General features: G+C 70.4%; 154 protein-coding genes, 1 tRNA gene, 2 pseudogenes and 1 riboswitch. Of the genes and pseudogenes, 62 read left to right on the top strand and 95 right to left on the bottom strand.

From position 1 onward, the window contains the following. Both ACH4RG_RS34790 and ACH4RG_RS34785 read left to right on the top strand, forming a co-directional pair. Nucleotides 1-753 (top strand): phosphopantetheine-binding protein (locus tag ACH4RG_RS34790; RefSeq protein WP_397932393.1); only part of this gene is annotated, 753 nt, incomplete at its 5' end. A gap of 107 nt (nucleotides 754-860) precedes the next feature. Then, nucleotides 861-2,435 (top strand): methylmalonyl-CoA mutase, encoded by a 1,575-nt coding sequence (locus ACH4RG_RS34785; protein WP_398540762.1) that lies wholly within the window; start codon nucleotides 861-863, stop codon nucleotides 2,433-2,435. Between the two features lie 242 nt (nucleotides 2,436-2,677). On the opposite strand, the pseudogene ACH4RG_RS34780 reads toward ACH4RG_RS34785, so the two are convergent. Next, a pseudogene (locus ACH4RG_RS34780) lies at nucleotides 2,678-3,037 on the bottom strand (hypothetical protein); the annotation flags it as partial. Nucleotides 3,038-3,288: 251 nt separating this feature from the next. Here ACH4RG_RS34780 and ACH4RG_RS34775 point away from each other — a divergent pair. The 3 genes from ACH4RG_RS34775 (at nucleotide 3,289) to ACH4RG_RS34765 (ending at nucleotide 6,607) form a co-directional block, all read left to right on the top strand. Beyond that, nucleotides 3,289-4,125, top strand: coding sequence for a squalene/phytoene synthase family protein (locus ACH4RG_RS34775; RefSeq protein WP_398540761.1), 837 nt, complete (start codon nucleotides 3,289-3,291; stop codon nucleotides 4,123-4,125). A 190-nt stretch (nucleotides 4,126-4,315) separates the two neighbouring features. Continuing rightward, the gene (locus tag ACH4RG_RS34770; protein WP_398540760.1) at nucleotides 4,316-5,377 is read left to right on the top strand and encodes a polyprenyl synthetase family protein; all 1,062 of its coding nucleotides are present in this window, start codon (nucleotides 4,316-4,318) and stop codon (nucleotides 5,375-5,377) included. Between the two features lie 141 nt (nucleotides 5,378-5,518). Next, the gene (locus ACH4RG_RS34765; RefSeq protein ID WP_398540759.1) at nucleotides 5,519-6,607 is read left to right on the top strand and encodes a polyprenyl synthetase family protein; all 1,089 of its coding nucleotides are present in this window, start codon (nucleotides 5,519-5,521) and stop codon (nucleotides 6,605-6,607) included. Between the two features lie 193 nt (nucleotides 6,608-6,800). Here the strand turns inward: ACH4RG_RS34765 and ACH4RG_RS34760 are convergent, their stop codons facing one another. The 3 genes from ACH4RG_RS34760 to uppS form a co-directional block, all read right to left on the bottom strand. Then, complete coding sequence (locus tag ACH4RG_RS34760) at nucleotides 6,801-7,580, bottom strand: ABC transporter permease (RefSeq protein WP_398540758.1); 780 nt, start codon at nucleotides 7,578-7,580, stop codon at nucleotides 6,801-6,803. Further along, nucleotides 7,577-8,191, bottom strand: a complete 615-nt coding sequence (locus ACH4RG_RS34755; protein WP_397932400.1) for an ABC transporter ATP-binding protein — start codon at nucleotides 8,189-8,191, stop codon at nucleotides 7,577-7,579. Before ACH4RG_RS34755 ends, ACH4RG_RS34760 begins: the two co-directional genes overlap by 4 nt. 142 nt (nucleotides 8,192-8,333) lie before the next feature. Further along, a complete protein-coding gene (uppS, locus tag ACH4RG_RS34750; protein ID WP_397925492.1) occupies nucleotides 8,334-9,143 on the bottom strand; it encodes a polyprenyl diphosphate synthase in 810 nt (269 codons plus the stop codon). A gap of 817 nt (nucleotides 9,144-9,960) precedes the next feature. Here uppS and ACH4RG_RS34745 point away from each other — a divergent pair. From ACH4RG_RS34745 to ACH4RG_RS34730, 4 genes are all read left to right on the top strand, one after another. Then, a complete protein-coding gene (locus tag ACH4RG_RS34745) occupies nucleotides 9,961-10,392 on the top strand; it encodes a DUF2243 domain-containing protein (RefSeq protein ID WP_398540757.1) in 432 nt (143 codons plus the stop codon). A 20-nt stretch (nucleotides 10,393-10,412) separates the two neighbouring features. Continuing rightward, nucleotides 10,413-11,216, top strand: coding sequence for a cytochrome c oxidase assembly protein (locus ACH4RG_RS34740; protein WP_398540756.1), 804 nt, complete (start codon nucleotides 10,413-10,415; stop codon nucleotides 11,214-11,216). A gap of 566 nt (nucleotides 11,217-11,782) precedes the next feature. Next, the gene (locus ACH4RG_RS34735; RefSeq protein ID WP_398540755.1) at nucleotides 11,783-13,120 is read left to right on the top strand and encodes an APC family permease; all 1,338 of its coding nucleotides are present in this window, start codon (nucleotides 11,783-11,785) and stop codon (nucleotides 13,118-13,120) included. 629 nt (nucleotides 13,121-13,749) lie between these two features. Then, a complete protein-coding gene (locus ACH4RG_RS34730; protein WP_398540754.1) occupies nucleotides 13,750-15,093 on the top strand; it encodes a hypothetical protein in 1,344 nt (447 codons plus the stop codon). 1,178 nt (nucleotides 15,094-16,271) lie between these two features. On the opposite strand, the gene ACH4RG_RS34725 is transcribed toward ACH4RG_RS34730, so the two are convergent. Beyond that, on the bottom strand, nucleotides 16,272-16,658 hold the full coding sequence (locus ACH4RG_RS34725; protein ID WP_397925468.1) for a WXG100 family type VII secretion target: 387 nt from the start codon (nucleotides 16,656-16,658) through the stop codon (nucleotides 16,272-16,274). A 222-nt stretch (nucleotides 16,659-16,880) separates the two neighbouring features. Between ACH4RG_RS34725 and ACH4RG_RS34720 the strand changes: the two genes are divergently transcribed. Continuing rightward, nucleotides 16,881-17,186: a WXG100 family type VII secretion target gene (locus ACH4RG_RS34720; RefSeq protein WP_030079993.1), complete on the top strand. Its 306-nt coding sequence runs from the start codon at nucleotides 16,881-16,883 to the stop codon at nucleotides 17,184-17,186. Between the two features lie 14 nt (nucleotides 17,187-17,200). Here ACH4RG_RS34720 and ACH4RG_RS34715 read toward each other — a convergent pair whose 3' ends face one another. After that, the gene (locus ACH4RG_RS34715) at nucleotides 17,201-17,767 is read right to left on the bottom strand and encodes a hypothetical protein (protein ID WP_398540753.1); all 567 of its coding nucleotides are present in this window, start codon (nucleotides 17,765-17,767) and stop codon (nucleotides 17,201-17,203) included. Between the two features lie 103 nt (nucleotides 17,768-17,870). Between ACH4RG_RS34715 and ACH4RG_RS34710 the strand changes: the two genes are divergently transcribed. From ACH4RG_RS34710 to ACH4RG_RS34690, 5 genes are all read left to right on the top strand, one after another. Further along, on the top strand, nucleotides 17,871-18,956 hold the full coding sequence (locus tag ACH4RG_RS34710) for an RNase A-like domain-containing protein (protein WP_398540752.1): 1,086 nt from the start codon (nucleotides 17,871-17,873) through the stop codon (nucleotides 18,954-18,956). Nucleotides 18,957-18,982: 26 nt separating this feature from the next. After that, nucleotides 18,983-19,543, top strand: coding sequence for a hypothetical protein (locus ACH4RG_RS34705; RefSeq protein ID WP_398540751.1), 561 nt, complete (start codon nucleotides 18,983-18,985; stop codon nucleotides 19,541-19,543). A 58-nt stretch (nucleotides 19,544-19,601) separates the two neighbouring features. Further along, nucleotides 19,602-19,901 (top strand): RNase A-like domain-containing protein, encoded by a 300-nt coding sequence (locus ACH4RG_RS34700; RefSeq protein ID WP_397925462.1) that lies wholly within the window; start codon nucleotides 19,602-19,604, stop codon nucleotides 19,899-19,901. A 13-nt stretch (nucleotides 19,902-19,914) separates the two neighbouring features. Beyond that, nucleotides 19,915-20,571 (top strand): contact-dependent growth inhibition system immunity protein, encoded by a 657-nt coding sequence (locus ACH4RG_RS34695; protein WP_397925460.1) that lies wholly within the window; start codon nucleotides 19,915-19,917, stop codon nucleotides 20,569-20,571. Nucleotides 20,572-21,252: 681 nt separating this feature from the next. Then, complete coding sequence (locus ACH4RG_RS34690; protein ID WP_397925459.1) at nucleotides 21,253-22,902, top strand: Dyp-type peroxidase; 1,650 nt, start codon at nucleotides 21,253-21,255, stop codon at nucleotides 22,900-22,902. A gap of 450 nt (nucleotides 22,903-23,352) precedes the next feature. Here ACH4RG_RS34690 and ACH4RG_RS34685 read toward each other — a convergent pair whose 3' ends face one another. Then, nucleotides 23,353-23,739 (bottom strand): hypothetical protein, encoded by a 387-nt coding sequence (locus ACH4RG_RS34685; protein WP_398540750.1) that lies wholly within the window; start codon nucleotides 23,737-23,739, stop codon nucleotides 23,353-23,355. A 25-nt stretch (nucleotides 23,740-23,764) separates the two neighbouring features. Next, nucleotides 23,765-30,664, bottom strand: coding sequence for an RHS repeat-associated core domain-containing protein (locus tag ACH4RG_RS34680; RefSeq protein ID WP_398540749.1), 6,900 nt, complete (start codon nucleotides 30,662-30,664; stop codon nucleotides 23,765-23,767). A gap of 516 nt (nucleotides 30,665-31,180) precedes the next feature. Here ACH4RG_RS34680 and ACH4RG_RS34675 point away from each other — a divergent pair. The 3 genes from ACH4RG_RS34675 to ACH4RG_RS34665 all read left to right on the top strand — a co-directional run bounded on the left by ACH4RG_RS34675 (nucleotide 31,181) and on the right by ACH4RG_RS34665 (nucleotide 34,090). Further along, nucleotides 31,181-31,435, top strand: a complete 255-nt coding sequence (locus ACH4RG_RS34675) for a thioredoxin family protein (RefSeq protein ID WP_397925515.1) — start codon at nucleotides 31,181-31,183, stop codon at nucleotides 31,433-31,435. 381 nt (nucleotides 31,436-31,816) lie between these two features. Continuing rightward, nucleotides 31,817-32,929, top strand: a complete 1,113-nt coding sequence (locus ACH4RG_RS34670) for an XRE family transcriptional regulator (RefSeq protein ID WP_397925453.1) — start codon at nucleotides 31,817-31,819, stop codon at nucleotides 32,927-32,929. A 3-nt stretch (nucleotides 32,930-32,932) separates the two neighbouring features. Further along, on the top strand, nucleotides 32,933-34,090 hold the full coding sequence (locus ACH4RG_RS34665; protein WP_398540748.1) for a hypothetical protein: 1,158 nt from the start codon (nucleotides 32,933-32,935) through the stop codon (nucleotides 34,088-34,090). Here the strand turns inward: ACH4RG_RS34665 and ACH4RG_RS34660 are convergent. From ACH4RG_RS34660 to ACH4RG_RS34650, 3 genes are all read right to left on the bottom strand, one after another. Then, nucleotides 34,080-34,781, bottom strand: a complete 702-nt coding sequence (locus ACH4RG_RS34660; protein ID WP_398540747.1) for a hypothetical protein — start codon at nucleotides 34,779-34,781, stop codon at nucleotides 34,080-34,082. The genes ACH4RG_RS34665 and ACH4RG_RS34660 overlap by 11 nt on opposite strands. A 954-nt stretch (nucleotides 34,782-35,735) precedes the next feature. Then, nucleotides 35,736-37,064 carry a class I SAM-dependent RNA methyltransferase gene (locus tag ACH4RG_RS34655; protein ID WP_397925447.1) on the bottom strand — a complete coding sequence of 443 codons (1,329 nt, stop codon included), beginning with the start codon at nucleotides 37,062-37,064 and terminating at the stop codon, nucleotides 35,736-35,738. Nucleotides 37,065-37,239: 175 nt separating this feature from the next. Further along, nucleotides 37,240-39,288, bottom strand: a complete 2,049-nt coding sequence (locus ACH4RG_RS34650) for an APC family permease (RefSeq protein ID WP_397932426.1) — start codon at nucleotides 39,286-39,288, stop codon at nucleotides 37,240-37,242. A gap of 322 nt (nucleotides 39,289-39,610) precedes the next feature. Between ACH4RG_RS34650 and ACH4RG_RS34645 the strand changes: the two genes are divergently transcribed. Both ACH4RG_RS34645 and ACH4RG_RS34640 read left to right on the top strand, forming a co-directional pair. Beyond that, nucleotides 39,611-40,279, top strand: coding sequence for a potassium channel family protein (locus ACH4RG_RS34645; protein ID WP_397925443.1), 669 nt, complete (start codon nucleotides 39,611-39,613; stop codon nucleotides 40,277-40,279). After that, a complete protein-coding gene (locus ACH4RG_RS34640; RefSeq protein WP_215104752.1) occupies nucleotides 40,279-40,956 on the top strand; it encodes a TrkA family potassium uptake protein in 678 nt (225 codons plus the stop codon). Before ACH4RG_RS34645 ends, ACH4RG_RS34640 begins: the two co-directional genes overlap by 1 nt. A 104-nt stretch (nucleotides 40,957-41,060) precedes the next feature. Here ACH4RG_RS34640 and ACH4RG_RS34635 read toward each other — a convergent pair whose 3' ends face one another. From ACH4RG_RS34635 to ACH4RG_RS34600, 8 genes are all read right to left on the bottom strand, one after another. Continuing rightward, nucleotides 41,061-41,849 carry a DUF3159 domain-containing protein gene (locus tag ACH4RG_RS34635; protein ID WP_397925441.1) on the bottom strand — a complete coding sequence of 263 codons (789 nt, stop codon included), beginning with the start codon at nucleotides 41,847-41,849 and terminating at the stop codon, nucleotides 41,061-41,063. A 3-nt stretch (nucleotides 41,850-41,852) separates the two neighbouring features. After that, nucleotides 41,853-42,278, bottom strand: coding sequence for an OB-fold nucleic acid binding domain-containing protein (locus ACH4RG_RS34630; protein ID WP_397925439.1), 426 nt, complete (start codon nucleotides 42,276-42,278; stop codon nucleotides 41,853-41,855). 75 nt (nucleotides 42,279-42,353) lie between these two features. After that, nucleotides 42,354-43,049 (bottom strand): response regulator, encoded by a 696-nt coding sequence (locus ACH4RG_RS34625; protein WP_397932428.1) that lies wholly within the window; start codon nucleotides 43,047-43,049, stop codon nucleotides 42,354-42,356. Between the two features lie 157 nt (nucleotides 43,050-43,206). Beyond that, nucleotides 43,207-45,750: a DUF4118 domain-containing protein gene (locus ACH4RG_RS34620; protein ID WP_397925435.1), complete on the bottom strand. Its 2,544-nt coding sequence runs from the start codon at nucleotides 45,748-45,750 to the stop codon at nucleotides 43,207-43,209. A gap of 179 nt (nucleotides 45,751-45,929) precedes the next feature. Further along, nucleotides 45,930-46,664 (bottom strand): ABC transporter ATP-binding protein, encoded by a 735-nt coding sequence (locus ACH4RG_RS34615; protein WP_361881308.1) that lies wholly within the window; start codon nucleotides 46,662-46,664, stop codon nucleotides 45,930-45,932. Between the two features lie 148 nt (nucleotides 46,665-46,812). Continuing rightward, nucleotides 46,813-47,586, bottom strand: a complete 774-nt coding sequence (locus ACH4RG_RS34610; protein WP_397925433.1) for a DUF3710 domain-containing protein — start codon at nucleotides 47,584-47,586, stop codon at nucleotides 46,813-46,815. Between the two features lies 1 nt (nucleotide 47,587). Beyond that, a complete protein-coding gene (gene dut, locus ACH4RG_RS34605) occupies nucleotides 47,588-48,118 on the bottom strand; it encodes a dUTP diphosphatase (RefSeq protein WP_030577310.1) in 531 nt (176 codons plus the stop codon). Further along, nucleotides 48,115-48,699: a PaaI family thioesterase gene (locus ACH4RG_RS34600; protein ID WP_050360243.1), complete on the bottom strand. Its 585-nt coding sequence runs from the start codon at nucleotides 48,697-48,699 to the stop codon at nucleotides 48,115-48,117. Before ACH4RG_RS34600 ends, dut begins: the two co-directional genes overlap by 4 nt. Nucleotides 48,700-48,757: 58 nt before the next feature. Here ACH4RG_RS34600 and ACH4RG_RS34595 point away from each other — a divergent pair, with 58 nt between their 5' ends. Then, on the top strand, nucleotides 48,758-49,216 hold the full coding sequence (locus tag ACH4RG_RS34595; protein WP_397925431.1) for a DUF3093 domain-containing protein: 459 nt from the start codon (nucleotides 48,758-48,760) through the stop codon (nucleotides 49,214-49,216). A gap of 37 nt (nucleotides 49,217-49,253) precedes the next feature. Here ACH4RG_RS34595 and ACH4RG_RS34590 read toward each other — a convergent pair whose 3' ends face one another. The 4 genes from ACH4RG_RS34590 to ACH4RG_RS34575 form a co-directional block, all read right to left on the bottom strand. Further along, nucleotides 49,254-50,207, bottom strand: a complete 954-nt coding sequence (locus tag ACH4RG_RS34590; RefSeq protein WP_398540746.1) for a hypothetical protein — start codon at nucleotides 50,205-50,207, stop codon at nucleotides 49,254-49,256. A gap of 13 nt (nucleotides 50,208-50,220) precedes the next feature. Then, on the bottom strand, nucleotides 50,221-50,517 hold the full coding sequence (locus ACH4RG_RS34585; RefSeq protein ID WP_003965732.1) for a DUF4193 domain-containing protein: 297 nt from the start codon (nucleotides 50,515-50,517) through the stop codon (nucleotides 50,221-50,223). 405 nt (nucleotides 50,518-50,922) lie between these two features. After that, complete coding sequence (locus ACH4RG_RS34580; protein ID WP_397925427.1) at nucleotides 50,923-52,155, bottom strand: sensor histidine kinase; 1,233 nt, start codon at nucleotides 52,153-52,155, stop codon at nucleotides 50,923-50,925. A 5-nt stretch (nucleotides 52,156-52,160) separates the two neighbouring features. Continuing rightward, nucleotides 52,161-52,814 (bottom strand): response regulator transcription factor, encoded by a 654-nt coding sequence (locus ACH4RG_RS34575; RefSeq protein ID WP_003965735.1) that lies wholly within the window; start codon nucleotides 52,812-52,814, stop codon nucleotides 52,161-52,163. Between the two features lie 384 nt (nucleotides 52,815-53,198). Between ACH4RG_RS34575 and ACH4RG_RS34570 the strand changes: the two genes are divergently transcribed. Further along, the gene (locus ACH4RG_RS34570; RefSeq protein ID WP_018957059.1) at nucleotides 53,199-53,372 is read left to right on the top strand and encodes a hypothetical protein; all 174 of its coding nucleotides are present in this window, start codon (nucleotides 53,199-53,201) and stop codon (nucleotides 53,370-53,372) included. A 104-nt stretch (nucleotides 53,373-53,476) separates the two neighbouring features. Here ACH4RG_RS34570 and ACH4RG_RS34565 read toward each other — a convergent pair whose 3' ends face one another. Next, nucleotides 53,477-54,277, bottom strand: coding sequence for an inositol monophosphatase family protein (locus tag ACH4RG_RS34565; protein ID WP_398540745.1), 801 nt, complete (start codon nucleotides 54,275-54,277; stop codon nucleotides 53,477-53,479). A gap of 34 nt (nucleotides 54,278-54,311) precedes the next feature. Then, entirely contained in the window at nucleotides 54,312-55,469 is a 1,158-nt protein-coding gene (locus ACH4RG_RS34560; protein WP_397925423.1) for a ferrochelatase, read from the bottom strand. Nucleotides 55,470-55,675: 206 nt separating this feature from the next. Between ACH4RG_RS34560 and ACH4RG_RS34555 the strand changes: the two genes are divergently transcribed. Then, nucleotides 55,676-56,923 carry an MFS transporter gene (locus ACH4RG_RS34555; RefSeq protein WP_397925421.1) on the top strand — a complete coding sequence of 416 codons (1,248 nt, stop codon included), beginning with the start codon at nucleotides 55,676-55,678 and terminating at the stop codon, nucleotides 56,921-56,923. Beyond that, nucleotides 56,880-58,202: a D-arabinono-1,4-lactone oxidase gene (locus ACH4RG_RS34550; protein WP_397925420.1), complete on the top strand. Its 1,323-nt coding sequence runs from the start codon at nucleotides 56,880-56,882 to the stop codon at nucleotides 58,200-58,202. Before ACH4RG_RS34555 ends, ACH4RG_RS34550 begins: the two co-directional genes overlap by 44 nt. Before the next feature lie 91 nt (nucleotides 58,203-58,293). Here the strand turns inward: ACH4RG_RS34550 and ACH4RG_RS34545 are convergent, their stop codons facing one another. After that, entirely contained in the window at nucleotides 58,294-59,367 is a 1,074-nt protein-coding gene (locus ACH4RG_RS34545) for a hypothetical protein (protein ID WP_397925418.1), read from the bottom strand. 575 nt (nucleotides 59,368-59,942) lie between these two features. Here ACH4RG_RS34545 and sepH point away from each other — a divergent pair. Continuing rightward, a complete protein-coding gene (gene sepH / locus ACH4RG_RS34540; RefSeq protein ID WP_397925416.1) occupies nucleotides 59,943-61,040 on the top strand; it encodes a septation protein SepH in 1,098 nt (365 codons plus the stop codon). 108 nt (nucleotides 61,041-61,148) lie between these two features. On the opposite strand, the gene ACH4RG_RS34535 is transcribed toward sepH, so the two are convergent. Beyond that, the gene (locus ACH4RG_RS34535; RefSeq protein ID WP_397925414.1) at nucleotides 61,149-61,979 is read right to left on the bottom strand and encodes a sulfurtransferase; all 831 of its coding nucleotides are present in this window, start codon (nucleotides 61,977-61,979) and stop codon (nucleotides 61,149-61,151) included. Between the two features lie 233 nt (nucleotides 61,980-62,212). Between ACH4RG_RS34535 and ACH4RG_RS34530 the strand changes: the two genes are divergently transcribed. Beyond that, nucleotides 62,213-63,013 carry a VOC family protein gene (locus tag ACH4RG_RS34530; RefSeq protein ID WP_397925412.1) on the top strand — a complete coding sequence of 267 codons (801 nt, stop codon included), beginning with the start codon at nucleotides 62,213-62,215 and terminating at the stop codon, nucleotides 63,011-63,013. A 7-nt stretch (nucleotides 63,014-63,020) separates the two neighbouring features. On the opposite strand, the gene ACH4RG_RS34525 is transcribed toward ACH4RG_RS34530, so the two are convergent. The 4 genes from ACH4RG_RS34525 to ACH4RG_RS34510 form a co-directional block, all read right to left on the bottom strand. Beyond that, nucleotides 63,021-63,674 carry a thymidine kinase gene (locus tag ACH4RG_RS34525; RefSeq protein WP_397925411.1) on the bottom strand — a complete coding sequence of 218 codons (654 nt, stop codon included), beginning with the start codon at nucleotides 63,672-63,674 and terminating at the stop codon, nucleotides 63,021-63,023. A gap of 44 nt (nucleotides 63,675-63,718) precedes the next feature. After that, nucleotides 63,719-64,906, bottom strand: coding sequence for an alkaline phosphatase family protein (locus tag ACH4RG_RS34520; protein WP_397932432.1), 1,188 nt, complete (start codon nucleotides 64,904-64,906; stop codon nucleotides 63,719-63,721). Then, complete coding sequence (locus ACH4RG_RS34515; RefSeq protein WP_397925407.1) at nucleotides 64,906-65,502, bottom strand: DUF5998 family protein; 597 nt, start codon at nucleotides 65,500-65,502, stop codon at nucleotides 64,906-64,908. Before ACH4RG_RS34515 ends, ACH4RG_RS34520 begins: the two co-directional genes overlap by 1 nt. Nucleotides 65,503-65,577: 75 nt before the next feature. After that, nucleotides 65,578-68,538, bottom strand: a complete 2,961-nt coding sequence (locus ACH4RG_RS34510) for a GNAT family N-acetyltransferase (protein WP_397925405.1) — start codon at nucleotides 68,536-68,538, stop codon at nucleotides 65,578-65,580. 172 nt (nucleotides 68,539-68,710) lie between these two features. Here ACH4RG_RS34510 and ACH4RG_RS34505 point away from each other — a divergent pair, with 172 nt between their 5' ends. Further along, nucleotides 68,711-68,992, top strand: coding sequence for an HPr family phosphocarrier protein (locus tag ACH4RG_RS34505; protein WP_007449776.1), 282 nt, complete (start codon nucleotides 68,711-68,713; stop codon nucleotides 68,990-68,992). 158 nt (nucleotides 68,993-69,150) lie between these two features. Here the strand turns inward: ACH4RG_RS34505 and ACH4RG_RS34500 are convergent, their stop codons facing one another. The 4 genes from ACH4RG_RS34500 to ACH4RG_RS34485 all read right to left on the bottom strand — a co-directional run bounded on the left by ACH4RG_RS34500 (nucleotide 69,151) and on the right by ACH4RG_RS34485 (nucleotide 74,035). Continuing rightward, nucleotides 69,151-69,858, bottom strand: a complete 708-nt coding sequence (locus ACH4RG_RS34500) for a GntR family transcriptional regulator (RefSeq protein WP_398540744.1) — start codon at nucleotides 69,856-69,858, stop codon at nucleotides 69,151-69,153. A 177-nt stretch (nucleotides 69,859-70,035) separates the two neighbouring features. Beyond that, a complete protein-coding gene (locus ACH4RG_RS34495) occupies nucleotides 70,036-70,851 on the bottom strand; it encodes a M23 family metallopeptidase (RefSeq protein ID WP_397925403.1) in 816 nt (271 codons plus the stop codon). Nucleotides 70,852-70,864: 13 nt separating this feature from the next. Then, nucleotides 70,865-71,032: riboswitch (cyclic di-AMP (ydaO/yuaA leader) on the bottom strand. A gap of 223 nt (nucleotides 71,033-71,255) precedes the next feature. Further along, nucleotides 71,256-72,626, bottom strand: coding sequence for a M16 family metallopeptidase (locus tag ACH4RG_RS34490; protein ID WP_397925401.1), 1,371 nt, complete (start codon nucleotides 72,624-72,626; stop codon nucleotides 71,256-71,258). Between the two features lie 26 nt (nucleotides 72,627-72,652). Next, entirely contained in the window at nucleotides 72,653-74,035 is a 1,383-nt protein-coding gene (locus tag ACH4RG_RS34485) for a M16 family metallopeptidase (protein WP_397932437.1), read from the bottom strand. Between the two features lie 267 nt (nucleotides 74,036-74,302). On the opposite strand from ACH4RG_RS34485, the gene ACH4RG_RS34480 reads away from it, so the two are divergent. After that, nucleotides 74,303-76,759 carry a DNA topoisomerase (ATP-hydrolyzing) subunit A gene (locus ACH4RG_RS34480; RefSeq protein WP_398540743.1) on the top strand — a complete coding sequence of 819 codons (2,457 nt, stop codon included), beginning with the start codon at nucleotides 74,303-74,305 and terminating at the stop codon, nucleotides 76,757-76,759. Nucleotides 76,760-76,792: 33 nt separating this feature from the next. Here the strand turns inward: ACH4RG_RS34480 and ACH4RG_RS34475 are convergent, their stop codons facing one another. After that, nucleotides 76,793-77,899, bottom strand: a complete 1,107-nt coding sequence (locus ACH4RG_RS34475; protein ID WP_398540742.1) for a CobW family GTP-binding protein — start codon at nucleotides 77,897-77,899, stop codon at nucleotides 76,793-76,795. Between the two features lie 23 nt (nucleotides 77,900-77,922). Next, nucleotides 77,923-79,068, bottom strand: coding sequence for a citrate synthase (locus tag ACH4RG_RS34470; RefSeq protein ID WP_397925393.1), 1,146 nt, complete (start codon nucleotides 79,066-79,068; stop codon nucleotides 77,923-77,925). Between the two features lie 139 nt (nucleotides 79,069-79,207). Between ACH4RG_RS34470 and ACH4RG_RS34465 the strand changes: the two genes are divergently transcribed. Then, the gene (locus tag ACH4RG_RS34465; RefSeq protein ID WP_398540741.1) at nucleotides 79,208-80,473 is read left to right on the top strand and encodes a citrate synthase; all 1,266 of its coding nucleotides are present in this window, start codon (nucleotides 79,208-79,210) and stop codon (nucleotides 80,471-80,473) included. Nucleotides 80,474-80,529: 56 nt separating this feature from the next. Here the strand turns inward: ACH4RG_RS34465 and ACH4RG_RS34460 are convergent, their stop codons facing one another. Next, nucleotides 80,530-81,546 (bottom strand): LacI family DNA-binding transcriptional regulator, encoded by a 1,017-nt coding sequence (locus tag ACH4RG_RS34460; RefSeq protein WP_397925389.1) that lies wholly within the window; start codon nucleotides 81,544-81,546, stop codon nucleotides 80,530-80,532. A gap of 187 nt (nucleotides 81,547-81,733) precedes the next feature. On the opposite strand from ACH4RG_RS34460, the gene ACH4RG_RS34455 reads away from it, so the two are divergent. Both ACH4RG_RS34455 and ACH4RG_RS34450 read left to right on the top strand, forming a co-directional pair. After that, nucleotides 81,734-83,428 (top strand): ATP-binding protein, encoded by a 1,695-nt coding sequence (locus ACH4RG_RS34455; RefSeq protein WP_397925387.1) that lies wholly within the window; start codon nucleotides 81,734-81,736, stop codon nucleotides 83,426-83,428. Beyond that, on the top strand, nucleotides 83,425-84,099 hold the full coding sequence (locus ACH4RG_RS34450; RefSeq protein ID WP_397925385.1) for a response regulator: 675 nt from the start codon (nucleotides 83,425-83,427) through the stop codon (nucleotides 84,097-84,099). The genes ACH4RG_RS34455 and ACH4RG_RS34450 overlap by 4 nt, the downstream gene beginning before the upstream one ends. 49 nt (nucleotides 84,100-84,148) lie before the next feature. Here the strand turns inward: ACH4RG_RS34450 and ACH4RG_RS34445 are convergent, their stop codons facing one another. The 3 genes from ACH4RG_RS34445 to ACH4RG_RS34435 form a co-directional block, all read right to left on the bottom strand. Next, the gene (locus ACH4RG_RS34445; protein ID WP_397932445.1) at nucleotides 84,149-85,741 is read right to left on the bottom strand and encodes a cation acetate symporter; all 1,593 of its coding nucleotides are present in this window, start codon (nucleotides 85,739-85,741) and stop codon (nucleotides 84,149-84,151) included. Beyond that, entirely contained in the window at nucleotides 85,738-86,229 is a 492-nt protein-coding gene (locus tag ACH4RG_RS34440; RefSeq protein ID WP_397925513.1) for a DUF485 domain-containing protein, read from the bottom strand. The genes ACH4RG_RS34445 and ACH4RG_RS34440 overlap by 4 nt, the downstream gene beginning before the upstream one ends. A 260-nt stretch (nucleotides 86,230-86,489) precedes the next feature. Next, nucleotides 86,490-88,616 (bottom strand): type IIA DNA topoisomerase subunit B, encoded by a 2,127-nt coding sequence (locus ACH4RG_RS34435; RefSeq protein WP_397925382.1) that lies wholly within the window; start codon nucleotides 88,614-88,616, stop codon nucleotides 86,490-86,492. A gap of 446 nt (nucleotides 88,617-89,062) precedes the next feature. Here ACH4RG_RS34435 and ACH4RG_RS34430 point away from each other — a divergent pair, with 446 nt between their 5' ends. Further along, on the top strand, nucleotides 89,063-89,296 hold the full coding sequence (locus ACH4RG_RS34430) for a hypothetical protein (RefSeq protein ID WP_018957087.1): 234 nt from the start codon (nucleotides 89,063-89,065) through the stop codon (nucleotides 89,294-89,296). Nucleotides 89,297-89,441: 145 nt separating this feature from the next. Here the strand turns inward: ACH4RG_RS34430 and ACH4RG_RS34425 are convergent, their stop codons facing one another. From ACH4RG_RS34425 to ACH4RG_RS34400, 6 genes are all read right to left on the bottom strand, one after another. Next, a complete protein-coding gene (locus ACH4RG_RS34425) occupies nucleotides 89,442-90,272 on the bottom strand; it encodes a S1 family peptidase (protein ID WP_398540740.1) in 831 nt (276 codons plus the stop codon). 136 nt (nucleotides 90,273-90,408) lie between these two features. Next, on the bottom strand, nucleotides 90,409-91,956 hold the full coding sequence (locus ACH4RG_RS34420) for an RNA polymerase sigma factor (RefSeq protein ID WP_397925378.1): 1,548 nt from the start codon (nucleotides 91,954-91,956) through the stop codon (nucleotides 90,409-90,411). Nucleotides 91,957-92,275: 319 nt separating this feature from the next. Beyond that, on the bottom strand, nucleotides 92,276-93,142 hold the full coding sequence (locus ACH4RG_RS34415; protein ID WP_397925511.1) for a FadR/GntR family transcriptional regulator: 867 nt from the start codon (nucleotides 93,140-93,142) through the stop codon (nucleotides 92,276-92,278). A 181-nt stretch (nucleotides 93,143-93,323) separates the two neighbouring features. Continuing rightward, on the bottom strand, nucleotides 93,324-95,072 hold the full coding sequence (locus ACH4RG_RS34410) for an ATP-binding cassette domain-containing protein (protein ID WP_397925376.1): 1,749 nt from the start codon (nucleotides 95,070-95,072) through the stop codon (nucleotides 93,324-93,326). 143 nt (nucleotides 95,073-95,215) lie between these two features. Next, on the bottom strand, nucleotides 95,216-95,974 hold the full coding sequence (locus tag ACH4RG_RS34405) for an NUDIX domain-containing protein (RefSeq protein ID WP_397925374.1): 759 nt from the start codon (nucleotides 95,972-95,974) through the stop codon (nucleotides 95,216-95,218). 217 nt (nucleotides 95,975-96,191) lie between these two features. Next, on the bottom strand, nucleotides 96,192-97,568 hold the full coding sequence (locus tag ACH4RG_RS34400) for a DUF4192 domain-containing protein (RefSeq protein ID WP_398540739.1): 1,377 nt from the start codon (nucleotides 97,566-97,568) through the stop codon (nucleotides 96,192-96,194). Nucleotides 97,569-98,021: 453 nt separating this feature from the next. On the opposite strand from ACH4RG_RS34400, the gene ACH4RG_RS34395 reads away from it, so the two are divergent. After that, complete coding sequence (locus tag ACH4RG_RS34395; RefSeq protein WP_398163471.1) at nucleotides 98,022-98,501, top strand: alpha/beta fold hydrolase; 480 nt, start codon at nucleotides 98,022-98,024, stop codon at nucleotides 98,499-98,501. Nucleotides 98,502-98,624: 123 nt separating this feature from the next. Here ACH4RG_RS34395 and ACH4RG_RS34390 read toward each other — a convergent pair whose 3' ends face one another. Continuing rightward, a complete protein-coding gene (locus ACH4RG_RS34390; protein ID WP_397925368.1) occupies nucleotides 98,625-100,784 on the bottom strand; it encodes a RecQ family ATP-dependent DNA helicase in 2,160 nt (719 codons plus the stop codon). Nucleotides 100,785-101,089: 305 nt separating this feature from the next. Between ACH4RG_RS34390 and ACH4RG_RS34385 the strand changes: the two genes are divergently transcribed. Then, nucleotides 101,090-101,731 carry a hypothetical protein gene (locus ACH4RG_RS34385; RefSeq protein WP_397925366.1) on the top strand — a complete coding sequence of 214 codons (642 nt, stop codon included), beginning with the start codon at nucleotides 101,090-101,092 and terminating at the stop codon, nucleotides 101,729-101,731. 129 nt (nucleotides 101,732-101,860) lie between these two features. On the opposite strand, the gene ACH4RG_RS34380 is transcribed toward ACH4RG_RS34385, so the two are convergent. From ACH4RG_RS34380 to ACH4RG_RS34355, 6 genes are all read right to left on the bottom strand, one after another. Then, a complete protein-coding gene (locus ACH4RG_RS34380; protein ID WP_397925364.1) occupies nucleotides 101,861-102,514 on the bottom strand; it encodes a hypothetical protein in 654 nt (217 codons plus the stop codon). Nucleotides 102,515-102,576: 62 nt separating this feature from the next. Further along, a complete protein-coding gene (locus tag ACH4RG_RS34375; protein ID WP_397925362.1) occupies nucleotides 102,577-103,287 on the bottom strand; it encodes a ribonuclease HII in 711 nt (236 codons plus the stop codon). 200 nt (nucleotides 103,288-103,487) lie between these two features. Next, nucleotides 103,488-105,284, bottom strand: a complete 1,797-nt coding sequence (locus ACH4RG_RS34370) for a DUF4153 domain-containing protein (protein ID WP_397925360.1) — start codon at nucleotides 105,282-105,284, stop codon at nucleotides 103,488-103,490. 210 nt (nucleotides 105,285-105,494) lie between these two features. Next, on the bottom strand, nucleotides 105,495-106,403 hold the full coding sequence (locus ACH4RG_RS34365; RefSeq protein ID WP_397925359.1) for an ADP-ribosylglycohydrolase family protein: 909 nt from the start codon (nucleotides 106,401-106,403) through the stop codon (nucleotides 105,495-105,497). 12 nt (nucleotides 106,404-106,415) lie between these two features. Further along, nucleotides 106,416-107,075: a histidine phosphatase family protein gene (locus ACH4RG_RS34360; protein WP_397925358.1), complete on the bottom strand. Its 660-nt coding sequence runs from the start codon at nucleotides 107,073-107,075 to the stop codon at nucleotides 106,416-106,418. 58 nt (nucleotides 107,076-107,133) lie between these two features. Continuing rightward, a complete protein-coding gene (locus tag ACH4RG_RS34355) occupies nucleotides 107,134-107,739 on the bottom strand; it encodes a YdbC family protein (protein WP_397925357.1) in 606 nt (201 codons plus the stop codon). Nucleotides 107,740-107,993: 254 nt separating this feature from the next. Here ACH4RG_RS34355 and ACH4RG_RS34350 point away from each other — a divergent pair, with 254 nt between their 5' ends. Both ACH4RG_RS34350 and ACH4RG_RS34345 read left to right on the top strand, forming a co-directional pair. After that, complete coding sequence (locus ACH4RG_RS34350) at nucleotides 107,994-108,530, top strand: TerD family protein (protein WP_397925356.1); 537 nt, start codon at nucleotides 107,994-107,996, stop codon at nucleotides 108,528-108,530. A 307-nt stretch (nucleotides 108,531-108,837) separates the two neighbouring features. Further along, nucleotides 108,838-109,461: a DUF6000 family protein gene (locus ACH4RG_RS34345; protein ID WP_397932456.1), complete on the top strand. Its 624-nt coding sequence runs from the start codon at nucleotides 108,838-108,840 to the stop codon at nucleotides 109,459-109,461. Nucleotides 109,462-109,787: 326 nt separating this feature from the next. Here the strand turns inward: ACH4RG_RS34345 and ACH4RG_RS34340 are convergent, their stop codons facing one another. Both ACH4RG_RS34340 and nrdR read right to left on the bottom strand, forming a co-directional pair. After that, nucleotides 109,788-112,685, bottom strand: a complete 2,898-nt coding sequence (locus ACH4RG_RS34340; RefSeq protein ID WP_397925354.1) for a vitamin B12-dependent ribonucleotide reductase — start codon at nucleotides 112,683-112,685, stop codon at nucleotides 109,788-109,790. 174 nt (nucleotides 112,686-112,859) lie between these two features. Next, a complete protein-coding gene (gene nrdR, locus ACH4RG_RS34335) occupies nucleotides 112,860-113,372 on the bottom strand; it encodes a transcriptional regulator NrdR (RefSeq protein WP_018962021.1) in 513 nt (170 codons plus the stop codon). A gap of 490 nt (nucleotides 113,373-113,862) precedes the next feature. Here nrdR and lexA point away from each other — a divergent pair, with 490 nt between their 5' ends. Beyond that, a complete protein-coding gene (lexA, locus tag ACH4RG_RS34330) occupies nucleotides 113,863-114,660 on the top strand; it encodes a transcriptional repressor LexA (RefSeq protein WP_069743322.1) in 798 nt (265 codons plus the stop codon). 124 nt (nucleotides 114,661-114,784) lie between these two features. Here lexA and ACH4RG_RS34325 read toward each other — a convergent pair whose 3' ends face one another. The 5 genes from ACH4RG_RS34325 to ACH4RG_RS34305 form a co-directional block, all read right to left on the bottom strand. Next, complete coding sequence (locus ACH4RG_RS34325; RefSeq protein ID WP_398163442.1) at nucleotides 114,785-116,755, bottom strand: ATP-dependent DNA helicase; 1,971 nt, start codon at nucleotides 116,753-116,755, stop codon at nucleotides 114,785-114,787. A gap of 38 nt (nucleotides 116,756-116,793) precedes the next feature. Continuing rightward, a complete protein-coding gene (locus tag ACH4RG_RS34320; protein WP_398540738.1) occupies nucleotides 116,794-118,701 on the bottom strand; it encodes an IucA/IucC family protein in 1,908 nt (635 codons plus the stop codon). 60 nt (nucleotides 118,702-118,761) lie between these two features. After that, nucleotides 118,762-119,538, bottom strand: a complete 777-nt coding sequence (locus ACH4RG_RS34315; RefSeq protein WP_398540737.1) for a GNAT family N-acetyltransferase — start codon at nucleotides 119,536-119,538, stop codon at nucleotides 118,762-118,764. Nucleotides 119,539-119,624: 86 nt separating this feature from the next. After that, nucleotides 119,625-121,529 (bottom strand): IucA/IucC family protein, encoded by a 1,905-nt coding sequence (locus tag ACH4RG_RS34310; RefSeq protein WP_398540736.1) that lies wholly within the window; start codon nucleotides 121,527-121,529, stop codon nucleotides 119,625-119,627. 28 nt (nucleotides 121,530-121,557) lie between these two features. Further along, entirely contained in the window at nucleotides 121,558-122,955 is a 1,398-nt protein-coding gene (locus ACH4RG_RS34305; protein WP_398540735.1) for a diaminobutyrate--2-oxoglutarate transaminase family protein, read from the bottom strand. A gap of 355 nt (nucleotides 122,956-123,310) precedes the next feature. Between ACH4RG_RS34305 and ACH4RG_RS34300 the strand changes: the two genes are divergently transcribed. Together ACH4RG_RS34300 and ACH4RG_RS34295 are read left to right on the top strand one after the other, a co-directional pair. After that, on the top strand, nucleotides 123,311-124,480 hold the full coding sequence (locus ACH4RG_RS34300) for a trypsin-like serine peptidase (RefSeq protein WP_397925347.1): 1,170 nt from the start codon (nucleotides 123,311-123,313) through the stop codon (nucleotides 124,478-124,480). 250 nt (nucleotides 124,481-124,730) lie between these two features. Beyond that, the gene (locus ACH4RG_RS34295; RefSeq protein WP_398540734.1) at nucleotides 124,731-125,900 is read left to right on the top strand and encodes a trypsin-like serine peptidase; all 1,170 of its coding nucleotides are present in this window, start codon (nucleotides 124,731-124,733) and stop codon (nucleotides 125,898-125,900) included. Nucleotides 125,901-125,992: 92 nt separating this feature from the next. Here the strand turns inward: ACH4RG_RS34295 and hflX are convergent, their stop codons facing one another. The 5 genes from hflX to ACH4RG_RS34270 all read right to left on the bottom strand — a co-directional run bounded on the left by hflX (nucleotide 125,993) and on the right by ACH4RG_RS34270 (nucleotide 133,046). Beyond that, entirely contained in the window at nucleotides 125,993-127,513 is a 1,521-nt protein-coding gene (hflX, locus tag ACH4RG_RS34290) for a GTPase HflX (protein ID WP_397932464.1), read from the bottom strand. A gap of 131 nt (nucleotides 127,514-127,644) precedes the next feature. After that, nucleotides 127,645-129,090 carry a M1 family metallopeptidase gene (locus ACH4RG_RS34285; RefSeq protein ID WP_398540733.1) on the bottom strand — a complete coding sequence of 482 codons (1,446 nt, stop codon included), beginning with the start codon at nucleotides 129,088-129,090 and terminating at the stop codon, nucleotides 127,645-127,647. A gap of 171 nt (nucleotides 129,091-129,261) precedes the next feature. Next, nucleotides 129,262-131,430 (bottom strand): RelA/SpoT family protein, encoded by a 2,169-nt coding sequence (locus ACH4RG_RS34280; protein WP_398540732.1) that lies wholly within the window; start codon nucleotides 131,428-131,430, stop codon nucleotides 129,262-129,264. A gap of 171 nt (nucleotides 131,431-131,601) precedes the next feature. Next, nucleotides 131,602-132,468 carry a diaminopimelate epimerase gene (dapF, locus tag ACH4RG_RS34275; protein ID WP_397925338.1) on the bottom strand — a complete coding sequence of 289 codons (867 nt, stop codon included), beginning with the start codon at nucleotides 132,466-132,468 and terminating at the stop codon, nucleotides 131,602-131,604. A gap of 125 nt (nucleotides 132,469-132,593) precedes the next feature. After that, entirely contained in the window at nucleotides 132,594-133,046 is a 453-nt protein-coding gene (locus ACH4RG_RS34270; protein WP_397925509.1) for a hypothetical protein, read from the bottom strand. A gap of 252 nt (nucleotides 133,047-133,298) precedes the next feature. On the opposite strand from ACH4RG_RS34270, the gene ACH4RG_RS34265 reads away from it, so the two are divergent. The 5 genes from ACH4RG_RS34265 to ACH4RG_RS34245 all read left to right on the top strand — a co-directional run bounded on the left by ACH4RG_RS34265 (nucleotide 133,299) and on the right by ACH4RG_RS34245 (nucleotide 134,861). Beyond that, a complete protein-coding gene (locus ACH4RG_RS34265; RefSeq protein WP_397925336.1) occupies nucleotides 133,299-133,856 on the top strand; it encodes a hypothetical protein in 558 nt (185 codons plus the stop codon). Next, a complete protein-coding gene (locus tag ACH4RG_RS34260; protein ID WP_397925334.1) occupies nucleotides 133,853-134,071 on the top strand; it encodes a hypothetical protein in 219 nt (72 codons plus the stop codon). Before ACH4RG_RS34265 ends, ACH4RG_RS34260 begins: the two co-directional genes overlap by 4 nt. Nucleotides 134,072-134,187: 116 nt before the next feature. Beyond that, nucleotides 134,188-134,430, top strand: coding sequence for a transposase family protein (locus ACH4RG_RS34255; RefSeq protein ID WP_398540731.1), 243 nt, complete (start codon nucleotides 134,188-134,190; stop codon nucleotides 134,428-134,430). A 6-nt stretch (nucleotides 134,431-134,436) separates the two neighbouring features. Continuing rightward, nucleotides 134,437-134,616 carry a hypothetical protein gene (locus ACH4RG_RS34250; RefSeq protein WP_397925330.1) on the top strand — a complete coding sequence of 60 codons (180 nt, stop codon included), beginning with the start codon at nucleotides 134,437-134,439 and terminating at the stop codon, nucleotides 134,614-134,616. Then, nucleotides 134,613-134,861 carry a transposase family protein gene (locus ACH4RG_RS34245; protein ID WP_397925328.1) on the top strand — a complete coding sequence of 83 codons (249 nt, stop codon included), beginning with the start codon at nucleotides 134,613-134,615 and terminating at the stop codon, nucleotides 134,859-134,861. Before ACH4RG_RS34250 ends, ACH4RG_RS34245 begins: the two co-directional genes overlap by 4 nt. 75 nt (nucleotides 134,862-134,936) lie before the next feature. Here ACH4RG_RS34245 and ACH4RG_RS34240 read toward each other — a convergent pair. From ACH4RG_RS34240 to ACH4RG_RS34230, 3 genes and pseudogenes are all read right to left on the bottom strand, one after another. After that, a pseudogene (locus ACH4RG_RS34240) lies at nucleotides 134,937-135,617 on the bottom strand (ISAzo13 family transposase); the annotation flags it as partial. A gap of 80 nt (nucleotides 135,618-135,697) precedes the next feature. After that, on the bottom strand, nucleotides 135,698-135,862 hold the full coding sequence (locus tag ACH4RG_RS34235; RefSeq protein ID WP_397925519.1) for a hypothetical protein: 165 nt from the start codon (nucleotides 135,860-135,862) through the stop codon (nucleotides 135,698-135,700). Nucleotides 135,863-135,970: 108 nt separating this feature from the next. After that, complete coding sequence (locus ACH4RG_RS34230; RefSeq protein WP_397932471.1) at nucleotides 135,971-136,687, bottom strand: hypothetical protein; 717 nt, start codon at nucleotides 136,685-136,687, stop codon at nucleotides 135,971-135,973. A 544-nt stretch (nucleotides 136,688-137,231) separates the two neighbouring features. On the opposite strand from ACH4RG_RS34230, the gene ACH4RG_RS34225 reads away from it, so the two are divergent. Beyond that, nucleotides 137,232-137,384, top strand: coding sequence for a hypothetical protein (locus tag ACH4RG_RS34225; protein ID WP_398540730.1), 153 nt, complete (start codon nucleotides 137,232-137,234; stop codon nucleotides 137,382-137,384). A 278-nt stretch (nucleotides 137,385-137,662) separates the two neighbouring features. Here ACH4RG_RS34225 and ACH4RG_RS34220 read toward each other — a convergent pair whose 3' ends face one another. The 3 genes from ACH4RG_RS34220 to miaA form a co-directional block, all read right to left on the bottom strand. Continuing rightward, on the bottom strand, nucleotides 137,663-138,313 hold the full coding sequence (locus ACH4RG_RS34220) for a transposase (RefSeq protein WP_398540729.1): 651 nt from the start codon (nucleotides 138,311-138,313) through the stop codon (nucleotides 137,663-137,665). Nucleotides 138,314-138,378: 65 nt separating this feature from the next. Continuing rightward, complete coding sequence (locus ACH4RG_RS34215; protein WP_398540728.1) at nucleotides 138,379-138,738, bottom strand: hypothetical protein; 360 nt, start codon at nucleotides 138,736-138,738, stop codon at nucleotides 138,379-138,381. 815 nt (nucleotides 138,739-139,553) lie between these two features. Then, entirely contained in the window at nucleotides 139,554-140,492 is a 939-nt protein-coding gene (gene miaA, locus ACH4RG_RS34210) for a tRNA (adenosine(37)-N6)-dimethylallyltransferase MiaA (RefSeq protein WP_397925318.1), read from the bottom strand. 209 nt (nucleotides 140,493-140,701) lie between these two features. Here miaA and ACH4RG_RS34205 point away from each other — a divergent pair, with 209 nt between their 5' ends. Further along, on the top strand, nucleotides 140,702-141,022 hold the full coding sequence (locus ACH4RG_RS34205; protein ID WP_398540727.1) for an antitoxin: 321 nt from the start codon (nucleotides 140,702-140,704) through the stop codon (nucleotides 141,020-141,022). A gap of 63 nt (nucleotides 141,023-141,085) precedes the next feature. Here ACH4RG_RS34205 and ACH4RG_RS34200 read toward each other — a convergent pair whose 3' ends face one another. Together ACH4RG_RS34200 and miaB are read right to left on the bottom strand one after the other, a co-directional pair. Further along, the gene (locus ACH4RG_RS34200) at nucleotides 141,086-141,805 is read right to left on the bottom strand and encodes a class III extradiol dioxygenase subunit B-like domain-containing protein (RefSeq protein ID WP_398540726.1); all 720 of its coding nucleotides are present in this window, start codon (nucleotides 141,803-141,805) and stop codon (nucleotides 141,086-141,088) included. 184 nt (nucleotides 141,806-141,989) lie between these two features. Beyond that, a complete protein-coding gene (gene miaB, locus ACH4RG_RS34195; protein WP_398163435.1) occupies nucleotides 141,990-143,510 on the bottom strand; it encodes a tRNA (N6-isopentenyl adenosine(37)-C2)-methylthiotransferase MiaB in 1,521 nt (506 codons plus the stop codon). Nucleotides 143,511-143,644: 134 nt separating this feature from the next. Here miaB and ACH4RG_RS34190 point away from each other — a divergent pair, with 134 nt between their 5' ends. After that, the gene (locus ACH4RG_RS34190) at nucleotides 143,645-144,646 is read left to right on the top strand and encodes a TAXI family TRAP transporter solute-binding subunit (RefSeq protein WP_397925310.1); all 1,002 of its coding nucleotides are present in this window, start codon (nucleotides 143,645-143,647) and stop codon (nucleotides 144,644-144,646) included. A 48-nt stretch (nucleotides 144,647-144,694) separates the two neighbouring features. On the opposite strand, the gene ACH4RG_RS34185 is transcribed toward ACH4RG_RS34190, so the two are convergent. Further along, on the bottom strand, nucleotides 144,695-146,095 hold the full coding sequence (locus tag ACH4RG_RS34185; RefSeq protein ID WP_397925308.1) for a sensor histidine kinase: 1,401 nt from the start codon (nucleotides 146,093-146,095) through the stop codon (nucleotides 144,695-144,697). Between the two features lie 19 nt (nucleotides 146,096-146,114). Continuing rightward, nucleotides 146,115-146,807 (bottom strand): response regulator transcription factor, encoded by a 693-nt coding sequence (locus tag ACH4RG_RS34180; RefSeq protein WP_397925306.1) that lies wholly within the window; start codon nucleotides 146,805-146,807, stop codon nucleotides 146,115-146,117. 454 nt (nucleotides 146,808-147,261) lie between these two features. Here ACH4RG_RS34180 and ACH4RG_RS34175 point away from each other — a divergent pair, with 454 nt between their 5' ends. The 9 genes from ACH4RG_RS34175 (at nucleotide 147,262) to ACH4RG_RS34135 (ending at nucleotide 154,865) form a co-directional block, all read left to right on the top strand. After that, nucleotides 147,262-148,047 carry an amino acid ABC transporter ATP-binding protein gene (locus ACH4RG_RS34175; RefSeq protein WP_003965810.1) on the top strand — a complete coding sequence of 262 codons (786 nt, stop codon included), beginning with the start codon at nucleotides 147,262-147,264 and terminating at the stop codon, nucleotides 148,045-148,047. A gap of 32 nt (nucleotides 148,048-148,079) precedes the next feature. After that, nucleotides 148,080-149,003 carry a glutamate ABC transporter substrate-binding protein gene (locus ACH4RG_RS34170; protein ID WP_397925304.1) on the top strand — a complete coding sequence of 308 codons (924 nt, stop codon included), beginning with the start codon at nucleotides 148,080-148,082 and terminating at the stop codon, nucleotides 149,001-149,003. Nucleotides 149,004-149,196: 193 nt separating this feature from the next. Beyond that, complete coding sequence (locus tag ACH4RG_RS34165; RefSeq protein ID WP_007458744.1) at nucleotides 149,197-149,844, top strand: amino acid ABC transporter permease; 648 nt, start codon at nucleotides 149,197-149,199, stop codon at nucleotides 149,842-149,844. Then, nucleotides 149,841-150,782 (top strand): amino acid ABC transporter permease, encoded by a 942-nt coding sequence (locus ACH4RG_RS34160; protein WP_397925302.1) that lies wholly within the window; start codon nucleotides 149,841-149,843, stop codon nucleotides 150,780-150,782. Before ACH4RG_RS34165 ends, ACH4RG_RS34160 begins: the two co-directional genes overlap by 4 nt. 177 nt (nucleotides 150,783-150,959) lie before the next feature. Further along, nucleotides 150,960-152,663: an FAD-dependent monooxygenase gene (locus ACH4RG_RS34155; RefSeq protein ID WP_398540725.1), complete on the top strand. Its 1,704-nt coding sequence runs from the start codon at nucleotides 150,960-150,962 to the stop codon at nucleotides 152,661-152,663. A gap of 40 nt (nucleotides 152,664-152,703) precedes the next feature. After that, nucleotides 152,704-152,790 (top strand): putative leader peptide, encoded by an 87-nt coding sequence (locus ACH4RG_RS34150; RefSeq protein WP_311605579.1) that lies wholly within the window; start codon nucleotides 152,704-152,706, stop codon nucleotides 152,788-152,790. Between the two features lie 73 nt (nucleotides 152,791-152,863). After that, on the top strand, nucleotides 152,864-153,445 hold the full coding sequence (locus ACH4RG_RS34145) for a cysteine dioxygenase (protein ID WP_398540724.1): 582 nt from the start codon (nucleotides 152,864-152,866) through the stop codon (nucleotides 153,443-153,445). Then, nucleotides 153,442-153,888 carry a rhodanese-like domain-containing protein gene (locus tag ACH4RG_RS34140; protein ID WP_398540723.1) on the top strand — a complete coding sequence of 149 codons (447 nt, stop codon included), beginning with the start codon at nucleotides 153,442-153,444 and terminating at the stop codon, nucleotides 153,886-153,888. Before ACH4RG_RS34145 ends, ACH4RG_RS34140 begins: the two co-directional genes overlap by 4 nt. A 284-nt stretch (nucleotides 153,889-154,172) precedes the next feature. Then, on the top strand, nucleotides 154,173-154,865 hold the full coding sequence (locus ACH4RG_RS34135; RefSeq protein WP_398540722.1) for a hypothetical protein: 693 nt from the start codon (nucleotides 154,173-154,175) through the stop codon (nucleotides 154,863-154,865). A gap of 210 nt (nucleotides 154,866-155,075) precedes the next feature. On the opposite strand, the gene recX is transcribed toward ACH4RG_RS34135, so the two are convergent. Next, a complete protein-coding gene (recX, locus tag ACH4RG_RS34130) occupies nucleotides 155,076-155,804 on the bottom strand; it encodes a recombination regulator RecX (protein ID WP_397925292.1) in 729 nt (242 codons plus the stop codon). Between the two features lie 3 nt (nucleotides 155,805-155,807). Then, nucleotides 155,808-156,947 (bottom strand): recombinase RecA, encoded by a 1,140-nt coding sequence (gene recA / locus ACH4RG_RS34125; protein ID WP_018961830.1) that lies wholly within the window; start codon nucleotides 156,945-156,947, stop codon nucleotides 155,808-155,810. A 346-nt stretch (nucleotides 156,948-157,293) separates the two neighbouring features. Here recA and ACH4RG_RS34120 point away from each other — a divergent pair, with 346 nt between their 5' ends. Next, nucleotides 157,294-158,178, top strand: coding sequence for an SDR family oxidoreductase (locus tag ACH4RG_RS34120; RefSeq protein WP_398540763.1), 885 nt, complete (start codon nucleotides 157,294-157,296; stop codon nucleotides 158,176-158,178). Between the two features lie 22 nt (nucleotides 158,179-158,200). On the opposite strand, the gene ACH4RG_RS34115 is transcribed toward ACH4RG_RS34120, so the two are convergent. Together ACH4RG_RS34115 and ACH4RG_RS34110 are read right to left on the bottom strand one after the other, a co-directional pair. Continuing rightward, nucleotides 158,201-159,316 carry an AI-2E family transporter gene (locus ACH4RG_RS34115; RefSeq protein WP_397925507.1) on the bottom strand — a complete coding sequence of 372 codons (1,116 nt, stop codon included), beginning with the start codon at nucleotides 159,314-159,316 and terminating at the stop codon, nucleotides 158,201-158,203. Between the two features lie 226 nt (nucleotides 159,317-159,542). Beyond that, nucleotides 159,543-159,737 (bottom strand): DUF3046 domain-containing protein, encoded by a 195-nt coding sequence (locus ACH4RG_RS34110; RefSeq protein WP_003965827.1) that lies wholly within the window; start codon nucleotides 159,735-159,737, stop codon nucleotides 159,543-159,545. A gap of 79 nt (nucleotides 159,738-159,816) precedes the next feature. Here ACH4RG_RS34110 and ACH4RG_RS34105 point away from each other — a divergent pair, with 79 nt between their 5' ends. Next, complete coding sequence (locus ACH4RG_RS34105) at nucleotides 159,817-160,731, top strand: hypothetical protein (RefSeq protein ID WP_397925288.1); 915 nt, start codon at nucleotides 159,817-159,819, stop codon at nucleotides 160,729-160,731. A gap of 61 nt (nucleotides 160,732-160,792) precedes the next feature. On the opposite strand, the gene ACH4RG_RS34100 is transcribed toward ACH4RG_RS34105, so the two are convergent. The 3 genes from ACH4RG_RS34100 to ACH4RG_RS34090 all read right to left on the bottom strand — a co-directional run bounded on the left by ACH4RG_RS34100 (nucleotide 160,793) and on the right by ACH4RG_RS34090 (nucleotide 162,949). Continuing rightward, nucleotides 160,793-161,098: an AzlD domain-containing protein gene (locus ACH4RG_RS34100; RefSeq protein WP_003965829.1), complete on the bottom strand. Its 306-nt coding sequence runs from the start codon at nucleotides 161,096-161,098 to the stop codon at nucleotides 160,793-160,795. Further along, the gene (locus tag ACH4RG_RS34095) at nucleotides 161,095-161,937 is read right to left on the bottom strand and encodes an AzlC family ABC transporter permease (RefSeq protein WP_397932745.1); all 843 of its coding nucleotides are present in this window, start codon (nucleotides 161,935-161,937) and stop codon (nucleotides 161,095-161,097) included. Before ACH4RG_RS34095 ends, ACH4RG_RS34100 begins: the two co-directional genes overlap by 4 nt. Nucleotides 161,938-162,100: 163 nt before the next feature. Further along, nucleotides 162,101-162,949: an AraC family transcriptional regulator gene (locus tag ACH4RG_RS34090; RefSeq protein ID WP_397932747.1), complete on the bottom strand. Its 849-nt coding sequence runs from the start codon at nucleotides 162,947-162,949 to the stop codon at nucleotides 162,101-162,103. Between the two features lie 102 nt (nucleotides 162,950-163,051). Between ACH4RG_RS34090 and ACH4RG_RS34085 the strand changes: the two genes are divergently transcribed. The 3 genes from ACH4RG_RS34085 to ACH4RG_RS34075 all read left to right on the top strand — a co-directional run bounded on the left by ACH4RG_RS34085 (nucleotide 163,052) and on the right by ACH4RG_RS34075 (nucleotide 169,644). Then, complete coding sequence (locus ACH4RG_RS34085) at nucleotides 163,052-167,737, top strand: DEAD/DEAH box helicase (protein WP_397925282.1); 4,686 nt, start codon at nucleotides 163,052-163,054, stop codon at nucleotides 167,735-167,737. Nucleotides 167,738-167,937: 200 nt separating this feature from the next. Beyond that, nucleotides 167,938-168,828 (top strand): Fpg/Nei family DNA glycosylase, encoded by an 891-nt coding sequence (locus ACH4RG_RS34080; protein ID WP_397925280.1) that lies wholly within the window; start codon nucleotides 167,938-167,940, stop codon nucleotides 168,826-168,828. Nucleotides 168,829-168,879: 51 nt separating this feature from the next. Further along, nucleotides 168,880-169,644, top strand: a complete 765-nt coding sequence (locus ACH4RG_RS34075; RefSeq protein WP_398540721.1) for an SDR family NAD(P)-dependent oxidoreductase — start codon at nucleotides 168,880-168,882, stop codon at nucleotides 169,642-169,644. Here the strand turns inward: ACH4RG_RS34075 and ACH4RG_RS34070 are convergent. From ACH4RG_RS34070 to ACH4RG_RS34020, 11 genes are all read right to left on the bottom strand, one after another. Beyond that, complete coding sequence (locus ACH4RG_RS34070) at nucleotides 169,592-169,915, bottom strand: hypothetical protein (protein WP_398163428.1); 324 nt, start codon at nucleotides 169,913-169,915, stop codon at nucleotides 169,592-169,594. The two genes, ACH4RG_RS34075 and ACH4RG_RS34070, sit on opposite strands and share 53 nt — an antisense overlap. A gap of 156 nt (nucleotides 169,916-170,071) precedes the next feature. Continuing rightward, nucleotides 170,072-170,266 carry a CsbD family protein gene (locus tag ACH4RG_RS34065; protein ID WP_398540720.1) on the bottom strand — a complete coding sequence of 65 codons (195 nt, stop codon included), beginning with the start codon at nucleotides 170,264-170,266 and terminating at the stop codon, nucleotides 170,072-170,074. A 52-nt stretch (nucleotides 170,267-170,318) separates the two neighbouring features. Continuing rightward, nucleotides 170,319-170,789, bottom strand: coding sequence for a Dps family protein (locus ACH4RG_RS34060; protein WP_397925272.1), 471 nt, complete (start codon nucleotides 170,787-170,789; stop codon nucleotides 170,319-170,321). A 260-nt stretch (nucleotides 170,790-171,049) separates the two neighbouring features. Continuing rightward, a complete protein-coding gene (locus tag ACH4RG_RS34055) occupies nucleotides 171,050-171,433 on the bottom strand; it encodes a helix-turn-helix domain-containing protein (RefSeq protein ID WP_003965837.1) in 384 nt (127 codons plus the stop codon). 109 nt (nucleotides 171,434-171,542) lie between these two features. Next, the gene (locus tag ACH4RG_RS34050) at nucleotides 171,543-172,052 is read right to left on the bottom strand and encodes a CinA family protein (RefSeq protein WP_397925270.1); all 510 of its coding nucleotides are present in this window, start codon (nucleotides 172,050-172,052) and stop codon (nucleotides 171,543-171,545) included. Continuing rightward, complete coding sequence (gene pgsA, locus ACH4RG_RS34045) at nucleotides 172,049-172,849, bottom strand: CDP-diacylglycerol--glycerol-3-phosphate 3-phosphatidyltransferase (RefSeq protein WP_398540719.1); 801 nt, start codon at nucleotides 172,847-172,849, stop codon at nucleotides 172,049-172,051. Before pgsA ends, ACH4RG_RS34050 begins: the two co-directional genes overlap by 4 nt. Beyond that, nucleotides 172,846-174,327, bottom strand: coding sequence for a 30S ribosomal protein S12 methylthiotransferase RimO (gene rimO, locus ACH4RG_RS34040; protein ID WP_397932755.1), 1,482 nt, complete (start codon nucleotides 174,325-174,327; stop codon nucleotides 172,846-172,848). The genes pgsA and rimO overlap by 4 nt, the downstream gene beginning before the upstream one ends. A gap of 174 nt (nucleotides 174,328-174,501) precedes the next feature. Beyond that, nucleotides 174,502-175,302, bottom strand: a complete 801-nt coding sequence (locus ACH4RG_RS34035) for a helix-turn-helix domain-containing protein (RefSeq protein ID WP_397925264.1) — start codon at nucleotides 175,300-175,302, stop codon at nucleotides 174,502-174,504. Between the two features lie 303 nt (nucleotides 175,303-175,605). Then, nucleotides 175,606-178,428, bottom strand: coding sequence for a DNA translocase FtsK (locus ACH4RG_RS34030; protein WP_398540718.1), 2,823 nt, complete (start codon nucleotides 178,426-178,428; stop codon nucleotides 175,606-175,608). Nucleotides 178,429-178,569: 141 nt separating this feature from the next. Further along, the gene (locus ACH4RG_RS34025; protein ID WP_397925260.1) at nucleotides 178,570-179,253 is read right to left on the bottom strand and encodes a two-component system response regulator; all 684 of its coding nucleotides are present in this window, start codon (nucleotides 179,251-179,253) and stop codon (nucleotides 178,570-178,572) included. Between the two features lie 244 nt (nucleotides 179,254-179,497). Further along, nucleotides 179,498-184,963: a HAMP domain-containing protein gene (locus ACH4RG_RS34020; protein ID WP_397925258.1), complete on the bottom strand. Its 5,466-nt coding sequence runs from the start codon at nucleotides 184,961-184,963 to the stop codon at nucleotides 179,498-179,500. Between the two features lie 400 nt (nucleotides 184,964-185,363). Between ACH4RG_RS34020 and ACH4RG_RS34015 the strand changes: the two genes are divergently transcribed. After that, the gene (locus tag ACH4RG_RS34015) at nucleotides 185,364-187,991 is read left to right on the top strand and encodes a SpoIIE family protein phosphatase (RefSeq protein ID WP_397932761.1); all 2,628 of its coding nucleotides are present in this window, start codon (nucleotides 185,364-185,366) and stop codon (nucleotides 187,989-187,991) included. A gap of 52 nt (nucleotides 187,992-188,043) precedes the next feature. Here ACH4RG_RS34015 and ACH4RG_RS34010 read toward each other — a convergent pair. After that, nucleotides 188,044-188,116 (bottom strand) — tRNA-Thr (locus ACH4RG_RS34010). Nucleotides 188,117-188,353 lie beyond the last annotated feature (237 nt).

Raw genomic sequence — 188,353 nt, 5'->3', positions numbered from 1 at the left:
ACCGCCCACCTCACCGACCACGACCTCGCCCGCATGAACCGCACCGCCATCCGCCCCCTCACCAACACCCACGCACTCCAACTCTTCGACGCGCAGGAACACCACCACCGGCCGGTCCGGATGGTCTGCAACCTGGACACCGAACGGCTGCCGATGCTGCCGGTGTTCTCCCGGCTGGCGACGGTGCGGCAGACGGCCGGCACCGCCCAACAGGGCCCCGCCCTCACCGACCAGCTCGCCGGGCTCACCCCCACCGAACAGCACGAACACCTCCTCACCCTCATCCGCCGCCACACCGCCCAGATCCTCACCCTCGACTCACCCACCACCATCGAGCCCGGACGCGGCTTCCTCGACCAGGGCCTGGACTCCCTCACCGCCGTCGAACTGCGCAACCGCCTCAGCACCGCCACCGGCATCCGCCTCCCCGCCACCACGATCTTCGACCACCCCACCCCCATCGCCCTCACCGAACACCTCCACCACCAACTCGCCCCCACCACCACCGACACGACCCAGGAGCAGTCGTCCCGGGCGGTCGAACGGGTCCTCTCGGCGCTCGACGGGATCAAGGGCATGCTCGCCGCCGTCCCGGTCTCCGACGTCACCGCCACCCAGATCCCGGCCCAGTTGCACGCCCTGCTCGCCGAGTTGGACGAATCCGTGGGATCCGCGGCAGAAGGGGACGTGGCCGACCAGTTGGAGGCGGCCTCGGCCGAGGATCTCTTCAAGTTCATCGACAGCGAGCTCTGAACCACTGCCTCATGGCCACCGAACGCCACCGTCACGTCCGGCAGCCCCCGCGGGCTGCCGGACGTGCCCGGCGCCTCTGACCCCATGCCCCGTGAAAGGGACCCGCCATGAGATCCGCTCACGAGTCGGAGCCCGGACCGCCCATCGAGCCGGTGTACGGGCCGGACGCGCCGCAGGGCTGGGACTCGGCCGACGAACCGGGGGCACACCCGTTCCGGCGGGGCGTGTACCCGACGATGCGCACCGGCCGGCTGCGGACGATGTGCCGGTACGCCGGTTTCGGCACGGCGAAGGAGTCCAACGCGCGCTTCAAGCAACTGATCGCCAACGGCACGACGGGTCTGTCGGTCGCCTTCGACCTGCCCACCCGGATGGGGTACGACTCCGACGCCCCGCTCGCGCACGGTGACGTCGGCAAGGCCGGCGTCGCGATCGACTCGATCGACGACATGCGGATCCTGTTCGGCGGGATACCGCTGGACAAGGTATCGACGTCGATGACGATCGACGCCCCGGCCGCCGTCCTCCTGCTCCTCTATCAGCTGGTGGCGGAGGAGCACGCGGTCGACGCGGGCCGGTTGACCGGCACGATCCGAAACGACGTGCTGGCGGAGTACATCGCGCGGGGGACGTACATCTTCCCGCCCAAGCCCTCGCTGCGGCTGGTCGCCGACGTCTTCAGGTACTGCAGGACCGAGATTCCCCGGTGGAACACGATCTCCGTCTCCGGTGACCCCATGGCCGAGGCCGGTGCCTCGCCCGCTCAGGAGATCGCCTTCACCCTCGCCAACGCCGTCGAGTACGTGCGTACGGCGGTCGCGGCCGGCATCGACGTCGACGACTTCGCGCCCTGCCTGACGTTCTCCTTCGTCGCCCGGCCGACGATCCTGGAGGAGATCGCCGAGTTCCGTGCCGCGCGCCGGGTCTGGGCGCGGGTGATGAAGGAGGAGTTCGGGGCCAGGAGCCCCGAGTCGCTGGCGCTGCGCTCCCACCCGCAGACCGTGGGCCGGCAGTTGACCGCGCAGCGGCCGGGGGTGCACCTGGGGCGCGTCGCCGTCCAGGGCCCGACGGCGGTACCGGGCGGCGCGCGGTCCCGGCACACCGAGTCCTTCGACGAGGCCGTCGCCCTGCCGACCGACGGGTCCGCCCGCCCGGTGCCGCGTACCCAGCAGATCCTCGCGTACGAGACGGACGTGAACGGGGCCGTCGACCCCTTCGCCGACTCCTGCGCCGTCGAGAGGATGACCAGCGACATGGAAGCCGCGACGCTGGAGCTGATGGCCAAGGTGGAGGGGGCGGGAGGGGCCGTGGCCGCCATCGAGCACGGCCTGCAGAAGGACGAGATCGAGCGCAACGCCTCCCGAATCGCCCTGGAGACCGACTCCGGCGAGCGGCTCGTGCCCGGCGTCGACTGCTTCGACCTCGAAGAGGAGGGGGCCTACGAACCCCTGCACATCGACCCCGCGACCAGAACCCAGCAGGCCGAACGCCTCGCCAAGCTGCGCGCGTGGCGGGTCGGCGAAGACGTTCACACGGCGCTGACCGATCTGCGCAACGCCGCCGGGGGCGAGGGCAACGTCCTCTATCCCATGAAGGAGGCCCTGCGCGTGGGCTGCACCGTCGGAGAGGTCTGTGACGTGCTGCGGGACGTCTGGGGGGTCTACCAGCCGAAGGGCCTCTGACGAAGGGCCCCGTCCACGAGTCCTTCGTGCGCACGGGGCGTCGGACGGGCGTCACGCCCGAGGGCAACGTCCTGGTCGGTCGTTGCTGAGGGTTTCAGGGCGGGCGCCTGCCGGTACAGCCAGCCGCTCGGCCGCCACGCCCCAGTGACCAGACACCCGCCGAGCGAAGTGGTCAGGTGTCGGGTCCCTTCTCCGAGCGCCAGGGGCGGCAGCCCTGGTGGGGCGAGCGCCGGCCTCGATCTGGCATACGCCGAACACTGACCGGCATGGGTTCCGTCGGGGTCGCCGAGCAGGGCGTCCCGGACGTGGGCACGCCCGGCCGGCGGCGAGGCCATCTCGTCGAGGAACTGTCCCGCCCACGCGTCGAGATCGGCCCGCAGGCTTCCGAGATCGGCCGGAGCCGTTTCCGGACGGAGTCGTTGGACGGCCACGTCGGACAGGAGTTGCTGCAGGTCGCCCACGGCCCCGCCCTCCCTCCGGGAGGGAGACCCGGCCAGCTGCCCCGACTCGATCAAGGGAACCGAGCAGTCTGCAGTTGCTGCGGGCGAAAGCGCCAAGGGGCCCTGAGCTACTACTGGCCTGGTCCGGGCCGGGCTGGGCATCTGAGGGCCGCGCTCCGCGTCAGATGTGCGGAGGCTCGATACGCGCGTGGCGCCAGGGGAGGCAGAGCGGGGCCAGAACGGCGTGACAGATGACGTGCTCCGTTCGTTGTTCTGATGGATCGATGTCGGTGCGCATGTAGTCCTGCCTGCACGCCCCTAAATGTGAGCGAGGGAAGCCCGTGCGTTGGTGGCGGCGGTGTCTGGATGCGGCAGGAGTGAAAGGGAGGCGGCTGCGGGCCGACTACGGTCACGTGGCGCGGTTCCTCATGCGTAGTGATCCAGCGGCTTACGCGGCTGCTCGGGTTCTGGCGCCGGCGGCTTCCCAGCCGCATCTGCTCGCCGGTTTCGCGTTCGCGTCCTTCACCGACGACGTGTGTGATGCGGGCGTCCTCGAGGAGCGCAGACGACGCTTCGACCGGTGGGCGGGTCTGGTGCGGACGGGGTTGGACACCGGCCGGGGGGAGCACCCGTTGCTCCGGGCTTTTCTGCACACTTCCGACGAGTGCCGTCTGCCGCGGCGATGGGTCGAGTCCTATCTGGAGGGTACGCAGATCGATCTGGGCTTCCCCGGCTTCGTCGACGAGTCCGACTACCAGGCGTATGTCGATCAGCTCACCTGGCCGTTCGCCATGCTCACCACCGGCCTGGTGCGGCCGGGTGGTGGGGACGAGCAGTTCGCCCGCTCCTGCCGGCTGCTCGCCGACGGCTGCCAGCGCACCGATTTCCTCGCCGACCTGGCGGAGGATCTGCGGGGCGGAAACCTCTACCTGCCTACTGACGACCTTCAGCGGCACGGCGTGACGCGGGGCGATCTCGAGCAGGGCCGGGACACTCCGGGTGTCCGCACGCTGATCTCAGCGACTGCCGACACCGCGCATGCCACGCTCGAAGAGGCAGGCCGAATTGTCGACGAAGTCGCAGAGTCCCATCGTCCGTTGGTGCGCTGTGTACTGCGTCTGCACCACCAGCGGCTTCGGGCCATCACTGCGCGGGGAGCCGGTGTCGCGCGCGGGCCCCTGCGGGACCAGCCGGTGGCATGTCTGCGTCTGCTGGTTCAGGAGCGCCGGTCCGGTGTGGAGCGGGCGTGATCCGGCGCCGTTCCTGTCGTTGATGATGCATGCGGATCACATGCTTGACGTGGCGCTGCAGGCGGCGCGGGCTGTTGCGGAATCCGGGTGTGCCGGGCGGGCGGAGCTGCCGGGTTCCGCTTTTCGCCGGCCGGGCGGACCAGCTTGCGGACCAGGTCGGAGGGGTGGGTCTGTGGCATCGGCTGTCCCCGTGATCCAGGAAGAGATCGACCTGTCGGCGGTACGCGAGCGAGTCGATGCGGTACTGCAGGATTTCTTGGACGGCAAGATCGGCTCGGCGCGTGGGCGGAACCTTCCACCTGAGGTGGTGGACACGCTGCGGTCCTTCCTGAATGCCGGCGGCAAACGCATCCGTGCCCTGCTGTGTGTGGTGGGCTGGCATGCCGCCGGCGGGCGTGGGGACACGGAATCGGCCGTGCGGGTGGCCGCGTCGCTGGAGCTGTTCGTGGCCTTCGCCCTCATCCACGATGACATCATGGACGACTCGGTCAGCCGCCGTGGCCGCCCCACGGTCCACCGGGCCCTGCGCACCCGCCTGATTCCGTCGCAGCGCGCGGAGCGGCTCGGTGCGGGCGGTGCCCTGCTGGTGGGCAACCTTGCTTTGATCTGGGCGCAGGAGTTGCTGCACACCGCTCAGTTGTCCTGCGAGAGGCGGCAAGCGGTACACGCGTTGTACGACGCGATGCTGGAAGAGGTGATGTACGGCCAGTACCTGGACGTGATGGGCACAGGCCGGGACACGGATGACGTCGAGGCGGCACTGGAGATCGTCCGCTACAAGACAGCTACCGCGACGATCGAGAGACCGCTGCAGCTGGGCGCTGCCGTCGCCGGGGGCGGTGCGGAGGTCCTGGATCGGTTCACCGACCTCGGGCTGCCGCTGGGCGAGGCTTTCCAGCTCCGGGATGATCTGCTGGACGTGTTCGGCAGCACGGACGGCGCGTGTGCTCCGGGACTGGGTGATCTTCGGGAAGGAAAGCGCACCGTGCTGCTGGCCCTGGGCATGCAGGCGGCCGGTCCCGAGCAGCGGCAGCGTCTCGGTGACCTGGTGGGCCGGTCCGACCTGGACGAGTGTGGGGCGGGCGAAGTGAGGACCATCCTGGAGGCGACCGAGACGCGGGAACGAACAGAGGCCATGATCACCGCCCGTTATGATCACGTCGTGCAGGTGCTCGAGACGGCTGGGTTCCCGCCCGCCGCCTACCGCGCGTTGCACGGGCTGGCCGCTGCCGCCGTCTCCTACAGCTCCTGAGCTCGGGACGTTCCCGGTCCCGCAGCCGTCGCGAGGCACCGGTACCCCGGCAGTCGGTGAAGCGGGCGCCGGTGCTTGACTCCGGGCTGCCGTCGGCGGTCGACGCCTGTCCTATGTCTTTTCGATCAGGAGGACTTCCCCGTGACTGATTCCGCTGTCCTGAGCACCCGGATCCGGACGCGTCTGGCCGGGTACGAGAACCGCTTCAGCACCCTGTTCGAGGAGTACTTCCACACTCTCGGCACTGATCTGGAGGTGCCCTCGTTCAGCAGGTTCACGCCCGAGTGCCTGGAGCTGCTGCGGGACCTGTCGTTGCGTGGAGGGAAGCGGATGCGCGTGGCGCTGGTCCATGAAGCCGCCCGCCTGGTGACCACCGAGCCGGTCGAGGCAGTGGACGACGCCGCGCTGAGCATCGAGCTGCTGCAGACGCACGGGCTGATCCACGACGACATCATCGACGACAGTCCCACCCGCCGGGGCGGCCCCTCCACCTACTACGCCTACCGGCACGAGTTCCCCGACCACCCGCAGGCCGCCCTGGGGCTCGCCATCCTCGCCGGTGACCTGGCGCTCGCCCTGTCCCTGCGGGTACTGCTGGAGTCCACAGCGCCTCCTGCCATCCGGCAGGCCATGGTCGAAGTGCAGACCAGGGCTGCTTCAGACACCTTCCTGGGCCAGATCATCGACCTCGAGCGCGACTTCTCCCCGGCCACGGAAGAGGAAGCGCTCCACTGTGTGGCCGACTACAAGACCGCTCGCTACTCGGTATTGGCCCCGATGCAGCTGGGGTTGCTTGCCGCGGGCGGGCAACCGGACCTCTTCGAGGAGGAGCTGCGCCGCTACGCCCGGCTGGTGGGGATCGGCGGGCAGATGCGCGACGACTACCTCGATCTGTTCGGAGACCCACAGATCATGGGCAAGCCCATGGGGGCCGACATCCGGAGCGGGCGGCGCAACTACACCGTCCACGCCATCCTCGCGGCCGCTACGGATGCCGAGAGGACCGTGGTGGAATCCGCGCTCGGTGACCCGGACTGCACCGAGGAGACCATCGCAGCCGTCCGCGACATCGCCGAGCGCCGCCGGGTACCGGTGCAGATGCGCGGCGGCATGCGGCGCTACGCGGAACTGGCTTCGGCCGAGGCGGCCGGCTGGCGCTCGAGGTGGCGAGCGGAGTCGGTCGCGTTCTTCGAATACCTACCGCAGTGGGCCATGGAACGGATCCGATAGCGCCCGGCGGACACCGGCCGAAGAAGGACGCGTCTCAGGTCCCGGGGACGACGCGGGTGACGGGAGCTCAGCGTGCCGCGGGCGGCCCCACGCGGTCCGCGGCAATCAAGCGGGACCAGGTATCCAGTCGGCTCCGAGCGGAGGATCTCACGGTGCCCGAACAGTGGCGGCGGTGCCCCTGGCGGTGTGCTGATCAGCCGCCCGGGCGGCTGGTGGACGCTGCCGCTCGGGTGCGTACGGCGAAGGCCGTCATGCCCAGCGCGGCCATACCAAGAGCCCAGCCGGCACCCAGCAACAAGGAGCTCCAGGGCACGGTCTGCAGCCCGCCGGCTGCGACGGCGGCTTGCACCGCGCCGTGGGCGGGGAGGTAGCGCACGACGGGACTGTCGGCGTTGGGGTTGATCATCGGGTTCTGCAGCAGCAGGTCGATGGAGCTGGTCATGATGGCCAGGAACATCCCGGCGAGTTCACTGCGCAGCACGGCCGCGAGCACGATGCCGAACGCTCCGTAGGTGAGGGCGCCGATCAGCATGCCCGCGGCGAAGACCATGGGCTGCGCCGGGTGCCACAGCAGGTGGGTCCAGGCGGTGGCGTAGACCGCGACCATAGCGGCCACCACGACCAGCGTGGCGCATTTCGCCGCCGCGAGACAGGACCGCGGGTAGCCCGCCTGCACCAGACGCCGGTCGAACAAGGCGGAGCGGGCAGTGGCGATGAACATCATGAAGGCGATGACCAAGGTCAGAGCCTGTAGCGCCCCGGTGATCTGGGTCAGGACGTTGGCGTCCATGACCAGCCAACGGTCCACCGCGCGCACGTGGAACCGCAGCGGCGTCCGGGCCACCACCTCGAACGCCAGGGTCGTCCAGAGCGGGACGAACAGCAGCACGATAAGCAACGCCAACCGGTTGCGGGACTGTTCGACGAGTGCGAACCGCAGCGCGGTCCGCAGGCAGGACCACCACCGCTTCACGAGTCCCACCCGTCGGCGCCGGCCTGATCGGCTTCATGGAGAACGCCTGCCTTCAGACGGTACAGGGTGTCCAGGCGGGAGGCGTCGTAGGCGAGGTGGGAGACCACCAGCACCGCGCACCCCCGGTCGCACAGGGTTCTGGCCAGGTCCCAGAAGCGCAGGTAGGTGTCCCAGTCGAAGCCCTGGTACGGCTCGTCCAGGAGCAGCACCTGCGGATCGTGCATCAGGGCCAGAACGAGGTTGAGCTTCTGCCGGGTCCCGCCGCTGAGCGTTTCCACGCGCTGGTCCCGGTAGCCGGTGCAGTTCAGCTGCTCCAGCAGTTCGAAGGCCCGGTCGAGGCGGCTCAGGCCATAGGCCGTCCGGAGGAAGAGCAGATGCTGCTCGACGGTGAACGCCCCGTGGAGCACCGCGTCCTGCGGACAGCTGCCCAGCGTTCCCCGGCGCTCCGCCATTCCACTGTCCGCGGCCAGGTCACCGGTGAGGATTCGCAGCAGCGTGCTCTTCCCGGCGCCGTTCTCACCCACCACACCCACCATCTGCCCCGGGAAGACGTCCAGAGAAACCCCGCGCAGGACGGGGCGGTTCCGATAGCTCTTGTGCACGTCCCTCATGCGCAGGCTCGGTCGGCACTCGGCCGTGGACGAGGTGCCTCCATACAGCGCACGCGGCTGGTGACCGGCCGTTCGCATCACACGCGTCCCGTCTGCTCGATCGTCGTCACACCCTGGCGCGGCTCGCACCGCGGCCGGCGCATCACAGTCCTCTGCGTCGTCGACGGCCCTGGTAGTCCTCCAACGCGTCCTCCAGGGCAGACGCGTCGAAGTCCGGCCACAGGACGGGAGAGAAGTACAGCTCCGAGTGCAGCGTCTGCCATGGCATGAAGCCCGACAGCCGGGTCTCCCCAGAGGTCCGGATCACGAGATCCGGATCGGGCAGGCCGACGGTGTCGAGGTGCCGAGCCAGTTCCTCGGCGCTCAACCGCTCATGCTCTGGAGGGAGGTGGCCGTCCGCGGCACGGCTGTCCAGAAGCCTGCGCACCGCACGCGTGATCTCGTCCTGACCGCTGTAGGCGATGGCGAAGTTCACCAGCGGGCCCTGAACAGTACTGCTGCGGTGTGCGTGGTCGCGCAGTTCTGCCGCCACGGGGGACGGCAGGAGATCCAGATCGCCGAGGAACCCGATTCGCCACTGCCCCAGAGAGGCGACGTGTCCCACGAACGCCGCGATGACGGGGAGCCCTTGGTCTACCTCCGCGCGGGACCGGCTGAGATTGTCGATGGACGTCGTCCATAGCGTGAGGACTTCGATCCCGGTGCCCGTACGGCATCGGTCGAGCAGTTCCAGCGTCCGCTCGCAGCCGCGCCGATGGCCCTCCAGGCTCGGGAGGCCCTTGTCCTCGGCCCAGCGCCGGTTGCCGTCGGGGATGACTGCGAGGTGACGAATCGGAGGTACGACAGCAGGTGGATCGACAAGGCTCGCCCCGGCGGCGAGCGGGACGGCACATGCGGCGTCCGCCGCAGAAACGATGGGGCTCCGCCCGCCCGGGGCGCCTGAGCTCACCATGGTCCACCCCTCGTCGGCACCCGGTCTCCAGGCCGACTGCGATTCCGTCTCGCCAGTCGTCCACCCGTACAACGACCGTTCCCTCCTGACGCAACGCCCGTCCGACACAGGAGCGCTCTGCGGCCTCCGCTCCCGTCCGGATCGGGAGCCGGTCGCGGCGACCGGGCGGGGGAAGGTCGGTCACCGCGATGCGGACGACGCCCAGGCTCTCGTGGCGGGAGAGGAGCGGGGCGAAGCACCGTCCGGGGATGCCCTGGAGGACGGCGGTCACGGTGAGTGTGTACGCGGAGGACTATGGCCTGATCGTCGTCTCGGACACCGAGGTGGGCATGTGCGGGAACTTCGCCGACTCCTGAACCGCCTGTCGCCCGTGGGAGCTCGGCTCCTGACGAGGCAATCCGAGAGGATGCCCCGTGCTGAGCCGTTCCGCCTCCTATCGATCCCGGACACCGGAGAGCCCCAGTCGGACATCGGTGACTGGCTGACGGTGCTTGCTATGACAGCCTGACGCAGAAGAACGCCGAGTAGGTCCTCGGAGGCGAACTTCGCTGATGCGCCAGCGGCCCCACAGCCCCACCGGAGCGGACCTCAAGGCCCTGGAGGCGGGCCTGCGGCGCATCGCCGTTGACCTGGAAGGCTACGTCACGGGAAATGGTCACCGATGGTTCACCCGGATGCCGTGTCCAGCGGCTCATGGTCACGCCATCGGGTAGGTGTACCGGTCGGCGCACGCCGTTTCTATCGGGAGGGGGCCTTCATGGATGCACCGGAAAGTCGACACCTTGGACGGCAAGGGAACTCTGAGCCTCGAAGGTCGATGGTGGTGTGCGGGGTCATCGGCGTGGCGGTGATGGCGGCCGTCGACGAGATCGTCTTCCATCAGATCCTGGGATGGCATCACTTCTACGACCGCTCCACCAGCGGTGTGGGACTCATGTCCGACGGGCTCCTGCACACCGCCGAACTGCTGGCACTGATCGCCGGGTTCTTCCTCTACGCAGACCTCCGGCGCTCCGGCACCCTCGCTCCTGCCTACGCCTGGGCCGGCTTCTTCCTCGGTCTCGGGATCTTCCAGGTGTTCGACGGGATCGTCGATCACAAACTCCTTCGGCTGCATCAGATCCGCTACGGCGTGGACATCGCTCCCTATGACTGGGCGTGGAACGTCGGCGGCCTGGTCCTTGTAGTGACCGGTCTGCTGCTGGGTCTGCGCGCCAGGCGATCAGGCCGAACCGGATCAGCGGGCTGACAGCCGTGCATGCCCATCCGGTGCCCGCCGACCCTGGCCTGTTCGCCCACGGACTGGCGCTGGCCGGGATGGCGGCGGCCATCGTCTATTGGTGGGCCGCAGGCCGGCTGTTGCGGCGAGGGGATGCCTGGCCCCGATGGCGGACGATTTCCTTCACCGCCGGAAGCGCCGGTATGGCATGGATCGCGGTGAGCCCCTTGCCGAGAGAACCGTTCACCGCCCACATGATGGAGCACCTGATCCTGGGCATGGCGGCTCCGCTGCTGCTCGTCCTTACCCGACCCTTCACGCTGACCCTGCGTGTACTGCCCCCCGGCGCAGCACGCCGCAGCCTCCTAACACTGATGCACTCGCGTCCCACCGCCTGGATGGTCTTTCCGCCGGTGGCAGCACTGCTTGATCTCGGAGGGCTGTGGCTGCTCTACCGCACGGAACTCCTTGCAGCCGTACAGCACCATCCCCTGGGGCACACAGCGATGCACGCGCACGTCCTGGTCGCCGGGCTGCTGTTCACCTTCTCCATCTGCCAACTGGACCCGGTACGCCACCGTCGCAGCCTTCTCCTTCGCGGAGCGACGCTGCTCGCCGCCGGCGCCGCGCACGCCGTACTCGCCAAGACCCTCTACGCCACTTCGCCGCCCGGCACCTCATTCACCACCGCGGACGTGCAGACTGGCGCACAGATCATGTACTACGGCGGTGACATGGTGGAAGCCGCACTCGCTGTTGTACTCGCCGCCTCCTGGTACCAAGCAGCGGGCCGCCGAGACCGGCGCCTCCGCACGAATCTTCTTCAGACGACTAGCCCGGACACCAGTCCCTGAGTGAGGCTTACGTAACGGATACATCTCGCGCACTGCCGCGACCCGACCACCCGAGATTGCGCCGGCTCTCTGCCCCGCCGAGCCCTCCCCCATACCGCTCCGTCGTCCTACCGGATGGCTGCGACGGTCATGCGACTTGATGTGCGCCCCTCGGGGTCCTCTCGACCACTTCAGCCGGACGGGCGAGCATGCTGCACCTGGACGAGAGCGTCGACGGCGGTGTTGTGGAGCTTCGCGGCGGGTCCTCGTAAGGAGTGCTCATCGATGATCACCAGCGTGTTCTGTCCCCAGCGACGTACCTTCAGCGCGATCCGGGCGGTGCCCAGCCATCCGCTCTCGGCCTCCAGCTCCAGACGTGCGGGGCCTCACAGCGTCGCACGACCGTGTGCCCCCAGGCGGACCACCAGCAAGCCGCACCGTGTACGTGATGTCAGCCCTGGCCTCGGGCCAGGTGCCTTCGTCGGGCGCGAGTCAGATGTTCCGACCACCCAGTCGCCGTAGCGCGCGGGATACACGAGGACCGAGGCATACGAGGGGTTCGCCGTCTGCGGGCCGGCAGGCCGGGTATGTGGTGCGACGTGCAACCACTTCATACGACTCCCCCGGCCCCGGGCTCTTCAACACCTCTCAAAAAAGCTCTGACCACCTCGTTGCTCTACTTCTTCATTCTCGGAGACGTCCTTGGGGCAGGTGTGTACGTCCTGGTGGGCCAGGTCGCCGCCGAGTCCGGCGGTGCTGTGTGGGCTCCCTTGCTCGTAGCTCTCTGTCTGGCTCTTCTGACAGCTGCCTCCTACGCGGAGCTGGTCACCAAGTACCCGCGTGCGGGCGGCGCTTCGCACTACGCCACCTTGGCCTACGGCCCGTTCCTCGGCTTCCTCGCCGGTTTCTGCATGCTGGCGGCCGGCGTCGTGTCGGTGGCCGCCTTGGCCCGGGGATCCGGTGGAGACTATCTGGCCGAGTTCATCACCCTCCCCGTGGTGGTGGTGACGATCGTCTTCCTCTCCGCGTTGGCGCTGTTGAACGCGCGGGGCATCCGTGAGTCGACCAGGGCCAACGTCGTCGCCACGGTCATCGAAGTCGGCGGGCTGCTCCTGGTGATTGGGCTGGGCGCCTGGATCGTGCTGCGCGGCGACGGAGACATGGGAAGGCTGACGGACCTGGGCACTGAGCATGAGGGCCCTGTGGCGGCCTTGCTCAGTGGCGCGGTGCTCGCCTACTACTCGTTCGTCGGGTTCGAGACGTCCGTCAACGTGGCCGAAGAGACGCGTGACCCCCGTCGCTCGTATCCCCGAGCACTCTTCGGCGCGCTGCTCACCGCAGGGGCGGTGTACGCCTTGGTCGGCGTGGCAGCAGCGGTGGCCGTGCCGACCGGGAAGCTGACGGAATCCAGCGGGCCGCTCCTCGAAGTCGTCCGCACGGCCGGGGGAGTCCCCCCGGAGCTGTTCAGCGCCATCGCCCTGGTGGCCGTCGCGAACGGAGCACTGCTGACGGGCATCATGTCCTCGCGCCTGGCCTACGGCATGGCACGGGACGGCCTCCTGCCCCACTTCCTGACAAAGGTCCTCCCCGGCCGGCGCACCCCCTGGACCGCTATCGCCACGACCTCCGCGCTTTCGCTGCTTCTCGCGCTGACCGGTGGTGTATCCACGCTCGCCTCCACCCTGGTCCTGCTGCTTCTGGTGGTCTTCTTCCTCGTCAACACCTCGCTCCTCGTCCTGCGCCGCGACACGGTGCCCCAGGACCATTTCCGTGCACCGACCCTCATCCCGGTCCTCGGAGCCCTGTCCTGCGTCCTGCTCGCCACCCGGATCGAACAGGACGTGTGGCTGAGAGGGCTCCTCGTCCTGGCCGTCGGCGCGGGGCTGGGCATCATCGCCGCCGTACGATCACGCGGGCCCTTCTGACGGGGGGGCAGCGTTCTTGTCGTGGCCCTGCCCCTTCATGGCTCGGCGCTGGATCAAGCGGCACCGCCCCCGCGCTGCTCGAGACCACGGCCCCGCAAGCCATCAGCCGAGCCCCAGGGGACGCCCTCGTCGCAGCGAGCGCCGAGGGCGACTTCGTGCCCATGAAGATCCCTGCCCAGCGTCGCCGACGCAACATCGTCGGCGAGGACGAGGCACTGCCACTGGCTGGGCTTGATCGTGGCGAAGGATGTGGTTACCTCGAACCGCAGTGAGAATCTTCCCGGGGTCGAGTCTTCCAGAGGGAGCGAAGCCTGGCGCTGAGGGCCGCCAAGGGTCCGTGGCTGACCCACGCTCCCCACCCAGCCCATGAGCGGGCGGGCCCGGCCGCCGACACCGTACCCGACGCTGGCCCGAACCGCGGGTTCTCACCGTAGATGCCATCTGAACGAAGCACTCCCACCAGCCCGCCTCTGTTCCGGCAACGGGAACGGGCATTGTGAGCGGGCAACACAGCCGCACAACTACGGGAGGGCCGCGTGCGCGGGGACCTGAACGAGCGGCAGCACGCCGTACTCGCCTGGGTAGGCCAAGGATGCCCTCCCGGGTTTTGGCCGGACAGTGCATACAAGGTGAGCGCTCAGGCCCTGCAAAGCCGAGGACTCATCAAAGCCACCAAACGCCGTAGGCAGTGGGACGCCAAGCTCACCGAAAAGGGACAGCTCTATCTCACCGCCAGCGTTACCGGCCCCAAGGGAGCTGGCGGTGAAGTGCCCGGGTCTGCCGGCGCAGCAGTGCTGTCGCCTCAGATCCGCCCCGTGCCGAGGTCCCGCACCAAGAACTACACCAACCAGCTCCTCGAAGAGCTGGCCGCGAACAACAACCACCTCGTCAAGGCAATTGGATCCGGGCCGCACGCAGTGAACTGGGCATCGCGGATCAGCGCCGCACGCCAGTCCGGCAAGATCGCGCGCACACAGGAACTCCGTGGCAAGCACACGTACCACGGCTACGAAATCAAGCTCGTCGATATCCCCGCCTGGCGGCTCGCCGAACCCACCCCCATCGCGGTGCGAGCCAGACTCACCAGACCCCATCCAGTGGTCTCGGCCCTCCAAAAGCACCCCCAGCGCATGGGACTGACCGAGTCCGTCTACAACCGAGCTCTACGCCTCATCCAAGCCCTTGTCACCGCCGTCGAATCGAAGGGCTACACGACCACACTCGGCCCCACTCCAGACACTCCCCCGCCCCGCCATCGTCGACAGGCGGCACCACACTTCACCATCACCGCCCAGGACGAATCCATCGACGTCCTCGTCCTACAGGAACAGGACCACAGCAAACACGTCCCTACCGACAAGGAACGCGCCGACGCCGAGAAGCACACATGGATGCGCATTCCTCGCTTCGACTACACCCCCGCCGACAGATTGCGTTTCATCCTTCGGGGCGGCACCCCGCACCGCGGCAGCGAATGGGCCGACCTCGACACCCGCCCCCTGGAAGATCAGCTCGCCGAGATCGCGCACGAAGTTGCTCTCCGAAGCGAAGCCGCGGAACACAGTCGTCACGCAGACGAGCAAGCCCAGGAGACGGCTCAGCAGAACCGGGAGAACGCCTTACGCCTAGCCCATGCCGCATACGCCCACGCCTATCGTGTCCAGCACCTCGGAAAACAGACAGACGCATGGCACGAAGCCAAGCGCCTGGCCGAATTCGTCACAGCAGTACGCGACCACACCGCACCCCTGCCACCCGGACAGGAAAAGACCGAGATCGAGAAGTGGCTAGCGTTCACAGACGCCCACCTTCAGCAACTCACCAAAGCCGCCTCGGCGCCGAAGCTACCCACGCCGCCGCACCCCAGCCGCGCAGATCTTGAGCCGTACCTCGCCACCGTGAAGCCGTCCGCGAACCGAGCTCAACCTCGGCCCCATAGTCAGCCGGACCAGAGACCCTCAGACCACACCTGACGGATCGCCACCTGCGCACAGGAACGCCTGACGCTCCATCAGTTGATGCGTCAAACGTGCGTCACGTGCGTCAAATATGCGTCAAGATATCGCCCGTAACGCACACAACGCACATAACGCACACTCGCTAAAACAGCAGGTCAGCGGCCCTTTTCAGCAGGCTCAAGGATCGCGACGCACTCCACATGGTGCGTCATCGGAAAGACGTTGGCCTGGGCGAGTCACGGAAAAGCCCAGGTCAGACACCCTTTTCTCAGCTCGCCATCCCGCAGTGGAGCACCTGGAGCGTCAAACGAGCGTCACTGCCGACAGTCAGTGACCAGGCTGCCCGCCGGGGCCGGCTACAGGTGCAGTCCCACATGGTTCACGATGAACCGCTTCTCTTCGGAGTCGAGGGAGAAGTAGATGCGTCCCACCTCGTCGGGCGAGACGGTGTCCCGTATCTCGGTGGGCCTGCGCGAGAAACCTCGCCCCGTCCTGGTGCACGATGGTCACGACACCCAGCTACCGACCCACGGCGGCGGGCCCGAGCTCTCTGGGCGTCCTGTCCCGGCGCGGCCTGCATCGCCATCGCGACGCCGCAGGAGATGGGTGACCCCGTCCTGATGTGCTCGGACCGCCCTGACCGCCGAAGGTCGTCCGTCCGGCCCGGACCATGACACACGCCGTCTTCTCGTAGCTGCGCAACGCTGTTGCCGGGAAGCCGCCCGAGGCGCCCCGGCCACGCCGGACTCCAGGACTACGTCGACCACTTCGCGGCCCGCCTGGGCTACCCGCACCGACGACGCGACGCTCCTCGCCCTGCGCCGGATCGGCACGTAGGGCTGGGGCAACGCGCGGGAAACAGGGTCCGACCGAGGACCTCAGCGGCGACCTCGATGTACCGGCCGGAACACGGCCGTGCGGGGCGGCGTTGGCTACGAGTTCCGCGACGAGCAGCGCGGTGGTGCCGGATGCCTCGCTGCCGTGCGGCACGCCCCATGTGTCGAGCTGGTGCAGCAAGAGCCGACGGGCAAGGTGCGCGCCACGCTGGGTGGAGGTGAACCGCTGGAGGAACTCAGCCGCGAAGGGTTGCGCATGGCCGGTGCGCGGCACAGGCGGCCGCACCCGGCCGATTCACGTCCGGAGACGGCACCGTGGAGGACCTCGGACCGTGTCGAGGGGACACTCTCTGTGCTTCAGAGGTCTTGCAGGCGGCTGCGCGGAGGCTGGTTCGACGGCGTTGACAAGGCGTCCGCGGCTGCTTCTATGTTGACGTCGACCTGGACTCTGCGGAACTGTTCAAGGGTTTCGAGCTCCTGGTCCGTGAAGCAGCCTTCGCTCAGACGAATAGCTTCCGCCAGGAATTGAATGGTCAGCCCGATGCGAACGGCATCCTCCGCGGCGCCGCGGTGGAGCGATCGATAGGACGTGGCAGTGGGGCCCTGCCAGCCGGTCTCGATGCCGTCGACGATCTCGTCCATGCGCTTGAACTGCTTGCCGAGATACTCGTGCATGTCATCCAGATCGTCCGCCAGTTTCTTCAACTGCGGTGACGTATAAGCAAGTTTGGGCTCATCACCCATGCCGGTCCCCCCACGTTCGAACCCGTGTTGCAAGCCGACCAACCCTAGCAACACGGACACGACTTCACAGACATGGGGTGTCACGCACACGCACACGCACACCTTTATCACCTCTGCCAGGAAGGGCTTCGAAATGGGCAGACATGCGACCCGGCGCCCGCACGGACTCCGCTCAGGTGATGAGTAGCATCATTGGTGACTGCTTCTAGGGGGATCATCACCGTGCCGAACGAAGACCGCATCACTGTTAATTTCGCTACTTTGCAACAGCTTTCGGGTGACCTGGAGGGCATCCTCCGCATCCTCAACGAGAAGCTGGAAACGTTGTACGAGCGGACCGCGAAAGCCGTGCTGAGCTGGGACGGTGAGGCACGCGAAGCGTTCATCGACGAGCTGGACAAGTGGAGTCACTCCGCCGGCGACCTCAAGGCAACCCAGGCGTGGCTCCACGAGGTCGTGGTGAAGGGGCACCTGAACTACGCCGCGGCCAACAGGTCCGTTCTCGAAGGCTGGGGAGGCGGTGCCTGATGGCCGGCCCTTCCTCACCCGCCCAGCCACTGGGTGGTAGCGGCACCATCGACGTCAAGCCGAGCGACCTCTGGTCGGTCTCCGGTCGGGTCGCCGCACAGCAGGACTTCCTGGTGCGGGGTGCCAAAACGCTTCTTGAGGAGCTGGGCAAGTACCCCGACGCAGGCGGTGCCGGCACAGAGGCCGAGAAGTTCGCCCAGGCGTACAAGAAGATCGGCAATCGCTGGCTGGAGGTCTGGGGCCGGTCCGTGCTCAGCGTCGGCGGTGTGGCAGTCGGTTTCACCGAGACAGCCAACGCCTACACCAAGGCCGACGTCGCGGCCCACCCCAAGCCCGGCAAGACAGCCGAGCAGCGCCCCCGGCCCACGGTCATCGACAAAGCCCCGAACCTCGGCTCCGTCCCCGACATCAAGTGGGGCGATGACGACGGGGGCGACGACATCCTGCGGGGCTTGATGGAGGGCATGCCCGAAATCGTCCGGGATCTCCTCCATCCTCTGTGCAAGAACGTGTTCCGGGTCGGCAGGGTGGCAGACGTCTACCCCTATCCGGAACAGCACTACCTCAACTCCCTCTGCCACAGCTGGATGAACGTCTCCATCACCGCGTCGCGTAGGAGCGGACCAGCTCACCCAGGCCGTCGGGGCCATCACCAACCACCAGCAGGCCGAGTGGGAGGCCGCGATGCGGACCTTCTGCAGCGCCCTGTGGGGAGGAACAGCCTGGGGGCAGCGACAGCACGGCTACCAGTGGGCGCAGACCGCCAACTCCGGTCCCGGAACACCTCGCGTCCCCACGGGCAGTCAGCCCGTCCTGGCCGTACTGAAGGACACGGCCGATGACATCGCCACCATCCTGCGCGAGTACGCGGAAGCCGCCGTCGACCTGAACCGCGACGTCAAGGACGAGCTCGACCGCGCCATGTGGAAAGCCGCCAAGGACATTATCGAGGACCTGGCCAAGCCCAAAGACCTGAAGAGCGCGCTCGGCGCCGCGACTTCTCTCCTCGGCAGCGGCGCCGGCCTGCTCCTGTCGTTCGACGTCAAGACGGTACTGAACCTCGACACCGGCAAGCTGAACGGGATCGTCGCCACATACACCGGCATCCTGGACGGCCTGACCACCCGGGTGACGGCACTGAAAGGGCCGCTGGACGAGGCGTACCGCAGCGCCCCCAAGTTCGAGGCCGGCGTCGCCCGTGCGCACGGCTTCGGTACCCGGGCCCTGGAGGAATTCAAGGACTCGAAAGTCTGGCTGAAGGTTGATTCGAACGGCAACTACGACCTGAATCTCGCCGCCAACGAATACATGGCGAACGGCCATACTTTGGACAAGCACGTCGGAAAGACGGACGAGCAGTTGGCGCAGCGCCTGCGTGACCAGCAGTCGGGCGGCCCAACAGCGGCCTGGCCCCATGGCAAGCCGATGCCCAGCGGCTCCTCCGCCTTCCCGAACTACCAGCGCGCCGAGGAATTGACCGAGCGCAACCTCAACACGAACAAGGTCGCCATCGAAGCATGGATCAAGGGGCCTCCGCCGGCCTCCAACGGCGACGTCAAGTCGTTCTACGACACGGTGCCCAGCGGCGAGAGCAGTGGCCGCAGCGTGAGTAAGCAGCCTGTGGACCCCAACGACCCTCTGTCCGGGTACAAGCAGGGCGGTCTGAATGCCAAGGCGTACGACGTGAGCGGTGTCGACACGCGTATCCGCTACGACAGCAGCCGCAACCCTCCGTTCACTGTCATGACGTCGATGCCCTCCAAGCCCTAGCGAAAGCCGAGAAAGGCCAGCACCACATGTCCGTTGACCAGACGTCCTGGGAAGCCGCGGTACGCCACTTGTACGAGGACGCGTACCCGTACGACGCCACGGGCTCGCGTCGCCACGAGAACTGGGTCCTCGACGTCCTCGCTCTGATGGCACGGGCCCCGGACCCCCGCGGTTGGACCGGCCTCGATGACGCGGCTCAGAACTCGGAGCGCGAGGCGTCCCCCACCTACCCCTTCGTCGCCCACCCGCCGGAGTACATCGCGAGCCGCCTCCAGGAGATCGATCGAGACAGCGCCGAGAGCCTGCTCCTCGCCCTTACCGACGACGGCTGCACCCTGTCCAACCTGAGTCGCTTCGCCGAAAGCGAGACGGAGCTTCGGGCGATGGCGCGCACGATCCTCACGCGCTACGGGGGCTCCGCCAGTTTCCACACCAACGTCAACAAGCCCGGTCACGCGAGCGGCACGCTCGACTTCACATCGTCGGGCTGGGCGTACAGCCCGCTGAGCGTGTACTCGGAGGACTACGGCCTGATCGTCGTCTCGGACACCGAGGTGGGCATGTTCTGGAACTTCTCCGACTACTGAACCGCCTGCCACCCGTGGGAGCTCAGCTCCTGGCGAGGCAATTTGAGAGGATGCCCCCGTGCTGACCCGATCCGCCTCCTATCCCGACCGGGAGACCGCCCAGTGGGCCACCCAGCAGGTGGTGACCGCCAACGAACAGGCCCTCCACCGCTGGCTCGCCCAGAACACCCGGGTTCGCCTCACCATCGAGGCAGCCTGGCCGTCCCGTGAGGAGCCCGTGGGCAGGGTCCAGCTGGAGGGCGACCTGCTGGCCGGGCGCGGCCCCGTCGATGTGCACGCGGCGCGCGTGGTGCTGCGCCGCGAAGCGACGAGTCCGCTCGGCTTCATCGTCCACACGACCGTCCCGTTCTACCTGTAGGGGTCACACGCACATGTCCATGAAGCCCCTCGAACACGACCGGCGGTACGGCGAGCTGGACCAGGTGATGCGCGCGTATCTGGGTCAGCCGGCCGACGACGACCCGGAGCGGCGCAGTCGCGCCCTGGACGCGTATCTCCGCCATACCTGGCATACCCGCCCCTCGGCCATCGCAGAGGCAGAGCGACAGCTGCGCGAATACAGCCGCAATCCTCCAGGCCGCATCCGGCAGGAGCTGGGTGAGTTCTACTCGATCCCGGACACCGGAAAGCACCAGTCGGACATCGGTGACTGGCTGACAGTGCTGGCCGACCACCTGAAGAGGAGTATCGAGGAGGGCGACGTCCCGGAGCCATCGTCCCCGCAGACGCACTGGGAGTGGCACGCCCGTTTTCCGGAGACGGCGCAACTGCTGGGGGGCTGGTTCTCGCAGGACATCGTTGACGAGTTTCGCGGCCACGACGCCGCAGTCGCCGACTACGCCGGCACCACAAACCCGCAGTTGGTCGCCCGCCTCGTGGGTGAACTGCACGAGTTGCTCGCCCTCCCCCTGGACGAGGGGGACTACGCCCTGGCTGCCGCCGAACTCGGCATGGAGGTGAGCCCGCCGGAACCGTTCTCCCACGGCGCCTGGTTCCAGTCGCTGGCGGCGACGCTGTCCGGCGTCTGATCCGGCTGGACGGTCGAGGGACGGGCGCTCCTCAGCCGCAAGACGGCACGAACGTGGACAGCATCGCAGGGCCGAGCCTTCGCGAGACCCCACCTGAAGGTCCGACCGGCCGGTGACCGCAGTCCTTCGAGGACATCGCCAGGGCCGTAACAGCGCAACCCGGAGGAGACGCAGGCGATCCGCAGTCCGAAGGCGGATGTATCTCAGCGCCCTGACCGCACCGACCGGGGTCAGGACGGCTACACCGACCTGGCCACCCGGGCGGCCAGATGACTCGCGGCGGCCAAGGAACCTCTCCTCCATAATGACGCGACGACCCGTGCTGGGCCGTGGGTTCGAGGCTCACCTGACGCACCATAAGAACGAGCGTCAGATGAGCGTCGAGCCCGTCGTGCACCATTCCCGACGAAGACCGCCGCAGACTGCTTGCCCCTGCGCTCTTGGGTGAAACCGCAGGTCAGAGCAGTGTGCCGGGACTGCGGCGCGCTCCACGTCGCGTCCGGTGGAAAACATGTCGAGCGCATCGCCGTGCCTGAGAACGCCGGAAAAACTGCAGGTGAGAGCCCCTTTACTGCAGGCTCCAGAATCGCTACGCACTCAACATGCGAAGTCATCGGAAACATGTCAGCGTGAACGGGTAGCCGAAAAGTCCAGGTCAACGCTACTTTCTAGGCTCGTAGCATGGTCTGCGCCCTTCGAGAGCGTCAAACGAGCGTCACAGCCGACTCTTCTCACCCTCTCCGCCGGACAGAGTGCCGGCCGCGCGGCCGGACCAGCTCCATCCGGCACTGCTGGGCGCCAAGGCATCGACTCACCGCCAAACGACGACACCAACTCCGTCGGCACGAGCCGACCCCCCCGCCGCCCTCGTCAGCAAGGGCCACCCAGAGCCCGACGCAACCGGGTGGCATCAGTCCGGTCGCGCCCGATCGTGGTAGGTCCGGTGCTGCGGAGTTGGACCAACTGGCTCCTGCCGGCATCGAGGTCCTCCCGGATCGCGTACCACTTCTCACGCCGGACACCAGGACATTCTCGGGGCGACAAGACCGAGTCTCCCCTGTTCATCGATCCGCAGTGGTCGCCCCCGTGGGCGACAATCCGGAGCTATTCAGTGTGGGTCCTTGCCATCCACTCCCTGCCGCTCGGTGCCGACACCAACTGGCCTACCAGGAAACAGTCCGTAAAAGCACTGTCGTGGGCAGGATTCGGCTGACAGGGTTAGAAATGATGGGGCAACAGACTCATTGGAGTGAGGTCGAAGTGGTACGGCGTAGAAACCTGATGGCTTCGGGCATGGCGGTTGCTCTAGCAGGTGGAGGAGCGGCTGCCTACCGGTTGTCAGTCAACGGCGGCGCAGGAGCCGCTGCCACCTCTGGCGACTCGACTGGCATCCCCCTTCAGCTGCGCGGAAACTTGCCGGAGCGATATTTGGCATTGATCGCGCTTGATAGTGGAGGCCCTCGTGGGGGGCTGAGAAATCTCGTTGATCGGGTTCACGCTTCCGCCGAGCCAGGTGCGTCTGTGGGGTTCGCTCTTGGAGCAGCATTCTTCGGCCCCAGGGATTCATTTCCCCGCCAGCTTAGAGCGATGCCGCCCTTCGCGGGTGACCTTCTTGAGCCCGCCATGTCGCACGGAGACCTTCTCGTGCATGTCGTGGGCAACAAGGCCGGGGCGATACAGAAGACCGTCGAACGCATCAGGAACACCAGCTCCGCGCACTGGACTATTCGGTGGCACATCGAAGGATCTCGTCCCGGCAACCGCCTCGAGGACGGCAGGAGCCTGGCCCGTAACCCGTTCCACTTCACTGAAGGCTTCGGAAATCCCGACACCGAAAGGGAATCCCTTGACCGCGCGCTCATCCCTTCCGATCAGAACGAGCCTCAGTGGGCTGTGGGCGGCAGCTATCAGGTTGTGCGCATCATCCGGTTCGCGACTGACTTATGGGACAAAGACTCGGTAGGCGAACAGGAACGGATCGTCGGCCGCCAACGCGACGGGAGATGGCTTGACGGCACACCGGTCGACGAACAGCCCAATTTCGCGGCAGATCCGACAGGCAGGCTTACGCCGCTTGATTCGCATGTACGTCTCGCAGCTCCTGACCGCCGCAATCCCCCACCGATCGTGCGGCGCAGCTACAGCTACGACAAGCGAAATGGCGACAAAGGGATCATCTTCTCCTGCTTCCAACGAGACCTGGCTCAAGGATTCGAAGCAGTTCAGAAACGCCTGGAGGGAGAAGCCATGGCAAAGTATTTACTGACCACCGGCGGCGGCTACTTCTTTGTCCCTCCGCATGGTGACGGCTGGATCGACGCACTCAGTTAGTCAGGCTGATCTCGTGGAGTCGTTATAGGATTTGGTACGCAGGCCGGTTTCGGTGAGGCCGCCGCCGATCAGGCTGCTGCGGTACTGAATGTGCCGCAGGCGCGGAGATCGTCGCTCTCAAGGAACTCCTCGACCACGCCCGCATCGGCGTAACCGCCGCCGCCTACGCCAACGTCCGCTTCCGCCTCCAACGCGACGTTTTGCCCCCTCAATACCCTCCGTGACCCCCGTGAGTCCGGCGCTCGACCCCACGACCACGACGAACCATCACTTGGTGCAGCACCCGCCCGTCGATGTTGCCGTCAGGCACGTAAAATGCCCCGCCGAATATACTCCGGCGGGGCATTTTATTCAAATCGATGAATGTCCGACTTCACTTTGAGCGAGTCAGAGGAGTCACCCGCAGTCAAGCTCGAATGAATTGACACTGCCACCTGGACGTGCCGCCAGTCAGAGCGGAGGAACAAGCACGATCAGGAATTCCGGCACCTCCACGGCCTCCGAGTAGATACGAACGCGCGAAGGCCCTGGCGACAATCCGATCGTCACCAAATTATCCCCGGTGACGTCGCGAACTCTGAGTCGACCGTGCTCGAATGTCAAAGACCCGTCAAAGAGCTCCGAAAGCCCGTCTGGCTCTTTCTCGCCTTCTTGGACCTCGATCAAAACGAGGCCATCCATCGCGTGGGTAACGCCGATAGTTACAGACCTGGTCGGGTCAGGCTCCGCAAGTTCACCAGACGAATTGGTCTCTGCACTCAGGGGCCGATCGGCATCCTCAACGAAGACCACGCCGTTGGAGGCAGCAAACTGCAGGGCAGCCAGCTTTTCATTCATAGTCACTCCTAAGGCAATCCATGGGTCACGGAACATGGGGGACGCCACGATTAGCTGGCATGTGACCCACCAGCCCTCCCTGGCGGCTAGAACAGGACATACAGTGAGGATACAGCCGCTGCGGGGTTCCCGGGAGAACAAACCTGGAAACGGGTTGGTGGTCCGGAGTCCAGTTCGGGCGCCCCGGAGAAGAAGCTCCGCAACTGTGACAGCCGAACCAGTCCCCGATTCGATTTATTGCGTCCTTCTCTGCTTGTGTAAAGCGCTGCGATTGAGAACGCGCAGGTATTGACTCGACTGCATACGGAGCCGGCTTAGTAAGGTCGCAAGCAGGAGTGGGCCCAACGTTGTGCACCAGGACCGGCGTTGTCCCGGCGAGTACATAGTACGTGTGGAGGTCCGCGACGGTGAGGTTGTAGACCGTCGTGGATGTGCTGCGGTGGGTGACTGCGGTGATCTGTACCCAAGTGCCAGTGCTCGTCTGGAGCCATTGGCCGTCGGTGAGTTGGTCAGCTTGGATCCAGCGGTTCAGGGCAGGGGACCAGAAAGGGTGGCCGTCCGTGGCCGTCAGCGTGTGGGATGTGCCCGTGCCAAGGGTGATGTCGACCAGTTGTTTGTCGCCTGTGCCCTTGATCAGGGCGGTGACGGGGCGGGGGCCGCTTTCACCTGTTTCGGGGTCGGTGGCCAGGACCTCGTCGCCGATCCGGATGTCCTTGATCGGCTTACGGGTGCCGTCCGCCAGGAGGACTGGTGTGTCCGAGGTGAAGCTGTTGCCGGCCGTGAAGCACTTGCCGAGGGAGGCGCCCTTGGCCGCGCCCGCCGCACCGAGCATCCCGGTCGCGCAGCCCATGGCTGCAGAGGTACCGACCTGGCCCCAGTTGACTTTGCGGCCCGAGAGGCGTTGGCCGAGCCAGTCGAGGCCGGCCTCGGAAAGGCCGCCGACGACGCAGCCTGCGAGCAGAGGGTTGTTGCCGGAGGGGTCGGTGTAGGTGGTGGGTGAACTGAGGGCGTACTGGTAGAGGTTGGTGCCGCCGGCGTGGCCGATCGGGTCCTGGGAGATGAAGCGGCCGGACTCCGGGTCGTAGTAGCGGTTGCGGTAGTGGAGGAGTCCGGTTCCGTCGGATTCGCGTCCGGTGAAGGTGTAGGGGTTGGTGGATGCGGTGCCCGAGGTGGTGGGCTGGCCGTTGGGGTCGTAGGTGTAGCGGGTGGCGATGGTGCCGTCGGTGTTGGCCAGGCCGACGATGGAGCCCAGCGCGTCGGTGAGGTAGATCTGTGTGGTGTTGTTCTCGGTCCGGGTCAGGTACTCGTCCAGGCCGGATGTTGCAACGGTGGCTGTCGTGGCTCCTGTGGAGTTCTGTTCCACGAGTGGGTTGGAGCCGTCGGTCAGGTACTTCTTCGTGGCGGTGCCGAGGGTCTTCGCGGTGCGGGTGCCCAGCGCGTCGTAGGTGAAGAGGCTCGATGCTCCGCCGGTTGCGGTGAGTCCGGACAGTTGGCCGCGGGCGTTCCAGGTGTAGGTGCGCTTTCCGTCGTTCTTGAGTCGGCCGTTGGCGTCATAGGTGAAGGAGCGACCGTTGAAGGTGGTGACCCGGTTGTCCTTCCCGTACACCGCTCCTGTCTCCGCCGCGGGCAGCGCGACCGAGGCGAGTCCGCCGGAAATGCCGGTCTGGAGACCCCGAACGTCCCTGGAGTAGGTGAGGTCACCGATACCGGCCGCGCCCTTGGCGTAGCCGATGTTCTTGATGGTGCCTGTCTTGTCCAGTGTGGTGGTGCGGGTGATCCCGCCGGGCAGTGCGGCGGTCTTTTCGCGGCCTACCGCGTCGAGGCCGAAGGTGACCGCTTGGTCGCCGGAGGTGACGGACGTGAGGATGCCGGAGGTGTCGTAGCCATAGAGCGTGGTCTTCCCGGCTGCCGTCATTTCCCTGCGCCGGTCCGCCGCGTCGTAGACGTAGGAGACCGTCCCGGTCGGCCCGGTGACTGTCTTGGGCCGGTCGTATGCGTCGTATCCGAAGGTCTGTGGCCCGGCCTGCGTGTCGGTGATCGTCTTCGGCAGGTCGACTGCATCGTAGGCGTAGGTGGCGGTGGACTCGGCCGTGCCAGCCACGTTCACGCCGTATTTGGTGTTCTTCGCCCGTCCCAGCAGGTCGTACTCGGCAGTGGCGACCTGGCCCGAGCGGCTGGTCACCTTCGCCAGATGGCCCGCAGGATCGTAGGCGAACAGCGCCTGCGCCCCCAACGGGTCTGTCCCCGACTTGGCCCGGTCCGCGTTGTCGTACGCCCAGGAGGTCGCGTTGTTGCGGGCGTCGGTGAGGGTGGTGAGGTTGCCGTTCTCGTCGTAGTCCAGGACTGTGGCCTGGCCGAGCGGATCGGTGACTTTGCGCGTCTGGTTGAGAGCGTCGTAGGTGAGCGTCGTGCGGGATCCCGCCGCGTCGGTCAGGGCCGACGGCCGTCCTGCCGCGTCGAGGAACTGACTGCTGGTGCGGCCCTCCGCGTCCTTGACCGACACCACCTCACCGTTCAAATAGCTGTATTCGGTCACGGCCTGGGAGGCGTCGGTCACCGTCTTCACCTGCCCGTCGGGGGTGTAGGTGAGAGCGGTCTTCCGGTTCTCGGGGTCGGTGACGGTCCGCAGGTCGCCGTCGGCGTCGTAGCCGAGAGTGGTGGTCTTGCCCAAGGGGTCGGTGAGGGTGGTGGGCTGGTCGTACGGACCGTCGTAGACCGCGGTGCCGGACTGGCGCGCCTGTGGTGTGCCAGCGAGTTCGGTGGTGCGGGTGATGTACCCGTTGGTGTCGTAGGCGAGTTCGGTGCGGCGGCCGTACGGGTCGGTGACCGCGTCCACGCGGTGGCGCGGCCCCCGGTGGTATTGGGTAGTGCGGGCGAGCGTGCTGCCGTGGGCCTGGGTCTCCTTGACTCCGTAGCCGGCCGCGTCGAACTCCACCTTTCGCACGGATCCGCCGGGCTGGGTGACCGTAGTGGAGGTGACCTTGCCCGCACCGGTCAGCGTGTACGCGAAGGTGTACTTGGCGCCTTCGGTGAGCGTTTGTTCCTTGACTCGCCCGTTCTCGTAGACGTTGGTCATGTAGGTGATGCCGCGGGCATCCTTTGCCGTCTTTATGCGGTTGGAGGTGCCGTCGTAGGTGTAGGAGCTCACCTTGTTGGCAGGGTCGGTAACTGTGCTCAGCCGGCCTGCGGTGTCGTAGGTGTAGGAAGTGGTGCGGCCGGCGTTGTCACGGACCGACGAGACGCGCTTCTTGGCGTCGTAGGCGAGGGACATCCAGCGGCCACCGGGGGTGGAGATCTGCGTGATCTCGCCCTTGTTGCCGGCTCGCGTCAGCTGCACCGCGTTGCCGTGGCGGTCGCGGATCTCCTTCAGGGGCGCGTACTGGGGGAAGATCCAGGTGGTGCCGTCACGGAACTTCAAGTGCCACGATCTGTCGCCCCACACGATTTTCGATCCGTGGTATTCGGACGGGGTTCCAGCGGGTTCGAAGACCGCGTCAACGAAGCCCGTGCCGGGTGAGGTGCGCACGAAGGGGACGGACTGGCCGCCGGGGAGGTACAGGTCGACCTGTTCGTACTGCTTCTTCGAGTGCAGGAAGACGTTGTAGGAGAGGTCGCGTCCGATACCGAAGGCGCGGGTTCGTGTGTCGCCCTGCCAGTAGGTCCGGGTGATCTCCGCCGAGCCGCGGGAGTCGGACACGGCAAGGTCGGTGCGCGAGTCGGTGAGCATTCCGGTGGACAGGTCCACGGGGTCGCCGGAGAGCCAGTCGAAGGCGTCCTTCACCCACGGCAGATCCCAGGGCAGCCAGTCGGGAATGTTGAACATCGCGCCGTGAAAGGCCCAGACCCGTGTCTTGGCATCAGGCACGACCTGACGGCCGTCCGCGGACACCTTCCCGTGCCCGTAGACGAACCAGCCCTTCTTCTTCGGGTCATAGTCCATGAACTCCACGCGGGTACCAGGGGCTTCGCGTGTGTAGTTCGGATAGATGATCTGTGCGCCCTTGGGAAAGACGTACGTGCCGCCCGGCTGCACGGTGAAGTACACCGGAACGACGCTGTTCTCGGGCAGCGGGAACGGCGGCCGGTCGATGGGAATGGCGGTGATTCCCAGCTCCGTGACCGGCTTGCCCTTCTCGTCTCGTACCACCGAGCCCTTGGGAATGCGGACTTCGAGCCCGGGGATTTTTGGGGTCTTCAGTACGACGTCGGACTTCGCGGGCGCGGCGAAGCTCACCGTGTTCTTGGTGTCGAGGGGTGTCATCCAGATCGGGAACCCGAGGTCGACGCTCTGACCGGTCTTCGGGTTGATGTGTATGTCGAAGCGGCCGTACTGCCGCTTCTTCGTGTTGGCTGTGGAGCCGTCGACCACCAGGGTCTTCGCGTCGGAGCTGATGCCTGCCAGCAGGAAGCGGCCGCGGGAGTCGGTTCTGGCCGTCTTGTCGCCGACGGAGACAGCGACCTTCGCCAAAGGCTTGCCGTCCAGCTTCAGCACGTGACCGGTCAGCGCCGTTCTGCCCGGGGGCGAACGAAGCTTCTGGGGAGCTTTCGGCTCATTGCCGCGGCTTGTCACCCAGTCCCGGCCGGCTTTCTGCTGCTTGCCCGGCTGCCAGGCATCCGCCCCCTTGGGAACGATCCCTGCCCCACTGCTCGTTTCGTCACCGTTGCTCGCTGCGGTGGCGGATCGGTCCTTGAGGCCGAGAGTGACCTGACCGGTCGACGGGCCTACCGGGGCGATCACCAGGGTGTATGTGCCCGGGGTTAGGGAAGCGAAGGACGCCGAAGTATCCGTTTTGAATATATACGTGAAGTCTCGGACGTCCCCTGTTGAACCGATCAGCGTCGCGAACCAGTCGAACGCCGACGGAGCCTCGATCTCAAGGTTCGGTTTGGCGCCGTTCGGCGACTCGACCGTGAAGGTGAAGTAGGCGTGCACGTACGGCTGGGAGATCACCGCCGTCTGCTTGGCTCCGCCCAGCGTGAGTGTTCCGGCGTTCACCGCGGGCACCCGTGATGCGGTCACAGTGCCTGCGGTCGTACGCAGGGGCTGGACCAGAAGCAGGTGTGTTCCCTGCGGTAGGGGTGCAGGAAGGGCTGCTCCGGCCTCTCCCGATGTTCCACCGATGTATCCGGCGCCGTGCACGAGCTGACCGCCGGGGGTGACTCTTGCGACGTTGCCGCCCTGCATCGCGTTCGGTCCGGAGAGGATGACCGAGATCCCGCTGCTGTCTGCGGCGAGGACGGGAACGATGAGCTGCTGGCCTGGCCGTGTCAGTTCCGTTTGTGTGCTGGGGTTACTGATGGTGAGGGGGGCGGCTGTTACCGGCGTCGAGAGCCAGAACTTCATCGATCCGGCGGAGGCCGACTGCGGCTGGAGCACCACTGCGTAGTTGTTTCCAGCAATCAGGTCGTTCAAGTGCAGACTGCCGCCGCTGTTCGCGATGACGATTCCGTGCCCTATGACGTGCTCTCCATCGGCTTCCCGTGCCTGGAGGGAGGAATTCGTCGGGATGGTCACGTCGGTGACGCCGAGTCCCACGATTCTGCCGGGTGGTGCGGTGAACTCCGCTTGCACCCGTTGCCCGCGTCGCGCCGCCACCGATACGGAGGCCGCGTCCGGGGAAAGGGAGATCTTGATGCCTGCTGACAGCAGAAGTCCCAGTGTTCCGGTGACCCCCGGGTCGGGGTTGACGGTGACGACGTAGGTTCCTGCCTCCGGCAGGTTCCCCAACTCGACTGTCGTGGAGACTCCGGGAGCGTGGGGCCCACCCACAGCGACAGTGGGACCGGACGGCGCCTGCACTGTGACAGTGGCCCTGCCGGTGAAGGTGCTGTCGAGCGCGCCGATCGTGAGATCGTCGCCTTTCTGGGCCTCGAAGACGGTGCGCGCCGGCTGCCCCGGCCTATTCAGACTGACCTGGGTAGGCGTTGCGTCGGTCGGTGCGATCCTGCCTGCATCCAGGGGCAGAGACGCGGTGACCGTGACGGTCCCCGGCCCCGTGCTTGCGTCGGCCGGCTCGATGACCAGGGAATACGTTCCGGAGATCGGCAGGTCGGTGAGGTCCCAGTCGAAGAGTTCGCCGGGACGCACCCACACGTCATCGAGTTCGACATCCTGGGGGGAGATCATCCGCAACCGCAGGTCGCCCTGGAACGTCGAGCCGGAGAGGTGGAACGTCAGCGAGTCGCCCGCGTCGGCGTCGATCAGCACACGGGCTCTCTTGTCGGAGGCTGAGATCGTGACCGAGGGCGGCGTCTCATCGGTCGGCGACGTACCGACCGTTGTCTCGAACTCGTTTCCCTCCAGCGGAACATCGAAGTAGTCGGGAGCCGTCTGCTGGCCGTCAGGGGTCTCGACCGTGATCCGCCCCGCCTTGGCTCCCGGGGGGACCTTCACCGTCAGAGCCGTGTCGGTGCGTTCGACGACCTCCGCGATCCTGCCGCCGGCGAAACGCACAATGTTATCCGTTTTCGCCGATGCGAAGCCGGACCCGGAGAGCACTACCACTGTTCCTGGCGGGCCGCTGGTCGGCGCATAGGACGTGACGCTGGGATTGCCCAGGGCGGGGGTGAAGGTTTCTGCAGAGGCTGCGCTGGCAGTGCCGACTGCTACGGAAACCGGCCCTTTGACCGCGCCTGAGGGAACGGTCACCACGAGTCTGGTGGCCGAAGCTGACGTGACCGTGGCCGTCTTCGTTCCGAACGTGACCTTGTTGGAGGCCGCTGTTGTCGAGAACCCCGTGCCGGAAAGAGTGACGCTCGCACCGGACGCGGCACGGACGGGAACCAAGGAGAGAACGGACAGGGCGCTCGACGCGAAGCGGTCCACGCCGAGGCGGTTGCCCGCAGCGTCGTAGCGGTAGCGGGCGGTCTGGCCTCCCGGGGCCGTGACACCTACGAGACGGGATGCCGCATCGTAGGCGTACACCGCATTGTTCGTGGTCGGCTCGGCGGCCGCAGGCGCAGTCGGCCCCATGGGGCTGCCCCAGGACCATCCCGACTTCCGAAGCCACGATCCTGGTGACGGCGAGGCCCAAGATGACGAGGATGACCGCCCATAGCCATGCATGGACAAGGCCAGCCGAGCTCACTCGTGCAGGTGAGGTCAGCTGCATCAGATCTGATCGACCCAGCCTATTCACGGCAGCACGAAGGTCACGCTATGCCTCGCCCGTGCCACTGCGACATAGAACTTCGCCTGCTCATTGGGGACGTTGAAGTCGCGGGCCTTGTAATAGGTGATCACGGGCTTCGCCGGGAAGATGAGTACCCGGCCGTAGGGGCTGCCCTTCGAGGCGGCAGTGTTATCGCCTCAAGATCGCCCGTCTTGGTACGCCGGTCCCACCGCAATACGACCGGCGAGTACGGCGCTACGTACCCCGGCACGTCCGACCCTCGGATGTCGAAGATGCCGTCATGCCCTGTCAGTTCCGCGTTCTTCGAGATGGTGCGGGGCAGCTTCGGGCAAAGGTCGTCTGCAAAGACCCCCTCGCTGGAAGCCATCGCCGCCGAGCACGGCAAGCGGATCAAGATCGTCAGACTGAACATCGACGAGAACCCGGAGACAGCCGCCGCGTACGGCCTCGTGTCCATCCCGACGATGAACGTCTTCGTCGGGGGCAGGGTCACCAAGACCATCGTCGGAGCCAAGCCCAAAGAGGTCATCGAGCGCGAACTGCGCGGCCTGCTCAACGTCTGATCCGAGGCCGTTGGCCTGACCATAAGCGGTGACCAGCATGTGCTGGTCACCGCTTGTGCGTTCGGCGGCGGGGAGACCACGCCATCCGTGCGGGCCCATACGTCAGCGCGGAAGTGGAGACATGATCTGCAGCTCAGCCCCCGCGAACACCGGGCAGCACTCGCGCTGCGTGGGGTGACACCGGCACGGGGGTCCGGTCAACCAGCGACCGACACCACGCCCTCGGTGCTGAAAGGTTCTCTAGAGCAGTGGAGTTGGACTGTCAGTGGGGTCTGGTATGCATGGAGCTGTGACGAGCCTCGGATCATGTGCAGAATATTTTGAGGCATAAAATCGTGTATTCTCTGGGGAGCTGAACTCGCCAGGGCTGGAGGTGGGCACGTGCGCGACCAGAGGAGCTTGGTTGCGGATCCCGGGATGCTCACGCTGGCCCGTGACTCGCGCGGCTGGACACAGTCCGAACTTGCTGACGAGATGACACGTCTTGATGGCAGCCGCATCACCCAGGGGTACGTCAGCCGTGCCGAAGCCGGCCGCATCCCCGTCAGGCACGGGCGCGTGCAACTGTTCGCCGACGCCCTGCGCTACACCGCCGACACCTTGTGCCGCGCCACTGATACGGCCGGGACAGGCGTCGGACTGGTTCACCACCGCAAGCGTGCTTCCCTGGGGGCGCCCGCCCTGCGTCGGATCCATGCAACATTGGCGCTCACCCGGCTCCAGGTCGACTCCTTGGCCCGGGCAGCGGACCTTCATCGCCACGACCGGTTTCGGCGCGTGGAGGTCAACGACTTCGACACTCCCGCAGATGCGGCGGAGACGATGCGTGAGGAGTGGAGCGTCCCCGCAGGACCCATCGAGGACATGGTCGCTCTGCTCGAAGATGCCGGCGCTCTGGTCGTAGTCCGGGATCTCTGCACCACCGAGCTCGACGCCGTGAGCCAGTGGCCCCCCGGCGGGTATCCGTTGATCCTGCTCAACTCGCATGCACCCGGGGATCGTTCACGCTTCAGCCTGGCGCATGAGCTGGGTCACCTGGTGATGCACGGCGAGCCGGGAGAGGGACGCGTGCAGGAGGACCAGGCCAACCGGTTCGCCGCCGAATTCCTCATGCCCCACGATGCAGTCCTGCCCGAACTGAAGCCAGGCATCGACGTGTCCCGCCTGCTGGACCTCAAGACTCGGTGGGGGGTGTCGATGGCAGCCCTCATCAGGCGCGCCATGGACTTGGGAGTCATCAGCGAATGGCACTACCGCACGCTCATGGTCGAGTTGTCCGCTCTCGGTTACCGCACCAGAGAGCCGACCACCATCCGGCGCGAAACCCCGCGCCGTCTCGCTCAAGCCGTCACCCGGCTTGAGCAGCAGCTCCACCTCACTCCGACCGAGACCGCCTACCTGGCGGGCCTGGGTCGCGAGGAGTTCCACGAGATCTACTTGTGCGCTTCTTCTCCGTCCGGACACAAGGACGTGCCGGACTCTCCTGCGAGGTGATTCATGAGCAACACCCCCTCCCCGAGGCGGCGACCGCCCGCCCTGAAGACGCTCGACCACACCGTTGCCGCCGTGCCGCTTCTCCAAGGGCGGGTGCTGCTCCACGAAAACGCCGTCAATCTTCCGCGACCGCGCCACGCGCTCGATGACGACTTCAGCGGCGTCGTAATGACCGGAGCCAAAGCCGACGAGCGGGCCTTCCACCTTCGCAGCACGGTCGGCTACAAAGGCACCCTGCTGATCGACAGCGCCCCCTACACCACCTACGTCGCGACCGCGGCCGAGCCGTTCATGGTGCCCACCGACGAGCTGTTCGCCTCAGTGGACACCTCGTTGGCCTTCCAGAAGGCACGTGGAGCGAGCGCGGCACTGACCCCGACCGGCTACATTCCGCCCGCGGACTCCAAGACGCTCAAGGCAGTGATACGCGAGGCCAACAAGATCGAACGCGCCGATACCGTCGTGACGCTCCCGATCGACGTCACGTGGCTGAACCGCGAGAACATCGGTCAACTCATCGCGGTCTGCATGAAGGTCCGGCACCCGAAGGCCCTCGTCCTCTTCCGCCAGTTCGATCCGCTGGAGCAGACGAAGGACATCCCCGCCAATCTGCGCCGCCTGCTGGCCGAGGTCGAGCACGTGGCGCTCCTGCGGACCGACCTCGCTGCGCTTGACGCGATCGCTCATGGCGCCTTCTGCGCCGGCATCGGCGTGCAGAGTTCACTCCGCCACGCGATCCCGCCCGGCGAGAAGGCCCAGGTCAACAAGGCCGGCCCCACCTACCCGAACGTGCTGATGCCGGAGCTCATGTGCTTCAAGGGCGCCGAGTCCCTCGCCAGGCTGTACGGCAACGTGAATCCCGCAACATGCTCCTGCGAGGAGTGCGACGGGCGTGGACTCGATCGTTTCCTCCTGCCGGACGGCGAAACCCGGCGCGAGGCCGACAATCACACTGTCCTCACGTGGAGCGACTGGGTCACCGAAATGGCCGGCCATCAGCCAGGCACTCCGCGCAAGTCGTGGTGGCGCGACAAATGTGCGGCTGCGATCGACCGATACGCGTTGGAGAACCAGCGCATCGGCCTGGGCGCCAGCCTCAGGTCCGGATTCCAGGCGCCCTCGCCGCTCAAAGCATGGGCGACACTCCCCGTCACCCCGTAGCGAGCCGCAGGCTGGGTGCTGAGGGGAGCTGGCGGTGGACGTCTTCCAGGAACTTCCAGCCGGCGACGGTATGACGTCTACGCACGAAGGGACGCGGCGGCACCACCACTTCCACCGAGTCTCCCTGAAGCGTGAGCAGGCCGATGCCGTAAAAGTCTGCGCGCAGCACAGCATCATCCTTGCGCCGCAACACGCCGTCCACCACAATCGCGCGAGAACAGAACGGGGTAAATCGCTCCGCCTTCTCGATCGCCGACTCCCAGCTTCGGCCGGGCACGAACGCCATGTCGATATGGACAGGCTGCGCCGCTCGACGGGTGATCGACCCGTCCCTGTGGACCGCCGCGCCCTTCGGAAGGGACTTCAGCACCCGCCGCTCCCTCTCGCTCAAGGAGCCGGCCGGAACCGGCTCGCCCAGGGGCAGCGACATGAGGAAATCCAGCACGTCAGGTCGCGTCAACGGCGGCATCCCTTCAACTGCCCGCCGCTCCCGCTCGAGCGCGTCATGCCGATAGGCCACAACAGCTTCCGTCCCGAAGGCTTCGACGAGCGCGAGCTTCGCCTCGCGGGGCACGAGGTCGCAGGGAGCCAGCACACCTGCGACGACATCCATCTGCTCTCGCGCCACGACCGACATGAACCAACCCGCTTTCGTCTCGAACTGACGCCCTCGTCCGCGGTGCGCCTGCACGCCCCTGCTTACCCTCAGGCACCCATCACCGGAAGAACGAGCGGCTCACGTTCACACGATCCACTCGCCAGTCCCCTCCCGGCCGCAGCCAAGCGGGACCGACACTCCTAACCAGCCTTCCCCTGCCCGAGACACGGGAACGCCTCAGCACGGATGGCCAGGCTAGTACGGGCACTCGTACGCCCGACGGCCACCTCCTCGGATGATCGCGAAACGGCCAGCACCCGTCACAGGCCGACCAGCAAGCGTCCACGGCGGCCACCAACGAACGACGGCGATCCTAGCCACCACAAGCGGCCATGCCTACATCTGTCCGAATCCTCATGCCGCCTGCCAACCGCCGCGCTCTTCCACCCGCGCCAGGCGGAGTGCGGCTGAGAGCATGCCCGTGAGGCATTCGCACGGTGGGGAGTTCAGGTGCCACGACAGCTCAACGAACGGCAGCAACAGGTGCTGCAGTGGGTCGCCCGAGGCTGCCCTGACGGCGCGCGGGAAGGAACCGGGCACAAATTCAGCTGCCAAGCCCTGCACAGTCGCGGACTGGTCAAAGTCTCCAAACGGCAGGGGCGGTGGTCCGTCGCGCCCACCAAGGCCCGCCAGCAGCACCTGGACCACGGACCCCATCCGTCGGAACAGCCTCGCGGCAAAGACACCGCTCCCGCGCCGCAGGCTGGAATCCAGTCATCCGACGTGACCAAGAGCAAGAAGTCCCGCGTCAAGGCAGCCGCGCCCGTGCCGGTTCAGTCAGCGACGGCGGAACGGACCGCTTTCCTTCAAGTCTCCGCAAAGTCAGACCTCGGAAACTACATCCGGTACCCAGCGCGACCTGCACGATCGTCAGACTGACACCCCATCAGAACGAGCGTCAAATGAGCGTCACGAGCGTCATTTCAGCGTCAAGATATCGCCCGTAACGCCCACACCGCACATAATGCGCACGCACGAAACCGCAGGTCAGGTGCCCTTTGTGACCGGTTCAAGGATGGCAACGCACTCCACGTGGTGGGTCATCGGGAACAGGTCGAACGCCCGCAGCGTCCGCACCTTGTACCCCCCGTCCCGGAAGTACGCCAGGTCCCGTGCCAGCGCCGCCGGGTCGCAGGCCACATAGGCGATCTTGCGTGCGCCCAGTCCCGACAGGTGCTTGACCACCTGCTTGCCCGCGCCCGCGCGCGGCGGGTCCAGGACGATCAGGTCGCACTCCGTGATGCCGGTGCGCGGCAGGACCTGGTCGACCTTGCCGTGTTCGATACGGACCCGGTCCAGGTCCTTCAGGTTGTGGCGGGCGTCCTCGACCGCGCGCTTGCCGGACTCGATGCCGAGGACCGCGCCCTTCTCGCCGAGGCGCTGGCCGATGGCGCCGGCGAACAGGCCGACGCCGCAGTAGAGGTCTAGGGCGGTGTCGTTCTTGCGGGGCAGCAGGCCCTGCATGACCGCGCGGACCAGGGTGTTGGCCGCCTGGGGGTGGACCTGCCAGAAGCCGCCGGAGCCGACGCGGTAGGTGCGGTCGTCGGCGCGCTCGCGGACGAAGGCGCGGCCGTGGACGCGGTGGACGCCGCCGTCCTTCTCGTCGACGCGGAGCACGGAGACCGGCTGGTCGAGTTCGACCAGGGGGAGCCGGCCGCCGGGCTTCGGGGTGAGGATGACCTGGCGGTCGCTGGAGCCGGTGGCGGTGATGGCCTCCACCGCGGCGATCTGGGGCCACTCGCGCTTCTCGACGCCGAGCTCCGAAACGCCCGGCGCGGCGATCAGGCAACGGTCGATCGGCTGGACGTCGTGCGAGCGGTGCTTGCGCAGGCCCGCGCGGCCGTCGCCGTCGACGGCGTACTGGACGCGGGTGCGCCAGGCCGGCACCTCGCCCGCGGGGAGCTTGTCGCCCTCGGCCGGCATGACCGTGCCGTCCCAGCCCGCCTCCTCGGGAGTCAGGCCAGCCAGCCGCAGGAGCTGCTCGGCGATGACCTCGCCCTTGAGGCGGCGCTGCGCGCCCGGCTTGGCGTGCTGCCAGTCGCAGCCGCCGCACATGCCGGGGCCGGCGTACGGGCAGGGCGCCTCGACGCGGTCCTTGGACGGCTCGATGATCCGTACCGCGTCGGCCCGCAGGAAGCGGGAGTCCGTGTCGCCGTCGGTGACCCTGGCGATGATCTTCTCACCGGGGAGCGTGTGGCGTACGAAGAGCACTTGGTTCCCGGCGGTGCGGGCGATGCAGTGGCCGCCGTGTGCGACGGGCCCGACCTCGACCTCGTACTCCTCCCCGACCAGCGACGATGTGGGTTCGTTCTGCATGAGGGGAGGCTCCAGGGAGAAAGGGGGCAAACGGTCGGGCCTGCGGCCGGACAACAGCCCACCAGTCTACGCGGACGGGGTCAGGGTGCTTACCACGACCGGCCCCGCCGCCTCGCGCCTTCCGGACGGGGTCCTGACGTTCGCACGCCACCGGCCGGTCTCCCCCGTGGCGGTCTCACCTCTTGCGGTTCGGCTCCTTGTGCCTCCGCTCGACCGGGCCCCGGCGGACCGAGCCCGGGGCGTTCCATTCGGCGCGCTTGCGTGCCCGCCTCTTCGCCGCCTCGGAGGACTGGAGCTGGTACGGGACGGAGGTCACCATGACGCCCGGGGTGAAGAGCAGGCGGCCCTTCAGGCGCAGGGCGCTCTGGTTGTGCAGCAGGTGCTCGTACCAGTGGCCGACCACGTACTCGGGGATGTAGACGCTGACCACGTCGCGTGGACTCTCGCGGCGCAGGCCCTTCACGTACTCGATGACCGGGCGGGTCACCTCGCGGTAGGGCGAGTCGAGGATCTTGAGGGGAACGTTGATGGCGCGCCGTTCCCAGTCCTCGCGCAGCGCCTTCGTCTCGTCCGGGTCGACGCTGATGGAGAGCGCCTCCAGGCGGTCGGCGCGGATCAACTGGGCGTACGCGAGGGCGCGCAGTGTGGGGCGGTGGAGCTTGGACACGAGGACGATGGCGTGGACGCGGGAGGGGCGCACGCTCTCGTCCGCGGGCGTCTCGTCGGCGGCGATCTCGGCGGCGACCCGGTCGTAGTGCTTCCGGATCGCGGTCATCGTGCCGTAGAAGATGACCATGCCGAGCAGGGCCACCCAGGCGCCGTGGGTGAACTTGGTGGCGAGGACGATCACCAGGACCACGCCGCAGAAGAAGGCGCCGAAGGCGTTGATGGCGCGGGAGCGCATCATGTGGCGGCGGTTCGCCTGATCCCGTTCGTCGGTCAGCAGGCGGTTCCAGTGCCGCACCATGCCGGTCTGGCTGAGGGTGAAGGAGACGAACACCCCGACGATGTAGAGCTGGATCAGCTTCGTGGAGTCGGCTCCGTAGACCCAGACCAGCAGGATCGCCGCACCGGCCAGCAGCACGATGCCGTTGGAGAAGGCCAGGCGGTCGCCGCGCGTGTGCAGCTGGCGCGGCAGGTAGCGGTCCTGGGCGAGGATCGAGCCGAGCAGCGGGAAGCCGTTGTACGCGGTGTTGGCGGCGAGGAAGAGGACCAGGGCGGTGGCGGCCGCGAGGATCACGAAGAGGAGGGAACCGTGGCCGAAGACCGCCTCGGCGACCTGGGCGATGACCGGGTCCTGGGTGAAGTCGGCGCCGACCGGGACGCCGTCGCGGATCAGGTCGGCCGCCGGGTTCTCGGCCATCTTGACGTCGGTGGCCAGGGCCAGGCCGATGATGCCGCAGAACATGGTGACGGCGAGCAGCCCCATCATGGCGAGCGTGGTCGCGGCGTTCCTGCTCTTCGGCTTCCGGAACGCGGGCACGCCGTTGCTGATCGCCTCGACCCCGGTGAGGGCGGCGCAGCCGGAGGAGAAGGCCCGCAGGAGGAGGAAGACGAGCGCGAGGCCGGCCAGCCCCTCGTGTTCCGGCTTGATCTCCAGGTCGGCGGTGGGGGCGTGCATCGTGTCGCCGAGGACCACGCCCCGGAACGCGCCCCACAGGATCATGAGGAAGACGCCGGCCACGAAGAGGTAGGTGGGGATGGCGAAGAGCTTTCCGGACTCCTTGACGCCGCGCAGGTTCATCAGGGTGAGCAGGACGATGGCGCCGATGGCGCAGAGCGTCTTGTGCTCGATGACGAACGGGATCGCGGAGCCGAGGTTCTCGACGCCGGAGGAGATCGACACGGCGACGGTGAGGACGTAGTCGACGAGCAGGGCGCTGGCGACGGTCAGTCCGGACTTGGGGCCGAGGTTGGTGGTCGCGACCTCGTAGTCGCCGCCGCCGCTCGGGTAGGCGCGGACGTTCTGCCGGTAGGAGGCGACGACCGTGAACATGAGGACGACGACCGCGACGGCGATCCAGGGGCTGAAGTGGTACGCCGACACTCCCGCGATGGACAGCACGAGGAGGACTTCTCCCGGTGCGTAGGCCACCGAGGACAACGGGTCGGACGCGAAGACGGGGAGTGCGATGCGCTTGGGGAGGAGGGTCTCCCCGAGCTTGTCGCTGCGCAACGCCCGGCCGATCAGGATCCGTTTGGGCAGGTCGGTCAGTTTGGACACGCTGAGGATCGTAAGCGGAGCCCGTGGCCGAAACGCACGCCCTTTCGACGTGGCCCCGCAATCTCCTGCGGTCGGCGGAGAACGCCCCGTAATTCTTTAACGCAATCCTTGCGCCCGTTCGGCCTATTTTGCTTTCCCTTTGCCGGAGTGCGCGAGGATGCGGACACTCGGATGAGGGATCGGCTTCTCCGGCGCTTAAGCTCGACTCCGGGCCGCGCCGCGGGTGTGTGTCCCGTTGGTGGCCCAGCAAGCTGAGAGAGAAGTGTGAGCAGCGTGTTTTCGCAGGTCAGCCGGATGACCAGGACGGCGGGGTAGGCGCACAGTGCACATCGTCATCATGGGCTGCGGGCGCGTCGGGGCCGCTCTCGCACAGACCCTGGAACAGCAGGGGCACACCGTCGCGGTGATCGACCAGGACCCCACGGCGTTCCGTCGCCTGGGGTCCGGATTCGGCGGTCGCCGGGTCACCGGGGTCGGCTTCGACCAGGACACCCTCCGCGAGGCGGGCATCGAGGACGCCGGGGCGTTCGCCGCGGTCAGCAGCGGCGACAACTCGAACATCATCGCGGCCCGGGTGGCCCGCGAGATGTTCTCCATCGAGAACGTCGCCGCGCGGATCTACGACCCCCGCCGCGCCGAGGTCTACCAGCGCCTCGGCATCCCCACCGTGGCGACGGTCCGCTGGACGGCGGACCAGATGCTGCGGCGGCTGCTGCCTTCGGGCGCCGAGCCCCTGTGGCGCGATCCGAGCGGGGGTGTGCAGCTCGCCGAGGTGCACACGACGCCGTCCTGGATCGGCCACAAGATCAGCACGCTCCAGGAGGAGACAGGGGTCCGCGTCGCCTTCCTCACCCGGTTGGGCGAGGCCATGCTGCCGAGCTCGCAGACCGTCCTCCAGGAGGGCGACCTGGTCCACGTGATGATGCGTACGGACGAGATCGCCAAGGTCGAAGAGGCCTTCGCCCAAGGTCCCGAGGAGGACGGTCACTGATGCGTGTGTCGATTGCCGGGGCGGGCGCGGTGGGCCGTTCCATCGCCGCCGAGCTGCTGGAGAACGGGCACGAGGTGCTGCTGATCGACAAGGCGCCGACCGCCATCTCGGTGGAACGGGTCCCGATGGCCGAGTGGCTGCTCGCGGACGCCTGTGAGATCACGTCGCTGGACGAGGCGGCGCTGCAGCGGTGCAACGTGGTGATCGCCGCGACCGGTGACGACAAGGTCAATCTGGTCGTCTCGCTGCTCGCCAAGACCGAGTACGGCGTGCCGCGCGTGGTGGCCCGGGTGAACAACCCGAAGAACGAGTGGCTGTTCAACGAGTCCTGGGGCGTGGACGTCGCCGTGTCGACGCCGCGTCTGATGTCGGCCCTGGTCGAGGAGGCGGTGAGCGTCGGCGATCTGGTCCGGCTGCTGCGCTTCAGCCACGGCGACGCCAACCTGGTGGAGCTGACCCTGCCGCCGGAGTCGGCGCTGGCCGGCACCCGGGTCGGGGACGTCGCCTGGCCCGAGGACACCTCGCTGGTGACGATCATCCGGGGTACCCGGGTGCTGACGCCGAGCCCCGAGGAGTCCCTGGAGGCCGGTGACGAGCTGCTGTTCGTGGCCGCCCAGGCGCGCGAGGAACAGTTGGAGGACCTGTTGTCGGTCCGCCGCGACCTTTCGGAGGACTGACCGACCGGACCGGAGCACTGACCGGCAGAGCCAGGGGAAGGGGCCCGGAACCGCTCAGCGGTTCCGGGCCCCTTCCCCTGGGATGCCGGGTGTACGGATACGGGTCAGGCGTCCGGGTCGCGGAGCGCCGCGGCGGCCCGCGCCTTGCGCTCCTTCTCGGCCTGTTCCTCGGCCTCCATCTCGGCGAAGACGTCGATGGGCGCCGGCGCCTTCGCGAGGAAGACCCAGGTCAGGTAGACCGCGAGCAGGAACGGCGGGATCTTCAGCGCGATGAGCACCCAGCCGAACTCGGTGGTGTCGGCCCACCAGTAGAGCGGGAAGAGGATCGCGCACTTGGCCAGCAGAATGAAGCCCCAGGCGTAACTGGCCTTGGTGTACGCCTTCTTCCGGCCCGGGTTACGGGTCCGCCAGGAGAGGTTCTCCTTGAAGACCGGGCCGAGGATCAGGCCGATCAGCGGCACCCCGGCGACGGCGGTGCCGATGTAGGCGACCGCGAGGCCCAGGGTGTAGAGCATGCCCGGCAGGTAGAAGTCCTTGGCCTCGCCCGTCATCTTCGCGAAGACGACGCCGAAGGCCACCCCGAAGACGCCGCTGAAGGCGTGCTTGACGGTGTCCCGGCGGATGAGCCGGACGGCGACGAGGGCCAGGGACACCGCCAGGGCGGCGATGGCCGAGGCGTTCAGGTTCTTGTTGATGGTGAAGATCGTGACGAAAAGCAGTCCGGGGAGGACGGTCTCCACCATGCCTCGCACACCGCCGAAGGCCTCGAAGAGGGCGGCCTCGGTGACGGCCTTCGCGTCGTCCTGCTGAGCGGCGTGCCTCCCGCCGGCGTGCTGCGGGTCCGTGCGGTGGGGCTGGTCCGTTTCGGACGTCGGCTTGTCGAGAGACGTCACCGGCTACTCCTTGCCGAGCGGTCGGAGTTCGTATGTGGGGTTGAACAGCACCCGGCGGCCATGGCTCATGGCGACCCGCCCCGAGGCGATGATCCTGCGGCCGGGCTCGATGCCGACGATGGAACGACGGCCGAGCCAGACCACGTCCAGCGGCTCGGTGCCGTCGAAGAGCTCCGCCTCCAGGGCGGGCACTCCGGCCCGGGGACGGAGGGTGACGGTCCGCAACGTACCAGCCACCTTCACGATCTGCCGATCGGAGCACTCGGAGATCCGGGTGCATCCGGTGACCTGCGCGTCCTCCCGCAGCTCCTGGGACTCCAGGTCCTCCTGGGAGCTGGAGAGCCGGTCGAGCATACGGCGGAAGCGCCCGGAAGGTCTCGCCGCCTTCCCGGCCTTCCCGGCTTTCTCGGATCGGGGAACGACACTCATACCCGAAGGGTACCGGTCCTGCGGGCGGTACACGGAGGCGCTGGGCGACCACTCGAAAGGGTGAGCCGGCACCCGTCAGCCGCGCTCGAAGCGGTAGCCCATGCCCGGTTCGGTGACGAAGTGCCGGGGGTGCGAGGGGTCCGCCTCCAGCTTGCGGCGCAGCTGGGCCATGTAGACCCGCAGATAGTTGGTCTCGGTGCCGTAGGAGGGGCCCCAGACCTCTTGGAGGAGCTGTTTCTGGCTGACCAGCCGGCCGTTGTTGCGGACGAGGACCTCCAGCAGATGCCATTCGGTGGGGGTGAGGCGTACGTCGCGCCCGGACCGGTGCACCTTCTTCGCCGCCAGGTCGACGGTGAAGCCCGCCGTCTCGACCAGCGCGATGTCTTCGGCGCCGCCCTCCTGGCCGACCGGTTCCGCCCGGCGCACCGAGGCGCGCAGCCGGGCCAGCAGCTCGTCCATGCCGAACGGCTTGGTGACGTAGTCGTCCGCGCCGGCGTCCAGGGCCTCCACCTTCTCGTCGGAGGTGTGGCGCGCGGAGAGTACGAGGATGGGCACCCGGGTCCAGCCGCGCAGGCCCCTGATCACCTCGACCCCGTCCATGTCGGGCAGCCCGAGGTCGAGGAGGACGACGTCGGGGTGGCGGGCGGCGGCGAGCTGGAGGGCGGTCGCCCCGTCGGGCGCGGCATCGACCTCGTACTGCCGCGCCTTCAGGTTGATCACGAGGGCGCGGACGATCTGCGGCTCGTCGTCGACCACAAGCACCCTGGTCATCGCGGACCTGCCTTTCTGCTGCACGGGGAGGAGGGGAGAGCTGTGCTGTACGGGGAGGAGGGGGCGGCGGGAAGCGCCCGGGGACGGGCGGCGTACGCCCGCGGGTGTCCCGGGCCGCGAGGGCATGTCATGAGGTGGCCCGGGATTCGGGGCCCCGTCATGAGGTGGCCCGGGCCGGCAGCTCGGCCTCCGTCCGGACGCCGCCCGGCGCCGCGGTGAGGGTCAGGACCATGGTCAGCCCGCCGCCGGGGGTGTCCTCGGCATCGAGGGTGCCGCCCATGGCCTCGGCGAAGCCGCGGGAGACGGCGAGGCCGAGACCCACTCCGGCGCCGCGCGGGGCGTCCCCGTACCGCTGGAAGGGCTCGAAGATCCGCTCCTTGGCCTCGTCGGGGACGCCCCGGCCGCGGTCCACGACCCGTAGCTCGACCCGGCCGCCGAGGGCGCTGGCGGCCACGGCGACGGGCTCCTGGCCTGGGTTGTACTTGACGGCGTTCTCCACGATGTTGGCGACGACCCGCTCCAGGAGCCCCGGGTCGACGGCGACCATCGGCAGCGTCTCGGGGATGTCGAGCTCGACGCTGCCCTCCGGGACGCCGCCGAGCGCCATGGGGACCACCTCGTCGAGGTCGATCTCGCGGATCAGCGGGGTCACGGTGCCGGTCTGGAGGCGGGACATGTCCAGAAGGTTGCCGACCAGGTGGTCCAGCCGGTCGGCGCCGTCCTCGATGCCTTCCAGGAGCTCCGCCTCGTCCTCCTCGGACCAGGCCACGTCGTCGGAGCGCAGCGAGCTCACGGCGGCCTTGATGGAGGCCAGCGGGGTGCGCAGGTCGTGGCTGACGGCGGCGAGCAGGGCGGTCCTGATCCGGTTGCCCTCGGCGAGCCTGCGGGCCTGCTCGGCCTCCCCGACCAGGCGCTGTCGGTCCAGGACGACGGCGGCCTGGGCGGCGAACGCGCCGAGCACCCGGCGGTCCTCGGCGGGCAGCACCCGGCCGGACAGCGCGAGGGCCATGTTGTCGCCGACCGGCATGTCCACGTCGGCGTCGTCGGGGCGGGTGACCGGGGCCGGCCCGACGGATCCGGCGCAGGTCCACGGTTCGATGTCGCTGCTGCGTTCCAGCAGGGCGACGGACTCCATGGCGAAGGTCTCGCGGACCCGTTCCAGCAGGGCGTCCAGAGCGGTCTCGCCGCGCAGCACACTGCCCGCGAGGAAGGAGAGGATCTCCGACTCGGCGCGCAGCCGGGCGGCCTGGTGGGTACGCCGGGCCGCCAGGTCGACCACGGAGGAGACCGCCACCGCCACCGCGAAGAAGATCACGATGGCGACGAGGTTCTCCGGGTCCTGGACGGTCAGGGTGTGGGTGGGCGGGGTGAACCAGTAGTTCAGCAGCAGGCTTCCGACGGCCGCCGAGGCGAGTGCGGGCCGCAGCCCGCCGAGCAGGGCGGCGGCCACCGTCAGGAAGAGGAAGAGCAGGACGTCGTTGGCGAGGCCGGGGGCGTCCTCCATGCCGCGCAGCACCACCGCGAGCAGGACGGGGCCGACGACGCCGACGAGCCAGCCCCAGATGATCCGGGCGCGGCCGAGCCGGGCGCCGCGGGCCATGGGCAGGCCGCGACCCTTGGCGACCTCCTCGTGGGTCACGATGTGCACGTCGAGGTCGGGTCCCGACTCGCGGGCGACGGTCGCGCCGACCCCCGGGCCGTAGATGTACTGCCAGGTCTTGCGGCGGCTGGAGCCCAGCACGATCTGGGTGGAGTTGACGCCGCGGGCGAACTCCAGCAGGGCGGCCGGTATGTCGTCGCCGATGACGTGGTGGAAGGTGCCGCCGAGGTCCTCGACCAGGGTGCGCTGGACGGCCAGCTCCTTCGGGGACGCGGAGGTCAGGCCGTCGCTGCGGGCGATGTAGACGGCGAGGATCTCGCTGCCGGAGCCCTTGGCCGCCATCCGGGAGGCGCGGCGGATGAGGGTGCGGCCCTCGGGCCCGCCGGTCAGTCCGACGACGATGCGCTCGCGGGCCTGCCAGGGGGTGCGGATGTTGTGCTCGCCCCGGTACTGCTGGAGGTACTCGTCGACCCGGTCGGCGACCCAGAGCAGGGCCAGCTCGCGCAGGGCGGTGAGGTTGCCGGGGCGGAAGTAGTTCGAGAGGGCCGCGTCCATCTTGTCGGGCCGGTAGATGTTGCCGTGCGCCATCCGGCGGCGCAGCGCCTGGGGCGACATGTCGACCAGCTCGATCTGGTCGGCCCGGCGCACCACCTCGTCGGGCACCGTCTCCCGCTGCCGGACCCCGGTGATCGACTCCACGACGTCGCCCAGCGACTCCAGGTGCTGGATGTTGACCGTGGATATGACGTCGATCCCGGCTTTCAGGAGCTCCTCGACGTCCTGCCAGCGCTTGGCGTTGCGCGAGCCGGGCACGTTGGTGTGGGCCAGCTCGTCCACCAGCGCCACCGCCGGGGCCCGCTCCAGGACCGCGTCCACGTTCATCTCGGTGAAGACGGTGCCCCGGTACTCCAGCTCCTGGCGCGGCAGCAGCTCCAGCCCGTGCAGCATGACCTCGGTCCGCGGCCGGTCGTGGTGCTCCACGAACGCCACCACACAGTCGGTCCCGCGCTCGACCCTGCGATGCGCCTCGGAGAGCATCGCGTACGTCTTGCCGACGCCCGGTGCCGCGCCGAGATAGATCCGGAGTGTGCCGCGTCCCATGGCCCCATTGTCTTCTTCCGTCCGGCCCTGTCGTGCGAGGGCCGGTGGCGCCCGGTGCGGCTGCCGTCCTCGACGCTACTCCGCCGGGCGGCGTGGTTCGGTCCAGGGAGTGCAGGTGGGGGGCGTATTGACGGAACTCTGATGCGCGCCGGGGCGGGGGCGGGGGCGCTGCGGGAACGTCAGCCGTGTTCGACGATGTGGCCGTCGCTCAGCTCCAGGACCCGGTCGGCCAGGCCCAGCAGCTGGGGGTCGTGGGTGGCGACGAGGGCGGTGACGTTCTCGCTGCGGACGACCGCGCGGAGCAGTTCCATCACGGCGAGCCCGGTCTCGGCGTCGAGCTGTCCGGTGGGCTCGTCGGCGATCAGGAGGGCGGGGCGGTTGGCGAGGGCGCGGGCGATGGCGACGCGCTGCTGCTGGCCGCCGGAGAGTTCGCCGGGGCGCTGCTCGGCGTGGTCGGCGAGGCCGACGAGGGAAAGCAGCAGGGCGACCCGCTCGTCGCGCTCGGCCGGGTCGGCCTTGCGCAGCCGCAGGGGTACGCCGACGTTCTCGGCGGCGGTCAGGATGGGGATGAGGCCGAAGGACTGGAAGATGAAGCCGACCCGGTCCCTGCGCAGCTCCAGGAGCCCCTTCTCGCCGAGCCCCGACAGCTCGGTGCCGTCGACGGTGATCCGGCCGCCGTCCGGGGTGTCCAGGCCGCCGACCAGGTTGAGCAGGGTGGTCTTGCCGGAGCCGGAGCGGCCCTTGAGCGCGACCAGCTCGCCGCGGGGGATCTCGAACGAGACCCCGCGCAGGGCGTGCACGGCCGCCGCTCCGCTCCCGTACGAGCGGTGCAGGTCCTCGACGGCGACCATGACCGTGCGGGCCGGGTCCTCGGCCAGGGCCGTGCCGGACTGCCCGCTGGTGCTCTCGGTCATCATGCTCCCCCGTACTCACGTGCTCACGTGGCTGCGTCTCGCCCGCCAGTATGTGTGTGCGGCGCACGGCCGGGCAATGGCCGGTGGGCCGCACCCGCGGAAAGGGTGCGGCCCACCGGCCTGTACCGCTCAGTGCCGCGGCGTGCCGCTAGCGGACCTCGGTGATCTCGGGACCGCGCTGGAGCTGGCCCATGCCGCCGGAGAACTTCGAGCCCTCCTGCTCATCCTGCTGCACGCCCTCGGGCACCATCTGGGCGTCGTTGGGGAGCTTGAGGACGATCGGGTCGCGGGGAGCCATCGGGCCCTCGCCGCGGACGACCACGGTGTCCCGGAAGATCGTCTCCAGCAGCCCGGCTGCCTCCGGCTGGACGGCGCCCTGACCGGAAATCACTCCGCGCAGGAACCAGCGCGGTCCGTCGACGCCGACGAAGCGCACGAGCTGCACACCGCCCGTGCCGTCCGGAAGCTGTACGGGGACCTGCGCGCGCAGCTCCCAGCCCAGCGGGCCCTCGACCTCGTCGATGATGCCGCCCTGCTGGGTGATGCCCGAGGCGATCTCGTCGCGGACCTCGCCCCAGATGCCCTCTTTCTTGGGGGCGGCGAAGGCCTGCAGCTGGACCGCGCTGTCGCGCAGCACCACGGTGGCGGCGACGATCGCGTCCCCGGCCACCTCGACGCGCAGCTCCATGCCCTCGACCCCGGGGACGAAAATGCCGCCCAGGTCGACCCGGCCCTCGCCGGGCTGCGTGACCTCGGTGCTGTCCCAGGGTCCGTCCGGCCTGGGGGCCGGCGGAAGGTTCATCCGACGGGCGCCCTTGGCGGCGCCGTCACTGCCCTCGGGCTCGTCGGCGACCTGCTCGGCCTCGCGCACCTCGTCCGCCGCGTCCTCGGCGGAACCACTCTTCTTGCGACGTCCGAACACGTCACTGTCCTTCCCGGTCGGATACGACCGAAGCGTAGCTGTTCCCACCGTGGGTGATCCCGCCCTCGGCGCCGTCCACCGACGCGTGGCCGCCGGTGGACCCGAAGCCCCCTTCGGCCCGCGCCGAGCCGGGAAGTTCCGCCACCTCGTGGAAGCGCACCTTCTCGACCTGCTGGACAACCAATTGGGCAATCCGGTCGAACCGTTCGAATCGCACGCTCTCGCGTGGATCGAGGTTGACCACGATCACCTTGATCTCCCCACGGTACCCGGCATCAACCGTCCCTGGGGCATTCACGAGGGCCACTCCGCAGCGGGCCGCGAGGCCCGAGCGCGGGTGCACGAAGGCGGCGTACCCGTCGGGCAGGGCGATCGACACCCCGGTGGGGAGCACCGCGCGCTCGCCGGGGGCGAGTTCCGCGGCCTCGGTGGTCACCAGGTCGGCCCCGGCGTCGCCCGGGTGTCCGTAGGCCGGTATCGGCACGTCCGGGTCGAGCAGGCGGATCAGTACGTCGACGGGGTTGCGGGTCACGGGTTCACCTCGAAGGCGCGGGCGCGCCTGACCTGGTCGGGGTCGGACATGGCGGCCTGGATCTCGGCGGGCCTGCCGTTGTCGATGAAGTGGTCGACCTTGACCTCGATGAAGAGGGCGTCGGCCCGGACCGCGACGGGACCGTCGGGGCCGCCGATCCGGCCGGTGGCGGTCGAGTAGATCTTCCGGCCGTGCACGGCGGTGATCCGGGCGTCGAGGTGCAGCACGGTGTCCACGGGGACGGGGCGGACGAAGTCGGTCTCCAGCCGTCCGGTCACCGCGATCGTGCGCAGCAGCCAGTTCAGCGAGCCGAGGGTCTCGTCCAGCGCCGTGGCGAGCACGCCGCCGTGGGCGAGGCCGGGGGCGCCCTGGTGGGCGGGCTGCACGGTGAACTCGGCGGTCACGCTCACGCCCTCACCGGCCCGCGCCATCAGGTGCAGTCCGTGCGGCTGCCCCCCGCCGCAGCCGAAACAGTGTTCGTAGTGCGCTCCGAGGAGTTCGCCGGGGGCGGGCGCGTCGGGGTGCCGGACCGGCGCGACGGCGTCGGCCGGGGGTGTCAGAGCTGCTGATGTTCCACTCACAGGCGCAGACCTTACCCGCGCGGCAGTCCGCCGGTCGCGCCGTGCCAAGCTTGGTTCCATGCAGCCTTCCGCACCGCCCTTCGACGAACGTCTCACCGCGCCCCGCTCCTGGTGGTTCATCGCCTTCGGAGTCGGTGTCGCCTGCGCTCTGATGCTTCTGCCACTGGGCACTCTGCCGCTGCTCGCCGGTCTGGCCGGCGGCACGGTCGCCGCCGCGGTCCTGGTGAGCAGCTACGGCTCCGCCCGGATCCGGGTGGTGGCGGGGGCGCTCGTCGCCGGCGACGCCCGGATTCCCCTGTCGGCGCTCGGCGAGCCCGAGGTGCTGGACGCCGAGGAGGCGCGGGCCTGGCGCACGCACAGGGCCGACGCCCGTGCGTTCATGCTGCTGCGCGGCTATGTGGAGACGGCGGTCCGGGTGGAGGTCACGGATCCGGACGACCCGACTCCTTACGTCTACCTCTCGACCCGGAACCCGCAGGGCCTGGCGGCGGCGCTGAGCACCGTCCCGGCCGCCTGAGCGGACGTCGAGGGCGGGGGCTCCGGGCCCGCGTCGCTCAGGGGCCCTCGATCTCCTTGGGCAGCTCGGCCGGGTTCGGGGGCTGCTCCAGCGGGGGCAGCTCGGGCAGCCGGTCCCAGGGGATCCGGTTCTCGCGCAGGTCGTTCCTGACCCGGTCGGCGAGCTTGCGGGTGTCGCGGCGGTTCATCGTGGCGCCGACGGCGGCGCCGATCATGAACGGGATCAGGTTGGGCAGATTGCGCGCCATGCGCTTCATGATCTGCTGGCGCAGTTCGCGCTTCATCTGACCGCCCAGTGCGGCGTTGAGCGTGGTGGGGCGGGTGACGTCGATGCCGCGCTCCTCCGTCCACGACGTCAGATACGCGGTGCTGCGCTGGCCGAGGTTGCCGGGGGGTCGGCGGCCGTAGACCTCGTGGAGCTCGGCGACGAGCTTCATCTCGATCGCGGCGACGCCGGTCACCTCCGCCGCGAGCTCGGCCATCATGGCGGGCGGGACGGGCATCATGGCGACGGCCCCGATACCCGCGCCGACGGTCGCGGTGGCCCGGCAGGCTCCCGTGACCAGCTTGTCGGCCAGCTCCTCGGGCCCCAGCCCGGGGAACTGCTTCCGCAGGGTCGCGAGGTCGCGCACCGGCACGCGCGGGGCCGTGTCGATGATGCGGTCCGCCAGCTGTGCGGCCAGAGCCTTCGCGCTCTCCCGGCCCTTGCGTACACCCCGTTTCACCGCGTGCAGGCGGCCCCCCGTCGTGGCCTCCGCCCGACCCTGCTCTCCGGGCCGGTCCGGCGACGCTGCCGACCCGGCCACTTCGAGCGAGGCCGAACGGCCCCGCTCGTCGTCGAAACTGCCGGAGTGCTCCGGCAGGGCGGCGGACCGCTCGGCAGACGCGTTACCGCCTTCTGCCGGGCCTGTGCCGCCTGTACCGTCCTGGTTCGCCTCCGGGCCGTGCCGACGCCAGGGGCGCCGCTTCCGGAACGGTGTCTCGCCTGCCACGGCCGACCCGACCTCAGTCGCAGTCGCGGCAGATGGGCTGACCGTTCTTCTCGCGGGCCAGCTGGCTGCGGTGGTGCACCAGGAAGCAGCTCATGCAGGTGAACTCATCGGCCTGCTTGGGCAGCACCCGGACGGCCAGCTCCTCGTTGGAGAGGTCCGCGCCGGGCAGCTCGAGTCCCTCGGCCGCGTCGAATTCGTCGACGTCGACGGCGGATGCCGTCTTGTCGCTCCGACGTGCCTTGAGCTCTTCGAGGCTGTCCTGGTCCACGTCGTCGTCGGTCTTGCGTGGGGTGTCGTAATCCGTTGCCATGTCGCTCTCCCCCTCTTGGGTGTCTACGGGTGTCTCAGCGCACGTAACGCGTGAGAGGCCGGACTTGTGCCCGACCTGAGGCGGAGATTTTGCCTCACATCAAGGTCTGTTACTCAATCGACACCCAACCGGGCGCCTCGGCGAGGCTCGGCTTGGGTGGCGATGGGGACCGTACACGGTCCCGACTGCGCAGTTCACGGGCGCCACCCCGTGTACTTCCCGTGATAACGATCCCCGAAAACCTGGACGATTACCGGCTTTCCGACGGAGTTGCGATCACGGAGAGTAGATGACCCGAAAATCGATTCTGTGATGGATCACACACGACTCGCACGGGAACGGGTCCTGAAAATTCCGCCCAAAGCGAACATGGAGATTCGGTGCAGAGTCACATCTCGCAGCCTCTCAGACCGGCAGGGTGACGCGCATCACGAGACCACCGCCCTCGCGGGGCTCCGCGATGATACGGCCTCCGTGGGCCCGCGCGACGGACCGGGCGATCGACAGGCCGAGCCCGACCCCCTTGTCGCTGCCCGTGCGCTCCGTACGCAGCCGCCTGAAGGGCTCGAAGAGGTTGTCGATCTCGTAGGCCGGCACCACCGGTCCCGTGTTGGAGACGACGAGCAGGGCCTGCCCGTCCCGGGCCTCGGTGGCGACCTCCACCCAGCCGCCCTCGGGCACGTTGTAGCGCACGGCGTTCTGCACGAGGTTCAGCGCGATCCGCTCCAGCAGGACGCCGTTGCCCTGGACCACCGCCGTGACCCGCTCGCCCCGGACCTCGACCTTCTTCGCCACCGCCTCCGACCGGGCCTGGTCGATGGCGCGCTCGGCCACCTCCGCGAGGTCGACCGGCTTGCGCTCGACGATCTGGTTGTCGCTGCGGGCCAGCAGCAGGAGGCCCTCGACCAGCTGCTCGCTGCGCTCGTTGGTGGCCAGGAGGGTCTTGCCCAGCTGCTGGAGCTCCGGAGGGGCTTCCGGATCGGAGAGATGGACCTCCAGCAGGGTGCGGTTGATCGCCAGCGGGGTGCGCAGTTCGTGCGAGGCGTTGCCGACGAACCGCTGCTGCGCGGTGAAGGCCCGCTCCAGCCGGTCCAGCATGTCGTCGAAGGTGTCCGCCAGCTCCTTCAGCTCGTCGTCCGGGCCGTCCAGCTCGATCCGCCGGGTGAGGTCCGTACCGGCCACCCGGCGCGCGGTCCGGGTGATCCGGCCGAGCGGGGAGAGCACGCGTCCGGCCATCGCGTAGCCGAAGGCGAAGGCGATCACGCTGAGGCCGACCAGGGCGAGCAGCGAACGGTTGAGCAGGGTTTCCAGCGCCGCCTTGCGCTGGTGGTTGACGCAGGCGTTCATCGCCGCGTTGAAGGCGTCCGGGCTGGCGTTCGGGGGCAGGTCGCAGATCTCGCTGGTGACCTTGCCGCTGACGATCTCGAACGGCAGATCCGTGCCGACGCTCAGCGCCTGCGCCGCCAGCATGTAGATGATCGACAGCAGCACGATGCCCGCGATCAGGAACATCCCGCCGTACAGCAGCGTGAGCCGTATCCGGATGGTCGGGCGCAGCCAGGGGTACGGGGGCTCCTGCGGCTTGGGCTCCCAGGTGGGCTTCGGAGGCGCCGCGGGGGGCCCGGGGGTGGTGGCCATGGTCCTCAGATCCGGTATCCGGAGCCCGGCACGGTGACGATGACGGGCGGTTCGCCGAGCTTGCGGCGGAGCGTCATGACCGTCACCCGCACCACGTTGGTGAACGGGTCGGTGTTCTCGTCCCAGGCCTTCTCCAGCAGCTGTTCCGCCGAGACGACCGCGCCCTCGCTGCGCATGAGGACCTCCAGCACCGCGAACTCCTTCGGGGCGAGCTGGATCTCCACCTCGTCACGGAAGACCTCGCGACGGTTCGGGTCGAGCTTGATGCCGGCGCGCTCCAGGACGGGCGGCAGCGCCACCGTCGTGCGACGGCCCAGCGCGCGCACCCGGGCGGTCAGCTCGCTGAAGGCGAAGGGCTTGGGCAGATAGTCGTCGGCGCCCAGCTCCAGGCCCTCGACCCGGTCGCTGACGTCGCCGGACGCGGTGAGCATGAGCACCCGGGTGGGCATGCCGAGCTCGACGATCCTGCGGCAGACGTCGTCCCCGTGCACGACCGGGAGGTCCCGGTCCAGCACGACGACGTCGTAGTCGTTGACCCCGATGCGTTCCAGGGCCGCGGCACCGTCGTAGACGACGTCGACGGCCATGGCCTCCCGGCGCAGTCCGGTGGCCACCGCATCGGCGAGCAGCTGCTCGTCCTCGACGACGAGTACGCGCACGGCGCAGTCCTTCCTTCGGTCCTTCGATGGGTTCTACAGAGCCGGCGGCCCCCTCGGAGCCCGACGGGACACGGGCAGCAATGGCCGACTGTGCGCCTCCATCCTGCCCGCAACACGCATAAACCGGCGGTAAGGCGGCGGTGGGCCGGGCTTCCCGGCGGCTGCCCGCCGGGAATCCGGCGGATTTCCGGGCCAGTTGAGGTTTCTCCGAACCACGGTGCGGGGAAGAGGGGTGCACACCCGCGATCACGCCTGTCACGTGGCATGCCACTGCTCGCTCCGTTTCCCCGGAGCGGCGGCGCGATCACCCGCTCCCCCGGCTCCCCGGCCGGGGGGATCCCGGGCACACCCCCGTGCCACCGACCCACGATGAGGGGGCGCATCATGGACGCTTTCACCGCAGGTCTGCTGCAGCGCATCAAGACGACCGAGACCGTCCTCACCCGGGCGCGCGAGGACGGCGACGACTTCCTCGCGGACGTCGAGCAGGGCGAGCTGGACGATCTGCGCCGTCTCGCCGCCGAGCACGGCGTGGAGATCGGCGCCACCAGCGTCTGAGCCGTACGCCAGCGGGCCCCGCAACACCGTCATGGTGTTCCGGGGCCCGCGGTGCGTGCGGTGGCCCCAGGCCCCTCGCCAGGGCCCTCTGCGGCGGGACCCGGTCAGTCGTGCCAGGCGCCCAGCTCGTCGAGTGCGGCCTGCAGCGGCTCGAAGACGCCGGGGGTGGCGGCCACCGTCAGGTCCCCGTCGGCGGGCAGCCCCGGGCGACCGCCGGTCAGCGCGCCAGCCTCCCGGGCGATGAGGTCGCCGGCCGCCAGGTCCCAGGGGTGCAGCCCGCGCTCGTAGTAGCCGTCCAGCCGGCCCGCCGCCACATCGCAGAGGTCGACGGCCGCCGAGCCGCTGCGCCGGATGTCCCGGAGGCGGGGGATCAGCTGCCGGGCGATCTCCGCCTGGTGGGCGCGGACGTGTCCGACGTAGTTGAAGCCGGTCGAGACGAGCGCCTGGTCCAGCTGCGGGGCGGGCCGGCAGCGCAGGGCCTCCCCGTTCGCGAACGCGCCGCCGCCGAGGACCGCCCGGTAGGTCTCCCGGCGCATCGGGGCCTCGACGACGCCCGCGACCCGCTCTCCGTCGCGCTCGGCGGCGATGGAGACCGCCCAGGTGGGCAGGCCGTACAGGTAGTTCACCGTGCCGTCGAGCGGGTCGATGACCCAGCGGATGCCGGTGGAGCCCGGGGAGCTGGCCCCCTCCTCGCCGAGGAAGCCGTCGTCGGGGCGGAAGTCGGCGAGGTAGCCGGTGATCAGCTTCTCGGCGGCGATGTCCATCTCAGTGACCACGTCGATGGGGCTGGACTTGGTCGCGGCCACCCCCAGGTCGGCCGGGCGGCCGTCGCGCAGCAGGGCTCCGGCGCGGCGGGCGGCCTCCAGGGCGAGGTCGAGCAGTTCGGACAGTGCGGGGTCGGTCACGGTGCTCCCAGGGGGACTCGGCGGGACAGGCTCTCTACGGGGCATCCGTAGGGGCGTCCACGGATCGGGCATACGGGCTGTCGGCCCCGGCGGCGGCGGGTTTCGGGGCCCTGGCGGGGCAGCAGCCGACCGGACAGAGGTCGTGGGAGGGTCCCAGGGCGCCCAGCGCGCAGCGCTCCACCGCCCGGCCGCGCTCGGTCGCGGCGCGCTCCAGGAGCAGGTCCCGCACGGCCGCGGCGAAGCGCGGGTCGTCGCCCACCGTGGCCGACCGGCGGACCGGCAGGCCGATCTCGGCGGCCTTCGCGGTGGCCTCGGTGTCGAGGTCGTACAGGACCTCCATGTGGTCCGAGACGAAGCCGATGGGCGCCATCACGACCGCGGGGACCCCCTCGGCGCCCAGGGTCTCCAGGTGGTCGCAGATGTCGGGTTCCAGCCACGGGATGTGCGGGGCGCCGCTGCGGGACTGGTAGACGAGCTGCCACGGGTACTCGGTCCCGGTCTCCTCGCGCACCGCGTCGATGATCAGCCGGGCCACGTCGAGGTGCTCGGCGACGTACGCCCCGCCCTCGCCGTGCGCGTCGGCCGGGCCCGAGGCGTCGGCGGCGGAGGTCGGGATGGAGTGGGTGGTGAACGCGATGTGAGCGCCCGCGCGGACGTCCTCGGGGAGGTCGGCGAGCGAGGCGAGGACGCCGTCCACCATGGGCTCGACGAAGCCGGGGTGGTTGAAGTAGTGCCGCAGCTTGTCGACCCGGGGCACGGGCAGTCCCTCGGCTTCCAGGACGGCCAGCGACTCGGCGAGGTTCTCGCGGTACTGGCGGCAGCCGGAGTAGGAGGCGTAGGCGCTGGTGGCGAGGACGGCGATCCGGCGGTGCCCGTCGGCGGTCATCTCGCGCAGGACGTCGGTCAGGTACGGGGCCCAGTTGCGGTTGCCCCAGTAGACCGGGAGATCCAGGCCCTGTTCACGGAAGTCCTCGCGCAGCGCGTCGAGCAGGGCGCGGTTCTGCGCGTTGATCGGACTGACCCCGCCGAACAGGAAGTAGTGCTTGCCGACCTCCTTGAGGCGTTCCTCGGGGATGCCGCGGCCACGGGTCACGTTCGCCAGGAACGGGACCACGTCGTCCGGGCCCTCCGGGCCGCCGAAGGAGAGCAGCAGCAGGGCGTCATAGGGAGCGGGATCGCGCAGATCGGACATGACATCGATCCTGCCACCCGCCGCCGACAGCGCGACAACCGACATCCGACGCCCTGTCGGAAAGACCGGGGAGGCCGGAGATCCCGACGGCCGGGCAGCCGGGCCGCTGCCCCGGGCCGCCGTCCGGATCCGGCGTCCGGAACGTCCGGCCGACCGTAAGCTGTATCGGCCAGCTAAACGCGTGACAGGCACGACCGGAGTACCCCTTGCCCAGCCCCTACCGCGCCATCTTCTCCGCCCCCGGTTCGAGGGAGTTCTCCGCCGCAGGCTTCTTCGGCCGGATGCCCTTGTCCATGATGGGCATCGGCGTCGTGACGATGATCTCCCAGCTCACCGGCCGCTACGGGCTCGCCGGGGCGCTCTCCGCGACCCTGGCGATGTCGGCGGCGGTCTGCGGCCCCCAGGTCTCCCGGCTGGTCGACCGCTACGGGCAGCGCCGGGTGCTCCGCCCGGTCACGCTGGTCGCGGTGGCGGCGGTGGCGGGCCTGCTGATCTGCGCCCAGCAGGGGGCGCCGGAGTGGACGCTGTTCGTCTTCTCGGTGGGCGCGGGCTGCGTGCCGAGCGTGGGGTCGATGGTCCGCTCCCGCTGGGCGGAGATCTACCGGGGCTCCAGCCGGGACCTGCACACCGCGTACGCGTGGGAGTCGATCGTCGACGAGGTGTGCTTCATCTTCGGCCCGATCATCTCCATCGGTCTCTCCACCGCCTGGTTCCCTGAGGCGGGGCCGCTGATCGCCGCCGGCTTCCTGCTGGTCGGCGTCTTCTGGCTGACCGCGCAGCGGGCGACCGAGCCGGTGCCGCACCCGAAGTCACAGCACACCGGAGGCTCGGCGCTGCGCTCGCGGGGGCTCCAGGTCCTGGTGGCCACCTTCGTGGCGACGGGCGCGATCTTCGGGGGCGTGGACGTGGTGACCGTCGCCTTCGCCGAAGAGCGTGGCCACAAGACCGCGGCCTCGCTGGTGCTGGCCGTCTACGCGCTCGGCTCGTGTCTCGCGGGGGCCGTGTTCGGACTGCTGCACCTGAAGGGGAACCCCGGAACCAGATGGCTGGTGGGCGTCTGCGCGATGGCCGTGAGTATGATCCCCCTCCTACTGGCCGGGAACCTTCCGTTGCTGGCCGTGGCGCTCTTTGTCGCGGGCCTCGCCATCGCACCGACGATGGTCACCACCATGGCCCTCGTCGAAGCGCACGTACCGCGCACCAAGCTGACCGAGGGCATGACCTGGACCAGTACCGGGCTCGCGGTCGGAGTGGCGCTCGGCTCCTCGGCCGCCGGCTGGGTGGTCGACGCCGCCGGGGCGAAGGCGGGGTACGCGGTGCCCGTCGTGGCGGGAGCGCTCGCGGCGGCGGTGGCGGTCCTGGGATATCGCCGGCTGGCCGGGCCGGCTGCGACGGGAGGGCGCGGGGAAGATGACCGACACCTACGCACGGACGACGACGAGCGCGTGGCGTAACTGGGCGGGCACCGTCACCGCCCGGCCCGCCCGCACCGAGTCCCCCGCGTCCGTGGACGAGCTCGCGGACGTGCTGCGCCGGGCGGGCGCTGACGGCCTGCGGGTGAAGGCGGTCGGCGCGGGCCACTCCTTCACGGCGGCGGCCGCCACGGACGGGGTGCTGATACGCCCGGACCTGCTGACCGGGATCCGGGACATCGACCGCACCACGATGACCGTCACGGTGGAGGCGGGCACTCCGCTCAAGCGGCTCAACACCGCACTCGCCCGCGAGGGCCTGTCGCTCACGAACATGGGCGACATCACGGAGCAGACGATCGCCGGGGCGACCTCCACCGGTACGCACGGCACGGGCCGGGACTCGGCGTCGATAGCGGCGCAGATCCGCGCACTGGAGCTGGTCACCGCGGACGGCACGGTCCTGGTCTGCTCGGAGCGGGAGAACCCGGAGATCTTCGCGGCGGCCCGGATCGGGCTCGGCGCCCTCGGGGTGATCACCGCCGTCACCCTCGCCGTGGAGCCGATCTTTCTGCTGACGGCCCGTGAGGAGCCGATGAGCTTCGACCGGGTCACCGCGGACTTCGACTCCCTGGTCGCCGAGAACGAGCACTTCGAGTTCTACTGGTTCCCGCACACCGGGAACTGCACCACCAAGCGCAACAACCGCAGCGCCGGTCCGGCCGCCCCGCCCGGCAGGGTGAGCGGCTGGATCGACGACGAGCTGTTGTCCAACGGGGTCTTCCAGGTCGCCTGTTCGCTCGGCCGCGCGGTCCCGGCGACGATCCCCTCGATCGCCAGGCTCTCCAGCCGGGCGCTGTCGGCGCGTACGTACACCGACATCCCGTACAAGGTGTTCACCAGCCCACGTCGCGTGCGGTTCGTGGAGATGGAGTACGCCGTTCCGCGCGAGCGGGCGGTGGCGGTGCTGCGTGAGCTGAAGGCCATGATCGAGCGGTCACCGCTGAAGATCAGCTTCCCGGTCGAGGTGCGCACTGCTCCGGCCGACGACATGGCGCTGTCGACCGCCTCGGGCCGGGACAGCGCGTACATCGCCGTACACCTCTACAAGGGCACGCCCCACCGCTCGTACTTCACCGCGGTCGAGCGGATCATGACCGCGCACGCCGGCCGGCCGCACTGGGGCAAGATCCACACCCGCGACGCGGCCTATCTGGCGGAGGTCTACCCACGCTTCGGCGAGTTCACCGCGCTGCGCGACCGGCTGGACCCGGGCCGCCTGTTCGGCAACGACTATCTGCGGCGCGTGCTCGGCGACTGAGCTCCCGAGGCTTCCGGCCAGCCGTCGGCCCCGGTTCTCTCCCGCGTGGCGGGGGCCGGGGCCGATGTGCTGTGCGCGTTACGCCGGTGGGTCACTCGGCGTCGGCGCCGGGCGGGGCCTGCTCGCCCTGCTCCGGGGCGACGCCCGTGCCGGTCGAGGGCGCGCCCGTGCCGGCGTCGCCGGAGGGCGTCGGGGTGGGCGGCACCGGGTCGGGCGCGGTCCCGCCGTCGGAACTCGAGGGCGTCGGCGTGGAGGTGGACCCGGTTCCCGGGTTCTCGGCGCCCGTGCCCGTACCGGGGTCCGGGCTCTCGGCGGCGCCGTCGCCCGGGTCCGGGGCGGGGGCGGAGCCGGTGCCAGCGTCGGGGGTCGGCCGCTGCTCGTCCCCCTCCCCGTCCCGGCCGGTGTCCCCGGAGGGCGTGGGGTCGGCGGGTCCGGGGTCCCGGTCGTCGCCACCGCCGCGCACGACGGAGCTGAGGGTGGTGCCCTGGCCGCCGCTGAGGTCGTTGCCCGAGATCATCTCGAACGCGGTGATCCCGGCCATGGAGACGGCGAAGACCGCGGCGGCCGCGAGCACGGGGCGCTTCCAGCCGCGCAGCCGGGTTCCGTGGGTGACGCCCTCTCCGAACGCGTCGTCGCCGTCGGCCGCGCCCACCGCGGCCCGCGGCAGCAACCGCGTACGGTCGTCGGCCCGCGGCAGCAGCCGCGTACGGTCGGCTCCGGCCTCCGCTCCCGCGCCCGGACCCCGGCCCGGCGGAACCCGGAGCATCCGGGTCCGCGCGTCGCCGAGGTCCAGCAGCTGGGTCCGGTCCGTGTCGACGGGCTTCAGCAGCAGCGTGCTCTCCGCGTCCGGGATCACCTCCGGCACCGCGCCCGGGTCGACCGTGGGCAGCACCGTGGTGGCGTCCTCGGCCGGCTCCGGCTCGGACCGCCGGGCGGCGCCCCGGTGCCCGGCGGGCGTCGTCTCCTTGGTGTGCACCGTCACCTGGCGGCCCTCCGGGTGGGTCACCTGGACCGTCACCTCGCGGATCTGCTCGCCGGTGCGGCGGAAGAAGTGCTGGAAGACCGAGCCGCCGCAGGTGGCGACGACGCTCATCACGCCCGCTCCCGCGATCGTGCCGTACACGCCCAACTGCGAGGCCAGCACGGCCGCCGCGACGGCCGCCACGGCGCTCCCGGCGACCTGCGGGAGGCTCAGATCTATGCGCCTTTCCTTGGGTTCTGTGTCACTTTCCGGCTTATGAACCATTACCAGCCCCTGCTTGACATCTCTCCCACCATGCAACAAGGAGGGACAAATGAGCGAAGTGGATAGTTCCATTTCCGGAGATTGTGTGAAGCACAACACGCATCAGGGGCATTTCGCGGAGAACTGGGTAACTCAACTCCCACGCCGCACGAGAAGTTCGGCGGCGCGCCGGTCCACCTCGATGGCTCGAATGGAGTACTGTGACGAGCCCTGGGGCGGACTCCGACGTGGGAATCCGCAGCCACCGGAGGGTCCGACGGCACCACTCGAACCGACGGCGTGAAGGCATCACACGGATGCCTGCTGCACAGAGCGGCCAAATCGGTCGCTTTGGGTCGCAATGGGTAACCGTGTCATGGTGGTGCACCAGGACGAGCGCCCGACACGCCGGGCAACTTGGCAAGGTTGTGGCAGGCTGCACCCGGGCAGGTCACACTCGACTAGCGGAAGCAGCGACGCACGTGACGTCGGCAGGCACCACCCGGGAGGTCCCCATGCCCGAACTGCGTGTCGTGGCCGTCTCCAACGACGGCACACGACTGGTGCTCAAGGCTGCGGACAGCACGGAGTACACGCTTCCGATCGATGAGCGGCTGCGCGCCGCCGTGCGCAACGACCGCGCCCGGCTCGGCCAGATCGAGATCGAGGTGGAGAGCCACCTCCGTCCCCGCGACATCCAGGCCCGTATAAGGGCCGGCGCCTCCGCGGAGGAGGTCGCCCAGTTCGCGGGCATCCCCGTCGACCGTGTACGCCGCTTCGAGGGCCCCGTGCTCGCGGAGCGCGCCTTCATGGCCGAGCGGGCCCGGAAGACTCCTGTGCGCCGTCCCGGCGAGAACACCGGCCCTCAACTCGGCGAGGCGGTGCAGGAGCGTCTCCTGCTGCGCGGCGCCGACAAGGAAACCGTCCAGTGGGACTCGTGGCGTCGCGACGACGGCACCTGGGAAGTCCTTCTCGTCTACCGGGTCGCGGGTGAGCCGCACTCGGCGAGCTGGACGTACGACCCGCCCCGGCGGCTGGTCCAGGCCGTGGACGACGAGGCGCGCTCCCTGATCGGCGAGACCGACGACGTCGCCGCGCCCGAGCCCAGTTTCCCCTTCGTACCCAGGATCGCCCGGCTGCCGCGCGACCGGCCGCTGGACCGGAGCCTGGACCGGCAGATCGACCGCGACCGACCGCTGGACCGGGCTCTCGACCGGCAGATCGAGCGGCCCGCCCCGGCCGCCGCCGAACCCGAGGAGTACGTGAGCAGTGCCTCGGCCGGTGAGCGCGACTCGCTGACCAGCCTGCTGGAGGCGGTGCCGAGCTTCCGCGGCGACATGGTCGTCCCCGAGCGGCCCAGCCAGCCCGAGCCGCCCGCGCTCGAACCCGCCGAGGAGGCCGAGGCGGACGAGCCGCCGGCCGCCGCCTCGGCGGGCGCCGGGTCCGCGTACGCGGATGTGCTGATGCCCCGGGCGGTGGCCGGTCACCGCGACCGGCTGACCGGGACGACCGACCGTCAGGCGGAGGCGGACGGAGTCCGGCCGGGCCGCCGGGCCGCCGTGCCGAGCTGGGACGAGATCGTCTTCGGTACCCGGCGCAAGAAGCAGGACTGACCGGTCATGACCACCGGGGGCAGCGGGGTCCGTACGCGGTCGCGTACGGACCCCGTTGCCTTTCCGTCCCCCCGGCCCCGACCGCACCGTGCGGCCGGGGCCGCGGGACTACTGGGGTTCGGGCCCCGTGGCGACCGGCCGGGAGGGGTCCGAGGACCACTCGGACCAGGAGCCCGGGTACAGGACGCCCCTGAAGCCCGCGATCTCCAGGGCCAGCACCTCGTGCGCGCCGGAGACCCCGGATCCGCAGTAGACGCCCACGCCTTCGGGACTTCCCTCCGCCCCCAGGCCGGCGAACCGCGCGGCGAGCCGCTCGGCCGACAGGTAGCGGCCCTCCTCGTCGACGTTCTGTGTGGTCGGCGCGGAGACGGCCCCGGGAATGTGTCCGCCGACGCGGTCGATCGGCTCCACATCGCCCCGGTAGCGCTCCGCCGCGCGCGCGTCCAGCAGCAGACCCGAGCGGGCGAAGGCCGCCACGCTCTCCGCGTCCAGGGTGGGCAGGGCCCCCGGCTTCGGCCGGAAATCGCCCTCGGCGGGGCGCGGGATCGCCGTGGAGAGGTCGCCCGTCCAGGCGGCGAGGCCGCCGTCGAGGACCCGTACGTCCCCGTGGCCCGTCCAGCGCAGCAGCCACCAGGCTCGGGCCGCGGCCCAGCCGAGGCCACCGTCGTACACGACGACCGGGGTGTCCTGGCCGACTCCGGCCCGGCGCATCACGGCCCCGAAGGCCTCCGGGTCCGGGAGGGGGTGGCGGCCGCCGTCACCCGGCGGCCCCGCCAGCTCCGTATCGAGGTCGACGAAGACCGCGCCGGGCAGGTGACCGGCTTCGTAGTCGGGACGGCCGTGGGGACCGCCGAGCTGCCAGCGGACGTCCAGGAGCACCGGCGGTCGCGACCCGGCCGACTCGCTCGCGTATGCGGATGCGGTGATGATGGGCTTCATGGGTGCCATCCTCGCGCAGCGCCACCGGCGCCCGTAACAGCATCGGAGGGGACGACCGGCGGGAAACCGGCCGTCCTTCGTCGAGAACCCGGACGACGCGGCGCGGCCGGTGCGTCACCCGCGCCCGGGGGTGCGAGCATCTGCACGGGGCACGCGGACCGCTTCCCGACCCGGGACGGCGTACCTGTCCCGTCCCCCGCACGGCCACCCATACGGTCCGAGGAGAGAAGACGATGACCGAGGCCCACGCCCGGCGCACGCCCGGAACACCTTGCTGGGTAAGTCTGATCGTGCACGGCCTGACCACGACCCAGGAGTTCTACCGGGGGCTGTTCGACTGGGAGTTCCGGCCGGGTCCCGAACAGCTGGGCCCCTACGTCCGCGGGCTGCTGCACGGGAAGGAGGTCGCGGGCATCGGCCAGCTGCCGCCCGACCGCCACCTCCCGATCGCCTGGACCACCTACCTCGCCACGGACGACGCCGACGCCACCGCGGAGACCATCCGCTCCTGCGGCGGAACGGTCGCGGTAGGACCGCTGGACGCGGGCGAGGCGGGACGGCTCGCCATCGCCTCGGACCCGGTCGGGGCGGTCTTCGGCATCTGGCAGGGCTCGGAGCACATCGGCACCATGACGGCCGGCGTGCCCGGCACCCCGGTCTGGAACGAATTGGTGACCCAGGAGACCTCGATGGTCGCGAAGTTCTACCAGACCGTGTTCGGCTATGAGACGGAGGCGGTTGTCTCGGCCGACTTCGACTACCAGACGCTGCACCTGGACGATGTTCCGGTGGCGGCGCTGCACGGCGTCGGCCACGCACTGCCGCGCGACCGGGGCCCGCACTGGATGACGTACTTCGAGGTCGCCGACACCGACCGGGCCGCGGCCCGGGTGGTGGAGCTGGGCGGGCGCGTCCTGCAGCCGCCGCGCGAGGGGTCGAGCGGCAGGGTGGCCACGGTCGCGGACCCGGAGGGCGCCGTGTTCACGGTCATCCGGTCCGCCGCCGGGGGCGGATCGGCGGAAGGCCGGGCGTAGCAGGCGCTCAGGCGTCGGAGGCGACCGGCAGGACGTCCGGGGAGAGAATGCCCGCGCGGGCCGCGGTCGCGGTCGTGCGGCGGCGGTGGTGACGGCGGCACAGCACCTCGTAACCGACCTCGCCCGCCTGCCGGTTGACGTCGCCGACGACGACCTGGGCGCCCTCGACGACCATCTCCCCGTCCACGGTTCGGGCGTTGTGCGTGGCGCGTGCGCCGCACCAGCAGAGCGCCTCGACCTGGAGGGCCTCTATCCGGTCGGCCAGCTCGATCAGCCGCTGGGAGCCCGGGAACAGCTTCGTGCGGAAGTCCGTCGTGATACCGAAGGCGAAGACGTCGAGCCCCAGGTCGTCGACGACGCGGGCCAGTTGGTCGATCTGCTCCGGGGCGAGGAACTGCGCCTCGTCCACGATCACGTAGTCGACCCGGCCGCCCCGGCTCACGCGGCCGACGATGTGCGCGTACAGGTCCATGCCCTCTTCGGCCTCGACGGCGTCCGTGACCAGGCCGAGCCGGGAGGAGAGCTTCCCCTCCCCCGCGCGGTCGTCCCGGGTGAAGATCACTCCCTGGAGCCCGCGCGCCGAGCGGTTGTGACCGATCTGCAGGGCCAGCGTGCTCTTTCCGCAGTCCATGGTTCCGGAGAAGAACACCAGCTCGGGCATGAGGGGTCGAGCACCTTTCGGAGGGGCGGGCACGGTGGGAAGGGTTACGAGCGTACTTCGAGGAGGGGGACGAGCTGTTCCACGGGGGTCAGGGAGCCGTGCACGCCGGCCATCGCCGACTCGTGCGGCTCGTTGACGGAGGCCGTGATGATCACGTCGTCGTGGGCGGCGGCGACCACGTCGCCGATCCGGCCGTACACCCGCTCGTCGATCGTCGGCCCGAACCAGCCGGCCGCGATGGCCTCGTCCCGGCTCGCGACCCAGAACTGCTCGCCGAGCACCTCGCGCCAGACGGTCAGGACGTCGGCCTCCGCGCCCGGCACCGCGTAGACGTGGCGGGCGCGTCCCTCGCCGCCGAGGAGGGCGACGCCGGCGCGCAGCTCCCAGTCCTCGTCGAAGTCGATCCGGGACTGCTCGTCGAACGGGATGTCGATCATGCCGTGGTCGGCGGTGATGTAGAGCGCCGAGCGCGGCGGGAGCTGCTCGGCGAGGCGTCGGGCGAGCCCGTCGACGTACATCAGCTGACCGCGCCAGGCGTCCGAGTCGGTGCCGAAGCGGTGGCCCTTGCCGTCGACCTCGCTGTAGTACGTGTAGACGAGCGAGCGGTCGCCGGCGGCCAGGCGCTGGGCGGCGACGTCCATCCGGTCCTCGCCGGAGAGCCGGCCGAGGAAGGAACCGCCACTGAGCGCGACCTTGGTGAGGGGGGTCTGCTCGAACATCGGCGCGGAGACCTGCGCGGTGTGCACGCCCGCGGCGTCGGCGAGCTGGAAGACCGTCGGGTACGGCTGCCAGACCTTCGGCGCGGTCCACGGCTTCCAGCGGAGCTGGTTCATCAGCTCGCCGGTCTCCGGGTTGCGGGCGGTGTAGCCGGGAAGGCCGTGCTCGCCGGGCGGCAGCCCCGTGCCGACCGAGGCGAGCGAGGTGGCGGTGGTGGAGGGGAAGCCCGCGGTGAGCGGGCGGCCGGTGGAGCCGCGCGAGGTGGGGAGGAGGGAGTACAGGAAGGGAGCCTCGTCCGGATGGGCCTTGATCTGCTCCCAGCCGAGGCCGTCGATCAGGAAGACGCAGTTGCGGTCGGCCGGGGTCAGCTCGGGGATCGCGGCGGTGAAGCCGGGTACTTCCTGTCCGGCGGCCAGCGTCGGCAGCAGGTCGGCGAGCGAGCCGCTGCCGTACTCCGGCACGGGCGCGGTGTCGAGGGGCAGCAGGACGGGGTCCTGCCAGGCGGGCTGGGCCATCAGCGGCCGGTCGCCGCGGTGGCGGCCGTGGCCTCGGAGAGCGACTGGGCGAAGACGAGGGTCTGGCGCACGGCGTCGGGGCCGTCGCCGGCCTCGCTGACCCGCAGGCTCAGGTCGTCGGCGGTGGAGCTGCCGGTGTAGCCGTGGTCGGCCTCGCAGTTGGCGTCGCCGCAGGCGGCGGGCTCCAGGTCGATCCGGGAGACCGCGCCCCAGCCGATGGTCAGGACGACCTCGCGGGGCAGGGTGCCCGGGACGTACTTCTCCGGGTTGGCCACGACGCGGCTGACCACGACGGAGGAGATCCGCCCCAGCTTCACCGACTCGGTGGAGGTGGTGGCGTACGGCGTCGGGGAGCTGGTGTCGGCGGCCTGCTCGTCGGTGTGGCTGACGATGAACCGGTGCTCGGTCAGGACGAGGACCGTCACATGACGGCGCACCTCGTTGGAGTCGAACGTGGTCTCCTGGTGCACCAGGTACGAAGCGACCGGCTCTCCGCCGACGGCGGCCTCCACCGCCTCGGCCACGAGGGCCGGGTAGTAGCCGCTGCGCTCGATCGCCGCGCGCAGCCCCTGGGTCGTCGTACCGGTCTTAGCCATGAGGACCATCCTACGGCGGACCGGTGACTGCCGGGGACGCCCCGGTGCGCACCGGCCGCCGGTCGCCGGTGGGGCTCAGTAGTTCGGAAGGCGGCGCGGGCCGAGGTCGCTCCGGGCGGGCGGCGGGGCGAGCCGGACGCTCGCGCCGAGCACCGTCAGTCCGTGCGGGGCGACGACGACCGGTTCGAGGGCGACGGAGACCACCTCGGGATGGTCGTCGACCAGCCGGGACAGCCGCAGCAGCAGCTCTTCGAGCGCGGTCGTGTCGACCGGGGCCGAACCGCGCCAGCCGAACAGCACCGGGGCCGCCCTGATGGACCGGATCAGCTCGGCGGCGTCGCGGTCGGTGGCGGGGACCAGCCGGTGCGCGGTGTCGCCGAGCAGTTCGGAGGGCGCGCCCGCCAGGCCGAAGGAGAGGACGGCCCCGGCGGCGGCGTCGATGGAGGCGCGCACGACGGTGTCCACGCCGCGCGGGGCCATCGCCTGGACGACGGGGAGCAGTTCGGCGGGCTTGCCGAGGAGGTCGGTCAGCTCTCCGTACGCCCGGCGCAGCGCCTCCTCGTCGGCCACGTCGAGGCGGACCCCGCCGAGGTCGGCGCGGTGGCGTAGGTGGGGCGCGGTGGTCTTGAGGGCGACCGGGTAGCCGAGCCGGGCCGCCGCGGCGACGGCCGCCTCGGGGTCCGGGGCGGGCAGGGTGGGGCGGACGGCGATGCCGTAGCGGCCGAGCAGTTCGCGGGCCTCGGCGTGGGTGAGCGGGCGGCCGCGCGGGTCGGGGGCGGTGGCGAGCTGTGCCTCGATCAGCGCGGCGGCGCCGGGCTTGTCGATGGTGTCGTCGAGGAACTCGGGGATCTTGCCGGGCACGGCGGCCTGGCGTCGCCACTGGGCGTACTTGACGGCCTCGGCGAGGGCCCGCACGGCGCGTTCGGCGGCGGGGTAGGCGGGGATGCGGCCGGGGCCGTGGCCCGTGGCGGACTCCGGGGCGGGGCTCGCTTCCGGTGTGCCGGGGGTGGCCGGGGCGGCGGGCGCGTCGGGGCCCGTGCTCGGGGCCGGGGCGGGGCTTGCCCGCGGGGCAGCGGGCGCGCCCGGGGCCGGGGCGGTCGAGGAGGAGGCGGCCGCCCGGGTCCGGTCGGCGGCGGGCGTCGCCGTGCGAGGGCGTGGCGCGGCGGTGCTGGACGCGGCGGCCAGCGCCTCGGCGAGGCCGCCGATCTCGACGTGCACGACGGCCACCGGCTTGGCCGCGCCCCCGGCCACGGCCTTGTGGAGGGCTGCGGCCAGCACTTGGCCGTCACCGGTCTCGGCCTCCCCGTTCTCCCCCACCCACGGGATGGCGGTGACGATCACGGCGTCGCAGGTCCCGTCCGCCAGCGCCTCGGCCAGCGCGTCCCGGAAGTCCTGCGGGGATGCGGCGGTGGTCAGGTCGATCGGCGGGCGCGGGCGCAGTCCCTCGGCCAGGCAGGCGTCGTACGTCAACAGGCCGAGGGACTCGGAGTTGCCGAGGATGGCGACCCGGGGTCCGGCCGGGAGCGGCTGGCCCGCCAGCAGGAGTCCGGCGTCGACCATCTCGGTCACCGTGTCGACCCGGATGACACCGGCCTGGCGCATCAGCGCGGAGACCGTGGCGTCGGGGATGCGGCTGACCGGGACGGCGTGGCCGGGCGGGGTGGAGCCGCTGTGCCGGGCGCCCTTCACCACGACGACGGGCTTCACGGCGGCGGTGCGGCGGGCGAGGCGGGTGAACTTGCGGGGGTTGCCGAGCGATTCGAGGTAGAGCAGGGCGACGTCGGTGTCCGGATCCTCGAAGGAGTACTGGAGGAAGTCGTTGCCGGAGACGTCGGCCCTGTTGCCCGCCGAGATGAACGAGGACAGGCCCGCGCCGCGCCGGTGGAGGCCGGAGAGCAGGGCGATGCCGATCGCGCCGGACTGAGTGAACAGGCCGATCCGGCCGCGGGCGGGCGACTCGGGGGCGAGCGAGGCGTTCAGCCGGACGGACTCGGCGGTGTTGATGATGCCGAAGGCGTTCGGGCCGATGATCCGCATGCCGTACGAGCGGGCCTGGCGGACCAGCTCACGCTGGAGTTCGCGGCCGTCGGCGCCCCGCTCGGCGTATCCGGCGGAGAGGACGACCAGGCCCTGGACGCCGTGCTCGCCGCAGTCGGCGACGGCCTCGGGGACCCGGTGGGCGGGAACGGCGATGACCGCGAGGTCGACCTGCTCGCCGATCTCGCCGAGCGAGCGGTGGGCGGGGACGCCGTCGAGGGCGGTCACGCCTTCGTCGAAGGCGCGGTTCACCGCGTACGTACGGCCGGTGTAGCCGGAGGCGAGGAGGTTGCGCAGGACGGTGCGGCCCACGCCGCCGGGGGCGCGGCCGGTGCCGATGACCGCGACGGAGCCGGGAGCGAGCAGGCGCTGCACGGAACGGGCCTCGGCGCGCTGTTCGCGGCCGCGCTGGACGGCGAGGGACTTCTCGGTGGGTTCGAGGTCGAGGGTGAGGTGGACGGAGCCGTCCTCGAAGCTGCGGCGCTGGGTGTAGCCGCCGTCCCGGAACACCTTGATCATTTTGTTGTTGGCGGGGAGCACCTCGGCGGCGAAGCGCCGGATGCCGCGCTCCCGGGCGACCGCGGCGATGTGTTCGAGGAGCGCCGAGGCGACGCCGCGGCCCTGGTGGGCGTCCTGGACGAGGAAGGCGACCTCGGCCTCGTCGGCGGGGGCGGAGGCGGGGCGGCCCTGGTCGTTGATGCGGTCGTAGCGGACCGTTCCGATGAACTCGCCGCTGATCGTGACGGCCAGTCCCACCCGGTCGACGTAGTCGTGATGGGTGAAGCGGTGCACGTCCCGGTCGGATAGCCGCGGATACGGGGCGAAGAACCGGTAGTACTTCGACTCGTCGGACACCTGCTCGTAGAAGCTGACCAGTCGCTCGGCGTCGTCCGTCGTGATCGGCCTGATGCGCGCGGTGCCTCCGTCGCGGAGCACCACGTCCGCTTCCCAGTGGTCGGGGTACGCGTGATGCGGACTCTGCTCCGGCGTGGGCTCCATGGGCAAAGCCTACGGCGGGGGCCCCGGTCGCGGAGAGACCGGCGCCCGGGCAGTCTGAGGTGGCCCGGACCCGGGCCGCCGGAGTACAGGGCCGGACAGGAGGCCGGGCACAGCACCACGCACTGCATGAGAGACTGGTCTAGACAACCGTTGATATGTGAAGGGCAGAACCATGGCTGAGCGCCGCGTAAACGTCGGTTGGGCCGAGGGCCTGCACGCCCGCCCCGCTTCCATCTTCGTCCGTGCCGCCACGGCTTCCGGCGTCCCCGTGACGATCGCCAAGGCCGACGGCAATCCGGTCAACGCCGCCTCCATGCTCGCCGTGCTCGGCCTGGGCGCGCAGGGCGGCGAGGAGATCGTGCTCGCGTCCGACGCGGACGACGCGGAGGCCGCCCTGGACCGGCTCGCGAAGCTGGTCGCCGAGGGCTTGGAAGAACTCCCCGAGACCGTCTGACCCACGCGACCCGGCCCGGCCGGATTCGACAGGTGCGAGAGCCGTGAACCCTTCGAGGGATCACGGCTCTTTCGCTTTCGGGAAAGAGCCGCGCATCGATATTTCGGCCGGCACGGGTCATGTCCCGCTCTTACTTGTCTTTGTCTACGGCTCTTCCGTTAATTGCGGACGCCCGCGATGTTTACGTCATGTTGCGAAGTTCTCACGCGGGGAACGGGCGCGGTGCGCCGCCCCGGCGGTTGTGGGCGGCGCAGCCGGTGGGTCCCCTTGGCGCGTTCCGCGTACTGGGCGGTCAGTGCCCTCGCCCGCTCCGCGTCGCCGCGCGCCACGGCGTCCACGATCGCGCCGCGCTCGGCCCAGGAGTCGACCGGACGGGCCGGCTGCTCGACCACGTACATCCAGGCGATCTTGTGGCCGAGCTGGGTGAGCAGGGCGATGAGTCCGGGACTGCCGGAGGCCTGGGCGAGGGTCTCGTGGAACCAGCCGGCCAGCGAGCGCAGATCCTCGCTCTCGCCCCGGCGGGCCCGCTCCTGGCCCAGTCCGACCAAGCCCCGGAGCACCTTCAGGTGGGCCCCCGTGCGGCGCTGCGCGGCGCGTGCCGCACCCAGTGGCTCCAGGAGCATCCGCACTTCCAGGAGGTCGGCGGCCTCCTGCGCGGTGGGCTCGGCGACACAGGCGCCGGCGTGTCTGCGGGTGACCACGAAACCCTCGGACTCCAGCGTGCGCAGGGCCTCGCGGACCGGGACGCGGGAGACCCCGTAACGGCGGGCCAGCAACTCCTCGGTGAGGCGGCTGCCGCGTTCGTGGACACCGGAGACGATGTCGTCACGGATTGCCGTGCATACCGAATGCGCGGGAATGCGCATGTCCGAACCTCCGCCTTGATCCCCGCGAAACGCGGCCGCCCGACGTCTTTTCCGTGACTCTATTGCAATCTGCCGGAATTTCCGATGGCAGGCCGGAATCCATGGATATCCACGGGTCGGAATCGCCGAAGGCCCCGGTGGGCGCCGGGGCCTTCGGACGGGGTCGCGCGGGGCGGGTCAGACGTTCAGTCCGTGGGAGCGCAGGTAGCCGACGGGGTCCATGTCGGAGCCGTAGTCGGGGCTGGTCCGGGCCTCGAAGTGCAGGTGCGGGCCGGTGGAGTTGCCGGTGGAGCCGGAGAGGCCGATCTGCTGGCCGGAGGAGACGCTCTGGCCGACGGAGACGCCGATCGAGGAGAGGTGGCCGTACTGGGTGTACGTGCCGTCCGTCATCCGGAGCACGATGTTGTTGCCGTACGCGCCGCCCCAGCCGGCCTCGACGACCGTCCCGGCGCCGACGGCGACGACGGAGCTGCCGGAGGCGGCCATGAAGTCCACGCCGGAGTGGCTGCCGGAGGACCAGAGCGAACCGCCGGACTTGTAGCCGGTGGTGACGTGAGAGCCGGCGACCGGCAGGTGGAAGGCGTTCAGGCGGGCGCGCTCGGCGGCGCGGGCGGCGCGGGCCTTCTCCTCACGGATCTCCTCGGCGCGGGCCTCGGCCTTGCGCTCGGCCTCCGCCTTCGCCTTGGCCTTGGCGGCCTTCTCGCGGGCCTCCGCGGCGGCCTTGGCCTTCGCCTTCGCGATCGCGTCGGCCTGCTGCTTCTGGGCGTGGGCCTGCGCGTCTATCTGCTCGGCGAGAGTGGCGTCGAGGGCGACGGCCTGGGTGAGGCCGGTGTCGGCGACCTGGGCGGCCTCGGTGTCCGCGGCGAGGGCCGGGGAGGCCAGCGAGCCGAGGACTCCGGTGGTGGCCAGAGCCGCGATGCCGGCGGCCTGGGCGCTCCGGCGCGTGAGGCGGCTCGGGGCACGGTGCTTCCCGGTGGCACGGGTGAACGCCATGGAGGGGCTGATCCTTTCCTTCCTTCTCGCCTACCGGGTTAGCTGACGGGTTCGGAGCAGGAAGGTCTCCTACGGATCCCCGCGCCGGTCTCGCGGCACGGACCTCCGATTCACCCCAGGGACTGCGTGGGTCCCCGGCTCCCCAGGCTCGCGCCTGACGGGGACTCGGCGATGGCTGCCCGGCGCCGCGGCTGCGGCATACGGGTGGCGGACAGCCGAGCCGACGCTAGGCCGGGCGGCTTCCCATCGCCAAACGGACCAGGGGATTTGTCGTACATCCCACAGGGCAGACAGGCATCCTCTCTCCCAAAGGTGATGGATTGGGTTAATCGACCAAAAAGGGAAGGACCCCGACGAATATGCGTTCGTCGGGGTCCTGTTCGCGGCGGTGGGCCACACCTGAGTCAGCCGGTGACGACGGACACCTCTCCGATGCCGAGGGCCTTCACGGGCTCCTCGATCCGGGCGGCGTCCCCCACGAGCACCGTGACCAGCCGGTCGACCGGGAAGGCGCTGACCACGGCGGCGGTCGCCTCCACGGTGCCCGTCTCGGCGAGCCGGGCGTAGAGGTGGGCCTGGTAGTCGTCGGGGAGGTGCTGCTCGACCTGGTCGGCCAGCGTGCTCGCGACGGAGGCGGCGGTCTCGAACTTCAGCGGGGCGACGCCCACCAGGTTCTGCACGGCCGTCTCACGCTCGGCGTCGGTCAGCCCCTCGGCGGCCAGCGTCCGCAGGACCTTCCAGAGGTCGTCCAGCGCCGGTCCGGTGGACTCCGTGTCCACCGAGCCGCTGATCGCGAGCATGGCCGCGCCGCCCGCGTCCGGGCCGCTGGAGCGCAGCACCTGGGCGAAGGCCCGCACCCCGTAGGTGTAGCCCTTCTCCTCGCGCAGCACCCGGTCCAGCCGGGAGGTGAGGGTGCCGCCCAGGCAGTAGGTGCCGAGCACCTGGGCGGGCCACACACGCTCGTGCCGGTCGGCGCCGATGCGACCGATCAGCAGCTGGGTCTGGACCGCGCCCGGCCGGTCCACGATCACGACGCGGCCGGTGTCGTTCGCGGTGATGGGCGGCACCGGGCGGGCCTGACCGGCGTTGCCCGACCAGTCGCCGAGGGTCTCCGCCAGCAGCGCGTCCAGGTCGATACCGGTCAGGTCGCCGACGATCACGGCCGTCGCGGTGGACGGACGGACATGGGCGTCGAAGAAGGCGCGCACGGCCCTCTCGTCGATCCGCCGGACGGTCTCCTCGGTGCCCAGGCGCGGGCGGGACATCCGGGCGGTGGCCGGGAACAGCTCCTTGGAGAGCTGCTTGGCGGCGCGCCGGGACGGGTTGGCGTGCTCGTGCGGGATCTCGTCGAGACGGTTGCCGACGAGGCGCTCGATCTCGCTCCCGTCGAACGCCGGGGCCCGCAGCGCCTCGGCGACCAGCCCGAGGGCCTTGGCCAGCCGGGAGACCGGGACCTCCAGGGAGACCCGGACGCCGGGGTGGTCGGCGTGCGCGTCGAGCGTGGCGCCGCAGCGCTCCAGCTCGGCGGCGAACTCCTCGGCGCTGTGCTTGTCGGTGCCCTCCGAGAGCGCCCGCGACATGATCGTGGCCACACCGTCCAGGCCCTCGGGCTCGGCCTCCAGCGGCGCGTCCAGGAAGATCTCCACCGCGACGACCTGCTGGCCGGGGCGGTGGCAGCGCAGCACGGTCAGCCCGTTGGGCAGGGCGCCGCGCTCGGGCGCCGGGAAGGCCCAGGGGCGGGCCGTGCCGGGCGTGGGCTGCGGGTGGTACTCCATGGCTACTCCAGTCACGGCGGCGTCGCTCACTTGTCCGCCCCCTCGTGCGCGTCGGCGCCATCGGTACCTGTCGCGCCCTCGTCGGACCCGTCGGCCTCGTCGGCCGGCTCGATGGGCTCGTACACCAGCACCGCCCGGTTGTCGGGGCGCAGGGCCGCCTCGGCGGCCGCGCGCACCTCCTCCGCGGTGACGTCCAGGACGCGGCCCACGGCGCTCAGGGCGAGCTGCGGGTCACCGAACAGGACCGCGTAGCGACACAGTTCGTCGGCGCGGCCGGCGACCGTGCCGAGCCGGTCGAGCCACTCGCGCTCCAACTGCGCCTGGGCCCGCTCCATTTCCTCGGGGGTGGGCCCCTCGGCGGCGAACCGGGCCAGCTCCTCGTCGACCGCGGCCTCGATCGTCTCGACCTCGACGCCGCCGGACGTCTTCACGTCCAGCCAGCCGAGCGAGGGCGCTCCGGCGAGCCGCAGCAGCCCGAAACCGGCCGCCACCGCCGTACGGTCGCGGCGGACCAGGCGGTTGTGCAGCCGGGAGGACTCGCCCCCGCCCAGCACGGTGAGCGCCAGGTCGGCGGCGTCACAGGCGCGGGTGCCGTCGTGGGGAAGGCGGTAGGCGGCCATCAGAGCGCGCGCCGGGACCTCCTCGTGGACCACTTCGCGCAACTGCTCGCCGATGACCCCGGGCAGCGTCCCGTCGCGCGGCGGCTGCTTGCCGTCGTGGGAGGGGATGGAGCCGAAGTACTTCTCGATCCAGGCGAGCGTCTGCTCGGGGTCGATGTCGCCGACCACCGAGATCACCGCGTTGTTGGGCGCGTAGTACGTACGGAAGAACGCGCGGGCGTCCTCCAGCGTGGCCGCGTCCAGGTCGGCCATGGAGCCGATCGGGGTGTGGTGGTACGGGTGGCCCTCGGGGTAGGAGAGGGCGGTCAGCTTCTCGAACGCGGTGCCGTAGGGCACGTTGTCATAGCGCTGGCGGCGTTCGTTCTTGACGACGTCGCGCTGGTTCTCCATGGACTCCTCGTCGAGCGCGGCGAGGAGGGAGCCCATCCGGTCGGCTTCCAGCCAGAGCGCCAGCTCCACCTGGTGGGTGGGCATGGTCTCGAAGTAGTTGGTCCGCTCGAAGCTGGTCGTCCCGTTGAGCGAGCCGCCGGCCCCCTGGACGAGCTCGAAGTGACCGTTCCCCTTGACCTGGCCCGAGCCCTGGAACATCAGGTGCTCGAAGAGGTGAGCCAGACCGGTGCGTCCCTTGACCTCGTGACGCGAGCCGACGTCGTACCAGAGGCAGACCGCGGCGACCGGGGTCAGATGGTCCTCGGAGAGCACCACACGCAGGCCGTTGGCCAGGCGGTGCTCGGTCGCTGTCAAGCCGCCGGAGCCGGCCTGTGCGGTGGCCGTGTGACCCATGGGCATGTACGTCCCTTCGATCGCGATACTGGACTTCCTGCCAGACCTGCCACTCTAAGCAAGCGCACCGGCACCTGGCGAAGTTCCCGTTCCTCGGATGTTTCCGTCGATGGTGTCGCGGACGCTGTCCGGGCGGGCCCCTGGGCCCGCTTCGGACGGGTCGAGGTCGGCGTTGTCAGTCCGGCGGTCCACAATGGACCGCGTCACTAGCTCGTGTTGTACCGAACAAGCTCAGGTTGTCCGAACAGAATCTGTGAAGGAGTCGCAGCCGCGATGGCCCGCCGTAGCACGAAGACCCCGCCGCCGCCGGACGACTTCGAGGAGAAGATCCTCGACATCGACGTCGTCGACGAAATGCAGGGCTCCTTCCTCGAGTACGCGTACTCGGTGATCTACTCCAGGGCCCTGCCCGACGCCCGCGACGGCATGAAGCCGGTGCACCGCCGCATCGTGTCCCAGATGAACGAGATGGGGCTGCGCCCCGACCGCGGCTACGTGAAGTGCGCCCGCGTCGTCGGCGAGGTGATGGGCAAGCTGCACCCGCACGGCGACGCCTCGATCTACGACGCCCTGGTGCGCATGGCGCAGCCGTTCTCGATGCGCCTTCCCCTGGTAGACGGCCACGGCAACTTCGGCTCCCTCGGCAACGACGATCCGCCGGCCGCCATGCGGTACACCGAGTGCCGGATGGCCGACGCCACGTCGCTCATGACCGAGGCGATCGACGAGGACACCGTCGATTTCCAGTCGAACTACGACGGCCAGGAGCGCGAGCCGGTCGTCCTCCCCGCCGCCTATCCCAACCTCCTGGTCAACGGGGTCTCCGGGATCGCCGTGGGCATGGCCACCAACATGCCTCCGCACAACCTGGGCGAGGTCATCGCGGCCGCCCGGCACCTGATCAAGCATCCGGGCGCCGACATCGAGACGCTGATGCGCTTCGTCCCGGGACCCGACCTGCCCACCGGCGGCCGCATCGTCGGTCTGGGTGGCATCAAGGACGCGTACACGGCGGGCCGCGGCACGTTCAAGATCCGTGCCACCGTCGCCGTGGAGAACGTGACGGCCCGCCGCAAGGGCCTCGTCGTCACCGAACTGCCCTTCACCGTCGGCCCGGAGAAGGTGATCGCCAAGATCAAGGACCTGGTCTCGGCGAAGAAGCTCCAGGGCATCGCCGACGTCAAGGACCTCACCGACCGGGCGCACGGACTGCGTCTGGTCATCGAGGTGAAGAACGGCTTCGTGCCGGAAGCGGTGCTGGAGCAGCTCTACAAGCTGACGCCGATGGAGGAGTCCTTCGGCATCAACAACGTGGCGCTCGTCGACGGCCAGCCGCTCACCCTGGGCCTCAAGGAACTGCTGGAGGTCTATCTGGACCACCGCTTCGAGGTGGTGCGCCGGCGCAGCGAGTTCCGCCGCACCAAGCGCCGCGACCGGCTGCACCTGGTCGAGGGCCTGATCGTCGCCCTGCTCGACATCGACGAGGTCATCCGGATCATCCGGGACAGCGACAACTCCTCGCAGGCGAAGGAGCGCCTGATGGCGCACTTCTCGCTGAGCGAGATCCAGACGCAGTACATCCTGGACACCCCGCTGCGCCGGCTCACCCGCTTCGACCGGATCGAGCTGGAGAGCGAGCGCGACCGGCTCACCGGCGAGATCGACGCTCTGACCGCGATCCTGGAGTCGGACGTGGAGCTGCGCAAGCTGGTCTCCTCGGAGCTGGCCGCCGTGGCGAAGAAGTTCGGCACGGACCGGCGCACGGTGCTGCTGGAGTCGGCCGGTGCGCAGATCGCGTCCGTACCGCTGGAGGTGGCGGACGACCCGTGCCGGGTGCTGCTCTCCTCGACGGGCCTGCTGGCCCGCACGGCGAACGCGGAACCGGTCGAGGTCTCCGAGGACGCCCGGCGGACCAAGCACGACGTGATCGTGTCGGCGGTGGCGGCGACGGCGCGCGGCGACGTCGGGGCCGTGACCTCCACGGGCCGGATGCTGCGGCTCTCGGTGATCGACCTGCCGCAGTTGCCGGACACGCACGCGGAGCCGAATCTTTCGGGCGGGGCGCAGTTCTCCGAGTTCCTCAGCCTGGAGGCGGACGAGGAGCTGGTCTGCCTGACCACCCTGGACGAGTCCTCGCCGGGCCTCGCGATCGGCACCCTCCAGGGCGTGGTGAAACGCGTCGTGCCGGACTACCCGCCCAACAAGGACGAGTTGGAGGTCATCTCCCTCAAGGACGGTGACCGCGTCGTGGGCGCGACCGAACTGCGCACGGGCAAGGAGGACCTGGTGTTCATCACCTCCGACGCCCAGTTGCTCCGGTACCCGGCGGCGTCGGTACGTCCGCAGGGGCGGGCCGCCGGAGGAGTGGCGGGCGTCAAGCTGGCGGCCGGGGCCGAGGTGCTGTCGTTCACGGCGGTGGACCCGGCGGCCGGGGCGATCGTGTTCACGGTGGCCGGCTCGCACGGCACGCTGGACGACTCGGTGCTGACGTCCAAGCTCACCCCGTTCGACCAGTATCCGCGCAAGGGCCGGGCCACCGGCGGGGTGCGCTGTCAACGGTTCCTCAAGGGCGAGGACGTCCTGGTGTTCGCGTGGGCGGGCCCGACCCCGGCACGGGCCGCGCGGAAGAACGGCACCCCGGCGAAGCTGCCGGAACCGGATCCGCGACGGGACGGCTCGGGCACGCCGCTGCTGGAGGCGGTGGATGTGATCGCGGGACCGCCGCTGTAGGCGGGGCCCTTCGGCGGGGAGCGGCCGGAGGCGTCACGCCTCCGCGCCCGCTTCCCCTACGTCCACGGGGTCCGTCTCCCGCTGTACGTAGCGGAGCACGCCCCACATGGCGCGCTCGACGTCAGCGGCGTCCGCGCGCTCGGGTTCGTGCGCGCGGCAGGCGGCGAGTGCGGCCAGCAGCGCTTCGGCGTCGACGCCCGCGCCGATCATGACCAGCTGGGTGAGCCGCTGTTCGCCGCGCGCCCACGGGCGGGGGACGAAGCGCAGGAAGCGGCCCACCGCGTGCAGCGCGTACGTGTTGTCCCGGTCCCCCGCGCCGAAGTCCGCGAACCCCTTGATCCGGTAGAGCCCGTCGGGCCGGGAGTCGAGGAACTCGATGAAGCGGCGTGGGTCCATGGGGACGTCCGAGGTGAAGTCGACGCTCTCGTACGCTGCGTGGAGGTGGTCGTCGTGCCCCTCGTGCCCGTCGGTCGCCTCCTCCCGCAGCAGGTCCTCGAAGGTGAGCTGGCGAACCCTGTCCTCGTGGTCCGGTCGCAGGGCCGGGTCGAAGAGGAGCTCGGGGTCGATCCGTCCGTGCACGGCGGAGACCACGGCGGCGGGTCCGCTCAGCTCCGCGACCGTCGCCCGCAGCCGCTCCCGCTCGGTCTCCTCCACCCGGTCGGTCTTGTTCAGGACGACGAGGTCGGCGACGGCGAGATGGCGGTCGAGCTCCGGATGCCGCTGACGGGTGCCGTCGAACTCCGCCGCGTCGACGACCTCGACGAGGCCCCCGTACTGGATGTGCGGGTTCTCGCTGGCCAGGAGCAGACGGACGAGCTCCTGGGGTTCGGCCAGACCGCTCGCCTCGATGACGATCACGTCCAGTCGGGCGGACGGCCGGGTCAGTGTCTCCAGGAAGGTGTCGAGTTCGCTCGCGTCGACGGCGCAGCACAGACAGCCGTTTCCCAGCGAGACGGTCGAGCCGACCTGCCCCGAGACGGTCATGGCGTCGATCTCGATGGCCCCGAAGTCGTTGACGATCACGCCGATCCGGGTGCCCGCGCGATTGCGGAGCAGATGGTTGAGGAGCGTGGTCTTGCCGGAGCCGAGGAAGCCCGCCAGGACGACGACCGGGATCTGCGGAGTGCGGGGCGGGGTCAACGGAGGCCTTTCCGGGGACGTCGTCAGGGTGCCGGGACCGGCTGCGGCGGGGGTGCGCCGACGTAGCGGGCCGCCGGGCGGATGATCTTGGAGTCCTCCGCCTGCTCCAGGATATTGGCGCTCCAGCCGATCACCCGTGCCGCGCAGAAAGTGGGGGTGAACATCGCGCGCGGCAGCCCGCACAGCTCCATGACCACCCCGGCGTAGAACTCCACGTTGGTGTGCAGTTCCCGGCCCGGCTTGAGCTCGGCGAGGATGGCCTCGACCTGGCGCTCCACCTCCACGGCGAAGTCGACGAGCGGTCCGCCGAAGCCCTGCGCGAGGGACTTGAGCATCCGGGAGCGCGGGTCCTCGGTGCGGTAGACGGGGTGTCCGAAGCCCATGATGCGGCGGCCCGAGAGGACCTGTTCGCGGATCCAGCCGTCGATGCGGTCCGGGGTGCCGATCGCGTCCAGGGTGTCCAGGGCCCGGCTGGGGGCTCCGCCGTGCAGCGGCCCGGAGAGCGCGCCGACCGCCGCGACCAGGCAGGCGGCCAGGTCGGCTCCGGTAGAGGCAACGACCCGGGCGGTGAAGGTGGAGGCGTTGAAGCCGTGGTCGACGGTGGAGACGAGGTACTGCTCGACGGCCCTGGCATGCTCCGGCTCCGGCTCCGATCCGGTCAGCATGTACAGGTAGTTCGCGGCGTGCGGCAGGTCCTCGCGGGGCTCGACCGGCCGGAGCCCCTGACCCAGGCGGTGGAGGGCGGTGAGGATCGTGGGGACGGCCGCGCAGACGGTGAGCGCGTCCTCCCGCCGCTGCTCGGTCCCGACGTCGTACACGGGGCGGAATCCGGCCGAGGAACCGAGCAGGGACAGCGCGGTGCGCAGTCCGGCGAGGGGGCCGGAGACGGCGCCGGCGCGGGCGATGGCGGGCAGCGCGTCGCGCACCTCGGCGGGCAGGGTGCGCAGCGCCGCCGTACGGGCGGTGAAGTCGGCGGCGGCCGCCCCGTCGGGCAGTTCGCCGTGGACCATCAGGTACCAGACGTCCTCGAGGCCACGGGTTCGCGCGAGCTCGATCGCCGAGTACTGGCGGTAGTGGTAGAAGCCCTCGCGGCCGCGCACGTCGCCGAGGGCGGTGTCGGTGACGACGACGCCGGCGAGACCGCGGGGGACGGCAGGGGTGGTGGTCATGGCTGTTCTCTCTTCGACGCACGGAACATTGATTCGACTGTCTATGCTTGACTCGAATTCTGTCAACGTTGATGCAATCAATGTTCGGGGCGGAACTCTTGGACCCCTTCATGGATTCAGGATGGATACGGTGGTCGGCATGACGGATCAATCAGCACCCGGCAAGCAGGGGCCGCCCCGGCTCACCACCCGGGAGGCCGCCGAACTGCTGGGCGTGAAGCCGGAGACGGTGTACGCGTACGTCAGTCGGGGCCAGCTGAGCAGCGCGCGGGCCGCCGGAGGGCGGGGCAGCACGTTCGACGCCGACGAGGTCCGGGCGCTGGCCCGGCGCTCGGGGCGCCGGGACGCCTCTCCGGGCGGGAGCGACCTGGCCTTCCGCACCGGCATCACGCTCATCGAGGGCGACCGTTGCTACTTCCGCGGGGTCGACGCGACGGAGCTGGCCGGACACTTCAGCTACGAGGAGGTCGCCGAGTGGCTGTGGACGGGTGAGCCGAGTCCGGGCGCCCGGTTCACCGCGGCAGCCGGGACCCTCGCGGCGGCTCGCCGGACGGTCGGAGCGCTGCCCGCGCACAGCGGGTCGACGGACCGGCTGCGGGTGGCGGTGACCGCCGCGGCGGCCACGGATCCGCTGCGGTTCGACCTGTCGCCCCAGGCGGTGCTCAGCAGCGCCCGGAGTCTGATCCCGACGCTGGTGGGCGCCCTGCCGCTGCTCGGCGACCCGGCGGACGAGAAGGGTTCCCTGGCACGGGGGCTGTGGTCACGGCTCACCGCGGAACCGGCCGACGCCCCGTCCCTCGCCGTGCTGGACGCGGCCCTGACCCTCCTGATCGACCACGATCTGGCCGCCTCCACCCTGGCGGCCCGGGTCGCCGCCTCCGCGCGGGCCCACCCGTACGCCGTGGTCTCGGCGGGCCTCGGCGTGCTGGAGGGGCCACTGCACGGCGCGGCGAGCGGGCTGGCGCACCGGATGCTCCGGGAGGCGGTGGACCGGGGCAGCGCGGTCCCCGTGGTCGCCGATCACCTGCGGGCCGGGCGGCGGGTGCCGGGCCTGGGCCACCGGCTCTACCGGGGCGAGGACCCGCGGGCGACGGCCCTGTTCGCGCTGCTGGAGGAGGTACCGCAGGCAGCCGGGGCGCTGGCGGCGGCCCGCGAGGTGGTCGGCACGACGGCGCGGCACGCCCCGCTGCACGCCAACATCGACCTGGCCCTGGCCGTCCTGTCCGTCTCCCGGTCCATGCCGGCGGACGCGGGCGAGACGGTGTTCGCGGTGTCCCGCACCGCGGGCTGGATCGCCCACGCGCTGGAGGAATACGGAGAGCGCCCGCTCCGCATCCGCCCCAGCGGGCAGTACACGGGCCCCAGGCCACCCCAGCCGCTGCCCGGACTCCGGACGGCCACCTAATCCAAGCGCTGTCAGCGCAAATTAGCTACGGATCACAGGGAATTCTCGCGCGGCGGCTACGCGGTGGAGCGCGGCGGCTGCGCGGTGGAGCCGCGCACCACCAGCTCCGGCTCGAAGAGCAGCTCGTCCGAGGGAACGGTCCGCCCGCCGATCTGCACCGAGAGCAGCTCCACGGCCGCGCGCCCCATGGCCTCGATGGGCTGGCGGACAGTGGTCAGGGGCGGCTCGGTGCAGTTCATGAAGGCCGAGTCGTCATAGCCGACGACCGACACGTCACCGGGCACCGCGAGACCCCGGCGGCGGGCGGCACGCACGGCGCCCAGCGCGAGCGGGTCGCTCGCGCAGATGATCCCCGTGACACCCCGGTCCAGCAACCGCATCGCGGCGGCCTGCCCGCCCTCCAGCGAGAACATCGCGCGGGCCACCCATTCGTCGGGCACGGTCGTGCCCGCCTCCTCGGCCAGCACCCGGGCGGCGGCGAGCTTGCGCTGCGAGGGCACGTGGTCGGACGGGCCGAGGACCAGCCCGATGCGTTCGTGGCCGAGCGAGACGAGGTGCCGCCAGGCCTGCTCGACGGCGACGGAGTCGTCGCAGGAGACGCCCGGGAAGCCGAGGTGGGCGATGGCCGCGTTGATCAGCACGACGGGGATCCTGCGGTCGGCGAGCACCTTGTAGTGGTCGTGCGGGGCGTCGGCCTGGTGGTAGAGGCCGCCCGCGAAGACCACGCCCGAGACCTGCTGCTGGAGGAGCAGTTCGACGTAGTCGGCCTCCGAGACGCCGCCCTTGGTCTGGGTGCAGAGCACCGGGGTCAGCCCCTGCTGGGCGAGCGCGCCGCCGACCACTTCGGCGAAGGCCGGGAAGATCGGGTTCTGGAGCTCGGGCAGGACAAGGCCGACCAGCCGGGCCCGTTCGCCGCGCAGCTGGGTCGGGCGCTCGTACCCGAGGACGTCCAGCGCGGAGAGGACGGCCTGCCTGGTGGCGTCGGAAACGCCCGGCTTGCCGTTCAGCACCCGGCTGACCGTCGCCTCGCTGACTCCCACTTTCTGGGCCACTTGAGCAAGTCGTCGCGTCATGTGCGCAAGATTAGCGCAAGAAGTGCAAGTGGGTTGCGTTGATGGCGAACTCCTCGGCACCGCGCTCCTGGAACGCTCACAGAGACAGCGCCGCGAAGCAGGAGGCGCGTACGCCGAAGGCCCGGACAGCCGGGCCGAAGCGCGGCCGCATTTCCGCACCGGCGTCCCGCCCCTTACCGTCTCTACGATGAACGCCCCACCGACCCCCGGCCGGGGACCGCGCCGGTTCGGCTGGCCCCAGCGGGTCTTCTCCCAGGTCCTGCTGATGCAGCTGGCCATCATCACCGGCGTGACCATCCTGGTCACCGGCCTGTTCCTGGCCCCCCTCAGCGACCAGCTGGACGACCAGGCGATGCGCCGCGCCCTCGCCATCGCCCAGAGCACCGCCGCCCAGCCGGGGATCGTGCGGGACCTGACCAGCACGGACCCATCGGAGCGGGGTCCCGTCCAGTCGGCCGCCGAGCGGGTCAGGCGGGCGACCGGAGCGGAGTACGTCGTCGTCATGAACCAGCGCGGGGTGCGCTGGTCGCACCCCGACACCCATCGGATCGGCGCGATCGTCTCCACCGACCCCGGCGAGGCGCTGCGCGGCCGCGAGGTGATGGAGATCGACAGCGGCACCCTCGGCCGCTCCGCGCGGGGCAAGGTGCCGCTGTTCGGCCCGTCCGGCGACGTGGTCGGCGCGGTGTCGGTGGGCATCTCCTACGACAGCGTCCGTGCCCGGCTCCTCGGGGCGATCCCGGGTCTGCTCGCGTACGCGGGCGGAGCCCTGGCCGTCGGGGCACTCGCGGCGTACCTGATCTCCCGCCGGCTGCAACGACAGACCCACGACCTGGCGTTCTCCGATATCTCCGCGCTGCTGACGGAGCGGGAGGCCATGCTGCACGGCATCCGCGAAGGGGTCGTCGCCCTGGACGGGACCGGCCGCGTCCGACTGCTGAACGACGAGGCGCAACGGCTGCTCGGCGTGGGCCCCGAGGCGGCGGGCCGGACGTTGGAGGAGGTGCTGGGCGACGGCAGGACCGCGGACGTCCTGGCCGGGCGCGTGGTCGGCGACGACCTGCTGGCGGTACGGGGCAGCCGGGTGCTGCTGGCCAACCGGATGCCCACGGACGACGGCGGGGCCGTGGTGACCCTGCGCGACCGGACCGAACTGGAGAACCTGGGCCGCGAGCTCGACTCCACCACGGGGCTGATCGACGCCCTGCGCGCCCAGGACCACGAGCACGCCAACCGGCTGCACACCCTGCTCGGGCTGCTGGAGCTGGAGATGCACGAGGACGCGATGGAGTTCGTCACGGAGGTGGTGGGCGTACACCGGGCGACGGCCGAGCAGGTCACCGAGAAGGTCCAGGACCCGCTGCTGGCCGCCCTCCTGGTGGGCAAGGCCACGGTGGCCGCCGAGCGCGGCGTGGCACTGCGGCTGGCTCCCGGCACCCTGCTGCCGGACCGGGTGGTCGATCCCCGGGGCCTGGTCACCGTCATGGGCAATCTCGTCGACAACGCCACGGACGCGGCAGCCGGATCGGAGGGGGCGCGGATCGAGGTCGGGCTGTGCACGGAGGGACGTACGGTGATCCTGGAGGTGCGCGACAGCGGCCCCGGCGTCCCCCCGGAGCAGCACGCGTCGATCTTCACGGAGGGCTGGTCCACCAAGGAGGTCCCGGCACACGGCAAGCGCGGCCTGGGGCTCGCCCTCGTCCGGAGGCTCGCGGAGCGTCAGGGAGGCAGTGTGACGGTGTCCGGGGCGGACGGAGGCGGTGCGGTGTTCACGGTCGTCCTGCCGGAGGCGCTGGCCGAGCCCGGGCCCGGGGCGCCCGCCGCATCCCTCGACGGTCCGCCGTCCGCAACGCGTCCGGCCACAGCGGGAGGGCAGCCGTGATCGAGGTTCTGATCGTGGACGATGACGTCCGGGTGGCGCAGATCAACGCGGCGTACGTCGCCAAGGTCCCCGGCTTCCGGGTGGTCGCACAGGCCCACTCGGCGGCCGCGGCGCTGGAGGCGGTCGAGAAGGTCCCGGTGGACCTGATCCTGCTGGACCACTATCTGCCGGACCGCAACGGCCTCGCCGTCGTACGCGAACTGCGCCGCCTGGGCACTCAGGTCGACGTGATCATGGTGACGGCCGCCCGGGACGTCGCGACGGTGCAGGACGCGATGCGGCACGGCGCGCTCCAGTACCTGGTGAAGCCGTTCACGTACGCGGGCCTGCGCTCGAAACTGGAGGCGTACGCGGCGCTGCGCCAGGCGCTCGACGGGGGCGGGGAGGCCGAGCAGGCCCAGGTTGACCGGCTCTTCGGCGCGCTGTGGGCGGCGGACGAGCCGGCCCTCCCCAAGGGCCACTCCCCCACCACGGCCGAACTCGTCCGAGGGGCCCTGCGCGGAGCCGACGGCCCGCTCTCCGCCCAGGAGATCGCGGACAGCGCGGGGATGAGCCGCCAGACGGCCCAGCGCTATCTGAAGCTGCTGGAACGCACGGGCAAGGTCCGGCTGACGCTGCGCTACGGGGAGACGGGCCGCCCGGAACACCGGTACGCCTGGTCGGCCGGCTGAGCTGCCCGGGGCGCCTTCGCACGCCCTACGACAGGTCCTGCGACAGGCCCTACGCCGCCCCCGCCCCCGTCAGCGCCCTGACCTCGGCCTCGGCGTGCTTTGCCTCGTCGGGCGGCTCGGGCGAGGTGACCGTACCGATCCAGCCGGCCAGGAAGCCGAGCGGGACGGAGACCAGGCCCGGGTTCTCCAGCGGGAAGAGCTGGAAGTCCACGCCCGGGAACAGGGATGAGGGGCTGCCCGAGACAACGGGTGAGAGCAGCACCAGGACGACCGCCGGGACCAGGCCGCCATAGACGGCCCAGACCGCGCCCCGGGTGGTGAAGCCACGCCAGAACAGGGAGTAGAGAAGGGCCGGGAGGTTCGCCGACGCGGCCACGGCGAAGGCCAGGCCGACCAGGAAGGCCACGTTGAGGTCCTGGGCGAGCAGCCCGAGGCCGATCGCGACCACGCCGATTCCCGCGGCGGCGACACGTGCCACGGCGACCTCGCCGTACTTCGTGCGCCCGGGGCGCCGGAGCGAGGCGTAGAGGTCGTGGGCGACGGACGCGGACGAGGCGAGCGTGACGCCCGCGACGACGGCCAGGATGGTGGCGAAGGCGATGGCGGCGACCACGGCGAAGAGAATCGTTCCGCCGGTGGACCCCTCACCGCCGCCGAGGTGGAGCGCCAGCAGCGGGACCGCGGTGTTGCCGGCCGCGTTCGAGGCGCGGACCTCGGCGGAGCCGATGAGGGCGGCGGCGCCGAACCCGAGCACGATCGTCATCAGGTAGAAGCCGCCGATCAGGCCGATGGACCAGACGACGGAGCGGCGCGCGGCGCGGGCGGTGGGCACGGTGTAGAAGCGCGACAGGATGTGCGGCAGCCCCGCCGTGCCCAGGACGAGGGCGACGCCCAGGCTGATGAAGTCGAGGCGCGAGGTCAGCTCCCCGCCGTAGCGGAGGCCGGGCGCGAGGAAGTCCTTGCCGTGGCCGCTGCGTTCGGCCGCGGTGGTGAGCAGGTCGTTGACGTTCCCGCGAAAGTGCACCAGGACGAGCACCGTGAGCGCGACGGCCCCGGCCATCAGCAGGACGGCCTTGACGATCTGGATCCAGGTGGTGGCGCGCATGCCGCCGAACGACACGTAGACCACCATGAGCGCGCCGACCCCGACCACCGTCCAGGACCGGGCCGCGTCGCTCGTCCCGCCGAGCAGCAGGGCCACCAGGCTGCCCGCGCCGACCATCTGGGCGACCAGGTAGAGCACGGAGACCGTGACGGACGAGGCGCCGACGGCGGTACGCACCGGGCGCTCCGTCAGCCGTGCGGCGACCACGTCGGCCAGGGTGAACCGGCCGCAGTTGCGGACGAGTTCGGCGACGAACAGCAGGACGACCAGCCACGCGACGAGGAAGCCGACCGAGTAGAGCATGCCGTCGTAGCCGAAGAGGGCGATCAGCCCGGAGATACCGAGGAAGGAGGCCGCCGACATGTAGTCGCCGGCGAGGGCGAAACCGTTCTCCATGGGCGAGAACAGACGCCCGCCGGCGTAGAACTCCTCGGCGGAGCCCTGCCGGTCGCGGCCGACCCGGGTGGTGATGAAGAGCGTCACCGCGATGAACGCGCTGAACAGCAGCAGGGCGAGAGTCTGGTGGTCGCCTCTCAACGTCCGAGCCCTCTCGCCGTCTCCTGACCGAGGCCTCTCGCCGTCTCCTGACCGAGGCCCCGCGTCATCTCCTGGGTATCCCAGCGCAGATCGAGCGCCGCCCGGTCCCTGCGCAGCCGCGCGTGCCGCGCGTACGCCCAGGTGAGCAGGAACGTCGTGAGGAACTGGCCGAGACCCGCCACCATCGCGACGTTGACCGCTCCGGCGACCGGGCGGGCCATCAGCTCGGGCGCGGTGGTCGCGGCGACGACGTAGGCGAGATACCAGAGCAGAAAGGCGAGGGCGGCGGGGACCACGAAGCGGCGGTAGCGGCGGCGCACCTCGCGGAAGGCGGCGCTGCGGTGCACTTCCAGGTAGACGTCGGCCGCGCTGGGTCCGCGGTCCGGCTCCGCCGCAGCGGGCGCGTCGAGCTCCGGGACGCCTGCCGTCCCGTCCCGGCCGCACCGGTCAACGACCGGTGCGTCGTCCCACGGGTCGTCGAGCCGCACTCTCGCGGCCTCCGGCCCTGCTTCCTTCGCCACCGCACAACTCCCTTGATCCACGGACCTTTTCGGCCGCATGGCCAACCATGGGCGGTTCGGGAGGATCCCGGGCACGTCATTCGCCCGGCTTCACCCTTCCAGGTGACAGAAGTCCCGTACGGCTGCGCGAACCGCGGGCCCCCTGGGCCCGAGGCCTCGCAGACGCACGCGGCCCCCGCTCCGGCGGTACGGGAGCGGGGGCCGGCGCGGGCGCCAGGGGAAGGGGGTCAGGCGTCGATGCGCGAGCGGTCCAGGGTGGCCGCGGAGCTGGTGATGAACTCCTTGCGGGGCGCGACCTCGTTGCCCATCAGCAGGTCGAAGACCTGCTCGGAGGATTCCAGATCGCCGATGTTGATGCGCCGCAGCGTGCGGTGGCGCGGGTCCATCGTCGTCTCCGCCAGCTGATCGGCGTCCATCTCGCCCAGGCCCTTGTAGCGCTGGATCGATTCCTTGATCCGGACGTTCTTGCGCTGGAACTCCAGGAGGGTCTGGCGCAGCTCGCTGTCGGAGTAGGTGTAGACGTACTTGTCCTGGCCCTTCTTGGGCTGGACCAGCTCGATCCGGTGCAGCGGCGGGACCGCGGCGAAGACCCGCCCCGCCTCGACCATCGGGCGCATGTAGCGCTGGAAGAGCGTCAGCAGCAGGCAGCGGATGTGGGCGCCGTCGACGTCGGCGTCCACCAGCAGGACGATCTTTCCGTAGCGCGCGGCGTCGATGTCGAAGGTCCGCCCGGACCCGGCTCCTATGACCTGGATGATCGCCCCGCACTCGGCGTTCTTCAGCATGTCCGAGACGGACGACTTCTGTACGTTGAGGATCTTTCCGCGGATCGGCAACAGCGCCTGGAACTCGCTGTTCCGGGCCAGCTTGGCGGTGCCGAGAGCCGAGTCGCCCTCGACGATGAACAGCTCGCTGCGCTCGACGTCGTCGCTGCGGCAGTCGGCGAGCTTGGCGGGCAGCGAGGACGACTCCAGGGCGGTCTTGCGGCGCTGGGCGTCCTTGTGCTGCCGGGCGGCGATGCGGGTGCGGGCGGCGGCGACGGCCTTCTCCAGCACCGCCCTGGCCTGGGCCTTGGCGTCCCGCTTCGTCGAGGTCAGGAAGGCCTTGAGCTCCTTGGCGACCACACCTGCCACGATCCGGTTGGCCGCGGAGGTACCGAGCACCTCCTTGGTCTGCCCCTCGAACTGCGGCTCGGCGAGCCGTACGGTGACGACGGCGGTGAGCCCTTCGAGGGCGTCGTCCTTGACGACGTCGTCCTCGGCGACCCGCAGCATCTTGGCGGAGCGCAGCGCCTCGTTCACGGTCTTGGTCAGGGAGCGCTCGAACCCGCTGACGTGCGTGCCGCCCTTGGGAGTGGCGATGATGTTCACGAACGACCGTACGGTCGTGTCGTAGCCGGTGCCCCAGCGCAGCGCGATGTCGACGGCCAGCTCACGGGTGACCTCGGTGGCGGTCATGTGGCCGCGGTCGTCGAGGACGGGCACGGTCTCCTTGAAGGTGCCGGTGCCGCTGAGGCGCTGGACGTCGCAGACGGCCTTGTCCTGGGCCAGGTACTCGCAGAACTCGCTGATGCCGCCGTCGAAACGGAACGTCTCCTCGGTCTTGCCCTCGCCGTCCAGCCCCCGCTCGTCGCGGACGATGATCGTGAGGCCGGGGACGAGGAAGGCCGTCTGGCGGGCGCGCTGGTAGAGCGTGTCCAGGTTGAGCTTGGCGTCCTTGAGAAAGATCTGGCGGTCCGCCCAGTACCGCACCCGGGTACCGGTACGGGTCTTGGGGACGCGCTTGCCCTTGCGCAGGCCGTTGGCCGGGTCGAACGGGCTGTCCGGCCCCTGCTCGGTGAACATGCCGGGGACGCCGCGCCGGAAGCTGATGGAGTGGGTCGCGCTGTTGCGGTCGACCTCGACGTCCAGGCGGGCGGAGAGGGCGTTGACCACGGAGGCGCCGACGCCGTGGAGGCCGCCGGAGGCCGCGTAGGAGCCACCGCCGAACTTCCCTCCGGCGTGCAGCTTGGTCATGACGACCTCGATGCCGGAGAGCCCCGTCTTGGGCTCGACGTCGACCGGGATGCCGCGGCCGTTGTCCCGGACCTCGACGGATGAGTCGTCGTGGAGGATGACCTCGATCTGGTCGCAGTAGCCGCCGAGGGCTTCGTCGACGGAGTTGTCGATGATCTCCCAGAGGCAGTGCATCAGGCCACGGCTGTCGGTGGACCCGATGTACATGCCGGGCCGCTTGCGGACCGCCTCAAGACCTTCGAGGACGAGAAGGTGCCGCGCGGTGTAGTTGGAGCTGTCCCGGTCCCCGCCTGCTCCGGTCAGCATCGCGGTGGACGGCACGGACGTTTCGGCGGTCACGCGGTTCGCTCCTCGCTGAATTTCATCTGGGGCCCCCGTGGGTGGGGGGCTCGGCTTCGGTCGCCGCTGAGAGCCTACAGAGGCCTGGTAGAGCGGTTGTAACGCCACCCTCGGGGAATCCTCATGCTAGTCGAGCTTCTCCTGAGCTCGCATGAGTGTTCGATCATTCGTTGGAGTGACGTGCACATCACGTTCCCTTCGGCGCATGAACCATTTAGGCTCCGGGCACGTCCTCATGAACAAACCGGCAAGCCGGCCGGCGGGACCCACCCCTAGACAAGCAATGCGAAACCGTAGCGCTCCGCATACGGCACATTCGCCGCCAACCGGCAACAGACAGCCACACCGAGAAGAAGTTTCGAAGAAAAGCCACGAGCGGGAACGTTTTCGGCCTGGTTGGATGTTGACCCTGGTACGACAGCTCGTCGAGCTAGAGAAGAGGCGACGTGACTACTGTTCTGACCCCCGCGAGCCCGCTGACCGCGGCAGACCGCTGTGACCGTTGCGGCGCCCAGGCATATCTGCGCGTCGTCCTGATCAGTGGCGGTGAACTGCTCTTCTGTGCCCACCACGGGCGCAAGTTCGAGCCGGAACTCAAGAAGATCGCCGCGGAAATACAGGATGAGACGGATCGGCTCACCGCCGTGCAGACGGCTGCTGCCGACGAGGAACAACACTGATACCTCGCATCCACGACGAGCCAGGGGCCGGTCCAGGACCGGCCGACGGGCGGTTCCCCCACCGGGGAGCCGCCCGTTCTCGTCGACGAGGCCCTGCGCGGACACGATGCGGGGAACCACCGCCCTCATGCGGTCCTGCCGCGGGTCAGATGCGGCCCTCGGCCCATTCCAGTGCGGCGGAGGCCCGTGTGTACACCCCCGGACTGCCCGCGCGCCCGCAGCCGCTGCCCCAGGACACCAGGCCGATGAGCCGCCCACGGGCCACCAGCGGCCCGCCGCTGTCGCCCTGGCACGCATCCCTGCCACCCGCCGGATCGCCCGCACAGAGCATCGCCGAGGCCTTGTACGTGCCCTCCTGGCCGCCCGGGTAGGCCCGCGCGCAGTCGCTGTCCGGCAGGACCTGGACCCGCGCGGAGCGCAGCACGGAGGCGTACGCGCCGCTCCCCGTCGTGTCACCCCACCCGTAGACGGCCGCCGCGGTACCGGCCCGGTAGGCGGTGTCCCCGTCCTTGGCCGTCGGAATGACGCCGCCCTTCGGCATCGCGCGGGACAGGGTCAGCACCGCGAGGTCGCCGGCGTTTGAGGCGGGGTCGTACGCCGGGTTCACCCAGATGGACCGGACCGGGATCTCCTGGCCGCCGCTGTCACTCAGCCGCTCCCGGCCGGCGATGACCAGCAGATCCGTCACCCGCTCCGCCGGTCCACCGAGCGCCTCGTCACTCAGACAGTGGGCGGCCGTCAGGATCTTCGTGGGCGCCACGGCGACGCCGCCGCAGAACTGTCCCGAGCGCGCCCCGCCGAACCGGTCCCGGCTCGACAGCGCCACCGCCCAGGGGCTGTCCGCCACCGGAGCGGGCTGTCCGCCGACGATGACGCTGTCCGCGACCGCCGCGGGGGGCAAGGCGAGCGGCGCCACGGTCGCGGCGGCGGTCAGGGCGAGCACCCCGGTCAGGGCACGGACGACGGAACGGGGCATGGAGGCTCCTGACGCTGAGGCGGTAACGGTCCACCCAGCGTGATCCAGCCGGTCGCCGTCCGCACCCGAGGACACGCCGGAGGGCCCGGATCCCCCTGGGGGGTTCCGGGCCCTCGGCCGGTGAATCTTCCGCGATCTAGTCGAGGTAGTCGCGCAGCACCTGCGAGCGCGACGGGTGCCGAAGCTTCGACATCGTCTTCGACTCGATCTGACGGATGCGCTCACGCGTCACGCCGTAGACCTTGCCGATCTCGTCGAGCGTCTTCGGCTGACCGTCGGTGAGACCGAAGCGCATCGAGACCACGCCGGCCTCACGCTCGGAAAGCGTGTCGAGCACCGAGTGGAGCTGCTCCTGGAGCAGCGTGAAGCTGACCGCGTCCGCCGGGACCACGGCCTCGGAGTCCTCGATCAGGTCACCGAACTCGCTGTCGCCGTCCTCACCGAGCGGGGTGTGCAGCGAGATCGGCTCACGACCGTACTTCTGGACCTCGATGACCTTCTCGGGGGTCATGTCGAGTTCCTTGGCCAGCTCCTCCGGGGTGGGCTCGCGGCCCAGGTCCTGGAGCATCTGGCGCTGCACGCGCGCGAGCTTGTTGATGACCTCGACCATGTGCACCGGGATACGGATGGTGCGGGCCTGGTCGGCCATCGCGCGGGTGATCGCCTGACGGATCCACCAGGTGGCGTACGTGGAGAACTTGTAGCCCTTGGTGTAGTCGAACTTCTCGACCGCGCGGATCAGACCGAGGTTGCCCTCCTGGATCAGGTCCAGGAAGAGCATGCCGCGACCGGTGTAGCGCTTGGCCAGGGAGACCACCAGGCGGAGGTTGGCCTCCAGAAGGTGGTTCTTGGCCCGTCGGCCGTCCTCGGCGATGATCTCCAGCTCGCGCTTGAGCTTCGGCGCGAGCTTGTCGGCGTTCGCCAGCTTGTCCTCGGCGAAGAGGCCGGCCTCGATGCGCTTGGCGAGCTCGACCTCCTGCTCGGCGTTGAGGAGGGGAACCTTGCCGATCTGCTTCAGGTAGTCCTTGACCGGGTCGGCCGTGGCGCCGGCGACGGCGACCTGCTGCGCAGGTGCGTCGTCCTCGTCGTCGTCGGAGAGGACGAAGCCCTTGTTCTCGCCCTCGCCCTCCTCTTCCTCACCCTTGCCGGCCTTGACTTCCTCGGCTGCCTCGTCGCCGTCGAGGATCTCGTCGTCCTGCTTGCCGGACTTCTTCGCCGCGGTCTTCTTGGCCGCCGTCTTCTTCGCGGCGGTCTTCTTCGCCGCGGTCTTCTTGGCAGCCGTCTTCTTGGCGGGAGCGGCCGCGACGGCTTCGTCGGCCACCGCGTCCGCACTCTCGGCCGCCGGGGCGGCGGTGGCCGCGACGGTCCTGGTCACGGTGGTCTTGGCCGCGACACTCTTGGTGGCGGTGCGCTTGACCGGGCTCTTCGCTGCGACGCTCTTGCGGGCGCGCTTCGGCGACTCCGCGGCACTGACCATCAGCGTCACACCCTCTTCCTCGAGGATCTGGTTGAGGCTGCGCAGAACGTTCTTCCACTGGGTTGGCGGAATCTGGTCAGCCTCGAAGGCCCGACGCACGTCATCGCCGGCGATCTGCCCATCAGCCTTTCCCCGCTCGATGAGCGCCATCACAGACTCGGACTCGGCGATCTCCGGCGGGAGCGTACGGGATGTGCTGGCCGACACGAACAACCTCTCGGAACGATGGAAACGGCTTCCGGCCCCGCCCTGAAGAGGGCTGGAACCGACGACCGTCGACTGGGGATGTCGCCGACGGCGCGGGTTTGGCCTCAGAACTGCACAGCACACCCGAGGGCTGCTGTATTCCTTCCGCGACGCTCACCTCTTAAGTCATCGCGCTGCTTCGAGGAGTGTTACGGCCAATCCGCGTGGTCCGAGTCACACCCCATACGCGACAAGACGGGCCAAGGGTGCCATCCCCCACAATTATCCCCGGAGCCGTGCGGTCCGGCGGCGCCGGGCCCACGCGCCCGGCCCGCCCCGGTCAGTGCTCGCGCGGCGCGGGAACCACACGCTCGACGTCGGGGTGGACGACGAGCAGTTGACGCATGGCTGTCTCGGCCGCCCCGGAATCACCGGAGGCGAGGGCGTCGGCGATGCGCGCGTGGTGTGCCAGCGAGGTCTCGCCCGGTCGGTCACAGCCGGTGACCGGACCACCGGAGACATGAAGGGCGGCCGAGACGATGCCGGAAAGGTGTTCGAGCATCCGATTGCCCGCCGCCTGGATGAGCAGGGCGTGGAACTCCGCGTCGGCACGGGAGAAGGTGATCGTGTCCCCCTGCCCCATCGCGTGCCCCATGATCTCCACCATGTCGCCGAGCCGCTGCTGAAGGTCGTCCCGGCCGTGCCCGGCCGCGAGGCGGGCCGCGAGCGGTTCGATGGTCCAGCGGAGCTCGGCCAGCTCACGGCGCTGGTCGTCGCGCTGCGGACCGAAGGCCCGCCATTCGATGATGTCGGGATCCAGCAGGTTCCAGTCGCTGACCGGGCGGACCCTCGTGCCCACATTGGGGCGCGCGCTGACCAGCCCCTTGGCTTCGAGGACGCGCAGGGATTCGCGGACGACGGTGCGGGACACCTCGAACCGCTGGCCGATCTCCTCGGGAACGAGGGGGCGGTCCGCGCCGAGGTCACCGGAAACGATCATCTGGCCGAGCTGCTGGACGAGTTGGCCGTGGAGACCGCGCCCCCGGCTGGCGGACCCGCGTCGGCTCGCCCGCCCCAGCTCGGAATCGGAACCGCCCCAGGCCCGGGAAGCGGCACGCTCGCCGGCCGGCGCCTCCGTATAGGGGTAGCGGTCGAGTTCGCCCGAGCCGGCCAGGCCGGAATCGGCGGTGCGGGCGGCGGTCATCATGGTGTGCGCAAGGGTACTCACGCATCCTTTGTCGGCGCGGCTCGCCCGCCCCTTGAGGTCTTTGGTGAAAAGCACACGAAAGGGTGATCGGCGCTCGCTCCGCAATTGACGCCATATCACTACAAATCAGTCATATTTCAGGGAGTTGCTGGCCTCTGCCCTCGATACGGGGCGACGGCGATCACCAACGCGCCTTTCCTCGAAGGCTGGTGAACAGATACGCGCAGATCAGGGCTGACAACGACAGGGTGAGTGCGGTGCCGACGGGCTGCGCCACCACCCGTGCGACGGTCAGGACCCAGTGGTCCGCCTGCTGCGGCAGCTGCCACCCGGCCAGTTCGCGCAGTCGGCCCGGGAGCCCGGCGACCGAACGCCCGGACGGCGCCGCGAAGAGCTTCTGCACCAGCGGAACGACAAGCACCGGAACGGCCAGCACCGCGGCGATCCCCGCCCCGGCCACCCGGAAGACACCGGCGGCCAACAGCCCCGCCCAGGCGCAGCCGACCGTCAGACCGGCCCAACTCGCGCCGAGCGCGACGGCGTTGGAGGGGGCCTCGATCAAGTCCGGCCCGTACACGAGCCGGAGGCTCTGCGCTCCGCACACCACGGCGAGGCCCGCGAGCAGCAGAGCGAAACTCGCGGTCACGGTGAGCTTGGCCAGCAGCAGACCGAGCCGCCGGGGCACGGTGCCGCGCGCGGCGGCGAGTGCCGGATACCGGAACTCGTCCCCGAAGGACAGCGCCCCGAGCAGACCCGCGCCGAGCGCGGCGGGAGGGAGCGGCAGCAGAGCGGGCCACGCGGCGAGCACACGGGGCAGCGCGGTGCCGTCCGTGCGGGCGAGCAGAACGGACACCGCGGCCGACACCACCAGAACGGCGGCCATGATCATGGCCGTTGTCCGGACGCCCAGGGAGCGTCGCAGTTCGTACCGGAGGGGGTGCAGGGGGCCGCGCGCGGGGCGCACCCGGATCGGGGGCGGCAGCTCGGACAGCGCGACGGCCGAGTCACTCCGCTCCTCGCCCCGCCTCTCGCTCTCGGCTCCCGCCGGGGCGGCAGGCCCGGTGTCGCCGATCTCGTCGGCGAGCCGGTGTACGGGGATGCCGTGCCGGTACGCGGTGTCGCCGATCTCCGCGCAGCTGCTGCCGTACACCGTCAGCAGGCCGCTCGCCTCCTCGACCACCTCGACGGAGCGCCGCGCGGCTCGGGCCTCCCGGCTGACCACGGCAGCCAGCCTGGCCGCGTGCGGGGTGCGGACGGCGACCCGGGCGCGGAGCCGGGTGCGGGCGAAGTCGGAGACGTCCTGGTCGGCGACGAGACGCCCGCCGCCGATGGTGACGACGCGGTCGGCCGTGCGGGCCGCCTCCTTGGGGTCGCCGGTGGTGTAGAGGACCGTGCCGCCCTGGTCCGCGTGCGCGCGCAACAACCCGTACAGCCAACTGTTCTCCCGCGGGGACAGCCCCTCCGCCGGCTCGTCCAGAATCAGGGTGTGGGGGTCCCCGAGCAGCGCGGAGGCGAGGCCGAGACGCCGGTCCATCCCCACTGAGAGGGTGCCCAGGCGCTGGTCCCCGAGCCCGGCGAGACCGACGACCTCGAGCACCTCGTCGGCCCTGGTCGCGGGCGCGCCCGCGGCCGCGCAGAGCATACGGAGCTGCCCTCGGGCGGTCCGGGCGGGATGACCCGGTACGTCGCCGAGCAGTACACCCACCTCCCGTGCCGGATGGGCGATGCGGTGCAGCGGCCGCCCCCGGAAGTAGGCGACGCCTCGCCCCGCGTCCAGTTCGAGCATCAGCCGCAGGGCCGTGGTCCTGCCCGAGCGTGGGGCGCCCAGCAGGGCCGTGACACGGCCGGGGGGAGCCTCGAAGGTCAGATCGTTCACGGCGGGCGGAGCGTCGCGACGGGGGGTGCTGGTGAGTCCGATGGCCTGGAGCATCGCTTCTCTCGCGTCTCTCGCGGAAGGTGAGACCGCTCGGCGGCAGGGGTACCGCAGCAACATAACGCGACATTTCAGACTTTTGGCGCAGGGGTGGGTCGGCGGGCGTTCCGCGGGGCCGTCGCAGCGGAACGCCCGGTGGCTCAGACCTCGGGTCGCAGCATGGGGGGATTGAGCACCGTGGCCGCCCCGGCCCGGAACAACTGTGCGGGCCGGCCTCCCTGACGCGTGGTCGTCCCACCGGAAGGCACCAGGAATCCGGGCGTTCCGGTGACCTTGCGGTGGAAGTTACGGGGGTCCAGGACCACACCCCAGACCGCTTCGTAGACCCGGCGCAGCTCGCCGACCGTGAACTCCGGCGGACAGAACGCGGTGGCCAGCGAGGAGTACTCGATCTTGGAGCGGGCGCGCTCCACACCGTCGGCCAGGATCCGCGCATGGTCGAAGGCCAGCGGCGCCGCCTGCTCGCCCTCCCGCCCGGCGCCGGGGTGCAGCAGATCCTCGACCGACGCCCAGCGCGCACTGTTGGCATCGCCGCCCGCCCGGGGTGCGGGCAGGTCCGGCGCGAGGGCGAGGTGGGCGACGCTGACCACCCGCATCCGGGGGTCGCGCGCCGGATCTCCGTACGTGGCCAACTGCTCCAGATGGGCCCCGTTGCCCGCGGCCGGTCTCGCCGGGTCGTGCGCGCTGAGGCCGGTTTCCTCGACGAGTTCACGCGCCGCCGCGGACCCCAGGTCCTCATCCATCCTGACGAAGCCACCGGGCAGCGCCCATCTGCCCTGGAACGGGGTCTCTCCGCGGCGGACGACCAACGCGCAGAGTGCGTGACGGCGCACCGTGAGCACGACCAGGTCGACGGTGACAGCGAAGGGCGGGAAGGTCGACGGGTCGTAGGGCGGCATGCCGCGATCATAGTCGTCTTCCTGACGATAAACACTCCCTTCGGCATGCTCGTGATCAGTCGGGGGGTCACGGTCTCGGACGCGTAGCGATCAGGCGGACGGTGGCGCGGATTCCGACGGCCGGCGGGGCGGAGAGGACGGCCAGGAGGCCGGAACGGACGGCCGGAAGGCCGGGGCGGACTTGTCCCGGCGGCTTCTCGGCTCGCACCAACCCGGGTCACCTCCTCGTCCTGCTGCCGCGTCGCCCGTTCTGCCGGGCCTCGTGCGACCGCCGCCCGGCCACCACGGTCCGGGGACGGGCCGAAGCGGGTGACGGCTTCACCCGCCCAGCACCCGGGCGCCGGTGAGCGCGCCCCCGCCGTCGGCCTCCGTCGGGCAGTGGGCGGACCTTGCGGACGCGTAGCGAGGTGGCGCCCCGGTCGGCAGCGGGGTCCATCACCGCCTCCACGGCCCGGGCGCCGGGGCCCGCCCCGTCCGCGGCCTCGCGCAGGCAACGGCGCAGGGCCTCCGGGTCGAGCCCTTCGTTGCAGGCCCGGTGCAGCAGTTGGGCGAACGTGTAGCCGGGATCGGCGCGCAGCGCCAGCGTCAGGGCGACCCGCGCGCCCGGCTCGTCGCCCGTGGACCAGGAGACCCAGCCCGCCAGGGTGAGCGGAGCGGCGGCGTGCTCCCCGTACGGTCCGACGCAACGCCGTGCCAGCGTCCGCCAGAGCCGCAGGGCCGCTTGCGCTTCCGCCCCCTCCATCCAGGCGGCGGCCTTGTCCCGGGTCTCCCGGTCCTGGAGCCCCAGGATGACGGCCGCGGCCTCGTCGGAGCCGATCAACTGGTCGTCCCCGGCGTCCGAGAGCGCGGGCGGCGCGGGCTGTGTCTCCTCGATGCGGTCCATGAGGGTGCGCGCCAGCCGGAGGGTCTCCGCCGCGACCTCCCCCCGGGCCCGCTCGTCGAGAAGCCGCGGGATCAGTGCCGGCCCCGCCCTGTCCAGGGCCTCCTCCTGCGCGGTGACGGCTGCCGGGCTCCGCCAGGGCTGGAGCCGCGCCTCCATGTCGCGCAGTGTGCCCCGCACATGGACGCCCGCGTAGGCGGCGGCCGCGGCCATCACCGTGGTGCCGGGCATGGCCAGGGGATTTCCCTGGTCGGGGCAGCACCGGGGGTCGGGGCAGCAGTAGGACCAGTAACGGCCGTCGGAGATGCAGAGCGCTTCGAGGACGGGAACGTCGAGTGCTCCGCACGCCGTGCGCAGGCGTTGCGCGAAAGGCCTGAGCCGCTCCATCGTGAGCCTGCCGCCCGACCCGTCCGGAGAGTCCTGGCAGAGGAAGATCACGATCGCGTCGGGCCGTCCTTCGCGGCGCTCGCTCCCCGATACCAGGCAATCCGCCAACTGGTCGGCGACCGGCCCCCATTCGCCGGGCGCCTGCGGAATTCCGAGTCGGAGCCGGCCGCCGAACCGGCCCCGGCCGCCGTGCAGGGCGACCATCACGATGCTGTCGTTGGGATAGAAGCCCATCAGATACGGGAGGGCGTCAGCGAGCTCGGCGGGGCCGCGCAGGGTGATCTGCTGCTCCGCGGCGGGGCCGGTGGATTCATGGTGCTTGTTCATGCCTCGACGGTCCCTCAGTCCGTCCCGCCCCGCGACCCCTGTGGATAACGTTATCCACAGGGGGTCGTTCCCATCGCTCGGGCGCACTATCGTGCTGTGTCCGGTCCGGTTCGTGCCGCTCGCTCACGGCGGCGAGCTGTCCCCCGCCCCGGAGCAACTCGGTTTCGCCCTGCGGGAGTTCGCCGCTGCCGCACCACGCTTCGACACGCCCCGGGCGGCCTAGGTAATCAGCGGTTACCCACGTGTATTCGCTGATCACATCGGAGTGTTCCGGGAGTGTCCATGGACCTGCGTCGCGGACGGCGGGACCACGCGTGACGGCCCGGCTCAGCGCCGACGGACGGCTGACGCCGTTCGGCCGCGACGGTCCGGTCTTCGACCTCGTGGACCAGGGACCGCTCGCCGGGGCGGTCGTCGTGCTCCTGCGCGGGTTCCCCCTCAGAGGTCCAGCTCCTGGGACCTGCTCGCACCGCTGTCGCACGCGTCGGGATACCGCACTCCGGCACCCGGCCAGCGGAGGCACTCCCCCGGGCCCGGCCACGCGGCATGATCTCCTACCGCGTGTCCCGGCTCACCGAGGATGTCGTCGCCCTCGTCGAGGCGACCGAGCCCCGCGGCGGCAAGGTGCACGTCGTCGGGCACGACTGGGGAGCCGCGGTCGTCTGGACGCCGGCCGCAGCCCGGCCGGACGTGGTGGCCACCCTGACCGCACTCTCCGTCCCGCATCCCGCCGCCTTCGTGCGGGCCGTTTTCACCAGCCGCCAGTTCCTCATGTCCTGGTACATGTTCGCCGTCCAACCGCCCTTAATTCCGGAGATGTTGATACGCCGCCTCGATCCGTCCGCGGCCCCGCGCCACCGAGCGCATGGCGGCCGGGCGGGCAGCGAGCACACACGCGGGTTCGTGTCCGGCCCGTACATCTCCCACACCTGACCGGAGTCGGGCGCCCAGTTCCGGAGCAGGCCGCTCCGCAAGTGGCAGAACTCCTTCGCGTTCACCTGTCGAGCTCGCTCCCGGGGCCGGAACGGAGGCGCTGGAGAGGGATCGCGACCCGGCCTATCCCGCCACGGCCAGGACCAGCGGGAGCACCTGATCGGCGCCGGCCTGCCGGAGCAGGCGCGCGCCCACGGCGAGGGTCCAGCCGGAGTCCGTGGAGTCGTCGACGAGCAGAACCGGGCCATGGGCCTCGGCCAGCGCGGCGGCGAGTTCGTCGGGCACCGTGAAGGAGTCGGCCAGGGCGCGCAGCCGCTGGGCCGAGTTGCTGCGGTGTGCGGCGTGCTCGTCGGCATGCGGGGTGAGGGCCAGGCTCCCCAGGAGCGGGAGCCTCCCGACCCGGGCCACGCCCTCGGCCAGGGAGGTGACCAGTTGAGGGCGGGCGCGTGACGGCACGACGACCACCCCCACGGGGCGCGCCACCGCATCGGGAGATCCGCCGGCCCAGCCTCCCGGCGAGCGGGCCCAGTCCGCCAGCACCGCCACCACGGCGTTCAGTACGTCGTCAGGGACCGGGCCGTCCGCCGCCTGCGCCGACAGGAGCGGACGCAGCCGGTTGCCCCAGCCGATGTCGGACAGCCTCCCCAGCGCGCGTCCCGTCATCGCCTGCTGCCCCGCGGGGATTCGGCCCTTCAGGTCCATGCCTACCGAGGCCAGGCCCGTCGGCCACATCTTGCGGGGCTCGACCTCGACGCCCGGCCGGTCCAGCTCACCTGCCGCCGCCGAGAGGGCCGAGGGGGAGACAGCGGGGTCCAGCCAGGGGCCGGCGCAGTTGTCGCAGCGGCCGCACGGCACCGCCTTCTCGTCGTCGAGCTGCCGCTGCAGGAACTCCATGCGGCACCCCGTGGCCGCCACGTAGTCCCGCATCGCCTGCTGCTCCGCCGCCCGCTGCTTCGCGACCCACGCGTACCGCTCCGCGTCGTACGCCCACGGCTGTCCCGTCGCGGTCCAGCCACCCTTCACGCGCTTGACCGCACCGTCCACGTCCAGGACCTTCAGCATCGTCTCCAGACGCGAGCGCCGAAGATCCACCAACGGCTCCAGCGCCGGCAGCGACAACGGACGGCCCGCCTGCCCCAGCACGTCAAGGGTGCGCCGCACCTGCTCCTCGGGCGGGAAGCCCACCGAAGCGAAGTACGCCCAGATCGCCTCGTCCTCCTTGCCCGGAAGCAGCAGGACATCGGCATGGTCCACGCCGCGCCCGGCACGCCCCACCTGCTGGTAATAGGCGATCGGCGACGAGGGTGACCCCAGGTGCACCACGAAGCCGAGGTCCGGCTTGTCGAAACCCATCCCCAGCGCTGAGGTCGCCACCAGGGCCTTCACCCGGTTCGCCAGCAGATCCTCCTCCGCCCGCAACCGGTCGGCGTTCTCCGTCTTCCCCGTGTACGAGGCCACCGGATATCCGCGCTGCCGCAGGAACGCGGCGACCTCCTCCGCCGCCGCCACCGTCAGCGTGTAGATGATCCCCGAACCCTGAAGATCCCCCAGCCGCTCCCCCAGCCACGCGAGCCGGTGCGCCGCGTTCGGCAGCTCCAGCACGCCCAGCCGTAGGCTCTCGCGGTCCAGCGGCCCCCGCAGCACCAACGCGTCCCCGCCCCCGGTGCCCAACTGCTCCGCCACGTCCGCGGTCACCCGCGCGTTCGCCGTGGCGGTGGTGGCGAGCACCGGCACTCCCGCCGGCAGCTCCGCGAGCATCGTGCGCAGCCGACGGTAGTCGGGCCGGAAATCATGCCCCCAGTCGGAGATGCAGTGCGCCTCGTCGACCACCAGCAGGCCGGTCGTCGCCGCGAGTCTCGGCAGCACCTGATCACGGAAGTCCACGGAATTGAGGCGCTCCGGGCTCACCAGGAGGACGTCGGTCTCGCCGCGCTCCACCTCCCCGTAGATCGTTTCCCACTCCTCGGGGTTGGCCGAGTTGATGGTGCGTGCCTGGATGCCTGCCCGCGCCGCCGACTCGACCTGGTTGCGCATCAACGCCAAGAGCGGCGAGATGATCACCGTCGGCCCGGCTCCACGCCGCCGCAGCAGCGCGGTGGCCACGAAATACACCGCGGACTTCCCCCACCCCGTGCGCTGGACCACCAGGGCACGACGGCGCTCCTCCACCAGGGCCGCCACGGCCTGCCACTGATCCTCCCGCAGCCGCGCCGACCCTCCGGGCGCCCCGACCAGCTCAGCGAGGATGGCGTCGGCTTCGGTGCGGAGCTCCAGGGTGTCCATGTCTCCATGCAACCCGATGGGACTGACAATCAGCGAATCCACCCACCGCGACGACGGTGTTTCTGCTGGTCCTCGCGATTCAGGGGTGACCGAGGGAGTCATCCCGGGCGGGTATGGGCAGGGATATCAGTGTCATTCCGGCTGATTCCCGTCAGCCACAGCAATTGCTCGTTGCCGCCTGCCGGTGGGCCAGGGAGAATTGGAGCCGCCCCCGCACAGTTCATCATCGGGCCCGGAAGGGCTGTGCCGCGGCGCGCCCTCATTCGACCCTGCCCGCACCGTGGGCGCGTAGCGAAGGGAGGACCGTGACCTTCGGATTCGCCCCGTCCACAACCACTTCGACAGCGGCGTCCTCGGTTTCCGCAGACTCCGACAACCGCCTTGCCCGGATGCTCGAACCAGCGGAGTGGGCCTCGGCGGGCATACCCCTGCTCCGCAGTCCCCGGGAGGTCGTCAGCGGACTTCATTCCCGGCACCGACCGACTCCGGCCACCGCCGTGGTCGCGGTCCTCGATCATGAGGAACGGCTCACGGCGAGCGCCTCGTTCGCCCGCCGGTCGACGGTGGCCGCGGACGGCTGGGAGTTCCGCAACGCCCTGCTGGCGCAGCTGCGGCGCGTCGTCCCGCACGATCTACGACGCCGCACTCCGGTCCGTACGGCCGTGCTTCTGTACTGCCGCGACGGTGACGAACGCTGGACCGAGGAGGACGGGGCGTGGATGTGGGGCCTGCGGGACGCCTGCACCCTGCACGGCCTCCGCTGCGGCGCCTACATCACCCTCACCCGCGGGGGCTGGCAGGTGCTCGGCGAGGGAAGGGGCGGGAGGAGGCCCAGTTCACTGTCGGAGCCGGCGCTCCTGGCCGACACCGTCGTCGAGCACCGGACCACGCCGACGCGATCGGGCGGCGGCGCGGCGGAGGCGCTGCGGCGCACCGCGGCCCGCTGAGCGCGCACGGAGCCCCTGCGGGCGGGCACAGCACCGATCATCGGCCACCGGTCGGTCCCGTCGTGGCCGGGCGACCGGCGGTGGTGCTCCCGCCCGCCCGCGGGGGCGGGCGGGAGCACCGGTGGGTGTTCAGACCCCGGCGCCGAGAGCGGAGTTGATCGTCTGCGGGTCTCCACAGACGATCAGCAGCGCGGCGGCGCGGTCACGCGCGACGGGCAGGTTACGGGCCACGGCCGGGTCCGCGTCGTCGTTGACGGCGACGACGACCACGGGCCGGGACGCGGCCCGGTCCGCCGCGGAGACGTCGGCGAAGAAGACGTCGTCGCCCGCGTCGTGCTGGGCCCAGTACGCGGCTTCGCCGAAGGACAGCTCGTGGGCGGCCCACGGGTGCTGTTCGCCGGTGGTGAGCACCAGGATGTCGCCCGGTGCGCGACCGGACTCCAGCAGCAGGTCGACTGCTTCCTCGGCCGCGTCGAGTGCTCCGGCCGCCGGGGCCGGGATCAGCTGGATCTGCGGCGCGGAACGATTCTCCGTCGGCTCCGGACGGGCGGGGGCCGCGGGGGCCGGCGCCGTGGCGCCGGGGGCCGCGGGGACGGGCTGGGCACGCTGCGCCGGGGGCGCGGGGCGCGCGGGGCCGGGACCCGGACGGCCGGGACGCGGGGTGGCCGCGGAACGCGGACCGGGTACGGGACGGGGGGTCGGCGCGGTGCGGCCGGCGGCCGGAGTGACGCGGGGACCCTGGGCGCTCTCGGGAATCTGAGGCTCCTCGGAGATCAGAGGCATGAAGGTGGTCTGTGGCGAACGCCGATGTCGTCGGCGTCGGTGAGAGGGGCGCGTGTGCGCGATCAGAATTCGAAGCCGAGCTGGCCCCCGCTTTCGAGTGCGGCCGCCTCGGCGGAAAAACGGACCTTCTTCAGGTGCTGCCACCGGGGCAGCGCGTCCAGATATGCCCAGGAGAGGCGGTGATGGGCCGTGGGCCCCCGCTTTTCCAGCGCGGCCCGGTGCACGGGCGAGGGATACCCCGCGTTGGCACCGAAGGCGAAGTCGGCGCAGTCCTCGGACGCGGCGCCCAGCTCGGCCATCATCCGGTCACGGTGCACCTTGGCGATCACCGAGGCAGCCGCGACCGCGATACAGGACTGATCGCCCTTGATCACGGTGCGGACCTTCCAGGGAACGCCCAGATAGTCGTGCTTGCCGTCGAGTATCACCGCGTCGGGGCGCACCGGCAGCCCCTCCAGGGCACGCACGGCGGCGAGCCGTAGGGCGGCGGTCATTCCGAGGTCGTCGATCTCCTGCGGCGAGGCGTCGCCCAGCGCGTAGGCGGTGACCCAGCTCCGCAGCACGGGAGCGAGCTCGGCGCGCCGCCGGGAGGTCAACAGCTTGGAATCGGTGAGGCCTTCGGGCGGTCGGCGCAGACCGGTGACCGCCGCGCACACGGTGACGGGTCCGGCCCACGCTCCGCGTCCGACCTCATCGACACCGGCGACGGTCCTGGCACCGGTGGTAGCGCGAAGTGAGCGCTCGACGGTGTGCGTGGGTGGTTCGTACGGCATGGCGCCAGCCAGCGTACGCCGAGAGCCACGGCAGCAACACCCCGGGGCGCCGTGCGTCCTGCGAATCAGTCGACGGAGGCTGGTTCAAGGCTCCGCAGACCGCCTGACCCCGTGGGGGCGGGCCCCCTGGCCCCTGGCGGTCCGCCCCCTGGACCCGTCGGTACGGACCCCGGGCCCGTGGGCTCATGGGGCCCGGCGGCTCAGTACGGGTCGTAGCCGTCGTCGTCCGGCTCGTATCCGTCCCGGGTCCCTTCCCTGCCCGCGCGGTAGCAGTCACGCGCGTCGCCCTTCACCGGGCGCTTCTCCAGGATCTCCTTCGCCCGCGCCTCTCCCCAGCTGGTCGCGTACCAGGGGGTGTCGGCGTCGAGGACGTCGTTCTGGATGATGCGGAGCGCACAGGAGCGTTCCGGTTCGGGCAGTCGGTCCAGGGCCGGCACGGCGTCGGCGGACAGGTCCTTGACGTAGTCGATGTCGATGGCGGTCGACCGGCTGTCCTCGAAGCGCTGGACGTTCTGCTCGGCGATCAACCCGTCCGGTGAGAGCAGCCCGAAGGCCAGGACGCCGGCCGCCGCGCTCACGGCGATGGCCCGGGGCAGGAGCCGGGCCCCAAAGACGCCGGCCGCCAGGATGAGGACCAGCACCACCCCGAGCCAGAGCTCCATCGCGGCCACGGATATCCGGAGCCTGGTCAGGCCGTACTCGTCGACGTACAGGTCCATGCGGCGCAGCGCGGAGGCGACCACGACGAGAGTGAGCACGCAGAGGGGGCCGAGGACCGCCCGCACCAGGGTGCGGTCCCCGGTGCCGCCGCGCGGTGCCCAGCGCAGGGCCAGGGCGATCACGAGAAGGGTGAGCAGCGTGGCCCACAGCAGCTGCCAGAAGCCCTGGCGGGCGTACTCGGCGTGGCTGAGCCCGGTCACGTCCCGCACCTTGTCGTAGCCGCCGAAGAGCACGACGAGCTGGAGGGTGATGAACGCGGCGAAGAGCAGGTTGAGGACGATCAGCGGAAGGGCCCATTCGGCCCGTCCCCGGGGTGTGCCGGACCGTACGGTGAGCCCGTCCCAGCGCACCGGGGCGGCCGCGGCGTGCGCGGCGGCGAGCGCGCCGGCCAGCCCGAGGGCGAAGAGGAAGATCCGCCACGGCCCCTCGCCGACGGAGGCCTCGGGCATGAGGCTGCCCAGCAGTTCGGCGAACGCGGCGTCCGCGCTGGCGAAGAGGGTTCCGAAGACCAACAGCAGCACCATGGCCACCACGGTGGTACGCAGAGCGGCGCCCCAGCGCGCCCGGGAACCGTCGGCCCGTGCGCGAACCCCCCGCACTCCCCAGATGATGCCGGGGACGACCGAGTCGAACAGCCCCAGCGAGCCGATCAGCACCCCCAGCCAGCTGCGGCTGCCGTGCAGCGCGAGCGAGCCGAGCGCGAAGGCGGACACCACGGCGAGGAAGGTGGGCCAGCCCGCGTCCCGGAGCGCCGGCACCGCGAGCAGCGCGAGTCCTCCCACCGCCCAGGTCGCGGTCCAGGGCCGTAGGCGGCGGCCCGCCGCCCTGGCGGCGAAGAACGCGGCCAGGGCGGCGGGTACGGCCACGATCAGGAGGTTCACCCCGAGTCCGTCCCCCAGGAAGAGCGCGCTCAGGAGGGCGGTGGCCAGGACCGAGCCGAGCACGGCGGGGCGGATCAGGGGCGGTGGGGGCGGCCGGAGCCGGGCCGTCACACCGTCGTCCTTGGCGGCGGGCGCGCCGGCGCCGTGCTGCCAGGGGCTGCCCGTCGGCCCGGTCCGTCGAGCCGCCTGGGCCCGTTGGCGCTGGTCATCGGAGACCTGCGCCGGGGCGGGGTCCCCCACCGAGGAGGGCGGCGCGGTGTCGGCGGACGGCGCCGCGGTCGGATCCGGTGCATTCGCCGGTGTGCCGGCGGCCGCGTGCGCTTTCGGTGGCCGGGGCGCGTCGTCTCCCTCCGGCTTCTCCGGCGGTCTGGACGCCTCGGACGGCTGATCGGACATGGGACCCCTCCCCCACCGGGTCCACGCGCGGCCCTGGGCCGTACGCCTGTCCCGGCGTCTCATTCGGCGCACACCCTCAAGATCAACGGGCGGCGTGGCCGAAAGAGTAGTCCCGAACCCTCGTTCGGGGACACGCAGAGTGATCCTGTGGCAGGACCGTGACAGTGGGCCGCACCCCTGTTCAGGGGAGACGGGACGGAACCGGCGCGGTCAGCTCAGGAGCGGCGTCAGCCACGCCGGGGGCTCCTCCGTCTGTGCCAGCCAGTCGGCCGGCGGCGCTCCGGCCTCACCCGACGCGACGACACCGCCGACGATGGCGCACGTCGTGTCGACGTCACCGCCCGCCTGGGCGGTGACCCAGAACGCCCGCTCGTACTCCCCGAGGCTCCTCGCGGCCGACCAGAGCGCGAACGGCACGGTGTCGTGGGCGCTGGTCCGGCGGCCGTTGCCGAGGACCGCGGCGACCGTCCCCGCGTCCCGGTAGTCCAGCATGTCGCGGGCCCGGCGCAGGCCCGCCCCGACGGCGCTGCGGGGCACGAGCGCGATGACGCCGTCGAGGAGGTCCTCGGGGCTCGGCGGCCCGCCGGGGGCGGCGGCGAGCGACGCGGCGGCGGCCACGGCCATGGCGCCGACGACGGCCTCGCGGTGCTGGTGCGTGGTGTACGAGGAGATCTCCGCCTGGTGCGTGGCCTGTTCCGGATCGTCCGCGTACCAGGCACCGAGCGGGGCGATGCGCATCGCCGAACCGTTGCCCCAGGAGCCCTGGCCCTGGAAGAGCGCCGAGGACAGCTCCCGCCAGTCGCCGCCCTCCCGTACGAGCCTGAGGAGCCGGTTGACGGCGGGGCCGTAGCCCCGGTCGAAGTCGTGGTGCTCGGCGAAGGAGCGGGCTAGCGCGTCCTGGTCGACGCGGCCGTGCGTGGTGAGCACGGCCAGGACCGAGCAGGCCATCTCGGTGTCGTCGGTCCACTGCCAGGGCCCGGGCGGCAGGGCCCGCTGTTTCAGCAGGGGATAGTTGGCCGGAACGAAGAACTGGGAGCCCAGGGCGTCCCCCACGGACAGCCCACGCAGGCTGGCCAGGGCGCGTTCGAGGCGCCGCGCGGAAGCAGTATCAGCGGTCATCGCCCTGTCACTCTATCCGGTGCGGCCGTACGGCTCGGGGGTCCGCCAGCTCCGGAAGGGCCGGTCGAGGGTGTAGCGGCCCCTCTCCCCCAGCAGCAGGGTCCGGGTCTCGCCGTTGCCCGGGTTGGACAGCGACTCGAACTCCGCGACCGACCAGTGGAACCAACGCATGCAGAACAGCCGCATCGTCAGTCCGTGGGTGACCAGCAGGACGTTCTCCGGGTGGTCCGGCTCCTCGAAGCTCCGGTGCAGGCTCTCCAGGAACGCCCCGACCCGGTCGTAGACGTCGGCGCCGGACTCGCCCTGGGCGAAGCGGTAGAAGAAGTGCCCGTAGGCGTCCCGGTAGGCCTTCTGCAGCCGTACGTCGTCGCGGTCCTGCCAGTTGCCCCAGTCCTGCTCGCGCAGCCGGGGCTCCTCACGGACGCGGACGCGTTCCGGGGCGAGGCCGAAGGCCCGGAACGTCTCGTGGGTGCGGCGGTACGGCGAGATGTAGACGCTCACCCGTTCCTCGCCGAACAGCTCGCGCAACCCCTCCCCGGTCTCCCGGGCCTGCCGCAGACCCGTGGGGGTGAGCCGGAGCGCGTGGTCGGGCTCCCGCTCGTACACCGTGTCGTCGGCGTTGCCCTCGGACTCGCCGTGCCGGACGAGGACAATGCGCTGCGGTCGTGCCATGTCCCGACCATAGATCGGGTCGGGCCGGCCCGAGTGGTCGGGGCCCGCGGAGCGCGGGTCACACCATCCAGGACGGTTCCAGCTCCACGACGTCTCCCGTCAGGGCGATCACGTCCGTCTCGGTCCCCGCGCGGGCCGCCAGCCGCTCGGCCCCCGCCGCGCGGTACTTGCCGCGCTCGGCGCTCGACTTCCACAGGGAGAGCGCCAGGAACTCGTTCCCGGGCGCCTCACCGAACACGCCGCGCAGCATGCCGGGCGATCCGGCCATGGCCGGGTTCCACACCTGCTGCTGCATCAGCACGAAGTGCTCGGCGCGCTCCTCGTGCACCCGGCTGTGCGCGACCCTGACGACGTCCGCCTCCGCGAAGTGGGGCTCGAAGCCCGTCTTCACGTCGAAGCGGCGCTCGAAGAGCCGGACCCGCATGTCGCGGAACATGCCCGACTGCCCGGCCGCCAGCCGGTCGTGCCCGCGAGCCATGAAGGAGTCGTAGAAGACGCGGTTCTCCCAGAACGCGAAGACGTGGGCGACATCGGGGCGCGTTCGGCTCCACCCGCCGCTCTGTCCCTGGAACCCCGGCTCGCCGAGCAGCCCCGCCCACTTCCGCTGTCCCCGCTCGAAACCATGACGGTCCACCACGGAGCAGCGAATCCACTTCACCAGCACCGCGCCATCGTACGGCGCGGAACGTGGCGCGCGTCACGGTCCCGGGGAGTGCGCCCGGCCGGCCGTTCCGCTCGCGCACCGGGGCGCGGGGGCCCATGGTGTCCGCGACACCCGTGCCGGGGCCGGGCCGTGGCCCGAATCCGCCGCCCGTGGCCGGAGCAGTTGGTTCCGCGGCCGGTTGCGTACATGATCGGGTGAATCGTGTATCAGGTGATGGGAACGGTCCGTGGGCCGTCGGCCGGGAGGGAAGTCCCTTGAGCACTCCGAACAAGGACATCGAAAAGGTCGAGGTGCGGGTCAAATGGGACCCCAGTCCGCACGGGGCGGCGGCCAACGACCTCGACATCATCGCGGCCACCTACCCGGCCGGCGAGCCGTACGGCGCCCCCGCCTACCTGGTGCACTTCGACAGCCGCTCACCGGACGGCACCATCACGCTGAACCGGGACAGCCGGACCGGCCAGGGTTTCGGCTTCGACGAGGTCATGACCATCGAGCTGAACCGGCTGGCGGACACGTACGGACGGGTGGTGGTCGGGGTCGCCATCCAGCAGCGCGACGGTCACAAGACCTTCGGCGACATAGGGAACACGGCGATGGAGATCCGCGAGGGCTACACGAACCTGACCGAGAGCGACTTCTCCGACGTGGCGTGGGCCACCGCGGCCGTCGTCGGGGAGTTCACCCGCGACGGCTCGGGGCTCTGGGGCTTCCGGTCGGCCGTACGCGGCTTCGACGGCGCCCCCGACACCTTCGCGGCGGTGATGGGAAGCCGGGCCGCCGAAGGGTGACGTCGCTCAGTTCCGGCCAACCCGGCGCGGGCGGCGGCACCCTGCCGGCAAGCGGCCGGGGCCATGCCGAGGGGGACCGGCCGAGGGCCGGTCCCCTGCGTGAACAGCGGGTCAGCCGCGCGTCGGCGCGGTCCCGCCTCCGGTACTGGCGGACCGCACTTGTTCCGCAGGTGTCGTATTCCGGTGGAGCACGGGATCCGTTCGGATCCGTTGGGTCGGCCGAGAAACGCAGAAGGCGCGCTTCCTTTCGTGACTTTCAGTAAGGGGTCGCCTCATTGCGCACCAGCAGGGCAAGATCGGCCCTCTGATGCGCCATGCCCACGAAGATCCCGAACTGTTGACCCTGGTTCGCCGCTATGTCGCGCCCGAGGGCGAGCGACGGCGTTACCTGAGGCTGAGCGGCAGCTTGCTACGCATGCCAAGCCCCGAGTACGACCGATTCATACGCGATCTCCGCGAAGATGCAGGACTCATCACCGCGGATGAGATCGCCACCCTTCTTGAGGGCAGCTGGCGAGAACGGAGAACGGCAGCTTGGCTCGTATCCGTATCCCGCCGGACCGAGTTCCGAGAACGCCTCGGCGAACTCCTGCTGGCGAGCGAGGTCTGCTGTACCGGAGTGGCTTATTGCGTGGCCCTGACCACTTTCGGCACGGAGCGCGATGCTGATCTGCTCGCCGCCTACCTTGATCGCTACCTGCGCCGCCCTGACCTCGCCTACGACCAGACCGTCGTCATGGGCGCTCTCCAGTTCATCAGTCTGCATCTTGGAAGCGATCAAGCCGACCGTTTCCTGGGCCCGGGCGGCCTGTGGCAGCAGTGGCTCCACGACGCGCCGCACATGCAGGCAGACCAGGACCCTCTCCCCTCCTTCTTGAGCCTCTTTCGTCGGCTTCATGCCGTCGTGGATGAGTGCGCCGAGGCCATATGACAACCGGTACGGGCGCTGCCCACCGTAGGCGTGACCACCCTGGCCCTGGACGAACCGCTCGGGGTGGCCGAACTCGATCACATGAGTCACGTAGCTGTGGCGCAAGGAGTGCAAGTCGAGTTCGTCAGGCAGGTCCGCGGCTCGGCGAGCGGTGTTGAAGGCTCGACTCATGTCGCACCCAACGCAACATCGTTGTCTTGGTCACGCCGCCCTGGTCAGCGGTACAGCAAAGGGGACCGGCGGTGGCCGGTCCCCTTCGTGAGCTGCTGGTCAGCTACATGTGCGGGTTGCGTCGGATGTCGCGTCCGACGCAACCCAGCTCATCTTCAGCTGCAGCCGCTGGTCGAGCCGCAGCCCTCGCAGATGTAGCAGGAGCCGGCACGCTGCATCTTCGTACCGCAGGAGAAGCAGAGCGGGGCGTCGGCGCTGATACCCAGCTGCATCTCGACCAGTTCGGCCGAGGTGTGCGCCGTCTTCGGAGCGGGCTTCACGGCGGACTCCTCGGGAGCCGCCACCACCTTCAGGGGCTCGGTACGGACCGGGGCCGGCTGGGCCAGGTCGTCCCCGTCCAGGCCGTCCGCCTCGAACGAAGGCTCGTAACTGCCGGTGTCCAGGTGGCGCTGGCGCTCCTCGGCGGAGTGGATGCCGAGGGCCGAGCGGGTCTCGAAGGGCAGGAAGTCGAGCGCCAGGCGTCGGAAGATGTAGTCGACGATCGACTGCGCCATCCGCACGTCCGGGTCGTCCGTCATGCCGGCCGGCTCGAAGCGCATGTTGGTGAACTTCGAGACGTACGTCTCCAGCGGGACGCCGTACTGCAGACCGACCGAGACGGCGATGGAGAAGGCGTCCATCATGCCCGCGAGGGTCGAACCCTGCTTGGACATCTTCAGGAAGACCTCGCCGAGACCGTCGTCCGGGTAGGAGTTGGCGGTCATGTAACCCTCGGCGCCGCCCACCGTGAAGGAGGTGGTGATGCCGGGGCGGCCCTTCGGGAGGCGCTTGCGTACCGGGCGGTACTCGACGACCTTCTCGACCGCCGTGCGGATGGTCTCCTCGGCCTTCGCGGTGACCTCTTCCTTCTCCTTGTCCTTGGTCTTGGCGGAGAGGGGCTGACCGACCTTGCAGTTGTCGCGGTAGATCGCGAGGGCCTTGACGCCCAGCTTCCACGCCTCGAAGTAGACCTCCTCGACGTCCTCGACGGTGGCCGTCTCGGGGAGGTTCACCGTCTTGGAGAGCGCGCCGGAGATCCACGGCTGGATGGCCGCCATCATCCGGACGTGGCCCATCGCGGAGATGGAGCGCTCGCCCATCGCACAGTCGAAGACGCTGTAGTGCTCGGCCTTCAGGGCGGGGGCGTCGACCACGTTGCCGTGGTCGGCGATGTGGGCGACGATCGCCTCGATCTGCTCGGGCTGGTAGCCGAGGCGGCGCAGCGCCTGCGGCACCGTGCCGTTGACGATCTGCATCGAGCCGCCGCCGACCAGCTTCTTGAACTTGACCAGGGCGAGGTCGGGCTCCAGACCGGTGGTGTCGCAGGACATCGCGAGACCGATGGTGCCGGTGGGCGCGATGACCGAGGCCTGCGCGTTGCGGAAGCCGTTCTTCGCTCCGAGCCGGATCACGTCCTGCCAGGCCTCCGTCGCGGCGGCCCAGACCGGCGAGTCGAGGTCGTCGACGTGGACGGCCTTGGCGTTGGCGTCGGAGTGCTGCTTCATGACCCGCTGGTGCGGCTCGGCGTTACGGGCGTAGCCGTCGTACGGGCCGACGACCGCGGCCAGTTCGGCGGAGCGGCGGTAGGAGGTGCCGGTCATCAGCGAGGTGATGGCGCCGGCCAGCGCGCGGCCGCCGTCGCTGTCGTACGCGTGACCGGTCGCCATCAGCAGGGCGCCGAGGTTGGCGTAGCCGATGCCCAGCTGACGGTAGGCGCGGGTGTTCTCGCCGATCTTCTGCGTGGGGAAGTCCGCGAAGCAGATCGAGATGTCCATCGCGGTGATGACCAGCTCGACGACCTTGGCGAAGCGCTCGGACTCGAAGGACTGGTGACCCAGGCCGTCGTCCTTGAGGAACTTCATCAGGTTGAGCGAGGCGAGGTTGCACGAGGTGTTGTCCAGGTGCATGTACTCGCTGCACGGGTTCGAGCCGTTGATCCGGCCGGACTCCGGGCAGGTGTGCCAGGCGTTGATGGTGTCGTCGTACTGGATGCCCGGGTCGGCGCACGCCCAGGCGGCCTCGGCCATCTTGCGGAAGAGGGACTTGGCCTCGACCTCTTCGATGACCTCGCCGGTCATCCGGGCGCGCAGCCCGAACTTGCCGCCCGCCTCGACGGCCTTCATGAACTCGTCGTTCACCCGGACCGAGTTGTTGGCGTTCTGGTACTGGACGGACGTGATGTCGTCGCCGCCCAGGTCCATGTCGAAGCCCGCGTCGCGCAGGGCGCGGATCTTCTCCTCCTCCTTGACCTTGGTCTCGATGAAGTTCTCGATGTCGGGGTGGTCGACGTCGAGGATGACCATCTTGGCCGCGCGGCGGGTGGCGCCGCCCGACTTGATCGTTCCGGCGGAGGCGTCCGCGCCGCGCATGAACGAGACCGGTCCCGAGGCGTTGCCGCCGGAGGAGAGGAGCTCCTTGGAGGAGCGGATACGGGAAAGGTTCAGGCCGGCGCCGGAGCCGCCCTTGAAGATCATGCCCTCTTCCTTGTACCAGTCGAGGATCGACTCCATGGAGTCGTCGACGGCCAGGATGAAGCAGGCGGAGACCTGCTGCGGCTGGGGCGTGCCGACGTTGAACCAGACCGGGGAGTTGAAGCTGAAGACCTGGTGCAGGAGGGCGTACGCCAGCTCGTGCTCGAAGATCTCGGCGTCCGCGGGAGAGGCGAAGTAGTTGTTCTCCTCACCGGCCTTGCGGTACGTCTTCACGATCCGGTCGATCAGCTGCTTCAGACCGGTCTCGCGCTGCGGCGTGCCGACAGCTCCGCGGAAGTACTTGCTGGTGACGATGTTGACCGCGTTCACCGACCAGAAGTCGGGGAACTCGACGCCACGCTGCTCGAAGTTGATCGAGCCGTCGCGCCAATTGGTCATGACGACGTCACGGCGCTCCCACGCCACCTCGTCGTACGGGTGCACGCCGGGGTTGGTGTGGATGCGCTCGATACGCAGACCCTTGCTCGCCTTGGCGCCCTTGGTGCGGGAACCTCGTGCCGGGCCGCTCGCCGTCTCTGTCATGCCGCCTCCCATATGTGGGCGAAAACGCCCTGAAGTGCCCAGATCTTCCCAGGCACAATGTGTGTCCGATGCTCCGGAAGCCGCACGCGGCAGCCGGAAGCACATCTCATGTCGCCCTGCCGCCCGTCCGCAGTCATCACGTCTGCGGGCACGGGCGTCCCGGGCGGGTACCGCTCAGTCGGCGGCAATGGCGGGCGCGGGGACCTCAAGGGTCTCTCCGCTCCCACGGTCCTCTGCGGAAGGCCGCTGCGTACGCAGTTCCACGATGGCGGCCTCGAAGTCTTCCAGGGAATCGAACGCCCGGTAGACGGACGCGAAGCGCAGGTACGCGACGAGGTCGAGTTCCTGCAGCGGGCCGAGGATGGCCAGCCCCACGTCGTGGGTGGTCAGCTCGGCGCTGCCGGTGGCGCGCACCGCCTCCTCGACCCGCTGGCCGAGCTTGGCGAGGGCGTCCTCCGTGACGGGTCGCCCCTGGCATGCCTTGCGGACACCGGAGATGACCTTGGTACGGCTGAAGGGCTCGGTCACGCCGCTGCGCTTGACCACCATCAGTGAGCAGGTCTCCACCGTGGTGAAACGGCGGGAACAGTCGGGGCACTGCCGACGGCGACGGATCGACGTCCCGTCGTCGGTGGTGCGACTGTCGACGACCCTGCTGTCGGGGTGCCTGCAGAAGGGGCAGTGCATGGCTCCCAACCCTCCCTCACACGCACGACTGAATAGCCTCTTCAGGGCCTTGTCCGGGCCCTTGGAAGCAGTCCCCAGCATAGGCGATGACCACGGCGCGATCGAACCGCGACCACAACTTCTGGGTGACTGGAGCAATCCAACCACTAGATCTAGGGTTGAGTCGCGTTTTCGGCCCCATCGCGTGTCGCGCACCGGACCTCGCTCGGAGGCCGCTCGGGGGGAGCGTGGGCCAGAGAAGAGAGTACGGGAGACGCCGGGCCGCCGGGCCGTCGGGGCTCCGGCGCACAGGTGCGGATGAAAGACTCGGGCGGGGGGCCGCGAGGGGCCTCGGCCGAGCGTGCACGCGGCCTATATTCTGTCGCTCATACACCTGTCGGTAGCACCGTGGCACCCCTTTATTCGTTTTTCACTCGAACGTGTGTTTGGCGCAACCTTTCGAAAGCTACTACCGTTGTCCAGCTAGGGAGAACATTCGAGAGGGGCCGACGTGACCACCACCGCAGACAGTGCCACCATCACCGCCCGGGACCATCGCTCCCAGAGCCGACTTGAGCCGGTGCATGCCATGAATGACTCAGTCACGACCACGGACGGGCCCGAGCCCGCGCGCCCGGGACGGTCCATGCCCGGCAGGCCCCCCGGCATCCGGGCGGACAGCTCGGGGCTCACGGACCGGCAACGGCGGGTCATCGAGGTCATCCGCGACTCCGTGCAACGGCGGGGATACCCGCCCTCCATGCGGGAGATCGGTCAGGCGGTGGGCCTGTCAAGCACCTCGTCCGTCGCCCATCAGCTGATGGCGCTGGAGCGCAAGGGCTTCCTCCGCCGGGACCCGCACCGGCCCCGCGCCTACGAGGTGCGCGGATCGGACCAGCCCAGCACCCAGCCGACCGACACGACCGGCAAGCCCGCCGCGTCCTACGTACCGCTGGTGGGCCGGATCGCCGCCGGCGGACCGATCCTCGCGGAGGAGTCCGTCGAGGATGTCTTCCCGCTCCCCCGCCAGCTCGTCGGCGACGGTGAGCTGTTCGTCCTGAAGGTCGTCGGCGACTCGATGATCGAGGCCGCGATCTGTGACGGCGACTGGGTCACCGTCCGCCGCCAGCCCGTCGCGGAGAACGGGGACATCGTCGCCGCCATGCTCGACGGCGAGGCGACCGTCAAGCGCTTCCGCCGGGAGGACGGTCACGTATGGCTGCTCCCTCACAACGCCGCGTACCAGCCGATCCCCGGCGACGAGGCGACCATCCTGGGCAAGGTGGTGGCGGTGCTGCGCCGGGTCTGAGGACCGCGTCGGTCACGGCTGCCCGCCCCGGGATCCCTACCTAGGACGTCGATCATGACGTCGGTCCCGGGGCTTTGCCATGCCCGGCCGGCCCCGTCGGGCGGCCGGGCGATTCCCCGGCGGATCAGGCCCCGTCCGCCTTGGCCTGTGCGTCGATGGCGGCCAGTGAGCGGCGTGCCTGGTTCCGGTCGGTGGTGTACCAGAAGTCCGGCAGCGAGGCGCGCAGATAGCTTCCGTACCGTGCGTTCGCGAGCCTGGGGTCCAGCACGGCGACAACGCCCTTGTCGCCCGTGGCCCGGACCAGTCGGCCCGCGCCCTGGGCCATCAGCAGCGCGGCGTGCGTCGCCGCCACCGCCATGAAGCCGTTGCCGCCCGCCTCCTCGACCGCCTTCTGCCGTGCGCTCATGAGCGGATCGTCGGGCCGGGGGAACGGAATCCGGTCCATGACCACCAGCTGACAGCTCGCTCCTGGGACGTCCACGCCCTGCCAGAGCGACAGCGTGCCGAAGAGGCAGGTCTCCGGGTCGGCGGCGAAGTTCTTGATCAGCTCGCCGAGCGTCTCCTCACCCTGGAGCAGGATCGGCCTGTCCATCCGCCCCCGCAGCTCCTCGGCCGCCGCCTTGGCTCCCCGCATGGAGGAGAACAGCCCCAGCGTGCGGCCGCCGGCCGCCTCCACCAGCTCGGCGAGCTCGTCCAGCATGTCCGTACGCGATCCCTCGCGCCCCGGAGTGTTCAGATGCCGGGCGACGTAGAGGATGCCCTGCTTCGGGTAGTCGAACGGGGAGCCGACGTCCAGCCCCTTCCACTGGGGGACGTCCTCCCCCGCCGTGCCCTCGGGGGCCAGCCCGAGGGACGCGCCCACCCCGTTGAAATCTCCGCCGAGCTTGAGGGTGGCCGAGGTCAGCACCACGGATCGCTCGGCGAAGAGCTTCTCGCGCAGCAGCCCGGAGACGGAGAGCGGGGCGACCCGGACGGAGGCTCCGAACCGGTCGTGCTGCTCGTACCAGACGACGTCGTACTCGGAGCCCTGGGTGATGCGCTCGGCGACGCCGTGGATCGACTCGACCGAGGCCAGGGCCTGCTTGCGGACGGCGTTCTCGTCCTCGACCGACTTGTCCCGGGTGGCGCCGATGGCGGAGATCACCGTGCGTGCCGCGTCGCGCAGCGCCATCAGCGCGTACCCGAGGTCCTCGGGCACCTCCTCCAGGCGCCCCGGGAGCGCCAGCTCCATCACCCGTTCGAAGCCCTCGGCGGCGGTCTGGAGGGCGTCGGCGGCCTTCTCGTTGACCAGCTTCGCCGCCCGGCGGACCGCGCGGTTGACCTGGGCGGGGGTGAGCTCGCCGGTGGCGACGCCGGTGACCCGGGAGACCAGCTCATGGGCCTCGTCGACGATCAGCACCTCATGCGACGGCAGCACCGGCGCGCCCTCGATGGCGTCGATCGCGAGCAGCGCGTGGTTGGTGACAACCACGTCCGCGAGCTTCGCGCGCTCGCGGGCCGCCTCCGCGAAGCACTCCGCGCCGTACGCGCACTTCGTCGCGCCCAGGCACTCGCGCGAGGAGACCGAGATCTGCGCCCAGGCCCGGTCCGAGACGCCGGGGGTCAGATCGTCCCGGTCGCCCGTCTCCGTCTCGTCCGACCAGTCCCGCAGCCGCATCAGGTCCTGGCCGAGCTTGCTGGACGGGGCCGCCGCCTCGAACTGGTCGAACAACCCCTCCTCCTCGTCCTGCGGAACCCCTTCGTGGAGCCGGTGCAGGCAGAGGTAGTTCGACCGGCCCTTGAGCATGGCGAACTGCGGGCGGCGACGCAGCAGCGGATGCAGGGACTCGACCGTACGAGGCAGGTCCCGCTCCACCAGCTGCCGCTGGAGGGCGAGGGTCGCCGTGGCCACGACGACCCGCTCCCCGTGCGCCAGGGCCGGCACCAGATAGCCGAGCGACTTGCCCGTACCGGTGCCGGCCTGGACGAGCAGGTGGGATTGGTCGTCGACGGCCTCGGCGACGGCCTCGGCCATGGTGACCTGGCCGGGCCTTTCCGTACCGCCGACGGCGGTGACGGCGGCGTGCAGGAGCTCGGGGAGGGATGGCTTCGTCATAGCCCGACCACCCTACGACGCACCACTGACAGCAGCGATCACTCCCGGACGCGGGCGGAGGGGTGCAACGGGTTGGGGACCGTGCCGTGGATCGCCGCGTGCGGCCGGCTGGCACGGTCCCGGTAGCCGTCGACGAGCAGGCGGTTGCGGTTCAGGCAGAGGCGCTCGATCTCGGGGGTGAGCATGTCGAACAGCTCGAACCGTTCCTTCAGCTCCGGGAAACGGGCGTGGTGGCGGACTATCTCCGCCCGGACGAGTGACCAGAACGCGTCCTCGGAGACGCCGAGCTGCTCCTCGCACAGGGGGGACAGATAGCGGAAGACGCCCACGAAGAGACCGGAGTGGATGAATTGGGTGAGGAAGGACGGCTCCTCGGTGAGGAGGACCGCGCGCACCTCGTCGGGCATGCCGGCGTGCTCGGGCAGCGGGTGGGCGCTGACGTTGACGTCGTCGACGAAGTCCTTGATGGCGAGCCGTACGGGCACGTCCTCCTCGTCGAACACGACGATGGCGTTCTCGCCGTGCGGGGAGAAGACGGTTCCGTAGCGGTAGAGGAAGTGCAGCAGGGGCGGCAGGAGCGCGGCGAAGAGCCGCTTCAGCCAGGCGTCCGGGGAGAGGCCGGAGCGCCCGACCAGCTCCGCGGTGAAGGCGCGGCCCACCGGATCCGTATGGAGGAGGGAGGCGAGCGTGCGGGCCTTCTCGCCCGGGGCGAGGCGGGGCGGCAAGGGCTCCCGCCAGATCGCGCCGAGGATCTCCTTGTACTGGTAGGGCGCTTCGGGGAGGTGGTCGTACAGCGGGTGCTCGACGGCGACGGAGGCGACCTCGCCGAGGAGGACGACCCGACAGGCGTCGCGCAGGAACGGGTCGTCCTCGCACAGCCCCTGGACCCACGCGGTGACCGCGGGGGCGGCGAGGGTCCGCTCGGTCGGCAGGCCGCGCCAGACCAGGGTGTTGAGTATGGAGAGCGGAAGCTTCACGGTGTGCCGCTCGGGCCGTTCCACGTTCGCGAACGTGCGGATGGACTGCTGCGGGAGGCGTGCGTCCCCGTCGGTGTGCAGGGCCACGATGTCGCCGTCGGCGATGGCCGGGGCGAAGAGCGGCACGATCCACTCGTCCCACTGCCAGGGGTGTACGGGGAGGTAGAGATAGTCCCGCGGGTCGTGCCCCCCGGCCCGCAGCACCTCGGCGAAGGCGTCCCGGACGTCGTGGTCGAGCTCGCCGGCGTACAGCTGTTCGGGGGTGCCGACGCGGCCCACGCCCCGGTACTGCGCGATGCGGGTGCTGACCGCGATCCACGGCAGCCGGAGCGGGTTGCGGGTCTCGGGCGTGAAACGGGCGGCGTCGGCGGCGGAGAAGCCGAGCCGCCCCTTGCTCGCGACCAGCCAGGGGTGGCCGGTCTGGTGGCCTTCCAGCTCCGCGTAGTCCAGGGCGGCGAGCCGGTCCGCGGTGAGCGCGGTGTGGTCGAGCCGGGCGTCGGCGGAGAGCGTCCGGGTCAGCTCGCGGATGAGGTGGCCCAGCGTCGTGCCGTCGAGGCCGAGGAGGCCCCGGGCCCGGGTGAGGAACGTCAGCGGGTCGCGGAACGGCCGGGTGCCGGGTGCCGAGCCGTTGGACCGTGCCCCGACGCTCGGGGCGAGGGGGGAGCCGTTGGCGTGGGCGGCCGACGGTCCCGTCGTGACCTCGATCGAGTCGGGGTCGACGCGCCAACTGCCGTAGACGCCGCGCCGGGCGGCGAAGGCGAGCGCTTCCCCGTCGTCGAGGGTCAGCCGGTGGCGCCCGCCGGCCCCGGGCTCCGGGACGGGCTCGATGATCTTCTCGTAGGCGAACTCGCCGAGCATCTTGGCGAGGAGCCGTGCGGCGGCCCGGTCCCAGATCGGTCGGTTCAGCTCCGGAGGGCTGAACAGCCGCGGGGACTCGGCTGATTCACGGCTCGCGGGATATATCGGCACGGGGACTCCTCCGGATGGAACCTGTGTGGTTCGAGCGGTGTGGAAAGTGCGGCGCGTAAGTCACAGCTGAGCTCGGTACGTTCGGTCGCGGATCATCAGCGCGGCGCGTTTGTCGGGGAGATCCACTTCGGCGGAGAAGCGGAATCCGGCGCTGAGGAACGCGGATACGGAGGGAGTGTTGCGCAGGTCCGGCTCGGCGACGACCCGACCGCACCGCGGAAGGTTGTCCAGGACGAGGTCGGCGACGGCGCGGAGCAAGGCGGTGCCCACGCCCCGGCCACGGTTGTTCACGCCCCCGATGAGGAGGTGGACGCCGGTGTCGTGCGGGCGGGCGGGGTAGTGGCGGGCCAGGGGGTCGAGGTCGGCGCGGTAGATCTCCCAGTAGCTCATGGGTGTGGAGTCGAGCACGCCCAGGCACGGGATGCTGCGTCCGTCCCCTTCGAGCTGGGATCCGAGGTGGTCGGCGGTGACGGACTCGGGTCCGGCGAGCTCCCAGAACGCCGCCACGGCAGGATCGTTCATCCAGCGGCTGACGACCGCGAGATCACGCTCCGGCCGGACGGGGAGCAGGGCGAACTCTCCCGCCGTCGTGGTCGCGGGCGGCCAGGCCCCCGGGTCGCCCAGCAGCTCGTGGGTGACCCGGGTCCGTACCGCGCCGGTACTGCGCTCCTCGGCGATCAGGGCGAGGAGCTCCTCGGTGAGCTCCAGGTCGAGGGTGTCCTCGACGCCGGTGCTGCCGTCCGCGCGGCTGCCGGAACGTTCGGTGCCGGACCGTTCGGCGGAGCCGTGGTCGGCCGGTACGGCGTCGGATTCCTCTGAGGGTTCGGCGGGAGGCACGGTGGCGCTCTCCTCTCTGGACCGGGTGCGGTCGGTGGGCGTCTCCGGATCGGGTGCGGTCGGAGTCTGCCCGGGGCGGTCGGCGCTCAGCTGTGCAGCGGGTTGGCGATGGTGACGTACACGGACTGGGTGTCGACCGGCCCGACCAGCTCGTCGAGGCCGTGGAGTCGGGTCAGCAGGTTGGCCTTGCAGCGCAGTTCGCGGTTCTCCAGGAGATACGCGGGCAGGGGCGAGCCCAGTTCCGCGGTCTCGGTGAGGAATCGGCGCAGGACGGTGAGGAGTTCCTGTTCGTCGCCCAGGCGCTGGGCGCCGAACGCCCCGATCAGGCCGAGGACGTTGTTGATGCCGAGGTAGTAGGCGAACCGTTCGTCGGTGACCGGGTCGGGGACGAACGTGTCGCTGACGGCGCCGATGCCGGGGAGCCGCTGTTCCAGCTCGTCGCGGCGGGAGTCTCGGAAGTAGTAACCCTGGTTGTCCCGGTAGCGGCCGCCGACGGGCCAGCCGTCCGGGTCGAGGAGGACGAGGGTGTTCTGCTGGTGGGCTTCGAGGGCGACTCCGCCGTGGGCGTCGAGCCAGAGGACGGGGCGCACGACGTGGTGCAGATAGCGGCGGAACCATTCGGTGGAGACGGCGTTGGCGCCGCGGCCGGTGCGGGCGGCCAGGCCGGAGACGACCTCGGCGAGCCGGGAGCGCATGCCGGGCCGGCCGGGCCGGGGACGTTGCGCGGTGAGCCCCGCGATGCAGGCGGCGTCGTCGCCCGGGCCGAAGGGGTTGTGGCGGAGCATGACGTCGAGCCCCATGACGGGGGTGCCCTCGGGGTCGTCGACGGCGAGCCAGGCGGGGTCCCGGACGACGTCGAAGCCGGGGTGCTCCCGCTGCCAGCGCTCGGCGAGTCCGGTCGACAGGAGGCGGTGGACCTCGACGCCCCGGTGCAGCTCCTTGCGGAGGTTCTCCCGGCGTGAGTTGGTGATGCGTACGCCGAGGGAGAGCTTGAGCATCACCCGTGCGCCGGGGCGGTGCACGGTGCGGATGGAGGAGGTGGGGTGCCAGTGCTCGCCGTGGGGGCCGAGGTCGTGGAGCAGGCCGGTGTCGGCGAGGGCGCGGACCTGGGGGCGGTGGAGCAGATCGCCGGCCTGCCAGGGGTGCACGGGGAGGGCGACGGTGCCGGGGGGCAGGCTCAGCCCTTCGGCGTGCGGGGCGAGCAACTCCTCGGCGGTGGCCGGGCCGCCCTCGGTCCAGGCGGAGTCGGTGGCGATCAACGCCCGGTCGACGGCGAACCAGTGGAGCGGGAAGGACCCGTGGAGCTCGGGCGAATAGCGACGGGACTCCGACTCGGAGAGGCCCTCGCGGCTCTTGGGCGTGGGGTGGAGGGGGTGGCCGAGCAGCAGGGACTGTTCGGCGGTGAGGAACAGGTCCGCCTCGGCGGGGTCCGCCGGGTTGCGCCGGCGCTGGTCGATGAAGCCGGCGGTGTGGCGTACGGAGTCGGCGACCCGGGCGACCAGATCGCCCGCGCCGCTCTCGCCGCCCTCACGGCCGATGAGGACGGCGACGGTGGCGGCGTCGGCGTGCGGGGCACCGGCGGGGGCGTTCTCCAGGACGGGTGCGCCGAAGCGGTGGGCCCCGGTGGCGGACCAGTAGTGGACGGGGACGAGCAGGGCGGTGCCGCTGGCGGGGAAGGCGATGCGCAGGGTGTCGTCGTCGGGGCGGGGCAGGTCGCTCTCCCGGGTCCAGCACCGCAGGAGGCTCTCCGTGCCCGCCGCGTCGGCGGCCCGCAGGGGGTCCGGGTCGTCGAGGGCGTCGGGGCCCGGGGCCCGGCCCGCCCGGGCGCGGAGGTCCGGACCGGGCGGGTAAGCGGCGGGGTCGGGATGGCGCGGGGATTTCTGGCGGGGCACGGTCGTCGCCTCGACCGTGCCGGGGGCGGTCGGTCCGTCCTGCCCTCGGTGCTGGGGGGTGCCGTAGCCGTCGGCCTCGGACGCGGGGGTGGGGTTCACGACGTTCTTCCTTGTGGGGATTCCGGGTTCAGGTGGTCGGCCCGGCGATGGTCCGACGGTGCGGGGAGCGAGTCGCGGCTGCCAGCGCGTCGGCGAGACGGTCGACGACGGCACTGGCCTGCTCGTCGGTGAGGGTGAGGGGCGGCAGGAGGCGGACCACGGCGTCGTGGCGGCCGCCCAGTTCGACGATGAGGCCGCGCCGCAGACATTCCTGCTGGACGGCGAGGGCGAGCACCGGGTCGGGCGGCGGGGCGGGGTGGTCGTCGCCCGCCTCGGCGGGCAGGGGCGCGCGTTCGGGATCCACCAGCTCCATGCCGATCATCAGTCCACGCCCCCGTACGTCACCGATTCCCGGGTGGTGTGCCCGCAGCTCCCTCAGACGGGCGAGCATCCGGGCCCCCAGGACCGCAGCGCGGTCCGCCAGTTGGTTCTCCCTGACGTACGCGAGCGTGGCCGCGCCCGCCGCCATGGCGAGCTGGTTGCCACGAAACGTACCCGCGTGGGCACCCGGCTGCCAAAGATCCAGTTCAGCGCGGTAGACGATCACGGCGAGGGGCAGGGAGCCGCCGATCGCCTTGGAGAGGACCATGACGTCGGGGACGATGCCGCTGTGCTCGACGGCCCAGAAGGCGCCGGTCCTGCCGACCCCGGTCTGCACCTCGTCGGCGATGAGGGGGATGGAGCGGTCCGCGGTGATCCGGCGCATGCGGCGGAGCCAGGAGTCGGGGGCGGGATTGACGCCGCCCTCGCCCTGGACCGGCTCCACGATCATTCCCGCGGGGGCCGGGACCCCGCCCTTGCGGTCGTCCAGCAGGTGTTCGGTCCAGCGGGCGGCGAGCGCCGCGCCGTGCTCGCCGCCCGTCCCGAACGGGCAGCGGTAGTCCTGTGGGAAGGGCAGCCGGGTCACCCGTACGTCGGTGGCGCCGCCGGAGGCCTCCAGAGCCCCGGCGGTCATGCCGTGGTAGGCGCCGGTGAAGGTCAGCAGGCCGGTGCGCCCGGTCGCGGCACGGACCAGTTTGAACGCGGCCTCGACGGCGTCGGTGCCGGCGGGGCCGCAGAACTGGATGCGGGCGTTGTCGGCGAACTCCCGCGGCAGGGTGGAGAACAGCTCGGTGGTGAAGGCGTCCTTGACCGGGGTGGCGAGGTCCAGCACGTGCAGGGGAGCGCCGGAGTCGATGACCTTCCGGATGGCTTCGAGCACGACGGGGTGGTTGTGCCCGAGGGCCAGTGTGCCGGCGCCCGACAGACAGTCGAGGTAGCGGCGTCCGTCCGCGCCCTCGATGGTGAGTCCGCGGGCGCGCACCGGGACGATCGGCAGGGACCGCGCGTAGGTGCGGGCGGCCGATTCGCGAAGGGTCTGGCGGCGGAGAATCCCCTCGTGTGCGGAGGGCGGCGGCGCCACCGGTGCGGGTTCGGTCACGGACACGGCTCTTGATCCTCCTGCGGTAACAGTTGCGTTGCACGTCGGTACGTTTTCGCGTGGACGCACCGAGGGCGTGAACGCTGTCCTGGTGTCCCCCGTACGTACCAACGACGCCGTCCGCGATGGATCACGGGTGAATCGGAGCATCCTCGCGGCGACGGAACCGCGGACCTGCCGCGTACCGTCACCATCGGCACCGGCATAGTGGGGGCCGCACAGCGGCGCGGAAGCACCTGCTCCGGCGCCCGAAGTGTCCGCAACGCCGCACGAGTACCGAGTGACGAAGTCCCAGGGGGATCACGAGATGCGACCCATTCGCCCGACCGATACCGCACGTCGTGGGAGGCGCGCACGGCGCATGCCCTCCACCGCGTTCGCCGCGACCGCCGTCGCCGCCGTACTGGCGCTCACCGCCACGGCGTGCGGTCCGGAGGAGGACAACGCGGGCGGTACGCCCAGCGCCTCGGCCGACCAGTCGTCCGACGGCAAGGTCGTCATCCCGGACGACCTCAAGAACCGTCTCAAGGAGCACGGGATCGACCCCGACAAGTGGCGGGACGGGGAGTGGAAGAACTGGGACAAGGACAAGTGGCTGCGTGAGGCCAAGGACTTCGTCAACCCGATCATCGACGGCCTGTGGGACCCGGACCGGATGCGGGAGGCCGACAAGCCCCCGGAGAACCCGGTCGACAACGACATCTCGGGCGACGACGGCGTGACGGACCCGACGCCGGCCCCGGTCCAGGCCGCCGGAGTCGCGACGCCGTACCACGACAACGCCCCCGAGTCCGGGAAGCTGCTCTTCGACGGCCCGCAGGGCTCGATGGTCTGTTCCGCGACCGTGGTGAAGGACCCGGCGAACCCCGGCAAGTCCAACATGGTGTGGACCGCCGGGCACTGCGTGCACGCGGGTAAGAAGGGCGGTTGGTACCGCAACATCGCCTTCGTCCCGGCGTACAACAACGACGGCCTGTCGCTGGCCGAGCTGGAGACCGCGCCCAAGGAGAAGATCGCTCCTTACGGTGTGTGGTGGGGCCAGTGGGCCCAGACCTCCGAGCAGTGGATCGCCGAGGGCGCGGCCGTCGGCGGCCAGGGCGCCCCGTACGACTTCGCGGTGCTGCACGTGACGCCGGAGAAGGGCGCGGGCGGCAAGTCGCTTGAGGAGACGGTCGGTTCGGCGCTGCCGGTCGAGTTCGACGCTCCCGCCGTGGCGGAGATCGACGCCATGACGGCCACGGGTTACCCGGCCGCGCCGCCGTTCGACGGTCAGAAGCTGCTCCAGTGCGAGGACAAGCCGGGGCGGCTCTCCGTCTTCCAGGACCAGCCCACGATGTACCGCGTCGGCTGCACGATGACCGGCGGTTCCTCCGGGGGTGGCTGGGTCGCGGCCGGGCAGGACGGCAAGCCGGCCCTGGTCTCGAACACCTCGATCGGCCCCGTCACCGCGGGCTGGCTGGCCGGGCCCCGGCTCGGCAAGGAGGCCGAGGGCATCTACCGCGCGGTGAGCGAGAAGTACGCGGGCCAGTAGGTCCCGACTTTCCGCGACGCCCCCTTCGCACGGGATCTCGGGATCCCTCATATGGTCCGCGGCCCCCGGTACGGCAGTAGCCGCCCGGGGGCCGCGGTCGATCCGCGACGGCCCCCGGAGCCAAGAATGACAAGCGCATGACAGGATGCACGATCGCGCACGCGTTCGGCCGCACCACCGCTCCGCGTTCGACCGCACGGCCGCGTAGGCGCACCACCGCACGACTCAGGTTTTCGGGGGAATCTCTTCCATGCGATCGATACGTCCGCTGCTGGCCGCGACCGGCCTCGTCGCGGCGCTCACACTGACGGCCGCGGCCTGCGGGCCGGACGAGGACGCCGCCGCCGAACCGTCGGCCGGTGGTCCGGCAGCGGAGAAGGACCCCGCCACCGGACTTCCCGGCGATCTGGGTGACGCCCTGGAGAAGCACGGGGTGGACCCGGAGAAGTGGAAGGACGGGGAGTGGAAGAACTGGGACAAGGACACGTGGCTCCGCAAGGCCGAGGACTTCGTCAACCCGGTCATCGACGGCCTGTGGAAGCCGGACCGGATGGCCGCGGCCGACGAGCCCGCCAGGACGATGGCGGCCGGTGACCTCACCGCCGGGCAGGACGTCAGCGATCCGGAGCCCGCGCCGGTCCGCGCCAAGCCGGAGAAGACGCCGTACCACCGGCACGCCGCCCCGGTCGGCAAGGTCTTCTTCGACTCCCCCGAGGGCTCCATGGTCTGCTCGGGCACGGTCGTGAAGGACCCGAAGAACCCCGGGAAGTCCAACCTCGTGTGGACCGCCGGGCACTGCGTGCACGCGGGCGCGGGCGGCGGCTGGTACCGCAACGTCGTCTTCGTTCCCTCGTACAACGACCAGGGCAAGAACGCGGCGCAGCTGCGGACCGCGCAGCCGCAGGAGGTCGCCCCCTACGGCACCTACTGGGCGGACTGGGCCGTGTCCTCCGGCCAGTGGATCTCCGGTGGCGGCCCGACGGGCGGAGCGGGCGCGCCGTACGACTACGCCGTCCTGCACGTGAAGCCCGAGAAGGGGGCGAAGTCGCTGGAGGAGACGGTGGGCAACGCTCTGCCCATCTCCTTCGACGCTCCGGAGATCCAGCAGATCAGCGGCATGGGCGCCTGGGGCTACCCGGCCGGTCCGCCGTACGACGGTCTGCTGATGCACCAGTGCGTCGACCGGCCCGGTCGGCTCTCGATCGCCCCGGGGACCCCGACGATGTACCGGATCGGCTGCACGATGACCGGCGGTTCCTCCGGCGGCGGCTGGTTCGTCGCCGGACCGGACGGAAAGTCGACGCTGGTGTCCAACACCTCGATCGGCCCGGTCACCTCGGGCTGGCTGGCCGGACCCCGGCTCGATGACGACGCCCGGCGCACCTTCACGGTGATGAGCGACAAGTTCGCCGGCCGGTAACCGCGGCCGGCGGCCGCACGCCGAAGGCCCGGCCCTCCCGGATCTCTCCGGAAAGGGCCGGGCCTTCGGCTCGTCGCGCGGTTACGCGGCTGTCAGGGCGCGGCGGGGACGAAGGTCCCGAGCTCCGCGGCCAGCTCCTCGTGGACCTGGGCCTTGAGCAGGGTGCCCTCGGCGGTGTGCTCCTCGAAGAGCACCTCGCCCTCGGCGTGCACCCGGGAGACCAGAGCCCCCTGGATGTACGGCACGAGCACCTCGATCTCGACGGACGGCCGGGGCAGCTCGGCGTCGATGAGCGCGAGCAGCTCGTCGATTCCGGCACCGGTCCTGGCCGAGACCGTGATGGCGTGCTTCTCGTTGCGCAGCAGCCTCTGGAGGACCAGAGGATCAGCCGCGTCCGCCTTGTTGATCACGACGATCTCCCGTACGTCCACCGCGCCGACGTCCCGGATCACCTCGCGCACCGCGGCGAGCTGCTCCTCCGGCACCGGGTGGGAGCCGTCCACCACATGGAGGATGAGATCGGACTCGCCGACCTCCTCCATGGTGGAGCGGAACGCCTCGACCAGGTGGTGCGGCAGATGCCGGACGAACCCGACGGTGTCGGCCAGGGTGTAGATGCGGCCGCTCGGCGTCTCGGCCCGGCGGACGGTCGGGTCCAGGGTGGCGAACAGGGCGTTCTCCACCAGGACACCGGCCCCGGTCAGGCGGTTGAGCAGCGAGGACTTGCCCGCGTTGGTGTATCCGGCGATGGCGACGGAGGGCACCTTGTTGCGCTTGCGCTCCTGCCGCTTGATCTCGCGGCCGGTCTTCATCTCCGCGATCTCCCGGCGCATCTTCGCCATCTTCTCGCGGATCCGTCGCCGGTCCGTCTCGATCTTGGTCTCACCGGGACCACGGGTGGCCATGCCGCCACCGCCGCTGGAACCGCCGCCGCCCATCTGGCGGGAGAGCGACTGACCCCAGCCGCGCAGGCGCGGCAGCATGTACTGCATCTGGGCCAGCGACACCTGCGCCTTGCCCTCGCGGGACTTGGCGTGCTGGGCGAAGATGTCAAGGATCAGGGCGGTGCGGTCGACCACCTTCACCTTGACGACGTCCTCCAGGTGGATCAGCTGGCCCGGGCTCAGCTCACCGTCACAGACGACGGTGTCGGCACCGGATTCGAGCACCATGTCCCGCAGCTCCAGTGCCTTGCCCGAGCCGATGTAGGTGGCCGGGTCCGGCTTGTCGCGCCGCTGGTACACCGCGTCCAGCACCTGAGCGCCCGCCGTCTCGGCGAGTGCGGCGAGCTCCGCGAGGGAGATCTCCGCGTCACGCACCGTCCCCGAGGTCCAGACACCCACCAGCACCACGCGCTCCAGGCGCAGCTGACGGTACTCGACCTCGGTGACGTCCTCGAGCTCCGTGGAGAGACCGGCCACACGCCGCAGCGCGGCACGCTCGGAGCGGTCCAGCTGATCGCCGTCCCGCGCTCCGTCGATCTCCTGGCTCCAGGCGACGTCCTCTTCCATCAGGGCGTCGGCCCGAAGGCTCTCGGTGAGGCTCTCGGTCGCGTTCTCCGTGGCGCTCTGCGCGTGCTGCGCGTCCTGGGGAAGGGAAGAAGAGGAGGTCATTGGATCCTTACGTCGATAGAAGTCGTTACGTCAGTCACAACGTGTGATCTTCCCGGATGATTCCCTGTCGGGAACTCCGGTGCGGTCCGCCGCGCCGACGCGTCGATAGTGGCACGGGCCCGCCGGGCCCGTCACGCGGGTTTAGCGCTGCTCCACTCGGGGTGGCCCGGCATCGGCGGGGTCTTCTCCCCGTACAGCCAGCCGTCGAAGAAGGCGGACAGGTTGCGTCCCGCGATACCGGACGCCAGCCGGGTGAAGTCCGCGGTCGTCGCGGTGGAGTCCCTGTGCACCCGGACCCAGGTGCGCTCCAGCCGGTCGAAGGCGGCCTCGCCGATCTCCTGGCGCAGGGCGTAGAGCACCAGCGCGCTGCCGTCGTACATGACGGGGCGGAACAGGCTGAGCTTCTGCCCCGGGGCCGTGCCGTCCGGGTGCGCCGGAGGGCCGCCGTCCGCGCGCCAGCCGTCGGAGAGCCTGTACGCCTCACGCATCCGCCGCTCCAGGGTCCCGCCGCCGTTCTCCTCGGCGTACCGGGCCTCGTACCAACTGGCGTGGCCTTCGTTGAGCCACAGATCGGACCAGCTCGCGGGCGAGACGCTGTCGCCGAACCACTGGTGGGCCAGCTCGTGGATCATCACCGAGTCGACGTACCACTCCGGGTAGCCGGGCTCGGTGAAGAAGGACTTCCCGAACAGCGACAGGGTCTGGGTCTCCAGGGCGAAGCCGATGGGGCTGTCGGCGACGAGCACCCCGTACGTCTCGAAGGGGTAGCGGCCGACCTGCTTCTCCATCCACTCCAGCTGGGCCGGGGTCTTCTTCAGCCAGGGTTCCAGCTTCTTCCGGTCGGCGTCCGGGACGACGTCGCGCACCGGCAGTCCGTGGGGGCCGGTGCGGTGCAGCACGGCGGAGGTGCCGATGGAGACCTGGGCCAGCTCGGTGGCCATGGGGTGCTTCGTGCGGTACGTCCAGGTGGTCGTGGCCCCGCGCCGGGTCTTCCCCGCCGGCAGGCCGGCCGCGACCGCTGTCAGCTTCTCGGGGGTGGTGATCCGGAAGGTGAAGTACGCCTTGTCGGAGGGGTGGTCGTTGCCGGGGAAGACGCGGTGGGCGGCGTCGGCCTGGTTGGCCATGGCGAGGCCGTCGGCGGTACGGACCCAGCCGCCGTCGTCCCCGGATCCGTCCGGGTCGCTGGTGTGCCGGACGGTGATGTTCAGCGGTACGCCCGCGGGGTGACGGCGGGGTGCCTGGACGACCAGGTCCTCGCGCTTGCTGCCGAAGTCGGCCGCCAGTCCGTTGACCTCGACCCCCTGGACGGTGCCCCGGGCGAAGTCGAGGTTGATCCGGTCCAGCGGGGCGGTGGTGCGGGCCCTGATCTTCGTGACCGCGTCCAGGGGTTCGGTGTTGCTGCCGTGGTACGTGAAGGCGATGTCGTACGCCAGGACGTCGTATCCGGGGTTGCCCAGCTCGGGGAAGAGCCGGTCGCCGATGCCCAGGGGCTCGGGGGCGGGCAGCGTGGCGGCGACGAGGGTGGCCGAGGCGGTCGCCAGCAGGGCGGCGCGCAGGCGGCGGGAGAGGAGCGGCATGGACTACCGCTATCAGCGCATCGCCGCCGGGCCGGGGAGCCGCGCGCCGCGCCACTCGAACGAGAACGCGTCGCTGGTGGAGAAGCGGTTCCGGCCGGCCGGGAGGAAATCCCGGGCCGGGCCGCTTCCGGGCTTCCGGGCTTCCGGGGCAGCTCAGCCGGCCGGGGCAGCTCAGCCGGCCGGGGCCGGGTGCTGGGCGCGGCTGACGTCGTAGACACCGGCGACCTCGCGCATGGCGCGCATCAGGGCGGGAAGGCCGGCCGCGTCGGGAAGCTGGAGAGTGTAGGTGTGGCGGACGCGCTGCTCGCTGGGCGGTTCCACGGTGGCGGAGACGATCGCCGCCTCGGCGGTGGCGATGGCCTCGGTGAGGTCGGCGAGGAGCCGGGGGCGGCCGAAGGACTCGGCGACCAGGGTGACCCGGCAGCCCGCGTCGGACTCCCGGCCCTCCACGTCGGCCCAGCGGGCCCCGACCGGGGCGCGGCCGATCTCCTGCATGGCGGCCACGGCGGGGCACTCGCGGCGGTGCACGGTGACCGTGCCGCCGCGCACGACGAAGCCGGTCAGCTCGTCGGGGGGCACCGGCGTACAGCAGCCGGCGAGGCGCACCGGCGCGTCCGGCCCGTCGACGACGACGCCGGTGGCGCGGGGGCCGGACCGGGTGCGCGTCGGCGCGGTGGCCTGGGCGTCGCGCTCCGGGGCGGCTAGCTCGGCCGGGCCGGGCCCGCCCGCGTCCACGGACGTCATCGTCGAGGGGGTGGGCTTCGCCTCGTCGGGGTGGTCGGTGAGCCAGCCGGTGATCGCGATCCGGGCGGTGGGGGTGCGCGCGTGGTCGAGCCAGTCGGGCGAGGGACCGGAGGCGGTGTCCTGGGCGAGCAGCAGCTGCACGGTGTCGCCGTCGCTGAGGACGGTGCTCAGGGTGGCGAGGCGGCCGTTGACCCGGGCCCCGATGGAGGTGTGCGCCCGGTCGCCGTACTGCGCGTAGGCGGCGTCGACGCAGCTGGCCCCGGCGGGCAGCCCGAGCGTGCCTCCGTCGGTGCGGAACACGGTGATCTCGCGGTCCTGGGCGAGGTCGTCGCGCAGGGTGGTCCAGAAGGTGTCGGGGTCGGTGGCGGACTCCTGCCAGTCCAGCAGCCGGGAGAGCCAGCCGGGCCGGGTCGGGTCGGCGCGCTCGTCGGACGGCTCGCTCTGCGGGGTGGCGGCGTGGTCCTGGGCGTACGGGTTGCCCAGCGCGACCACGCCCGCCTCGGCGACCTTGTGCATCCGGTGCGTGCGGATGAGGACTTCGGCGACGGCGCCTCCGGGGCCGACCACGGCGGTGTGCAGCGACTGGTACAGGTTGAACTTGGGGGCGGCGATGAAGTCCTTGAACTCCGAGATCACCGGGGTGAAACAGGTGTGCAGTTCGCCGAGGACGGCGTAGCAGTCGGCGTCCTCGGTGACGAGGACGAGCAGCCGGCCGAAGTCGGTGCCGCGCAGTTCCCCGCGTTTCCCGCGGACCCGGTGCACCGAGACGAAGTGGCGTGGCCTGATGAGGACTTCGGCGGTGATGCCCGCGTCGCGCAGGGTGCCCCGTACGTCGTCGGCGATGGTGTCGAGGGGGGCGTCCGGACCTGCCGCCGCGGCGATCAGGGCGCGGGTGTCCGCGTACTCCTCGGGGTGCAGGATCGCGAAGACCAGGTCCTCCAGCTCGGTCTTGAGCGCCTGCACGCCGAGCCGTTCGGCGAGCGGGATGAGGACGTCCCGGGTGACCTTGGCGATCCTGGCCTGCTTCTCCGGGCGCATCACGCCGAGGGTGCGCATGTTGTGCAGCCGGTCCGCGAGCTTGATCGACATGACCCGGACGTCGTTGCCGGTGGCGACGAGCATCTTGCGGAAGGTCTCCGGTTCGGCGGCGGCGCCGTAGTCGACCTTCTCCAGCTTCGTCACGCCGTCGACGAGATAGCAGACCTCGTCGCCGAACTGCTCGCGTACCTGGTCGAGCGTCACTTCCGTGTCCTCGACGGTGTCGTGGAGCAGGGAGGCGGTGAGGGTGGTGGTCTCGGCGCCGAGTTCGGCGAGGATCAGCGTGACGGCCAGCGGATGCGTGATGTACGGCTCGCCGCTCTTGCGCATCTGGCCGCGGTGCGAGGACTCCGCGAGGACGTAGGCCCGGTGCAGGATGGTCAGGTCGGCGTCGGGGTGGTGGGCGCGGTGCGCCTCGGCGACATGTCCGATGGCGTCGGGCAGCCGGTCGCGGGAGACCGGGCCGCGCAGTGCCACCCGGCCCAGTCTGCGCAGATCGATCCGGGGGCGGCTCCGCCTGCGTAGGGGAGCGCCGGGATCGGCGGCCTCTGCACTCATGGGCACCTCCGGCGACGTCGACCGGCGCTGGGGAGGGGCGGATGCCCCTCGGGACCGGTGCTTGATGCTATCGACCCCACCACGTGGCGCAGTCCAGCTCTCGCCCAGCGTGAAACGGATCACCCATTCGAGCGAAGCTCGGGCCGGTCATCGTTTCGAGCGAGCCATTCCTCAGGACGTTTCGAGCCAGATCGGGTCGATGACGCCTTCGGCGACGATCACCGCGGGCCCGGTCATGTCGATACCGCCGTCGGGGTGCTCGGTGATGACGAGGGTGCCGCCGGGGAGGTCCACCCGGTAGGTGGCGGGGAGGCCGGTCCTGGCGGGGTCGGCGCCGTCCCGGCGGGCGGTGGCGACGGCGACCGCGCAGGCGCCGGTGCCGCAGGAGCGGGTCTCGCCGGAGCCGCGCTCGTGGACACGCATGCCGACGTGGCGCGGGCCCCGGTCAACGACGAACTCGATGTTGACGCCGTCGGGGTAGACGGCGCCGGGGCTGACGGGCGGGGCGGTGAACAGGTCGCCGGCGTGGTCGAGGTCGTCGACGAAGGCGACCGCGTGGGGGTTGCCCATGTTGACGTTGCGGGCGGGCCAGCTGCGGTCGCCGACGCTGACCGTGACGCTCTCCTCGGGCAGCAGGGCGCGTCCCATGGAGACCGTGATGTCGCCGTTCTTCGCGAGGTGCACGCGCTTGGGGCCGCCCCGGGTGGCGACGGTGAGGTCGCCCTCCTCGACGAGGCCGGCGCGCTGGAGGTGGTGGGCGAAGACCCGCACGCCGTTGCCGCACATCTCGGCGATCGAGCCGTCCGCGTTGCGGTAGTCCATGAACCACTCGGCCGCGTCCGCCATGGAGCGCGCCTCGGGGTGCGCGGCGGACCGCACGACGTGGAGCAGGCCGTCCCCGCCGATGCCGGCCCGGCGGTCGCAGAGCCGGGCGACGACGGCGGCGGGCAGCGTGAGGGCGTTGTCCGGGTCCGGGACGATCACGAAGTCGTTCTCGGTGCCGTGACCCTTGAGGAAGGCGATCTGCGAGGTGCTCACAGGCCAACTGTACGAGGCGGCGCCGACCACCCGCACGAGCGGACCCGGCGGCCGGGTTCGCGACCGGCACAGGGCCCGGACCACTGAACCGCGCGGGCAGACCCGGCACAGGGCGTGTCCTGCCGTCAGCGCAGTCGGTCCACGCGCCAGACGGCGAGCGCGACCAGGGCGGCGCCGGTCGCCGCGTACAGCGCGATCACCCGCCAGTCGGGGCGGACGCCGGAGCCGCGGGAGGGCAGGCCCGGCCAGGTGTGACCGACGCGACGGGCGGCCATCATGCCCCAGCCGGCCGCGCAGCAGCTGATCAGGAGCCCCAGCATGGCGACGATGGCGCCGCCGTCGCCGAACTCGAAGGCGAGGGGAAAGGCGAACATCAGCGAGCCGACCGCGGCGAGTACGACGATGGGGGCGAGCTGCCAGATCCGCAGCTTGCGGGTGGGCCGCAGCTCGACCTCGACCTCCGGGGTCACGTCCTGCTCGTCGGGCCCGTCAGGACTCAGCCGTCCCGCGGTCTCCCGCGGTGACGGCACGTCGTGCTCCGTGTCGCGCTGCTCCGTGTCGCGAGGGCCGGCCTCCATCGCCACGCGCCCTCCCAACTCGGACTCCACTGGTGGATCGATGCTCGATGATGGCACGATCACGGGTGCCGAATTGACGGGCGGAGCTTCCCGATGCCATCACGTGATCAGGCTGTTATGGCTCCGCTTTGGGGTTTATGCAGGTCAGGCTTCTGCTGCTGGTCAGCGAGTCAGCAAGAGGTCAGCAATAACCCCAGGTCAGCGACCGATTACGCGGTCACGACCGAACTCGGCGAAGGGGCCGCAACAATCATGTCGAACAAGCTTGCGCGGGGCATGGGCAGCTTCTTCGAGCCCTGCGCGTGTCGCCGCCCGTCAGGCTGCCCGCACCTCTACACGATCCGCTTCCGCAACATCCGGGGCAAGCAGGCCGAGGAGTCCGGCTTCCCCACCCAGGACGCCGCCATCGAGCGCCTGACCGAGCTCTACACAGCCCGCAGGACCACGCTCCGGAGCATCGCCGAACAGCAGGAGACCCTCGGCGAGATGACTTTCGAGGAGTACGCGAAGGCGTGGTTCGCCCGCAAGCGTGGTCGCACCGGCAGCACGAGGGCCGCGACCGAGTCCCGGATGCGCACCCACGCCTATCCGGAGATCGGCTCGCGGAAGATGCGCACCTTCGACAGCTTCGTGGTGGAGCGCTTCATCACCGCCATGGAACGCAGCAACGTAGGCGCCGCAACTCAGGCGCAGGTCTTCCTTAAGACGATGCGCCCCAGCACCGGAAACGCGTTCCTCTTCCCACCACACTCCGAAGGTGGTGGACCAACCTCCAGCAGCAGAAGCCGAACCTCGTCCCCGGAGGGATGACCATGTACAGCTTCCGCCACTACCTCGCCTCCAACGCCCTTGGGCAAGGCATCCCCATCACCGACGTGGCGGACTGGATGGGCCACTCCGACATCAACATCACCTACCGCCACCTCCTCCCCGGCTCCGTCTCCAAAGCCGCCACACTCCTCAACAACGGCCTCAACTTCGCCACCACAACGGCCGACGACCCCGACGTCGCCACTGCGGCCTGACGTACCAGCGACACGCCGGCTGAGACCACCTGATAGCTCGTTCCAACGACCTCGCGCACGGCTAGCAGTGGGACGTCGAGCGCTGCATAGTCGATCATGGCTGCGTGGTAGGGAACGTGACGCGCACAGCGATCATCAGCGACCGGAGGATTACGGGCCTGTCGGCAGCTGTGATCGCTGAACTCGTCGCCGGGGTCGGCCCGTTGTGGCATGAGCGGCACCAGGCCAGGCTTGCGTCCCGGCCGCGGAAGCGTGCGGTGGGCGCAGGTGCGAAGCACCGCCTGGTCTTCGTCGACCGGCTGCTTGCCACGCTCGTGCACCTTCGCCACGGGGTTACTCATGACGTGCTGGCCTGCTGATTCAGTGTGGACCGCTCGACGGTCACGCGGGCCATCAGCGAGGTGCGGCCCCTGCTCGCGGAGCGAGGATGCACCGTCAGCCCCGACGTGCGGCTGCGAACCCTGGCCGAGGTCGTTGCCCATCTCGGCCAGGCCGGGAAGACCGGTACCAAGGACTCGGAGCACAGACCGGCGGACGCGTCGTGACGCCCCCGCACCGAAAGTTCAAGAAGAACGCCCCGGACTGGTACGAGGAGGTACACGAGCGCAGGCGCAAGGCCCACTCCTCACGCCGCATCCGGGTCGAGCACAGCATCGCCCATCTGAAGAACTGGCGGGCACTGACCCGCCACCTCGGCCGCCGCGAGCGCATGGACGACACCGTCCAAGCCCTCGTCGGCCTGCTGTCCCCGCAGCAGACCGCAGGCCGGTTCGTGGCTCGGCGGACGTGAGCACCGAGAGGCCCCACCGACCCCTTCGACATCCCACCGCTAACCGTGCACGAGGTCGTAAGGGATTGCAGATCATTAACACGTTGTTTTGATCGTGTTGTCCTCGCTGGTCTGTGCTTGGACCCGGTCCAGAAGGGCGGCGAGGGCCGTGGGTGGAGTTGTCGTCGGCGGGATGGTCATGCCGTGTGCCTCGCGCAGTCGCCGGTTCTTCAGGAGGGTGCGGTGCATCGCGGTGCGGCCTGGTGCCGAACAGCACGGCGAGGGGTTCCGCGGCCAGGGCGGCCCGCAGGTGGAGCACGGTGGCCAGGACCTGGTCGGGGAGGGCCAGCCGAGGCGGCCGACCGCGCCGGGTATCCCCGTCCGGGGCCAGGGTCTCGGTGAGGTCGTTCAGTTGCTGGCGGGTTATCCCGGTCAGTGCTGGATCGGAGAGCAAGGCTTGGTCCCACTCCGGATCCGGCGTCTGCGGGGCCCGGGCCGCCGGGATTACGGGTGATGGGTGGGGGTGCAGTGCGTAGTTCCAGGCGCCCTGGAACGCGTGCCGGGTCAGCGGCAGGGCGGCCATCTCCGCGTCTTTGATGGGACTCCGGTCGGGTAGGTGTTGGTGTCGAGTTCGGCTCTCACACGCAGTCCGGAGCGGGTGGTGGTCGCGGCGATCGACTGCAGGATGACTTCGTGGCTGGTCAGCGGGCGGCCGTTCCAGTTCATGGTGATGTGCGAGAAGAGCCGGTGCTCGATCTTGTTCCACTTCGATGTGCCTCGTATACAAAGTAGTTGGACTCGGGGATCTGGCGGATGAGCGGCTTCAGCTCGGCGATCTCCTTCTTCAGCGCCTTGACCTACGCGGACTCCTGCGTGGTCGTCCCCGGCCGCTGCCCGGAGTCGGCCTCGTCCCGCTTCACCCAGTTCCGCAGGGTCTCTGCCGAACCGATGCCCGGTTTCTGGGCGACCGCCCGCAGCACCGCCGACTCGTTCGGACACTCACCACGGACCTCGGCGAACATGCGCACCGCCGACGGCGCAGCTCGAGCGGGTGACGGAAAGGGTGTGCCATGGCTCAATCCATTCACGGAATCGAGTCTCCACCGAACCCGGAACAAATCACTCGCAGTTCAGGAGGACGGTGCGTCCAGGTTCGGCTTCCGCCTCACCTCAGTCACGGACACGTTCTCGTCTTCGGGGATGCCGAAGGGTTCCGCGATCACACCTGTTCCGGTGCCGATGATCTCCACTGCCAGGCCGGAGCCCATGAACCGAAGGTCCACTCGGGCGCGCGGGTCGCCGCCGAGGTCGGACATCTTGTGGATGCGGTCGGTACGGTATCCGGCGGCGACAATGGTCTGCTGAAGTGCGCTGTAGGTGGTGTGCGGCTCTCCGGCAGCTTTGGTGGTCAGGCGCTCGGCGTGCTTGGCGGCGGCGCACTTCTCGATGTCGCCGAGTTCGACTTCCTGTGGTGGGCCGGACTGCATGGGCTTGTCGGGCATCTCACCTGACTCATCGACGGGGATGGGGATGTCGCCGTTCGCGTCAGGTGTCCCCGCAGGCTTGTCGGTGCGGGGAGCTACACCGCTGGGGATGCCACCCGGCAGTGTCCCGGGATCTGGCGCGGCGCCGCTGCCGCTGGGGGCGTCGGGGGAGCACTGGCGCGCGAACTTGTTGAGGATGTCGAGGAACTGCTTCTCGGTGGGCTGCAGGGCGGGTGAGGCGGAGACCTGGGAGCCGATCGGGGTGGAGGATGTGGAGGAGGCTGTCTGGGTGCCGCAAGCGGTCAGGGCGAGGGAGCCCGCAGCCGCTATGACGACGGACGCGGTGAAGCGAATCGATGGCATGGATAAATCTTTGCCACACGCCCACTTGGGCGCATGAGTATGCGTACTCATGGCTTGATCACAGGCCGAAAATAGTCGTCGAGATCTGTGGACCGATTGATCTCGGTCTCGTTTTGATGGCTTAATTTCGACAAGTTCGTTTTCGAATCCGTCACCCTTCCCCAGGAACGACCTCGGTGTAGTTCCGCTCTGCCCGGTTTCATGATGGCTGATTAGATGTCGTAAACGGCGCAAGCGTCCCACGGTGGAGCAGGTCACGGCGGGGCGGTGGAGCAGGTCGCGGCGGGCGTGGGCGATGCCGGCTCGTCCGGCGAGGCGGATCGCGCTGATGGCCAGATTACGGAAGCCGCCTTGCCCGCAGAGCCGTACTGATCCTGACCTGGGCGTTGTCCTCGTCCGGGTCGGATCAGGCGGGCTTGCTGCTGGCCATGACGGGGGTTCTCCTCTCGGTGCGCTCCAAGGCTCACCTGCCGAAGCGGGAAGCCTCACCCAAGGCCGACAGAGAGGGACTCGATGACCGTCCCAGGACCATTCGGCAAGGCACGTGGGGAAGACAAAGGTTCTCACGCTCGGTGATACCGAGATCCGAGCCACCCGCAATGAAATTGGCATCAGCGTCGCCTGCAACATCAAAAACACCACCGACAAAACACGCAACATAAAAGTTGCCGTCAGCGCCGGCAACGGAAACGATTGAGTGACGACCAATAACTTCGATTTACGGAAAGTAGCCGCGGGGCAGACAGCTTCAGAAACCACTGTCATGGGCGCTTCTTTCGAAGGGAACCTGCCGGACGATCCGAAAATTTACATCGACTCGGTACTTTTCTACTGAGCCCAAAGTGACGGTTAGCCTCGAACTTTCGTGACGGGCTGTCGGATCTCCGGCGGCCCGTTTCGGCTTGTCGAGTGGGTGAGTAAGGCTACGGCGTAGTCACGTGATGTCCAGTTCGTGACCATGTATTGATCAGAAACTCATGGGGTTCTCGTCCAGGACACAGCGGACGTGCGGGCCGCCGAAGTAGCCGCGGATGATGTGTGGCTGACGTTGTCGGCGGTGGAAGAATCTGCAGGTTTCGGCGGCGAGTTCGGCTTGGTTCCTGGCCCCCGGTGGGTGTGGGGAAGGCTGCGTTTCAGGTCGGCGTTGACCAGTTCGTCGGGGTTCAGTTCGGGTGAGTACGAGGGCAGGAAGTGCAGCTCGATCCAGTCCTGGTGGTCGGCGAGCCAGGCCCGGACGGCCTTCCAGCGGTGGGCCGGGTGCCGGTCGACAATCAGGTGGACCTTGTGGTCGAAGTGCCCGACGAGCCGGGAGAGGAAGCGGCACATCATCTGCCCCCGCGCCCACAGCCGACCCGAAAGATCCAGGTCGGAGGGGATCTGATCGAGGGCGGCCTGCCGCGCGGCGGCCTGCTCGGCCTCGGACAGGACCTGGTGCTCGTCCACGCGGCGGCCTCGCGGGCGGGACAGCAGTGCGTCCCGGCCAGCGGCCCGCCACCTCTCCCACCAGTTGTCCACGGCCTTGACCAACACCTTGAACAGGTCGGCGACCGCCACCCGGTCCCGGCCCTCCATCAACGCGGAGACCGCCAGCAACCGCACAGCCTCCTGCGCGTTCGGCGAACACATCCGCGCGTCCCCCCCACCAGATCACTCACGCACCATCGACGAGCCTGAACCCAAAGCCTTTCGGATCAATAAGGCCGAGGCAGACGAGGGTCGCGGGCATTGCCGCGGAGGCCGGTCGCGATGTTCCTTGTTCCGTCCGTCCGGAGGGTACCGATGGCGAGGTTGCGGTAGGTGACCATCGCGCGTGGTGCGTTGCCGGTCCGGAGCTGCGGGGCGTCCTCGGTGAAGGTGGTGTCCCGGATGTGGTGCAGCGATTCGATCCCCCGTTCATCGCGGACGAGTTGGGCGAGGCGGGCCGGGGCGGTCTGTTCGGCGGTCAGGCTGGTGTCCGCGTAGATGGCGGTGAGGTGGTCCGACCGTCTTGCGGTCAGTGCGGCGACGGCCGCCCCTGGGCTCAGCCCGTACGAGTACGCCCACTGCAACATGGAAGGGCCCTAGGCCTTCGAGAAATCCGGGCTGGCCGCCGGCTGTCCCCGAGCTGCTGACACCCTGAAGGGTGCTCCGCTCCAGGACGACGGAGCCAGCCTCCTGTGGTGATCGGCGCCACCAGCGCAAGACCATAGTCGTGAAACGCAGTTCCAGACGGGCCGATGCGTCAAGCTTGTTTGACAGCGGCGTCAAATCCGCTGAATACCGACGCAGGCCGCCGCCATGCACCCCGTCTGAACAGCGCAGGAACGCCCTATCACACGGTTCATGGCCTTTCGTTGAGCGAGCACACCCGAGCGGTGGCCTCGCGTTGGCCGGTGCTCCAACTTCTGATCTCACGTTCGTCTCAGGGGCCGTCGTCCCTCGATGTTGCTTCCGGTATTGCCCTTTCGTCCTGTGGTGTCGGGTCGCGCCAGGAGACGGTCATCTCGTTGGTGCGGCGGCCGGTGAGTTGGACCACGGCGTCGGAGCGGGCCGGCAGAGCTCGTATCGCCAAGCGCAGCGGATGGGAAGTAGTCCACCGCCACGCCTTGCCACGAGACGATCGCCCGGATCAGGTACAGCGTCCTCACCTCATTCCTCGGCGTACAGAGCACCAACTCCACTTACAACACACTCCCGCCCCCCGCCACTGCCAACCGATGTAGGTGACCACCCGTCAGCAAAGTCAGCAAGGGGTCAGCACCGGACAGCGATATGTCATCCCCGATTGGCGGATTCTGGCGCGAACTCGCATTCCAACAACTCGCTCCGACCTGCCTCGATTTAGCGAAACGAGAGCCCCGCTACGCCGGCAACTCCTGTCATGCGATCAGGCTGGGACCGCTCGTTCGACCAACGTCAGCGCCCGGTGCGGGAGTTCCTCCCGGTCACGGTGGCCGCCGCCGAGCCACACGACACGCGCGTCGCGGCGGAACCAGGAGTCCTGACGGCGGGCGAAGCGCTTGGTGGCGCGCACGGTCTCGGCCCGCGCGTCCTCCTCGGTGCACTCCCCCGCGAGCACCGCGAGGATCTGCTGGTAGCCGAGAGCCCGCGAGGCCGTGAGGCCCTCGCGCAGCCCGGACGCCTCCAGGGCGCGCACCTCGTCCACGAGCCCCGCCTCCCACATCCGGTCGACGCGCAGGGCGATGCGCTCGTCCAGTTCGGGGCGGTCCACGTCGACGCCGATCTGCACGGCGTCGTAGACCGGCTCCTCGCCGGGGAGGTTGGCGGTGAACGGCTTGCCGGTGATCTCGATGACTTCGAGGGCGCGGACGATGCGGCGGCCGTTCGTCGCCAGGATGGACCGGGCGGCCTCGGGATCGGCGGCGGAGAGGCGTTCGTGCAGGACGCCCGAGCCGCGCTCGGCCAGTTCCGCTTCGAGGCGGGCGCGCACCCCGGGGTCCGTACCGGGGAACTCCAGGGCGTCGATGGCACCCTTCACGTACAGCCCGGAGCCGCCGACGAGGATCGGTGTGCGCCCCTCGGCGAGCAGCCGGTCGATCTCCAGGCGGGCCAGTCGCTGGTACTCGGCGACGCTGGCGGTCTCGGTGACGTCCCAGATGTCCAGCAGCCGGTGCGGTACGCCGTCACGCTCGGGAAGCGTCAGCTTCGCGGTGCCGATGTCCATGCCCCGATAGAGCTGCATGGAGTCGGCGTTGATCACCTCGCCGCCGAGCCGCTGGGCGAGAAAGACCCCCAGATCCGACTTTCCGGCTGCGGTGGGGCCTACGACGGTGATGACGCGGGGGGCGGAAGCGGGAGGGGTCACCCGGACAGTCTCCCAAATATCCGGGCCCTCCCGACCACACGGTGTCTGTGGGGGTGCGGCCGTGCGCGGAGAGCGACGTCAAGGAAGCGCTGGCGAAGCGCAATGAGGCGTGTAAAAACGGCAAGAACGGACAAGTGACGGACAATGGGGGCGGGAGAACGCTCCCGCGAACAGTTCTCAACAGTCCTCACTGCACGGAAGGTGACCCAATGGGGTTCCTGGACAACCTGAAGGCCAAGCTGGGGCCGGCCAAGGACAAGGTCGGCGACCTGGCACAGCAGCACGGGGGCAAGATCGAGCAGGGCCTCGACAAGGCCGCGCGCACGGTCGACCAGAAGACCAAGGGCAAGTACAGCGACAAGATCGATTCGGGGACGCGCAAGGCCAAGGAGGCCGTGGACAAGCTGGGCAACAAGGAGGGGGGCACCCCCGGCGCCACCGGCACCCCCGGCGCCACCGGCACGCCGGGGAATCCCGGTACTCCGGGGAATCCCGGCAACACCCCTCCTCCGCCGCCGCCCGCTCCCTGACACGGTGACCGCGGACCGGCGGCGGGCACGTGGCCGAGTGCCCCGTGCCCACCGCCGGTCCGTTCAGGACCAGGCGGCGACGGTGTACCCCACGCCGTACGGGGCGTCCTCGTACAGCAGTCGGCCCGCGAGTCCGGCGGACCGCGCGGCGCCGCCGAGCAGCTGCCAGGGGGCACGTCCGGCCGCCTTGAGTTCACGGGCGACCGTCGCGTCGAGCGCGGCGAGGGCGTGGAGGTCCGCGGAGCCGAGCGCTTCGGTGGCGCGGGCGTCGAAAGCGGCTGCCCGCTCGTCGAGGTAGCCGGGGGCCTTGAGGGTGCGGCAGGCGCTGCCGTCGCCCATCACCAGGAGCGCGACCCGCTCGGCACGCCGGGCGAGGGAGTGCCCGGCCGCCGCGCACTCCGGGGTGGCCTCGCTCTCCGCCACGGCGAACCCTTCGACGGGAGCGCCCCTCCATCGGGCCCGGCTCAGCAGCCAGGCGCCCACGGTGAGGGACTGCGGCAGCGGCCGGTCCGGGGCGGCGGCGTCCCGCGGTGTGTCGCCGAGCGTCACGTCGAGGTCCACGCCGACGCCCCTGAAGGACCCGCGCGCCGCTGCCGGGTGGGGTCCGGCGGACCGGTCGTCGCCCGGCCCCACGACGACGAGCAGGTCCGGGCGCGAGGCGGCGAGCACTCCCACGGCGTCGAGGCACGCGTCACGTGCGGCGTCGAGTTCGGGGGCGGCCCCGGCGGCGACCTCGGGCACCAGGAGCGGCGGACAGGGGCACACGGCGGCGGCGACAAGCATGCCGGTCAGCGTACTTGCCGAAGGTCGGAGCGGGTGGGGCCGGTCGGCCGCGCCGGGCCCGTGTGCCGGGGCGGACGCCACTGCCCGCGAACCCGTGTGCCGGGGGCAGTGGCGTCCGCCCCGGAGTCTGCGTCCGACCGCTGCCGCGGGTCCCGGCCGGGACCCGCGGCAGCCGCCCGGTCCGTCAGCCGATGCCGCAGGCCGGGGCCGGGGCGGCCGGGAGCGGGTCCGGGGCGCCGATGCCGGGAAGGCCGAGCATCACTCCGGCGGGCTTGGCGGCCGCCTCGGTGGTGCGCTTCTCCCAGGCGTCGCCCGCGCGGGTGGACCGCACGGCGAGCGGTGTGCCCTCGGCGAGCAGGTGGTGCGGGGCGGCGTAGGTGATCTCGACGGTCACGACGTCGCCGGGGCGCACGGCCTTCTCGGGCTGGGTGAAGTGCACCAGGCGGTTGTCGGGGGCGCGGCCGGAGAGGCGTCGGGTGGCCCCGTCCTTGCGGCCCTCGCCCTCCGCGACCATGACGTCCAGGGTGCGGCCGACCTGCTTCTTGTTCTCTTCCCAGGAGATCTGCTCCTGGAGGGCGGACAGGCGCATGTACCGCTCCTGGACGACCTCCTTGGGGATCTGGTCGTCCATGTCGGCGGCGGGGGTCCCGGGGCGCTTGGAGTACTGGAAGGTGAACGCGTTGGCGAACCGTGCCTCGCGGACGGCGTGCATCGTCTGCTCGAAGTCCTCCTCGGTCTCGCCGGGGAAGCCCACGATGATGTCGGTGGAGATGGCGGCGTCCGGCATCGCGGCGCGCACCTTCTCGATGATCCCCAGGAAGCGCTCCTGGCGGTAGGAGCGGCGCATCGCCTTCAGGATGCTGTCCGATCCGGACTGCATCGGCATGTGCAGCTGCGGCATCACGTTGGGCGTCTCGGCCATGGCGGCGATGACGTCGTCGGTGAAGTCGCGGGGGTGCGGCGAGGTGAAGCGGACGCGCTCCAGGCCCTCTATGGCCCCGCAGGCGCGCAGCAGCTTGGAGAAGGCCTCGCGGTCGCCGATGTCGGAGCCGTACGCGTTGACGTTCTGGCCGAGCAGGGTGATCTCGGAGACGCCCTCGGCGACCAGGGCCTCGATCTCGGCCAGGATGTCGCCGGTGCGGCGGTCCTTCTCCTTGCCGCGCAGCGCCGGGACGATGCAGAAGGTGCAGGTGTTGTTGCAGCCGACCGAGATGGAGACCCACGCGGCGTAGGCGGACTCGCGGCGGGTGGGGAGCGTGGAGGGGAAGGCCTCCAGGGACTCGGCGATCTCGATCTGCGCCTCCTCCTGGACGCGGGCGCGCTCCAGGAGGACCGGCAGTTTGCCGATGTTGTGCGTGCCGAAGACGACGTCGACCCAGGGGGCCCGCTTGACGATGGTGTCGCGGTCCTTCTGCGCGAGACAGCCACCGACGGCGATCTGCATCCCGGGGCGCTTGGTCTTCATGGGCGCGAGGCGGCCGAGGTTTCCGTACAGCTTGTTGTCGGCGTTCTCCCGCACCGCGCAGGTGTTGAAGACGACGACGTCGGCGTCGCCGTCGGAACCTTCGGGGGCCCGGACGTAACCGGCGCCCTCCAGGAGACCCGACAGCCGTTCGGAGTCGTGGACGTTCATCTGGCACCCGTAGGTGCGCACCTCGTAGCTCTTCTGGACGTCCACTGCTTCGCTCCGGTTGCCGCTGCTCATGGGACAAGGGTAGGCGGTTGCCGGGCGGCCCCCTCCCGTCCCCTTCCCCGGCCGCCGCCCGGCCCTGCCCGCTGTGGGACGGGCCTCATGGGGAAGCCTGGTCAGGGGGCGGTCGAGCTGGCAGGATCGCGCGCATGTTCCACGCTCTGTCCCGATTCGGCCGCCGGCGCACCCTGCGGACGGGCGCCGTGCTCGCGGTCGTGCTCGGGCTGCTCGCGTGGTGGTTGCAGCCGGAGGGGGGCGAGGGGGACCCGAGCGGGTCGCTCACCTTCTCCACCGGCGTGCCCAGCGGTGTGTACCAGCGGTACGGGGAGCGGCTGGAGGTCGCGCTCGCCAAGGACATGCCGGAGGTGTCCATACGGCTGCGGACCAGCGAGGGGTCGCAGCAGAACCTCGCCCGGGTGGCGACGGGCGAGGCGGACTTCACCATCGCCACCGCCGACGCGGTGGCCACCTATCTCCGCGACGGCAGACCGGGGGCCCAGCGACTGCGCGGCTGTGTCCGGCTGTACGACGACTACGTCCAGCTGGTCGTCCCCCGCGACTCCGACGTGCGGACGGTCTCCGATCTGCGGGGCAAGCGGGTGGGCGTCGGCCAGGAGGGTTCCGGGGTGCGGCTGGTCGCGGACCGGCTGCTGGCGGCGGCGGGGCTCGATCCGGCCGACGACGTCACCCCGGTGCCGGTGGGCATCGACACCATGCCCGTACGGCTGACCCAGGGCCGGCTCGACGCGTTCTTCTGGTCGGGCGGGCTGCCGACCGCGGCCGTGCAGAAACTGTCGCGGCGCTTCGACATCCGGCTGGTGCCGCTGGAGGCCGAGCTGGTCGCGGAGCTCCAGGCGGCGACCGGTCCCACCCGCTTCTACCGGTCCGCCATGATGCCCGCCGACGTGTATCCGCAGGCCCAGCAGGGTCAGGCGGTTCCCACGGTCGCCGTGGCCAACCTGCTCGTCACGACCGACCGTACGGACGCGGCCATGACCGAGGCCTTCACCCGGACCGTGATCAACAGCCGGGACCGGATCGGCCGCGAGGTCCACGCGGCGCAGCTGGTGGATCTGCGGACGGCGATCTACACGGATCCGCTGGACGTGCACGACGGGGCCAAGGCCTACTACCGCTCGGTGAAACCGTGAGGCCCCGCCGCTCCTGAAACCCGGCGGCGCCTCCCACCCGGCTCCCCGTCAGCTCCCCGGCACGTCGCGGGGGACCGAGACGGTCACCCGCAGGCCGTGCGGTTCGTGGTGCTCGTACGCGATCGAGCCGCCGCCCGCCGCGAGCAGCACCCGGGAGATGGAGAGGCCCAGGCCCGACCCGCTGACGTTCTGGTGGCGTGTGCTGCGCCAGAAACGGTCCCCGACGCGCTCCAGCTCCGCTTCGGTGAGGCCGGGGCCCCGGTCGGCGACCACGACGGTCGCCGTGCGGGCTCCGGCGGCGACGTTGACGGTGACGGTGACGTCCTCTCCGGCGGGAGTGAACTTCAGGGCGTTGTCGACCACCGCGTCCAGGGCGCTGGAGAGCGCCACGGGGTCGGCCCAGGCGGTGGCCGCCGGGGCCCCGTCCAGGGTGAGGTGCACGCCCTCCCGCTCCGCCATAGGACGCCAGGAGGCGACCCGCTCGGCGGCGAGCGGGACGATGTCGATCAGCTGGAGGTCCGCCTCGGCGTGCTCGGCCAGCGCGAGGTCGAGGAGGTCGTCGAGAACCCGGGCCAGCCGCTTCCCCTCGGTACGCACGGCCGCGATCTCCTCGCTGTCCTCGGGCAGCTCCAGGGCGAGCAGCTCGATGCGCAGCAGCAGGGCGGCGAGCGGGTTGCGCAGTTGGTGCGAGGCGTCGGCGACGAAGGCGCGCTGCTGCTCCAGCACGTCCTCGACGTTGTCCGCCATCTCGTTGAAGGAACGAGCCAGGCGTCTGAGCTCCGGCGGCCCGGCGGAGGCGGCGACCCGGGAGCGCATACGGCCACCGGCGATGTCGTGGGTGGCCGCGTCCAGGGTCCGCACGGGCAACAGGACCCAGCCGGTGAGCCGTACGGCCGCGCCGGCCGCCACCAGCAGTGCCAGCGCCTCGCCGAGGCCGATGAACAGCCACGTCCGCAGGATCCGGGACCGCATCTCGCCGGTGGACGAGTCGAGGACGACCACGGCGACCACGTCGCCGTCGCGCACGACGGGCGAGGCGACGACGACACGGCCGTCGCGCCAGGGCCAGATCTGCGGGGGGTCGTGCGAGCGGCGGCCCAGCAGCGCCTCGTTGAAGGCCGTGCGCCCCTCGCCCTTGGCGGGCAGGGTCCAGTAGCCGGGGGCCTTGGCCAGGGCCCGGTAGTCCCGGAAGAAGACGCCAGCGCGGATGTCGTACACGGAGGCGTAGAGCTCCAGGTCGGTCTGGAGGGTGCGGCGCCGCTCCTCGCTGTCCGGGGAGGTGTCGGTGATGGACTGCGCCAGGGCGGCGAACCGTGCGGTGTCGTCGATCCGGTCGATCACCAGCCGCTGCTGTTCGGCGGCGGCCACGCTGATCGCGAGCGGGAAGCCGAGGGTGAGCAGGACGGCGGCCATCAGGACGATGAGCAGCGGGAGCAGACGGGAGCGCACCGGGAGACGTACCCGCCGGTTACGCGGACGGCGCGACGAGCCGGTAGCCGACGCCCCGCACGGTCTCGATCAGGGCGGGCAGCCGCAGCTTGGAGCGCAGGGAGGCGACGTGGACCTCCAGGGTGCGGCCGGTCCCCTCCCAGCTGGTGCGCCAGACCTCGCTGATGATCTGCTCGCGGCGGAAGACGACGCCGGGGCGCTGGGCGAGCAGCGCCAGGAGGTCGAACTCCTTGCGGGTGAGCTGGACTTCCGCACCGTCGACGCTGACCCGGCGGGTCGGCAGCTCGATGGCGACCGGACCGAGGCGCAGGGCGGCGGCGGGGGTCGGCGTGGTGTCCTCACCGCTGGTGGTGCGCCGGGCGACCGCGTGGATACGGGCGAGCAGTTCGCCGGTGTCGTACGGCTTGGTGACGTAGTCGTCGGCGCCGAGGTTGAGGCCGTGGATGCGTGAGCGCACGTCGGCGCGGGCGGTGACCATGATCACGGGGGTCGCGGTGCGTTTGCGGATCTTCCCGCACACCTCGTAGCCGTCCTGGTCGGGCAGGCCGAGGTCGAGGAGGATCACCCCGAAGGGTTCCTTGTCGGCGGGCAGCAGGGCGCGCAGGGCTTCCTCGCCGTTACGGGCGTGCACGACCTGGAATCCGTGCCGGGCGAGCACGGCGGACAGGGCCGCCGCGACATGGTCGTCGTCCTCGACGAGCAGCAGTCTCATGGCCCTCCCCTCCGTTTCTCCCGGGGCCGTACGGCTCCTCGGGTCTTCGTGCTCCCCCCCCGGGCCGGGCGTCCCCTGGGGCTCGTTCGCTTCGTCGTCCCGTCGGCAGCACCGTCGCACGGCGTCACCACGTGGGGCCCGACATTAACCCGCGCTTCATCCGCGAGATCCCCCGCGAGCCCCGATGACACTTCCCGTTCTGCGGTGTTTCACGTCTTCCTCGTCCCAGGCATCCACGCCGATGAACGGCACACCAGTCAAGAGCCTCCCGGTTACAGCAGGGTTTCCGTTATGCACCCGGTACGCCTCCGGGGCGGCGCGTGACGTCCTGTTCACGCGGAGTGTCCGGTTGCCGCCGGATCGTTATGCTCAATTTCCGCTCAGATGTAATGACGTTGGTAGCACTGCGTCATTACTGTCCTTGTTCAACCGAGGAGGACGGAGCAAGAAGCCGATGAGCGGAGTTTCAGTGACCAAGGACGCCGAGGGTGCCGCGCCCGCGGCGAACGACCTGGTCGTACTGAGCAACGTCAACAAGCACTTCGGCGCGCTGCATGTGCTCCAGGACATCGACCTGACCATCGCCCGTGGCGAGGTCGTGGTCGTCATCGGGCCTTCCGGGTCCGGCAAGTCCACGCTGTGCCGCACGATCAACCGCTTGGAGACGGTCGATTCGGGAGCGATCTCGATCGACGGCAAGCCCCTGCCCCAGGAGGGCAAGGAGCTGGCCAGGCTGCGTGCCGACGTGGGCATGGTCTTCCAGTCGTTCAATCTCTTCGCACACAAGACGGTGCTGGAGAACGTCATGCTGGGCCAGGTCAAGGTCCGCAAGGCCGACAAGAAGGCGGCGGAGGAGAAGGCCCGGACCCTGCTCGACCGGGTGGGCGTCGGCGTACAGGCCGACAAGTACCCGGCGCAGCTCTCCGGTGGCCAGCAGCAACGCGTCGCGATCGCACGGGCGTTGGCGATGGACCCGAAGGTCATGCTCTTCGACGAGCCCACGTCGGCGCTCGACCCGGAGATGATCAACGAGGTCCTGGAGGTCATGCAGCAGCTGGCCCGGGACGGGATGACGATGATCGTCGTCACCCACGAGATGGGCTTCGCCCGTTCCGCCGCCAACCGCGTCGTGTTCATGGCCGACGGGAAGATCGTCGAAGAGGCGACCCCCGACCAGTTCTTCAGCAACCCGCGCAGCGACCGGGCCAAGGACTTCCTGTCGAAGATCCTTCACCACTGACGACAACGACCCACGACCTAAGGATTGCTCACATGAAGCTCCGTCAGTCCGCCGCCGTCGCGGCCATCGCCGTCCTCGCCCTGACCGCCACCGCCTGCGGCGGCAAGGAGGGCTCCGCGGGCGACAAGCCGGGCGGCACGAAGCCCGGTTCCTCCGAGGCCCCCGCACTGCCCACGTACACCGCGGCCAAGGACGTCGCCCTGGACTCCCCGGTCTTCAAGAAGGCCAAGGAGCGCGGCAAGCTCGTCATCGGCGCCAAGGCCGACCAGCCTTACCTCGGCTTCGAGGACCAGTCGACGAAGGAGCGCTCGGGCTTCGACATCGAGATCGCCAAGATGGTCGCGGCCGACCTCGGCTTCTCCGACAAGCAGATCGAGTGGAAGACCGTCGACTCCGGCGTCCGTGAGACGGCCATCTCCAAGGGCCAGGTCGACTACTACGTCGGTACGTACACGATCAACGACGAGCGCAAGAAGCAGGTCGGCTTCGCCGGGCCGTACTACAAGGCCGGCGCGGACCTCCTGGTGCGCGAGGACGAGAAGTCGATCACCGGCAAGGACGCGGTGAAGGGCAAGAAGGTCTGCTCGATCGTCGGCTCCACGCCGCTCCAGGAGATCAAGAAGCCCGAGTACGGCGCGAGCGTCGTCGAGCTGGCCAAGTACTCCGACTGCGTGCAGCAGCTGCTGACCAAGCAGGTCGACGCCGTCACCACGGACGACTCGATCCTCAAGGGCTACGCGGCCGCCAACTCCGGCAAGCTCAAGGTCGTCGGCGACCCGTTCACCGACGAGCCCTACGGCGTCGGCCTGAACAAGGACGACAAGGTGCTCCGCGAGGCCATCAGCAAGTCGCTGGAGGAGCGCGTCAAGGACGGCACGTACAAGAAGATCTACGAGGCCACGCTGGGCCTGTCCGGTTCGGACTACGTCGAGCCGCCGGCCATCGAGCGCTACTGACGCCGTCGGCCCCCGGACCGCGGGCTCCGGCCCGCCGTCCGAGAGCCGGCACCCCGTGTCAACCCCCACGACGCCCCGCGAGTGACCCAGGCGTCCCGTACGCCACCGCCGTCCCGGTGTTCCCGGGGGCAGCGGGCGTACGGGGCGCCCCTTCCCCTGCCCTGATGCCGCTGACCGCCGACGCGGAGACCTCATGAACGTACTGCTCGACAATTTTCCAGAGTTCCGCGACGGCTTCATAGGAACCGTGTCGATCACCGCCGTCAGCTCGGTTATCGCCCTGGTCCTCGGTGTGTTGATCGCCGGATTCCGGGTCTCGCCGGTGCCGCCGCTGCGGTACTTCGGCACCGCCTGGGTGACGCTGATGCGCAACACCCCGCTGACGCTGCTCTTCCTGATCTTCTTCTTCGTCGTGCCCGAGATTCTCTTCCCGGGGATGAGCCCGTTCGTGCTCGGCTCGCTGGCGCTCGGCTTCTACACCTCCTCGTTCGTGTGCGAGGCGGTCCGCTCCGGCATCAACACCGTGCCGCTGGGCCAGGCGGAGGCCGCGCGCTCCATCGGCATGACGTTCGCCCAGACGCTGCAGATCGTGGTGCTCCCGCAGGCGACCCGGACCGTGATCCCGCCGCTGAGCAGCATCTTCATCGCGCTGACGAAGAACTCCGCGATCGCCGGCGCCTTCAGCGTCGCCGAGCTGTTCGGCTGGCAGAAGCTGATGAGCGACAAGGGCTACGACATCGTCCCCGTCTTCATCTGGGTGGCCATCGGCTACCTGATCGTCACGTTTACCATCAGCGGCCTCTTCCGGCTGCTGGAGCGTCGCATGGAGGTCGCCCGATGAGCGCCAGCGTTCTCTACGACGCCCCGGGTCCCAAGGCCGTCGTCCGCAACCGGATCTACGCGGTCGTCGGCAGCCTCGCCATCGCGGCGCTGATCGCGATCAGCATCATGCGGCTCGCCGACAAGGGGCACCTCGCCCCCGCGATGTGGGACATCTTCAACTACACGGGCATCCGGCAGAACATCGCCGACGCCCTGCTCGCCACGCTCAAGGCGTTCGGTCTCGCCGCGGTCGGCTCGCTGGTCCTCGGCGTGGTGCTGGTGGTGGGCCGGCTCTCCGACCACAAGCCGGTCCGCTGGGCGGCGACCACCTTCATCGAGCTGTTCCGCTCGCTCCCGCTGCTGATCACCATCTACGCCATCTGGGTCGGCTTCCTCACCGACCACTCGATGTGGGCGCTGGCCGCGGGTCTGTCCGTCTACAACGGCTGCGTCCAGGCCGAGGTGCTGCGGGCCGGCATCAACTCGGTGCCCAAGGGCCAGAGCGAGGCCGCGTACGCGCTCGGCATGAGCAAGACGCAGGTCATGGTCAGCGTCCTGATGCCGCAGGCCGTCCGGTCGATGCTGCCGACGATCATCGGGCAGCTCGTGGTGACCCTCAAGGACACCTCGCTCGGCTTCATCATCCTGTACCCGGAGCTGCTCCAGACCGCGCGGCTGATCGCCTCCAACACGCAGGTGAACGGCCAGTACCCGTACGTCTCGACGATCGTCGTCATCGGCACGCTCTACATCGCGATGTGCCTGCTGCTCTCGGCGCTGGCGACGTGGATCGAGAAGCGCGGCCGCCGCGCCAGGACCGGCATCAAGGTGGCGCCCGGCGCCCCGGCCGCCGGCATCCCGGCGGTGGAGGCCGTTCCCGGCCCGGTCGCGGGGGGCGCAGGGGGCGCAGGCCCGGCGGCCGACGGTACCGGTGGGGCCGGTGTGACGAAGGACTGACCGTCCCCGGGCCCTTCCCGGCCCTGACGAGCAGGAGCATTCGAGGCAGCGGCGCACGCGTCGCTGCCTCGGTCACTTGACGCAAGCACCACCAGTGGGTTGCATACGTTCTGTGATCACGCACCCGGCTTCCTATGCCACGTTCCGCATGACCGTACGGGCCGGAGGGTACGAGCCGTGGACCCGGTGATCGTCGTCGGCGCCGGGCCCGTCGGGCTGACGCTGTCGCTGGCCCTCGCCGCCCGGGGCGTCCCCTCGGTCGTTCTCGACGAGGGCCCCGGCGCGGAGGAGCCCCGCCCCGCCCGCACGGTCGTGCTGCGTGAGGACACCGCCGATCTGATGGGCCGCCTCGGCTGCCGGGAGCTGGACCGGGCCGGGCTGCGCTGGTCCGGATGGCGTTCGATGCGCCGCAAGCAGCTCGTCCGGAACGTGCCGCTGAGCGGGGGTGATGGCGATCCGGACGAGGCCCCGCTCACCGGGCTCCTTCCCGCGCCCCTCCATGTTCCGCAGCACGCGCTGAGCGCCGCGCTGCGCGCGGCGGCGGACAAGGCACCGCTGGTCCAGCGGGTGCCGCTGAGCCGGATCGACACGCTGGAGCAGGACCCCGACGGCATCACGGTGCACACGAGGGAACCGGGATCGACCTGGTGGCGCGGGAGCTATCTGGTCGGCTGCGACGGCGCACGGTCGACCGTGCGCAAGCTGCTGGACATCCGGTTCCCCGGCCGTACGGCGGTGGAGCGGCATGCCGTAGCCGCGCTCCGGGCCGAGCTGCCCTGGCCCGGCGAGGCTGTCCTGCACCGGCAGCCTCCCTGGCGGACCGGGGGCGCCGAGGTCTCCGCCCGGCCGCTGCCGGACGGCGTCTGGCGGCTCGACTGGCTGCTGCCGCCGCGTGGCGAACTGGTCACCCCCGAAGCTCTGATCACCCGTGTCCGGGACACGCTGGCCGGCTGGTGCGGCGAGACCCCGGCGTACGAACTGCTGGACACCGGCGTCCACACGCTCCACCACCGGCTCGCCCGGCGGTGGCGCAAGCAGCGGGCCTTCCTGGCGGGCGACGCGGCGCACCTGCTGGGCGCCGTGGGCACGCAGGGACTGGACGAGGGGATCCGGGACGCCGAGAACCTGGCCTGGAAGCTGGCCCACGCGTGGCACCACGGTCCGGCCGAGCACCTCCTCGACAGTTACCACGCGGAGCGCCGGGCGGCGGTGGCCTCGCGGCTGCGCGCCGCCGACCAGTCGCTGCCCATACTCCGCGGCGGAGGCGGTCTGCGGACTCTGGTCCCGGGCGCCGCACGTGGTCACGACACCCTGCTCTCCGACGGCCATCTGGGCTGCGGAGCGCTGGGTGCGCCCCCTTCGTACTCACACTCCCCCCTTGCGCCACCGCACACGGAGGCGCACGCCGTCGTCGGTACGCCCCCCGGTGCGCCGGTCGTCGATGTGACGGTGACCGTGCCGGACGGAACGACTGGGCGCCTGCGGGAGCGGCTCGGGAAGGGCCATCAGCTGGTGGTCCTGGTCGCGCCGGGGACCGGAGTCTGGGACCGGCGGCACTGGCGGACCGCGGGCGTCATGCCCCGTCTCACTGACGCCGTGGCGGCACTACCCGGGTCGACGGAACTGCTGGTCACCGAGAACTATCCGGGAGCATCGGCGCACACGGTCCTGCTGGTGAGGCCGGACGGGCACCTGGTGGCCGCCTTCGGCGGCGTACGGCCCGCGGAGCTGCTCACCGCGGCACGGGCCGCTCTGGGCGGTGCGCCCCGTGAACCTCGGGAGCCCGTGGAACCCGGCGAGGGCGGGGACGAACAAGACACGGGGCGCGAACCGCTGCCCCGGGCACCGGTCCACGCCGACGGGACCGCCGGTCCCCATTGATCGATTGACCGGCACGGGCGCGCGTGGTGTACTCCAGATCATGACCGACACCGATGTGCGCCTGTGGCGGAGGGTCCATATGGACCTCGTCCGTTACGCGGGCTGCGTGTGTCGCCCGTCCTGCTGACTCGCCTCCCTCCACCGGTGCGTGCCGCATTGCGCACGGCCGGAACCCCGCGCGAACTCCCAGGACGGTCCTCGTGTCTTCCCCCAGCTCCGCCGTGCCCACGACTGCCACTGTTCCTTCCCCTTCCACCCCCATGGCCGGGGGCTCCGCAATCTCTACCGCCGCACCGACCGTCGCGGAGCTGATGGACTTCGTCCGCGGCGCCGCTCGGGACGAGGCGCTCATCGCCTCGCTCCCCCTCGATCCGGAGGGCCGCACCTGGATCCGGCTCGACGGACCGGGCGGCAGCGAAGCATGGCTCATCGGCTGGCCGCCGGGCACCGGCACGGGCTGGCACGACCACGCCGACTCGTTCGGCGCGTTCACCACCGCTGCCGGCGCCCTCAAGGAGCACTCGTTGGCCGTGCGGCTGCCCACCGACGGCTGGAAGACGCTGGAGCTGACGGACGGGGTGGACCGATCGCGGGATCTGGCGACCGGTCAGGGCAGGGCCTTCGGACAGAACCACGTCCATGAGGTCCTCAACGAGTCGGAGGTCGCCCACGCGGTCTCCGTCCACGCCTACTACCCGCCCCTGTCGCGGATCCGCCGGTTCAGCCGCACCGGTGCGGTGCTTCGCCTGGAGCAGACCGAGAGCCCGGAGGACTGGCAGTGAGCGAGGAGCGGAACACGGACCGGGGCGAGACCGTGCCGAACGCCCCGACGCCCGTGGGCATCGACGAACTGCTGGAGCGGGTCAGGGCCGACTACGACCGGATCGGCCCGCCCGAGGCTGCCGCGGCGGCGGAGGCCGGGGCCCTTCTCGCTGACATCCGGTACGCGGAGCTCCGCGCCCGGGACGGACTGATCCCGGGCGCGCTGGTCGTCGAACGCAACGAACTGGAGTGGCGGCTCGACCCCCGGGGCAGCCACCGTGCCGCCCAAGCGGTCAGCCACGACCTACGGATCATCGTCATCTGCGACGAGGGGTACGCCTCCAGCCTCGCGGTCGCCTCGCTGCGGCAGCTGGGCCTGCACCGGGCCACCGACCTGATCGGCGGCTTCCAGGCGTGGCGCGGCGCGGGCCTTCCGGTCATCTCCGCCGCCCCCTCCACGTGAAACCCGGGAGCTGATGCCCGGGAACTGATGCCCGGAGCCGCGCCCGGGCTCAGGTGCCGGGCATGCCACCGGGATCTGCCATCCGGCGCCCGCCACCTGAGCTCAGGTGGCGGGCGTCAGGCGTCAGGAGACAGGCGTCAAGCATCGACTCTGTTCGGTGCGGGGGTCAGCCGGATCCGTTCGGGTGCCACACACCCGAACGCCACGTTCCACTAGAGCAATCGCCGTGCGTGACCGACATTCACCTCACACAGAGGACCGAAATGTACGGAGATGACGCATTCATGGCGACCGCTCTCCTCACCCCCGACCAGCTCGACGGCCAGGCTTCCCGGCTGCACGACACCCAGGCGTGGCAGCAGATCGTCACAGGCTGGGAGCGCACGGTTCCCGAGCCTTTCGAGCCCGTGCCTACTCCGGCGGAGCCGACGTCCGCACGGCCCGCGGAACCCGCGGAACCCGCGGAACCCGCGGAACCCGCGGAACCCGCGCCCACAGAGCCCTTCGACTGGCGAACCCTGCTGTCCGTGCCCGTGGACCGGCTCGTCGACGACACTCTGCGAACACTGCCGGTCGCACCTCCGCACGAGCGCCCGCTGCCCGGGAGGCTGGGCGCGATGCTGCCCGACCGCGTCCACCTCTGGCGGCGGGTCGGGCAGAGCGACCTCCGCCCGTCGACCCATCTCGGCTACGCACGGCAGATCCTGGCCGAGTGGGGCTGGCAGAACACGCCGTACCGGCTGCGGAACACTCGTGGCGCACGCTGCGTCTGCGGCGCCCTCATCTCCGCGCACCGCCTCGGCTACGGCTCCCTCGACACCGTGGACCGGGCGGGCGCCTGGCTGATCACGGAGCTGCGCGCGCAGGGGTGGCCCGGACTGATCGGCCCCTGGAACCGCCATCCCGGCCGCACCGCAGCGGACGCCCTGGCACTCGTGGACGCCACCATCCGCCGCGCGTCCCTGGCGGGACAGTGACCATGGTCCCTGACCATCGGACGCGTGCCGTCGGGATGCACTGACCGCCGGCCATCGAAGGCGGCCGCCGGAAGCTGTTGACCACTGGCCGCCGGCGCCGGACGGCAGTCGGTCGACGGCGGACGGTCGATGGCGGACGGTCGATGGCGGTCGCCACTACTCCCTGGCCGGCCTCTGCCTCTTGGCCGCGAACGTCTCCGGCCCCCGTATTCAGAAAGGCTCGTCCATGCCTTCCGTGTCCTCGCCCTCCTCCTCCAGCGCCTGGCGCACCACCCGCAGGGCCATGCCTTCCCCGTATCCCTTGCGTGCGAGCATCCCCGCCAGGCGGCGCAGCCGCTTGTCCCGGTCCAGACCCCGCGTGGAGCGGAGCTTGCGGGCCACGAGCTCCCGCGCCGTCTCCTCCTCCTGATCCGGGTCGAGTCGACCGACCGCCTCGTCGATCACGGTGGAGTCCACGCCCTTCGTCCGCAGCTCACGGACGAGGGCACGGCGCGCGAGTCCCCGACCGTGGTGCCGGGACTCCACCCATGCGCCGGCGAACGCCGCGTCGTCGATCAGCCCGACGTCTTCGAAACGCGCGAGCACTTCCTCGGCCGCCTCATCCGGGATCTCCCGCTTGCGCAGGGCGTCCGCGAGCTGCTTGCGCGTTCGCGGCGTCCCGGTGAGGAGCCGCAGGCAGATGTTGCGCGCCTGCTCGACCGGGTCACGCGGCTCCCCGTTCTCGGCTCTCGACGAGGAAGGGGAGCCGCTGCTCCTGGTGCCGGAGCGGGCACGGCGGCCCGCCCCCTCGCCGAATCCGCTCCCGCCGCCCGCTCCACCGCGTGAGCGGCGCCCGGGCCGCGCCCCGACGCCCGCCTCCGGCTCGACGGGCCCGTAGTCGGTTTCGAGTTCGCCGCCGGGCTCGGCAGCGCCGCCCGGCCACTCCGTACGACGTGTCACGGCCTAGCTCTTGGCCGCCGCGGTCTTGGCCGGCTTGGCCTTGGCGGCCGCGGTGGTCGCCGGCTTCGCCGCCGCTTCGGCCGCCGGTGCTCCGGCCGCCGTCGCAGCGGCGTCCGCGGCAGGCTCGCCCGCATCGGCGTCCGGGCGGACACCGATCCCCAGCTTCTCCAGGATCTTCTTCTCGATCTCGTTGGCGAGGTCGGGGTTGTCCTTGAGGAAGTTGCGGGCGTTCTCCTTGCCCTGGCCGAGCTGATCGCCCTCGTACGTGTACCAGGCGCCGGCCTTGCGGACGAAGCCGTGGTCCACGCCCATGTCGATCAGACCGCCCTCGCGGCTGATCCCCTGGCCGTAGAGGATGTCGAACTCCGCCTGCTTGAACGGCGGGGCGACCTTGTTCTTGACGACCTTGACGCGGGTGCGGTTGCCGACGGCGTCGGTGCCGTCCTTGAGCGTCTCGATCCGGCGGATGTCGAGGCGCACCGATGCGTAGAACTTCAGCGCCCGGCCACCGGTGGTGGTCTCCGGGGAGCCGAACATCACACCGATCTTCTCGCGGAGCTGGTTGATGAAGATCGCGGTGGTCTTGGACTGGTTCAGCGCACTGGTGATCTTGCGGAGGGCCTGGCTCATCAGACGCGCCTGGAGACCCACGTGCGAGTCGCCCATCTCACCCTCGATCTCCGCACGGGGCACCAGGGCCGCCACGGAGTCGATGACGATCAGGTCCAGGGCGCCCGAGCGCACCAGCATGTCGACGATCTCCAGCGCCTGCTCACCGTTGTCCGGCTGGGACAGGATGAGGTTGTCGATGTCGACGCCGAGCTTCTTCGCGTACTCCGGGTCCAGCGCGTGCTCGGCGTCGATGAACGCCACCGAGCCGCCGAGCTTCTGCGCGTTCGCCACCGCGTGCAGCGTCAGCGTCGTCTTACCGGAGGACTCCGGCCCGTACACCTCCACCACACGGCCGCGCGGCAGACCACCGACGCCGAGGGCGACGTCGAGAGCGGTCGATCCGGTGGGGATGACCTCGATGGGCTCGTTCGGCCGCTCACCCAGGCGCATCACCGCGCCCTTGCCGAACTGCCGTTCAATCTGTGCGAGCGCGGCGTCCAGCGCCTTCTCGCGGTCGTTACCTGCTGCCATGGGTTCCACCCGATTTGCTTGAGTCGATCGCTTCACGTCTCAGACGCTAACCCCTGCCACTGACAACGGGCCTCGACGTCCTCCCGGCCTGTGGACAACTTCGCGGCCGGGCCCGGGAAAACCCGGCCGGAATCTCATCAGAATGGATGTTCGATTTTCCTGTCAAGCGCACCACGCGGCCCTTTGGTCGCCCCTTGACCGCAGCCCTTGACCGCAGCCCCTGGCGGAATGCAGCCGAACCTGCGCACCTGATCCTATCGCCCTATATTCAATCGATATGGGAGCGATTGCGGGGCCCGGTGCACCCGACGGAGGACAGGCCCCCGAATCCGATCTGGCCGGCCGCGTGGCACTCGTGGCCGGAGGCACCCGCGGGGCCGGGAGGGGCATCGCCGTCCAGCTCGGCGCCGCCGGGGCGACCGTGTATGTGACCGGCCGTACGAGCAGGTCCGAGCGGTCCGAGATGGACCGGCCCGAAACGATCGAGGAGACCGCGGCCCTGGTCGACACGGCGGGCGGGCGGGGCATCCCCGTCCAGGTCGATCACCTGGTTCCCGACCGGGTCAGGGCTCTGGTGGCCCGCATCGCGAGCGAACAGGGCGCCCTGCACATTCTGGTGAACGACATCTGGGGGGCCGAGATCGAGTGGGACAGGCCGGTGTGGGAGTCGTCGCTCGACACCGGGCTGCACACCCTGCGGCTGGCCGTCGACACCCATGCCATCACCAGTCACTTCGCGCTGCCGCTGCTGATCGAGACACCGGGCGGCCTGGTCGTCGAGATGACCGACGGGACGGACGAGTACAACGCGTCCCACTACCGCGTCTCGTTCTTCTACGACCTGGCCAAGGCCGCGGTGAACCGGATGGCCTTCGCCCTCGGCCATGAGCTCGCACCGCACCAGGCCACGGCCGTGGCGCTCACTCCGGGCTGGCTGCGCTCCGAGGCCATGCTCCAGGCCCACGGGGTGACCGAGACCACCTGGCGGGACGCCGTCGCGCACACGCCCCATTTCGCGATCTCCGAGTCCCCCGCGTACGTCGGCCGCGCTGTGGCCGCCCTCGCCGGCGACCCCGAGGTGGCCCGCTGGAACGGCAGGTCGCTCTCCAGCGGGCAGCTCGCCCAGGTGTACGGCTTCACCGATGTGGACGGGAGCCGGCCCGACGCCTGGCGGTATCTGACCGAGGTCCAGGACCCCGGTCTGCCGGCCGATGTGACGGGTTACCGCTGAGGCGGCCCATCACGACCGGCTGCTACCGCCGAGGCCACACCAGACGGCGTATCCGGGACGGCAACGGCCTCCCGGGCGCACGGCTGCTGCCCCCGTGCACACGTGGGTCGTCGGTGACGTCGTACCGCTTCACATAGGCGCCGAGGAACGCCTGGAGCGTGGCGACGGCGGGAATGGCGACCAGCGCTCCGACCGCCCCGAGCAGGGCCGTGCCGGCGATGACCGACCCGAAGGCGACCGCGGGATGGATGTCGACGGTCTTCGCGGTCAGCTTGGGCTGGAGCACGTAGTTCTCGAACTGCTGGTAGATCACGACGAACCCGAGCACGTAGAGCGCGTACCAGGGGTCGACCGTGAAGGCGATCAGCATGGGCAGGGCACCCGCGAGATACGTGCCGATGGTGGGGATGAACTGCGAGACGAGTCCGACCCAGACGGCGAGTGCCGGGGCGTAGGGCACCCCGAGGATCACCAGCAGGACGTAGTGCGCCACGCCGGAGATCAACGCCATCAGACCGCGCGAATAGATGTACCCGCCGGTCTTGTCGACCGCGATCTCCCAGGCGCGCAGCACCTCGACCTGCCGGGCCGGCGGCAGGACGGAGCACAGGGCACGGCGGAGCCGGGGACCGTCGGCCGCGAAGTAGAAGGAGAACAGGAAGATCGTCAACAGCCGGAACAGCCCGCCGAGCACCGTGGTGGAGACGTCGAGCACTCCGGTGGCGCTGTTCTGGACGTACTTCTGCAGCCAGTCGGAGTGCAGCAGGCTGTCCTGGACCTCGACCCGGGAGAGTTCGGTACGGAAGGTCTGGTTGACCCAGTTGATCACCGAGTCGATGTACTTGGGGAACTCGTCGACCATGTCGACGATCTGGCCCGCGAGCATCGACCCCAACAGCACCACGAATCCGACGCCGAAGATCATCACTGCGAGGAAGACGAGGAACGTGGCGAGCCCGCGGCGCATGCCGCGATCCGCCATCCGGCCGACCGCGGGCTCGATGGCGAGCGCGAGGAAGAACGCGATCAGCACGTTCGTCAGCAACCCGATGAGCTGGTAGAACGCCCAACTGCCGAGCTGGAAGCAGGCGTAGAGCGCCAGGGCCAGCACCATCGCACGCGGCAGCCAGCCGGGCATGCGGACCCCGCCTGCTCCGGAGGGCGGCGCAGGCGGTGCGGCCGGCGGGGTGGGCGGGGATGCGGACGGCTGGGCCGGGGCGGTCTCGTCTGTCGATGACACGGGGCAAGTCTGGCCTATGCCGTCGGCCACCGGTCCCCCGCCCCGAGCCGACCACTCCCCTCCGTCCCCGTTCCGTACCTGCCCGGAACGGGTCAGCGCTCGCCCGCCGGAACGCCCACCGGCTTCAGCGCCTGTCGGCCGGAACGTCCATGGCCGTACAGACCCCGCGCCAGACGTCCTTGGCGTCCCAGCCCGCGTCGAGCGCCTGGTGCACCGTGCGGCCGCCGAGTTCGGCCATCACATGGTCACGGGCGAAGGAGTCCGCGTACGCCGCACCGAAGTGGTCGGCCATCCGCTCCCAGAAAATCGTCAACCGCATGCCACCAGTATCCCGCTCCTGAGAGTGCAGCCGGTCCGCCGGGCATGTGCCGGACGCCTTTCCCCTCTACGGTCGGTCCATGGCTGGAACCGGAGCAAGCACCCTCGCGCGAGCCGAACAGTTCATCTGGCTCACGGCCCGCGTCCTCGAACAGCGGAGGTTCGCCCATGGCTTCCTGGAGGGGGATCCCGACGCCGTCGAAACGGCCCTCTCCGCCTATCAGAACGAGGACGGCGGCTACGGTCACGCGCTGGAACCCGATCTCCGGGGTCCGGTCAGCCAACCGCTGCACACCGCCCATGCGCTGAGTGTTCTGGATTCGATCGATCGCTGCGCCGGACAGCGCGTCGAACGGATCTGTCGTTTTCTGACCGATGTGTCCACCAAGGAAGGGGCGCTTCCCGCTCTGCTTCCTACACAGCGCGGGTATCCGGCGGCCCCGTTCATCCCCATCGTGGACGACCCTCCGGCGGAGCTGCTCGCGACCGGCCCGGTCGTCGGGCTGCTCCACGGCAATCAGGTGTGGCACGCCTGGCTGTTCCGGGCGACGGACTTCTGCTGGAGTGCCGTCGAGGCTCTGGAGCAGTCCCATCCTTACGAGATCGAGGCCGCCGTCGCCTTTCTGGACTGCGCCCCGGACCGGGCACGCGCCGAGGTGGTGGCCGACCGGCTCGGCCGCCTGGTGCGCGAACAACGGCTCGCGGTGCTCGATCCCTCCCGGCGGGCGGAGTACCCCGTGGCGACGGGCTACGCGCCGGGCGAGCACCACTTCCCGCACGACTACGCCCGTACGCCCGGGTCGCTGGCCCGCCGCTGGTTCACGGACGAGGAGCTGGAGCGCTCGCTCGACCACCTGGCCGCCGAGCAGCAGGACGACGGCGGATGGCCGGTGACCTGGCGCCAGTGGGCCCCGGGTACCGCACTGGAAGGACGCCCCCTGGTGACGCTCAGGGCCTTGGGGACGCTCCGCTCGTACGGTCGTCCGCTCGGCTGACCGCGTGTCCGGGGCGGCGGACTGATCGCTCCCGCGTTCGATTCTCGGGCGTTCGGCTCGCTCAGGCCAGCGCCCGGACTCCGGCCGTGACCAGGACTCCCGCGCCGACGACGACCAGGAAGGGAGCGCGGAGGACCAGGGCCAGTGCCGCTGCCCCGAGACCGGCGGCACGGGCGTCGAGGACGAGCTGCTGACCGTCGCCGAAGGTCTGCTGAGCGGTGAGAGCCGCCAGCAGCGCCACGGGCAGCAGGGCGGCCATGCGCTGGACCAGTGGTCGCTCCAGCACGCCCGCGGGCACCAGCAGGCCCAGGAGTTTGGCGAGGTAGCAGCCCGCCACGGTCAGTCCGATGGCGATCCAGACGTTCATGGGCGCCGCTCCTCCTTCTCCTGCTGTGCCGTCTTCTGCTGCCGGGTCGCCGCGCCGTCCTCGGGGCCCTCGGGGCTCGGCCCCCGTTTCGTCCGTCCCCTGAGGAAGAGGACGACGGGTGCCGCGAGCGCCGACAGCAGAACGGGTACGCCAGCCGGCAGAACGGGCAGCAGCGTCAGGGCCAGCAGGACGGCCAGCCCCGCGGTGACGCGTTCGACGGTGCTCTTGAGCATCGGCGCGAGCAGCGCGAGGAACACCGCGGGACTCGCCGCGTCCAGGCCCCACGCGTCGGTGTCGCCCAGCGCCTCGGCACCCAGGGCGCCCACCAGGGTGGTGAGGTTCCACAGCACGTACAGGGTGAGTCCGGTGACCGTGAAGCCGATGCGCGCGGCCCGCCGGGTGGGTTGGGGCAGGGTGACCGCGGTCGTCTCGTCGATGACCCAGTGGGCGGCGAAGGGCCGTACCGCGCGGGGAAGTGCGAGCAGTTGCGAGAGCCGTAGACCGTAGAACGCGTTCCGGACGCCCAGGAAGAACGCCCCGGCCGCCGCGGTGTAGGGGTTGCCACCCGCGGCCAGCGCGCCGACCAGGGCGAACTGCGAGGCGCCGGTGAAGACGAGGAGACTCAGGACGCAGGTCTGGAGCAGGCTGAGGCCGGAGCCCGCGGAGGTGACGCCGAAGGCGAAGCCGGAGAGCCCGACGGCGATGCCGACGCCGAGCGCGTCGCGCACGACGGCCGCGTCCGGCTTGTCCGGAAGGACCTCGGCCGGTCGGCCTGGCGGACCGGCCGCTGTGGCACCGGGCGCTCCGGTGCTCCCTGGGGGTGCTGTCTGTTCTGCCACGCCCGGAACGCTACGGGGATCGTCGGGGCCCGGTCTTGTACGTTCTTGCACACCCGTCGGCTGCGTTCCTTACACACCAGTCGGCGCTCTCCGCTCACGGAGAGACGCAATCTGCACACCTTGCGACATGTTCCGCACCATCACCGGTACGTTTCGTGCGCCCTCACCGTCCGGGCCGCAGCACTCCGCGCTCGCGCCGGTAGGCACCGGGCGGCACACCCACGATGCGGGTGAAGTGGCGATTGAGGTGCGGCTGATCCGTGAAGCCGACGGCGGTCGCGGCCTCAGCGGGCGCGACACCGGCGTCGAGCATGCGGCGGGCCCTGCGCACCCGGGCATTGGTGAGCCACGTGTGGGGTGGCATCCCGTACTCCTTCTTGAAAGCCCTCAGCAGCGCGAACGGACCGATGCCCAGCTCTGCGGCGAGCGCCTCCAGTGTGGGAGGGGCGGCCATGCGCTCCTCCAGCACGGCTCGGGCGCGCACGGCGTTCCGCGCACCCCCGGCGTGCGCGGCCAGTCCGGGCAATGAGCTGCCGTGCCGACCGAGGAGCCGGGTGACCAGGATCCGCAGCAGGCTGTCGGCCGCCAGCGCGTTGCCCTCCTCCGCCGCCCGGTGCACCTCGGTGATCAGGCGGGAGGCATGAGGGTCGGTCACCCGGGTCTCGGCGAAGCCGACCGTGCCACGCAGGGACGTCACCTCGGCCGCGATGTCGTTGACGACCCGGGTCGACGGGTAGAGCGTGGCGTACGCCCACCCCTCGGGCGCCCCGGAGCGGGCGGTGTGCGGCACCTCCGGGTTGATCATGACGACGGTTCCGGGGATCGCGTGGACCGTGCCGCCCGGCAGGCCCACGTCCTCCACCCCACCGGTGACGGCGCCGAAGACATAGCCTTCGTGGCTGTGCCGGGAGAAGGTGTGGCGCACGTACCGGGCGCGCAGCAGATCGAGGTCGGGCAGCGCGGCGAACTGCCAGTGCCGGGCCCATTCCTCCGTACCGTCCGCTCCCGTCATGGGGCCATTCTCGCAGGTCCCGGTCGTGCGCCACCGGCTGAGCGGGCCATCGCGGGCGGTGTCACCAGCCCGTTGTCAGTGCCGGGGTGCACGATGGGGAGCATGACCGGATCCGCGCTCGACGCGTTCTCGCCCGCGACCCGCAGTTGGTTCGCCGGAGCTTTCAGCGCGCCCACCGCCGCGCAGGAGGGCGCCTGGCGGGCCATCGGCGAGGGCAGCGACGTCCTGGTCGTCGCGCCGACCGGTTCCGGTAAGACGCTGGCCGCGTTCCTCGCGTCGCTGGACCGGCTGGCGGCCGAGCCGCCGCCCGCCGATGCGAAGAAGCGCTGCCGCGTGCTGTACGTGTCCCCGCTCAAGGCCCTCGCGGTCGACGTCGAACGCAACCTCCGCTCGCCGCTGACCGGCATCCGCCAGGAGTCGGTCCGCCTGGGCCTGCCGGAGCCGGAGGTTCGGGTCGGCATCCGGTCCGGAGACACCCCGCCCGCCGAGCGGCGCTCCATGGTGACCAAGCCGCCGGACATCCTGATCACCACGCCCGAGTCGTTGTTCCTCATGCTGACGTCCTCCGCCCGGGACGCGCTGGCCGGCGTCGAGACGGTGATCCTCGACGAGGTGCACGCGGTCGCCGGCACGAAGCGCGGCGCCCATCTCGCCCTGTCCCTGGAGCGTCTCGACGAGCTGCTGCCGCGTCCCGCTCGCCGCATCGGCCTGTCCGCGACGGTGCGGCCGGTCGACGAGGTGGCCCGCTTCCTGTCGCCGCAGCGCAAGGTGGAGATCGTCCAGCCCCGGTCCACCAAGGAGTTCGACCTCTCGGTCGTCGTCCCCGTCGAGGACCTGGGCGAGCTGGGCGGCTCGCCCGCCACCGGCGGTGACTCCGGCCAGGCGGACAAACCCTCGATCTGGCCTCATGTCGAGGAGCGCATCGCCGATCTCGTGCAGTCGCACCGCTCCACCATCGTCTTCGCCAACTCCCGGCGGCTGGCGGAGCGGCTGTGCAACCGCTTGAACGAGATCGCGTACGAGCGGGCCACCGGCACCGCGTTCGACCCCGACGACCCGGCGCCCGTCCTCCCTGAGGCGCACGCCCCCGCCGAGATCATGGCCCAGTCCGGTACGGGCAGGGGCGCTCCCGCCCTGCTGGCCCGCGCCCACCACGGCTCGGTCTCCAAGGAGCAGCGGGCTCAGGTCGAGGAGGACCTCAAGGCTGGCCGGCTGCCCGCCGTGGTGGCCACCTCCAGCCTGGAGCTGGGCATCGACATGGGCGCGGTCGACCTGGTGATCCAGGTGGAGTCCCCGCCCTCCGTCGCCTCCGGCCTCCAGCGGGTGGGCCGGGCCGGACACCAGGTGGGAGCGGTCTCCACCGGAGTGGTCTTCCCGAAGTACCGCGGCGATCTGGTGCAGGCCGCCGTCGTCACCGAGCGGATGCGGACAGGGGCGATCGAGGCGCTGCGCATCCCGTCCAACCCGCTGGACGTCCTCGCCCAGCAGCTGGTCGCCATGGTGGCGCTGGACAGCTGGCAGGCGGACGACCTGCTGGCCCTGGTCCGCCGGGCGGCCCCGTTCGCCTCGCTCCCCGAGTCCGCGTTCACCGCCGTGCTCGACATGCTCGCCGGACGCTATCCCTCCGACGCCTTCGCGGAGCTGCGCCCCCGGGTCGTGTGGGACCGCGTCGGGGGCACGGTCACGGGCCGCCCCGGGGCGCAGCGGCTCGCCGTCACCTCGGGCGGCACCATTCCCGACCGAGGGCTCTTCGGAGTCTTCCTCGCCGGGGCCGACCCGAAGAAGGGCGGCGGCCGGGTCGGTGAGCTGGACGAGGAGATGGTCTACGAGTCCCGCGTGGGCGACGTCTTCACCCTGGGTACCACGTCCTGGCGGATCGAGGACATCACCCGGGACCGGGTCCTCGTCTCGCCCGCCCCGGGTGTTCCGGGCCGGCTGCCGTTCTGGAAGGGCGACCAGCTGGGCCGTCCCCTGGAGCTCGGGCGTGCCCTGGGAGCGTTCCTCCGGGAGATCGGCGGACTGTCCGAGGAGGACGCCCGGCTGCGCCTGCTGGCCGCGGGGCTCGACGCCTGGGCGGCGGACAACATCCTGGCCTATCTGGACGAGCAGCGCCGGGCCTGCGGCCACGTCCCGGACGACCGGACGATCCTGGTCGAGCGGTTCCGGGACGAGCTGGGCGACTGGCGGGTCGTCGTGCACTCCCCCTTCGGCGCCCAGGTGCACGCCCCCTGGGCGCTCGCGCTCTCCGCCCGCCTCGGTGAGCGCTACGGGATGGACGCCCAGGTGATGCACGCCGACGACGGAATCGTGCTGCGGTTGCCCGACGCGGACATGATGGGCCTGGACCTGCTCGATTTCGACGCCCCGGGGCCTCCGGAGACCGACCACGGCGGACCCGCGCCGGGAGCCGTGGCGTACGACAGCGACCAGCCCCCGGTGGCGGCCGCCGACGTCGTCTTCGACCAGGGCGAGGTCCAGCAGATCGTCACCGACCAGGTGGGCGGATCGGCCCTGTTCGCCGCCCGGTTCCGGGAGTGCGCCGCGCGCGCCCTGCTGCTGCCCCGGCGCTCCCCCGGCAAGCGCACCCCGCTCTGGCAGCAGCGCCAGCGGGCCTCCCAGCTGCTCCAGGTCGCCTCGGAGTTCGGCTCGTTCCCGATCGTCCTGGAGGCTGTCCGCGAATGCCTCCAGGACGTGTTCGACGTCCCCGGGCTCACGGAACTGATGGGCGACCTGGAGGCACGCCGGGTGCGGCTGGTCGAGGTGACCACCCAGGAGCCCTCGCCGTTCGCCCGCTCGCTCCTCTTCGGTTATGTGGCGCAGTTCCTGTACGAGGGAGACTCGCCCCTCGCCGAGCGGCGCGCCGCAGCCCTCTCCCTGGACTCCCATCTCCTCGCCGAGTTGCTCGGCCAGGCGGAGCTGCGCGAACTGCTCGACCCCGAGGTCCTCACCGAGCTGGAACGGGAGCTGCAGTGGCTCACCGATGACCGGCGGGTCAAGGACGTCGAGGGCGTCGCCGACCTGCTGCGCGTACTCGGTCCGCTCACCGACGCCGAGCTCGCCGAGCGGGGCTCCGAGCCGGCTTGGGCACCGGAGCTGGCGTCGGCCCGCCGGGCGATCCAGGTCCGGATCGCCGGGGCCGATCACTGGGCGGCGATCGAGGACGCCGGCCGGCTCCGCGACGCCCTGGGCACCGCGCTCCCGGTCGGCGTTCCCGAGGCGTTCACCGAGCCGGTGAAGGACCCGCTCGGCGACCTCCTCGCCCGCTTCGCCCGTACACACGGCCCGTTCACCGCCGCCAGGGCCGCTGAGCGCTTCGGGCTGGGCACCGCCGTCACCGACGGGGCGCTGCAACGTCTTTCGGCCTCCGGCAGAACCGTCCAGGGAGAATTCCACCCGGCGGGCATCGGCCAGGAATGGTGCGACGCCACGGTGCTGCGCCGGCTCCGCCGCCGTTCGCTGGCGGCGCTCCGCCAGGAGCTGGAGCCGGTGCCGCCCGCGGCCCTCGCCTCCTTCCTCCCCCAGTGGCAGCACTTCGGCTCCAGCGGTCTGCGGGGCATCGACGGGCTGGCCCGCGCCGTCGAGCAGCTTCAGGGCGCTCCCGTTCCCGCGTCGGCGCTCGAGAAGCTGATCCTGCCGAGCCGGGTCATGGGCTATGCCCCGGCGATGCTCGACGAGCTGACGACCACGGGCGAGGTCGTCTGGGCCGGGGCGGGAGCCCTGCCCGGCAAGGACGGCTGGGTCTCCCTCTACCTCGCCGACAGCGCGCCGCTGCTCCTGCCTCCGCCGCACCCGCTGGAGCTGTCGGCGCTCCACGAGTCCGTGCTCACGACGCTCTCCGGCGGGTACGGCCTCTTCTTCCGGCAGATCGCCGACCAGGTCCGGGCCACGACCCACCCGGACTGCGCGGACCAGCAGCTTGCCGACGCGCTGTGGGACCTGGCCTGGTCCGGGCGGCTCACCAACGACACCCTGGCCCCGCTGCGTTCGCTCCTGGGCTCGGGGCGGACGGCGGGCTCCACTGCCCACCGCTCCCGTCGCAGCGTCCCGCGCGGGCGCTACGGCTCGCTCACCGCCGCCGCCCGCCCCGCGTCCCGGACCGGCCCGCCGACCGTGTCGGGCCGCTGGTCCCTGCTGCCCCCGGCCGAACCGGAACCGACCCACCGCGCCCACGCCCTGGCCCGGACCCTCCTCGACCGGCACGGCGTGGTGACCCGCGGCGCGGTGCAGGCCGAAGGGGTGGAGGGCGGCTTCTCCGCGACGTACCGCATCCTGGCCGCCTTCGAGGACAACGGGCAGGCGCGGCGCGGCTACGTGGTCGAGGGGCTCGGGGCCGCCCAGTTCGCGATGGACGGCGCGGTGGACCGCCTGCGTGCGGCCTCAACGGCCCGCGACCGCCGGGATCCGGACTCCGCACCCCAGGCTCTGGTGCTGGCCGCGGCCGACCCGGCCAACGCGTACGGCGCCGCCCTGCCGTGGCCCGAGGCCCCGGACGGCGCCGGTCACAAGCCGGGCCGCAAGGCGGGGGCGCTGGTGGTCCTCGTCGACGGCGAGCTGACGCTCTACATGGAGCGGGGCGGGAAGACCCTCCTTGCGTGGCCGCCCGACCCCGAGGCCCCGGCCCTGCGGGCGGCGGCCGAGGCCCTGGCCGCCTCGGCCCGCGCCGGCGCCCTGGGTACGGTGACGGTGGAGCGGACGAACGGCGTCTCGTCCCTCACCTCGCCGCTGGGCCGGACGCTGGAGTCGGCCGGGTTCCTCGCCACTCCGAGAGGCCTGCGCCTGCGCGCCTGATCCGAGCTGCCGACGTTCCGAGGCGCCGCCCCCGCACGTCCCGGGCCCAGCGTCTCGACGGACAGCACCTCGACGGACAGCACCTCGACGGACGGCACCTCCCTCGTCGGCGACGCCACCGCCCTCCGGCCGCACGCCACCCGACCCGACGGTGGGCCGGCCCATCGCACGAACGCCCCGGCCCGGCCCATCATGGAGGCATGCCCGAAGGAGACACCGTCCTCCAGACCGCCGCCCGGCTCCACGAGGCGCTGGCCGGGCGGGTGCTGACCCGGTCGGACCTGCGCGTCCCCCGTTTCGCCACCGCCGACCTCTCCGGCCGGACCGTCCTGGACGTCACCGCCCGCGGCAAGCACCTGCTCACCCGCGTCGAGGGCGGCCTGACCCTGCACAGCCACCTCCGGATGGACGGCGCCTGGCGGGTGTACGCCCCGGACGAACGCTGGCGGGGCGGCCCGGGGCACCAGATCCGCGCGATCCTCGCCAACGCGGAGCACACCGCGGTCGGCTACCGGCTCCCGGTGCTGGAGCTGCTGCGCACCAGCGAGGAGGACCGGGCCGTGGGCCATCTGGGCCCTGATCTGCTGGGCCCCGACTGGGACCCCGGCCTGGCCCTGGACCGGCTGCTCGCCGCGCCGGAGCGCCCCCTCGGCGAGGCACTCCTGGACCAGCGCAATCTGGCGGGCATCGGCAACGTCTACAAGTGCGAGCTGTGCTTCCTGGCCCGCGTCACCCCTTGGCTCCCCGTGGGCGCCCTCCCCGACGGCGCGCTCCTCCGGCTCGTCACGCTCGCGGAGCGACTGCTGCACGCCAACCGCGACCGCCCCACCCGCACCACGACGATCACCGCCGAACTCCGCTCGCCACCGGGCCCGCCGAGCACGCCCGCCCCGATGCCCCCACCGAGCTCCCCGGCCACCACACCGACCCCGGCCCGCGCCCGTCCCCCCGTCCGCGTACGGGAGCGGCTGTACGTCTACGGGCGGGCTCGCCGCCCCTGTCTGCGCTGCGGAACCCCGATCCGTCTCACCGACCAGGACGACCGCCCCACCTACTGGTGTCCCGGTTGCCAATCGGGACCGACCCCATAGGGACCGACCGCCTAGTTGACGACCTGTCAGATGCGGTCTTACGGTCCCGTCATGCCTCTCTCCGCGTACGACCTCACGGGCCGCGCCGCGTTCGTCACCGGCGCGGCGAGCGGCATCGGTCGGGCGAGCGCACTGCTGCTCGCGGAGGCCGGGGCGACGGTGCACTGCGCGGACCGTGACGAGACGGGGCTGCGCCGGACGTACGACCTGATCACCGAAGCGGGCGGCAGCGCCCGGGCCCACCCCGTCGACGCCACCGACCGCGACCAGGTCCGTACGGCCGTCGGTGCGGCCGGGCATCTCGACGTCCTGGTCGCCGCGGCCGGGATCATGCACACCAGCAGCGTGCTGGAGACGGCGGACGAGGACCTGGACCGCGTGCTCGCCGTCAATTTCCGAGGGGTGCTGTACGCCTGCCAGGAAGTGGCCCGCTCCATGACCGCCCGCTCCGCCCCCGGCTCGCTGATCACGATGGCGTCCGGTGCGGTGGACTCCGCGAGCGCGGGCCTGCTCTGCTACAGCGTCGCGAAGGCCGCCGTGGTGCAGCTCACCAAGACGCTCGCCACGGAGCTGGGGCCTCACGCCGTACGGGTGAACGCCGTCGCACCCGGCTGGATCCGTACGCCCATGACCGACCGCCGCGACGCCTCGGGGCAGCACCGGGCGGAGGCGACGATGGCCCGGATCTCCCCGCTGGGCCGGGTCGGCGAACCGGAGGACGTCGCCCATACCGTGCTGCACCTGGCCTCGGACGCCTCGGCCTTCATGACCGGTCAGATTCTCCGGCCGAACGGCGGCGTCGCCATGCCTTGGTAGACCACCGCCGCCTCAACGAACCCAACGTCCCCGACGGCTCAAGCAGACCCGACCACTCCGACCGCGCCGACCGTCCCGACCGCCCGGACGGACCCACCGGGCTGACCGCCCCGTCCGTCGAGACATGGACCGGCAACAGGCTCAGCCCCCAGCCCCCCGCCGCCACCGCCCCCTCCACCAGCCCCGCCTGTTCCGGACGCAGCACCAGCCGGAGTACCGCCCACCACCACAGTCCGCCGAGAACCAGCGCCGGCACCCGTCGCCGTATCATCGCTGCCTCCCGCGGCCGACGTCCTTTCCGGCAGTTTCCCCTGGCAGTGGGCGTGGTGCATCCAGAACGCCCGGCCGAGGGGTCACCCACACAGGAGTGCCCCCGCCGAAACGGCGGGGGCACGGACCTCGGGGCAGGGGCTCCGGCGGCTCGGGACTACTTGTCGTCGTCCCGGCGGAGGGAGTCCTTCACGCCCTTGGCGCGTTCGCCGACTCCGCCCGCCGCGTCCTTGGCTCCGCCCTTGGCCTGATCGGCCTTGCCCTCGGCCTCCTTGCGGCGGTCGCCGGTCAGCTTGCCGACAGCCTCCTTGCCCCTGCCCTTCATCTTGTCCATGGCTCCGTTTTCACTCATGATGTCGCTCCTTCTGCTCGGGAGGTATCTCGTTCGCCGGCCGGGCGCCGGTTCAGGCGCTCTCGGCTTGGAACATCCACGCGTGCTTCTCGAGCTCCGCCGTCAGCCCGATCAGCAGGTCCTGGGTGATCGGATCCGGTGCGTCGGTCGCCTCGATGCGCTCCCGCATCCGGCCGATGACCACGCCCAGCGCGTCCACCAGGATCCGCACGGCGTCGGTGTCCTTGATCCAGCCCTCGGGCACGGACGCGATGGCGGTCTCCTTGGCCACCGTGCCGGAACGCCCGTCCGGGTTCACCCCGACCGCCGAGGCGCGCTCGGCGACCGTGTCGGAGTGCTGCCGGGCCGTGACGACGACGTCGTCGAGCTGAAGGTGCACGGAGCGGAAGCGTGGACCGACCACGTTCCAATGGACCTGCTTGGCCACCAGGGAGAGGTCGACGAGGTCGACCAGAGCGCCCTGCAGCGCCGCTCCCACGACCTTGAGGTCGCTCTCGGACAACGTGCTCTTGACCACAGACATGTGCGCTACTCCCATCCGTCAGCCGCTTCACCGACCGTCTCGGTGCATCACCCACGATGGCACATATGAAGCAAAACGGTCATGCGGGCCTTGTCCTCCGTCTGCCCACCCGCCGAGGGCTCACACCTGCATGCGGCGCGCGACTTTCACGTCCCGCCGCACGGAAGAGCCGGCCGTCGCATGGACGTCGAACGCGAAAGTCCCGGTCGACCCCGACAGGGGTCGACCGGGACTCCGGTCGAGCAACTGTGCCGCGTGGATCAGGCGGCGACGACGTCCACCGCTTCCGCGGGCGCCTTGATGGTCACCCGGCCCGACGGCACACCTGCGACCGACGAGACGGAGACGGAGTTGAGCATGGGGCGAACCGGTACTGGGACCGGATCACTGGCAGCTGCCGACTCGGCCAGCTCAGCAAGTGAGAGCTCGTCGCTCACTTCACGCATGAGCTCGGACATCCGTACGTCAAGCGCGTCGCAAATCGCGGAGAGCAGCTCGGAGGATGCCTCCTTCTGCCCCCGCTCCACCTCGGAGAGATAACCGAGCGAGACCCGGGCGGACGAGGAGACTTCGCGCAGAGTACGGCCTTGGCGCTGGCGCTGCCGACGCAGCACGTCACCCAGCAGGCGACGGAGCAGAATCATCGGTGGCTCCCTCCTCGGACCGCGTAGCCGCATCCTTCACGCCCTACCGTACCGCCTTGTGCTGCGGCCGTGCGGGGAGCGATGACGTGTTCACTCAGGGCTGCAAACATCAATTCCCCCCGTTCTGTTCCGTATCCTGTGCCCGCGCAGTCTCACCGAGTTCGCCTGCGAGCAGTTCGAGGGCGCCTCGCACACTCTCACTACGGATATCCGCCCTCTCACCATTCAATCGCAGAGCCGTCACTTTCTCGATGCCGGAGGGTCCTGCCACGGCCACGTAGACCGTGCCGACCGGCTGTCCGTCCTGTGGTTCCGGTCCGGCGACCCCGGTGGTGGAGACGCCCCAGTCCGCACCGAGCGCCCGGCGCACGCCGGCCGCCATCTGCCGCGCGACTTCGGGATCCACGGCTCCGCGTTCCGCCAGGAGGCTTTCGTCGACGCCCAGGACGTCCCGCTTCAGAGGGGTGGCGTATGCCGTCACCGATCCGCGGAAGGACCGGGAGGCGCCGGGTACGGAGGTCAGGTCTGCGGCGACCAGGCCGCCCGTCAGGGATTCGGCCACGGCGAGCGTCTCGCCCCGCGCTCCGAGAAGCCGGAGCACCCGGGCAGCGGCTGTCACCGCTCGGCCTCCGCGGCGTCGCGCGCCTCGGCAGCGGCGCGTACGTCCTTCGCGCCTGCCACCGATCCGGTGGCCGGGCCGGTGGCAGGCTCGGTGCCCACGGTGGCCTGGAGGGCCTCCGTGGCCTCTGCGGCGCACTCGGCCGCGGCGGCGCGCTCGGCGGCGACGCCCTGGCGACGCAGGACGACGGCCTGGCGTACGTAGTCGAGTCCGGTGACGACCGTCAGCACGACGGCGACCATCATCACCCAGAAACGCAAGGTCGCCAGGGGCCCGGTGAGCGCCAGAACGTACATCCCGGCCGCCGTCCCCTGGGCGAGCGTCTTCAGCTTGCCGCCTCTGCTGGCCGGGATCACCGCGTGCCGGATGACCCAGAACCGCATCAGCGTGATACCCAGCTCACGGGCGAGGATCACCCCGGTGATCCACCACGGCAGATCGCCCAGGACGGACAGCGAGACCAGCGCCGCGCCCATGATCGCCTTGTCGGCGATCGGGTCGGCGATCTTCCCGAAGTCGGTGACCAGGTTGTACGCCCGTGCCAGATGACCGTCGAACAGGTCGGTGATCATCGCGACCGCGAAGGCCGCCCAGGCGAACGCGCGCCAGACCGGGTCGTATCCGCCGTCGTGGAACAGCAGCAGGACGAACCCGGGCACGAGCAGCAACCGCACCATGGTCAGGATGTTGGCGATGTTCCACAGGCTGGCCTGGTTGACGGCCGCAGTGCCCAGCTTCCCGCCGCGGACCGGCTTCGCGCCGGAGCCGCCTGCCGCGGATGCCGGGACTCCGGTCATCTGGCTACCTCCGCAAGCTCATGGTGTTCGGCCACCAGGTCGACGCCCTCGGTGCCCACTGCCTTCGCCTCGACCATACGGCCCGGAACAAGCCCCTCGCGTGTGGTGAAGACCACCTGGCCATCCGTTTCGGGGGCCTGGTGCGCCGCGCGCCCGATCGCGACCTCGCCGTCCTCTTCCGACTCCACGGACTCCACCAGCACCTGGAGGGTCTCGCCGACGCGCTCCTCGGCCCGCTGCGAGGTCAGCTCCTCGGCCAGCTGGGAGATGTGGGCGAGGCGCTCCGCGATGGTGTCGGCGTCGAGCTTGTTCTCGTAACCGACCGCCTCGGTGCCCTCCTCGTCCGAGTAACCGAAGACACCGATCGCGTCGAGACGGGCGCCGGTGAGGAAGCGTTCCAGCTCGGCGAGGTCCGCCTCGGTCTCGCCGGGGAAGCCCACGATGAAGTTGGAGCGGGCGCCGGCCTGGGGGGCCTTGCTCCGGATGGTGTCCAGGAGCTCCAGGAAACGGTCGGTGTCGCCGAAGCGGCGCATCGCGCGCAGCACACCGGGGGCGGAGTGCTGGAAGGAGAGGTCGAAGTACGGGGCGACCTTCGGCGTCGAGGTGAGGACGTCGATGAGGCCCGGTCGCATCTCGGCGGGCTGGAGGTAACTGACCCGGATCCGCTCGATGCCGTCCACATCGGCCAGCTCGGGCAGCAGGGTCTCCAGGAGGCGGATGTCGCCGAGGTCCTTGCCGTACGACGTGTTGTTCTCGGAGACGAGCATGACCTCCTTGACGCCCTGTTCGGCCAGCCAGCGGGTTTCCTGGAGCACATCCGAGGGACGCCGCGAGATGAACGAGCCGCGGAAGGAGGGGATGGCGCAGAAGGAGCAGCGGCGGTCGCAGCCGGAGGCGAGCTTCACCGAGGCGACGGGACTGGTGCCGAGCCTGCGGCGCAGCGGCGCCCGCGGCCCGGAGACCGGTGCGACCCCCTCGGGGAGGTCCTCGGGCGCGGGGGCGGGCGTCTCCTGGGCGTGGCCGGGCAGCGCCACGGCGGCGTCCTGCCGCTCGGCAGGGCTGATCGGCAGCAGCTTGCGGCGGTCGCGCGGGGTGTGCGAGGCGTGGATGCCGCCGTTGAGGATGGTCTGGAGCCGGTCGGAGATGTCGGCGTAGTCGTCGAATCCGAGGACACCGTCCGCCTCCGGCAGGGCCTCGGCGAGGTCCTTGCCGTAGCGCTCGGCCATGCAGCCGACGGCGACGACGGCCTGGGTGCGGCCCTGATCCTTCAGATCGTTGGCTTCGAGCAGGGCGTCGACGGAGTCCTTCTTGGCGGCTTCGACGAACCCACAGGTGTTGACGACTGCGACATCCGCGTCGGAGGCATCCTCGACGAGGTCCCAGCCGTCCGCTGCCAAGCGGCCTGCAAGCTCCTCCGAGTCCACCTCGTTACGGGCGCAGCCAAGAGTGACAAGGGCGACGGTACGGCGTTCGGGCATGGACTCAAGACTACTTTGTTCCCGCGGCCCCCCTGCCGTGCAGGGTGCCTGGCCCCTGCCGCCGCCCCTTCCCCGCTACAGGGAGTGACAGAGACCGGGCCGGGGAACGCCGACGGGCGCCCGGCGCGATGCCGGACGCCCGTCGGGACGTGTGCGGAAGCGGAGGGCGGCGGATCAGCCGGCCTCGGGGTCGCCCTTGGTGTAGGAAAGCCGTTCGACCTGGCCCGGACCGAAGCGGTCCTCGACCTGCTTGCCGTTGACGAAGAGCTCGATCGCCCCGGCGTCGCCGAGGACGAGGTCGATGCGCTCCTTGTCCTGGAAGGTCTTGGACTCGCCCTGGAGCAGCAGGCCGTCGAAGAGCTGCCGTCCGTTGTGGTCCTTGGCCGAGATCCAGCTCTTGCCCCGGTCCGCGCTGAGCTTGACCGTCACCTTGTCCCGGGGGGCGGCGGCGATGGCGCTCTCGGAGGGCACGGGCTTGGGGTCGGAGGGCTTGGTGGCGGTGGGTTTGACCGCGGTCTTTTCGGGCTTGGAGCCCTCCGCGATCTGGGCGGTGTTCGAGGGTTCGTCCTCGCCGCTGAAGAGCGTGAAGCCGACGAACCCGATGACGGCGACGATGGCCGCGACCATGGCCGCGGTCCAGTTGGGCCGCCGGGGTTCGGAGCGGATGCGTTCCGCTTCGAACAGCGGAGCCGCGGGGGTCGGTGCGGGACGGCCGCCGTGATCGGCGTCGTACTCCTCGACCAGCGGTTCCGGATCGAGGCCGACGGCACGGGCGAGCGTGCGGATGTGGCCGCGGGCGTAGACGTCGCCGCCGCAGCGGGAGAAGTCGTCCTGCTCGATCGCGTGCACGATGGGGATGCGCACCCGGGTGGAGCTGCTGACTTCCTCGACCGTCAGAGCCGCGGCGATTCGAGCCTGCTGAAGGGCACGACCGATCGAAGGCCGGTCGTCTTCGGGGGAGTTGCCGATGGACACGGGGGCGCCTTTCGAGCGTGAGCCACCTGCTGGATGTTCAGTCTAGGGGGGGTACGAAAGGGAGGGGCAACCGGGAGGGACGACTTTGTACGCCATCGGGTTCGCCGGACGGCCCCGCCGCCGGCTCCGGGGCGGAGCGAGGACGGAGCACAGCCCCGATCGAGGACTGGTCAACCTGTAGTGGGCCGAACGGGGTGGGAGTACGGGTGAGGGTGCGACGGAGCGGGCTGCGGGGAGGAGCACGGTTCCGTCCCTCCCTTCAACTGGACGTACGACCGTACGAAACGGTTGCCCACAAAACCTTTACGGAGCGGATTCCCCGCGGATGACGGCCAACACCCCGTCGAGTTCGTCGGGTTTCACCATGACGTCGCGCGCCTTGGAGCCCTCGCTGGGTCCGACGATGTTGCGGGACTCCATCAGGTCCATCAGCCGGCCCGCCTTCGCGAAGCCGACCCGGAGCTTGCGCTGGAGCATCGAGGTCGATCCGAACTGGGTGGAGACGACCAGTTCGGCGGCCTGGCAGAGCAGGTCCAGGTCGTCGCCGATGTCCTCGTCGATCTCCTTCTTCTGTTTCGTTCCCACCACGACGTCCTCCCGGAAGACCGGGGCCATCTGGTCCTTGCAGTGCTGGACGACGGCGGCGACCTCGTCCTCGGTGACGAACGCGCCCTGCATACGGGTGGGTTTGTTGGCGCCCATCGGGAGGAAGAGCCCGTCGCCCTTGCCGATGAGCTTCTCGGCGCCGGGCTGGTCGAGGATGACCCGGCTGTCGGCGAGGGAGGAGGTGGCAAAGGCGAGCCGGGAGGGCACGTTGGCCTTGATCAGGCCGGTCACCACGTCGACCGAGGGCCGCTGGGTGGCGAGCACCAGGTGGATGCCGGCCGCGCGGGCCAACTGGGTGATGCGGACGATCGAGTCCTCGACGTCGCGCGGGGCCACCATCATCAGGTCGGCCAGCTCGTCGACGATCACCAGCAGGTACGGGTACGGGGACAGCTCCCGCTCACTGCCCTCGGGCGCCTTGCACTTGCCGTTGCGCACCGCGTGGTTGAAGTCGTCGATGTGCCGGTAGCCGAAGTTGGCGAGGTCGTCGTACCGCAGGTCCATCTCCCGCACGACCCACTGGAGCGCCTCGGCGGCCTTCTTGGGGTTGGTGATGATCGGGGTGATGAGGTGGGGGATGCCCTCGTACGCGGTGAGCTCGACGCGCTTGGGGTCGACGAGGACCATCCGTACGTCGTCCGGGGTGGCCCGCACCATGATCGAGGTGATCAGGCAGTTGATGCAGGAGGACTTGCCGGAGCCGGTGGCGCCGGCGACCAGGACGTGCGGCATCTTGGCGAGATTGGCCATCTCGTAGCCGCCCTCGACGTTCTTGCCGAGCGCCACGAGCATCGGGTGGTCGTCCTCGGCCGCGTCCGCGAGGCGCAGCACGTCGCCGAGGTTGACCATCTCGCGGTCGGAGTTGGGGATCTCGATGCCGACGGCGGACTTACCGGGGATCGGCGAGATGATCCGCACGTCAGGGCTGGCCACGGCGTACGCGATGTTCTTGGCCAGTGCCGTGATCTTCTCGACCTTCACGGCGGGGCCGAGCTCGATCTCGTAGCGGGTGACGGTCGGGCCCCGGGTGAAACCGGTGACCGCTGCGTCGACCTTGAACTCGGTGAAGACGTTGGTCAGCGAGGCGACGACCACGTCGTTGGCGGCGCTGCGGGTCTTGCCCGGTCCGCCGCGCTCCAGAAGGTCGAGCGAGGGCAGCGAGTACGTGATGTCGCCGGACAGCTGGAGCTGCTCGGCGCGGGCGGGCAGGCCCTCGGAACGCTCCGGCGCGGGCTTCGTCAGGTCGGGAACGGCGCCGGACCGGCCGGACATGTCACCGCCGGTCGCGTCGTGCGCGTCACCGGACCGGTCCTGCCTGCGCCCCGCCCCGCCCTTCCCCGCGCCGTCCCGCTCGGCCTCCCGGGCCCCGGGGACAGGCGTCCCGGTGCGCTCCCGGTCCACGGAGACGCCCTGGGTCAGGTCGGCGACGACCGGCGAGGGCGGCATGCCGTTGAGCACGGCCCCGTCGAGTGCGGCGGCAGCGGCCGCGGCGACGTCCACCGCGTCCAGCGGCCGGTTCATCGCGGGCTGCGCGGAGGGCCTGCGGGGCCTCCTGCGCTTGGTGAGCGCTTCCGCCTCCGCCTCGTCGTGGTCGTGGACGGGGTCCGTGTCCGGGCGCCGCGTGCCACGCCTCCGGGTCCGCTCGGGCAGCGCCTCGCGCCACTGTTCGTCGTAGCGATCGGCGTCGTCCTCGTACGTCTCGCCGGCCTCGGGCACCGGTTCCACGATGCCGAGGCGGACGCCGAGCTGACGCAGCCGCTGCGGGATGGCGTGGACCGGGGTGGCGGTGACGACGAGGAGTCCGAACACGGTCAGCAGCACGAGCAGCGGTACGGCGAGCACCTCGCCCATCATGAAGATCAGCGGCTTGGAGGTGGCCCAGCCGATCAGCCCTCCCGCGTCCTGCATCGCCTCGGTGCCCTCGGCCCGGCCCGGCGACCCCACGGCGATGTGCACCTGACCGAGGACTCCGACGACCAGGGCGGAGAGCCCGATGACGATACGGCCGTTGGCGTCGGGCCGCTCCGGGTACAGGATCAGCCGCACCGCGATGGCGCCCAGCAGTATCGGCGCGAGCAGGTCGAGCCGGCCCAGGGCCCCGGTCACCAGCATCTCGACCAGGTCGCCGACCGGTCCCTGGAGATTGGACCAGGTGCCCGCGGCGACGATCAGAGCCAGGCCGAGCAGCAGCAGGGCGAGCCCGTCCTTGCGGTGGGCGGGGTCAAGTCCCTTGGCTCCACGCCCTATCGAGCGGAACAGCGCGCCGACGCCGTGCGCCGCACCGAGCCAGACCGCCCGCACCAGGCGGTAGACGCCTCCGGTGGGTGACGGTGCGGGCTTGGGCGCGGGCTTCTTGACCGCCGCCTTCTTGGCGGGAGCCTTCTTCGCGGGAGCAGCCGACTTCTTGGGCGCGGTCTTCTTGGCGGGCGCGGCTTTCTTCGCCGGGCCCGGGGTACGGCCGACGCGCTTCGCGGCGCCCGCCGCGCCCTGGGAACCCTTGCCGGACGTACGTGAGGCCATGGTGCCGAGGTTACCGCTGTCGTCGCCCGTGAATACGTTCGCCTACTGGTTCACCCGACCGTGTCGCCCTCGTGAGGCGGGGAACTGACGCCGCCTCACGGCAGCGGGCGGCACGCGACGAGCCGGAGGGGCCGGAGATCGTCAGTTCTGTGCGGGCAGCACGCCCGTACCCCCACCGGTGCCCGGCTCCAGCGCGTCGAGCGCACGGCGCAGGCCGGTCAGTTTGCGTTCGAGGTGGGCGGCGGTGGCTACCGCGGCGGCGTCCGCGGATTCGTCGTCGAGCTGCTTGGAGAGCGCTTCGGCCTGCTCCTCGACTGCCGCGAGGCGCGCGGAGAGCTCGGCCAGCAGACCGGTCGGCTCCTTGTCGTGCTCGCCGCCCGCGTGGCCGTCGCCGTCCAACTGGAGCCGCAGCAGTGCGGCCTGCTCGCGCAGCTTGCAGTTCTTCATGTACAGCTCGACGAAGACCGAGACCTTGGCCCGCAGGACCCATGGGTCGAACGGCTTCGAGATGTAGTCCACCGCACCGGCCGCGTAGCCGCGGAAGGTGTGGTGCGGACCGTGGTTGATCGCGGTGAGGAAGATGATCGGGATGTCCCGGGTCCGCTCCCGCCGCTTGATGTGCGCGGCTGTCTCGAAACCGTCCATGCCCGGCATCTGGACGTCCAGCAGAATAACCGCGAAGTCGTCCGTGAGCAGCGCTTTGAGCGCCTCCTCCCCTGACGATGCCCGGACCAGTGTCTGATCGAGCGCAGAGAGGATGGCCTCCAGCGCCAGCAGATTCTCCGGCCGGTCATCGACCAGGAGGATCTTGGCCTTCTGCACCATGGCCCGTCCTCCTCGCCCCGGAAATGCACCGGGTGCCGCCCCAGGGGACGACTCCCTTGCGCCGTCCGTCCTTGTGCCGGTCATGGTAGCCGCACCCCGCCCGTCACCACACCCTGTCACCGCGATGTCACTGTGCACATACCGCAAACGCGGTTGGAGACCAGAAGGTTCCCCGAGTACGGCGAGTTCACACCCGTCCGAGCACAGTCGGTCAACAACTGACGCTCATTCCTTCCTACCTCCATCACTCTCCGTGCATCCACCGCTCCATCACCGCAAGCAAGTGATCAGGATCGACCGGCTTCGTCACATAGTCGGAAGCCCCGCAATCGATGGCCTTCTCGCGGTCGCCCTTCATGGCCTTCGCGGTGAGCGCGACGATCGGCAACCCGGCGAACTGCGGCATCCGACGGATCGCGGTCGTCGTCGCGTAACCGTCCATCTCGGGCATCATGATGTCCATCAGCACGACCGTCACATCGTCGTGCTGCTCCAGGACTTCGATGCCCTCACGGCCGTTCTCCGCGTACAGCACCGCCAGTCCGTGCTGCTCCAGCACACTGGTGAGCGCGAAGACGTTGCGGATGTCGTCGTCGACGATGAGGACCTTCTCACCGCGGAAGCGGAACGTCCGCCGGGGCTCCCTCTCCTCCGCCGCCGACTGGCCCTGCGCCTGGCTCTCGCCCTGGCTCCCCTGCGCCTGCACCCACTCCTCCTGCTGCGGGGAGCTCTCGGGCGTGGTCCGGCCGGCCGGCAGCGCGGTCCTGCGGGCCGCGTCCTCCAGGGCCTTGCGCCGCCGCCGGAACATCCCGGCGGAGTTGGCCGGGTCGCCGAACGGAGCCGGCTGCCCCGACGGGGACTGCCCCTGCCCCATATCGCCCGCGCCGCCCAGCACCTCGGCGGAACCGGAACCCACCGCGGGGTAGCCCTGGGGCGGCAGTTCGGCCCGGTGCAGCGGCAGGTACAGGGTGAAGGTGGAACCGCGTCCCGGCTCGCTCGCCGCGTGGATCTCGCCGCCGAGCAGCCGTGCGATCTCCCGGCTGATCGAGAGACCGAGGCCGGTGCCGCCGTACTTCCGGCTCGTTGTGCCGTCCGCCTGCTTGAACGCCTCGAAGATCACCAGCATCTTGCTGGACGCGATCCCGATCCCGGTGTCGGTGACCGAGAAGGCGATCAGATCGGCGTCCGCGTCCCGCAGCGAACCGGCTTCCAGCAGGTGCTCCCGGATCGCGTTCGGCACATCGGCGCCGGCCGGCCGGATCACCAGCTCCACCGCGCCGCTGTCGGTGAACTTCACCGCGTTGGAGAGCAGGTTGCGCAGCACCTGGAGCAGCCGCTGCTCGTCGGTGTGCAGCGTCGCGGGAAGCTCCGGCGACACCCGTACGGAGAAGTCGAGTCCCTTCTCCGCGGTGAGCGGTCGGAAGGTCGCCTCCACGTAGTCGACCAGCTGGACCAGCGCGATCCTGGTCGGGCTGACGTCCATCTTGCCCGCCTCGACCTTCGACAGGTCGAGGATGTCGTTGATCAGCTGGAGCAGGTCGGAGCCGGCCCCGTGAATCGTCTCGGCGAACTCCACCTGCTTCGGCGAGAGGTTGCCCTCGGCGTTGTCCGCCAGCAACTTGGCCAGGATCAGCAGCGAGTTGAGCGGCGTACGCAGCTCGTGCGACATGTTGGCCAGGAACTCGGACTTGTAGCGCATCGAGACCGCGAGCTGCTCGGCCCGCTCCTCCAGCACCTGCCGCGCCTCCTCGATCTCGGTGTTCTTCACCTCGATGTCGCGGTTCTGCTGGGCCAGCAGCTCGGCCTTCTCCTCCAGTTCGGCGTTGGACGCCTGGAGGGCCTTCTGCCGGTTCTCCAACTCCTGCGAGCGGTCCCGCAGTTGCTCGGTCAGCTCCTGCGACTGTTCAAGGAGCTTCTCGGTCTTGGTGTTGACGCTGATCGTGTTGACGCTCGTCGCGATCATCTCGGCGAGCTGGTTGAGGAAGTCCCGCTGGATATGGGTGAACGGCTGGAAGGAGGCCAGTTCGATCACGCCGAGGACCTTGCCCTCGAAGAGCACCGGCAGCACGATCACATGCGCCGGAGGAGCCTCGCCCAGCCCGGAGGAGATCTTCAGATAGCCCGGCGGCACGTTGTCCACCTGGATCGTCCGCTTCTCCTCGGCCGCCGTCCCGATGAGCGTCTCACCGGGACGGAAGGAGGTCGGCATCGAACCCGCGGAGTAGCCGTAACTCCCCCGCATGCGCAGCTCGTACGCGTCGGCCGCACCGTCGTCCGGACCCACCTCGTCCGAGTCGCCCGTGGCCATCGCCAGGAAGAACGCGCCGTGCTGCGCCGAGACCACCGGCGTCAGCTCGCTCATGATCAGCGAGGCCACGTCGTCCAGATCGCGGCGGCCCTGCATCAGACCGGAGATCCGGGCCAGGTTGCCCTTCAGCCAGTCCTGCTCCTTGTTGGCGAGGGTGGTGTCCCGCAGGTTCGCGATCATCGTGTTGATGTTGTCCTGGAGGACCTGGATCTCGCCGGCCGCGTCCACGTCGATCTTCAGGTTCAGATCGCCGCGGGTCACCGCGGTGGCGACGGCCGCGATGGCGCGGACCTGACGGGTCAGGTTCCCGGCCATCTCGTTCACCGACTCGGTGAGGTCGCGCCAGGTGCCGTCGACGTCCCGCACCCGTGCCTGACCGCCCAGCTGCCCCTCGGTGCCCACCTCGCGGGCGACCCGGGTCACCTGCTCAGCGAACGAGGACAGCTGGTCGACCATCGTGTTGATGGTGTTCTTCAGCTCCTGGATCTCACCGCGCGCGTCGATGTCGATCTTCTTGGTCAGGTCGCCCTTGGCGATGGCGGTGGTGACCGTGGCGATCTGCCGCACCTGGCCGGTCAGATTGGAGGCCATGGAGTTCACGGACTCGGTGAGGTCCTTCCACGTACCGGCGACTCCCGGCACCCGGGCCTGGCCCCCCAGCTCGCCCTCCGTACCCACCTCACGGGCCACGCGCGTGACCTCGTCGGCGAACGAGGACAGCGTCGTCACCATCGTGTTGACCGTGTCGGCCAGCTCCGCGACCTCGCCGCGCGCCTCCACCGTGACCTTCTTCGTCAGATCGCCGTTGGCGACCGCCGAGGAGACCCGGGAGATGTTGCGCACCTGGCTGGTCAGGTTGTTGGCCATCAGGTTGACGTTCTCGCTGAGGTCCTTCCAGATGCCGGTCGCCCCGCGCACCCGCGCCTGGCCGCCGAGGATGCCCTCGGTACCCACCTCGCGGGCCACGCGCGAGACCTCGTCCGCGAAGTTCAGCAGCTGGTCGACCATCGTGTTGACGGTCGTGACCAGTTCGAGGATCTCGCCCTTGGCGTCGACGGTGATCTTCTTGGAGAGGTCGCCCTTGGCGACCGCGGTGGTGACCTCGGCGATGTTGCGGACCTGGAGAGTCAGGTTGTTCGCCATGCCGTTGACGGACTGGGTGAGGTCCTTCCACGTACCGGAGACGCCCTGGACCTCGGCCTGACCGCCGAGGATGCCCTCCGTACCCACCTCACGGGCGACCCGCGTCACCTGCTCCGCGAAGTTGGACAGCTGGTCCACCATCGTGTTGAGGGTGTTCTTCAGCTCCAGGATCTCGCCCCGGGCGTCCACGTCGATCTTCTGCGACAGATCACCCCGCGCCACCGCCGTGGCGACCTGTGCGATGTTACGGACCTGAGCGGTGAGGTTTCCGGCCATCCCGTTCACCGAATCGGTGAGATCACGCCACACTCCGGCCACGCCGGGCACCTGCGCCTGACCGCCCAGACGCCCGTCCGTACCCACCTCGCGGGCCACCCTGGTGACCTGGTCGGCGAAGGCGGAGAGCTGGTCGACCATGGTGTTGATGGTGTTCTTGAGCTCCAGGATCTCGCCCCGGGCGTCCACGTCGATCTTCTGCGACAGATCACCCCGCGCCACCGCGGTCGTCACCTGCGCGATCTGCCTCACCTGGGAGGTGAGGTTGCCGGCCATGAAGTTGACGGAGTCCGTGAGTTCCTTCCACGTACCCGACACCCCGTCCACGCGCGCCTGACCGCCGAGGCGGCCCTCGGTGCCCACGTCCCGGGCCATCCGCGTCACCTGGTCGGCGAAGCTGGACAGCTGCGCCACCATCGTGTTGACGGTGTTCTTCAGCTCCAGCATCTCCCCGGCCACGTCCACGGTGACCTTCTGCGACAGGTCACCGTTCGCAACCGCCGTGGTGACCTGCGCGATGTCCCGGACCTGACCGGTCAGGTTACGGAACGCGGTGTTCACCGAGTCGGTGAGGTCCTTCCACGTCCCCGCGGCTCCCGGCACCTCGGCCTGGCCCCCGAGCCGGCCCTCGACGCCGACCTCCCGGGCCACGCGGGTCACCTCGGAACCGAACGACTGGAGCTGGTCCACCATCGTGTTGACGGTGTTCTTCAGCTCCAGCATCTCCCCGGCCACGTCGACCGTGACCTTCTGCGACATGTCGCCGCTGGCCACGGCCGTCGTCACCTGCGCGATGTCGCGCACCTGGGTCGTCAGGTTCCGGAAGACCGTGTTCACCGAATCGGTGAGGTCCTTCCAGGTCCCGGCCGCGCCCGGCACCTGCGCCTGACCACCGAGCAGTCCCTCGCCACCGACCTCACTCGCCACCCGCGTCACTTCGTCCGCGAAGGTGCGCAGCGTCTCGGTCATCTGGTTGATCGTCTCGGCGAGCTGCGCGACCTCGCCGCGTGCGCTCACCGTGACCTTCTGCGTCAGGTCACCGCTGGCGACCGCCGTCGTCACCTCCGCGATACCACGTACCTGAGAGGTGAGGTTGCCCGCCATCGTGTTGACGGAGTCGGTGAGGTCCTTCCACACGCCCGCCACACCCGGCACGGTCGCCTGACCACCCAGCTCGCCCTCCGTGCCCACCTCACGGGCGACGCGTGTCACCTCGGAGGAGAACGAGGACAGCTGGTCGACCATCGTGTTGACGGTGTTCTTCAGCTGCAGCATCTCACCGGCCACATGGACGGTGACCTTTCGCGACAGGTCGCCCTTGGCGACCGCCGTCGTCACGAGCGCGATGTCCCGCACCTGGGCCGTCAGTCGGTACGCCATGGTGTTGACGGAGTCCGTGAGGTCCTTCCAGGACCCGGACATCCCACGCACCTGCGCCTGCCCCCCGAGCTTGCCCTCGGTGCCCACCTCGACGGCGACCCGGGTCACCTGCTCGGTGAAGACCGACAGCTGGTCGACCAGGTTGTTGACCGTACGGGCGACCTTCAGGAACTCACCGCGCAGCGGCCGGACCGTCTCGTCCGTCGTGTGCGACCGCAGCTCCATCCGCTGCTCCAGATCACCGTCGGCGACCGCCGACAGCACCCGGCCCACTTCGGAGACCGGTCGCGCGAGATCGTCGACGAGCTCGTTGGAGGCGTCGATCGCGGCGGCCCAGGAACCCTCGCAGGCGCCCGTCTCCAGCCGCTCCGTGAGCTTTCCCTCCCGGCCGACCACGCGCCGTACGCGGGCCAGTTCACCGGTGAGGTGAAGGTTCCGGTCGGCGACCTCGTTGAAGACGGCGGAGATCTCCGTCATCACACCGTCGCCGGAGACGGTGAGCCGCCGGCGGAAGTTGCCGTCGCGCATCGCCACGAGTCCCGCGAGCAGTCTGTTCAGAGCTGCCGCGTCGACCTCGACGGTGCCATTGCGCTGTTTTTTCACGGACTGTCCGCCTTTTGTACGCGCCTTCGAACCCTGCGCCGCCACGCCAGACTCCACCGTGTCCCTCCCGCAGGGGTTGACCGTTTCACTCGGGCCTATAAGGAAGCTTGCCCAGTTCCACTTTGGCTCACCGCCACAGCACACCGTCAACGGGCGACCGGGCGGACGTCAAATCGTTGCAACGTACCAGGCCGGGACCGGTCGGCGGGCAACCTGTCCCGGTTGCCCCCCATCCCTTGCACCCGGAGTCCATACTTGTGCGCCCGCGCACCACTACAAGACCGTCCTGTCCCGAACTCGGCCCTCGTGTAACCGGCACCCTCGACGAACGTCTAGCCTGGCAAGCGAATCGAAGCGGCGATAAACGGGCACAGGACTCGGGGAAGCGACGAGACACCATATGGGGAGTGCTGTGATCACCGCGCGCGCGGCCGCCACCTTCGCACCGGTCGGGCGCTCTGTCGCGACCGCCCGCGCCTTCGTCCGGGACACGCTTCAGGGGTGGGGCTACAACGATGTCGTCGACGACGCCGTCGTCCTCACCAGTGAGCTCGTGACCAACGCCGTCGTGCACGCGGGGACGGCGGCCGACGTGCTGTGCCTGCGCAGCGGGGACGGCGTCCGCGTCGAGGTCGCCGACCACTACCCGGAACGTGAGGTCCCGCTCCAGAGCAACGGCCTCGACTTCGGCAGCCCCGACCGCGAGAACGGCCGCGGTCTGCTGCTCTGCGCCGCACTGGCTTCCCGCTGGGGTGTCGAGTACTCCCCCACCCGTAAGCACGTCTGGTTCCAGCTGGACCTGCCCGACCGTCCCGTGGGCATCCGCTCCGCCGGCCCGGTCCTGCCCACCTCGCTGCTCCCCGTCACCGACCAGCGCGTACGGGTCGCCGTCGTCCAGATCGACAGCACCGGCTCGATCAGCGCGTGGAACGACGACGCCGCGTACGTCTTCGGGCACACCGCGGAACAGGTCACCGGCAAGCAGTTCACCGACTTCGTGGCCTGGCCGCACACCCCGGGGACCAACACCGGCATCGCCGACGCCCTCCAGCTCTCCCGCTGGGAGGGCAGCTACGGAATCCGCGGAGCCGACGGCCGGACCATCGCCGTCTACTCCTCGCACCTGCGGGTCCGCGACACCGACGGCGAACCCTCCACGGTCTGTCTCCTCGTCCGCGACGACGAGCGCGCCGTGCTCCAGTCCCCCGTCCGCGCCCCGGTCTCCGACGCCTCCTCCGACAACCGCACCGCGGACCCGTTCGAGGTGTTCATCGGCTCCCCGGCCCCCGACGATCTCGACGGCCTCCTCCAGCGGACGGTCGAGCGGGCACGCGACATGCTCGACGCCGACGCGGCGTTCCTCCTGCTCGCCACGGATGACGAGACGGAGCTGGAGGTCCGCGCCACGACGGGCCTCCCCTCGGCCCGCCAGCGCTTCGCCCGGGTCCCCGTGGAAGCCGGAACGGGACGCTACGGCTCCGCCCGGATGCCGGCCGTCCACGAGGACCTCACGGCCGTCCCCGGCGCCGTGCCCCTGCTCACCGACACCGGGATGCGCTCGGTCGTCACGGTCCCGCTGAAGGTCGAGGGCCGCCTCACCGGCTCCCTCGGCGTCGCGGCGGAAGCGGCGGGCCGCTACACCAACGAGGAGGCCCTGCGCCTCCAGTTCGCCGCCGACCGCATCGCGCTGGCCGTGGAGTCCGCCCGTCTGGGCGAGCTGGAACGGCTGCGCCGCGGCTCCCTGTCCTTCCTCGTCGAGGCCTCCGACCTGTTGGCCGGCACGCTGGACCGGGATCAGACCCTCGCGCTCATGGCCCAGATGACGGTCCCGACGCTGGCCACCTGGTGCGCCGTCTACACGATCGCGGACCAGTCCTCCGAGCCGTACCTCTCCTACGTGCTCCACGAGGACGAGGACCTCATCGACGGGCTCAAGGCCCTGCTCTCCAAGATCGCCCCGCCGGATCCGGTACCGACCCCGGGCGCCCGTGTCTGGGCCGCGCCCTCGGAGGCCGGTCACCGTGCCGCGCTGACCACCTCGACCCGCAGCCTGCAGCACGACGCGCCGCTGAGCATGAGCACGGCCACCCGCACCATCCTCGCCACGGCCCAGGCCGTCGGCGGCGAAACGGTGGTCCTTCCGCTGGTCGCCCGCAACCGCGTGATCGGCATGCTGACGCTCGGGAAGCCCTCGGACGACCACTTCCGCCAGGAGATCCTGGAACTGGCCGAGGACCTCTCCCGCCGGGCCGCCCTGGCCCTGGACAACGCCCGCCTGTACTCGGAGCGCATGGCGATCAGCCAGTCCCTCCAGCGCAGCCTGCTGCCCCCGGGCCTCCCCGACGTCCCGAACGTCGAGATCGAGGTCATCTACCGGGCCGCGGGCGAGGGCAATGAGGTCGGCGGCGACTTCTACGACGTCTTCCCGATCAGCGACGGGGCGTACGGCTTCGCCATCGGCGACGTCTGCGGTACGGGGCCCGAGGCCGCCGCCGTCACCGGCCTGGCCCGCCACGCCCTGCGCCTGCTGGCCCGCGAGGGCTTCGGCGGTCCGGCGGTTCTGGAGCGCCTCAACGCGGCGATCCTCGACGAGGGTGCCCGCAGCCGCTTCCTGACCCTCCTGTACGGCGAGCTGTGGCCCCAGGAGGACGGCAGCGCCCTCCTGAAGGTCGTCTGCGCCGGCCACCCGCTGCCGCTGCGCCTGCGCCAGGACGGCTCCGTCGAGTCCGCCGCGGAACCGCAGCCCCTGCTCGGCGTCATCGAGGACCTCGACCTGTACGAGCAGGAGGTCGTCCTCAACCCGGGCGACGTCCTCCTGTGCGTCACGGACGGCGTCACCGAACGCCGCGAGGGAAGCCGCATGCTGGGCGACGACGGTCTCGCGGACGTCCTGTCGACCTGTACGGGCCTGACGGCCGGAGCCGTCGCCTCACGCATTCTGCGGGCCGTGGAACGCTTCGCGGCGGAACCGGCCTCGGACGACATGGCGATCCTCGCCATGCGTGTCCCGGAACCGCCCCGCGTCTGACCCTCAACGCGAAAGGCCCCCGCCAGCGGCGGGGGCCTTTCGCTTTTCTCTGAGCCCCAATGCGGAATCGAACCGCAGACCTTCTCCTTACCATGGAGACGCTCTACCGACTGAGCTATTGGGGCCTCGTTGCGCTGTGGCAACGAGGTAAACCATACACGGGATCCGGGGATGCTCATAATCCAGGCCGGCCGGAGTCGTGACTCTTGGACGCCCCTCGTTCGCGCGGAGCCCACCAAGGTGGCACGGGCGCATGGGTCGCCGATCGGTCCCGGAACGCAGGAAAGCCCCGCACCAAAAGGTGCGGGGCTTTCCCGGAAAAATTGTTCGGCGGCGTCCTACTCTCCCACAGGGTCCCCCCT

The sequence above is a fragment of the Streptomyces sp. NPDC021019 genome, assembly GCF_044333295.1.
In the GTDB taxonomy this organism is placed as follows: Bacteria; Actinomycetota; Actinomycetes; order Streptomycetales; family Streptomycetaceae; genus Streptomyces.
Note: the sequence above shows the minus strand (reverse complement) of the source record. Positions and strands in the feature narration are given on the sequence as shown.

Excerpts from the sequence above, each read along its gene's own strand:
- ACH4RG_RS34235 (WP_397925519.1), bottom strand. The coding sequence starts at position 135,862 with ATGTTCGCCGAGGTCCGTGGTGAGTGTCCGAACGAGTCGGCGGTGCTG.
- ACH4RG_RS34260 (WP_397925334.1), top strand. The coding sequence starts at position 133,853 with ATGACCATGTACAGCTTCCGCCACTACCTCGCCTCCAACGCCCTTGGG.
- ACH4RG_RS34525 (WP_397925411.1), bottom strand. The coding sequence starts at position 63,674 with ATGCCCGAGCTGGTGTTCTTCTCCGGAACCATGGACTGCGGAAAGAGC.
- rimO (WP_397932755.1), bottom strand. The coding sequence starts at position 174,327 with ATGCCCGAACGCCGTACCGTCGCCCTTGTCACTCTTGGCTGCGCCCGT.
- sepH (WP_397925416.1), top strand. The coding sequence starts at position 59,943 with ATGCCCGAACTGCGTGTCGTGGCCGTCTCCAACGACGGCACACGACTG.
- ACH4RG_RS34745 (WP_398540757.1), top strand. The coding sequence starts at position 9,961 with ATGGTGGTGTGCGGGGTCATCGGCGTGGCGGTGATGGCGGCCGTCGAC.
- ACH4RG_RS34695 (WP_397925460.1), top strand. The coding sequence starts at position 19,915 with ATGTCCATGAAGCCCCTCGAACACGACCGGCGGTACGGCGAGCTGGAC.
- ACH4RG_RS34690 (WP_397925459.1), top strand. The coding sequence starts at position 21,253 with ATGGTCTGCGCCCTTCGAGAGCGTCAAACGAGCGTCACAGCCGACTCT.
- ACH4RG_RS34570 (WP_018957059.1), top strand. The coding sequence starts at position 53,199 with ATGGACGCTTTCACCGCAGGTCTGCTGCAGCGCATCAAGACGACCGAG.
- ACH4RG_RS34705 (WP_398540751.1), top strand. The coding sequence starts at position 18,983 with ATGTCCGTTGACCAGACGTCCTGGGAAGCCGCGGTACGCCACTTGTAC.
- ACH4RG_RS34065 (WP_398540720.1), bottom strand. The coding sequence starts at position 170,266 with ATGAGTGAAAACGGAGCCATGGACAAGATGAAGGGCAGGGGCAAGGAG.
- ACH4RG_RS34215 (WP_398540728.1), bottom strand. The coding sequence starts at position 138,738 with ATGTTGCAGTGGGCGTACTCGTACGGGCTGAGCCCAGGGGCGGCCGTC.
- ACH4RG_RS34465 (WP_398540741.1), top strand. The coding sequence starts at position 79,208 with ATGACGGATCAATCAGCACCCGGCAAGCAGGGGCCGCCCCGGCTCACC.
- ACH4RG_RS34085 (WP_397925282.1), top strand. The coding sequence starts at position 163,052 with ATGACCGGATCCGCGCTCGACGCGTTCTCGCCCGCGACCCGCAGTTGG.
- ACH4RG_RS34625 (WP_397932428.1), bottom strand. The coding sequence starts at position 43,049 with ATGACCAGGGTGCTTGTGGTCGACGACGAGCCGCAGATCGTCCGCGCC.
- ACH4RG_RS34710 (WP_398540752.1), top strand. The coding sequence starts at position 17,871 with ATGCGGACCTTCTGCAGCGCCCTGTGGGGAGGAACAGCCTGGGGGCAG.
- ACH4RG_RS34075 (WP_398540721.1), top strand. The coding sequence starts at position 168,880 with ATGCCTCTCTCCGCGTACGACCTCACGGGCCGCGCCGCGTTCGTCACC.
- uppS (WP_397925492.1), bottom strand. The coding sequence starts at position 9,143 with ATGGTGAGCTCAGGCGCCCCGGGCGGGCGGAGCCCCATCGTTTCTGCG.
- ACH4RG_RS34060 (WP_397925272.1), bottom strand. The coding sequence starts at position 170,789 with ATGTCTGTGGTCAAGAGCACGTTGTCCGAGAGCGACCTCAAGGTCGTG.
- ACH4RG_RS34725 (WP_397925468.1), bottom strand. The coding sequence starts at position 16,658 with ATGGGTGATGAGCCCAAACTTGCTTATACGTCACCGCAGTTGAAGAAA.
- ACH4RG_RS34205 (WP_398540727.1), top strand. The coding sequence starts at position 140,702 with ATGGGGTTCCTGGACAACCTGAAGGCCAAGCTGGGGCCGGCCAAGGAC.
- ACH4RG_RS34220 (WP_398540729.1), bottom strand. The coding sequence starts at position 138,313 with ATGTGTTCGCCGAACGCGCAGGAGGCTGTGCGGTTGCTGGCGGTCTCC.
- ACH4RG_RS34200 (WP_398540726.1), bottom strand. The coding sequence starts at position 141,805 with ATGCTTGTCGCCGCCGCCGTGTGCCCCTGTCCGCCGCTCCTGGTGCCC.
- ACH4RG_RS34560 (WP_397925423.1), bottom strand. The coding sequence starts at position 55,469 with ATGTCCGATCTGCGCGATCCCGCTCCCTATGACGCCCTGCTGCTGCTC.
- ACH4RG_RS34030 (WP_398540718.1), bottom strand. The coding sequence starts at position 178,428 with ATGGCCTCACGTACGTCCGGCAAGGGTTCCCAGGGCGCGGCGGGCGCC.
- ACH4RG_RS34530 (WP_397925412.1), top strand. The coding sequence starts at position 62,213 with ATGACCGAGGCCCACGCCCGGCGCACGCCCGGAACACCTTGCTGGGTA.
- miaB (WP_398163435.1), bottom strand. The coding sequence starts at position 143,510 with ATGAGCAGCGGCAACCGGAGCGAAGCAGTGGACGTCCAGAAGAGCTAC.
- ACH4RG_RS34025 (WP_397925260.1), bottom strand. The coding sequence starts at position 179,253 with ATGGTGCAGAAGGCCAAGATCCTCCTGGTCGATGACCGGCCGGAGAAT.
- ACH4RG_RS34370 (WP_397925360.1), bottom strand. The coding sequence starts at position 105,284 with ATGTCCGATCAGCCGTCCGAGGCGTCCAGACCGCCGGAGAAGCCGGAG.
- ACH4RG_RS34070 (WP_398163428.1), bottom strand. The coding sequence starts at position 169,915 with ATGATACGGCGACGGGTGCCGGCGCTGGTTCTCGGCGGACTGTGGTGG.
- ACH4RG_RS34515 (WP_397925407.1), bottom strand. The coding sequence starts at position 65,502 with ATGGCTAAGACCGGTACGACGACCCAGGGGCTGCGCGCGGCGATCGAG.
- ACH4RG_RS34230 (WP_397932471.1), bottom strand. The coding sequence starts at position 136,687 with ATGCCATCGATTCGCTTCACCGCGTCCGTCGTCATAGCGGCTGCGGGC.
- ACH4RG_RS34490 (WP_397925401.1), bottom strand. The coding sequence starts at position 72,626 with ATGGAGTACCACCCGCAGCCCACGCCCGGCACGGCCCGCCCCTGGGCC.
- ACH4RG_RS34285 (WP_398540733.1), bottom strand. The coding sequence starts at position 129,090 with ATGCCGCTCCTCTCCCGCCGCCTGCGCGCCGCCCTGCTGGCGACCGCC.
- ACH4RG_RS34160 (WP_397925302.1), top strand. The coding sequence starts at position 149,841 with ATGAGCGCCAGCGTTCTCTACGACGCCCCGGGTCCCAAGGCCGTCGTC.
- nrdR (WP_018962021.1), bottom strand. The coding sequence starts at position 113,372 with ATGCACTGCCCCTTCTGCAGGCACCCCGACAGCAGGGTCGTCGACAGT.
- ACH4RG_RS34495 (WP_397925403.1), bottom strand. The coding sequence starts at position 70,851 with ATGGCGTTCACCCGTGCCACCGGGAAGCACCGTGCCCCGAGCCGCCTC.
- ACH4RG_RS34455 (WP_397925387.1), top strand. The coding sequence starts at position 81,734 with ATGAACGCCCCACCGACCCCCGGCCGGGGACCGCGCCGGTTCGGCTGG.
- ACH4RG_RS34015 (WP_397932761.1), top strand. The coding sequence starts at position 185,364 with ATGGGGAGTGCTGTGATCACCGCGCGCGCGGCCGCCACCTTCGCACCG.
- ACH4RG_RS34510 (WP_397925405.1), bottom strand. The coding sequence starts at position 68,538 with ATGGAGCCCACGCCGGAGCAGAGTCCGCATCACGCGTACCCCGACCAC.
- ACH4RG_RS34055 (WP_003965837.1), bottom strand. The coding sequence starts at position 171,433 with ATGATTCTGCTCCGTCGCCTGCTGGGTGACGTGCTGCGTCGGCAGCGC.
- ACH4RG_RS34360 (WP_397925358.1), bottom strand. The coding sequence starts at position 107,075 with ATGGCACGACCGCAGCGCATTGTCCTCGTCCGGCACGGCGAGTCCGAG.
- ACH4RG_RS34265 (WP_397925336.1), top strand. The coding sequence starts at position 133,299 with ATGTCGAACAAGCTTGCGCGGGGCATGGGCAGCTTCTTCGAGCCCTGC.
- ACH4RG_RS34675 (WP_397925515.1), top strand. The coding sequence starts at position 31,181 with ATGGTGCGGGGCAGCTTCGGGCAAAGGTCGTCTGCAAAGACCCCCTCG.
- ACH4RG_RS34505 (WP_007449776.1), top strand. The coding sequence starts at position 68,711 with ATGGCTGAGCGCCGCGTAAACGTCGGTTGGGCCGAGGGCCTGCACGCC.
- ACH4RG_RS34405 (WP_397925374.1), bottom strand. The coding sequence starts at position 95,974 with ATGCCGCCCTACGACCCGTCGACCTTCCCGCCCTTCGCTGTCACCGTC.
- ACH4RG_RS34500 (WP_398540744.1), bottom strand. The coding sequence starts at position 69,858 with ATGCGCATTCCCGCGCATTCGGTATGCACGGCAATCCGTGACGACATC.
- ACH4RG_RS34620 (WP_397925435.1), bottom strand. The coding sequence starts at position 45,750 with ATGGGACGCGGCACACTCCGGATCTATCTCGGCGCGGCACCGGGCGTC.
- ACH4RG_RS34735 (WP_398540755.1), top strand. The coding sequence starts at position 11,783 with ATGTGGTGCGACGTGCAACCACTTCATACGACTCCCCCGGCCCCGGGC.
- ACH4RG_RS34640 (WP_215104752.1), top strand. The coding sequence starts at position 40,279 with ATGCGTGTGTCGATTGCCGGGGCGGGCGCGGTGGGCCGTTCCATCGCC.
- ACH4RG_RS34135 (WP_398540722.1), top strand. The coding sequence starts at position 154,173 with ATGGCGACCGCTCTCCTCACCCCCGACCAGCTCGACGGCCAGGCTTCC.
- ACH4RG_RS34165 (WP_007458744.1), top strand. The coding sequence starts at position 149,197 with ATGAACGTACTGCTCGACAATTTTCCAGAGTTCCGCGACGGCTTCATA.
- ACH4RG_RS34280 (WP_398540732.1), bottom strand. The coding sequence starts at position 131,430 with ATGAGTGCAGAGGCCGCCGATCCCGGCGCTCCCCTACGCAGGCGGAGC.
- ACH4RG_RS34170 (WP_397925304.1), top strand. The coding sequence starts at position 148,080 with ATGAAGCTCCGTCAGTCCGCCGCCGTCGCGGCCATCGCCGTCCTCGCC.
- ACH4RG_RS34630 (WP_397925439.1), bottom strand. The coding sequence starts at position 42,278 with ATGAGTGTCGTTCCCCGATCCGAGAAAGCCGGGAAGGCCGGGAAGGCG.
- ACH4RG_RS34080 (WP_397925280.1), top strand. The coding sequence starts at position 167,938 with ATGCCCGAAGGAGACACCGTCCTCCAGACCGCCGCCCGGCTCCACGAG.
- ACH4RG_RS34655 (WP_397925447.1), bottom strand. The coding sequence starts at position 37,064 with ATGCAGAACGAACCCACATCGTCGCTGGTCGGGGAGGAGTACGAGGTC.
- ACH4RG_RS34105 (WP_397925288.1), top strand. The coding sequence starts at position 159,817 with ATGGCTGGAACCGGAGCAAGCACCCTCGCGCGAGCCGAACAGTTCATC.
- ACH4RG_RS34480 (WP_398540743.1), top strand. The coding sequence starts at position 74,303 with ATGGCCCGCCGTAGCACGAAGACCCCGCCGCCGCCGGACGACTTCGAG.
- ACH4RG_RS34785 (WP_398540762.1), top strand. The coding sequence starts at position 861 with ATGAGATCCGCTCACGAGTCGGAGCCCGGACCGCCCATCGAGCCGGTG.
- ACH4RG_RS34270 (WP_397925509.1), bottom strand. The coding sequence starts at position 133,046 with ATGGAGGCCGGCCCTCGCGACACGGAGCAGCGCGACACGGAGCACGAC.
- ACH4RG_RS34415 (WP_397925511.1), bottom strand. The coding sequence starts at position 93,142 with ATGATGACCGCCGCCCGCACCGCCGATTCCGGCCTGGCCGGCTCGGGC.
- ACH4RG_RS34115 (WP_397925507.1), bottom strand. The coding sequence starts at position 159,316 with ATGCCCGGCTGGCTGCCGCGTGCGATGGTGCTGGCCCTGGCGCTCTAC.
- ACH4RG_RS34755 (WP_397932400.1), bottom strand. The coding sequence starts at position 8,191 with ATGAGGGACGTGCACAAGAGCTATCGGAACCGCCCCGTCCTGCGCGGG.
- ACH4RG_RS34110 (WP_003965827.1), bottom strand. The coding sequence starts at position 159,737 with ATGCGGTTGACGATTTTCTGGGAGCGGATGGCCGACCACTTCGGTGCG.
- pgsA (WP_398540719.1), bottom strand. The coding sequence starts at position 172,849 with ATGACCGGAGTCCCGGCATCCGCGGCAGGCGGCTCCGGCGCGAAGCCG.
- ACH4RG_RS34190 (WP_397925310.1), top strand. The coding sequence starts at position 143,645 with ATGTTCCACGCTCTGTCCCGATTCGGCCGCCGGCGCACCCTGCGGACG.
- ACH4RG_RS34090 (WP_397932747.1), bottom strand. The coding sequence starts at position 162,949 with ATGACGGGAGCGGACGGTACGGAGGAATGGGCCCGGCACTGGCAGTTC.
- ACH4RG_RS34340 (WP_397925354.1), bottom strand. The coding sequence starts at position 112,685 with ATGACAGAGACGGCGAGCGGCCCGGCACGAGGTTCCCGCACCAAGGGC.
- ACH4RG_RS34520 (WP_397932432.1), bottom strand. The coding sequence starts at position 64,906 with ATGGCCCAGCCCGCCTGGCAGGACCCCGTCCTGCTGCCCCTCGACACC.
- ACH4RG_RS34365 (WP_397925359.1), bottom strand. The coding sequence starts at position 106,403 with ATGACCGCTGATACTGCTTCCGCGCGGCGCCTCGAACGCGCCCTGGCC.
- ACH4RG_RS34595 (WP_397925431.1), top strand. The coding sequence starts at position 48,758 with ATGCAGCCTTCCGCACCGCCCTTCGACGAACGTCTCACCGCGCCCCGC.
- recA (WP_018961830.1), bottom strand. The coding sequence starts at position 156,947 with ATGGCAGCAGGTAACGACCGCGAGAAGGCGCTGGACGCCGCGCTCGCA.
- ACH4RG_RS34535 (WP_397925414.1), bottom strand. The coding sequence starts at position 61,979 with ATGAAGCCCATCATCACCGCATCCGCATACGCGAGCGAGTCGGCCGGG.
- ACH4RG_RS34325 (WP_398163442.1), bottom strand. The coding sequence starts at position 116,755 with ATGACGAAGCCATCCCTCCCCGAGCTCCTGCACGCCGCCGTCACCGCC.
- ACH4RG_RS34665 (WP_398540748.1), top strand. The coding sequence starts at position 32,933 with ATGAGCAACACCCCCTCCCCGAGGCGGCGACCGCCCGCCCTGAAGACG.
- ACH4RG_RS34150 (WP_311605579.1), top strand. The coding sequence starts at position 152,704 with ATGACCGACACCGATGTGCGCCTGTGGCGGAGGGTCCATATGGACCTC.
- ACH4RG_RS34390 (WP_397925368.1), bottom strand. The coding sequence starts at position 100,784 with ATGGACACCCTGGAGCTCCGCACCGAAGCCGACGCCATCCTCGCTGAG.
- ACH4RG_RS34400 (WP_398540739.1), bottom strand. The coding sequence starts at position 97,568 with ATGAACAAGCACCATGAATCCACCGGCCCCGCCGCGGAGCAGCAGATC.
- ACH4RG_RS34295 (WP_398540734.1), top strand. The coding sequence starts at position 124,731 with ATGCGATCGATACGTCCGCTGCTGGCCGCGACCGGCCTCGTCGCGGCG.
- ACH4RG_RS34180 (WP_397925306.1), bottom strand. The coding sequence starts at position 146,807 with ATGAGACTGCTGCTCGTCGAGGACGACGACCATGTCGCGGCGGCCCTG.
- ACH4RG_RS34300 (WP_397925347.1), top strand. The coding sequence starts at position 123,311 with ATGCCCTCCACCGCGTTCGCCGCGACCGCCGTCGCCGCCGTACTGGCG.
- ACH4RG_RS34615 (WP_361881308.1), bottom strand. The coding sequence starts at position 46,664 with ATGACCGAGAGCACCAGCGGGCAGTCCGGCACGGCCCTGGCCGAGGAC.
- hflX (WP_397932464.1), bottom strand. The coding sequence starts at position 127,513 with ATGACCTCCTCTTCTTCCCTTCCCCAGGACGCGCAGCACGCGCAGAGC.
- ACH4RG_RS34550 (WP_397925420.1), top strand. The coding sequence starts at position 56,880 with ATGACCGACACCTACGCACGGACGACGACGAGCGCGTGGCGTAACTGG.
- ACH4RG_RS34585 (WP_003965732.1), bottom strand. The coding sequence starts at position 50,517 with ATGGCAACGGATTACGACACCCCACGCAAGACCGACGACGACGTGGAC.
- ACH4RG_RS34425 (WP_398540740.1), bottom strand. The coding sequence starts at position 90,272 with ATGCCCCGTTCCGTCGTCCGTGCCCTGACCGGGGTGCTCGCCCTGACC.
- ACH4RG_RS34100 (WP_003965829.1), bottom strand. The coding sequence starts at position 161,098 with ATGAACGTCTGGATCGCCATCGGACTGACCGTGGCGGGCTGCTACCTC.
- ACH4RG_RS34175 (WP_003965810.1), top strand. The coding sequence starts at position 147,262 with ATGAGCGGAGTTTCAGTGACCAAGGACGCCGAGGGTGCCGCGCCCGCG.
- ACH4RG_RS34485 (WP_397932437.1), bottom strand. The coding sequence starts at position 74,035 with ATGCCCATGGGTCACACGGCCACCGCACAGGCCGGCTCCGGCGGCTTG.
- ACH4RG_RS34380 (WP_397925364.1), bottom strand. The coding sequence starts at position 102,514 with ATGCCTCTGATCTCCGAGGAGCCTCAGATTCCCGAGAGCGCCCAGGGT.
- ACH4RG_RS34470 (WP_397925393.1), bottom strand. The coding sequence starts at position 79,068 with ATGACCACCACCCCTGCCGTCCCCCGCGGTCTCGCCGGCGTCGTCGTC.
- ACH4RG_RS34460 (WP_397925389.1), bottom strand. The coding sequence starts at position 81,546 with ATGACGCGACGACTTGCTCAAGTGGCCCAGAAAGTGGGAGTCAGCGAG.
- ACH4RG_RS34410 (WP_397925376.1), bottom strand. The coding sequence starts at position 95,072 with ATGCTCCAGGCCATCGGACTCACCAGCACCCCCCGTCGCGACGCTCCG.
- ACH4RG_RS34345 (WP_397932456.1), top strand. The coding sequence starts at position 108,838 with ATGCGCCATGCCCACGAAGATCCCGAACTGTTGACCCTGGTTCGCCGC.
- ACH4RG_RS34685 (WP_398540750.1), bottom strand. The coding sequence starts at position 23,739 with ATGAATGAAAAGCTGGCTGCCCTGCAGTTTGCTGCCTCCAACGGCGTG.
- ACH4RG_RS34580 (WP_397925427.1), bottom strand. The coding sequence starts at position 52,155 with ATGGCCACCACCCCCGGGCCCCCCGCGGCGCCTCCGAAGCCCACCTGG.
- ACH4RG_RS34375 (WP_397925362.1), bottom strand. The coding sequence starts at position 103,287 with ATGCCGTACGAACCACCCACGCACACCGTCGAGCGCTCACTTCGCGCT.